Origin of the sequence: Streptomyces violaceoruber (assembly GCF_033406955.1) — a bacterium.
GTDB classification, from domain to species: Bacteria; Actinomycetota; Actinomycetes; order Streptomycetales; family Streptomycetaceae; genus Streptomyces; species Streptomyces violaceoruber.
In genome coordinates this window covers 1828340-2059025 of the sequence record NZ_CP137734.1, presented here as the reverse complement: position 1 = coordinate 2059025, position 230686 = coordinate 1828340, and the positions used below count along the sequence as shown (strand labels likewise).

Annotated in this window: 179 protein-coding genes, 5 pseudogenes and 1 riboswitch (1 of these 185 only partly in view); of the genes and pseudogenes, 103 read left to right on the top strand and 81 right to left on the bottom strand. The window is 71.4% G+C overall.

Going from position 1 to position 230686, the window contains the following annotated elements; translation table 11 throughout:
- Positions 1-113: 113 nt before the first annotated feature.
- Positions 114-270 (bottom strand): annotated as a pseudogene (locus R2E43_RS08930) (DUF475 domain-containing protein); the annotation flags it as partial.
- A gap of 3 nt (positions 271-273) precedes the next feature.
- On the opposite strand from R2E43_RS08930, the gene R2E43_RS38975 reads away from it, so the two are divergent.
- A complete protein-coding gene (locus R2E43_RS38975; protein ID WP_390338770.1) occupies positions 274-561 on the top strand; it encodes a transposase in 288 nt (95 codons plus the stop codon).
- Between the two features lie 23 nt (positions 562-584).
- Positions 585-841, top strand: a pseudogene (locus R2E43_RS08920) (LuxR C-terminal-related transcriptional regulator); the annotation flags it as partial.
- Between the two features lie 359 nt (positions 842-1200).
- Here R2E43_RS08920 and R2E43_RS08915 read toward each other — a convergent pair.
- On the bottom strand, positions 1201-1497 hold the full coding sequence (locus tag R2E43_RS08915; protein WP_234328607.1) for an antibiotic biosynthesis monooxygenase family protein: 297 nt from the start codon (positions 1495-1497) through the stop codon (positions 1201-1203).
- A 118-nt stretch (positions 1498-1615) separates the two neighbouring features.
- Positions 1616-4159 carry an MMPL family transporter gene (locus R2E43_RS08910; protein WP_011030524.1) on the bottom strand — a complete coding sequence of 848 codons (2544 nt, stop codon included), beginning with the start codon at positions 4157-4159 and terminating at the stop codon, positions 1616-1618.
- Between the two features lie 153 nt (positions 4160-4312).
- Between R2E43_RS08910 and R2E43_RS08905 the strand changes: the two genes are divergently transcribed.
- The 3 genes and pseudogenes from R2E43_RS08905 to R2E43_RS08895 form a co-directional block, all read left to right on the top strand.
- Entirely contained in the window at positions 4313-4909 is a 597-nt protein-coding gene (locus R2E43_RS08905; protein ID WP_030864013.1) for a TetR/AcrR family transcriptional regulator, read from the top strand.
- A 314-nt stretch (positions 4910-5223) separates the two neighbouring features.
- A complete protein-coding gene (locus R2E43_RS08900) occupies positions 5224-5418 on the top strand; it encodes a hypothetical protein (RefSeq protein ID WP_003973114.1) in 195 nt (64 codons plus the stop codon).
- Positions 5415-5704, top strand: a pseudogene (locus R2E43_RS08895) (type II toxin-antitoxin system death-on-curing family toxin); the annotation flags it as partial. The gene R2E43_RS08900 and the pseudogene R2E43_RS08895, both read left to right, overlap by 4 nt.
- A gap of 428 nt (positions 5705-6132) precedes the next feature.
- Here the strand turns inward: R2E43_RS08895 and R2E43_RS08890 are convergent.
- Positions 6133-7698, bottom strand: coding sequence for an ABC transporter substrate-binding protein (locus R2E43_RS08890; RefSeq protein WP_193485501.1), 1566 nt, complete (start codon positions 7696-7698; stop codon positions 6133-6135).
- 446 nt (positions 7699-8144) lie between these two features.
- Between R2E43_RS08890 and R2E43_RS08885 the strand changes: the two genes are divergently transcribed.
- Both R2E43_RS08885 and R2E43_RS08880 read left to right on the top strand, forming a co-directional pair.
- Positions 8145-10742: a collagenase gene (locus R2E43_RS08885; protein ID WP_016327472.1), complete on the top strand. Its 2598-nt coding sequence runs from the start codon at positions 8145-8147 to the stop codon at positions 10740-10742.
- Between the two features lie 164 nt (positions 10743-10906).
- A pseudogene (locus R2E43_RS08880) lies at positions 10907-12141 on the top strand (protease).
- Between the two features lie 99 nt (positions 12142-12240).
- On the opposite strand, the gene R2E43_RS08875 reads toward R2E43_RS08880, so the two are convergent.
- Entirely contained in the window at positions 12241-13233 is a 993-nt protein-coding gene (locus R2E43_RS08875) for a LysR family transcriptional regulator (protein ID WP_003973108.1), read from the bottom strand.
- A 242-nt stretch (positions 13234-13475) separates the two neighbouring features.
- Here R2E43_RS08875 and R2E43_RS08870 point away from each other — a divergent pair, with 242 nt between their 5' ends.
- From R2E43_RS08870 to R2E43_RS08855, 3 genes are all read left to right on the top strand, one after another.
- Positions 13476-13991: an ATP-binding protein gene (locus R2E43_RS08870; protein WP_003973107.1), complete on the top strand. Its 516-nt coding sequence runs from the start codon at positions 13476-13478 to the stop codon at positions 13989-13991.
- 1606 nt (positions 13992-15597) lie between these two features.
- Positions 15598-15936, top strand: coding sequence for a MerR family transcriptional regulator (locus tag R2E43_RS08860; protein WP_003973104.1), 339 nt, complete (start codon positions 15598-15600; stop codon positions 15934-15936).
- A gap of 982 nt (positions 15937-16918) precedes the next feature.
- Positions 16919-17074, top strand: coding sequence for a hypothetical protein (locus R2E43_RS08855; protein ID WP_166680911.1), 156 nt, complete (start codon positions 16919-16921; stop codon positions 17072-17074).
- A gap of 520 nt (positions 17075-17594) precedes the next feature.
- Here the strand turns inward: R2E43_RS08855 and R2E43_RS08850 are convergent.
- The 10 genes from R2E43_RS08850 to R2E43_RS08805 all read right to left on the bottom strand — a co-directional run bounded on the left by R2E43_RS08850 (position 17595) and on the right by R2E43_RS08805 (position 30579).
- A complete protein-coding gene (locus R2E43_RS08850; RefSeq protein WP_003973102.1) occupies positions 17595-17906 on the bottom strand; it encodes an SCO5918 family protein in 312 nt (103 codons plus the stop codon).
- Positions 17907-17954: 48 nt separating this feature from the next.
- A complete protein-coding gene (locus R2E43_RS08845) occupies positions 17955-18359 on the bottom strand; it encodes a CBS domain-containing protein (RefSeq protein WP_011030532.1) in 405 nt (134 codons plus the stop codon).
- Positions 18360-18405: 46 nt separating this feature from the next.
- Positions 18406-19902: a DEAD/DEAH box helicase gene (locus R2E43_RS08840; protein WP_191850763.1), complete on the bottom strand. Its 1497-nt coding sequence runs from the start codon at positions 19900-19902 to the stop codon at positions 18406-18408.
- A 348-nt stretch (positions 19903-20250) separates the two neighbouring features.
- Entirely contained in the window at positions 20251-20454 is a 204-nt protein-coding gene (locus R2E43_RS08835) for a cold-shock protein (RefSeq protein WP_003973099.1), read from the bottom strand.
- A 641-nt stretch (positions 20455-21095) separates the two neighbouring features.
- Positions 21096-22076 (bottom strand): SDR family oxidoreductase, encoded by a 981-nt coding sequence (locus tag R2E43_RS08830; RefSeq protein WP_003973098.1) that lies wholly within the window; start codon positions 22074-22076, stop codon positions 21096-21098.
- Between the two features lie 621 nt (positions 22077-22697).
- Positions 22698-23783 (bottom strand): ABC transporter ATP-binding protein, encoded by a 1086-nt coding sequence (locus R2E43_RS08825; RefSeq protein WP_003973097.1) that lies wholly within the window; start codon positions 23781-23783, stop codon positions 22698-22700.
- Positions 23776-25545, bottom strand: coding sequence for an ABC transporter permease (locus R2E43_RS08820; protein ID WP_016327480.1), 1770 nt, complete (start codon positions 25543-25545; stop codon positions 23776-23778). Before R2E43_RS08820 ends, R2E43_RS08825 begins: the two co-directional genes overlap by 8 nt.
- A gap of 54 nt (positions 25546-25599) precedes the next feature.
- Complete coding sequence (locus tag R2E43_RS08815) at positions 25600-26772, bottom strand: ABC transporter substrate-binding protein (protein WP_189283596.1); 1173 nt, start codon at positions 26770-26772, stop codon at positions 25600-25602.
- A gap of 115 nt (positions 26773-26887) precedes the next feature.
- Positions 26888-29548 carry an aconitate hydratase AcnA gene (gene acnA, locus R2E43_RS08810; RefSeq protein WP_319127161.1) on the bottom strand — a complete coding sequence of 887 codons (2661 nt, stop codon included), beginning with the start codon at positions 29546-29548 and terminating at the stop codon, positions 26888-26890.
- A 152-nt stretch (positions 29549-29700) separates the two neighbouring features.
- Complete coding sequence (locus R2E43_RS08805) at positions 29701-30579, bottom strand: GntR family transcriptional regulator (protein ID WP_189283598.1); 879 nt, start codon at positions 30577-30579, stop codon at positions 29701-29703.
- Positions 30580-30765: 186 nt separating this feature from the next.
- Between R2E43_RS08805 and rraA the strand changes: the two genes are divergently transcribed.
- Positions 30766-31275, top strand: coding sequence for a ribonuclease E activity regulator RraA (gene rraA / locus R2E43_RS08800; RefSeq protein ID WP_189283599.1), 510 nt, complete (start codon positions 30766-30768; stop codon positions 31273-31275).
- A 721-nt stretch (positions 31276-31996) separates the two neighbouring features.
- On the opposite strand, the gene R2E43_RS08795 is transcribed toward rraA, so the two are convergent.
- Entirely contained in the window at positions 31997-32698 is a 702-nt protein-coding gene (locus R2E43_RS08795) for a GNAT family N-acetyltransferase (protein WP_332056079.1), read from the bottom strand.
- Between the two features lie 452 nt (positions 32699-33150).
- Positions 33151-33879: an SDR family oxidoreductase gene (locus tag R2E43_RS08790; RefSeq protein ID WP_003973092.1), complete on the bottom strand. Its 729-nt coding sequence runs from the start codon at positions 33877-33879 to the stop codon at positions 33151-33153.
- Between the two features lie 69 nt (positions 33880-33948).
- On the opposite strand from R2E43_RS08790, the pseudogene R2E43_RS08785 reads away from it, so the two are divergent.
- Both R2E43_RS08785 and R2E43_RS08780 read left to right on the top strand, forming a co-directional pair.
- Positions 33949-34371, top strand: a pseudogene (locus R2E43_RS08785) (NUDIX hydrolase); the annotation flags it as partial.
- Positions 34372-34413: 42 nt separating this feature from the next.
- Positions 34414-35073, top strand: coding sequence for an MSMEG_1061 family FMN-dependent PPOX-type flavoprotein (locus R2E43_RS08780; RefSeq protein WP_030864028.1), 660 nt, complete (start codon positions 34414-34416; stop codon positions 35071-35073).
- Positions 35074-35255: 182 nt separating this feature from the next.
- Here the strand turns inward: R2E43_RS08780 and R2E43_RS08775 are convergent, their stop codons facing one another.
- Positions 35256-36689 (bottom strand): endo-1,4-beta-xylanase, encoded by a 1434-nt coding sequence (locus R2E43_RS08775; protein ID WP_332056078.1) that lies wholly within the window; start codon positions 36687-36689, stop codon positions 35256-35258.
- A gap of 390 nt (positions 36690-37079) precedes the next feature.
- Here R2E43_RS08775 and R2E43_RS08770 point away from each other — a divergent pair, with 390 nt between their 5' ends.
- The gene (locus tag R2E43_RS08770) at positions 37080-38507 is read left to right on the top strand and encodes a non-reducing end alpha-L-arabinofuranosidase family hydrolase (RefSeq protein ID WP_003973089.1); all 1428 of its coding nucleotides are present in this window, start codon (positions 37080-37082) and stop codon (positions 38505-38507) included.
- On the opposite strand, the gene R2E43_RS08765 is transcribed toward R2E43_RS08770, so the two are convergent.
- Positions 38491-39666 carry a PP2C family serine/threonine-protein phosphatase gene (locus R2E43_RS08765; protein ID WP_011030542.1) on the bottom strand — a complete coding sequence of 392 codons (1176 nt, stop codon included), beginning with the start codon at positions 39664-39666 and terminating at the stop codon, positions 38491-38493. The genes R2E43_RS08770 and R2E43_RS08765 overlap by 17 nt on opposite strands.
- 185 nt (positions 39667-39851) lie before the next feature.
- Here R2E43_RS08765 and R2E43_RS08760 point away from each other — a divergent pair, with 185 nt between their 5' ends.
- Entirely contained in the window at positions 39852-40496 is a 645-nt protein-coding gene (locus R2E43_RS08760) for an RNA polymerase sigma factor (protein ID WP_003973087.1), read from the top strand.
- A gap of 77 nt (positions 40497-40573) precedes the next feature.
- A complete protein-coding gene (locus tag R2E43_RS08755; RefSeq protein WP_030864035.1) occupies positions 40574-41386 on the top strand; it encodes a hypothetical protein in 813 nt (270 codons plus the stop codon).
- Positions 41387-41545: 159 nt separating this feature from the next.
- On the opposite strand, the gene R2E43_RS08750 is transcribed toward R2E43_RS08755, so the two are convergent.
- Both R2E43_RS08750 and R2E43_RS08745 read right to left on the bottom strand, forming a co-directional pair.
- Positions 41546-41914, bottom strand: coding sequence for a protein-tyrosine phosphatase family protein (locus R2E43_RS08750; protein ID WP_011030546.1), 369 nt, complete (start codon positions 41912-41914; stop codon positions 41546-41548).
- Positions 41911-42519: an MBL fold metallo-hydrolase gene (locus R2E43_RS08745; protein ID WP_078653026.1), complete on the bottom strand. Its 609-nt coding sequence runs from the start codon at positions 42517-42519 to the stop codon at positions 41911-41913. The genes R2E43_RS08750 and R2E43_RS08745 overlap by 4 nt, the downstream gene beginning before the upstream one ends.
- A 77-nt stretch (positions 42520-42596) precedes the next feature.
- Between R2E43_RS08745 and R2E43_RS08740 the strand changes: the two genes are divergently transcribed.
- The 11 genes from R2E43_RS08740 to R2E43_RS08690 all read left to right on the top strand — a co-directional run bounded on the left by R2E43_RS08740 (position 42597) and on the right by R2E43_RS08690 (position 53765).
- Complete coding sequence (locus R2E43_RS08740) at positions 42597-43025, top strand: peptidylprolyl isomerase (RefSeq protein WP_234328608.1); 429 nt, start codon at positions 42597-42599, stop codon at positions 43023-43025.
- A gap of 47 nt (positions 43026-43072) precedes the next feature.
- Positions 43073-43732 (top strand): RraA family protein, encoded by a 660-nt coding sequence (locus R2E43_RS08735; protein ID WP_011030549.1) that lies wholly within the window; start codon positions 43073-43075, stop codon positions 43730-43732.
- Entirely contained in the window at positions 43729-44877 is a 1149-nt protein-coding gene (locus tag R2E43_RS08730; protein ID WP_011030550.1) for a pyridoxal phosphate-dependent aminotransferase, read from the top strand. The genes R2E43_RS08735 and R2E43_RS08730 overlap by 4 nt, the downstream gene beginning before the upstream one ends.
- Positions 44878-44959: 82 nt before the next feature.
- On the top strand, positions 44960-45577 hold the full coding sequence (locus tag R2E43_RS08725; protein ID WP_011030551.1) for a TetR/AcrR family transcriptional regulator: 618 nt from the start codon (positions 44960-44962) through the stop codon (positions 45575-45577).
- Positions 45578-45768: 191 nt separating this feature from the next.
- The gene (locus R2E43_RS08720) at positions 45769-46554 is read left to right on the top strand and encodes an alpha/beta fold hydrolase (RefSeq protein WP_030864043.1); all 786 of its coding nucleotides are present in this window, start codon (positions 45769-45771) and stop codon (positions 46552-46554) included.
- Positions 46547-47695: a DUF3500 domain-containing protein gene (locus tag R2E43_RS08715; protein ID WP_030864045.1), complete on the top strand. Its 1149-nt coding sequence runs from the start codon at positions 46547-46549 to the stop codon at positions 47693-47695. Before R2E43_RS08720 ends, R2E43_RS08715 begins: the two co-directional genes overlap by 8 nt.
- A gap of 5 nt (positions 47696-47700) precedes the next feature.
- The gene (locus tag R2E43_RS08710) at positions 47701-49512 is read left to right on the top strand and encodes a gamma-glutamyltransferase family protein (RefSeq protein ID WP_016327489.1); all 1812 of its coding nucleotides are present in this window, start codon (positions 47701-47703) and stop codon (positions 49510-49512) included.
- A 14-nt stretch (positions 49513-49526) separates the two neighbouring features.
- Positions 49527-50330 carry a YoaK family protein gene (locus tag R2E43_RS08705; RefSeq protein ID WP_234328609.1) on the top strand — a complete coding sequence of 268 codons (804 nt, stop codon included), beginning with the start codon at positions 49527-49529 and terminating at the stop codon, positions 50328-50330.
- Positions 50331-50344: 14 nt separating this feature from the next.
- Complete coding sequence (locus R2E43_RS08700; protein ID WP_332056077.1) at positions 50345-51742, top strand: MFS transporter; 1398 nt, start codon at positions 50345-50347, stop codon at positions 51740-51742.
- Positions 51739-52932, top strand: a complete 1194-nt coding sequence (locus R2E43_RS08695) for an FAD-dependent monooxygenase (RefSeq protein WP_030864049.1) — start codon at positions 51739-51741, stop codon at positions 52930-52932. The genes R2E43_RS08700 and R2E43_RS08695 overlap by 4 nt, the downstream gene beginning before the upstream one ends.
- 284 nt (positions 52933-53216) lie before the next feature.
- On the top strand, positions 53217-53765 hold the full coding sequence (locus R2E43_RS08690; RefSeq protein ID WP_332056076.1) for a DUF1062 domain-containing protein: 549 nt from the start codon (positions 53217-53219) through the stop codon (positions 53763-53765).
- Between the two features lie 119 nt (positions 53766-53884).
- Here R2E43_RS08690 and R2E43_RS08685 read toward each other — a convergent pair whose 3' ends face one another.
- Complete coding sequence (locus R2E43_RS08685; RefSeq protein ID WP_030864052.1) at positions 53885-55336, bottom strand: MFS transporter; 1452 nt, start codon at positions 55334-55336, stop codon at positions 53885-53887.
- Positions 55337-55483: 147 nt separating this feature from the next.
- Here R2E43_RS08685 and R2E43_RS08680 point away from each other — a divergent pair, with 147 nt between their 5' ends.
- The 4 genes from R2E43_RS08680 to R2E43_RS08665 all read left to right on the top strand — a co-directional run bounded on the left by R2E43_RS08680 (position 55484) and on the right by R2E43_RS08665 (position 62242).
- On the top strand, positions 55484-56095 hold the full coding sequence (locus R2E43_RS08680; protein WP_011030557.1) for a TetR-like C-terminal domain-containing protein: 612 nt from the start codon (positions 55484-55486) through the stop codon (positions 56093-56095).
- 239 nt (positions 56096-56334) lie between these two features.
- Positions 56335-57102 (top strand): hypothetical protein, encoded by a 768-nt coding sequence (locus R2E43_RS08675; protein ID WP_234328611.1) that lies wholly within the window; start codon positions 56335-56337, stop codon positions 57100-57102.
- A 2-nt stretch (positions 57103-57104) separates the two neighbouring features.
- Positions 57105-59846, top strand: a complete 2742-nt coding sequence (locus R2E43_RS08670) for a TIR domain-containing protein (RefSeq protein ID WP_030864054.1) — start codon at positions 57105-57107, stop codon at positions 59844-59846.
- A gap of 98 nt (positions 59847-59944) precedes the next feature.
- Positions 59945-62242, top strand: coding sequence for a glycosyl hydrolase family 18 protein (locus R2E43_RS08665; RefSeq protein ID WP_030864058.1), 2298 nt, complete (start codon positions 59945-59947; stop codon positions 62240-62242).
- Between the two features lie 66 nt (positions 62243-62308).
- On the opposite strand, the gene R2E43_RS08660 is transcribed toward R2E43_RS08665, so the two are convergent.
- The gene (locus R2E43_RS08660; protein ID WP_136208271.1) at positions 62309-62743 is read right to left on the bottom strand and encodes a hypothetical protein; all 435 of its coding nucleotides are present in this window, start codon (positions 62741-62743) and stop codon (positions 62309-62311) included.
- 128 nt (positions 62744-62871) lie between these two features.
- On the opposite strand from R2E43_RS08660, the gene R2E43_RS08655 reads away from it, so the two are divergent.
- Positions 62872-63519, top strand: coding sequence for a TetR/AcrR family transcriptional regulator (locus tag R2E43_RS08655; RefSeq protein ID WP_030864062.1), 648 nt, complete (start codon positions 62872-62874; stop codon positions 63517-63519).
- Positions 63520-63674: 155 nt separating this feature from the next.
- Entirely contained in the window at positions 63675-65276 is a 1602-nt protein-coding gene (locus tag R2E43_RS08650; RefSeq protein ID WP_003973065.1) for an MFS transporter, read from the top strand.
- A gap of 16 nt (positions 65277-65292) precedes the next feature.
- Here R2E43_RS08650 and R2E43_RS08645 read toward each other — a convergent pair whose 3' ends face one another.
- The 7 genes from R2E43_RS08645 to R2E43_RS08615 all read right to left on the bottom strand — a co-directional run bounded on the left by R2E43_RS08645 (position 65293) and on the right by R2E43_RS08615 (position 70827).
- Positions 65293-66147 (bottom strand): ATP-binding cassette domain-containing protein, encoded by an 855-nt coding sequence (locus tag R2E43_RS08645; protein ID WP_030864066.1) that lies wholly within the window; start codon positions 66145-66147, stop codon positions 65293-65295.
- On the bottom strand, positions 66144-66893 hold the full coding sequence (cbiQ, locus tag R2E43_RS08640) for a cobalt ECF transporter T component CbiQ (RefSeq protein WP_030864072.1): 750 nt from the start codon (positions 66891-66893) through the stop codon (positions 66144-66146). Before cbiQ ends, R2E43_RS08645 begins: the two co-directional genes overlap by 4 nt.
- A complete protein-coding gene (locus tag R2E43_RS08635) occupies positions 66894-67250 on the bottom strand; it encodes an energy-coupling factor ABC transporter substrate-binding protein (RefSeq protein WP_003973062.1) in 357 nt (118 codons plus the stop codon).
- Complete coding sequence (locus tag R2E43_RS08630) at positions 67247-67945, bottom strand: energy-coupling factor ABC transporter permease (protein WP_030864075.1); 699 nt, start codon at positions 67943-67945, stop codon at positions 67247-67249. Before R2E43_RS08630 ends, R2E43_RS08635 begins: the two co-directional genes overlap by 4 nt.
- A 30-nt stretch (positions 67946-67975) precedes the next feature.
- Positions 67976-68161: riboswitch (cobalamin riboswitch) on the bottom strand.
- 70 nt (positions 68162-68231) lie between these two features.
- Positions 68232-68825: a MerR family transcriptional regulator gene (locus tag R2E43_RS08625; protein WP_003973060.1), complete on the bottom strand. Its 594-nt coding sequence runs from the start codon at positions 68823-68825 to the stop codon at positions 68232-68234.
- A gap of 63 nt (positions 68826-68888) precedes the next feature.
- Positions 68889-69350, bottom strand: coding sequence for a potassium channel family protein (locus R2E43_RS08620; protein WP_003973059.1), 462 nt, complete (start codon positions 69348-69350; stop codon positions 68889-68891).
- Positions 69351-69468: 118 nt separating this feature from the next.
- Positions 69469-70827 (bottom strand): chloride channel protein, encoded by a 1359-nt coding sequence (locus R2E43_RS08615; RefSeq protein WP_030864079.1) that lies wholly within the window; start codon positions 70825-70827, stop codon positions 69469-69471.
- A gap of 287 nt (positions 70828-71114) precedes the next feature.
- On the opposite strand from R2E43_RS08615, the gene R2E43_RS08610 reads away from it, so the two are divergent.
- Positions 71115-71582, top strand: a complete 468-nt coding sequence (locus tag R2E43_RS08610; protein WP_003973057.1) for a DUF7144 family membrane protein — start codon at positions 71115-71117, stop codon at positions 71580-71582.
- Between the two features lie 122 nt (positions 71583-71704).
- On the opposite strand, the gene R2E43_RS08605 is transcribed toward R2E43_RS08610, so the two are convergent.
- Positions 71705-74848: an FAD-binding and (Fe-S)-binding domain-containing protein gene (locus tag R2E43_RS08605; RefSeq protein WP_030864082.1), complete on the bottom strand. Its 3144-nt coding sequence runs from the start codon at positions 74846-74848 to the stop codon at positions 71705-71707.
- Between the two features lie 222 nt (positions 74849-75070).
- Here R2E43_RS08605 and R2E43_RS08600 point away from each other — a divergent pair, with 222 nt between their 5' ends.
- The 7 genes from R2E43_RS08600 (at position 75071) to R2E43_RS08570 (ending at position 83243) form a co-directional block, all read left to right on the top strand.
- Positions 75071-75463 carry a cell division protein SepF gene (locus tag R2E43_RS08600; RefSeq protein WP_030864086.1) on the top strand — a complete coding sequence of 131 codons (393 nt, stop codon included), beginning with the start codon at positions 75071-75073 and terminating at the stop codon, positions 75461-75463.
- 95 nt (positions 75464-75558) lie between these two features.
- Positions 75559-76767 carry an AAA family ATPase gene (locus R2E43_RS08595; protein WP_003973054.1) on the top strand — a complete coding sequence of 403 codons (1209 nt, stop codon included), beginning with the start codon at positions 75559-75561 and terminating at the stop codon, positions 76765-76767.
- Positions 76764-77117: a nucleotide pyrophosphohydrolase gene (locus tag R2E43_RS08590; protein ID WP_011030572.1), complete on the top strand. Its 354-nt coding sequence runs from the start codon at positions 76764-76766 to the stop codon at positions 77115-77117. The genes R2E43_RS08595 and R2E43_RS08590 overlap by 4 nt, the downstream gene beginning before the upstream one ends.
- A 181-nt stretch (positions 77118-77298) precedes the next feature.
- A complete protein-coding gene (locus R2E43_RS08585) occupies positions 77299-77769 on the top strand; it encodes a DUF6099 family protein (RefSeq protein ID WP_011030573.1) in 471 nt (156 codons plus the stop codon).
- 291 nt (positions 77770-78060) lie between these two features.
- Positions 78061-78984, top strand: a complete 924-nt coding sequence (locus R2E43_RS08580) for an LLM class F420-dependent oxidoreductase (RefSeq protein WP_003973051.1) — start codon at positions 78061-78063, stop codon at positions 78982-78984.
- A 171-nt stretch (positions 78985-79155) separates the two neighbouring features.
- On the top strand, positions 79156-80655 hold the full coding sequence (locus R2E43_RS08575) for a 3' terminal RNA ribose 2'-O-methyltransferase Hen1 (protein WP_003973050.1): 1500 nt from the start codon (positions 79156-79158) through the stop codon (positions 80653-80655).
- The gene (locus tag R2E43_RS08570) at positions 80652-83243 is read left to right on the top strand and encodes a polynucleotide kinase-phosphatase (RefSeq protein WP_234328612.1); all 2592 of its coding nucleotides are present in this window, start codon (positions 80652-80654) and stop codon (positions 83241-83243) included. The genes R2E43_RS08575 and R2E43_RS08570 overlap by 4 nt, the downstream gene beginning before the upstream one ends.
- Positions 83244-83293: 50 nt before the next feature.
- Here the strand turns inward: R2E43_RS08570 and R2E43_RS08565 are convergent, their stop codons facing one another.
- Complete coding sequence (locus R2E43_RS08565; RefSeq protein WP_030864093.1) at positions 83294-84589, bottom strand: cation:proton antiporter; 1296 nt, start codon at positions 84587-84589, stop codon at positions 83294-83296.
- Between the two features lie 224 nt (positions 84590-84813).
- On the opposite strand from R2E43_RS08565, the gene R2E43_RS08560 reads away from it, so the two are divergent.
- The 3 genes from R2E43_RS08560 to R2E43_RS08550 all read left to right on the top strand — a co-directional run bounded on the left by R2E43_RS08560 (position 84814) and on the right by R2E43_RS08550 (position 88708).
- Entirely contained in the window at positions 84814-86037 is a 1224-nt protein-coding gene (locus R2E43_RS08560) for an arginine deiminase (RefSeq protein WP_003973047.1), read from the top strand.
- 94 nt (positions 86038-86131) lie between these two features.
- The gene (argF, locus tag R2E43_RS08555; RefSeq protein WP_003973045.1) at positions 86132-87139 is read left to right on the top strand and encodes an ornithine carbamoyltransferase; all 1008 of its coding nucleotides are present in this window, start codon (positions 86132-86134) and stop codon (positions 87137-87139) included.
- Positions 87140-87268: 129 nt separating this feature from the next.
- Entirely contained in the window at positions 87269-88708 is a 1440-nt protein-coding gene (locus R2E43_RS08550; RefSeq protein ID WP_319214503.1) for an amino acid permease, read from the top strand.
- Here R2E43_RS08550 and R2E43_RS08545 read toward each other — a convergent pair.
- Positions 88668-89108 carry an ATP-binding protein gene (locus tag R2E43_RS08545; protein ID WP_016327504.1) on the bottom strand — a complete coding sequence of 147 codons (441 nt, stop codon included), beginning with the start codon at positions 89106-89108 and terminating at the stop codon, positions 88668-88670. The genes R2E43_RS08550 and R2E43_RS08545 overlap by 41 nt on opposite strands.
- Positions 89109-89284: 176 nt before the next feature.
- Here R2E43_RS08545 and R2E43_RS08540 point away from each other — a divergent pair, with 176 nt between their 5' ends.
- Together R2E43_RS08540 and R2E43_RS08535 are read left to right on the top strand one after the other, a co-directional pair.
- Complete coding sequence (locus tag R2E43_RS08540; RefSeq protein WP_030864099.1) at positions 89285-90112, top strand: enoyl-CoA hydratase family protein; 828 nt, start codon at positions 89285-89287, stop codon at positions 90110-90112.
- Positions 90113-90116: 4 nt separating this feature from the next.
- Positions 90117-92522: a bifunctional salicylyl-CoA 5-hydroxylase/oxidoreductase gene (locus tag R2E43_RS08535; protein WP_030864102.1), complete on the top strand. Its 2406-nt coding sequence runs from the start codon at positions 90117-90119 to the stop codon at positions 92520-92522.
- Here R2E43_RS08535 and R2E43_RS08530 read toward each other — a convergent pair.
- The 3 genes from R2E43_RS08530 to ambL form a co-directional block, all read right to left on the bottom strand.
- Positions 92510-93421, bottom strand: coding sequence for a sulfotransferase family protein (locus R2E43_RS08530; protein ID WP_003973040.1), 912 nt, complete (start codon positions 93419-93421; stop codon positions 92510-92512). The genes R2E43_RS08535 and R2E43_RS08530 overlap by 13 nt on opposite strands.
- Before the next feature lie 83 nt (positions 93422-93504).
- The gene (locus R2E43_RS08525) at positions 93505-94350 is read right to left on the bottom strand and encodes a PaaX family transcriptional regulator (RefSeq protein ID WP_011030580.1); all 846 of its coding nucleotides are present in this window, start codon (positions 94348-94350) and stop codon (positions 93505-93507) included.
- Positions 94347-96044, bottom strand: a complete 1698-nt coding sequence (gene ambL, locus R2E43_RS08520) for an aminobenozate:CoA ligase AmbL (RefSeq protein ID WP_234328613.1) — start codon at positions 96042-96044, stop codon at positions 94347-94349. Before ambL ends, R2E43_RS08525 begins: the two co-directional genes overlap by 4 nt.
- Before the next feature lie 131 nt (positions 96045-96175).
- Between ambL and R2E43_RS08515 the strand changes: the two genes are divergently transcribed.
- Genes R2E43_RS08515 through R2E43_RS08505 form a run of 3 tightly spaced genes read left to right on the top strand, consistent with a single transcriptional unit; the run spans position 96176 to position 98601 of the window.
- Complete coding sequence (locus R2E43_RS08515) at positions 96176-97351, top strand: acyl-CoA dehydrogenase family protein (protein ID WP_003973037.1); 1176 nt, start codon at positions 96176-96178, stop codon at positions 97349-97351.
- A complete protein-coding gene (locus tag R2E43_RS08510; protein ID WP_003973036.1) occupies positions 97348-97746 on the top strand; it encodes a RidA family protein in 399 nt (132 codons plus the stop codon). The genes R2E43_RS08515 and R2E43_RS08510 overlap by 4 nt, the downstream gene beginning before the upstream one ends.
- Before the next feature lie 27 nt (positions 97747-97773).
- Complete coding sequence (locus R2E43_RS08505) at positions 97774-98601, top strand: alpha/beta fold hydrolase (RefSeq protein WP_003973035.1); 828 nt, start codon at positions 97774-97776, stop codon at positions 98599-98601.
- Positions 98602-98617: 16 nt separating this feature from the next.
- On the opposite strand, the gene R2E43_RS08500 is transcribed toward R2E43_RS08505, so the two are convergent.
- Complete coding sequence (locus tag R2E43_RS08500) at positions 98618-98827, bottom strand: DUF5999 family protein (protein ID WP_003973034.1); 210 nt, start codon at positions 98825-98827, stop codon at positions 98618-98620.
- A 241-nt stretch (positions 98828-99068) separates the two neighbouring features.
- On the opposite strand from R2E43_RS08500, the gene R2E43_RS08495 reads away from it, so the two are divergent.
- Positions 99069-99512 (top strand): DUF6299 family protein, encoded by a 444-nt coding sequence (locus R2E43_RS08495; protein ID WP_003973033.1) that lies wholly within the window; start codon positions 99069-99071, stop codon positions 99510-99512.
- Positions 99513-99630: 118 nt separating this feature from the next.
- Here the strand turns inward: R2E43_RS08495 and R2E43_RS08490 are convergent, their stop codons facing one another.
- Positions 99631-100476, bottom strand: a complete 846-nt coding sequence (locus R2E43_RS08490) for a DUF2637 domain-containing protein (protein WP_332057111.1) — start codon at positions 100474-100476, stop codon at positions 99631-99633.
- Between the two features lie 520 nt (positions 100477-100996).
- Here R2E43_RS08490 and R2E43_RS08485 point away from each other — a divergent pair.
- The 8 genes from R2E43_RS08485 to R2E43_RS08450 all read left to right on the top strand — a co-directional run bounded on the left by R2E43_RS08485 (position 100997) and on the right by R2E43_RS08450 (position 109123).
- Positions 100997-101383 (top strand): hypothetical protein, encoded by a 387-nt coding sequence (locus R2E43_RS08485; RefSeq protein WP_003973030.1) that lies wholly within the window; start codon positions 100997-100999, stop codon positions 101381-101383.
- 51 nt (positions 101384-101434) lie between these two features.
- Positions 101435-101929: a hypothetical protein gene (locus tag R2E43_RS08480; protein WP_030864114.1), complete on the top strand. Its 495-nt coding sequence runs from the start codon at positions 101435-101437 to the stop codon at positions 101927-101929.
- Positions 101930-101995: 66 nt separating this feature from the next.
- A complete protein-coding gene (locus R2E43_RS08475; RefSeq protein WP_030864116.1) occupies positions 101996-102808 on the top strand; it encodes a DsbA family protein in 813 nt (270 codons plus the stop codon).
- The gene (locus tag R2E43_RS08470) at positions 102805-103698 is read left to right on the top strand and encodes a cytochrome c biogenesis CcdA family protein (protein WP_030864119.1); all 894 of its coding nucleotides are present in this window, start codon (positions 102805-102807) and stop codon (positions 103696-103698) included. The genes R2E43_RS08475 and R2E43_RS08470 overlap by 4 nt, the downstream gene beginning before the upstream one ends.
- 91 nt (positions 103699-103789) lie before the next feature.
- Entirely contained in the window at positions 103790-104512 is a 723-nt protein-coding gene (locus tag R2E43_RS08465; protein WP_011030588.1) for a hypothetical protein, read from the top strand.
- Positions 104479-107325, top strand: coding sequence for a toll/interleukin-1 receptor domain-containing protein (locus tag R2E43_RS08460; protein WP_332056075.1), 2847 nt, complete (start codon positions 104479-104481; stop codon positions 107323-107325). Before R2E43_RS08465 ends, R2E43_RS08460 begins: the two co-directional genes overlap by 34 nt.
- Positions 107326-107764: 439 nt before the next feature.
- Positions 107765-108283, top strand: a complete 519-nt coding sequence (locus R2E43_RS08455) for a transglycosylase SLT domain-containing protein (RefSeq protein ID WP_093457182.1) — start codon at positions 107765-107767, stop codon at positions 108281-108283.
- Positions 108284-108448: 165 nt separating this feature from the next.
- A complete protein-coding gene (locus R2E43_RS08450; RefSeq protein WP_093457183.1) occupies positions 108449-109123 on the top strand; it encodes a hypothetical protein in 675 nt (224 codons plus the stop codon).
- A 171-nt stretch (positions 109124-109294) separates the two neighbouring features.
- Here the strand turns inward: R2E43_RS08450 and R2E43_RS08445 are convergent, their stop codons facing one another.
- The 4 genes from R2E43_RS08445 to R2E43_RS08430 all read right to left on the bottom strand — a co-directional run bounded on the left by R2E43_RS08445 (position 109295) and on the right by R2E43_RS08430 (position 120436).
- Positions 109295-111568 (bottom strand): UvrD-helicase domain-containing protein, encoded by a 2274-nt coding sequence (locus tag R2E43_RS08445; protein WP_093457184.1) that lies wholly within the window; start codon positions 111566-111568, stop codon positions 109295-109297.
- A complete protein-coding gene (locus R2E43_RS08440; protein WP_093457185.1) occupies positions 111565-118530 on the bottom strand; it encodes a DEAD/DEAH box helicase in 6966 nt (2321 codons plus the stop codon). Before R2E43_RS08440 ends, R2E43_RS08445 begins: the two co-directional genes overlap by 4 nt.
- Positions 118531-118616: 86 nt before the next feature.
- Complete coding sequence (locus tag R2E43_RS08435; RefSeq protein WP_093457186.1) at positions 118617-119201, bottom strand: hypothetical protein; 585 nt, start codon at positions 119199-119201, stop codon at positions 118617-118619.
- Positions 119202-119245: 44 nt separating this feature from the next.
- Entirely contained in the window at positions 119246-120436 is a 1191-nt protein-coding gene (locus R2E43_RS08430) for an AAA family ATPase (RefSeq protein WP_231908995.1), read from the bottom strand.
- A 320-nt stretch (positions 120437-120756) separates the two neighbouring features.
- Between R2E43_RS08430 and R2E43_RS08425 the strand changes: the two genes are divergently transcribed.
- Positions 120757-121818, top strand: coding sequence for a beta family protein (locus tag R2E43_RS08425; RefSeq protein ID WP_093457188.1), 1062 nt, complete (start codon positions 120757-120759; stop codon positions 121816-121818).
- A 28-nt stretch (positions 121819-121846) separates the two neighbouring features.
- On the opposite strand, the gene R2E43_RS08420 is transcribed toward R2E43_RS08425, so the two are convergent.
- From R2E43_RS08420 to R2E43_RS08410, 3 genes are all read right to left on the bottom strand, one after another.
- Positions 121847-125767 (bottom strand): caspase, EACC1-associated type, encoded by a 3921-nt coding sequence (locus tag R2E43_RS08420; protein WP_332056074.1) that lies wholly within the window; start codon positions 125765-125767, stop codon positions 121847-121849.
- Positions 125768-125773: 6 nt separating this feature from the next.
- The gene (locus tag R2E43_RS08415; RefSeq protein WP_093457190.1) at positions 125774-126205 is read right to left on the bottom strand and encodes an effector-associated constant component EACC1; all 432 of its coding nucleotides are present in this window, start codon (positions 126203-126205) and stop codon (positions 125774-125776) included.
- A gap of 98 nt (positions 126206-126303) precedes the next feature.
- Entirely contained in the window at positions 126304-126822 is a 519-nt protein-coding gene (locus R2E43_RS08410; RefSeq protein ID WP_398896266.1) for an ATP-binding protein, read from the bottom strand.
- 138 nt (positions 126823-126960) lie between these two features.
- Here R2E43_RS08410 and R2E43_RS08405 point away from each other — a divergent pair, with 138 nt between their 5' ends.
- Positions 126961-127824, top strand: a complete 864-nt coding sequence (locus tag R2E43_RS08405; protein ID WP_332056073.1) for a helix-turn-helix domain-containing protein — start codon at positions 126961-126963, stop codon at positions 127822-127824.
- Positions 127821-128021 (top strand): DUF397 domain-containing protein, encoded by a 201-nt coding sequence (locus R2E43_RS08400; RefSeq protein WP_332056072.1) that lies wholly within the window; start codon positions 127821-127823, stop codon positions 128019-128021. The genes R2E43_RS08405 and R2E43_RS08400 overlap by 4 nt, the downstream gene beginning before the upstream one ends.
- A 62-nt stretch (positions 128022-128083) precedes the next feature.
- On the opposite strand, the gene R2E43_RS08395 is transcribed toward R2E43_RS08400, so the two are convergent.
- The 4 genes from R2E43_RS08395 to R2E43_RS08380 all read right to left on the bottom strand — a co-directional run bounded on the left by R2E43_RS08395 (position 128084) and on the right by R2E43_RS08380 (position 138590).
- Complete coding sequence (locus R2E43_RS08395; RefSeq protein WP_332056071.1) at positions 128084-133243, bottom strand: DNA methyltransferase family protein; 5160 nt, start codon at positions 133241-133243, stop codon at positions 128084-128086.
- A 13-nt stretch (positions 133244-133256) separates the two neighbouring features.
- Positions 133257-136238, bottom strand: a complete 2982-nt coding sequence (locus R2E43_RS08390; RefSeq protein ID WP_332056070.1) for a DEAD/DEAH box helicase — start codon at positions 136236-136238, stop codon at positions 133257-133259.
- An 86-nt stretch (positions 136239-136324) separates the two neighbouring features.
- On the bottom strand, positions 136325-137623 hold the full coding sequence (locus R2E43_RS08385; protein WP_332056069.1) for a serine/threonine-protein kinase: 1299 nt from the start codon (positions 137621-137623) through the stop codon (positions 136325-136327).
- A 280-nt stretch (positions 137624-137903) separates the two neighbouring features.
- Positions 137904-138590, bottom strand: a complete 687-nt coding sequence (locus R2E43_RS08380; RefSeq protein WP_093457195.1) for a hypothetical protein — start codon at positions 138588-138590, stop codon at positions 137904-137906.
- 161 nt (positions 138591-138751) lie between these two features.
- Here R2E43_RS08380 and R2E43_RS08375 point away from each other — a divergent pair, with 161 nt between their 5' ends.
- The 5 genes from R2E43_RS08375 to R2E43_RS08355 all read left to right on the top strand — a co-directional run bounded on the left by R2E43_RS08375 (position 138752) and on the right by R2E43_RS08355 (position 145717).
- Positions 138752-140611 (top strand): DUF4357 domain-containing protein, encoded by a 1860-nt coding sequence (locus tag R2E43_RS08375; RefSeq protein WP_093457196.1) that lies wholly within the window; start codon positions 138752-138754, stop codon positions 140609-140611.
- Positions 140608-141813, top strand: coding sequence for an McrC family protein (locus R2E43_RS08370; RefSeq protein WP_093457197.1), 1206 nt, complete (start codon positions 140608-140610; stop codon positions 141811-141813). Before R2E43_RS08375 ends, R2E43_RS08370 begins: the two co-directional genes overlap by 4 nt.
- 307 nt (positions 141814-142120) lie before the next feature.
- Entirely contained in the window at positions 142121-142639 is a 519-nt protein-coding gene (locus R2E43_RS08365; protein WP_128146033.1) for a VOC family protein, read from the top strand.
- A gap of 205 nt (positions 142640-142844) precedes the next feature.
- Positions 142845-144938, top strand: coding sequence for a DUF262 domain-containing protein (locus tag R2E43_RS08360; RefSeq protein ID WP_128146032.1), 2094 nt, complete (start codon positions 142845-142847; stop codon positions 144936-144938).
- A gap of 80 nt (positions 144939-145018) precedes the next feature.
- Positions 145019-145717, top strand: coding sequence for an 8-oxoguanine DNA glycosylase OGG fold protein (locus tag R2E43_RS08355; protein WP_093457200.1), 699 nt, complete (start codon positions 145019-145021; stop codon positions 145715-145717).
- A 310-nt stretch (positions 145718-146027) separates the two neighbouring features.
- Here R2E43_RS08355 and R2E43_RS08350 read toward each other — a convergent pair whose 3' ends face one another.
- The gene (locus R2E43_RS08350) at positions 146028-147557 is read right to left on the bottom strand and encodes a helix-turn-helix domain-containing protein (protein ID WP_332056068.1); all 1530 of its coding nucleotides are present in this window, start codon (positions 147555-147557) and stop codon (positions 146028-146030) included.
- A gap of 86 nt (positions 147558-147643) precedes the next feature.
- Positions 147644-147841 (bottom strand): DUF4236 domain-containing protein, encoded by a 198-nt coding sequence (locus R2E43_RS08345; RefSeq protein ID WP_078653028.1) that lies wholly within the window; start codon positions 147839-147841, stop codon positions 147644-147646.
- Positions 147842-148146: 305 nt separating this feature from the next.
- On the opposite strand from R2E43_RS08345, the gene acnA (R2E43_RS08340) reads away from it, so the two are divergent.
- On the top strand, positions 148147-150861 hold the full coding sequence (gene acnA, locus R2E43_RS08340; RefSeq protein ID WP_332056067.1) for an aconitate hydratase AcnA: 2715 nt from the start codon (positions 148147-148149) through the stop codon (positions 150859-150861).
- A gap of 216 nt (positions 150862-151077) precedes the next feature.
- A complete protein-coding gene (locus R2E43_RS08335) occupies positions 151078-151323 on the top strand; it encodes a DUF397 domain-containing protein (protein WP_003972922.1) in 246 nt (81 codons plus the stop codon).
- A gap of 261 nt (positions 151324-151584) precedes the next feature.
- On the opposite strand, the gene R2E43_RS08330 is transcribed toward R2E43_RS08335, so the two are convergent.
- The 3 genes from R2E43_RS08330 to R2E43_RS08320 form a co-directional block, all read right to left on the bottom strand.
- Positions 151585-151977: a hypothetical protein gene (locus tag R2E43_RS08330; RefSeq protein WP_231908997.1), complete on the bottom strand. Its 393-nt coding sequence runs from the start codon at positions 151975-151977 to the stop codon at positions 151585-151587.
- Between the two features lie 77 nt (positions 151978-152054).
- On the bottom strand, positions 152055-152915 hold the full coding sequence (locus R2E43_RS08325) for a helix-turn-helix domain-containing protein (protein ID WP_003972919.1): 861 nt from the start codon (positions 152913-152915) through the stop codon (positions 152055-152057).
- 182 nt (positions 152916-153097) lie between these two features.
- Entirely contained in the window at positions 153098-156904 is a 3807-nt protein-coding gene (locus R2E43_RS08320) for a GH92 family glycosyl hydrolase (RefSeq protein ID WP_332056066.1), read from the bottom strand.
- A gap of 627 nt (positions 156905-157531) precedes the next feature.
- On the opposite strand from R2E43_RS08320, the gene ngcE reads away from it, so the two are divergent.
- The 7 genes from ngcE to R2E43_RS08285 all read left to right on the top strand — a co-directional run bounded on the left by ngcE (position 157532) and on the right by R2E43_RS08285 (position 165773).
- Complete coding sequence (gene ngcE / locus R2E43_RS08315) at positions 157532-158875, top strand: N-acetylglucosamine/diacetylchitobiose ABC transporter substrate-binding protein (protein ID WP_037897163.1); 1344 nt, start codon at positions 157532-157534, stop codon at positions 158873-158875.
- Positions 158876-158882: 7 nt separating this feature from the next.
- Positions 158883-159944: a carbohydrate ABC transporter permease gene (locus tag R2E43_RS08310; RefSeq protein ID WP_003972916.1), complete on the top strand. Its 1062-nt coding sequence runs from the start codon at positions 158883-158885 to the stop codon at positions 159942-159944.
- Positions 159941-160849, top strand: a complete 909-nt coding sequence (locus tag R2E43_RS08305; RefSeq protein WP_003972915.1) for a carbohydrate ABC transporter permease — start codon at positions 159941-159943, stop codon at positions 160847-160849. The genes R2E43_RS08310 and R2E43_RS08305 overlap by 4 nt, the downstream gene beginning before the upstream one ends.
- Before the next feature lie 234 nt (positions 160850-161083).
- Positions 161084-162295 (top strand): ROK family transcriptional regulator, encoded by a 1212-nt coding sequence (locus R2E43_RS08300; RefSeq protein ID WP_003972914.1) that lies wholly within the window; start codon positions 161084-161086, stop codon positions 162293-162295.
- Between the two features lie 133 nt (positions 162296-162428).
- Positions 162429-163532 (top strand): ABC transporter substrate-binding protein, encoded by a 1104-nt coding sequence (locus tag R2E43_RS08295; RefSeq protein ID WP_003972913.1) that lies wholly within the window; start codon positions 162429-162431, stop codon positions 163530-163532.
- Positions 163533-163692: 160 nt separating this feature from the next.
- On the top strand, positions 163693-164484 hold the full coding sequence (locus tag R2E43_RS08290; RefSeq protein ID WP_003972912.1) for an ATP-binding cassette domain-containing protein: 792 nt from the start codon (positions 163693-163695) through the stop codon (positions 164482-164484).
- The gene (locus R2E43_RS08285) at positions 164481-165773 is read left to right on the top strand and encodes a sugar ABC transporter permease (RefSeq protein ID WP_003972911.1); all 1293 of its coding nucleotides are present in this window, start codon (positions 164481-164483) and stop codon (positions 165771-165773) included. Before R2E43_RS08290 ends, R2E43_RS08285 begins: the two co-directional genes overlap by 4 nt.
- 103 nt (positions 165774-165876) lie before the next feature.
- On the opposite strand, the gene R2E43_RS08280 is transcribed toward R2E43_RS08285, so the two are convergent.
- A complete protein-coding gene (locus tag R2E43_RS08280) occupies positions 165877-167400 on the bottom strand; it encodes a glycosyl hydrolase family 18 protein (RefSeq protein ID WP_037666200.1) in 1524 nt (507 codons plus the stop codon).
- Between the two features lie 368 nt (positions 167401-167768).
- Here R2E43_RS08280 and dxs point away from each other — a divergent pair, with 368 nt between their 5' ends.
- Positions 167769-169697 (top strand): 1-deoxy-D-xylulose-5-phosphate synthase, encoded by a 1929-nt coding sequence (gene dxs, locus R2E43_RS08275; RefSeq protein WP_030864142.1) that lies wholly within the window; start codon positions 167769-167771, stop codon positions 169695-169697.
- A gap of 187 nt (positions 169698-169884) precedes the next feature.
- Positions 169885-171396, top strand: a complete 1512-nt coding sequence (locus R2E43_RS08270) for an amino acid permease (protein ID WP_003972907.1) — start codon at positions 169885-169887, stop codon at positions 171394-171396.
- A gap of 37 nt (positions 171397-171433) precedes the next feature.
- Here R2E43_RS08270 and R2E43_RS08265 read toward each other — a convergent pair whose 3' ends face one another.
- Positions 171434-171811 carry a PIN domain-containing protein gene (locus tag R2E43_RS08265; RefSeq protein WP_003972906.1) on the bottom strand — a complete coding sequence of 126 codons (378 nt, stop codon included), beginning with the start codon at positions 171809-171811 and terminating at the stop codon, positions 171434-171436.
- Between the two features lie 128 nt (positions 171812-171939).
- Here R2E43_RS08265 and R2E43_RS08260 point away from each other — a divergent pair, with 128 nt between their 5' ends.
- Positions 171940-172965 (top strand): hypothetical protein, encoded by a 1026-nt coding sequence (locus R2E43_RS08260; RefSeq protein WP_093457205.1) that lies wholly within the window; start codon positions 171940-171942, stop codon positions 172963-172965.
- A 183-nt stretch (positions 172966-173148) separates the two neighbouring features.
- Complete coding sequence (locus R2E43_RS08255; RefSeq protein WP_093457206.1) at positions 173149-174270, top strand: hypothetical protein; 1122 nt, start codon at positions 173149-173151, stop codon at positions 174268-174270.
- 96 nt (positions 174271-174366) lie between these two features.
- Here R2E43_RS08255 and R2E43_RS08250 read toward each other — a convergent pair whose 3' ends face one another.
- Positions 174367-175467: an LCP family protein gene (locus R2E43_RS08250; protein ID WP_030864157.1), complete on the bottom strand. Its 1101-nt coding sequence runs from the start codon at positions 175465-175467 to the stop codon at positions 174367-174369.
- Between the two features lie 443 nt (positions 175468-175910).
- Between R2E43_RS08250 and R2E43_RS08245 the strand changes: the two genes are divergently transcribed.
- Genes R2E43_RS08245 through R2E43_RS08225 form a run of 5 tightly spaced genes read left to right on the top strand, consistent with a single transcriptional unit; the run spans position 175911 to position 185020 of the window.
- Complete coding sequence (locus R2E43_RS08245; protein WP_011030599.1) at positions 175911-177536, top strand: stealth family protein; 1626 nt, start codon at positions 175911-175913, stop codon at positions 177534-177536.
- Between the two features lie 15 nt (positions 177537-177551).
- Positions 177552-179174, top strand: coding sequence for an exopolysaccharide phosphotransferase (locus tag R2E43_RS08240; protein WP_003972901.1), 1623 nt, complete (start codon positions 177552-177554; stop codon positions 179172-179174).
- On the top strand, positions 179171-180931 hold the full coding sequence (locus R2E43_RS08235; RefSeq protein WP_011030600.1) for a stealth family protein: 1761 nt from the start codon (positions 179171-179173) through the stop codon (positions 180929-180931). The genes R2E43_RS08240 and R2E43_RS08235 overlap by 4 nt, the downstream gene beginning before the upstream one ends.
- The gene (locus R2E43_RS08230) at positions 180928-183021 is read left to right on the top strand and encodes a glycosyltransferase family 4 protein (RefSeq protein ID WP_003972899.1); all 2094 of its coding nucleotides are present in this window, start codon (positions 180928-180930) and stop codon (positions 183019-183021) included. The genes R2E43_RS08235 and R2E43_RS08230 overlap by 4 nt, the downstream gene beginning before the upstream one ends.
- Before the next feature lie 31 nt (positions 183022-183052).
- On the top strand, positions 183053-185020 hold the full coding sequence (locus tag R2E43_RS08225) for a PIG-L family deacetylase (protein WP_332056065.1): 1968 nt from the start codon (positions 183053-183055) through the stop codon (positions 185018-185020).
- 65 nt (positions 185021-185085) lie between these two features.
- On the opposite strand, the gene R2E43_RS08220 is transcribed toward R2E43_RS08225, so the two are convergent.
- The 5 genes from R2E43_RS08220 to R2E43_RS08200 form a co-directional block, all read right to left on the bottom strand.
- Positions 185086-187215 (bottom strand): 3-hydroxyacyl-CoA dehydrogenase NAD-binding domain-containing protein, encoded by a 2130-nt coding sequence (locus R2E43_RS08220; RefSeq protein WP_030864166.1) that lies wholly within the window; start codon positions 187213-187215, stop codon positions 185086-185088.
- Positions 187212-188429, bottom strand: a complete 1218-nt coding sequence (locus tag R2E43_RS08215) for an acetyl-CoA C-acyltransferase (protein WP_011030603.1) — start codon at positions 188427-188429, stop codon at positions 187212-187214. Before R2E43_RS08215 ends, R2E43_RS08220 begins: the two co-directional genes overlap by 4 nt.
- Positions 188430-188622: 193 nt before the next feature.
- A complete protein-coding gene (locus R2E43_RS08210; protein ID WP_168715225.1) occupies positions 188623-189909 on the bottom strand; it encodes a ribonuclease D in 1287 nt (428 codons plus the stop codon).
- Positions 189910-190090: 181 nt separating this feature from the next.
- Positions 190091-190753: a response regulator transcription factor gene (locus R2E43_RS08205; protein ID WP_003972894.1), complete on the bottom strand. Its 663-nt coding sequence runs from the start codon at positions 190751-190753 to the stop codon at positions 190091-190093.
- Between the two features lie 293 nt (positions 190754-191046).
- Entirely contained in the window at positions 191047-191763 is a 717-nt protein-coding gene (locus tag R2E43_RS08200) for a DUF3000 domain-containing protein (protein ID WP_011030605.1), read from the bottom strand.
- 151 nt (positions 191764-191914) lie between these two features.
- On the opposite strand from R2E43_RS08200, the gene hemE reads away from it, so the two are divergent.
- Complete coding sequence (gene hemE / locus R2E43_RS08195) at positions 191915-192982, top strand: uroporphyrinogen decarboxylase (RefSeq protein ID WP_193485456.1); 1068 nt, start codon at positions 191915-191917, stop codon at positions 192980-192982.
- 28 nt (positions 192983-193010) lie between these two features.
- On the opposite strand, the gene R2E43_RS08190 is transcribed toward hemE, so the two are convergent.
- Entirely contained in the window at positions 193011-194531 is a 1521-nt protein-coding gene (locus R2E43_RS08190) for a glycoside hydrolase family 3 protein (protein WP_011030606.1), read from the bottom strand.
- 415 nt (positions 194532-194946) lie between these two features.
- Here R2E43_RS08190 and R2E43_RS08185 point away from each other — a divergent pair, with 415 nt between their 5' ends.
- Genes R2E43_RS08185 through R2E43_RS08165 form a run of 5 tightly spaced genes read left to right on the top strand, consistent with a single transcriptional unit; the run spans position 194947 to position 200339 of the window.
- Positions 194947-196041, top strand: a complete 1095-nt coding sequence (locus R2E43_RS08185) for a phytanoyl-CoA dioxygenase family protein (RefSeq protein ID WP_003972889.1) — start codon at positions 194947-194949, stop codon at positions 196039-196041.
- Positions 196023-197351 carry a DUF6271 family protein gene (locus R2E43_RS08180; protein ID WP_003972888.1) on the top strand — a complete coding sequence of 443 codons (1329 nt, stop codon included), beginning with the start codon at positions 196023-196025 and terminating at the stop codon, positions 197349-197351. The genes R2E43_RS08185 and R2E43_RS08180 overlap by 19 nt, the downstream gene beginning before the upstream one ends.
- Entirely contained in the window at positions 197348-198556 is a 1209-nt protein-coding gene (locus R2E43_RS08175) for a type III PLP-dependent enzyme (protein ID WP_016327575.1), read from the top strand. The genes R2E43_RS08180 and R2E43_RS08175 overlap by 4 nt, the downstream gene beginning before the upstream one ends.
- Positions 198549-199118, top strand: coding sequence for a GNAT family N-acetyltransferase (locus R2E43_RS08170; protein ID WP_030864176.1), 570 nt, complete (start codon positions 198549-198551; stop codon positions 199116-199118). The genes R2E43_RS08175 and R2E43_RS08170 overlap by 8 nt, the downstream gene beginning before the upstream one ends.
- 6 nt (positions 199119-199124) lie before the next feature.
- Positions 199125-200339, top strand: coding sequence for an MFS transporter (locus R2E43_RS08165; RefSeq protein ID WP_332056064.1), 1215 nt, complete (start codon positions 199125-199127; stop codon positions 200337-200339).
- An 18-nt stretch (positions 200340-200357) separates the two neighbouring features.
- Here R2E43_RS08165 and R2E43_RS08160 read toward each other — a convergent pair whose 3' ends face one another.
- On the bottom strand, positions 200358-201176 hold the full coding sequence (locus R2E43_RS08160) for a rhomboid family intramembrane serine protease (protein WP_030864180.1): 819 nt from the start codon (positions 201174-201176) through the stop codon (positions 200358-200360).
- A 135-nt stretch (positions 201177-201311) separates the two neighbouring features.
- On the opposite strand from R2E43_RS08160, the gene R2E43_RS08155 reads away from it, so the two are divergent.
- Positions 201312-201674, top strand: a complete 363-nt coding sequence (locus R2E43_RS08155) for a hypothetical protein (RefSeq protein WP_016327580.1) — start codon at positions 201312-201314, stop codon at positions 201672-201674.
- A gap of 14 nt (positions 201675-201688) precedes the next feature.
- Here R2E43_RS08155 and R2E43_RS08150 read toward each other — a convergent pair whose 3' ends face one another.
- Both R2E43_RS08150 and R2E43_RS08145 read right to left on the bottom strand, forming a co-directional pair.
- The gene (locus R2E43_RS08150; protein WP_093457213.1) at positions 201689-203086 is read right to left on the bottom strand and encodes an FAD-dependent oxidoreductase; all 1398 of its coding nucleotides are present in this window, start codon (positions 203084-203086) and stop codon (positions 201689-201691) included.
- 27 nt (positions 203087-203113) lie between these two features.
- Positions 203114-204097 (bottom strand): DUF4349 domain-containing protein, encoded by a 984-nt coding sequence (locus R2E43_RS08145; protein ID WP_332056063.1) that lies wholly within the window; start codon positions 204095-204097, stop codon positions 203114-203116.
- 269 nt (positions 204098-204366) lie between these two features.
- Here R2E43_RS08145 and hemG point away from each other — a divergent pair, with 269 nt between their 5' ends.
- Entirely contained in the window at positions 204367-205851 is a 1485-nt protein-coding gene (hemG, locus tag R2E43_RS08140) for a protoporphyrinogen oxidase (protein WP_003972880.1), read from the top strand.
- Between the two features lie 4 nt (positions 205852-205855).
- Positions 205856-206587: a hydrogen peroxide-dependent heme synthase gene (hemQ, locus tag R2E43_RS08135; protein WP_003972879.1), complete on the top strand. Its 732-nt coding sequence runs from the start codon at positions 205856-205858 to the stop codon at positions 206585-206587.
- On the opposite strand, the gene R2E43_RS08130 is transcribed toward hemQ, so the two are convergent.
- The 4 genes from R2E43_RS08130 to R2E43_RS08115 all read right to left on the bottom strand — a co-directional run bounded on the left by R2E43_RS08130 (position 206588) and on the right by R2E43_RS08115 (position 211424).
- Positions 206588-208189, bottom strand: coding sequence for an alpha/beta hydrolase (locus R2E43_RS08130; RefSeq protein ID WP_191851413.1), 1602 nt, complete (start codon positions 208187-208189; stop codon positions 206588-206590).
- 114 nt (positions 208190-208303) lie between these two features.
- Entirely contained in the window at positions 208304-209101 is a 798-nt protein-coding gene (locus R2E43_RS08125) for a TIGR04222 domain-containing membrane protein (RefSeq protein ID WP_326648456.1), read from the bottom strand.
- A 113-nt stretch (positions 209102-209214) separates the two neighbouring features.
- Positions 209215-210531 (bottom strand): DUF692 domain-containing protein, encoded by a 1317-nt coding sequence (locus R2E43_RS08120; RefSeq protein ID WP_319123253.1) that lies wholly within the window; start codon positions 210529-210531, stop codon positions 209215-209217.
- Positions 210532-210674: 143 nt separating this feature from the next.
- Entirely contained in the window at positions 210675-211424 is a 750-nt protein-coding gene (locus R2E43_RS08115; RefSeq protein ID WP_011030616.1) for a peptidyl-tRNA hydrolase, read from the bottom strand.
- Between the two features lie 44 nt (positions 211425-211468).
- On the opposite strand from R2E43_RS08115, the gene R2E43_RS08110 reads away from it, so the two are divergent.
- Together R2E43_RS08110 and R2E43_RS08105 are read left to right on the top strand one after the other, a co-directional pair.
- Complete coding sequence (locus R2E43_RS08110) at positions 211469-212323, top strand: ABC transporter ATP-binding protein (protein ID WP_011030617.1); 855 nt, start codon at positions 211469-211471, stop codon at positions 212321-212323.
- Entirely contained in the window at positions 212320-212994 is a 675-nt protein-coding gene (locus R2E43_RS08105) for an ABC transporter (protein WP_332056062.1), read from the top strand. Before R2E43_RS08110 ends, R2E43_RS08105 begins: the two co-directional genes overlap by 4 nt.
- Here R2E43_RS08105 and R2E43_RS08100 read toward each other — a convergent pair.
- The 9 genes from R2E43_RS08100 to zapE all read right to left on the bottom strand — a co-directional run bounded on the left by R2E43_RS08100 (position 212986) and on the right by zapE (position 222031).
- The gene (locus R2E43_RS08100) at positions 212986-213222 is read right to left on the bottom strand and encodes a hypothetical protein (protein ID WP_106517362.1); all 237 of its coding nucleotides are present in this window, start codon (positions 213220-213222) and stop codon (positions 212986-212988) included. The genes R2E43_RS08105 and R2E43_RS08100 overlap by 9 nt on opposite strands.
- 17 nt (positions 213223-213239) lie before the next feature.
- Complete coding sequence (locus tag R2E43_RS08095; protein WP_106517363.1) at positions 213240-214109, bottom strand: polysaccharide deacetylase family protein; 870 nt, start codon at positions 214107-214109, stop codon at positions 213240-213242.
- A 90-nt stretch (positions 214110-214199) separates the two neighbouring features.
- Entirely contained in the window at positions 214200-215723 is a 1524-nt protein-coding gene (locus R2E43_RS08090) for an FAD-dependent oxidoreductase (protein ID WP_193485437.1), read from the bottom strand.
- 69 nt (positions 215724-215792) lie between these two features.
- Positions 215793-217190 carry a PhoX family protein gene (locus R2E43_RS08085; protein ID WP_136207637.1) on the bottom strand — a complete coding sequence of 466 codons (1398 nt, stop codon included), beginning with the start codon at positions 217188-217190 and terminating at the stop codon, positions 215793-215795.
- A gap of 89 nt (positions 217191-217279) precedes the next feature.
- Entirely contained in the window at positions 217280-218068 is a 789-nt protein-coding gene (locus R2E43_RS08080; protein ID WP_093457217.1) for a slipin family protein, read from the bottom strand.
- Between the two features lie 100 nt (positions 218069-218168).
- Positions 218169-219659: a SulP family inorganic anion transporter gene (locus R2E43_RS08075; protein WP_332056061.1), complete on the bottom strand. Its 1491-nt coding sequence runs from the start codon at positions 219657-219659 to the stop codon at positions 218169-218171.
- A gap of 8 nt (positions 219660-219667) precedes the next feature.
- A complete protein-coding gene (locus tag R2E43_RS08070; RefSeq protein ID WP_003972866.1) occupies positions 219668-220249 on the bottom strand; it encodes a carbonic anhydrase in 582 nt (193 codons plus the stop codon).
- A gap of 78 nt (positions 220250-220327) precedes the next feature.
- Positions 220328-220729 (bottom strand): hypothetical protein, encoded by a 402-nt coding sequence (locus R2E43_RS08065; RefSeq protein WP_106517365.1) that lies wholly within the window; start codon positions 220727-220729, stop codon positions 220328-220330.
- A 189-nt stretch (positions 220730-220918) separates the two neighbouring features.
- Positions 220919-222031 (bottom strand): cell division protein ZapE, encoded by a 1113-nt coding sequence (gene zapE / locus R2E43_RS08060; RefSeq protein ID WP_319710870.1) that lies wholly within the window; start codon positions 222029-222031, stop codon positions 220919-220921.
- Between the two features lie 512 nt (positions 222032-222543).
- On the opposite strand from zapE, the gene R2E43_RS08055 reads away from it, so the two are divergent.
- From R2E43_RS08055 to R2E43_RS08020, 8 genes are all read left to right on the top strand, one after another.
- Complete coding sequence (locus R2E43_RS08055) at positions 222544-223341, top strand: pyrimidine reductase family protein (protein WP_016327590.1); 798 nt, start codon at positions 222544-222546, stop codon at positions 223339-223341.
- Between the two features lie 216 nt (positions 223342-223557).
- A complete protein-coding gene (locus R2E43_RS08050; protein WP_003972862.1) occupies positions 223558-224031 on the top strand; it encodes a hypothetical protein in 474 nt (157 codons plus the stop codon).
- Between the two features lie 73 nt (positions 224032-224104).
- Entirely contained in the window at positions 224105-225493 is a 1389-nt protein-coding gene (gene murC, locus R2E43_RS08045) for a UDP-N-acetylmuramate--L-alanine ligase (RefSeq protein WP_011030625.1), read from the top strand.
- Between the two features lie 13 nt (positions 225494-225506).
- The gene (msrB, locus tag R2E43_RS08040; RefSeq protein WP_003972860.1) at positions 225507-225914 is read left to right on the top strand and encodes a peptide-methionine (R)-S-oxide reductase MsrB; all 408 of its coding nucleotides are present in this window, start codon (positions 225507-225509) and stop codon (positions 225912-225914) included.
- Between the two features lie 244 nt (positions 225915-226158).
- On the top strand, positions 226159-227328 hold the full coding sequence (locus tag R2E43_RS08035) for an ABC transporter ATP-binding protein (RefSeq protein ID WP_319127064.1): 1170 nt from the start codon (positions 226159-226161) through the stop codon (positions 227326-227328).
- The gene (locus R2E43_RS08030; protein WP_003972858.1) at positions 227325-228038 is read left to right on the top strand and encodes an ABC transporter permease; all 714 of its coding nucleotides are present in this window, start codon (positions 227325-227327) and stop codon (positions 228036-228038) included. Before R2E43_RS08035 ends, R2E43_RS08030 begins: the two co-directional genes overlap by 4 nt.
- Positions 228035-228700 (top strand): ABC transporter permease, encoded by a 666-nt coding sequence (locus R2E43_RS08025; RefSeq protein WP_011030627.1) that lies wholly within the window; start codon positions 228035-228037, stop codon positions 228698-228700. Before R2E43_RS08030 ends, R2E43_RS08025 begins: the two co-directional genes overlap by 4 nt.
- Before the next feature lie 73 nt (positions 228701-228773).
- Positions 228774-229736: an ABC transporter substrate-binding protein gene (locus tag R2E43_RS08020; RefSeq protein ID WP_003972856.1), complete on the top strand. Its 963-nt coding sequence runs from the start codon at positions 228774-228776 to the stop codon at positions 229734-229736.
- A 31-nt stretch (positions 229737-229767) separates the two neighbouring features.
- Here R2E43_RS08020 and R2E43_RS08015 read toward each other — a convergent pair whose 3' ends face one another.
- Positions 229768-230379 carry a GTP-binding protein gene (locus tag R2E43_RS08015; protein ID WP_016327591.1) on the bottom strand — a complete coding sequence of 204 codons (612 nt, stop codon included), beginning with the start codon at positions 230377-230379 and terminating at the stop codon, positions 229768-229770.
- Positions 230366-230686 carry the 3' portion of a DUF742 domain-containing protein gene (locus tag R2E43_RS08010; protein WP_003972854.1) on the bottom strand. Its footprint extends 39 nt past the window's final position, so only the last 321 of its 360 coding nucleotides appear in the window; its start codon lies off the right edge, out of view; its stop codon occupies positions 230366-230368. Before R2E43_RS08010 ends, R2E43_RS08015 begins: the two co-directional genes overlap by 14 nt.

Sequence of the window (230686 nt, the reverse complement as noted above, 5' to 3'; positions counted from 1 at the left end):
GAAGGGAAACCGAAGGTCTTGACGCTCGGGTGACGCTACTTCTGAAGGGTCGTCACCGACTGGGGAGGCAGGGCCCTGCCTCTCGCGCCCGATGAAGCAGGTTCTCTCTGCTCCAGGTAATCGTCGAGGGTGCCCTGACGGATCAGGTAGACGGTCAGGGACCGCAGGGTGCAGGGCGTCGACGCCCAGGTCGAGGATCATCAGGGCGCTGTCATTGGTGATGGCGAAGGCGCCGATCACACCGTCGACGGAACAGGTTGCGTTCAGGAGTCTGTGCGGGCGCCGCACCGGCACGGTCTGGAAGCTCGGCTCCGACCGCAGCTCGCCACCAGTCCGAGAGGAGCCGATACTGTCCGGTGCCGGGTGACCCTTCGTGCAAGCGTTGCTGCCCCCGCTCGGCAGACCGGGGCAGCAACGCTTGCACGATCGGCCGGTACTCGACGGGATCGTGTGGAGTTTCGGACCGGAACGGCTTGGCAGGACGTGCCCGAGCGGTACGGCTCCTGGGCCACATTGCACACCCGCTTCCGTCGATGGGTGAAAGGCGGCACCTTTCAGTGAAAGGGGGTTCCGCTCCCCGGGACCTTGCGCCCACCGTCGCCGACCGGCTGATGAACCGGCTCCGCGCTCCCGCCACCAACCTGACCCGACGTGAGACCGAAGTCCTCTCACCGGTCGCCGACGGACTGTCCGACCAGGCCATCGGCGCACGCCTCCACTTGACCGAAGGCACCGTCGATATCACCTGGCCTGCATCTATGCCAACATCGGAACCGACTCGCGCACCGCCGCTGTGGCCACTGTCACCGCCATCGACGACCTCGGGCTCATCCGCCGCTGAACAGTATGTGGTGGGCGGTGTTTCCGTTCTCCACGACTTCAGCGGCGTCCGGAGTTGTGGTGCTGGCTGGGCTTGGTGCCCGCTCCTCTGAACCCATGTGAACGCCCACGGCCAGTTCGAGCCGGACACGCCCCCCGGACCTGGCCTCCGCCGCGGCCAGAATGCCCGGCCCCTGCACCTGGTCTGCCTACCTGTACAGGCGAGGGCGGTCCCTCGGAGCCACTGCCTGTAACTCCGAGGGGCCGCCCTTGGCCGACTCGGCGGTCACCGCGGATGCGGTGCGGTCAGGAGGCACCGTCTGCGTCATCAGGCGCGGCTCGGCCGAGCGAGTTATTCCGGCACCCGTGGGACCAGAAATGTCAGCCCTGCGTGACCGCTTCGAAGACCGTGACGCGGTTGTCGTCGGAGAGCGAGTGGGTGGGGTCGGCGTGCGCGGCGCGGAATGCCTCCGACGAGGTGTAGGCGGTGAATGCGGCGTCGTCCTCGAAGTTGAGGACGGCCAGGTAGCCGTGTGCGCCCTTGCGGGGACGCAGCAGCCGTGCGTTGCGCAGCCCCGGCACGTTGGAAAGGGTGGCGCGCATGCTGGCGGTGCAGTTGTTCTCGAACGCGCCCTGGGCGGGCGCGGCGACGGTGAACTCGGTGACGGCGGTGCTCATTTCTGTCTTCTCTCGGTTGTTGGTGTGATGTCGGTGGCTGTCCCGCCCGGCCGGGGCCCGCACGGCGATGGCGATGATGTGCACCGCGTGTCCGATCGAGTTCCGTTGCGGGGTGCGGTTACAGGGCTGGAGTTGGGCTCGGGTCCGCGGTCGGCTGAGGGAGCCTGCCTGTGCGGCGGGCCCAGATTTCGAACGCGATAGTCATGAACGGGGGTACGGCGGCCAGCAGGGCGAAGATCGTTGTCCGGCCCAGCCGCCACTTCAGCCGGATCGCGACCAGGACGGTCAGGGACACGTAGACGATGAAGGCGGCGCCGTGGAGGGTGCCGAAGATCCGTACGCCGAGTTCGGTGGTTTCGGGGATGTACTTGAGGTACATCCCGGCCAGCAGACCTGCCCACGTGCACGCTTCGATGATCGCGATCCAGGTGAACGCGCGCAGCAGACGGCTGGTGCCGGTTTCGGCAGCCCGTGCGGCCGGCGCGTCGGCGGAAGGCGGTTCGGAGGTGGGCGTGGAGGGTGTCTGCGGGGTGCCTGGGCGTGCGGGCCACAGGGCGCGGTTGCCGAGCAGGCGGACGATGGCGGGGACCAGAAGCGGGCGGATGAGGAAGGTGTCCAGCAGGATGCCGCAGGCCATGGCGAAGCCGAACTGGAACAGTTCGCGGATCGGCTGGGTCATCAGGACGGCGAAGGTCGCCGCGAGGATGAGGCCCGCGGAGGAGATGACGCCGCCGGTGCGTGTCAGTGCGGCGGTGATCGCCTTCGCTGGGGGCTGGGTGCGCAGTTCCTGCTTGAACCGGCTCATGATGAAGATGTTGTAGTCGACGCCGAGCGCGACGAGGAAGACGAAGATGTACGCGGTGACGCGGTTGCCGATGCCGTCGTCACCGAGGACGGTCACGGTGAAGAAGGTGGTGGCGCCCAGGGTGGCCAGGAACGACAGGAGCAGGGTCGCGACCAGGTAGAGCGGGGCAAGGAGCGAGCGGAGCAGCAGGACGAGGACCACGGTGACGATGGCTAGGACCAGCAGCACGATGAGGGTCGTGTCGCGGTCGAGGGCGGAGCGGATGTCGGCGTTCTGCGCGGTCTCGCCGCCGATGAGCACCGTGGCGTCCTGGACGCCGGCGGCCTGGGCTGCGGATTGTGTGGCCTGCTTGAGGGGACCGATCGCGTCGAGTGCCTTGGAGCTGTAGGGGTCGAGGTCGAGGATGACGTCGTAGAAGACGGTCTTGCCGTCCTTGCCCATGCGGGGGTCTGCGACACGGCTGACGTGATCGGCGTCGGTGAGCGCGGTGGCGATGTCGGCGGGTGCGGGGCTGGAGCGCAGGTTGTCCTGGGAATGGACGACGACGGTACTGGGGGCGATCTCGCCGGGCCCGAATTCCTCCCGAATGAGGTGCTGTCCGTGCTCCGACTCGGTGGCGGCGCGGAAGCCGCTGAGGGTGTTGAAGCTCTCCTGGTAGCCGAGCAGTCCCGCGCTCAGTACCACCAGGAGTGCGATCACGGCCGAGGCCACCTTGACGGGGGCCCGTGCGACCAGGGCGGCGATGCGGTGCCAGATGCCTGCGCCGCGACTGCGTTCGGCGGCCTTGTCCACGCCCCCGGGCCAGAAGACGCTCCTGCCCAGCAGGAGGACCAGGGCGGGGATGAAGGTGAACGCCACCAGCGCCATGACGGCCACGCCCAGAGCGAGGTACGGTCCGAAGCCGTGAAGTGCCGGGGAGACGGCCACGAGCAGGGCAAACATGGCGAGCACGATGGTCGAGGCGCTGGCGAGGACGGACTCGGCGGTGCGGCGCACGGCGGCCTGCATCGCGCGGGCGCGGTCTGGCTCGTCGAGCAGGGTCTCGCGGTAGCGGGCGGTGATGATCAGCGCGTAGTCCGTGCCCACCCCGAACAGCAGCACGGTCATGATCGAGGCGGTCTGGGAGCTGACCGTGATGACTCCGGCGTCCGCGAGAATCGCGCCGAGAGTCTCCGCCACGCGCATAGCCACGCCCACGGCAAGAAGCGGCACGAGCGCCATCAGGGGCGAGCGGTAGATCGCCAGCAGGATGATCAGGACGAGCACGACGGTGGCCAGCAGCAGGACTTTGTCACCGCCGCTGAAGACCTTCACGGTGTCGGTGGCGATCCCGGCGGGGCCGGTCACCGCGACGTCGGCGGGCCCGGCCCGGTCGGACGCGAGGGCACGCACCTCGTCGACCGCATTCTGGAAGGACTCGTCCGAGGGGCTGCCCTCCATGGGCACGATGACCAGCTGAGCACCGCGGTCCTGCGAGACCAACTCGGCCGCAGCGTCGGGAGCGGTCACCGTGGAGACCACGCTCACGACATGGTCGGGTCGGCTGGTTCCGGAAAGGGCCGAGGTGATGGCGGCGACCGATTGCGTGGCGCTCTTCGCGGCGTCGGTGCCCTTGCCGCGGACCACGATGATCGCCGGCGTCGCGTCCTGGCCCGGAAGCTGGGCGCGGACGAGATCACGGGCCTTCATGGAGTCCGAGGCGGCGGGCGGCAGGTTGGCGGAGGCGTTGTCCTCGACGGATTCCAGGGCCGGGGCGACCCCGGCGAGGAGGCCCGCGATCAGGACCCAGAAGGCCACCACCACGGCGGCGCGCTTCTTCGATCCCAGGAGACATCGCAGCAGAGCGGGGGAGTTCATCGGTTGCATCGGGCAGCCTTCGGCAGGAAGTACGGACAGAACTTAGCGACAGGGTGTCTCTAAGTTGCGTCAAGCTAACACGCCCCCTCGGCCTCTCGGGCGTGGGGGTAGGTTGGCGGGAGACGGCACAGCGTCCGAGGTGAAGCGGAGAAAATGCCCAAGATTGAAGCCGGCAGCGTCCGGGAGCACCGGGCGCAGCGGCTCGCGCAGCTGATTGACGCGGCCGAGGAGCTCCTGGAAGAGGGCGGTGCCGAAGCCCTCACAGCCGGAGCGGTTGCCGCGCGAGCCGGGATCGCCCGCAACAGCATCTACCGCTACTTCAACTCCATCGACGACCTGCTCGAACTCGTCGTCACCCGCGAATTCCCCGCCTGGATCGACGCAGTGGAGCAGGCCATCGCGGCCGAGACCACACCCGCCGCCCAGGCTGCCGCCTACGTCAGGGCCAACCTCGAACAGGCAGCTCGCGGCACCCACGGCTGGCGGGCCGCGCTCTCGCGCGACTCGCTCTCCCCGTCGGCGCGGGAGCGGGTGAGGAATCTGCACATCTCGCTACACGAGGCGCTCGCCCGGGTCGTGCGCGAACTGGGGCAGCCACAGCCCGAGCTGACCGTGGCGGTGGTCCAAGCAGTCGTCGATGCGTGCATCCGCAGAATCGACCAAGGCGACGATCTGACAACCGTGTCCGACTTCGCGGCCGGAGCGACGCGTCGACTGCTCGCGGATGACGACTTGCCACATCACCCGTGACGCACCCCGTCCAGGCGGCTCGCAGGCCCGTCGACAGCGAAGCCCCGGCAGAACGAGCCGGATCTTGAGCCGCACCGGAGCGTGACGCAGACCGCTGGTGGCTCATGCCTCGTCTCATCCGATCTTGCCACCGGGCGGCCGACCGGTCAGTGCCCGACGCCCATCGATTACGACGTCCACGACCCGAACCAGCGCGTTCAGTGCGTTGACGTTCGTGGTGCGCTCATTGGTCACCCGGCCTCTGGGGGTCACCAGCGCTTTTAGGGCACGAGACTCGACGGTGGCGCGTGATACCAGGCAGGCATCATGACCTTATGGCGATGACACTCCGGCTTCCCGACGACCTGGACACGAAGCTTACGGAGCGGGCTCGTGGGGAGGGTTGCAGCAAGCAGGAACTTGCCATCGGGGCCATTCGTGATGCCCGGGACCGGGCCGAGCTGAAGGTCGATGACGTTCTGGCCGGTCTGATGGACAGCGATGCGGAGATTCTGGACTACCTGAAGTGAGCGGCGTGCGCTACCTCCAGATCGACGAGATCCTGGCCATCGTGCGCACGGTCAACGGTGCCGAGCACAGCGTGCGTGACATGGGCCTCCTTGTGTCGGCGATCGAACGGCCCCGGACGAACGTCTTCGGAGCCGAGCTGTATCCCACCCTGCACGAGAAGCCGCGGCACTACTGCACTCCGTCGCCCGCAATCACGCGCTGATCGACGGCAACAAGCGCACCGCCTGGTTCGCCATGCGCGTCTTCCTGCGGTTCAACGGCGCCAGCGCCAGTACCGTCCCGCCGCACGGGCGCCGGCCCGACGGACCCGAGGCCCGTCACGCGCTGCTCACCAGCAGCCCTCTCCTCAGCAGCGCACTGGGACCGGCGCTGCTGATCGCCCTGTCCGCCCTGGGGGTTCTCGCCCTGGACACGGCGTTGTGGGTCTCGGTGGTCAGTGAGGTGGCGGCGCCGGCCCGGTGGGGCTTCGTGGGCGGGCTGCGTGTCGGCGCCGGGCGTCTGGGAGCCCTGATCGCCGGCGTACTCAACGCCGTGATCGGTCTTGGCGTGGTCGCTGTCAAACTCATCGCCGGGCACTGAGAGGGCCTGTGGTGGTGTTCGCGGAGCGCATACGGTGGCAGACCGGTCGGAATCCTCGGCGCCGCGGCCGGAGCGGTCCCGGCACCCCGGCGAACAGCCGCACGTCCCCGTCCGGTCGGGTCAGGTCCGAGCCGTCAGATCCAGGTCAGTCGCCACAGGCGCAGAAGCCCGGTGCCGTCCACCGCGTACTGGCCGCCGCCCACGTCCTCCCCGGACACCACGAAGTCCTTGGCCTGCCACAGCGGGACGACGGGCACGTCGCGGGCGACGATCCGCTGAAGGGCTTCGAGGTCGGCTTCGGCGTCGCTCCGGTCGGCGAAGCGCTGACTGCTCGTGATCAGCCGGTCGGCGGCCTTGCTGCCGTACCCCGTCGCCATGGTGCCGTCCGTGCCGACGAGAGGACCGCCGAAGGTGTCGGGATCGGGGTAGTCGGCGACCCAGCCGACGGCGTAGGCGTCGAGCTCTCCCTCGGCCCAGCTCTTCTGGAATTCGTCCCATTCATATCCTCTGAGGGTCACCTTGAACAGCCCGTCGGCCTCTAGTTGCTTTTTCACCTCCGCAGCCTCCTCGTGGGCTGATCCGCGTCCCGCCGCGTAACCGTAGGTGAAAGACAGCGGGATTTCCTCACCGGCCTCGACGAGGAGGCGGCGTGCCTTTTCGGCGTCCTTGTGAGGGTAGTTGTCGAAGAAGGAGGTGGTGTGGCCCGTGATGCTCGTCGGGATGAGGGAGTAGAGCGGGTCCACGGTTCCGTCGTAGACGTCGTAGGAAATCCGGTCCCTGTCTATCAGCCAGGCCGCCGCCTGCCGTGCGCGTCTGTCGTGAAACGGCTTGCCGCGGCGGTTGTTGAGGTACAGGTTTCGAGTCTCCGCGCTCTGCGCCTCCGTCACGCGAAGCCCCGGATCGCTCGGGTTCAGATCGGCGAGCATTTCGGGGGGAAGCTGTCTGAGGGCGACATCGATGCGGTGGGATATCCAGGCCCGGGCGAGTGAGTCGGGGGTGTCGTAGAAGTGGAGTTCGATCGGCCGGCCGGTGTTCTCGGCGGCGCCCTTGTACCGAGGGTTGGGCGAGAGGGAGATCTTCTCGCCCTTCGCGTAGGAGACGACGCCGTACGGTCCGGTCCCGTCGATCCGGCCGTCCGAGCGCAGGGAGTCCGCCGGGTACGTGGTCGAGTCGACGATCGAGCCCGCCCCGGTCGTCAGCTTGAAGGGGAACGTGGCGTCCGGTGCGGTCAGTCGGAAAGTGACGGTCCGGTCGCGGGCGTCCATCGACTCGATGGTGTTCAGGAGGGACGACGGCCCCACGTCGGAATCTATCTTCTTGACCCGTTCGAACGAGAACCGGACGTCCTTGGCTGTCATTCTGCGTCCGCTGGAGAAGGTGATGTCATCCCGCAGCCGGCATCGATAGGTGCGTAGGCCGGAATCGGTGAAGGAGCAGCTTTCGGCTGCGTCGGGAACGGGCTCCGCCACTCCGGGCTCCAGGGTCAGCAGTGTCTGGAAGACATTGCTGTACAGAGTGGTCGAGCCGGAGTCGTAGCCGCCGGCCGGGTCGAGTGACGTCGGCGGTTCCGTCGTCCCGACCTTGATGGTGGTGCCCTCCTGGTCGTCCGTCGGGTAAAGCAGCAGACCGGCTGCCAGTGCCGTGGCGATCACCGTGGGTGTGATGACGGACGCACGGATGTGCGCACGAATAGGTCTCATGAGGCTCGTCCTCGCAAGATCGAGACGAACAGGAATTTTCGTACCCCTGGGTGGAGAGTGCGTCGGCCAAGTATGCGCAGGCGTCGCTTCCTTCGGAGCCCGACGGCACTTCCGGAACGAAGTCTTATGACTGACACGGTGGAACTGCTATGCCCCGTTCGGCGAGAGGGCCGCCAGGGGTCGGCACCCCCTCTCAGCAGCCGTTCCGCCTCGTCTCCGGTGGTCCTGCGGACCCGCTTGCGCGGGTCCCGCCCACGGTCTCACTCCTCGATGCCATTCCCTGTGCAATGTCACCTGTGCCATGTTCCGTGTTGCAGGGCGTGGCCATGCCAAGTCGGGAGGTCGTTCGTCTTCCGTCAGGTGGCAGTGCGGTACTCCGTTTCCCACGTCCTCTCCCCCTTCAGTCGGCCGTGCTCCGCACGGCCGGATCCCTCATGGGAGGCGCTGTGAGAAAGTCACTGGTACGGCGAGGTCTGGGGGCGGCGCTGCCGCTGGCCCTGACCGTCGCCATGAGCGTGGGCCTGCTGTCGCAGCCGGCCGGCGCAGCCGGGAACACCGGGTCCGTCGTGCACGTCGCGGCGGACGACCCGGAGCACGCGGGACCCCCGCCCGTCGCGCAGTCCCCCACCGCCGAGACGGAGCACGTCGCGCAGGGACGCACGAAGGCGTCCGAGCTTCCGCCCGTGGCCGCGAGTAAGGACGCGCTCAAGGAGGTGTACGGCAAGACCGCGAAGGCGCCGGTCCGTCCCTCGAAGTCGACGGACAAGGCGGTCGCCGGCAAGACCGGCAACTCCCGTGCGCGTGCCGCCGCGTGCAACGTCTCCGACTTCACCAGCCGGAGCGGCGGCGCGCTGGTCCAGCAGATCAAGGCGTCCACGACCGACTGCGTCAACACCCTGTTCAACCTGACCGGGAACGACGCCTACTACGCCTTCCGTGAGTCGCAGATGACCTCGGTCGCCTACGCCCTGCGCGACGGCTCGACGTCCTACCCGGGCAACGCCTCCACCGGTATGCCGCAGCTCGTGCTCTACCTGCGCGCCGGCTACTACGTGCACTACTACAACGCCGGCACGGTGGGCACCTACGGCAGCAGCCTGCAGACCGCGATACGCGCCGGGCTCGACGCCTTCTTCGCCAGCCCGCACTCCCGCGACGTCAACGACGCCAACGGCGAGACGCTCGCCGAGGCCGTCACGCTCATCGACAGCGCCGAGGAGAACGCCCGCTACATCCACGTCGTCAAGCGACTGCTGGCGGACTACGACTCCACCTGGAACTCGTCGTGGTGGATGCTCAACGCGGTCAACAACGTGTACACGGTGACCTTCCGCGGTCACCAGGTGCCCGCGTTCGTGAGTGCCGTGCAGTCTGACCCCGGCCTGATCGACGCGCTCTACAACTTCGCGAGCGGCCACCTCGCGCTGCTGGGAACGGACCAGTCCTACCTCACGTCGAACGCGGGACGTGAACTCGGCCGGTTCCTGCAGCATTCCGCACTGCGCTCCAAGGTCAGCCCTCTGGCCGGCGGCCTGCTCAACTCCAGCTCCATCAAGGGCCGGACGGCCCCGCTGTGGGTCGGTGTCGCCGAGATGACCGACTACTACGACAAGGCCAACTGCTCCTACTACGGCACCTGCGACCTCCAGGCACAACTGGCCCGCTCCGTCCTGACGGTGACCTACCCATGCAGCTCCAGCATCACCATCAAGGCGCAGCAGATGACCTCGGGCGAGCTGTCCTCCAGCTGCAGCAGCCTGCGCAACCAGGACGCCTACTTCCACAACGTGGTCCGTGACAACGGCCCCGTCGCGAACGACAACAACAGCACCATCGAGGTCGTGGTCTTCGACTCCAGCACCGACTACCAGACCTACGCCGGCGCGATGTACGGGATCGACACCAACAACGGCGGCATGTACCTGGAGGGGAATCCGTCGGCGGCCGGCAACCAGCCGCGCTTCATCGCCTACGAGGCCGAGTGGCTGCGTCCGGACTTCCAGATCTGGAACCTCAACCACGAGTACACCCACTACCTCGACGGCCGCTTCGACATGTACGGCGACTTCAACGCCAACATCACCACCCCGACCATCTGGTGGGTCGAAGGCTTCGCCGAGTACGTCTCCTACTCCTACCGCGGCGTCCCCTACACCGAGGCCACGACCGAGGCGGGGCGTCGCACGTACGCGCTGAGCACCCTGTTCGACACCACGTACAGCCACGACACCACGCGCATCTACCGCTGGGGCTACCTCGCCGTGCGGTACATGCTCGAGAACCACCGCGCCGACATGGACACCGTCCTCAGCTACTACCGCGCGGGAAACTGGAACGCCGCCCGCAGCTACCTGACCGGCACCATCGGCACCCGCTACGACAACGACTGGTACACCTGGCTGGCGGCCTGCGCGGCCGGCAACTGCGGTGGCGGGGGCACCAACCCGCCCGGGAACCAGGCGCCCACCGCCGCGTTCACCACCGCCGTCCAGGGCCTGAACGTCACCTTCACCGACCAGTCCACCGACGCCGACGGCACCATCGCCTCCCGCTCCTGGAGCTTCGGCGACGGCTCCACCTCCACGGCCACCAACCCCGTCAAGACGTACGGGTCGGCCGGGTCCTACACGGTCAAGCTGACCGTCACCGACGACAAGGGAGCCACCGCCACCGCCACGAGGACGGTCACCGTCGGCAGCGGCGGAGGCGGCGGCACCGAATGCACCGGGACCGACACTCGGGAACTGGGCCAGAACTGCCAACGCGGCAACCAGTCCGCCACCACCGGCAACTACGCCTACCTGTACCTCTACGTCCCGGCCGGCACCACCCAGCTGAAGATCACCACCTCCGGCGGGACGGGCGACGCGGACCTGTACTACAGCACCAGCGGCTGGCCCGGCACCACGAGCTACACGCAGCGGGCCACGGGAGCCGGCAACAACCACACCCTGACCATCACCAACCCGCCGGCCGGCGCCAACTACATCAGCCTGCACGCCGTCAGCAGCTTCAGCGGCGTCACCGTGAGTTCCGCCTACTGACCCACGGCTCCGCACCAAGGCACGACCCTCACGACGGCCCGGGGCGGCTCTCCCCGCCCCGGGCGGCGTCCGGGGCGGCGGCAGGGGGGAGACCTCCGTCGCCCCGGACCGAGAACACATCGCCCGCCCGCACACGGGCATCCCTACCTCCCAGGAGGCAGAGCGTGAAGTCATTACCCGCACGCAGGCGACGCCGCGCCATGTGGTCCCTCATCATGTCCGTCGGTCTCACCTGCGCACTCGCCACACCCGCCGTCGGCAGCGGTGACCAGGGCACGTCACGGCTCAGCGCCTCGCAACAGGCCGCGGCCGGCCAACTCGCAGCGGACCAGCACATCTCCACCCAGGAGGCACAGCGGCGCGTACTGCGGCAGGAGCGGCTCACCGGCGTCGCAACAGCGCTGCGTGAGCGCCTGGGTTCCCGCTTCGCAGGAGCCTGGATCGACCAGAAGCACGGCGGCAGGCTGACCGTCGCCGTCACCCGGTCGACGGCCACGGCCCTCGTCGAGGCCCGGTCCGCGCAGGCTCAGGCACCCGACACGACCACCGTCGTCGTCGACCGCAGCCTGCGGCAACTCGACCGCATGTCCGCAGGACTGGCCCACCGTATCGCCGCAGCGAACAAGGGCGCCGCCCACGGCCTGCAGTCCGCGGTGGTGGTGCAGGACAACAAGGTTCGTCTGGACCTGCCACGGGGCAAGACCCTCACCCCCGCCCAGCACGCAGTCGTGGAGTGGGCGAAGCGGACCCTCGGCGATGGCCTCGAGGTCAGCACCTACGCGCATGCCTCCGAACCCTTCTACTGCGGCGGCCAGTACTCGTGCGACCCCCCGCTGCGCTCGGGCCTGGCCATCTACGGCACGAACGTCCGCTGCTCCAGCGCCTTCATGGCGTACAGCGGCAGCAGCTACTACATGATGACCGCCGGCCACTGTGCGGAGGACAGCTCGTACTGGGAGGTCCCCACCTACAGCTACGGCTACCAGGGGGTCGGTCACGTCGCCGACTACACCTTCGGCTACTACGGCGACTCCGCGATCGTCAGGGTCGACGACCCCGGCTTCTGGCAGCCGCGCGGCTGGGTCTACCCCTCGACCCGCATCACCAACTGGGACTACGACTACGTCGGCCAGTACGTGTGCAAGCAGGGCTCCACGACCGGCTACACCTGCGGGCAGATCACCGAGACCAACGCAACGGTGTCCTACCCAGGCCGCACCCTGACCGGCATGACCTGGTCCACCGCATGCGACGCTCCCGGTGACAGCGGCAGCGGCGTCTACGACGGCTCAACGGCCCACGGCATCCTCAGCGGGGGCCGAACAGCGGATGCGGCATGATCCACGAACCGATCAGCCGAGCACTGGCGGACCGCGGAGTCACGCTGCTGGCCGGCTAGGCAACCCCGGGCGGACCGCGAGCGTACCGCCCCGGTGCACATCAGGAGGACGCCGACCGCCGCACGCGCGGTCGGCGTCCTTCCCCACACGTCGGCCGATCAGACCGTCCCGGGGATCGCCTTTCCGGCTCCGTTCGCGGGACGGGCGGGTGCGTATGCGCGCGTCACCCATTTCTGGAAGTGCGGAGCCTGCGACAGCAGTTGCCAGTGGGCGCGTACGGCATGATGGTGCACCACCTCGACGGCCGACGCCTCGACCGAATCCCGCCGCCAGACGAGCAGATGCCGCTGCCACAGCGGATCCCCCGCGAGGGGTTTAACCAGTACTCCGCCCACCGGGCGCATGGTGGGCTGGACGGCGGCCACCCCCAGACCCTTGGCGATCATCGACTGCAGTTGGTCGAGCATGTGGAACTCGTGGGTGACGGCGGGCCTGAATCCCGCGGCCCCACAAGCGTCGTAGAAGGCGCCGGGCCAGCCCACCCCGTCGTCCGCGGAGACGAACCACGCGTCCTCCGACAGGTCGGCCAAGGACACCTCCAGCCGGTGCGCCAGTGGGTGATCGGCAGGGGTGGCCACGAACACCGGGACGGTTCTGATAGCTCGGTGGTCCAGCTTCGGAGAGTGTCGAAGAGGCAGCCCTGGGTAGTCGCAACCCAGGGCGACGTCGAGCTCGCCGGCCTCTAGGAGATCGATGAGTTCTCCGGTCGCGTACACACTGCTGACCGAGACGGTCAGATCGGGGCAGGCTTCACGGAGGACGTCGAGCAAGGTGGGTACCACCGGTGTGTTGATGGCCCCGAGGCGAAGCCGACGTGTCGCCCCGGACGAGCGGGGAGGCCGCAGCCGTGCGAGATTGTCGGAGAGCGCCAGGATCTCCCGGGCCCGGCCGACGACCTGGGCGCCGTAGGCGGTGAGCTCCACGCCCGCGCTGCTGCGCAGGAAGACCCCCTCGCCGAGCAGTCCCTCGATGCGGCGCAGTTGGGTACTCATCGCCGGCTGGGTGTATCCGAGCGCCGCAGCAGCCCGGCCGACGCCCCCCGCGTCGGCTATCGCACACAGCACGCGCAAGTGGCGCAGCTCAAGTTCCACGGGGGCACCTCGCTCCGGGCGAACAGAGTTCCATTATGCGCCAGGAGGAAGGCGGTGGGGAATCCGGGACGGCCTGACGCCTTCGGTCGACCAGTAGCCCGAGGGTTATGGATGAGCCGGAGCCTCTGGTATGGCCTGGCCGGTTGTTCCCGGGTGACCGCCGTGGAAATCTCGGACCTGCGTGTTGGTCCGCAGAGGCGACTGCGGAAGCCTGAAGCGCACCGCCATCGAGGAGCGACATCATGCCTCACACCTGCATCAGCTTCACCGTCGAAGCGACCGGGGCCGCGGTTCACCGCGCCCGCCACCGCGTCTCCACCGCGCTGAGCTGGTGGGGAGGGCCGGTCGAGGAAGAGCTCCGCTTCAGCGCGGAACTCGTGACCTCCGAGCTCCTCACCAACGGGCTGCGGCACGCGGGCGGGCCCATGACCGTCGAGTTGACGCTGGTGCACGACATGGTCGTCGTCGCGGTCCTCGATGACAGCCGGGAGCTGCCGCGGCCTCGGCAGACGGAGGCGGACGACGAGTGCGGGCGGGGACTCGCCCTGATCGAGGACCTCAGTCTGATACGGGGAGTCGAGACCACTTCCCGCGGGAAGCGCTGCTGGGCGGTTCTGCCGCTGCGGACGCCACAGGAGCGGGCTATCGAGTCGGCTCCGGCTGAGGAGGCGGACCACGGCTTCGAGGCAGACCGGGAACGCTGGTCACTGGCTCCCCAAGGAAGCGGACTACTGGCGAGTCTGTTTCCGGCGATGTGAGTTCGTCCTCCTCGGGCGGCCCAGTAGCCGACCCAGGGCAGGCGGGCGTGCCTGAGGGCGTGATGACGCTCGTCTGACGCTCTGGCCGCTTTCAAGCTGCACAGCGAGCCGAGAAACGCCTCTGACCTGGCCTTTTCTGCGGCTGCCTCAGGCCGACATCTTTCCGATGACGCACCACGTGGAGTACGTGGCGATTCTGGAGCCTGCTGGCAAGGGGTTCTGACCTGCGCTTTTGTTCTCCTGCGGCGGGCGCGGCAAGCTCGTGCGGGGCAGTTGGGTTTCCCGAAGGCCGGTGCTCGTGTGTCCGGCCGGCGGGTGGGCTGCCTTCGTTTCAGTGGGTGCGAGAGGGCACTCGGACGCCTGAGCCGAGATGCGGTTCGTTCGGCACCATGGGGTCCGCAGAATGACCCGGTCAGCGACCGCTGGCGCCTGTGGAAGGACCTTTGCGACAAGGCCCTGTCCGAGGTTCGCTCCCACAGCGCCTGCTGGGCCACAGCGAACACGCCCCGCCCGGCCGGCGTCCACGAGCAGACCACCCGCGAACGCTGGCATCAGCTCCACGACCTCCTCGGCAAGGGCGTCGGCCTGCTCGAATGCGCCCGCCGCCTGAACCTGTCCCTCAACACCGTCAAGCGCTACCCGCGCACCCGCGATCCTGAAGCCCTGCGCCCCCGTGAAGCAGCTGTTTCGCGAGGTCCAGGAGCAGGGCTGCACCGGCAGCTGCAACCTGCTCTACCGCAGCACCCAGGGCCGGGCAGAAGGCGACCGGCCCGTCGGAGGGTCGCGGCTTGACGCTCACCGTATCCATCACTGGAACGGCGACGTCTGATCCCGTCTGCCCGGGGCTTGGGTCCCGGCTGCGGCCCGTAGGCCCGGCTCACCCCAGCACCCATCACTGTTCGAGAGTGATTACCTCTCCGCCGGACACATGGAAATCTGCATCGGCTGGAGTAGACATTGGGCAGCAGTGTGGTTATGTTTCTCCTGTAACCCAGAAGGACCGCAGGGCCCGGCAGAGACGAACTGCCGGGCAGCAGTACCCGCAGTTGCAGGACGGTGCGGTGGTGGAGTGTCGAAGCCAGGATGGTGCAGGACGGCGACGGGACTGACGACCGGACCGGGCGGCCCGCAGTGGTCAGGGGCCGCCACCGCAGTGCAGTACCCAGCAGCGAAGTCAGTGAGCGGTACCTCGGTGAAGGCGTCGGCTGCGGACGCGCGCGCCGGGAGGTTCGGCAGTGGTGGTTCCAAGCCAGAGCAGACGCAGGACGGGCAACGGGGCCGACTGTCGGACAGTGGCGCTGTCACAGGTCACTGAGAGGTTCGTGTCACCAGCAGTAGAGCAGTACCAGAGGAAAGAACGGAGGAACCAAGCGCCATCAGGATCGCCCGGGCGCAGTTTTGGGCCCGGGTACCGCAGGACATCGATAGTGAGGTGGTCTCCGGTCAAGAAACCGCGATCCCCGCGCCCCCGGCAGCAGGCAGGTCGGGTCCGCGGACACAGAAGGCCGGTGCAGTATCAGGGCCGGCAGATGGTGTAGGAGTTCCTTCGGGGCCCTGGTGCCGCATGGCACCAGGGCCCCTCCATGCGTTCCGCAGAGAGGTGCAGATGACAGCAGACGATTCGTACGGCCGTCTCGACGACGACGATTACCCCGCCTACACCATGGGGCGGGCGGCCGAGATGCTCGGTACGACCCCCGCTTTCCTGCGGGCCGTCGGAGAAGCCCGGCTGATCACGCCGCTCCGCTCGGAGGGCGGCCACCGCCGCTACTCCCGCTACCAGTTGCGCATCGCGGCCCGCGCCCGCGAACTCGTCGACCAGGGCACTCCCGTCGAGGCGGCCTGCCGCATCGTCATCCTGGAAGACCAGCTCCAAGAAGCGCGGCGTATCAACGAGGAACTGCAGAGGCGCCCGGCCGGCCTGGTGGACAAGGCCGAGGGCTGAGGCCGCATCTGCCGGCCGGTCCTGTGAGGGCTCGCCTGCCAAGACGGGAAGCCCTTGCCGCAACGAGAAGAGGCAACTGTCCGCACCGATGTGCTGGGCCCGGTCCTGGCTAGGACTCCCGTCTTCTTGCCGGAGCGATGCGGCTGTGGACGCGGAACCGGACGGCAGTGTCGTCGGGCGCGGAGCGCGGGGCGCACGTCGATGGCGACAGGACCGGCGAAGGTGTATTCGTGTTCGGCGGTGTGACGGCGCACCTGGCCGGCGAGGGCGGCGGCGCAGGTGTCACAGGGACATCGGTTCCGACTTCCACCACCCGTCCGGGTTCCACCAGCGTGTCATCCACCTGATCCAGGCTGCCGCGGTAGGTGCTCGACGTCGGGGGTGTACGGGGGCAGTTGTACCGTTCCGCCGCGAGGAGTGACCCGATTGACCACCGGCCTGTGGCGCTCAGGAACGGGCTGGACTGTCGCAGTCCGGGCCAACTCAAGCCCGACCATGAGGCCGACCACGGCGCCGCGCGACCCCGACCACAGCTACACGCGTGGCATGACCAAGGCGGCACATGCTTCGAACGAGCCATCTCATGTGTGCCGGTATGAACGTGATCGACGTCCCCGGCACTCTGGTGCGGACGCAAGCCGTCTGGGGCGCCACCCACGACTGGCTCGCCGCCCCGCCCCCGCGGCGCCACCGTCCGTCCCGCCCTGCGTCGTCGCCCGTGTGGCGTCATGACGGCGACAGACTTCCTCGCGTATGGGCCGACCATACGGCCAACGCCAGAGGTAAAGCGCTGTCCATGGTGAGTTCCCTGAACAGAAGGGCTGGCGGGACCTCCTTTCCAAGACCGTGCTGCAGGAGTCCGTCAGAGCGCAGGTAATCCCGTGCTGTCCGCGACCCAGGGCTGTCCTCCGTCTGGCCGAGGGTCCTCGTCTTCTGGGCGACATCCCTTTAGCGTGGGCGGTAGCCGCCGAAGGGAGGCGCCATGTCGGACGAATTGACGGGCCCGTTGGGAACGGCAATGCGGGAGGTCACGTTTCCGGACCGGTCTCGCGGGATCATCTTGGTGCGGGCTGGAACACCGCAGGCCGAGGCCGAGGCAATGGCCGCCCGTATGTGGGCCGAGATGCCGGAAGGCTGACGTGCCCGAACGCAGACAACCCGTACCGTCCTCACACGCATTTTCCTGAGCCGTGGGCCATGGAACGGAACCAGCCGTACGAACCCCGGAGGCGCCGTTGCGGTCTCTGCGGCGAGGCCGGGGCCACGCAGGGCGAAGAGGCCGCGCCGCGTTCTGCCGCCTGGCGCGGCTGCCGGCTGTTCACGAGAACACCGAGGGAGGAGTCGCCCGCCTCTTGCCCGGCGCGTTGCCGGGTGAAGAGCAGGTGGCGAAGGACTGGCTCGCTGAAGGCGGCCGAGGCGACCTCGTCGGCCGGCCTGAACGGCTTTCACTGTCCCAGCGGCGGCAGGCCGCCGACACAGGCAGTGCTTTGCCATCTCCCTCGCTGTCTACTGACCCCAGCAGCAGGATTCAGTACGGCGTCGCGGCGCTGCCGCCTCACTTGCGCATCGATCGGGGAATGCGGCATGTGGTGAGGGCCCGGCCGGCGTGCCGGTCGGGCCCTCACACTGTTCTGGTGTCGGCGCGTTTGTCGTGTCGGTCAGACGGACAGGTGGGGGGCGCCGAGCATGGCGGAAGCCCGCTGCAACGGACTGTCGCTGCGCGCGGGGGCGGCCTCGGGAAGGGTGCGGCAGGTGAAGCCCAGCTGGGCCATGGCCCTTAGGATTTCGCCGGTGCTGAAGTCGCGGCGGTCCTGGCGGGTGATGACCTGGCCGACCTGCTTGGCGGGGTAGTGGCGTCGTCCGATGATCACGGACTCGCCGGTGACCGGTTCGGGTTTGACGCCCTTCATCGATTCCAGCACGCCGCTCTTGGTCAGGTCGAACGGGAAGCGGGCAATGACACAGCGCATGATGCCTCACAGGCAGGAGAGTTACGGGGCCGGCCGCCGTCTGGCGGTTCAGCGGGAGAGAGCGAGGACGCCCAGGGCACTGCCGTGTTCGTCGACCACGGGCACCAGCCCGAGCCGTCCGAAGGGCACCGCGTCCTCGGCTTCCTCCCTCGTGGCCGACGGTGAGACGAAGGGCTCGCTGTCGTCGGTGATGTCACCGAGGCGGAGCCGGTCGGTGTAGCGGGAGCTGTCCCGGACGGCGGTGAGCCGGGCCTGGGTGACCAGGCCGACGCACCGGGCATCCTCGTCGCAGACGACCAGATGCTCGGCACGGGCGGCGGCCATCACGGACAGCGCCACCTCGACGGTCATGTCGTACCAGACCTGTGGCCCGGCGGCGTCCATGACGTCGGCCACCGTGCCGCGCAACGGGAGAGCGCCTACGGAGCGATCCTGCAACTGTCCTGGCGTCAAGGGGTGCCTCCTGCGCAGACGGGCGGGGTTCCTGATCAGGACGGTCCTAGGCGGCCGCGCCAGCCGTGGACTTGAGTGCGGGGGTACGCCGGGTCGCCGAGGCGGGGCGGCGTCGGCCGCGTGAGGTGGCGCCGCGCTTCTTGGGGCGTTCGGTCGCCGGGGCGGTGATGACGACCGGGATGCCGGTCGGGGCCTGGGCTCCGGTGATCCGGCTGAGGGCCTCGTCGCCCGGGCTGACCTGGGTGGTCTGCGGCCGGATCCCGGCTTCCGACATGAGACGGACCATGCCGCGGCGCTGGTTCGGGGTGACGAGCGTGACGACGCTGCCGGACTCGCCGGCGCGGGCCGTGCGGCCGCCCCGGTGGAGGTAGTCCTTGTGGTCGGTCGGCGGGTCGACGTTGACGACGAGGTCGAGGTTGTCGACGTGGATTCCGCGTGCCGCGACGTTGGTCGCCACCAGGACGGTGACGTGTCCGGTCTTGAACTGCGCCAAGGTGCGGGTGCGCTGCGGCTGGGACTTGCCGCCGTGCAGGGCGGCGGCCCGTACCCCGCTGTTGAGCAGGTCCCGGGTCAGTCTGTCGACGGCGTGCTTGGTGTCGAGGAACATGATCACGCGGCCGTCGCGTGCGGCGATCTCGGTGGTGGCCGCGTGCTTGTCGGCGCCGTGGACATGGAGTACGTGGTGCTCCATCGTGGTGACGGCGCCGGCCGAGGGGTCGACGGAGTGCACGACGGGGTCGCTGAGGTAGCGGCGTACGAGCAGGTCGACGTTGCGGTCGAGGGTGGCGGAGAACAGCATGCGCTGACCTTCGGGGCGGACCTGGTCGAGCAGGGCGGTGACCTGCGGCATGAAGCCCATGTCGGCCATCTGGTCGGCCTCGTCGAGGACGGTGATGGAGACCTGGTTCAACCGGCAGTCGCCGCGGTCGATGAGGTCCTTGAGACGTCCCGGAGTGGCGACGACGACCTCGGCGCCACCACGCAGCGCCGACGCCTGCCTGCCGATCGACATCCCGCCCACCACCGTGGCCAGCCGCAGCTTCACAGAGCGGGCGTACGGGGTGAGCGCGTCGGTGACCTGCTGCGCCAGCTCACGTGTCGGTACGAGGACCAGCCCCAGCGGCTGCCGAGGCTCGGCCCGCCGGCCGGCCGTACGGGCCAGCAGAGCCAGGCCGAAGGCGAGGGTCTTTCCGGAACCGGTGCGCCCGCGGCCCATGATGTCGCGGCCGGCGAGGGAGTTCGGCAGGGTCGCGGCCTGGATCGGGAACGGCACGGTCACCCCTTGTTGGCCGAGCGCGGCCAGCAGTTCCCCGGGCATGTCGAGATCGGCGAAGCCCTCCGCAGCGGGAAGCGCGGGGGTGATCGTCCGGGGGAGGGCGAACTCCCCCTGAACGGCGCCGGGCCGGCGGCCGTAACCGCCGGAGCGGCTGGGTCCGGCCGGCCGGCGCGGCGCCGGCGAACCGAAGCGGCTGCCGCCCTTTCCGGAGTCGGCACCGCCATGACGGGTGCGAGCGAAACGGTCGTTCGTGCGTGTGCGGTTCATACGGAACCTTCCTCGATGCGGCACATATCAAGGAATTTCCGAAGCAATGAACAGCACGGAGAATCGCAAGAATGGACCGGTGGGCCTTGCCAGCGGATCTGGCCGACAGAAAATCTGTGCGGCACGTGCGCTGGAATGATTGGGGGTGCTGTGGGCTCGATATTCGAAGCGTCCACTGCACTGTAGGTATGAAGGATGCGGCTGCATCTTCGAAGGACGATCCGTGTGCCGTAAGCACACGCTGTCCGGAGCGTCGTCCGCAGGTGAAATCACTGCGGGAAACGCATGTAGCTGGGGCCCGCACCCCGAAGGATGCGGGCCCCAGCTACAAGTACGTGACAGTCGGCGTCAGGCGGGAACGATGTTCTCGGCCGTCGGGCCCTTCTGGCCCTGCGCGATGTCGAAGTTCACCTTCTGGCCTTCGAGCAGCTCGCGGAAGCCCTGGGCGGCGATGTTCGAGTAGTGGGCGAACACATCAGCGCCGCCACCGTCCTGCTCGATGAAGCCGAAGCCCTTTTCCGCGTTGAACCACTTCACGGTACCAGCAGCCATGTCATTTCTCCTTCGGGGCAGTCGTACGGGATCCGCACCGCGCGGACCTCGTGTCGCCGCAATGATCACCCCGCCCGGAAAAAGACCGGAGATGTAAAAGTGCTTCCAGGGGTACTGAGCCCGACCGGAGCACTTGAAATTTCGGGAACCACAACTGCAACTGACATCGACAGTAGCACGCCACAGCAGCCACTGTGCGGTGAAGAACGCCACCTTGCTTATTGCGGCAGAGAATCTATCCGCATGCTCCGATGAAAACTCAAACCGCGCGCACAGATATTGACCTTCGCGCGACGCCATATATCGCATGCCGCGCTCGCGTGATCCGGTCCCCCACCACGCTCTCCGCTACTGCACGGGTCGCACCGCCGCGGGGGCAGACAGGTCCGGCCATGACGCCGGCCATGCTCGGGGCGTAGCGGACGCCTGCCGGTCGGGTGTACGTCTCGCGCGCGGCGAGCACTGCGGGGGAGGGGCCGGTTGCCAGACGTCTTGCCTGGCAACCGGCTGTCGGCTCGGGCTGGTTGGTCAGCCGTGGCAGGTGATGTGGTTCTGCGCGCCCGCTTCCGTGAACGCGCCGCAGCCCCGGCTGCCTTCTACCAGGCCGACCCTCAGGAGGCGTGACCCGGGGAAGCCGAGGATCAGCGGTAGTCGTCAGGGGAGGCTTCCTTGCCGCCGTAGGTGACGTCCTCGAAGTATGCCCAGGCATCCGGCCGGCTGCCGTCCACGTCCGTCACCCCGTATGCCCTGGCCAGTTCCCCGCTGGAGGTGGACTTGCCGTTCCACCGCTTCGCGCGGTCTGGGTCGGCGGCCAGCGCAGCGACCGTACGGGCCAGGTAGTGCGGGGACTCCGCGATCGCGAACGTCGGCTCTTGGGCGATCGCGTCACGCCAGTTCTCCTCACTCACACCGAAGTGGGAGAGCATCTGCTCCGAACGCAGGAAGCCCGGGGACACCGCGACCGCCGTGCCCTCGTACTCCGCCAGCTCCTGAGCCAGCCCGAACGCGAGGCGGATCGGGGCGTTCTTCGCCAGGTCGTAGTAGATGTTCTCGCGGTAGCGGCGGTTGGAGTGCGCGGTACCGTCGGTGACTTCCACATGCAGCGGCGCGTCGGAGCGGATCAGCAGCGGAAGCAGCAGCGCCGCCGTGATCACGTGCGAGCGCGCGCCAAGCTCCAGGATCCGCAGGCCGTCGGCGAGCGGTGTCTCCCAGCTCTTCTTCCCGAACACCGAGGTGGCCAGAAGGTGCTCGCCGCCCCACAGGTCGTTGACGAGAATGTCGAGCCGCTCGTACTCCCGGTCGATCCGCTCGACGAGGGCGCGGACCTGGGCTTCGTCGAGATGGTCGGTGGGAACTGCGATTCCGGTGCCGCCCGCTGCGGTGACGAGTTCGGCGGTCTCCTCGATGGTCTCGGTCGTCCGGCCGACCTCGCTGGCCCGGGCCCGGGTGGTTCGGCCGGTCACATACACGGTCGCGCCGGCCCGCCCCAGTTCCACAGCCTGAGCTCGTCCCGCCCCGCGGGTAGCGCCCGCCACGAGGGCGATCCGTCCTGCCAGCGGACCCTTCGGACCGGCCTGCTCGGTGTTCTCAGTGGTCTGCCTGGTGATGTCCTCGTTGCTCATGTCATCCATCGTTCACGCTAAAGCCGACAGAACACGTCACCTTTTATGTGGGGGGCACCGCGCATCATCCCGGCCATAGCGCCAAGTACGTCCTCACACTGAGCGTTTTCAGGGTGGCCACCGATCGGGTGACGCCGGTCAGGTCGGGGTAGGGGCCGCAACGCACAAGGCTCGCGTGCACGACATGGACACCGCGCGCCTGATCTCCCAGCGGGAGCCCAGCCGTCCCCGGCAGCCCCACCCGCTCAGACCAGCTCACCTGGGACACCCGGTCCGACACCGCACACGATCAAGTAGTCGACCTCCTGACACGTTCAGCAGCCCACATCCCAGGAGCCGTCTACCGTCCCAGGGACCCCTGCTCCGGGACCATCGGGCTCGGCACCGGGAGTGCACAGTTGATCAGTAACTGGCAACGAGCTCGTGCACGGTAAGCGGTGAGGCGTCGAGGTCCAGATGGGCGGCGGCGGTGGTGCCCCCAGCGGTCGGCCGGCCGGCATGCCGAGCGGGCAGCCCACCGGTGTGCCGAGCGGCGGACCCGGCGGCGGCACGGGCATGGGCGGCACCCCCACCCCGCAGCACCTGAAGTCGGTCAGGACCGGCCGCGTGACGGGCTTCGGGTCAGACCTGTGCGGGGAACAGCAGGCAGTCGTCCGGGCGGATGATCAGGTTGATCTCGCCGTCCGTGTGCCGGACGGGGCTCTCGGCATGGACGCGCACGTCGCCGATGCTGAGCTCGTACTCGAATCGCGCTCCGGTGTACGAGCACTGCTCGATCCTCGCCCGGAGCACGTTGACGGCACCGTCGTGCGGGGCGTCGGCGCGGTCGGTGAGCGTGATGCGTTCCGAGCGCAGGCCCACGGTGGCGGACGACCCCGCGGAGCAGGCGCCGGCCACCCTCAAGTGCTGACCGGTCTCACCCAGTTCGACCTGTACGGCTCCGCCCTCGGTGGCGCCGACGCGCCCCTCCAGGAGGTTGCAGCGGCCGATGAAGCCGGCGACCTCGGGAGTGGCGGGAGTCTCGTAGATCTCGGTCGGTGTGCCCACCTGCTGGAGGCGTCCGTGCATGAACACGGCGATGCGGTCGGACAGGGACATGGCCTCGACCTGGTCGTGGGTGACGTACACGGTGGTGATGCCGACCTCCCGCTGGAGGTCCTTGAGCCAGACGCGGGCCTGGTCGCGCATCTTCGCGTCCAGGTTGGAGAGCGGTTCGTCCAGGAGCAGCACGCCGGGGGAGTAGACGATGCCTCGGGCGAGGGCGACGCGCTGCTGCTGTCCGCCGGAGAGCTGGTGGGGGTAGCGGTCGCGCAGGTGAGCCATGTCGACCTTGGTGAGGGCGTCGTCGATGAGGCGCCGTTGCTCGCCCTTGGTGACCTTGCGGAGCTTCAGCGGCAGTGCGAGGTTGTCGGCGACGGTCATGTGTGGCCAGAGCGCGTACGACTGGAAGACCAGGCCGAGATTGCGGCCTTCGGGGGGCACCGTGCTGCGCCGGGTGCCGTCGAAGAAGACCTGGTCGCCGACACGGATGGTGCCCGAGTCGGGGGTCTCCAGACCCGCGACGCACGACAAGGTGGTGGACTTGCCGCAGCCCGACGGGCCGAGCAGAGTGAAGAACTCCCCGTCCGCGACGGTGAAGTTGACGTCCTCCAGGACCGCGGTCCCGTGGAAGGACTTCTTGATGTTCTCGACGACCAGCTCAGGCATGCTTCTTCCCCTTCAGGAGGAGACCGGCGAGGCCGGCGACGACGGCGGTGACGGCGATCTGGAGGGTGGCGAGGGCGGCCACGGAGCCGGTCTCACCCTGGGTCCACAGATCGATGGCGGTGGTGCCGATGACCTGTGACTCGGCTCCGGCGAGGAACATGGCGGGGGCGTACTCGCGGATCATCTGGGTCCAGATGAGCAGGAACGAGGCGAGCATCGCGGGCACGAGGAGACGGAGCATGATCCGGGACACCGTGCGCCACCAGTCGGCGCCGGCGACGCGTGCGGCGTTGTCGAGTTCGGCTCCGAGCTGCATGGTCGCCGGGGAGATCGCGCCGTACGCCGACGGGAGTGCCCGGATGCCGAAGGCGATGATCAGCGCGAAGAGCGTGCCGCGCACCGCGTCGCCGCCGGGTATCCAGGTGAAGGCCCAGAACAGGCCGATGCCGACGATCAGGCCCGGGACCGCGTGCGGTGACTGCGCTGTCGTCTCCAGGAGACGGGCGAAGCGGAAGTCGGAGCGGCGTGCCACGAGGACGACCACCGTGCCGAACAGGGTCACGGCCACCGCCCCCACGAAGGCCACGGTGATGCTGTTGACGATCGACTCGGTGTAGGGGGCGTAGTCGAAGATCAGACGGAAGTTGTCCAGGGTGAGCAGGTCGAACGGGTTCACCAGCGGAGTGAGCAGCGAGGTGAACGCGCGCAGGATGAGCGCGAGCATCGGCAGCAGTGCGCCGAAGACGACGTACAGACCGACGAAGGCGAAGCCCAGCCACTTCCAGGCGCCGATGTCGAGCAGGTCGGAGCGGGTCGCCTTGCCGCGCACCGACACGAACCGCTGGGCGTGCCCCAGCAGCCGCGTCTGGAACACGACCAGGGCGATGGTGGTGAGCAGCATGAAGGTGGACGCCGCGCCCAGCAGGCCGTAGTCCGGATTGATCGAGTCGATGCCCTGCTCGTACAGGAAGTTGGAGAAGAGGGTGATGCCGGCGGGCTCGCCCAGGATGAGCGGGATGGACAGGGTCTCGATCGCCGTGCCGAAGATCAGCAAACCCGCGTAGAGCATCGGCGGGCGCAGCATCGGCACCACGACCGAGCGCAGGACGCGCAGAGGCCCCGCGCCGACGCTGCGGGCCGCGTTCTCCAGAGAGGTGTCGGAGGCGGCCAGCGCGTTGGCGCAGAACAGGTAGGCGATGGGGACCTGGGCGACGGCCTCGACGAACGCCATACCGGGCAGTGAGTACAGGTTCCAGGGCACCCAGCCGAAGCCCTCGCGCACCGCGCTGGTCAGGAAGCCGGCCGGGCCGTAGACGACGATCCACCCGAAGGCCAGGACGAGCGGGGAGATGTAGATGGGCCAGCGCAGCACCTGCCCGAACAGGCGGGCGGCGGGGAAACGGGTGCGCTCCAGCAGAATCGCCATCGGCACCGCGATGGCGAGCGCGAACACGGTCGTCAGGACGGCGAAGAGGAGGGTGTCGAGGACGATCGAACCGAAGCCCGCCGACGTGAACAGGTGGGTGTAGTTCGAGAGGGTGAAGGCGCCGCCGGCCGCGTACAGGGGCTGGTTGCGGACCGACTGGTAGAGGATCGGTACGACGGGGGCGAGGACGAGCACGGCGGTGACGAGGAACGTCAGCCAGTGGATGGTGACCTCACGTCCGGCGCCGAACAGGCGCCGGTACTGGGGCGTGCCCAGCTCGCCCGCGCGCGGGATGCGGGACGGCGCGGGTGGCGCCGGGGGTGTCTGGATGGCCATGACGACTCCGTACGAACGGGGTGGGGACAGGGGCGTTGGGCGGGCGGGGGCGGCTCAGCCGGCCGCCTTCTCCCAGCGCGCGACGTACGCCTCCCGCACGCGCTCCGGCACCCGCACGGGCCGGTACAGATGGACGCGGTCCGCGCCGAGCCTGCGCCGCATGTCCTGCAGACTGTCCATGGCGTCCTGGCGCACGTCCGGCCGGTACGGCACCAGGCCGCCCTCGGCGACCGCCGCCTGCCCTTCGGCGGAGAGCAGGAAGTCCAGGAAGAGACGGGCCGCGTTCGGGTGCGGGGCGGTCTTCACGACGGACAGCGCGCGCGGCATGACGACGGTGCCCTCCGCGTAGTAGCTCCACCCCAGCAGTCCCCCGCTGTGCTCGGCGGCCGGTATCGCGACGCCGCCGCTGAGGTTGATGGAGAAGTCGTACTCGCCGGAGACGACCTTCTCCACGAGCGTGCCGGAGGAGTGGTCGGCGTGGGCGAACGGCAGCAGCCGCCGGAACGTGTCCCAGCCGCCCGCGACCTTCGAGGTGTAGCCCTGGTTGCTGGCGTAGCCGTAGGCGTTGGTCGGGTCGTAGACGCCGATCTTCCCGCGGAAGCGGGACGGCCGCGCCTCCACGATCGCCGCCAGTGACCGGAGACCGTCGGGGAACTGGTCCGGGTCGAGGGTCTTGCGGTTGTAGATGAGAGCGACCGGGTCCGTCGACATGGTCCATACGCCGGGCAGCAGTTCGGCCCAGTCGGGCAGGTGGTCCTTCTCCGGCGAGCGGTAGTCGGCGGCGGCGTTCCGGGTCGCGTAGTCGCCCCACAGGGGTCCCGCGTTGTTGGCCAGGACGTCGGCGGGGGAGGTCCCGGCGCCGGACTCGCTGTAGTAGCGCTCGTAGACGGCGGAGCCGCCGAGGTTGGTGGCGCGGATGTCCGACAGCCATGGGTAGCGCCGGACGAACGCGTCGAAGACCGGCTGCCAGTTGGTCTGCGAGGTGTTCGAGTAGATGAGGAGCTTCCGCTCCCGCCGTGAGGCGTCCACGATCCTGTCGTAGGCGGCGGGGTAGTACGCGGGGGCCTGTGGGGCGGCGGCGTTCGCCTCGTCGGCCGTGCAGGCGGAGAGTGTGCCGCCCAGGGCGGTGAGACTTCCGACGGCCGCGGCGCCCCGTAGGAGGTGACGGCGGGAGGGGCCGGCGCCGGACGACGCTTTTGGCGCGGGCGTGCGGGGGACGGTGGACATGGCGGCTCTTCTCGTAGGGGGCGCGACGGCGCTGTCAGCTGCTTCGAGAGACCGGCGGGGTCGGGTGACGCCGGTGGGCGTGGGGGTGGCGAAAGGCGGGCGCGGTGCCGTCCGGTTACGACGCCGCGACGGCGCGGCGCATCACGTATGGCAGGATCCCGCCGTGCCGCAGGTAGGCCAGTTCCTGGCGCGAGTGGAGGCGCAGCCTGAGACGGACCGTGGCGCGGGGTGCGTCGGGCCGGACGAGGGACAGGATGACGGGGTTCGTGCCGACGCACAGGTCGGCGAGGCCGTCGAAGGTGAATTCCTCCTCTCCGGTGAAGGCGTGGGCCGATGCGGTGTCGCCCTCCTCGAACTCCAGGGGCAGCACACCCATGCCGATCAGGTTGTTGCGGTGGATGCGCTCGAAGGACTCGGCTATCACCGCCCGCACTCCCAGCAGCGCCTGTGCTTTGGCGGCCCAGTCGCGGCTGGAGCCGGCGCCGTAGTTGCGGCCCGCAACCACGACCAGATCGTGGCCCGCGGCACGGTAGGTCGCCGCGGCTTCGTGGACGGGCAGGACGGCGGAGCGGTCGGCGGTGTGGGCGTGACCGCCGGTGAGGTCGCATTCCGCGGGGAGAAGCCGGTTGCGTACGGCGGCGTTGGTGAAGGCACCGCGCAGCATGACCTCGTGATTGCTGCGGCGGGTCGAGTACTGGTTGAGGTCGCGGCGGGCGACGCCGCGGTCCGCCAGCCAGCGCCCGGCGGCACTGCGCGCCGGAATGGCGCCGGCCGGTGAGATGTGGTCCGTGGTGACGTCGTCGCCCAGCACCATCAGCACCTTGGCCCGCTCGACGCGCAGTCGGTCGGGCGGCGAGGTGGACAGGCCCGTGAGGTGCGGGGGGCGGCGGATGTAGGTGGAGTCCGGACTCCAGGAGAAGCGGACGCCGTCGGGCGCCTCGATCTCGTGCCACGCCTGGGTGCCGTCCCGCAGCCGGGTGGCGTTGGTCCGGAACATCTCGGGCCGTACGGAGGCGGCGACGCGCGCGGCGACCTCGTCGTCGGTGGGCCACAGGTCCTTCAGGAACACGGACGTGCCGTCCGGGCCGGTACCGAGCGGGTCGCGCTCGAAGTCGTGCAGGATCGAGCCGGCCAGCGCGTACGCCACGACCAGCGGTGGCGAGGCGAGGTAGGACTGGGCGACGCGCGGGTTGACGCGGCCGGCGAAGTTGCGGTTGCCGGAGAGGACGGCCACCGGATCGATGTGGGCGTCGGTGGTGAGCCGCTCCAGCTCGGGGTGGAGCGGGCCCGAGTTGCCGATGCAGGTCATGCAGCCGAAGCCGACGATGTGGAAGCCGGTCTCCGCCAAGGGCGCCAGGAGCCCGGCCTCGCGCAGGTAGTCCTCGACGACCCGTGAGCCGGGGGAAAGGGACGTTTTCACCCATGGCTTCGCCGTGAGCCCGGCCCGCCGCGCCCGTTCGGCGAGGAGCGCCGCCTGGACGACCAGCGTCGGATTGGCGGTATGGGTGCAACTGGTGATCGCCGCGATGGCGACCGGCCCCTCGGGGAGCCGTTCCCCGAACTCCGTCGTGTTCGCGGGCCGGCCGGCGGTGGTGGACCGGAAGGACTCGGGCACCCGGGACAGCGGAAGCCGCTGATGAGGCAGTCCGGGGCCGGCCACGCTCGGCTCCACCGTCGCCAGATCGAGGTCGATGACGTCGTCGTAGCGTGGCTCGGGCCGGTCGGCCGTGCGCTTGAGGCCCTGCGCGGTCAGGTAGGCATCGACCAGTCGTACGTGTGCCTCGTCGCGACCGGTCAGCCGCAGGTAGGCGGCGGTCTCGTCGTCGTACGGGAAGTAGACGCAGGTCGCCCCGTACTCGGGTGCCATGTTGGAGACCGCGGCACGCTCCGCCCACCCGAGCGTGGCGGCACCGGGGCCGCAGAACTCCACGAACCGGTCCACCACGCCCTTGGCGCGCAGCAGTTCGGTGAGGGTGAGCGCCAGGTCGGTGGCGCCGACGCCGGGCCGCAGACGTCCGGTCAGACGCACGCCCACCACGCGTGGGTACGGGATGGTCACCGCCTCGCCCAGCATGGCGGCCTGCCCCTCCAGTCCGCCCACGCCCCAGCCGACCACGCCCAAGGCGTTGATCATCGGGGTGTGGCTGTCAGTGGCGACCAGCACGTCCGGGTGCAGCCAGGGCGGGCCGCCCTCGGGCGAGTCCTCGTCGCGCCAGACCACGCGGGCCAGGACCTCCATGTTGACCTGGTGGATGATGCCGGTACCGGGCGGCACGACCCGGAAGCCGCGCAGGCTGCGCTCGGCCCACTTCACGAATGCGTAGCGCTCGCCGTTGCGGCGGAAGTCGATGAGCAGGTTGCGTTCGACGGCGTCGGGGTGCCCGTACTCCTCGACGATGACCGAGTGGTCGACGGTCAGGTCGACGGGGACGGCCGGTTGCAGCCGCCCCGGGTCACCGCCGAGTTCGGCGACGCTGTCGCGCAGGGCGGCGAAGTCGGCGAGGGCGGGCAGACACGTGGTGTCGTGCAGCATGATCCGGTTCGGGTGCACCGGGAGCTCGCAGTCACCGTGGCCCGAGCGGGCACGGGCGAGTACGTCGCCGAGCGCCGCGGGGGAACGGCGGGCGACGTTCTCCAGCAGCACCCGGACCGCGTACGGCAGTTCGGCGAGCCGCTCCGCGGGCAGCAGTCCGGCCAGCGGCTGGTACCGGTACGAGTGCCCTTCGACGGTCAGGACGGCGGTGACGGTGGGGTCCGTGCTGGGGTCTGTGCTCATGGTCCCTGCTGTCGTTCCGGGAAGAGGAGCCCACGGGCGCATGGCGCCGGGCGCGGCCCATATTGTCTCAAGCCGCTGATTGATACAACCGTTGGACGCTGGATTCTTGGCAAGGCCCGATGGTGGGGAAGCGTGCTCGGGGAGTGAGGTGCTCAGCCCTGCGTCTTGATGACGCGAACCTTGTCCAGGTGGCGGCGCAGGAAGGCGGCCGCCTCCTCGAGCTTCCCGTCCTCGACCAGGTCGAGCATGTGCAGGTGCTCGCGGGCCTGGCCGGCCAGGCGGGAGCGGTCGACCTGGTGGCGGTACTCGATGAGGCGGCGCAGCCGGTGTTGCCGGCGGGCGGCGTCCAGGAGGAACTGGTTGCCCGAGAAGCTCACGAGCATCTCGTGGAACGAGGCGTTGACGTGGAACAACTCGGCCCGGGGCAGCAGCAGGATGTCTCCGCGCAGCAGGGCCTCCTGCTGCCTGCGGTGCAGGGCCGCGGCCTCGGGGTCGATGCTGAAGCCGGGCTCCAGCAGGGCGTTCGGCTCGATGATCATGCGGAAGCGGTAGCTCTGGTCGTGCGCCTCGACGGTCGAGAACACCTGCTGGAACTCCCAGCCGCGCCCACCGGCCTTGCGGCGCACCAGGTCCTCGGACTCCATGCGGGCCAGTACCCGGTCGGCCTGGCGTGCCGACAGGCCGTAGCCGCGGCTGATGTCCGCAGCGGTGAACGGGCCGGCGAACCGTCCCCCGATGTAGTCGTCGGCGATCCGGAAGTACGCCTCCTCCTCCATGTCGGCGCCCTCCGTGAGATCCGTCCCGGTCAGGGTGGCGGCGTCACGGTCCAGGAAGAAGCCCCGATTCGGTTCCCGCCTCAGGATGCCGACCTCGGCCAGGAAGAGCATCGCCTTCCGGGCCGGGGTGCGGGAGACGTCCAGCTCGTCCGCCGCCCACTGCTCGGTGACGTGCGCACCCTCCTCGAGGCCGCTGCGGCGCAGGAGATCGACCAGGCGGGTGGCGATGGAGGTGGTCAGGTTGGGCCGCGACATCAGTCTGCGCTCTTCGGAAGGGGACGTGGGACGTCCCATCCTATGAGTCGGGGTACGGCGGGTGCGGCCGCCGGACTCTCCCTCGCCGAGGGATTGTATCTAGCGGCATGGTGATGCAAAGTGTGGCCGGGGTGCTGATCGGCGCCCCTGTGAAGCCAGGAGCAATGAGAGGCAGCGCCTACGACGATGCAGTCGATTCCCGTCCCCACCGCCGATCTGGCCGACCAGTACGATCACCGACTGCGTGTCTGCGGCGTGCAGTTCACCACCTACGGTGGAGTACGCTCCTTCGCCGGCCCGGTGCGGACCGTCTCCTGCCGCGAGGACAACGCCTTGCTGCACGAACTGCTCCGTACGCCCGGTGACGGAGCCGTCGTGGTGGTCGATGGAGGCGGATCCCTCGACACCACGCTTTTCGGGGACCGAATGGCCACCAGGGCCCGCGACAACGGATGGGCGGGGGTCATCGTGTACGGCGCCGTCCGCGACAGCGTCGCACTGGCCGGCATAGGGATCGGCGTGCAGGCGCTGGGCACCAGTCCGCGCAGGGCGGGGAAGACGGGGCGGGGAGCGGTGGACGTGCCTGTTTCCTTCGGCGGGATCACGTTCGCCGCCGGTGATGTCCTGCATGCCGATGAGGACGGGGTGGTGCTGCTCCCGGCCGGTGAGGCCCCCCAGGAGCCTGTCTCGGTGTGAGCGGCCGCAGCGGGCCGGGCCGATGGAGAGCCGTCCCCGGCGTGACGACCGCCTCTCGTCGACCGGCGAGGCCACCAGCACGCACGGGACTTGGAAGACACACCGCGGCGGCCGTGTCGGCACGTCCGTGTGCCGATACCGTTCGACGGCCTCGCCCGGTCGTGGCCTCACGCCATCCGCAGTTGCGTGCCCCGGCGGCCGACCTGCGCATGGACGATGCGGCCGGGTCCCTTCGAGGGCCTGGCCGCCGGGTCGTTCCTGACCCGAGGCGCCGATCAGGACGACGCCGTGCAACGGACGCGAGGACAGCGTCAGCTTCGTCCGCGGCAACAGCGACGACCCCGGTGACTTCCGATGACGCGCACGCCCCCGCCGCCCGAACCCGAGCTGACCGTCGACCGCGCCGCCTGCTCTGGGTCACCCTCCCGCTCCGCCTGCGAGATCAGATCGCCGACGCGCCGCCGGGCACCGTCGTCCACGTCGTCGCCACCGACCCCCGCGGCACCGCTCGACCTGCCCACCTGGTGCCACATAACAGGTCACACCTGTCTCGGCCCGTCCCCGGCGAACGGCCGGTGTACGCCCCGAAGCTCACCGCCGACGCGCGCGCCACCCGCCCGGACGCACCCTGGCACCCGCTCCGGCGGCGGCAGGAGCAGCTCCGGAACCGGTGACGCATCTCGTCGGCCGGCCGTTTCGAGTGGACCGCGGACGCGGAACGTCACGGCGTCCGGAAACCCCGGAAGGTGACCGGCCTGCGTGTCTTGAAGCCGAGCCGTTCGTACAAGGCGATCGCGCCGGTGTTCGCCTCGGCCACGTGCAGGAAGGGACGATCACCGCGCGCCGAGATGCGCTCGGTGAGAGCGCGGACGAGGCGGGCGGCATAACCCTGCCCGCGCGCCTCGGGAGCGGTGCAGACGGCGCTGATCTCGGTCCAGCCCGGAGGACGCAGGCGTTCCCCGGCCATCGCCACCAGGGTGCCGTCGACCCGGACACCCAGGTAGGTGCCGAGTTCATGGGTACGGGGCCAGAACGGCCCCGGCTCGGTCCGCGCGGCGAGATCCAGCATCTCAGGCACGCTGTCCGCGCCCAGCTCGACCACGTCGGTGTCGGACGCGGAGCGAGTTCGGCCGGGGCGGCCGTCGCCGGGCCAGGTCATCTGACGGCCCTCAAGACTGAAAACCGGCTCCCAACCCGGCGGCGGAACGGCCGGGGAGCTGAACATGTCGGCGAAGGCGCCGGGACCGAGTAGGCCGGCCAGGTCGGCCCAGTCCTCCGCGTCCGGGTCGACGGACACGGAGGAGAAGGTCGCCACGTCGGTGAGATAGGTGGCTGCTCGACCGAACCGTCGGGTGAGATGCGCGTGCCGACCACTGAGCGACTGACCTACCGGGTCGTCGAGTGCGGGGTCGTCGTCGTTCATCGTCGTGCCGTTTCTATCCTGGTGAGCGCGGTGGTCGAAAAGTCGGCGGCGGGGCTCGTGGCCCGATAGTCGTAGCCCTTGTCACCGTGCAGTTTGCCGGGTTGCCTGAGGACTTCCGGCTGGAGGCCAATGCCAAAGCGCTCTCGTGCCGGTGGAGGCACGCCTTCTGACGTGCCTCCACCGGCACCACTCAGTTCAGGCAGATTGAGCTTGAGCGATGCAGCGCCGCCGGAAGTCGAGCGCCTCAATGCATCGAGCGGCGACTTCCTCGTTCTGGGTGAGAGCAGTCCTGCCTTGTCGAGTGATGCGGCGTTCGGACCGTCACCCCGGCGAAGGCCAGGACCTGTCCCACGGAGGGGCTCATCCACCTGCCCTTCCGTCGGGCCACAGCTTCAGGCCCGACGTAGGGGGAGGGGCGACTCGGAACCCGGCGTCCCGCTCGCGAAGGTCGGTCAGACCTGTTCGAAGTGGAACGCCTTGATGAAGCAGTCCCGGGGTTGGGCGACGGCGAAGAGGATGCACTCCACGAGGGACTGCGCGGTGAGGGCGTCCTCGGCTTCGCGTGAAGTGGTCGCCCACTCCTCGGAGAGCGGGTCGGCGTTGTCGAAGTCGGGCGGGTAGAGCGAGATCACCCGGACTCCTTGGGCGCGCAGGCGCTTGGAGAGGATTTCGGTGAACCCTGCCTGGGCGCTCTTGGCCGCGTAGAAGGCGTCGTGTGCGTCCGAGCGGTGGTGGCCCGGTGTTCCGCAGGCGGAGACCATCGTCACGACGTCGGGTGTGTCCGAGTTGAGCAGGAGGGGGAGGAAACTCCTCGTGGTCAGGACCGTGCCGGTGGCTCCGGAGGCGATGGTGTCCACGACGTCGGCGTCGGTTGCCGACAGCAGGTCCGGCCCGGTGAGGTAGCGGGAGCCGTTGTTGACGAGTACGTCGACGCGGTCGGTGTGTTCCGCGACGCCGGAGGCGAAGTCGCGGATCGAGGCGGGATCCGTCAGGTCGCAGGCGAAGGCGTGCACCCGCTGGTGACCGCGGTCGCGGATCTCGTCGCGGACCCGTTGGGCGGCGGCGAGCCGGCGTGCCGAGAGGAAGACCTCGGCACCGAGGTCCGCGAGGCGGATGGCCAGGGTTCGTCCGAAGTCCCGGCCGGCGGCCGTGATGACGACGCGGTGGTTGTCCCATCTCATGGTGTCGTTCCCCAGTCGCCGTTTCGTGGATCGGGTGGTGCCGTGCACCGCGTCTCTACGCTATCGGTCATGGTCGCTCACGAACGGTCGTTCACGGTCAATGATGATGTTGAGGTACCCAACCCCGGTGCGGACGAGGTCTGGACCGTCGGCGCGGTCATCCTCAATCGGGAAGGTCGTGCCTTTGCCCAGAAGCGGAGCCGGGACCGTCGCCTGTTCCCCGGGGCCTGGGACATCGTGGGCGGTCATGTCGAGGAGGGCGAGACGCTTCTGGAGGCACTCGCGCGTGAAGTCGAGGAGGAGACCGGCTGGCGCCTGACCCGTGTGCGGCGGTTCCTCGGCACCACGACCTGGACGGGGGACGACGGCGGCGGCCTGCGTCACGAGGCCGACTACCTGGTCGAGGTGGACGGCGACCTGGACCGCCCGAGGCTGGAATGGTCCAAGCACTCCGCCTACGACTGGTTCGGCCCCGGCGATCTCACCCGCCTCAAGGAGAACCGCGGACCAGGGGAGTACCTGATCCACGACCTCATAGCCGGTGCCGTTGCCGACTCGCTTTTCGACTTGCTCCGGGCGGACGCCCTCACCAGCCCGGACCGACTGCGCGAGCTCTACCCGCAGCCGAACCCGAACTCGCTGCGCAAGGAGACCGACCGCCTGACCGAGGAGACCCGGGCGCTGATCGGCTGTTCCTCACTGGTGTTCATCGGCAGCGCGGACCGCGAGGGCCGGGCGGACGTGACGCCACGTGGCGGCCCGGCCGGGTTCGTCTCGGTGCTGGACGAGCAGACCCTGGTGATCCCCGACGCGACCGGCAACAAACGGCTCGACACCCTGCACAACGTGCTGGAGACCGGACGCCTGGGGCTGCTCTTCCTCGTCCCCGGCCGCCCGACCACGCTGCGGATCAACGGACGCGCCTGTGTTTCGGCCCGCCCGGAGCTGCTCGCCCGCCTCACTCCCGTCGGAAAGCCGCCGGTCACCGCGCTGGTGGTGCAGGTCGAGCAGGTGTATCCGCACTGCCCGAAGTCACTGATGCGCGCCGACGCCTGGCGACCCGAGCAGTGGCTGCCCGCCGACGCCCAGCCGAGCAGCGCCGAGGTGACCCTTGCGCAGCTGAACCTGCCCGGCCTGACCCTGGACCGGATCGAGGACGCCGAACGGGAGTCGCTGCGCCTGCGGTACGAATGACGGCGACGAGTCGATGAGCGCCGATTAGCCGATGAGCCGATGAGCCGATGAGACCGACGAGACCCGACGGGATCCGATGAGACCCGACGGGACCCGACGGGTCGGCGTCCGCGGCGAGCAGACCGGTCGCGAGGGTCACCGCCCGCACGGCGGCGACCCTCGCGAGCGTCAGTACTGTCCGGTCAGGTGCGGGTCCAGCGTTGGTTGCTGCCGTTGGAGCAGGTGTACAGCTGGATCAGGGTGCCGTTGGCCGTGCCGTTCCCGACGGCGTCGAGGCAGAGGCCGGACTGGACGCCGACGACGGACCCGTCGGAGTTGAGGCGCCACTTCTGGTTGTCGCCGCCCCAGCAGCTGTAGATCTGGACCTTGGAGCCGTTGCTGGTGCCTGCGGCGTCCAGGCACTTGTCGCCGTACACCCTGAGCTCGCCCGCGTCAGTGGCGGCCCACTGCTGGTTGGTGCCGCTGTGGCAGTCCCACAGCTGGAGCTGGGTGCCGTCGGAGGTGCTGGCGTCGGGCACGTCGAGGCAGCGGCCCGAACCGACGCCCTTGATCTGTCCCCCGTCCGCGGGGGGCTCCGAGGAGTCGCCGCCGTTGAGTGCGTCGAGGACGGCGGTGTACGCGGCCTTCTTGCTGCCGTCGTTGTTGAACAGCAACGGCGTCTGCTCCGACCGCCAGGAGTCGCTGTCGCGCACACCCCAGACGGTGATGCCGAGGCAGCGCGAGACGGCCAGGCAGTCGTTGGTCACGTTGGCGTAGGTCGAGGCCGGGGCGCCCTGGATGTCCAGCTCGGTGATGGCCACGTCGACGCCGAGGGCGGCGAAGTTCTGCAGTGTGGTGCGGAAGTTGCTGTTGTAGGGGCTGCCGCTGTTGAAGTGCGACTGGAAGCCGACGCAGTCGATCGGCACGCCGCGCTGCTTGAAGTCCCGCACCATGTTGTACATGGCCTGGGTCTTGGCCCAGGTCCAGTTCTCGACGTTGTAGTCGTTGTAGCAGAGCTTGGCGGACGGGTCGGCGGCGCGCGCGGTGCGGAAGGCGACCTCGATCCAGTCGTTGCCGCTGCGTTGCAGGTTGGAGTCCCGCCGCGCTCCCGAACTGCCGTCGGCGAAGGCCTCGTTCACGACGTCCCACTGGACGATCTTGCCCTTGTAGTGGGCCATCACGCCGTTGATGTGGTCGATCATCGCCTGGCGCAGCGCGCTGCCGCTGAGGCTCTGCATCCAGCCGGGCTGCTGGGAGTGCCAGGCCAGGGTGTGGCCGCGCACCTGCTTGTTGTTCTGCACCGCCCAGTTGTAGACGCGGTCGGCGGAGCTGAAGTTGAACTGGCCCCGCTGCGGTTCGGTGGCGTCGATCTTCATCTCGTTCTCGGCCGTCACCATGTTGAACTCACGGCCCGCGATCGACGTGTACGTCGAGTCGCTCAGCCTGCCCGAGGCGATGGCGGTGCCGAAGTAGCGGCCGCTCTGCGCCGCCGCGGCGCCGAGCGTGCTCTCGGCGGCGTGTGCCCCCGGCGGCGCGATCAGTGCGGTGGCCGTGCCGAGTACGCCGACGACCAGCGCCAGCAGCAGGACGCGAATGCTCCTGCGGACACCTGATCTGGGAAGGGCGTAGGAGCCCATGACTGTGCCTCCAAAGTAGTGGTCACGGAAGGACTGGAGCGCAGGGAAGTCAGACAGGAATGATTGAGGTGTTGACGATGCTCGGTCAATACTTGGCGCCGGAAAAGTTTCAGTTATTGTGCGAAAGTTTCGAAATCGAGTGCGTCGGGCCTGATCTGCGAGGTCGTGAGCCGTCACGGGACGGCCTGCCGTGTGACGTGCGGCATCGAGTAGATCGCCTCTCCTGAATGTTTCGCGGTGGCGGCGATACATGCGAGAGGTATTGACGGCGTTCGCCGGTTCTCTATGATGCGGAGCGCTCGACTCTTCGACCGCTGTTCGATATTGCGAACATGTCGTGTCGCTCTCCATCCCGGCAAGGAACCACCCACCCAAGTCGAGGGAGTTCCCATGCACAGAGGAAGTCTCAGCCGCGGGCACACGTCCGCGGTACTCGCCGCCGTGGTCGCGGCCCTGGCCGCGCTGGCGGCGCTGCTCGTCGCCACCGCCCCCGCTCAGGCGGCCGGCAGCGGCGCCCTGCGCGGTGCCGGTTCGAACCGGTGTCTCGACGTGCTGGGCGGCAGCCAGGACGACGGCGCGCTCCTGCAGCTGTACGACTGCTGGGGCGGCACCAACCAGCAGTGGACGTCGACGGACACCGGCCGGCTCACCGTGTACGGCGACAAGTGCCTGGATGTTCCGGGGCACGCCACCGCGCCCGGTACCCGGGTGCAGATCTGGTCCTGCTCCGGCGGAGCGAACCAGCAGTGGCGGGTGAACTCCGACGGCACGGTCGTCGGTGTGGAGTCCGGGCTGTGCCTGGAGGCCGCGGGCGCCGGCACGGCCAACGGCACGGCGGTGCAGCTCTGGACGTGCAACGGCGGCGGCAACCAGAAGTGGACCGGTCTGACCGGTACGCCGCCGACGGACGGCACGTGTGCGCTTCCGTCGACGTACCGGTGGTCCTCGACGGGGGTTCTGGCACAGCCGAAGAGCGGATGGGTCGCGCTGAAGGACTTCACCACGGTGACGCACAACGGCAGGCACCTGGTCTACGGGTCGACCTCGTCGGGGTCGTCGTACGGCTCGATGGTGTTCAGCCCCTTCACCAACTGGTCGGACATGGCGTCGGCCGGACAGAACGCGATGAACCAGGCCGCGGTGGCGCCCACGCTGTTCTACTTCGCGCCCAAGAACATCTGGGTGCTGGCGTACCAGTGGGGCTCGTGGCCGTTCATCTACCGCACGTCGAGCGACCCCACCGACCCCAACGGCTGGTCCGCTCCGCAGCCGCTGTTCACCGGGAGCATCTCCGGCTCCGACACCGGCCCGATCGATCAGACCCTGATCGCCGACGGCCAGAACATGTACCTGTTCTTCGCCGGTGACAACGGCAAGATCTACCGGGCGAGCATGCCGATCGGGAACTTCCCGGGCAACTTCGGTTCCTCGTACACGACGATCATGAGCGACACGAAGGCCAACCTGTTCGAGGGCGTACAGGTCTACAAGGTCCAGGGCCAGAACCAGTACCTGATGATCGTCGAGGCGATGGGCGCGAACGGGCGCTACTTCCGCTCCTTCACGGCCTCCAGTCTGAGCGGCTCGTGGACCCCGCAGGCCGCCAGTGAGGGCAACCCCTTCGCGGGCAAGGCCAACAGCGGGGCCACCTGGACCAACGACATCAGCCACGGCGACCTGGTCCGCGACAACCCCGACCAGACCATGACCGTCGACCCCTGCAACCTGCAGTTCCTCTACCAGGGCAAGTCCCCGAACGCGGGCGGGGACTACAACTCGCTGCCGTGGCGGCCGGGAGTCCTCACCCTGCGGCGCTGACCTCTCCGACGGACGGTGACCGCATGCGGTGCGGCGAGCGGCGTACGGTGAGTACCGCCAAGTCGTCCTGCTGCGGTCCCTCCGTGAAGGCGTGGACGTCGTCGACGAGTGCGTGGGTGAGCCGGCCCGCGGTGATGTCGACGTGCCCGGCGAGGCGGGTCTCCAGCGGGTAGAAGGCGCCGGCGGGGGAGCGGGCCTCGGTGAGACCGTCGGTGCACAGCAGCAGCGTCGCCCCGGCGGGGAAGGGGAACCAGGACACCGTGCGCGGCTCGTCGACGAGGTCTGCCAGGCCGAGCGGCGCATGCTCCGTCCCGGCGCCCACGGCGGTGACGGTCCCGTCGTGCAGCAGGTAGGGCGGGATGTGGCCGCACGTGACCAGCTGGGTCTCGGCGCCGGTGTCCACCCCCAGGACGACGGCGGTGACGAACCGTTCCGGCTCACCGCGCTGTTCCGCGTAGCCGTTGTGCCGGACCACCGCCGCCTCGAGCGAGTCCACGAGCGCGGTGACCGTCGGCTCGCGGTGGGCGGCCTCACGGAAGGCACCGACCACGTCGATGGCCATGCCGATGGCGGGGAGTCCCTTGCCCTGGACGTCGCCGATCAGTACCCGGGTGCCCCAGGGGGTGGCCGCCACGTCGTAGATGTCGCCCCCGACGAGCTTGTCCTGCTGCACCGGCTCGTACACGCCGTCCACGAGCACGTCGTCGGTGAGCAGCGGCAGCGGGCGCAGGATCTGCCGCTGCATGGCGGCGGCGGTCGACCGCAGACGCACCAGCGTTCCCTCGCGCGTGATGCGCAGCCAGGATCCGTAGACGGCCAGCGCACCGAAGCCGAGGGCGAACAGGGCCAGGGTCACCCGGTCGGCGAGCTGCTCCGTGGACAGGGCCACGGGCACGATGACGACGATGCTCACCCAGGCGGAGACGAGCGTGGTCTGGCGCGGGGTGCACAGCGCGGAGGCGAACGCGGGCAGGAAGACGAGCAGCCCGATCAGGAGCACGGCGGTCCCGGTCACCGCACCGAGGACGACCGTCACCACCGTCGCCGCGACCGTCACCAGTGCGACAACGCGCGTGGGGGGCGTGCGGATCGAGATGCCGTCGCCCTGGTCCGCACCGTCCTCCGCAGGGGCCGGCGCCGCACGCGACGGACGGGACATGCGGGCAACCTCCAGTGGCGGCGTGATCGGGCGGTGCGGGTGCCGCATGCGGCGGCAGACGGGCGCCCCCGATCATCCAATCCGGTCGAAATGCCGGAGGGAGGCTGGCCGTACCCGTGCCGAAGTGAGTCCACCCGGGTGATTCCGGCGGGAACCTTCGGCCGGCTGCCGGACATGGACAGGGTATGGAACTGAACGACGCCGGTCCTGCCGTACCGGTCGGCGGGGTGTCCGACCGGGAGCTGTGGGCGAGGGCCGCCGACGGCGATCGCGAGGCCTTCGGCCGGATCTTCGACCGTCACGGGAAGGCCGTCTACAACCACCTCTTCCGGCGGACGGCCGACTGGTCCGAGGCCGAGGACCTCACGTCCACGGTGTTCCTGCACGCCTGGCGGCGGCGGGCGGACACGGTGCTCGACCGCGACTCGGCGCTGCCGTGGCTGCTGGGCATCGCCAACGGCCAGTTGTCGAACACCAGGCGGCGGCTGAGACGGGCCGAGGCGCTGCTGCACCGGCTCGTCTCGCACGAGGAGTCGGTGGGCGACCACGCGGACCGCGTCGCCGGGCGGATCGACGACGAGCGCCGTATGTCGGAGATCCACCGGGCGCTGGCCCGGCTGCCGCGGCACGAACGCGAGGTCGTCGAGCTCTGTGTCTGGTCGGGCCTCGACCAGCAGGCGGCCGCGGCGGTGCTCAAGGTGGCGGTGGGAACCGTGAAGTCCCGACTGCACCGGGCGCGGCGCAGGCTGGGGGCCGACCTCGGCGGAGCCGCGGCCCCGCCGCCGTTCAGTTCCAGGAATCCCGTCAACGAGAAGGAGGTCGCACGATGAACGACCCGCAGGGCGTTCCCGCGGCTCCTTCCGATCGTGATCTGCCGAACCACCGGCGGACCCGAGAGGAACTACTGATGAAGATCGGTCCAGAGAACAACGGGACCCCGTCGCGGCGCAGATGGGCGATCAGGTGGGGCGTGCCGCTCGGTGTCGCCACCGGTGTGACGGCGATGAGCGTCGCGGCCGTGGTCGTGCTCGGCGGATCGGGGAGCGCCGGACCGGGTGCCGCCGACCCCGCACACGGCGGCGCAGACCCGGCCAACTCCACTCCGGCACCGAGTCCGAGCGCGTCGTCCTCGCCCGGCGGGACCTCGCCCGAGGCCGACTTCACCGTCACCGACGCGACCACGACCCCGATCGACGCCGGTACCGCCACCCGGATCCTCTCCTCCTGCCTCGGGGCGGACGCGTCGCGGTACCACGCCGTCGTCGCGGTCCGTACGCCCCTCGCCACCGAGGACTGGGACGGCGTGGTCGTCGCCGTCGACTCCGCGGGCCAGTACGTGCAGTGCCAGTCGAAGGGCGACAAGGGCACCAGCCAGGACTCGCCGCCCACCTTCATCAACGACCGCCTGTGGGGCACCGGCCGGATCGTCGAGTACTTCGACTCCATGCTCATGCCCGCCGGGGAGGGGAAGTACCTCAGCCTGGGCGCCGGACACTACTCGTCCGACGTCGCCAAGATCACCGTCAGCTACGGGGAGGACCCGAAGCAGTACCCGGCCCGCATGGCCGACGGCGCGTTCGTCTACGGGGCCGCGCTCTCGCCGGACACGCCCCCCGGCCCGCGCTACACGGGCCCGAGCCCCTACGTCCATGCCTACGACGCGTCGGGCCGGGAGATCTACAACCAGGCCGAGGACCCGAAGTTCACCGACGAGCAGTAGGGCTGCCGTCCTGGCCCCGCGGGGAGATCCGGCGGAAGAACTCCGGTGTCCAGGCGTGCTGTTCCTCGGTGTCCGGCACCCTCGCGCGCCGAGCGCGCCGCACGGCGGCCCAGGCGGGCTCGGGTGCCGAGCCCTCCAGCATCATCAGGCAGACCGCGATCAGGGAGGACCTGCCGATGCCGCGGCGGCAGTGCGCGACGACATGGGCTCCCGTCCGCAACCCTCGGTCAGCTCCCGCAGCGGCGGGAGTACCGCGGGCACGGACGGGACCGTGAAGTCGGGGACGGGCAGGGCGACGAACCGCAGCCCGGCGGCCTCGGCGAGGCGGGGCTCGTCGGTGAGTCCCAGGTCGGCGCGCTCCGCCTCGGGGAGGGCGCAGACGACCACGTCGACGCCGGCGTCGCGCAGGGCCGCCATGTCGCCGGCCAGGTGCGCGCCGCCGCGAGGCCGTGCCATGGTGCGCAGTCGGCCCGGCCGGTGCGGACGGTCGACGGTGTGGAGGACGGGGCCGGACGGCTCGGGCGTCACGCGGACACTCCCGGCGCGAGCCAGCGGTAGCGACCACCGCACTCGTCGGTGAGCCAGCCGTTCAGGCTGCTCAGGCCGCGCTCGTTGACCTGGCCGTCGTGGATGCCGAAGGCCCGTTCCGGGTCGGCGGCGCGGACGAAGTCGATGGCCTCGTCCGTCTTCATCCACGACCCCTGAAGGGGGACCAGCAGGGTCTCCACCGGCCGGTCGGGCAGGTGGAGGGAGTCCCCGGGGTGGTAGAGGCGGTCGTCCACGAGGTAGCCCAGGTTCGCGCAGTCCGGGCGATCGCCGTAGATGCGCGCGTGCCGTCCGCCCCGGGGGGTCACCCGGAATCCGGCCGCGGTGAATTCCTCGCCGGCGACGACACCGTTGAAGTCCAGTCCCGGGAGCCGTGCCGACTTGGGGGCGTAGACGGGCACGTCCAGGCCCTTCAGCCGCAACAGGTCGACATGGTCGTTGTGTTCATGCGTGACCAGGACCGCGTCCGCGCCGGCGAGCGCCTCGGGCTCGCTCCACACACCGGGATCGATAACCAGCGTGCCGCCCTCGTGCTCCAGGCGGACGCAGGAATGGACGTACTTGGTAATCCGCACCCAGGTGAGCATAGCCCGAGGGATGCGCGGGGCACCTTCGGGCAGTGGCCGAAAACGTCCTCCGCGGTGGCCCTGAAGGGCCCGACCCCTTGACCGGAACCACCGGCCGCGGCGGCTTCTGCGACGGCACCGTCTTCCACCGCCGAGTGCCCGGGTTCGTCGTCCGGGGCGGCGACCGGCTGGGGACCGGGCACGGCAGCGCCGGATACCGGATATCCGACGAGATCCGCCCCGACCAGGGCTTCGAGCAGCCCTTCCCGCTCGCCATGGCGAACCTCGGCCGGGACAGCACCGGCCCGCAGTTCTTCATCACGCTCGCACCGGCGCCCCGGCTGAACGGGCAGTACACGATCTTCGGGCAGGTGGCGGACGAGCGGTCCCAGGACGTGGTCCGCGCCATCGCCGCGGCACCGACGGCGGTCCGGCTGGACCGGGTGACGATCGCGGCCGACCAGCGCTCTCGACGACGCCGGGCATTGTGGCCGGGCGGTGGGACGGCTATGGTCACTCTTATCTGAGAGAGTCACCTCATTTAAGATGTGCATCATGAGAGGGGAGTGTCATCGTGTTCATTGCTGCGGCGACGGACGGCGTGTCCGTCGCTCCGAGCTGGGACCGCGCTGCCGCGGCCGACACGCGCCGTCTGGGGGAGGTGCCGGCCGCCCACGTCGGCGACGCGCTGGAGCGGATGACCGTCATGGACGGCGGCATCCGGCTGCTCACCGAACGCGCCGCCCTCCTGGGCAACGCCCTCACGGTGGACGTGCGCTCGGGCGACAACCTCGCCGTCCACCGGGCGCTCGACGAGGCCAGGCCGGGCGACGTCCTGGTCGTCAACGGCCACGGGGACACGACCCGCGCGCTGGTCGGCGACCTCATCGGCGAGATCATGGTGAACACCGGGGTCACCGGCGCCGTGGTCGACGGCGCGGTCCGCGACGTACGGGCCCTGTCCGAGATGGGCCTGACCGTGTACGCGCGGGCGATCACCCCCGCCGGGCCCTTCAAGGACGGGCCCGGAGCCGTCGGACGCCCGGTGGCCGTCGGCGGCATGGTGGTGGAGGCCGGCGACGTGCTCGTCGGTGACGCCGACGGCGTGGTCGTCGTACCGCGGCGACGCGTGCGCGAGGCCGTGGAAGCGGTCGGCGGAGTCGCCGAGAAGGAGGACGCGCTCCGCGGGCGCATCCTCGCCGCGCGCCCCGACCGCGCGGTGGTGGCCCGATGATCGCCACCCCGCCGGCCTCCCGGATCGCGGAACTGCGCCGCCGTTCGCGCCGCCCGGCCCTCGCTCCGGCCCCGCCGGGGGCCGTCTCCCTGGCCATGGGCGAGCCGGACTTCCCGACCCCGCCGACGGTGGTCCAGGCGGCGGTGTCGGCCCTGCGCGAGGGGCACACCCACTACGCCGACCAGCGGGGCCTGCGGGAGCTGCGCGCCGCGCTCGCGGCGAGGCTGCCGGAGCGTCCCGGCGGGGCGTGGGACGCGGACGACGTGCTGGTCACCCACGGTGCCACCGCCGCGCTGGCGGCGGTCGTACTCGCGACGGTCGGCCCCGGCGACCGGGTGGTCGTCCCGGAGCCCGCCTACTCGCTCTACGCCGACCTGGTCGTCCTCGCCGGCGGCACCGTGGACTTCGTCCCGCTCGCCCCGGACCTGCACTGGGACCTCGACGCGCTGGCCGCCGCGCTCCCCGGCGCCGCGATGATGATCTTCTCGAACCCGTCGAACCCGACCGGCATCGTGCACCGCAGGGAGGAACTCGAGGCCCTCGGCAAGCTCCTCGACGGCACCGACGTCCTGGTCGTCAGCGACGAGGCGTACCACCGGCTGGCCTACCCGGGCCACGAACCGGTCTCGGCGCTGGAGATCGAGTCGCTGCGCGGGCGGACGGTGTACGTGCAGACGTTCTCCAAGACGTACGCGATGACCGGCTGGCGGGTGGGGTACCTGACGGGGCCGCGTGAGGTGCTGGACGCGGCGGCACAGGTGCACCGGACCTGGAACGGCTCGCTGAACACGGCGGTCCAGCACGCGGCCCTGGCCGCCCTGGACCTGCCGGACGGCGTGGTCGGGGCCATGGCCGACCGGTACCGGCAGCGTCGCGATCTCGTCGTCGGGCGGCTGTCCGGCGTGCCCGGACTGCACCTGGTGCCGCCGGAGGGCGCGTTCTACGGGTTCCTGCGCTACGACGCGGACCGGCCCTCGGAAATGGTCGCGCGCGAACTCGCCGCGTGTCAGGTGCTCGTCCGGGCCGGTGCCGAGTACGGGCCCTCGGGCGAGGGCCACCTCCGGATCTCGTTCGCGGCCTCCGAGGACGACCTGTGGGTCGGGCTGGAGCGGATCGTCCGCTACTTCGCGGAGGCGCGCTCCTGAGGGCCGCGCGCGGCACCTCGGCCGGGGCCGGTACCCCAAAGCGATACCCTTTGCCTGCACTTCTGTGAGGCGGAGGACGCCCGTGACCGATCAGCAGGCCGCCCCGCGCGGGCGGCGCAAGCCGCGCAGCGACACCCGGCGCAACCACCGCCGCCTCCTCCAGGCCGTCGGTGAACTGGCCCGGGAGGCGCCCGACCGGCTCACCATGCAGGCGGTCGCGTCCCGCGCGGAGATCGGTCCGGCCACCGCGTACCGCTACTACTCCTCGGTCGACGACGTGCTGGCGGCCTACGTGCTCAGCGTCGTCGAGCAGCTCCGCGACTTCAGCCTCGCCTCGTCCGCGCAGGGGCGGCCGCTGTTCGACGCCCTCGTGGACAAGTGGGTCGACCTGCTCGCCGAGCACGGCCCGGCGCTGGTGCAGCTGCGGTCCCGCCGGGGCTACCTGGAGCGGCTGCACGACGGCAACGAGATCATCGTCGCGCTGCGGGACGCCTGGAGCGAGCCCGTGCGCGGACTGCTCGACGACGTCGGCCTGCCGGACGGGATGCTCGAACACGCCCTGTTCCTCAGCAACATGATCTTCGACCCCCGGGAGATCCAGGACCTGCTGCGGGAGACGGGTCTGTCCCGCCGTGAGGTCATCGCCCGGCTGACCGAGGCGTACTGCGGCGCGCTGCGCGGGTGGGTGCGGGCGGGCTGACCGCCCCACCCCCTACCCCGGTATCACTCCGCTTTGGCTCCCGGGTATGACGCCCGGCGGGTAGCCGTCCGCCCACTCTGCATCTCGTCGTAAGGCACCGCCGCACCCGCGTCGGGGCCTTCCTTCAGGCGGCCCATGAAGTGATAGAAGAATCTCAAATAAGATCTATATCTCTCCAATGGAGGTCAGTGATGACCAAGCACCGGCAAGAGACCGTACGAGCGGGCGAACTCGACGTCGGGTTCCTCGACAGCGGCGACGGTGTGCCGCTCCTGCTCGTCCACGGCGGGGAGAGCGACCGCACGCAGTTCGCCACCCTCCGCGCGGGACTGGGCGCGGGGATCAGGGCGATCTCGTACGACCAGCGCGACTCCGGGATCACCGTGAACCCGCCGGTTCCCTACACGCCCGAGGTCCTCGCCGACGACCTCGTCGACCTGCTGGACGCGCTGGGGCTCGCACGGACGCACCTGCTGGGCACCTCCTTCGGCGGCGCCGTCGCCCAGCACGCCGCACGCCGGCACCCCGAACGGGTGGCGTCCCTCGTGCTGGTCGCCACCACGCCGAGCTACGCGATGGGCAGCGCGGCGATCGACGAACTCCTGGAGATGTCCCACGAGGACCGGCAGCAGGCGGCCGCGGACTTCTTCTTCACGCCGGAGGGCCAGGCCGGGCAGCGTGCCCGCCCGGCCGGGACGCTCACCCGCCGCACCCCCGAGCAGAGCGTCCGCCGCCACGACGCCGCCCGCCGGCACGAGATACGGGACGGCCTCGGGGACATCACCGCACCCACCCTGATCGTGCACGGCACGCAGGACCGGCTGGCGCCCTACGAGGGCGCCCTCCTGATGGAACGGCGCATCCCGAACGCAGAGCTGTGCCCGATCGAGGGCGGACGCCACGGGATCGCGGTGGAGTTCGCGGACACCGTCGCCCACCGGGTGCGCGAGTTCCTCGGGGTCGAGGGTCATGGCTGACGCCGCCCGCGACGTCGCGGACCGGATGGCCGAGGCCGCCCGGGCGTGGCTGGACTCCCTGGACGCCGGCCGGCGCGGGGCAGCGGCCGGACCGGCACCGGACCCGGGCACTCCGGGCGAGGCCGAGGGCGAACGCACCCGCTGGTACTACACGCCCACGGACCACGGCGGCCTGACCCTCCACCAGCAGCGCCCGGCCCAGCAGCGCCTGGCCATGCGCCTGGTCGCGAGCGGGCTGTCCGACGCGGGATACGTCACCGTCGCCACCGTGCTCGGCCTGGAGAACGTGCTCGACCACGTCGAGGGCTTCTCGGTGAACTGGGGCCGGGAGCGGACCCGCGACCCCGGCATGTACTACCTGCGCGTCTTCGGCGAGCCCGGCGGGCCGCGGCCGTGGGGCTGGCGGTTCGGCGGCCACCACGTCTCGCTCAACAACCTCGTCGTGGACGGGCGCGTCGTCGCCACCACCCCCTGCTTCCTGGGCGCCGACCCCGCCGCCTCGCCCCTCCTGGGCGGCTCGGCGCTGCGCCCGCTGGGGACGGCCGAGGACCTGGCGCGCGAACTGGTCCGCTCCCTGCGCCCCGAGGCCGCCGCCCGCGCGACACTGCTGCCCCGCGCCCCGAACGACATCGTGGCGGGCAACAGCGCCCGCGTCGGCGACCGCGTGATCAGGCGCGGCGAACTCTGGCGTCCCGGCACCCACATCCCGGACCGCGCCGAGCAGCCGTCCACCGGACTCGACGGTGACGAACGGCGGGCGCTGGCCCTCACCCCGGCGCCCAAGGGCGTATCCGGCGCCGAACTCGACTCCCTCCAGAGGGAGTTGCTGCGCGCACTGCTCGGTGCCTACCTCGGCCGCGTCCCGGACGGGGTGTCCCCCCTGCCCCGCTACGACGACCCCGCGGCACTGGACGCCGTACACCTCGCCTGGGCCGGTCCGACCGCGCCGGGCGAGCCGCACTACTACCGGCTCCAGGGCCCCCGGCTGCTCATCGAGTGGACCAACGTCCACCGCGGCGCCAACCACGCCCACGCCGTGTGGCGGGACCCGGAAACCGACTTCGGCGGCGACGTCCTGGCCACCCACCACGCCGCCCACCACGCGGCCCGCCACGCCGCCCACCACCCGAACGGAATGTGACTGACATGGCCGGTCGACCACCGTCACCGCCCGACGCCCCTGCGCACACCACCCGCCCCACCCTCCGCGGCTCCTTCGGCATGTGCGCGTCGACGCACTGGCTGGCGACCGCGACCGCCCAGTCCGTACTGGAGCGGGGCGGCAACGCCTTCGACGCCGCCGTGGCCGGTGCCTTCGTGCTGCACGTCGCCGAACCCCACCTCAACGGCCCCGGCGGTGACCTCGTCGCCGTGCTCGCGACCGCCGCGGACCCGTCGCCGCGGGTGCTGGCGGGCCAGGGACCCGCCCCGCGCGGAGCCACGATCGAGCACTTCCGGGCCGAGGGACTCGACCACGTCCCGGGCGCCGGAGCGCTCGCCGCCGCCGTCCCGGGCGCCGTCGACTCCTGGCTCTGGCTGCTCGCCGAGTTCGGCACCTGGGAACTCGCCGACGTCCTGGCCTACGCCATCGCCTACGCGGAGCGCGGGGTACCGGTCGTACCGCAGTTGGCGCGCGTCCTGGCCACGGTCGAGGAACTCTTCCGCACGCACTGGCCGACGTCGTACGCGCTGTGGATGCCCGAGGGCCGCGTCCCCGCGCCGTACGCCACTCTCGTCAACCCCGCCTACGCCCGTACCCTGCGCCGGCTGGGCACGGCGCCCTCCGGCGGGACGCGGACCGCCCGGATCGAGGCCGCGCGGCGTGCCTGGCGCACCGGGTTCGTGGCGCAGGCCGTCGCCGAGTTCGCGGCCGTGCCGCACCGGCACTCCTCGGGCGGCGACCACGCCGGAGTCATCACCGCCGCCGACTTCACCGACTTCCACCCGTCCCTGGAACCCGCGGTCACCGCACGCTTCCGGGGGACCACGGTGGCCAAGGCGGGCCCGTGGTCCCAGGGACCCGTGCTGTTGCAGGCCCTCACCATCCTGGACCACTTCGACGACGCGCGGCTCGACCCGTCGACCGCCGAGGGCGTCCACACCCTCACCGAGGCCCTGAAACTCGCCCTGGCCGACCGGGAGGCGTACTACGGACACCTCGACCCGGCGGCGGCGGACGCCCTGCTGCGCCGGCTGCTCTCCCCCCGGTACGGCAAGGAGCGCGCGCGTCTGATCCGGCCCCTCGCCTCCACCGCCTTCCGGCCCGGCCACATCGGCGTCACGCCGTACACCCCGCCGCTCGTCACCCGGGGGTCCGCCCAGCAGGCCGACGGCGTGGGCGAACCCACCGTGCAGCAGACCGGGGAGACCCGCGGCGACACCTGCCACCTCGACGTCGTCGACCGCTGGGGGAACATCGTCTCCGCCACACCGTCGGGAGGGTGGCTCCAGTCCTCGCCCGCCGTGCCGGAACTGGGCTTCGCGCTCGGCACCCGGCTCCAGATGACCTGGCTGGACCCGGCCGCCCCCTCCCGCCTGGCACCGGGCCGACGGCCGCGTACGACCCTGACGCCGACCCTGCTGCTCCGCGACGGCAACCCCGTGGCCGCCCTCGGCACACCCGGTGGCGACCAGCAGGACCAGTGGCAACTGATCTACCTGGTACGCACGCTGGCGCTGGGCATGGACCCGCAGGAGGCGATCGACGCACCCGCGTTCCACACCACCGCCGTACCGAGTTCGTTCTGGCCGCGGACCTGGACGCCCGGGGGACTGGTGATCGAGGAGCGCGCGGGCGGGGCGGTCGTCGAGGAACTGCGCGCACGCGGCCACGCGGTGACCGTCTCCGGACCCTGGAGCCAGGGCCGTCTGTCCGTCGTCACCCGTGATCCGGACAGCGGCGTCCTCCGGGCGGCCGCGAACCCGCGCGGTGCCCAGGGCTACGCGGCCGGACGGTGAACGTGCGGCGGCGGGTGACGCAACCCGGTCTGATGCTCGCCCTCACCTTCGCGACCGGCGTCGTCGACGCCGTCGGCTACCTGCGCCTCGACCAGGTGTTCGCCGGCAACATGACGGGCAACGTGGTCATCCTCGGCATGGCGGCCACCGGCGGCGGCACGGGGTTGCCGGTGCTCGGGCCGGTCGTGGCGCTCGCGTCCTTCCTCGCCGGCGCGGCGACGGCCGGGCGGGTCCTGCGCACCGCCGCCCCGGGCTGGAGCAGCCGGTGCGGGGCGCTGCTGGGCGGCGTCGGACTGGTCCTGACCGCGACGGCGCTCGGCCCGGCCCTCGTCGGCGCCGACACCTCCGGCGCCCGCGCGGGCATGGCGTCGTCACTCGCCCTGGCCATGGGCGCGCAGGCGGCCACCGCCCGTCACCTGGCCGTCAGGGACGTCACCACGGTCGTCGTGACCTCCACGCTGACCGGCCTCGCGGCCGACTCCCGACTGGGCGCGGCCCGCGGCCGGGGCGCCCTGCGCCGGACCGCCGCCGTCGCCCTCATCGTCGCCGGAGCGGCGGCCGGCGCGCTGCTGTGCCAGGTGCACGAGGGCCTCGCGGTGGCGGCGGCGGCCTGCGTCGTCCTGGCCGTGACGGCCCTCGGCAGCCGGGCGGCGCCGGCCACGACCGGAGCCCCCTCCACCGCACCTCCGACCGCTCCCGCAACGGCTTCCTCCACCGCTCCCGCAATGGCTTCCTCCACCGCTCCATCAACGGCTTCCTCCACCGCTCCATCAACGGCTTCCTCCACCGCTCCATCAACGGTCCTCCCGCGACCATGACGGAAAGGACGCTCATGACCACAACCCTGGCACCCCCGGTCCCCATCGGGAAGGCCGCCGTCGGCGCCCTCGGCATACTGGCACTGTCCACCGGTGCCCTGGAGTCGGTGGTGTCACCGACGATCCCGCTCCTGGAACGCGAACTGGACATGAGCCAGTCCGAGGGAGCACTGCTCAGCATCGTCCTCCTCATCACCGGCGCGCTCATCACCCCGCTGGCGGGCAAGTTCGGCGACCGCTACGGCGGCAAGAAGGTCCTGATCCGCCTGATGGCGGTGGTCTCGCTCGGCGGCACGGTGTCCGCCCTGGCGCCGAACCTGCCCGTGCTGCTGGTCGGACAGGTGTTGCAGGGCGCGATGATCGGCGCGCTGCCCCTGGCGTTCATCGTGGTCCGCAAACACCTCCCCGCCGGCGAGTCCAAGGTGGCCATCGGCGTGGTCAGCGGACTCTTCGTCGGCGGTTCGATGGTCGGCATGCTGTCGGCCGGACCGGTGGCGGAACAGCTCTCCCGGCACTGGATGTTCGCGCTGCCGACGATCGCGGTCGTCGGGTCCACCCTGCTCGTGAACCGGCTGATGCCGGCCGATCCGCCGGGCCGGCCGGACGACGTGGGGATCGACTGGCCCGGCCTGCTGCTCCTGAGCGGCATGCTGACCACCCTCATGCTCGTCCTCGCGCTGGCACCCGAAGCCGGCTCGGCGCCCCTCGTGCTCGTCGCCCTCGTCGTACTGCTGGCCGTCTTCGTCACCGGATGGGTGCGGGTCGAACGGCGAGCGGCCGCGCCGATGATCGACCTGAACATGCTGGCACGGCCCGCGATCTGGAAGGCGTGCGCGCTGACCTTCGTGATCTGCCTCGGCACCACGATGGCGGTCTACCTCGTCCCGCAACTGCTCGACGAGCGCGGCGACGGCTACGGATTCCGGGCCAGCGCCACCGAGATCGGCTTGTACCTGCTGCCCGGCGCCGTCGCCGCGACGCTGGCCGGGCCGCTCGGCGGGCTCGGGGACCGGCGCTTCGGCTCGCGCGCCGTCGTCAACACCGGCGTGGTCATGATGGCCGTCGGCCTGCTCGCCGTGGCGGCCGTGCACACCGAGATCTGGCACCTCGTCGTCGGCAAGGTACTGATCGCGCTGGCCAACGGCCTGTGCGTCACGGCGATGATGACCAGCACCGCCACCGCCGTCGACCCGAACGACACCGGCATCGCCACCAGCCTGATCCTGGTGAGCCGCGTGCTCGGCTCCGCGGTCGGCGGCCAGCTCGGCGGCGCTCTCCTCACCGCCGGAACACCCTCCGGGTCGGAGGTCGCGGCCGAATCGGCCTACGTCACCGGCTTCGTCATCGCCGGCATCGTCGTGCTGTCGGCCCTGTTCGTCACCCGCACCATGAGCAAAGGAGTCAAAGCATGACCCGCACCGCACCGAGGCGCAGCGTCCTGATCTCCGGGGCCAGCATCGCCGGTCCCGCCCTGGCCTTCTGGCTCAACCGCCACGGATACGAGGTCACCGTGGTGGAGAAGGCCGGGACCCTCCGCAGCGGCGGCTACCCCATCGACGTACGCGGCACCGCACTCGACGTCGTGGAGCGGATGGGAATCCTGCCGCAACTGCGCGACGCGCACATCGACCTGCGCCGGATCACCTTCCTCGACGCGGGCGGCGACGAGGTGACCTCGCTCCACCCGCACGCCGTCACCGGCGGGGTGACCGGACGGGACCTGGAGATACGGCGCGGGGACCTGACCGACGCGCTGTACATGGCGGTCCGGGACGACGTGGAGTTCCTCTTCAACGACTCCATCGACACCCTGGACCAGTCCGGCCCCGGAGTCGACGTCACCTTCCACGGCGGCGGCAGCCGCCGGTTCGACATGGTCTTCGGCGCGGACGGCATGCACTCGCGCACCCGCGAGACGCTGTTCGGCCCCGAGGAGCGGTTCCACCGCCATCTCGGCTACTGCTTCGCCGTGTTCACCATGCCCAACACCCTCGGCCTCTCCCACGAGACGGTCATGTGGAACACCCCGGGCAGGGCCGCGGCCGTCTACGCCGTGGGCGACGACGAGGAAGTGCACGCCTTCCTCAACTTCGCCCAGCCCGAGCCGCCCTACGACGCCTTCGGCGACCCGAAGGCCCAACGGGCCCTGCTCGCCGACGTCTTCGCCGACGCCGGCTGGGAGGTCCCCGGCATCCTGGGCGCCCTCCACGACGCGGACGACGTGTTCTTCGACGCCGTCGGCCAGATCCGGATGCCGCGCTGGACCGAGGGCAGGGTCGCGCTGCTGGGCGACGCCGCGTACGCCCCCTCGTTCCTCACCGGCCAGGGCACCAGCCTCGCCCTCGTCGGCGCCTACATGCTCGCCGGGTCCCTCGCCGGCCGGGACCACGCCGAGGGCTTCGCCGCCTACGAGCACGCCACCCGTGACTTCGTGACCCTGAACCAGGACCTGGTCGGCGAGGGCGGCGCCACCCTCTTCCCGACCACCGCCCAGGCCCTGGAACAGCGCAACGCCCGACTGCGCGCCCTCAGCGCCATGCCCGCCCCCGAACCCCGGCCGGCCCACTCGGCCCTGACGCTGCCGTCCTTCGGCGTCCGCTGACTCCGCTCGGTTCCACCAGCGCCGTTGCCCGAGCGGAAGGGCCCCGGTCACCCCACCAGGGTGGCCGGGGCCGCGCCGACGGACCCGGCCCGCGGTGATGCCGTCGAAAACCGCTGGAACAGCGCCGCCGTGTGTCACTACCGTGCCGCCGGAACAAGTCGCCCAGGCAAGGACGTGCCGTTGTACACCCTGTGAGACCTCCCGAGTGCTGATCTGTCGCGCGTCGCACATGTGCCACGCGCTCCTTTCCGCTGCGGTCTTCTCACTGGAACCGGTGTACCTCTGTGCTCAACCACTGGGTCGTTGTGCCCACCTGCCTGCCCCTTGTCCTCCGCCGTTGCCACACGTGTGCGTCCAGACACTTCCGGGCGAGCGGCAGGTTCCGCGTCAACGCGAACCACAAGCTCCTCGACGCCTGGCTCCTCGTGCTCTGCACCGCTTGCGGGGACACGGCGAAGCTCACGGTCCTGGAGCGGATGAACGTGCGCTCCGTACGGCCCGGGCTGCTGGACCGCCTGCACGCGAACGATCCCGGCCTGGCGGCCGAGTTGCTGCAGGATCCGGTCGTGCAGCGCCGCAATCGCATCGCCCTCGACTGGGCCGACGCCTGGCGCCTCGACACCGGCGGACCGGATCACCCGGACCGCGAGGTGAGCGACGTATCGGTCCGCTTCGCGGCGCGGATTCCGGTCCGGCCGGTGCGACTGATCGCTGAAGGGTGCGGTCTTGCGCGGGCCGAGACCGAGAGGCTGATCGCCGAGGGAAGACTCGTTTCGGCCGTCCGGCTGAGCGACAGGCTGTGCGGCGACTTCACCTTCACGCTCAAGCGCTGAGCCCTCCTCGGCACCAGGGCCTGTCCGGCGGGGGCGGCCGGACAGGCCCTGACGCTTCGCCCGTGACCTCCCCGCCCGACGACTCCCGCCGCAAGCCGGCCGGCGCGCCCCGCGAGGCGTCACCCGGACGGCCGGGCGGTGCGGCCGCGCAGGAAGAGCGCGGCGGCGGCTACGCCGAGGAGGACCAGGGCCGCGTTGACGGCGATGGCCGTCGTGACGCCCCGGTGGACGGCGGATGCGGTGGCCGCGCCCGCGGTGCCGGCGGTGACGACGGCGGACATGACCGGCGTGCCCATGGTGATGCCGACCTGCTGGGACATCGAGGCCAGCCCGGTGGCCAGGCCCTGTTCGGCGTCCGGCAGTCCGCTGGTGGCCGTGACCATGAAACCGACGATGACCAGCATGTTGCCGACGCCGCCGAGGAAGGTGGCGGGCAGCAGCAGGGCGAGGGACGCCCCGGTCGTCGTACCGAGGAAGAGCAGGGCCGCGGTGGAGACCGCCTGGACGATGCCACCGCCGACGAGCACGGCCGGCGTGGACGTCCTGGCGAGCAGCCTGGGGGCGACGAGACCGCCGACGACGGTGCCCGCGCCGAGGACGCCGAAGGAGACACCGGCCGCGAGGGCGGAGAAGCCCAGGGTCTTCTGGAGGTACAGGGTGAGCAGGTAGACCAGCGAGGTCTCGGTGGCGAAGGCGAGCAGGCCCAGCACGTTGCCCCAGGCCACGTTGCGGCGCCGCAGCGTCCCGAGCGGTACCAGCGGCGCCGCCACCGTGCGCTCGATCAGGACGAACGCGGCGAGCAGGAGGGCGCCCCCGGCCAGCCCGGCCAGCGCGTGCGGGTGGGTCCAGCCGTACGCGCCGGCCTGGGTCATGCCGTAGACGAGACCGAGCAGGCCGAGGGTGACGGTCAGCGCGCCGGGCAGGTCGAGGCCGGCCCGGGCGGCGGGCCTGGACTCCTTGATGACGGCCGGGGCGACGAGTACGACCGCGAGCGCCACGGGCACGTTGACGAAGAAGGTCCAGCGCCAGGAGAGCAGGTCGGTCAGGACACCGCCGAGGATCGCTCCGGTGGTGAACCCGGCCGACATCAGCGCGCCGTTGATGCCGAGCGCCTTCTGCCGCAGGGGGCCCTCGGCGAACGACGTCGTCAGCAGGGACAGACCCGCCGGGGTGGCGGCGGCGGTGGCCAGGCCCTGGGCGACCCGGGCGGCGAGCAGCACCTCGGGGCTGGTGGTGAGGCCCCCGAGCAGAGAGGCGAGGCCCAGGAGGCCGATGCCGCCTATGAAGATCCTCTTGCGTCCGACCAGGTCGCCGACACGGCCGAGGAAGAGGGTGAAGCCCGCGGCCGACAGGGCGAACGAGGTGGCGATCCACTGGAGGTCGGAGAGGGCGAAACCGAGTCCGTCGCCGATCGCGGGCAGCGCGACGTTCAGGATCGAGAAGTCGACGGCCAGCATGAACTGGGCGACCAGCAGGACCGCGAGGACCAGTTTCGACCGGCCGGTGAGCCGCTGCGGATCGGCCCCTGCCCGGGCGGTGACCCCGGCCGTGGCCGTGGCGGTGGTGGACATGGCGTTCCCTTCGAAAGACGTTAATGGGTCTGAGGTCCCATTACGGCTTGGAAGGTAGCACGGAGGGAAACGGTAAAGGAACTGTGGTTCCGATAAGGTGGGGGTCTGGCGTCGTGAGTGCGCCGTGAGAGAGACGAGGGAGTCGTGATGCCTGACCCAGCCGCCCCAGGGACCCTCCGCCCCGGAGGCCGCACCGCACGTATCCGCGAGGCCGTCCTCCTGGCGGCGGGCGACGCGCTCGCCGCCGACGGCTTCGACGCGCTCGACCTCGGGGAGATCGCCCGCCGTGCGGGCGTCGGCAAGACGACGGTCTACCGCCGCTGGGGGACCCCGGGCGGGCTCGCCGCCGACCTTCTGGCCGACATGGCGGAGCAGTCGCTGCCCCGTGCCGACACGGGCGCCCTGGAGGAGGACCTCCGGGCGAACGCGCGCCTCGTCGTCAGGACGCTCGACGACCCCCGCCAAGGGCGGCTCTTCAGGGCGCTGATCGCGGCCTCCCTCTGCAACGAGCAGGCGGCCGAGGCCCTGCACCGCTTCTACGCCGTACGCGTCGACGAATGGGCCGGCTGTGTGCGGGACGCCGTCGCGCGGGGCGAGGTCCCGGACGGCACCGACCCGCACGGAGTCGTTGCGGCCGTCTCCGCTCCGCTCTACTACGCGCTGCTCAACACCGGCCGGTCCCTCACCGAGGCCGACGCCGACCGTGCGGCCCGCGCGGCGAGCACCGCCGCGCGGGCGGGTGTGTGGGTGACGGGCTGAACGCGCCGATCTCGCCGATCTCGCCGAACCAGCCGAACCAGCCGAACTCGCCGTACGGAGCAAGGTGGCGGCGGCCCGGCAGAGCCGGGGGCCCGGTCCGCGTCAAGTGCTCGGACGCGAGGCGGCGTTGGCGCAGCACGTCGAGTCCGCTGTGATCAGGCCGGAATCCCGTGTTCGACTTCGCCCGACCGCTCCGGGGCGATATCTTCTCCCCGTCCGGACATTCGAGGGGGGGGCGGGTGAGGAAGCTGTCTGTGCTGCCTGGTGTCCGACCGCGCTGGGAGGTCAGAGTCGTCCGCCGGGCGGTACTCCGCCTGTTGCTGGCCTCGGTCACCGGCGGGATCGCCGGTCTGGTCCTCTACAGCCTCACCCGGGTGACCAGCCGCAGCCTGTTCGCCGTCACGGGGGCGCTCGCGGCCGTGGTGGCGCTGCTGGCCAGTGAGTGGTACCGGAAGGCGGCGCGCCTGACCGAGGTGAAGGTCACCATCCCGCAACTGAGCGAACTGACCTTCGCGGTCAACAACGACTCGCGTCAGGTCGCCTGGCACATGTTCGTCGAAACGGTGACGCGGGTGTCCACCCAGCCCCTCGCCGACGACGAGGGTGTCGTCCGGGAGGCCCTCACGTCGATGTACGGGCTGTTCGCCACGACTCGGGAGACGCTGAAGGTGACCCGTCCCTCTCCCGTCGTCCCCAGTGGCCAGACGGTGGAGTACCTGGCGATCACCATGCTCAACCGTGAGTTGAGGCCGTTCCTGTCCAAGTGGCACCCGCGGCTGCGCGAGTTCGAGATGGCCCATCCGGACGACTCGGAATCCACCTGGCCGGACAACGCGGCCTGCCGGGCCGAACTCCAGCGTGTGCAGCAGCACATCCACGGCTACGCGGCCGGCTTCGCGCGCCTGGCCGGCGTCCGCGAGGCCGACGCGCTGATCGGGCAGGTGCCCGGGCCCCGCGACGAGGCCGACGACCTGCGGCGCGACGCCGGGCGGACGGCCCGCCCGTAGGGATGGGCGGCGGCGACGGCAGGCGGATCGACGCCTTCGTGTCGTACAGCCGGGCAGCCGACTCCCGGCTCGCCCCGTCGATCCAGCGCGGACTCACCCGCCTCGCCAAGAAGTGGTACCGCACCCGGGCACTGAACGTCTTCCGGGACCAGACGGACCTGTCCGCCTCCCACGCCCTCGGCGCCTCGATCGAGCGGGCGCTCGCCGACGCGCGATTCTTCGTGCTGCTCGCCTCACCGGCCGCCGCGGAGTCGAAGTGGGTGGCCAAGGAGATCGAGTTCTGGCAGCGCAACAGGACGAGCGACACCTTCCTCGTCGCGCTCACCGACGGGACCATCAGGTGGGACGACGAGGCGGGGGACTTCGACTGGTCGGTGACCGATGCCCTGCCGCGAAGTCTGTCGGGGTACTTCGAGGCGGAACCGCTGTGGCAGGACCTCACCTGGTCCCGTGACGCGGACCGACTCTCCCTGTGGCACGCGGGATTCCGCGACGCGGTGGCGACACTGGCGGCTCCGATCCACGGATCCTCGAAACGCGCACTGGACAACGCCGAGGTCAAGGAGCACCGGGCACTGCTGCTCGTGGGTGCGCTGGCCACGGCACTGATCCTCACCCTGGCCGTTTCCTTCGGGATCCAGTACTGGTTCGCGACGGCCGAAAGGGACCGGGCGAACGCGAACGCCCGTGACGCCACGGTGATGAGCGCGATCCATCGGGCGCAGGTCGAGTTGGCCGATGCCGAGACGGGCTACGACGTCAGTGCCTATCGACGGCTGATGGCGGCACGGTCCCTCGCCGGGAGACCGTCGGTGGAGGGGGCCGCCTACGACGCCGCGCTCGACGCCGCCTACTCCCGCCCCAACCTGCTGCGGGTCACCGAAGTCGACAGCGGTCCCGACAGCCGTGCCGCCATGACGGTCGACGGCGGGCGGGTCGCCTTCGGGGGGAAGGAGCAGCCGACGCTCTGGAGTCCCGGCACCGGCCGTCCTTCCGGGCCCGCCCTGGAAGCAGCGGAAACCACGGACTCCAAGGCGCTCGCCCTCGCGTTCTCGCGCGACGGGAAACGTCTTGCCGCGGCCTACGAAGCGGCCGTCGTGCTCTGGGACGTGGCGTCCGGGAAGAAGATCAACGAATTCGCCACGGACCGCCGCACCACCACTTCCCTGGCGCTCAGCCCCGACGGGACGACCGTCGCCGTGGCCGGGGGAGGCCTGCGGATCTGGGACGCCGGCAGCGGAAGGCGCATCGGAGAGCCCCTGGGCGTGACGGGCGACCGGGTCGTCTTCAGTCCCGACGGCCGAAAGCTCGCCTTCGACGCGCTCAACGACGGGGGCTCCGAGGTCCATGTCCGAGGCGTCGGCGCGGAGGGTGCCGGTGAGGTCGTCATTCCGTACCCGCACGACGTGATCAGCGGCATCGCCTTCACGCCGGACACAGACGCCCTCGCCGTCGGTACCGAAGACGGCGGACTGCGCCTTTGGGACCCGGACTCCGGTGCGGCGGAGGGCCGGGCCATGTCCGGTCACCAGGGCGCGATCCGGGCCATCGCCTTCGCCGCCGGCGGCTCCCGCATCGCCACGGCGGGGGCCGACCGGACGATCCGCCAGTGGAACGCGGAGACCGGGTCCCCGATCGGCTTTCCGCTCACCGGCCACGCGGGTCCCGTCGACTTCATCGCCTTCTCGCGCGGCGGAAGTGAGCTGGTCTCGCTCGGGGAGGACGCGACACTGCGCCGCTGGGACGCGGGGAACGCCCTCCTGCGAACCGGGCCCGACGACGCGAGCGCCCCGGACGCCCTCGCCGTCGCCCCCCGCGGGGCGAAGGTGGCGGTCGGCGGCAGAGAAGGGGTGCGCGTCTTCAACCAGGAGACCGGCGTCCAAGTGGCGGCACTGGACCTCCCGCAGGGTGTCCTGAGCCTGTCCTACTCGCCCGACGGCACCTCCCTGCTGATCGTGAGCCCCGACGCTCTGCGGCTGTGGGAGGAGGGGGCCGAGGCGCGCACGGTCACCCTCGACTCCTCCGTCGGTCCGGTCGCCGGCGCGGCCTTCATGCCCCACGGCCGGCAGATCGTGGTCGGCTCGTACGCGGGAAAGCTCCTCTTCGAAGACCTCGACGACGAGGCCACCGGTACGCCCGGCGCCTCGATCGACATCACGTGCGCGGCGCGGCATCTCGCCGTCAGCCAGGACGGGATGCAGGTCGCGTACGCCTGCGACGACACGGGAGGTGTCGCCGACGCCGAGGCCGGAAGGGTGCGGACCTTCGAGGCCGAGGACCGGGTCAGCGCCCTGGTGATCAGCCCGGACGGGCGCACTCTGGTCCTCGGAACCCTGGACGGCACGCTCTGGCGGCTGGAGCACGGTGCCGAAGCCTTGGTCGGAGTCGGGGTGCACCGGGGCGCGGTGCGTTCGGTCGCCTACGGTCCCGACGGCCGCTGGTTCGCCTCGGCGGGCGAAGACGGCTCCGTCGTCGTCCATCCGCACGGAGCCAGGGAGATCTCCGCCCGCATCCCCGCCCACACCGGCCCCGTCGAGGCCGTCGCCTTCAGCCGGGACGGCAGTCGCCTCATCTCCCTGGGGGCCGACAAGGCGGCCCGGGTCTGGCACGTGTTCCGGGATCCGCCGGGTGACCTGTGCGAGCGGATCACCTACAACATGTCCGAGTCCGACTGGAAGAAGTGGATCTCGGACAGCTTCGGCTACCGGGACCAGTGCGCGGGCAAGCCCCGAGCGCACGGTTGACGCATTGGTCCAGACCTTCTACGTTGTGGGCGCTCGACTCCCTCACGCGCGCACGGTTCACCTCACCCCTGTACCACCCCACCACCACAGGGAGAGCCATGTTCCACAGGCGCAGACCACCGAACAGGATCGGAGCGCGGATCGCCGCACTGGTGACCGCGTTGCTGCTGCCGCTCGCGGCGCTCACCGCGCTCGCGGCGCCCGCCCGGGCGGCCGGAACGCTGACGGCGACCTTCACCTCCCAGAGCAACGGGTCCGGGTGGACGGGCAAGTACGTCGTCCGCAACGACGGCACGGCCGCCTCCGACGGCTGGACCCTGGAGTTCGACCTGCCGCCGGGCGTGTCCGTGAGCGGGCACCTCTACGGCGAAGCCACGGTCTCCGGCAGGCATGTCACCGTCGAGAACGCCTACTACAACGGCAGGGTCCCGGCAGGCGGCACCACCGAGCCGTACAGCTACCAGTTCTCGGCGACCGGCCCGGTCGGCACCCCGACCGGCTGCACCGTCAACGGCGACAAGTGCGACGGCACCCCGGACGTGCCGCCGGCCGCCCCCGGCGCGCCGGAGGCGACCGCGGTCACCGCGCACACGGTCGCGCTGACCTGGGCCGCGGCCCGGCCCGGTGACCACCCCGTCACCTCCTACGAGGTCCTCAAGGGCACGGAGACCGTCGCCACCACGAGCGGCACCTCCGCCACCGTCACCGGCCTGACCCCGGCGACGAGTTACACCTTCACCGTCCGGGCCACCGACAAGCGCGGCAACGTCGGACCGGCCAGTGAACCGCTCACCGTCGAGACGGTGGACCCGGCGACCGACCCGACGCCGCCGACCGCGCCGGGCAACCCGCGCGCCACCGGCAGGACGGCCACCACCGTCGGCCTGGCCTGGGACAGGTCCACCGACAACGTGGCCGTGGCCGGCTACGACGTCTACCGCGGCGACACCCTGGCGAAGACCGTCGGGGCGGACACCACCACCGCCACGGTGGACGGACTCTCCCCGGCCACCGCCTACACCTTCACCGTCAGGGCCCGGGACACCGCCGACAACTCCTCGGCACCCTCCGCGGCCGTGCGCGCGACCACCGACGACGTGGCCGGCGAGGGCAAGCAGCTCAAGGTCGGGTACTTCGTGCAGTGGGGCATCTACGGCCGCCAGTACTTCGTGAAGAACCTCGACGCCTCCGGCGCGGCGAAGCAGCTGGACGTCGTCAACTACGCCTTCGAGAACCTCGACCCGACCAGCCTCACCTGCCAGGCCGGCGTCACCAAGGGCACCTCCGGCAACCCGCAGGACCCGGACGAGGGCACCGGCGCCGGTGACGCGGACGCCGACTACGCGCGGCCCATGTCCGCCGCCCAGTCCGTCGACGGGGTCGCCGACGACGGCTGGGGCAAGCTGCGCGGCAACCTCAACCAGCTGAAGAAGCTCAAGGCCAAGTACCCGCACCTCAAGGTCGTCGTGTCGCTCGGCGGCTGGACGTACTCGAAGTTCTTCTCGGACGCCGCCGCGACGCCGGAGTCCCGGAAGAAGTTCGTCGAGTCCTGCATCGACGTGTGGATCAAGGGCAACCTGCCCGTCTACAACGGCGCGGGCGGTCCCGGCACCGCGGCCGGCATCTTCGACGGCATCGACATCGACTGGGAGTGGCCGGGCTCCGAGGGCCACCCGGGCAACCACTACGGCGCCCGGGACAAGGACAACCTGACCGCCCTGCTCGCCGAGTTCCGCACCCGGCTCGACGCGCTGGGCGGCGAGCACAGGCTGCTCACCGCGTTCACCCCGGCCGACCCGGCGAAGATCGAGGCAGGCTGGGACCTGACCAGGATCTTCGACTCCCTCGACTACGCCAACGTGCAGGGGTACGACTTCCACGGCTCGGGCAGCGACAACTCCTGGGAGCCCGACCGCACCGGGCACGCCTCCAACCTCCACACCGACGCGGAGGACCCCTACCCCTTCCACTTCAGCGTCGAGAACGCGATCCAGACCTATCTCGACGCCGGGGTCAACCCGCGGAAACTGACGGTCGGGTTCCCGTTCTACGGGCGCGGCTGGCAGGGCGTCGGCGAGGGCGGCGCCGCCGGTGAGTGGCAGGACGCGGGCGGCGCGGCACCCGGCCAGTTCCCCGCGGAGGCCGGGGTCCGCGGCTACAGCAACCTGATCGGCAGCTACCCGTCCATGACCGTCCACCACGACGAGGAGTCGGTGTCCACCTTCGGCTACACCGGTCCGGGCGGCCAGTGGTGGTCCTTCGACGACACCTGGTCGATCGGGAAGAAGACCGACTGGGTCAAGTCCAAGGGCCTGCTGGGCGGCTTCGTCTGGGAGATGTCCGGCGACACGGCCGACGGCCGGCTCATGACCGCGCTGGACGACGGACTGGAGTGACGCGAACCGGAGCGGCGTGACGCGCCGCCGGCCCTGCCGTCCCTCGCCGGGGGCGGCAGGGCCCCTTCACACCGCCAGGACGGTGCAGCCCAGGGCGAGCAGGGCGAGGACCTTCACGATCTCCAGGGCGACGTAGTGGAGGTGCGCGCCGGAGCGGTTCTCGGCCGGGTCCTCGCCCGCGAGCACCGCGTCGGAGCGGCGGTTCAGGCGGGGGCGTACGACAGCAAGCTGCACGGCCAGCACCGCCACCGCGACGGCGGTGAGCGTCACGACCGCCGCGGACGGGCCGCCGGTGGCGACCGCGACGACCACGGCGGCGGCGAGCACGGCCTCGGCGAGGTTCAGGGCGCGGAAGACCATGCGGCCGATGCCTAGCCCGATCGGGATCGTCACCCCTGGGGCCCGGAACTTCAGCGGCGCCTCCAGGAAGGAGATCGCCAGCACCATGCCGAGCCAGAGGAAGGTGACGGCACCTGCCACGGCCGCCCACGTCGTGTCCATCGCCGAGACCTCGTCCTTCTCGTCGTCCTTCTCGATGTCCTGCCGGGTGCGCCCCCCGTGCCAGAATGTACGACCACGTCCACGCCGCCCGCCCCGCGCCCCCCGCATCGTCCCGCCCCGAGGTTCCCGTGACCAAGCCCGTCGCCCGTGAGCCGCAGCGCCGCAACGCGCGGTCGAACCGGGCGCGCATCCTGGCCACCGCCCGCCGGGAGCTGGGGCGGAACCCGGACACCACGCTGGAGGAGCTGGCCCGCGCCGCCGGTGTCGTACGGCGTACCCTCTTCGGCCACTTCCCGGGGCGTGCGGCGCTGCTCGAGGCCCTCGCCGAGGAGGCGTCCGAGGTGCTGCGCGGCGCGATGGCCGAGGCGGCGGGACCGGACGAACCGGCCGACCGGGCGCTGGCGCACTTCACGCTGCTGATGTGGTCCGTGGGCGACCGCTACCGCATGCTGCTGGCCCTGGCCCGGCACGACCTGGGCGTGGAGCGTGTGGCCGAGATCCTGGCCCCGGCCCGCGCCGAGGTGACCGCCATCCTGGAGCGCGGCCGGCTGGACGGGGTCTTCCCGGCCCACCTGCCCCCCGCCGTGCTGAGCGCGGGACTCGAGGCGATGGTCGTCGCACTCCTGGAGCAGGTCAACACCGGTGCCCTCGAGGACGACGGCACCCGGACCGCCGTCGCCATGCTCATCGCGGCCGGTGTGCCGGAGCGGCGGGCGCGGGCCGTCGTCGAGGCCGTGGGCCCGGCGGTGCGCGCGAAGTCCGTCCCGGCCGAGTAGGCACTCCCGTCCAGGCCGAGCAGGCCACCCCCCTTCAGTAGGCGCCCCGGTTGACGGGCGCCCTATTTGCACGTCCATGTGCAACAAACTACGCTGCTCTTGTCTGCTCACTCATGGGCAATTAACTCGCCCTCGTTTGTCTCCGGGAGCCCTCCATGCCCCTGCTCGCCACCACCCCCGTCGAGAAGATGCCCGGGCCCTACGCCCGGCGCTGGTGGGCTCTCCTGGTGCTCTGCCTGAGCCTGCTGATCGTCGTCATGGCCAACACGTCCCTGATCGTGGCGGCCCCGGACATGACGACCGACCTGGGCCTGAGCAGCAGCGACCTGCAATGGGTCATCGACGGCTACACCGTTCCGTACGCCGCGCTGATGCTGGTGCTCGGCGCGATCGGCGACAAGTACAGCCGCCGCGGCGCCCTGGTCACCGGTCTGGTGATCTTCGCGGGCGGTTCGGTGATGGGCAGCCTGGTGCACGAGACGGGGCTGGTCATCGCGGCCCGGGCGGTCATGGGCGTCGGTGCCGCCGTCGTCATGCCGGCCACGCTGTCCCTGCTGGTCGCGGTCTTCCCGAAGGGGGAGCGGGCCCGCGCCATCACGGCCTGGACCGCCACCTCGGGACTGGCCATCGCGGTCGGGCCGCTGGTCGCCGGGTGGCTCCTGGAGGACCACGCCTGGGGCTCGACCTTCCTGGTCAACGTCCCCGTCGCGGTCCTCGCCGTCGTCGGCGCGCTGGTCCTCGTACCGCCGTCCAGGGCGGCCGGCATGGGCCGCATCGACTACGTCGGCGGCCTGCTCTCCATCGTCTCCGTGGGCAGCCTGGTCTACGCGACCATCGAGGGCCCGCACTTCGGCTGGGGCGCCGGCCCCGTCACCGCGGCCGTCGTCGCCGCCGTCGGCCTGATCGGCTTCGTGACCTGGGAGCTGCGCCACCCGCACCCCATGCTGGACGTGCGGCGCTTCCTGCTGCGGCCCTTCAGCGGCTCCATGCTGGCGGTGCTGTTCTTCTTCTTCGGCACCTACGGCGCCATCTACTACGCCACGCAGTTCCTGCAGTTCGTGCTCGGCTTCGGCGCGCTGGAGACCGGCGTACGGCTGCTGCCGCTGGCCGGGGCCGTGTTCGTCGGCGCCGCGGTGACCGGGCGGCTGACCCCGAGGCTCGGCGTGCGGGCCATGGTCGGCTCCGGCATGGCGATCGGCACCGTCGGCGTCTTCCTGCTCGTCCTGATCGACCAGGGCTCCACCTACGCCGACTTCCTCGCCCCGATGCTGCTGCTCGGCCTCGCCATCGGCCTCAGCGTCTCCCCGGCCACCGACACCATCATGGGGTCCTTCCCGGAGAGCGAACTGGGCGTCGGCGGCGGCGCCAACGACACCGCGCTGGAACTCGGCGGCTCGCTGGGCATCGCCGTCCTGGGCTCCCTGCTCGGCACCGCCTACCGGGACGAACTGGCCGGCCTGGTGGGCGACCGGCTGCCGGCCGCCGCGCTGGACACCGCCCAGGACTCGGTGGGCGGCGGACTGGCCGTCGCCGGGCGGCTCGCCACCGACCCGGCCGCCGGGCCCGAGCAGGCGCAGGCCCTCGCCGACGCCGTGAACAAGGCCTTCGCCCACGGCGTCTCCACGACCAGCCTCGTCGGCGGCGTCATCATGGCGGCCGGCACCCTGATCGTCCTCGCCGTCCTGCCCGGCCGCCGCGCCCGCGCCCAACAGGCGGAGGACGCCCGGGAACCGGAGTACAGCGGCGCGGCGAGCTGACCCCGGGCAGCGCTCGTCACTCCGCCAGCGCCGCCAGCTCCTCCGCCGTACGCGGGCCCGTCGCCGAGTCCGCCAACAGCCCCCGCGCCCGCAGCAGTCCGGTCGCCGCGACGCCCCAGGGAAGCCGCAGCCCGGCCCGCCGCAGCAGGTCGGTGCGGGCCAGCGTCGCGGCGGTCGGGCCGGTGCGCACCCCCTCCGGGGTGAGCAGGGCGGCGTCGTCGGACCAGCGCAGGGCCAGGTCGACGTCGTGGGTGGCCATCACCACGGTGGTGCCGCCCGCGCGCAGCCCGTCCAGGGTGGCGAGCAGCCGCTCCTGCCCGTCCGGGTCGAGCCCCGCGGTCGGCTCGTCGAGGATCAGCACCCGGGGCCGCATCGCGACCGCCCCCGCGATCGCGGTCCGCTTGCGCTGCCCGTACGACAGCAGGTGCGTGGGCCGCTCGGCCAGTCCCGCGATGTCCAGCGCGGCCAGCGCCTCCCCGACCCGGGACCTGACCTCCGCGTCGGACAGGCCGAGGTTCAGCGGACCGAAGGACACGTCCTGGCCGACCGAGGCCGCGAAGAGCTGGTCGTCCGGGTCCTGCACCACCAGTTGCACCGTGGTCCGCAGCCGGGTCAGCCCCTTGCGGTCGTAGGCCACCGGCTCCCCGCCGAGCGTCAACGTCCCCGTACGCGGCCTCAGTCCGCCGCTGAGCAGCCGCATCAGCGTGGTCTTGCCACTGCCGTTGCGGCCGAGCAGCGCCAGCGCCCGCCCCTCGCGCACCGCGAAGTCCAGGCCCGTCAGCACGTCCGGACCCTCCTCGTACGCGAACGCCGCGCCCCGCAGGGCGACCAGGGCCGGGGCCGGTTCAGAGGTCTGGGCCGGTTCGCTCACGACAGGGGTCCTTCCAGTACGAGGGTGAGGACGGCCAGCGCCGCGAGCAGCGCGACGCTCGCCGCCGTGAACGGCACCGACACGCGCGCCTCGGGCACCAGCACGCGCAGGGTGCCGTCGTAACCGCGCCCGGCGAGCCCCGACTGGAGCCGCGCCGCCCGGTCGAAGGCCCGCACGAACGCGGTGGCGCCGAGCCCGCCGAGCGAACGCCAGGTCGCCGCCCGCGTGGTGTGTCCGAGCCGCGCGGCCTGCGCCTGCCGGATCCGGCGCACCGAGTCCAGCAGCAGGAAACTCATCCGGTACGTCACCAGCGCCACGTCCACGACCGGGGCGGGCACCCCGGCCCGCACCAGCCTCGGCAGCAGGTCCGACATCGGCGTGGTGAACGCGAACAGCAGCACCCCCAGCGAGGCCGCCGAGGTGCGCAGCAGCAGCCCACCCGCGCGCACCGCACCGCCGTCGGCCGCCGTCAGGAACCCGTCCGGGCCCCCGACCTGCACCAGCAGCGGCAACGCACCCGTCACGCAGAACCCCAGCGGCACCCGGTAGGCCCGCCACAGCCGGCGTCCGGGCACGCCCGCCGGGCCGAGCAGCACCGTCAGCGCCGCCACCAGCACCAGCGCCGCGCCCGGCCAGGGCGGCAGCGAGATCGCGAGCACGGTCAGGCCGAGACCGAGCACGGCCTTGTCCACGGGATGGCGGCGGCGCCAGCGACTGCCGTGCGCCGCCGCGTCGATCGGCAGCACTCAGTCCCCTTCGGGGGCGTCCCCCGGTGCCGCCGCGGCCCCGGAAGCCGCCGACGCCCGCTCCTCGCCCTGCCGTCGGCCCCGGCGCAGGCCGAAGTAGTACGCCAGCACGCCCGCGCCGAGCGCGGCCTGCAGGGCGAACAGCGCCGACTCGACCTCCCCGGACGGCGGTTCGTACAGCGGGGAGAACCACGGTTCGTAGTCCGGTTCGATCTCGGTGATCGCCGTCTCCGCCTCCGCGTCGGCCCCGGCGAACGGCTCCTCCTTGTGGTCGCCGAGCCCCAGCACCAGCGGCAGCACCGCCAGCGCGGCCACCGCGAGCAGCAGCAGGGCGTTGATCCTCGTGTTCCGGCTCATCGCGCCACCGCCTTCTGCTTCCGCTCGCCGGTCCGGGTCAGCAGCACGCCCAGCCGGGTCAGTTCGCCCTTGCTGGACTGCACGAGCAGCCGCATCACGATCACCGTGAGCAGGCCCTCGCTCACCGCGAGCGGAATCTGCGTCACCGCGAAGATGGACCCGAACTTGCCGAGCGCGCCCAGGAACCCGCTGCTCGGATCCGGGAAGGCCAGCGCCAGCTGCACGCTGGTGACGCAGTACGTGGACAGGTCGGCGACGAACGCGCCGAAGAACACGGTGACCATCAACGGCACGTCCCAGCGGCGCAGCAGCCGGTAGACGCCGTATCCGGCCCAGGGGCCGACGATCGCCATCGAGAAGACGTTGGCGCCGAGCGTGGTGAGCCCGCCGTGGGCGAGCAGCAGCGCCTGGAAGAGCAGCGTGATGGTGCCAAGGACCGCCATGATCGGCGGCCGGAACAGGATCGCGCCCAGACCGGTGCCGGTCGGGTGGGAGCAACTCCCGGTGACCGACGGCAGCTTCAGGGCCGACAGGACGAACGTGAAGGCTCCGGAGGCACCGAGGAGCAGTGTGCTCTCCGGGTGCTCCCTGACCTCACGGGTGAGTGACCGGACTCCGTGGACGACGAACGGCGCGGACGCGACACCCCAGGCGATCGCGTGCGCCGGTGGCAGAAAGCCCTCGGCTATGTGCATGACTCGGCAGACCCTCTCCAGCACCTCGTGGATGGACGACGCGCCTTGGCCGGTCTCCTGGCTTACGGGTACCACCGCCCGTGCTCCGCCTTCCCGGACCGCAAGCGATCCAGTGGCTGCCCGTCAGGGCCGGAGCCGGACTTCCCGATTCACAGTGGCGAGGGCCGCACCGGCATCACACCGGATTTCCCGTTCACCAAGGCGTGGCGACAGTAGTGCTCCCACCGGGGTGGGCACAAGCAGGCCTCGGGGCCCGCGCACCGGCCGCCGGGCCGCCGAACATGCCTCAGGGCTGCGCCAACGCCCGGCGCCGCCGGTCCGTCAGCCGACGCCGGTCGTCCTCGCCCATCGTGGCGAAGATCTCCGCACGCCTGTGGTGCAGGGCACGCAACTCCTCCTCGCCGAGCGACTCGGCCCAGCGGCGGCGCGCCTCGCCGAGACCGGCGACCTGCTCCGGGGTCAGGGGACGTGTTACGGCGGTCATCTCCTCGATCACGTCCAGCAGGGCCTCGGTCGAGCCGTCCGCGGCGGCGTCCAGCGCGCCCAGCACACCCAGCAGCCGGATCCGCAGCTCGGCCGTCTGCCGCAGCCGCTCCTCGACGACGCCGAGCTGCCGCCGGATCAGCTCCGCCGGATCGTGGTCCGGCTCGGCGTCGAGCACCGCGCGGATCCGGGCCAGCGGAAGCCCGAAACTGCGCAGCGCCAGGACGCGGTGCAGACGCCGGACGTCGCCGGCGTCGTAGCAGCGGTGGCCGCCCTCGGTGCGGGCGGACGGGGTGAGCAGGCCGAGCCGGTCGTAGTAGCGCAGGGTGCGGATGCTCAGCCCGGTCTCCCGAGCGAGTGCGCCGATGCGCCGGCTTCCGTCGGTCGCGTGCGTCATGGGTTCCTCCTGGGTCTGCGACCGAGGCTAGAAGGTGACGCGGCGGCACCTTCAAGGCCCGCCTCAGCGCGAGCGGCCCCGCTGGGGCCCCCGGACCACCCGGTCGCGCATCCGGGTGGTCAGGGCGGTGGCGGCGGCCGTGAGGAAGACGAAGCTGTACGTGATCTGCAGCACGGTCACGACCCGCGCGGCCTGGCCCCTCGGGGTGATGTCCCCGTACCCGACGGTGGCGAGCGTCACCACGGTGAAGTACAGCGCGTCGATCCGGGTGTGCAGTCCGTTGAACTCGCCCGGCGACTTGGCCAGGGCGTAGTACGCCGCCGAGAAGACGTGCACGGACAGGACGATCAGCAGCGAGATGACCACGCCGGGGCGGCTGTCCGGACGGTCGAGGAGGACGTGCCGGATCTGCCGCAGCAGCAGCACGGCCACCACGGTCAGCAGCAGGGCGAACAGCACCCAGCTCAGCACCGGCCGCTGCGGCCCCAGGTGGTCCAGGGGGAGCAGGAAGTACGCCACGACCACTGCGGCCGCGATCCCCGCCCGTACGACCCAGGGCCCGACGGCGTCCCAGCCGGTACGGCGGCGCGGGGGAGTACGAGGGCGAGGACGCGGGTGTGCGGTCCGGCGGTCCGGCGGTCCTTCACCGTGCCGCTCCCGCCGACGGCGCCCCGCCCGGCGACCCGCCCGCCTCCGGCGGGGTCCGGCGCACCAGTTGCGCCACGACGAACGCGACGACCGAGGCCATGACGATCAGCGGCATCTGGTCGTGGGAGTCCCGGCCCATCAGCAGCACCGCGAGGACCGAGCTGGCCAGCGGCAGCCCCGTCACCGCGGCCGCCGCGGCGGCGATGCCGAGGGCGAGCGCCGGGGTCGCGCCGAAGCCGGGCAGCCCGGAGCAGGCCAGGGCCGTCGCCGCGCCCAGCAGGACGGCCGGGAAGATCGGGCCGCCGCGCAGCGCGCCCAGCGCGATGCCCCAGGCCAGCCCCTTGCAGGCGACCAGCGCGACGAGCGCCCCCACGGACCAGGCGTGCGGATGCGCGGCGAGCTGGGCGAGGGTGGCCTGGCCGGACAGCGCCGCCTCGGCCGGGGAGCGGCCGGTGATCAGCGCGTACGCCGCGACACAGACGCCGACCGCGGTGGCGCAGGCGACGGTGCGGGCGGCCGTGCGGTGCCGGGTCCAGGAGACGGTGCGGCGGCCCAGCGCCCGGGCCAGCGTCACCAGTACGGCGATCAGGGCCGCGGTGGGCAGGCCCCACAGGAAGTCACCCGCGTCCGGATTGGCCTGCGGCGGCAGGTCGGGCAGGCTCAGCGCGCCGATCTCCAGCCCCGTCCACTGCCCGAAGCCGGTGAAGACCAGGGCACCGGTCGCGCTGGCCAGCAGGCAGGGCAGCAGCAGGGCGACCAGGCGGGTGCCGGCCAGCCCCGCCCCCTCGATGAGCAGCACCGCCGCCGCGATCGGGCCGCCGAGGATGGTGGAGATCGCGGCGGTGGAGCCGGCCGTGGCGAGAATCGCGCTCGCCTGCTGGTCTCCGCCCGCGCCCGCCCGCCGCACCGCCAGCAGGGCGAGCCCGCTGCCGACGGCCATGAGCGGGGCCTCGGGGCCCAGCACCACGCCGAGCGGCAGCGTGGCCAGCGCCGCCAGCACCGCGCCGGGCAGCGCGCGGGGGCCGACCGGCGCCCCGCCCAGGCCGTTGACGGGGAGATGGCCGCCGCCGCCCGGCATCCGGGTCACGATCGGCGCCAGGATCAGCCCGGCGAGCACCAGCGCGGGCAGCGGCCACCACCACGGTGGGGTGTCGTATCCGGCCGCCTCGGGCAGCGAGGTCCACACCCAGTGCTGCAACTCGTGCTGAAGTCCGACGAAGAAGAAGCAGGCCAGCGCGATGGGCACCCCCAGCAGCACGCACAGCAGCAACAGCCGCCGGTAGCCGGGACTGAGCAGGGTCTGCCGCAGGGACCGCTCCGCCCGGTCCGGGACCGCGTTCGCCGGCGCGGTCACGGAACCCGCCCGCGCGGGCCCCGACGGGGCAGCGGCCGACTCGTCACACGCCCTCCTTCGTCGCCCCTTGGTCCCTCGGCCCGTCGGTCACCGGGACCCGCGGGTGCCGCTCAGTTAACGCGAGGCCGGGGGCGTCCGCACGCGCACGCACGCCGCGCGATTCACCCGTCCGGCGGACCCGCCTGGCCGGGGAGCGCGGCCACCCGCAGGCTCTGAATGACCTGTCGGGGCCGTCGGGCGCCGGCGGGCAGCTGCCCCGTACGGGGGACACAGAAAGGACTCCGCTCATGAGCCAGCACGCCGAACCCTCTCCCGGCCGGCCGTCCCACGGCGGCGACGCCTCCTGGGCCCAGCGCTCGGGCGACCGCACCAGCGGCTGGGTGACCGGAGGTGTCGTCTTCGCGGGCGTACTGCTGCTGCTGAACGGCGCGCTCGCCGTCCTCCAGGGCATCGCGGCCATCGCCGAGGACGACGTGTACGCCCGTATCGGCACCTACGTCTACGAGATGAGCCTGACCGGCTGGGGGATCGTCCACGTCATCCTGGGCGCCCTCGTGTTCGTCACCGGGTTCGGTCTGCTCAAGGACATGGCCTGGGCCCGGGTGGCGGGTATCGTCCTCGCCTCGCTGAGCCTGATCGCCCAGTTCCTGTTCCTGCCGTACGCGCCCGTCTGGTCCGTGATCATGATGGCGATCGACGTGTTCGTCATCTGGGCCCTGGCGAGCCGTCAGGACAGCGCGTCGTCCCGGGCCTGAGACTCCACGGCCACACGGACTCCGGCCTGAGGCTCCACGCCCCGACACGGACTCCACGCCCGGACGCGACGGACGGACGGTCACCCCGCACCCTCGGTGGTGACCGTCCGTCGTGTCCGGGCTCAGTGGCGGCGCAGGCTCCGGGCCAGCGCCGTCGCCGCCGCGGCGGCGCCCACGGCGGCCGCCGCCGTGCCGGCCAGGGCCAGGGCCCGTGCGCGGGGGCCGGGAGCGGCCGGACGGGCGCCCGGCGCGGTGCCGTACGCGCTGCCCGGGGCCCCCGGTTCGGTCGCGGGGCCGGGCGGCAGGGCCGAGGCCAGCAGCTCCGCCAGGTGCACGCCCTCGTGGCCGCCGCTGTCGAACTCGTGGATCTGGGTGCGGCAGCTGAACCCGTCGGCGAGGACGACGGTCGACTCGTCCTCCTCCCGCAGCCGGGGCAGCAGCACCCGCTCCGCGCACGCCTCGCTCACGTCCAGGTGACCGCGCTCGAAGCCGAAGTTGCCGGCCAGCCCGCAGCAGCCGGAGTCCAGCCGTTCCGCGTCCACGCCGGCCCGGCGCAGCAGTTCCCGGTCGGCCTCCCAGCCCAGTACCGCGTGCTGGTGGCAGTGCACCTGGGCGACCGCACGCGCGGAGCGTTCCGGGACCCGCGGCGGCTCGTAGCCGGGGGAGTGCTCGGTGAGCAGCTCCGACAGGGTCACCGTCTGCTCGGCCAGCCGCAGCACGTCCTGGTCGCCGGGGAACAGCTCCTTCGCGTCCGCCCGGAACACGGCCGTGCAGCTCGGCTCCAGTGCCACCACCAGGCCGCCCGACCTGACGTGCCCGGCCAGGGCGCGCACGGTACGGGTGAGGACCCTCTCCGCCGTGCCGAGCTGCCCGGTGGAGACCCAGGTCAGCCCGCAGCACAGCGGCTCGTGCGGCAACTCCACCCGCCAGCCGGCCTGTTCGAGGACCCGTACCGCCGCCCGGCCGATGTGCGGGTGGAAGTGGTTGGTGAAGGTGTCCGGCCACAGCAGCACGGACCCGCGGCGCCCGTCGCCCTCCGGCTCGTGCTCCGCGAACCACCGCTCGAAGGTCTCGTCGGCGAACAGCGGCACCTCCCGGTCCGCCACCCCCGCCACCAGCACCGCCGCCTTCGACAGCAGTGGCGCGTGGGTGAGCGCGTTGACGACCGGCGCGAGCCGGGTGCGGCCCACCACCTGCGCGAGCGCCGGCAGCCAGCCCATCGACCAGTCCGAGCGCGGCCGGCGCCACGGCCGGCCCTCGTAGTGGTGCGACAGGAACTCCGCCTTGTACGTGGCCATGTCCACGTCCGCCGGACAGTCCTTCTTGCAGCCCTTGCAGGCCAGGCAGAGGTCGAGGGCGTCCTTGACCTCCTGCGAACGCCAGCCGTCCCGGATCGCGCCGTCCCCGTGCCCGTCGAGCATCTCGAACAGCAGCCGGGCCCGGCCCCGCGTCGAGTGCTCCTCCTCCCGGGTCACCTGGTACGACGGGCACATCACCGTGCCGTCGCTGGTGTGCTGCCGGCACTTGCCGACGCCGACGCAGCGGTTGGCCGCCTGGGAGAACGAACCTCCGTCGTGCGGGAAGCGGAAGTGCAGGTCGCGGGGCTCGAACGGGGCCCAGTCACCGCCGAGCCGCAGGTTGTCGTCCAGTCCGTACGGCGCGACGACCTTCCCCGGGTTCATCCGGTCCAGCGGGTCGAACACGGCCTTCAGCCGCCCGAACGCCTCCACGAGCCGGTCCCCGTACATCCGCCCCAGCAACTCGCCCCGGCTCTGCCCGTCCCCGTGCTCGCCGGACAGCGAGCCGCCGAACTCGACGACGAGATCGGCGGCCCGCTCCATGAACCTCCGGTACGTCGCCACCCCGTCCGCGGTGTACAGGTCGAACGGGATCCGGGTGTGCACGCAGCCCTGCCCGAAGTGGCCGTACAGGCTCGGACCCGTGTCGCTCAGGTACCCGAACTCCTCGAACAGGCCGCGCAGCCGCCGCAGGTAGTCGCCCAGCTTCTCGGGGGAGACCGCCGAGTCCTCCCAGCCCTCGAAGGTGTCGGGCTTGCCCGGGATGTGCGCGGTGGCGCCGAGCCCGGCCTCGCGGACCTGCCACAGGTCCTCCTCGTGCGAGGGGTCGTCCAGGAACGCGCAGTCGGCGTCGTGCTCGGAGCGGTGCACGGCCTCCAGCATCCGGTGCGCCCGCGCGTCGGCCTCCTCGACGGTGTCCCCGCCGAACTGCACCATCAGGTAGGCGTTGCCCTCGGGCATCTCGGCCAGCGCCTCGGGGTTCAGGTGCTTGATCCGCTCGTCGCGCACCAGCCGGGCGTCGACGCCCTCCAGGGCGATCGGCTCGTGCGGCAGGATGTCGGGCACCGCGTCGGCGGCCTTGTCGATGCTGTCGAACCCGAGGACCAGCAGGGAGCGTTCCCTCACCACCGGAACCAGCTCCAGCTCCGCCCGCACCACCGTGACCAGCGTCGACTCGCTGCCCACCAGCAGCCCTGCCACGTCGAAGCCGAACTCCGGCAGCAGGGAGTCCAGGTTGTAGCCGGAGACCCGGCGCGGGACGTCCGGGAACCGACGGCGGATCTCGTCCCCGTAGGTGTCGCGCAGTGCCCGCAACCGCCGGTAGACGGTCGCCCGCAGGTCGCCCTGCCGCTCGATCTCGGCGTACTCCTCGTCGTCCGTCTCCCCGCACCAGAAGCGGGTGCCGTCGTACAGCAGCACCTCCAGGCGGGCGATGTTGTCCACGACCTTGCCGTGCGCCTGCGCGGTGGCACCGCACGAGTTGTTGCCGATCATGCCGCCGATGGTGCAGTTGGGGTGGGTGGCGGGCTCGGGGCCGTAGCGCAGGCCGTGCGGCGCGAGTTGCCGGTTGAGGTCGTCGAGCACGATCCCGGGCTGGACGACGCAGGTGCGGGCGCCGGGGTCCACGGACTCCACCCGGGTGCAGTACTTCGACCAGTCGAGGACCACGCCCGCGTTGGTGCACTGCCCGGCCAGGCTGGTCCCGCCACCGCGCGAGAGCACCGGCGCGCCGAACTCCCGGGCCACGGCCACCGCCTCCACCCCGGCCTCCGGGGTACGCGGGACGACCACGCCGAGCGGGGTCTGCCGGAAGTTCGACGCGTCCGTGGAGTAGGCGGCCCGGCTCCCGGCGTCGAAGCGGACCTCACCGTCCACCCGCTCGCGCAGGGCGTTCCGGAGGGCGGCGGTGTCGACCTTCGGCGGTGCCCCCTCGCGCGTGACGGGCTCGGGCAGGTCCAGCGCACCCATGGGCACTCCTTCGTGTGACGGCGTACGTCCGTCGGCGCGGCGGCGGTTCCCGCTGTCGGGCACCCGCACGGGCGCGGCGGCTGTCGCTGAGTACCCGGCCCGGCACCGGACAATCACCGGACACGGAGCGTCGCCAACCGTGTCGCTGTTGGGCCGAACGGGTGACTTGGCGTAAGAATTGGCTGGTGCAGGCAATGAAGGCGAGTGAAATCGGGGGAGCCGGTGAACAGCCACGACGTCACCGATGAACAGTGGGAAGGGCTCGCCCAGGTAGTTCCGCTGCGTGGGCGCGACGCCTGGCCGTCCGCGGTCGGTCACCGGGCGATGCCCGAGGCGGAGACGGAGCGGCGCCGCCGTTTCGTCGTCCTGAGGATCAACGTGTTCGCGGACGCCCGCGAGGTCGCCGAGACCCTGATGGCGGGGATCCCGGTGCTCCTGGACCTGACCAGCGCCGAGGGCGAGGTGGCCAAGCGGGTCCTGGACTTCAGTACGGGCGTCGTCTTCGGCCTGGCCAGCGGTATGCACCGGGTGGACCGCAACGTCTTCCTGCTGACCCCGGCAGGCACCGAGGTGAACGGGCTGATGGAGAGTGCGGCGGGGGTGCCGGGAGTGTGACGGTCCGCTCCGGCCCTGACCGTCCGGTCCCCCGATCGTAGGAAAGCCGTCCGGGCAAAACGGTTCGCCGTCCGGCGGAGACCTACGGTCCGCATATGGCAGCGTCATCTGCGTCCTCCGCCTTACCGGCGTCCGTCGCCCCGGTCCCCGACCGTCCCCGCATCACCCAGCTGCGGCTGTCCGCCTTCGCCGGGCACCGGCGCGCCGTGCTGCGGCTCGGGCCGCTCACCGTGCTCGCCGGGCCCAGCGGCAGCGGCAAGACCAGTGCGCTGCGGGCGTACGACGCCCTGGCCCGGCTCGGCGGCGGCGCGGAACTCGGCGCGGTGTTCCCGGACCCGGGCGCCTGCGTGCCCGAGCGGGCCCGGCCCGACGCGCAGCACCGCCGGGGCTTCCGCATCGGCTGCACGGCCGACGGCGCGGAAGGGCCGGTTCACCTGGACGTCGCCGTGCAGGCCGAGCCCGAACTGCGCATCGTGGGGGAGCGGCTGACCGCGGACGGCGTGGTGCTGCTGGAGACGGCCCTGCGCGACCCGGGCCGCCGTGCCGTGCAGGCGGCCTGGCACACGGCCGGGTCGGCGCCCGTGACCCGTGCCCCGCTGCCCGACGACCGGCTCGGCACCCCGCTGCTGCCGCTGCGGGTGGCCGGCAAGACGGACGGGCAGCGCAGGGTGCTCGCGGCGGCCGAGCAGATGGTGGTCGCGCTGCGCTCCGTCTTCGCCTGCGATCCGCGGCCGGGCCGGATGCGGGAGCCCGTACCCACCGGCTCGGGGCGCCTGCTCGGCGGCTGCGACAACCTCGCCGACGTGCTGTGGCGCACCCGCGCCGAGTGCGGCCGGCGGCACGCGCAGTTCGTCGCGGCGGTACGTGCCGGATGCGCCGGCCCCGTCGAGGACGTCCTGGCCGAACCGGCCCTCGGCGGTGTGGTCGGCGCGCTCCTCGACCGGGGCGACGGCGTCCGCACCGGCCTCGGCCGCCTCGGCTACGGCGAGCTGCGCTTCCTCGCCCTCGCCCTGGTGCTGTTCACCGGCCCCGGCGTGCTGGAGGTCGACCCGGCCGGCGAGGTGCCCGCCGCGCTGCAGACGCTCACCGTCCTCGCCGACGGCTTCGACCGCGGCCTCGACGTGCGCCAGCGCGCCGAACTGCTCCGGCTGGCGGCGCGGATGTGCGACCGCGGACACATCCGCCTCGTCGCAGCGGTCGCCGACGCGTCGTGGGCGGTCGAGGCGGTCGAAGCGGTGGGGGAGGCGGGGCAGGCAGGGGCGGCCGCGGCGGGCGGCGTCACGGTGGTACACCTGAGCCCGTGACCGATCACCCCCGTGACCTCGCCGCACTGCGCCGCAGGCTGGCCGAGTTCGCCGCCGCGCGCGACTGGCAGCCCTACCACACCCCCAAGAACCTGGCCGCCGCGCTGAGCGTGGAGGCCTCCGAACTCCTCGAGATCTTCCAGTGGCTGACGCCCGAGCAGTCGGCCCGCGTCATGACCGACCCGGACACCGCCCACCGGGTCCGGGACGAGGTCGCCGACGTCCTTGCGTATCTCCTCCAGTTCTGCGAGGTCCTCGGAGTCGACCCGCTGGCCGCGCTGGAAGAGAAGATCGAGCGCAACGAGTCCCGGTTCCCGGTGGCGGGCGAGGTGGGTCGACCGGAGGGCTGAGCTCGGGGAGCCAACCACTCCGCTATCACTCTCCGCAGTCAGATTCCGGCCAGAAATCGCGATGGTGTCCGAAGATTTCCGCCTTCCTCTAGCTTTTCGCCCCACACGCCTTCACTCTGGGTAGTGGACAACGGAGTTCGGGCGGACGCGCCGCGGCGCGTCGGACAGACGGGGGCAGCGCATGGACGCTGTGCGGCTCATCGTGACGAGTGGGCGTGCCCTGGCCGCCGGCGGCGAGGTGCCGGAGGTCCTGACGGAGGTGTGGCAGGTGCAGGCCCTGGCCCAGGCGATCGGCAGCCGGCTGGCGGTCCACGGACCACCCGAACTGCGCGGCGAGGCCATCGGATTGACCGAGCTGGCGGGCCGCGGCTGCGGAGTGCTGCACACCCCGGAGCTGGCCCCGGGCGAGCTGCGCGCCGCCCAGCTCACCGAACTGGGCGACGCCCGGCAGGCCCTGATGCGCCTGGGCACCCTGCTCGGCGAGACCGGCATCGCCCTCGTGGGCGTCGCCTGCGCCGCCGACGACGAGGCGACGTACTGGCAGTGCATGGAGGCCATCGACGCGGCGGACGAGTCGCGCGACCGGGTCCTCGAGATGCTGCGCAAACTGGCGGACCGCGACGCGCACTTACCCGAGCGGGAGGCGGGCTAGGGGGTGTGGTTTGGATCTTGCCGGGGTCGCGGGGTCTGGCACGCGCATCTGCGGCGTTGTCGTCGGTTGCCAACTCCCCGACGCTCGACTGCGCTCGCGTGGGGGGACCCCATCGCGTTGCCGCCCTCCTCCCCTTGCAGCTGCACGCACCAGACCCCGCTCGGGTCGGCCACAAGGCACCGCCGGCCGCGGCCTGCTCGATCCAGACGACACCCCCTGGGCCCCGCGGCCCGCGCGCCGCGGCGTGGAGCCTGTGCCGTACCCCCGCGCCGAGCAGGCAGGATGGAAGACATGGATCTCCGTATCTTCACCGAGCCCCAGCAGGGGGCCACCTACGACACCTTGCTCACCGTGGCCAAGGCCACCGAGGACCTCGGCTTCGACGCCTTCTTCCGCAGCGACCACTACCTCCGCATGGGCGCCGCGGACGGACTCCCCGGCCCCACCGACGCCTGGATCACCCTCGCCGGACTCGCCCGGGAGACGAAGCGCATCCGCCTCGGCACCCTCATGACCGCCGGCACCTTCCGCCTGCCCGGCGTCCTCGCCATCCAGGTCGCCCAGGTCGACCAGATGTCGGGCGGCCGCGTCGAGCTGGGCCTGGGCGCCGGCTGGTTCGAGGAGGAGCACAAGGCGTACGGCATCCCCTTCCCGAAGGAGAAGATCGGCCGCCTGGAGGAGCAGCTGGCCATCGTCACCGGTCTGTGGGCCACCGAGACCGGCAAGACCTTCGACTTCCACGGGAAGTTCTACGACCTCACCGACTCGCCCGCGCTGCCCAAGCCCGCGCAGGCCAAGGTGCCCGTGCTCATCGGCGGGCACGGCGCCACCCGCACCCCGCGGCTGGCCGGTCAGTACGCCGACGAGTTCAACATGCCGTTCGCCTCGATCGAGGACACCGAGCGCCAGTTCGGCCGGGTGCGGGCCGCCGCCGAGGCGGCCGGCCGCGCCGCGGACGCGCTCACCTACTCCAACGCCCTGGTCGCCTGCGTCGGCAAGGACGACGCCGAGGTCGCCCGGCGCGCCGCCGTCATCGGCCGCGAGGTGGAGGAGCTGAAGGCCAACGGCCTCGCGGGCTCCCCGGCCGAGGTCGTCGAGAAGATCGGCCGCTACGCCGAGGCCGGCGCCCAGCGGATCTACCTCCAGATCCTCGACCTCGACGACCTGGACCACCTGGAGCTGATCTCCTCCCAGGTCCAGGCGCAGCTGTCCTGAGACCCACCCGCCGGACAGCCGGACGGCAGGCCGCGGAATAACCGTAGGCGCCGGTCACCCGCCCTGTGCGATCGTGTGACCGTCGTCCTGCCGGAGCCCTCGGGGTACCGCCCCGGGGGCTCTCGCGCGTACGGCGTCCCGTCCCGTCCACCAGCCGGAGAGGCCCTCCGCATGTTCCTGACCCTCACCACCACAGGCACCCCCGAGCACCCCGCGACCGACCTCGGTTTCCTGCTGCACAAGCATCCCGAGAAGGCGCAGGCGTTCTCCACCTCCTTCGGCACGGCCCACGTGCTCTACCCCGAGGCGGAGGACCAGCGCTGCACGGCGGCGCTGTTGCTGGAGGTCGATGCGGTGGCGCTGGTCAGGCGCGGCAAGGGCAAGGGCCGCGGCGGCGCCCCCGACGCGGCCCTCGCCCAGTACGTCAACGACCGCCCGTACGCGGCCTCGTCCCTCCTCGCCGTCGCGCTGAGCAGCGTCTTCTCCAGCGCGATGCGCGGCGTGTGCAAGTCCCGCCCCGAGCGCGCCGCCGAGCCGCTGCCGCTGCGCGTCGAGATCCCGGCCCTGCCCGCCCGCGGCGGCCCCGACCTGGTACGGCGCCTGTTCGAGCCGCTCGGCTGGACGGTCGACGTGGAGGCCGTCCCGCTGGACACCGCGTTCCCCGAGTGGGGCGACTCGCGCTACGTCCGCCTCGTGCTGGAGTCCGAGACCCTCACCCTCTCGAACGCCCTGCGCCACCTGTACGTCCTCCTCCCGGTGCTCGACGACGCCAAGCACTACTGGGTCGCCCCGGACGAGGTCGACAAGCTGCTGCGGGCCGGGGCGGGCTGGCTGCCCGGCCACCCCGAGCACAAGCTCATCACCAGCCGCTACCTGTCCCGCCGCTGGTCCCTGACCCGCGAGGCGATGGACCGGCTGGAGCTGATCCGGCTGGCCGAGACCGACGACAGCGAGGTCGAGGAGATCGACAACGCGGTCGAGGCGGAGGCCGAGCGGGAGCCGAAGCCGACCCCGCTCGCCGTGCACCGCCGCGAGGCGATCCTCACCGCGCTGCGCGACCACGCCGCCGCCCGCGTCCTCGACCTGGGCTGCGGCGAGGGGCACCTGGTGCGCGAGCTGCTCAGGGAGCCGCGCTTCACCGAGATCGTCGGCGTGGACGTGTCGGTGCGCGCCCTCACCATCGCCTCCCGGCGGCTCAAGCTGGACCGCATGGGCGAGCGGCAGGCCGCGCGCGTCCGCCTCTTCCAGGGCTCCCTCGCCTACACCGACAAGCGCCTCAAGGGGTACGACGCCGCCGTACTCAGCGAGGTGATCGAGCACCTCGACCTGCCGAGGCTGCCCGCCCTGGAGTACGCCGTCTTCGGCTCGGCCCGCCCGCGCACCGTCGTCGTCACCACCCCCAACGTCGAGTACAACGTGCGCTGGGAGACCCTGCCCGCCGGTCACGTCCGCCACCGCGACCACCGCTTCGAGTGGACCCGCGGGGAGTTCCGCGCCTGGGCCGGAGCGGTCGCCGAACGCCACGGCTACGACGTGGAGTTCCGCCCGGTCGGACCCGACGACCCCGAGGTGGGCCCGCCCACCCAGCTGGCCCTGTTCACCCTGAGGACCATCACCGAGACCCCGGCCACCACCGCGACCGCGACCGAGAAGGAGGCGAAGGCCGCATGAGCACCGCAGACACCACGGGCGCCGCCGCAGGCACCACCGGCGCCGCCGCAGACACCTCCGTGCGGGCCCGCGCCCTGCCCGTCACCGACCTCTCCCTCGTCGTGCTGATCGGCGCCTCCGGCTCCGGCAAGTCCACCTTCGCGCGGCGCCACTTCACGCCGACCGAGGTCATCTCCTCCGACTTCTGCCGGGGCCTGGTCGCCGACGACGAGAACGACCAGAGCGCCAGCCGCGACGCCTTCGACGTCCTGCACTACATCGCGGGCAAGCGGCTCGCCGCCGGCCGCCGCACCGTCGTCGACGCCACCAACGTGCAGCAGGACGCCCGGCGTCAGCTGATCGAGCTGGCCAGGAAGCACGACGTGCTGCCCATCGCCATCGTCCTCGACGTGCCCGAGCAGGTCTGCGCCGAGCGCAACGCCACCCGCAGCGACCGCGCCGACATGCCCCGCCGGGTCATCCAGCGCCACACCCGCGAACTGCGCCGCTCCCTGCGCCACCTGGAGCGCGAGGGCTTCCGCAAGGTGCACGTGCTGCGCGGAACCGCGGAGGCCGAGCACGCCACCGTCGTCACCGAGAAGCGCTTCAACGACCTGACCCACCTCACCGGCCCCTTCGACATCGTCGGCGACATCCACGGCTGCGCCGCCGAGCTGGAGACGCTGCTCGGCAAGCTGGGCTACACCGACGGCGTCCACCCCGACGGCCGCACCGCCGTCTTCGTCGGCGACCTCGTCGACCGCGGCCCGGACAGCCCCGGTGTGCTGCGCCGCGTGATGTCCATGGTCAAGTCGGGCAACGCCCTGTGCGTCCCCGGCAACCACGAGAACAAGTACGGCCGCTTCCTCAAGGGCCGCAAGGTCCAGCACACCCACGGACTCGCCGAGACCGTCGAGCAGATGGACGGCGAGAGCGAGGAGTTCCGCGCCGAGGTACGGGAGTTCATCGACGGCCTGGTCAGCCACTACGTCCTCGACGGCGGCCGGCTCGTGGTCTGCCACGCGGGCCTGCCCGAGAAGTACCACGGCCGCACCTCCGGCCGGGTCCGCAGCCACGCCCTGTACGGCGACACCACCGGCGAGACCGACGAGTTCGGCCTGCCCGTGCGCTACCCGTGGGCCGAGGACTACCGGGGCCGGGCGGCCGTCGTCTACGGCCACACCCCGGTCCCGGAGGCCACCTGGCTGAACAACACCATCTGCCTGGACACCGGCGCCGTCTTCGGCGGCAGGCTCACCGCGCTGCGCTGGCCCGAGCGGGAGATCGTCGACGTACCCGCCGAGCGGGTCTGGTACGAGCCGGCCAAGCCGCTGCGCACCGAGGCACCCGGCGGCCACGACGGCCGCCCGCTGGACCTGGCCGACGTCCAGGGCCGCCGCGTGGTGGAGACCCGGCACGCCGGGCGGATCACCGTGCGCGAGGAGAACGGCGCGGCCGCGCTGGAGGTCATGAGCCGCTTCGCCACCGACCCCCGGCTGCTGCCGTACCTCCCGCCGACCATGGCACCGACGGCCACCTCCGGGGTGGACGGCTACCTGGAGCACCCGAAGGAGGCCTTCGCGCAGTACGCGGCGGACGGCGTCGCGCGGGTGGTGTGCGAGGAGAAGCACATGGGCTCGCGGGCGGTGGCCCTGGTCTGCCGCGACGCGGACGCGGCCCGCACCCGCTTCGGCGTGGACGGCCCCACGGGCTCGCTCTACACCCGCACCGGCCGCCCCTTCCTCGACGACGCGTCCGTCACCGAGGAGATCCTGGACCGGCTGCGCACCGCGATCGGCGAGGCCGGCCTGTGGGACGAGCTGGCCACCGACTGGCTGCTGCTCGACACCGAGCTGATGCCCTGGTCGCTCAAGGCCTCCGGCCTGCTGCGCTCCCAGTACGCCGCCGTGGGCGCCGCCTCCGGCGCGGTCTTCCCGGGCGCGCTGGCCGCACTCGAGGGCGCCGCGGCGCGCGGCGTCGCAGTGAAGGACCTCCTCGACCGCCAGCGCGCCCGGTCCGCCGACGCGGCCGCCTTCACCGACGCCTACCGCCGCTACTGCTGGCCCACCGAGGGCCTGGACGGCGTCCGCCTGGCCCCGTTCCAGATCCTGGCCGTCCAGGGCCGCAGCCTGGCCGCGCTGCCGCACGACGAGCAGCTCGCCCTCCTCGACCGGCTCGTCGAGCACGACGGCAGCGGCCTGTTGCAGACCACCCGGCGCCTGTACGTCGACACCGGCGACCCCGAGTCGGTGTCGGCGGGCATCGACTGGTGGCTGGAGATGACCGGCCGCGGCGGCGAGGGCATGGTCGTCAAGCCCGTCGGCGCCCTGGTACGCGACGACAAGGGCCGCCTGGTGCAGCCCGGCATCAAGTGCCGCGGCCGCGAGTACCTGCGGATCATCTACGGCCCCGAGTACACCCGCCCCGACAACCTCGCCCGGCTCAGGCACCGCTTCCTGAACCACAAGCGGTCGCTGGCGATCCGCGAGTACGCCCTCGGCCTGGAGGCCCTGGACCGGCTCGCGGACGGCGAGCCGCTGTGGCGGGTGCACGAGGCGGTGTTCGGAGTGCTGGCCCTGGAGTCGGAGCCGGTGGACCCGCGGCTGTGACCTCGTGATCCGGTGATCGGGCCGCGGCGGTGGGCGTGCGCCGACCGGTGTCACCCGGCGTACGGCTTCACCGCCGCGGACCGGGCCGACTCCGGACGGCGCTCGCGCGTGGCGAGCCGCGCGTTCAGCAGCAGGAGCGGCTGGGTCAGGAGCGTCGTGGCGAGGGCCATGAAGACGAGGACCGTGTAGAGCGGGGCGCTCAGCAGGCCCGCGTCCAGGCCCGCGTTGAGGGCGATCAGCTCGGTCAGCCCCCGGGTGTTGAGCAGGATGCCGACCGTCCAGGCGTCGTGCCGGTCCAGGCCGCCCAGACCGGCCGCCGCCGCCCCACTGCCGATCTTCGTCACGACCGCGAGCAGCGTCACCACCGCCAGGGCGGCCCAGCCCGTGCCCGTCATGCTGTTCAGCGCAACGGACTGGCCCGACAGCACGAAGAAGAACGGCAGCAGCAGCGAGGCCACGGACAGCAGCGGCCGCAGCAGGTCGGGGTCGAGCGTGCCGCCCGCCTCCCGCGGGACGACCACCCCGGCGAGCAGCGCACCGAAGATCACATGCAGTCCCAGCGCGTGCGTGACCCACGCCGAGCCGAGCGCGAAGCCGATGAGCAGCGCCATCCGGAGCGAGGGCTCCAGGCGGGTCCGCCACAGCAGCAGGCGCAGCAGCGGACGGGCCGCGCACGCCATCAGGGCGACGTAGCCGACCGTGAGCAGCACCCGCCACGGCCAGCCGAGACCCCCTCCGGCTCCGTCCCCGCCCCCCGCTTCCAGCAGCGCGCCCGCCAGCACCGTCCAGCAGATCGCGTCCAGCACCCCGGCGGCGGAGACGGCCACCACTCCGGGCACGGTGCGGGACAACCCGTTCTCGCGCACGATGGCCGTCAGCACCGGTACCGCCGTCGTCGCCAGGGCGACCCCCGCGAAGACCACCATGCCGGGGGAGAGGTCCCCGGGCATGCCCAGGTCGTGCAGGGCGTCCCCGAACAGCAGGGCGCAGCCGCTGCCCACGGCCATCGGCACGGCGAACGAGGCCAGCGCCACGTTCACCGAGCTGCGCGCCCGGACCCCGAGCACCTTCAGGTCCAGCTCGTAGCCCACCGCGAACAGGAACACCACCAGCGAGAACTGCGCGAGCCCGGTCAGCGCCGGACCGATCGCCGCCGGGAACAGGGCCGCGTACGCGTCCGGGGCCATGCTGCCGAGCAGCGAGGGCCCGAGGGCGATCCCCGTCGCCAACTGGCCCACGATGTACGGCTGCCCCAGCCGCCGGGCCAGCCACCCCCCGCTGTGGGCGGCCACCAGGATCAGCGCCGAGGCACCCACGAAGTGGGTGATCAGGGCATCGGGACTCAAGGCACCGGAACCCAAAGTGTCAGTACTCAGCGTGTCGGAACTCAGCGTGTCGGCACTCAACGGGCCTCCCCCTGACGTGCGGCCGGGCACTCCGGCCGTCGCCACGCTTTACGCGGCGGCGCGGCGGGCCCCGCCGTCGCACGGGGGCACCCGGAGGGCGCACTGTGGTCACGGGCACGCGAAAGCAGGGGGTGAACGGGCGCCGGAGTGGTCAGGATGGAGACATGGGATTCCAAGTCGACTCCGAAGCCGGGCGGCTCACCCGCGTCATCCTGCACCGGCCGGATCTCGAGCTCAAAAGGCTCACCCCCAGCAACAAGGACGCCCTTCTCTTCGACGACGTGCTGTGGGTGCGCCGGGCGCGCGCCGAGCACGACGGGTTCGCCGACGTGCTCCGCGACCGCGGGGTGGCGGTGCACCTCTTCGGCGACCTGCTCACCGAGACCCTGGACGTCCCGGCCGCGCGGCGGCTCGTCCTGGACCGGGTCTTCGACGAGAAGGAGTACGGAGTACTGGCCACGGACCACCTCCGGGCCGCCTTCGAAACCCTGCCCGCCCACGAGCTGGCCGAGTGGCTGGTCGGCGGCATGACCAAGCGGGAGTTCCTGGACGCGCACCCGGAGCCGACCTCCGTGCGCTTCCACGCCATGGAGCTGGACGACTTCCTGCTCGGCCCGCTGCCCAACCACCTCTTCACCCGGGACACCTCGGCCTGGATCTACGACGGCGTCTCCATCAACGCCATGCGCTGGCCCGCCCGGCAGCGCGAGACGGTCCACTTCGAGGCGATCTACCGGCACCACCCGCTGTTCCGCGACGAGAGCTTCCACCTCTGGTCCGAGGGGCAGGCCGACTACCCCTCCACCATCGAGGGCGGCGACGTCCTCGTCATCGGCAACGGCGCCGTGCTCATCGGCATGAGCGAGCGCACCACGCCCCAGGCCGTCGAGATGCTCGCGCACAAGCTGTTCGCCGCCGGGTCCGCCCGGACCATCGTGGCCCTCGACATGCCCAAGCGGCGCGCCTTCATGCACCTGGACACGGTGATGACGATGGTCGACGGGGACACCTTCACCCAGTACGCCGGGCTCGGCATGCTCCGCTCCTACACCATCGAGCCGGGCGCCGGGGAGAAGGACCTGAAGGTCACCGACCACCCGCCGGAGCACATGCACCGCGCCATGGCCGCCGCTCTCGGCCTCGGCGAGATCCGGGTCCTCACCGCCACCCAGGACGTGCACGCGGCCGAGCGCGAGCAGTGGGACGACGGCTGCAACGTCCTGGCCGTCGAGCCGGGCGTCGTCGTCGCCTACGAACGCAACGCCACCACCAACACCCACCTGCGCAAACAGGGCATCGAGGTGATCGAGATCCCGGGCAGCGAACTGGGCCGGGGCCGGGGCGGACCGCGCTGCATGAGCTGCCCCGTGGAGCGAGGGCCCGTATAAGGACCCGGCCGAGGACTCGGCGCTGTATAGAAATTCAGAAGTTCGTATAGACTTCCAGAAGTCAGTCCCCGACCTGCACCTCTGGAGCGCCCCCATGGCGACAGTCCCGACCGCCCTCGCCGGCCGCCACTTCCTCAAGGAGCTGGACTTCACCGAGGAGGAGTTCCGCGGCCTGATCGAGCTGGCCGCGGAGCTGAAGGCCGCGAAGCGGGCCGGGACGGAGACGCGGTACCTCCAGGGCAGGAACATCGCGCTGATCTTCGAGAAGACCTCGACGCGCACCCGCTGCGCGTTCGAGGTCGCCGCCGCCGACCAGGGCGCCTCCACGACGTACCTCGACCCGGCCGGGTCGCAGATCGGCCACAAGGAGTCCGTGAAGGACACCGCCCGCGTCCTCGGCCGCATGTTCGACGGTATCGAGTACCGCGGCGACAGCCAGACCAAGGTCGAGGAACTGGCGGCCTTCGCGGGCGTCCCCGTCTACAACGGCCTGACCGACGACTGGCACCCCACCCAGATGCTCGCCGACGTGCTCACGATGACCGAGCACAGCGACCGCCCCCTGCGGGAGACCACCTTCGCCTACCTCGGCGACGCCCGCTTCAACATGGGCAACTCCTACCTGGTCACCGGCGCCCTGCTCGGCATGGACGTGCGCATCGTCGCCCCGAAGTCCTACTGGCCCGCCCAGGAGGTCGTCGACCGGGCGCACCGGCTCGCCGCGGCCAGCGGGGCGCGCATCACCCTCACCGAGGACGTGGCCGAAGGGGTGCGGGGCGCCGGGTTCGTCGTCACGGACGTCTGGGTCTCCATGGGCGAGCCCAAGGAGGTCTGGGCGGAGCGGATCAAGGCACTCGCGCCCTATGCCGTGACCATGGACGTGCTGCGCGCCACCGGCAACCCGGACGTCAGGTTCCTGCACTGCCTGCCCGCCTTCCACGACCTGGGCACCAAGGTGGGCCAGGAGATCTTCGAGGCCCACGGGCTCGACTCCCTGGAGGTCACCGACGAGGTCTTCGAGTCGGCGCACTCGGTCGTCTTCGACGAGGCGGAGAACCGCCTGCACACCATCAAGGCCGTCCTCGTCGCCACCCTCGCCTGACTCTTCCCCCCGCCGCCTCCCCCCACCAGGCCCTATGCTGTCCGGCGGCTCCGGAGCCACCCCTTCCGGTGCCGTCGGCCGCGACCACCGTCGCGCCCCCCGCACCACCAGAAACGAGCACCACCCGCAATGCCCGCTTCCCGCGTCAAGTCCCCCCACCTCCTCGTCGCCGAATCCGGCGCGGACCGCGAAGGCCACGGCCTGAAGCGCACGATGGGGCTGTTCCAGCTCGTCTGCTTCGGCGTCGGCGCGATCGTCGGCACCGGCATCTTCGTCGGCCTGTCCGACTCCGTCGCCGAGGCCGGCCCCGCCGTCGTCGTCTCCTTCGTCCTGGCCGCGATCACCTGCGTGTTCACCGCGTTCGCCTTCGCCGAGCTGGGCGGCGCGATCCCGGTCTCCGGCTCCTCGTACTCCTTCGCCTACGCCGGGCTCGGCGAGCGGACCGCCTTCCTCGTCGGCTGGTGCCTGCTCCTGGAGTACGGGGTGTCGGTCTCGGCGGTCGCGGTCGGCTGGAGCCAGTACGTCAACGAGCTGCTCGACACCGTCCTCGGCGTCCAGCTCCCGCACGCCCTCTCCGCGGGCCCCGGCGACGGCGGCGCGGTCAACCTGCCCGCGGTGGTCGTCATCGCCCTGGCCTCGGTCCTGCTGATGCGCGGCGTACGGGAGAGCGCCCGCGCCACGGCCGCCATGGCCGTCCTCAAGCTGGCCGTACTGCTCGCCTTCTGCGCCATCGGCTTCTACGCCTTCCAGGACGGCAACCTCACCCCCTTCTCGCCGGCCGGCCTCGGCGGCATCGGCGCCGGCACCACCGCCGCCTTCTTCTCCTACATCGGCTTCGACGCGATCACCACGGCCGGCGAGGAGGCCAAGAACCCGCGCCGGGACATCCCGGTCGCCATCCTGGTCTGCATCGGCCTGGTCACCCTCCTCTACTGCGCGGTCGCCGTCGCCGCGATCGGCGCGGTGGGCGGCGACCAGGTCGGGAACCGGCCCGCCGCGCTCTCCTACGTCGTCGACCGGGTCACCGGCTCGGCGATCGGCGGCGGCGTGGTCGCCTTCGGCGCGGTCGTCGCCATCGCCTCCGTGGTGCTCGCCGTGATGTACGGCCAGACCCGCATCCTGATGTCGATGTCCCGGGACGGACTGATCCCCCGGGTCTTCGAGAAGGTCTCCCCGCGCACCGCGACCCCCGTCGCCGGCACCCTGATCGTCGGCGTGGTCTTCGCCCTCCCCGCGGCCTTCGCCCCGCTCGACGCGGTGGTCAACCTGTGCACCATCGGCACCCTCGCCACGATGGCCGCCGTCAACGTCTCGGTGATCACCCTGCGGCGCCGCGAACCGGGCCTCGCCCGCACCTTCCGCGTGCCGCTCTACCCGGCGACACCGCTGCTCGGGGTCGGCTTCTGCCTGTACCTGATGTACGAGACGGGCGGTGCCACCTGGCTCCGGTTCGCGGTGTTCCTCGCGGTGGGACTGCTGGTCTACGGCGCCTACGGGCGCCGGCACTCCCGCCTGGCCCGGACCGCCGTCAGTGCGGACGACGCTGAGCGGGTACCGCAGGAAGCCTGAACCAGACCGCCTTGCCCGACCGGGTGGGCCGGTGCCCGCAGGACGAGCTGAGGGCGCGGATCAGCAGCAGACCTCGCCCGTCCTCGCGCCACGGGTCGGGCGGCTCCACGTCCGGCCGGGTGAGGTCGGCCGGCGGCGACGGGTCGGGGTCGTGGACCTCCACCTGGCAGCCGGTCGGCATCAGCTCCACCACCAGCTCGATCGCGGTCGGGCCGGCCGGGGTGTGCTCCACCGCGTTGGCGACCAGCTCCGCCGTGAGCAGCTCCGCGGTGTCCCCGTCGGCCGTGTGCTCCAGCTCGGCCAGGGCGTTGCGCACCAGGGCACGCGCCACCGGCACCGCCGCGGCGGAGTGCGGCAGTGCGATGCGCCAGGAGGCGGGTGCGGGGAAGTGATCGTGCACGGCAGGTCCGTTTCGTGGAGCAGGGGAGTCCTGTCCTGCTTTCAACCTTATGAATGGTACGGCGCCGCCCGGCAGAGCCGTTCGACGGGCACCCTCCGGGACCTTCGGCCCTCGACACGGACGGCATATCGCGCACCCGTGACGACAGTCACAGAAGGGTGATAACTTCGAGTGTCATGAGTCCTTTCACCGGCTCCGCCGCCCCCACCCCCGACTGGCGGCACCTGCGCGTCGAGATCACCGACGGCGTCGCCACCGTCACCCTCGCCCGCCCCGACAAGCTCAACGCCCTCACCTTCGAGGCCTACGCCGACCTGCGCGACCTGCTCGCCGAGCTGTCCCGCCGGCGGGCGGTGCGGGCGCTGGTGCTGGCCGGAGAGGGCCGCGGGTTCTGCTCCGGCGGCGACGTGGACGAGATCATCGGCGCGACCCTGTCCATGGACACCGCCCGGCTGCTGGACTTCAACCGGATGACCGGCCAGGTGGTGCGGGCGGTACGGGAGTGCCCGTTCCCGGTGATCGCCGCCCTGCACGGGGTCGCCGCCGGAGCGGGCGCGGTCCTCGCCCTGGCCGCCGACTTCCGCGTCGCCGACCCGTCCACCCGCTTCGCCTTCCTCTTCACCCGCGTCGGCCTCTCCGGCGGCGACATGGGTGCCGCCTACCTGCTGCCCCGCGTGGTCGGCCTCGGCCACGCCACCCGGCTGCTGATGCTCGGCGACACGGTCCGCGCACCCGAGGCCGAGCGGATCGGCCTGATCAGCGAGCTGACCGAAGAGGGCCGCGCCGACGAGGCCGCCCGCACCCTGGCCCGCCGTCTCGCCGACGGCCCGGCCCTGGCCCACGCCCAGACCAAGGCCCTCCTCACGGCCGAGCTGGACATGCCGCTGGCGGCCGCGGTGGAACTGGACGCGTCGACCCAGGCCCTGCTGATGACGGGCGAGGACTACGCGGAATTCCACGCCGCCTTCACGGAAAAACGCCCCCCGAAGTGGCAAGGGAGGTAGACGGATGCGCTCGTCCCAGGGCAGTGGAGCCGACCCGGGGGCGCGGGGCCGTGTCGATCAGCGGCTCCGCCGCGGGGCGCAACCAGCCCCCACGAACCCGCACTCGCCCGCGAAGACGAACCACCCCCTGCGAGCGGCGATCATCGGCGGTGGCCCCGGCGGCCTCTACACCGCCGCCCTCCTCAAACGCCTCGCCCCCGGCCGCGAGGTCACCGTCTACGAACGCAACGCCCCCGACGACACCTTCGGCTTCGGCGTGGTCCTCTCCGACGAAACGCTCGGCGGCATCGAACACGCCGACCCCACCGTCTACGAGGCACTCAAGGCGCACTTCGTCCGCTGGGACGACATCGACATCGTCCACCGGCACACCCGCCACACCTCCGGAGGGCACCGCTTCGCCGCCCTCGGCCGCCGCCGCCTCCTCGAAATCCTGCACGACCGCTGCCGCGACCTCGGCGTGGAACTCCGCTTCCGCACCGAGGCACCGCCCCCGGACCGCCTCGCGCGCACCCACGACCTCGTCGTCGCCGCCGACGGAGTGCACAGCGCCACCCGCGAGGCCTACCGCGACGTCTTCCGGCCGCGGCTCACCCCCCACCGCTGCCGCTACATCTGGCTCGCCGCCGACTTCGCCTTCGACGCGTTCCGCTTCGAGATCGCGGAGACCGAGCACGGCGTGATGCAACTGCACGGCTATCCCTTCGCGCCGGACGCCTCCACCGTCATCGTCGAGATGCGCGAGGAGGTCTGGCGGGCGGCCGGCTTCGACGAACTGGACGAGACCGAATCCACCGCCCGCTGCGCCAAGATCTTCGCCGACGCGCTCGGCGGCCGCCCGCTGCGGTCCAACAAGTCGGCGTGGACCACCTTCCGCACGGTGGTCAACGAACGCTGGTCGCACGGCAACATCGTCCTGCTCGGCGACGCCGCGCACACCGCCCACTTCTCCATCGGCTCCGGCACCAAGCTCGCCGTGGAGGACGCCCTCGCGCTCGCCGCCTGCCTGGCGGAGCGGCCCACCCTCCAGGAGGCGCTGACCGCGTACGAGGAGGAGCGGCGCCCCGTCGTCGCCTCCACCCAGCGGGCGGCCAAGGCCAGCCTGGAGTGGTTCGAGGACCTGGACCGGTACCTCGCCCAGCCGCCGCGCCAGTTCGCCTTCAACCTGCTCACCCGCAGCCGCCGGGTCACCCACGAGAACCTGCGGCTGCGCGACGCCGGCTTCACGGAATCCGTCGAGCGCGAGTTCGGCTGCCCGCCGGACACGCCCCCGATGTTCACCCCGTTCCGGCTGCGCGGGCTGACCCTGCGCAACCGCGTCGTCGTCTCCCCGATGGACATGTACTCCGCCACCGACGGCGTCCCCGGCGACTTCCACCTGGTCCACCTCGGCGCCCGGGCCCTGGGCGGTGCCGCCCTGGTGATGACCGAGATGGTGTGCGTCAGCGCCGAGGGCCGCATCACCCCCGGCTGCGCGGGCCTCTACACCGGCCGGCAGGGCGAGGCGTGGCGGCGGATCACCGACTTCGTGCACGACGGCGCGCCCGGCACCGCGATCGGCGTACAGCTCGGCCACAGCGGCCGCAAGGGCTCGACCAGGCTGATGTGGGAGGGCATGGACGAGCCGCTGCCCGACGGCAACTGGCCCCTCGTGGCGCCCTCCCCGCTGCCGTACCGGCCCGGCGGTCAAGTCCCGCGCGAGCTGTCCCGGGCGCAACTGGCGGACGTGCGGGAGCAGTTCAGAGCCGCCGCCGAACGGGCCGCCGGGGCCGGATTCGACCTGCTCGAACTGCACTGCGCCCACGGCTACCTGCTCTCCGGCTTCCTCTCCCCGCTCACCAACCACCGCACCGACGCCTACGGCGGCTCACCGGAGAACCGGCTGCGCTTCCCGCTGGAGGTCTTCGACGCGGTACGCGAGGTGTGGCCGGACGAGCGGCCCATGACCGTACGGATCTCCGCCACCGACTGGGCCGAGGGCGGCACGAGCGCCGAGGAGGCGGTGGAGATCGCCCGTGCCTTCGCCGCGCACGGGGCCGACGCCATCGACGTGTCCACCGGGCAGGTGGTGTCCGGTGAACGCCCCGAGTTCGGGCGGTCGTACCAGACGCCGTACGCCGACCGCATCCGGCACGAGGCGGGCGTCCCGGTCATCGCCGTCGGCGCGATCTCCTCCTGGGACGACGTCAACTCGCTGGTCCTGGCCGGACGCACCGACCTGTGCGCGCTGGCCCGCCCCCACCTCTACGACCCGCACTGGACGCTGCACGCCGCCGCCGAACAGGGCTACGACGGACCGGGCGCCCGCTGGCCCGCGCCGTACCGGGCGGGCAGCCGGCCACCGCGCACCGGACGCACCGACGCCCCCAGGCCGAGGCTCACGCTGCACGGCCCGGGTCAGGACGGGTAGCCCCAGGCCGCGCACATCGGGCGCAGCCGCTCGGGGACCTCGTCCTTGCCGGGCAGCTCGCGCCCCGGCTGCACCGTGCCGGTGCGGATGTTCTCGCGCCAGTCGCCCAGGCCCCTGACCAGCTCGGCGTTGCCCTTCTTGCCGTAGTTCAGCATCCGGGGCGTGTAGTCGACGCCGAGGTACGCGCACAAGCGGCGCATCTCGCGCTCGGGATCGCCGGTGATGTCCTCGTAGCGCACGGTGAAGCCGTCGGCGTCCGCCGACCGGGCCTCCTGCACGGCCGTCATGTAGCGCAGCACGTCGGTGACGGCCGTGTCGTGCGGGCGCTTGACGGGATCGCTCTCGTGCCAGGAGCGGGCGATCGACTCGGGGTGGCGCAGCAGGAAGACGAAGCGGGCATCGGGCCAGCAGTCCTTGAGACGCTGGTACATGTAGGCGTTGGCCGGTGTCTTCTCGACCACGAAGTCCTTGCCGGACCTGATGAGTTCACGGTGCAGGACCCGGTCCCACAACAGGTGCTCCAGGTCGCCGCGGAGCAGGCCGAGTTCGCCCATCGCGCGCTCGGAGTGCCAGGTGGTGCAGGCGACCTCCACCTTGCCGACGTGCAGTTCGTGCGGGGCGTGCAGCCGCGGATGGGCGCCCATCATCATGCGCAGCAGGGTGGAGCCGGAACGGATGGACGAGATGATGAAGACGGGCCGTCGCAGCAACCGGTCGGTGGGCAGTTCCCCGGCCGACGGACATCGGTACGGGGCCGCTCGGCGCGCCGCGGGCTGCGCGGCGGCGGACTTCCCTCCCTGCCTTCCCCTCGGACTCCCGTTCGCCGCCCGGGGCGCTCTCCGTACCTGGAGGCCGGTGGTGACGGTGAGGGCCCGGTTCAAGTTACGTGCGAGACTCATGCGTCCGCACGGTAGGTGAGAAACCTGAGAAGAGGGTCTGAGGAGGCTGAGGGTTCGCTGATCCCCTCAGAAGGTGAGGTGACTCACTGCCCGGGAGGCGGAGTCGGTCCCATGGCCGCGTACTGGGCGCCCGCGTCGCGCAGCCGCTCGTGCAGCGCCCGGAAGACGGCCGCCGAGCGCGTGCCGGGCCAGCCCTCGGGCAGCAGCCGGGCGGGCAGCCCGGGGTCCGTGTAGGGCAGGTGGCGCCAGGAGTCCAGGGCGAGGAGGTAGTCGCGGTAGGCCTCCTCGGGCGGCGTGTCCGCCCGGCGCTCCCAGTCGTGCAGGACGCGCTCGTGGCGGTCGAGGAAGGCCTCGTGCTCCTTGGCGATCGCGGCCAGGTCCCACCAGCGGGCCACCGCCTCGGCGGTGGCCGTGAAGCCCAGGTGCTCACCGCGGAAGAAGTCCACGTAGGAGTCCAGACCGAGGCGGCCCAGGGTGTGCCGGGTCTCCGCGTACAGCCGGGCCGGGGCGATCCACACACCGGGCGCCGCGGTGCCGAAGCCGAGACCGGCCAGGCGCGAACGCAGGACGTGCCGCTTCTGCCGCTCCGACTCGGGCACGGAGAACACGGCGAGCACCCAGCCCTCGTCCCCGTGGGGCGCGGTGGCGTAGACGCGCCGGTCCCCGTCGTCGAGCAACTGGCGGGCCTCGGCGGAGAGTTCGTACCCCGCCGCGCCGGCGGCCGTACGGGCGGGCAGCAGCAGCCCGCGCCGTTTCAGCCGGGACACCGACGAACGCACGGAGGGCGCGTCCACCCCGACCGCGGCCAGCAGCCGGATCAGTTCGGCGACGGGCACCGGGCCCGGCGCGCAGCGGCCGTACGCGCCGTAGAGCGTGACGATGAGGGACCTCGGAGCGGGCTGTAGGTGCAGGTCGGACACGTTGATCATCTTATGTCGTCGGCGTCGCGCCCGGCCGCCCAGGGGATTCGGACGAGCCCCGGGGAAGGGGGGGAGGGGCCCGGACCGGCCGGGTCGAGGAGGCGGTAGCGCTGGAGCTTGCCGGTCGCCGTGCGCGGCAGCGCGTCCGGGAAGAGGATCTCCCGCGGACACTTGTACGGCGCCAGCTCCGCGCGCAGGAACGCGCGCAGCGCGTCCGCGTCCCGCGCGGCCCCGTCCCGCAGCACCGCGTGCGCGACCACGACCTGCCCCCGGTGCCGGTCGGGACGGCCCACCACCGCCGCCTCCACCACGTCCGGGTGGCGCAGCAACGCGTCCTCCACCTCGGGCCCGGCGATGTTGTACCCGGCGGAGATGATCATGTCGTCGGCGCGTGCCACGTACCGGAAGTACCCGTCGGGCTCGCGGACGTAGGTGTCCCCGGTGACGTTCCAGCCGTCTTGCACGTACTCCCGCTGGCGCGGGTCGGCGAGGTACCGGCAGCCCACCGGCCCGCGCACCGCCAGCAGTCCGGGCTCCCCGTCGGGCACGGGTGCGCCGTGCGCGTCCTGCACGCGCGCGTGCCACCCCGGCACCGGAACGCCCGTCGTCCCGGGCCTGATGTCGTCGTCCGCGGCGGACACGAAGATGTGCAGCAGCTCGGTGGCGCCGATGCCGTTGATGACGCGCAGCCCGGTGCGCTCGTGCCAGGCCCGCCAGGTGGCCGCGGGCAGGTTCTCGCCCGCCGAGACGCAGCGCCTGAGGCTGCTCACGTCGTACCCGTCCAGCTCGTCGAGCATCGTGCGGTACGCCGTCGGCGCGGTGAACAGCACCGACACCCGGTGCTCCGCGACCGCCGGCAACAGCTGCTTGGGACCCGCCTGTTCGAGCAGCAGGGCGCTCGCCCCGGCCCGCATCGGGAAGACGACGAGACCGCCGAGCCCGAAGGTGAAACCGAGCGGCGGGCTGCCCGCGAAGAGGTCGTCGGAGCGCGGCTTGAGCACCTGTGCGGAGAAGGTGTCCGCGATCGCCAGCACATCGCGGTGGAAGTGCATGCACCCCTTGGGCCGCCCGGTGGTGCCGGACGTGAACGCGATCAGCGCCACGTCGTCGGCGGCGGTGTCGACGGCCCGGTACGGCGTCGGGGGCACCGTGTCCGACGCCGTGCGGCTGTGCAGGTCGTCCGGCGCGTCCCCGCCGTACGTCGTGATCCGCAGGCCGGCGATCTCCGCCTTGGCGAGGTCGTCGACGGCCCGGACGTCGCACAGTGCGTGCCGCACCCGGGCGATCTCGCAGATCGCGCGCAGCTCGTGCGGGCGCTGCTGGGCCAGCACGGTGACCGCCACCGCGCCCGCCTTCAGCACCGCCAGCCAGCACGCGGCCAGCCACGGGCCGGTGGGGCCGCGCAGCAGCACCCGGTTGCCCGGGACGACACCGAGGTCGCCGGTGAGCACGTGGGCGATCCGGTCGACGCGGTCCCGCAGCCCTTGGTAGGTCCAGGTCTCCCCGGAGGCGGTGCGGAAGACCGGACGGTCGCCGGGCGGGCCGGTGAGCAGCTCGGCGGCGCAGTTCAGCCGCTCCGGGTAGCGCAGCTCCGGCAGGTCGAAGAGCAGCTCGGGCCACTGCTCGGGGGGCGGCAGGTGGTCGCGCGCGAAGGTGTCGACGTGGGCGGAGCGGTGCGGGTCCGCGCGGCGAGGATCGGCCATGGCGGTTCGCCCCCTTTGTCGTGGTGGGCTCGCGCAACGAGCGTATCGTGTTGGTGACGACAGTCAACGGGGCGCGATAACCTCGATCGGGGCCCGGGCGGATCGTGGCCCGGGCAGGGGAAGGGACCGCGATGACCGCATTCTCGCTCGAACCGGCGCAACTCACCTGGTGCGACGAGCTGCGCGCCCTCGCCGCCGCACGGCTGCGCCCGCTCGCCGAGCAGGGCGAGCCGGGCCGCGTCAACCGCCCCCTGCTCGCCGAGCTGGGCTCCGCCGGCCTGCTGCCCCGCCTGTTCACCTCGGGCGCGCTCGACCTGTGCCTGATGCGCGAGTCCCTCGCCCACGCCTGCACGGAGGCCGAGACCGCCCTCGCCCTCCAGGGCCTCGGCGCCCACCCCGTGCACGCGCACGGCACCGAGTCCCAGCGCGCCCGCTGGCTCCCCCGCGTGAGCGACGGCACCGCGGTCGCCGCCTTCGCCCTCAGCGAGCCCGACGCGGGCTCCGACGCGGCGGCCCTGTCGCTGCGGGCGGAACCGGAGGCCGGGCCCGGCGCGGGAGCCTCCGCCTGGCGGCTCACCGGGGAGAAGTGCTGGATCTCCAACGCCCCCGAGGCCGACTTCTACACGGTGTTCGCCCGCACCACCCCCGGCGCCGGTGCCCGCGGCGTCACCGCCTTCCTCGTGCCCGCCGACCGCCCCGGCCTCACCGGCACCCCGCTCGACATGCTCTCCCCGCACCCCATCGGCGCCCTCACCTTCGACGGCGTGCCCGTCGACGCGGACGACGTGCTCGGCGAACCCGACCGCGGCTTCCGGGTGGCCATGGACACCCTCAACCTGTTCCGCCCCAGCGTCGGCGCCTTCGCCGTCGGCATGGCGCAGGCCGCCCTGGACGCGACCCTCGCCCACACCACCGCCCGCGAGGCCTTCGGCGGCAGGCTGCGCGACCTCCAGACCGTCGCCCACCAGGTCGCCGAGATGGCGCTGCGCACCGAGGCGGCCCGCCTGATGGTGTACGCGGCGGCCACGGCGTACGACGCCGGCGACCCGGACGTCCCGAGGCGGGCCGCGATGGCGAAACTCCTCGCCACCGAGACCGCCCAGTACGTCGTCGACCACGCCGTCCAGCTGCACGGCGCCCGCGCCCTGCGCCGCGGCCACCTCCTCGAACACCTCTACCGCGAGGTGCGCGCCCCGCGCGTCTACGAGGGCGCCAGCGAGGTCCAGCGCGGCATCGTCGCCAAGGAGCTGTACCGGACGTACCAGCCGTCCCGGACCGACGCCACGAGCAAGGAGGCCGGAGCATGACCGCCGAACGGGTGAACCCGCCCCAACTGTCGCCGCCCACCGGCTTCTCCCACGCCGTCGTCGCAACCGGCACCCGTGTCGTCTTCCTGGCCGGCCAGACCGCCCTCGACACCGACGGCCAGGTCACCGGCGACACCCTCCCCGCCCAGTTCGAGCAGGCCCTCACCAACCTCCTCACCGCCCTGCGCGCCGCCGGGGGCACCCCCGCCGACCTCGCCCGTGTCACCGTCTACGCCACCGACGTCGCCGCGTACCGCACCCACGCCGCCGAACTCGGCCGCACCTGGCGCGAGCTGGCCGGCCGCGACTACCCGGCGATGGCGGTCGTGGAGGTCGTACGGCTCTGGGACGAACGGGCGTTGGTGGAACTGGACGGGTTCGCGGTACTGCCCTGACCCGCCCGCGACACCTAGCATTCGGGCATGCCGGACATCGAACTGAGCGCGGGGACCATCGAGTACGAGGACACCGGCGGCGACGGCCCCGTCGTCGTCCTCCTCCACGGCCTCGTCCACGACCGGACCGTCTGGCGCAAGGTCCTCGCCGACCTGCGCACCGACCACCGGGTGATCGCGCCGACCCTGCCCTACGGCGCACACCGCCGACCGATGCGCAGGCCACCCACACCCGACCTGGTCAACGAGCTGATCGCCGAGTTCCTCGACCGCCTCGACCTCACCGACGTCACCCTCGTCGAGAACGACTGCGGGCGCGCCCAGACGGTGGCCGCCCGGCACCCGGAGCGGCTCGCGCGGCTGGCGCTCGTCGCCTGCGAGGCGTTCGACAACTACCCGCCGGGCCTGCCCGGGAAGCTGATCGGCATCGCCTGCCGGGCCCCCGGCGGCGTGTCCCTGCTGGTGCGCACCCTCGGCCTGGGGCCGCTGCGGCGCCTCCCGGTCGGCATCGGCGCCCTCACCAAGCGGCCCGTGCCGGACGAGGTCGTCGACGGCTGGCTGCGCCCGCTGCGCACCGACCCGGCGATCCGGCGCGACTTCCGGCACTACGGCACGCACGTGCGCCGCGAAGAACTGCTCGAAGCCGCCCAGGGCCTGCGGAGGTTCGACCGGCCCGCACTCGTCGTCTGGGCGACCGAGGACCTGATGATGCCCCGTGCCCACGGCCGGCGCCTGGCCGAACTCCTCCCGCGGGGACGGCTCGTGGAGGTCGAGGACACCCGGACGCTGATCCCCGAGGACCAGCCGGAGCTGCTCGCCTCCCTGCTGCGGGAGTTCGTCGCCGAGAAGGACTGAGCCGTACCGGACGGATTCAGGCGGCCATCGCCAGGCGCCCGGCGGGCACCCGGCTCGGGGCGACCACACGGCCGTCGGGGAGCAGCTCGCCGGTGTCGTCGAAGACGACCGTGCCGTCGCACAGCAGGTTCCACCCCTGCTCCGGGTGGGCGGCGACGACGTGCGCGGTGACGACGCGCGCCTCGGGGGAGTCGGAAGCGGGGCAGGAAGGCCGGTGGACACACATGGCGCACCTCCACGTCGGGAGACCGTCCCGTCGTCGGGACCGTCGCATGGACAGACCGTGCGCCCGCCCGGATGCCATCGCCAAGACCCGGGCGGCAAGCGTGACAACACCCGGACAAGCCGGCGACAGTTCCACGACGGCCGGCGCGGACTCGCCACCGAAGGGGTGACGGTCACTGCCGCCGGCCCCTCCGCCGGGTACCAGTGGAACCCCTCATTCCGACCGACCGGGAGGTTCCCCCATGCCCGTACGCTCCGCCGCCCTCGCCGCGGCCGCCGGCGCCGCCCTGCTCCTGCCCGCCGCTCCCGCCGCCACGGCCGCACCCCACGACGCCCGCCTCGTCGCGGAGTCGGTGACCGTCGACCCGACCGGCCGCATCGCCGCCGACGGCAGCGTCACCCTCTCCGGCACCTACCGCTGCACCGGCGGCAGCGGCCCGGTCTTCGTCAGCTCCACCGTGAGCCAGAGCGACCCGTCCGCCCGCTTCGGCGTCGGCGGCACCCGCGCGGTCTGCGACGGCCTGGAGCACCGCTGGGTCAACACCGGCACGCCCGACACGGTCGTCCTCGAGCCCGGCGCGGCCCACGTCGAGGCCACCCTGATGGAGCTGCGCCCCATGGGCATCGTGCCGCTCCCGAGCTTCCACGCCCGGCAGGGACAGGACGTGATCCTCACGGCGGGCTGACCCGCGCGGTGCCCTCCCCGACCCGTCCGGGCGCGATCCGCGACGCATTCCGCATTTCCTTTTCTTCACATTCCCCGAAGAAGACGGAAGACCGTTGCGACCGCCTTGTTCGGCCCGGTCAGGTTCGTTTTCCGGGCCCCGCTCCGGGCCGCGGCGGACGCACGGCATTCTGCCGCTGCTGCGGAAGGGACACCGGATCGGCCGCCGCGCTGCCCGACGGGTCGTCACCCGGAGTGACCGCGGCGCGTTGCCGGTGGCGCGGCACCGCCCGCCGGGGCGGACGGGTGAGCGTGATCTGCCGGACGACCTGCTGGAAGCAGACCAGCGAGGCCAGTCCGGGCAGGGCGGCCGCCGCGCCGTCGCTGATCGTCCTGGGCGCCTCCGCGATGCAGAGCAGCATCGCGATGGCCGAGAACAGCAGGACGACGGCCCAGGAGTGGACCGCGCGGCGCTGGTGCAGCGCGGCCCGCAGCACCGCCAGCGAGGCCACCAGCCAGGGCCCGTAGACCAGCAGCGGCCACCAGGACACGACGCTGCCGCGGGTGCGGGTCACGGCGGCCAGCCGCAACGGTTCGTAGGCCACCATGCCGCCGAACAGGCTCACGGAGGCGGCGATGACCGCGGCGAGCGCGGCGACGAACAGGCTCGCGGCGCGCAGCCGGCTCACCTTTCTCCCTCTGCGGACCCTGCGGTGACTCGTCGGGGACTCCCTCAACGGGGGCAGCTCCGCCGTGATCTCCTGCAGATTGCTCAGCGGTGTGCCCGGGGCGGGTGCGAGCGCCGAGGTGTCCGTCGCGGAGGGTGCTCCGGGCTGCTGCTCCATCGCGTCCTGGAGCAGGAACGCGAGTTCCTCGGCCGGGTCCCAACCGGGTTCGGGCGGGACCAGGGTCTCCTGGAAGGCCGCCTCGGGTGCGCGGTGCCGGCCGGTGCCCGTGGTGCGGAACGGCCCTTCGCCGTACGGCATGCGGGGGTGGGTGTGTTCTCCGTAGTGTTCTTCGTACACGAGGTGCCGGTCACTCCGCGCAGGTGTACGTCAAGGAGCCCTGCGTCCGGCCCCACCGCTCGGCGAGGCCGGTCTCCAACTCGGTCATGACGTCCAGGAACCGCTGCAGCACGGGCTCGGTGACCCGGAGAGGGACGGGGTGCCCGCCTCTGGTCAGAGTTCCGTCACTCGGTGACGGACAGTGATTTCTGCCGGGCTTGTAGGTGTACGGGCCAAGCGCCGTGAATTCCCCGCGTTCCTCGGTCATATCCGAAGTAACGTCTGCCTACTCCGTCGGATGCGCGGCAGTCGAGTGAACGATTTCTGCGATACTTACCCAATCTCGAATTCACACCGGTTCGATCGCCGGCCGGTACGAAAAGCGTCGCAGAGTGCGCGAACGGGGGAAGAAGCGCGGTCCGACGGTGCGTCCGGGCCCGGTACGGTTCCCGGCAGCGCGTGACCTAGGGTGGCCGTGACCACGGACAGCGCAGGAGCGGCGATGAAGCGAGCGGCACCCGGGCGGGCACCCGCCCACGTCCGCGGTGTGCTGGCCCTGCTCGTGGCCGTGGTGGGGCTGCTGTGCGTCTTCGCGCACGCGGAGAGCGGAGCGCGGGGCACGCCCGCGCCCACCGCGGAGCGGGTACACACCGCAGCCGCAGCCCCGGCCGCAGCGGAACCCTCCGACGGTGCCGCGGCACCGTGCGGCAAGAAGGCGATCGGCGACTCCAGTGTCCAGCGGGCCGAGAACCCGCCGCCGTCCGCCGCCTTCCCGCGCGCGACGTCGCCGCACACCGATCCCGCGCCCCTCGTGCCGCAGCACGTCGGCGTGTTCGCCGGCGGTCCCGATCCGCCCTCACCGACCCTCCACTCCGTTCTGCGGATGTAGACCGGCCCGTTCGGCCGTGTCCCCGCATCCTGCGAAACGGAGTTCTTCGGCATGTCCTCCTCCCCGCGCTCCTGGCGGCGGGCGGGTACGGCACTGCGTGGTTGGCGGTCCCGGCAGTGGACCGTGGCGGGCGCGGGTGCGCTGGCCACGGCGGTCCTGGTCGGCGCGCCCACCGACGTGGTGCCCAACCCGCTCTTCGGCCGGTCGGTCCCCGTGCAGTGGTGGAACTACCCGGCTCTGGCCGTCACGGCCGTACTGGCCGGCATCGTCCTGACCACCTACGTGCGCCGGCCCTCGTCCGACCCGGAGCCGCACGCCGCCGACGGCGGCCGGCTCGGGGCGATCGGCGGGGTGCTCTCCTTCTTCGCCGTCGGCTGCCCGGTCTGCAACAAGCTCGTCCTGGTGCTCCTCGGGGCATCCGGTGCCCTGAGCTACTGGGCTCCGCTGCAACCGCTGCTGGCCGCGCTGTCGGCGGGCCTGCTGGCGGAAGCCGCGCTGCGCCGCCTGTCCTCCGAGACCGCGTGCCCGGTCACGCCCTCAGCCTGACCCGCGGCCCGGTTGCGCACCCTTCACTCTTCCTCTTCCCTCCCTCCTCACCGTCTGAGGTACCCCATGACCGGATCCACCCCGTCCTCGTCCGCGTCCCCGTCGTCGTCCCGTCCTCCGTCCGCGTCCCGCCGCAGCCGCAGGCGGACCGTCGCTGCCGTGGCGGTGCTCGCCGCCGCCGCGGTGACCGCGGCCTTCGCCCTCACCCTCGACGACGCGGACAACCGGGAGGAGAAGGCCGGCGATCCCGCGGCCGTCACCGCCTCCGCCGCCCCCGCGCCCGCCGACGAGGGCCTGCTCGCCCTCGCCCGCCGCGACGCGTCCGATCCCCTGGCGATCGGGCGTGCGGACGCTCCGGTGGTGCTGATCGAGTACTCCGACTTCCAGTGCCCGTTCTGCGGCCGGTTCGCCCGCGAGACCAAGCCCGAACTGCTGCGCTCCTACGTGGACAAGGGAACCCTGCGCATCGAGTGGCGCAACTTCCCCATCTTCGGCGAGGAGTCCGAACAGGCGGCGCTGGCCGGCTGGGCGGCCGGGCGGCAGAACAAGTTCTGGGAGTTCCACGACGTCGCCTACGGCAAGCCGCGCGAACGCAACACCGGCGCCTTCGACGCCGAGAACCTCGTCGCCATGGCCCGCGAGGCGGGAATCGCCGACATCGAGCGCCTCCAGGCCGACATGGCCTCCGACGAGGCCCGCGGCGCCGTGCGCGCGGACCAGGAGGAGGGCTACACCCTCGGCGTGACCAGCACCCCGGCGTTCCTCGTCAACGGCAGGCCGATCCTGGGCGCCCAGCCCACGGACACCTTCGAGGAAGCCGTCGAGACCGCTGCGAAGGCGGCGAAGACGGCGAACACGACGAAGGGGGCCGGACGATGAGCGAGGCCGGCCTGGCGATGGCCTTCCTCGGCGGACTGCTGGCCCTGCTCAGTCCGTGCAGCGCCCTGCTGCTGCCCGCCTTCTTCGCCTACTCCTTCACCAGCCGCACCCGGCTGATGGCGCGCACCGGCCTGTTCTACGTCGGACTGTGCACGACGCTCGTACCGCTCGGCGTGGCGGGCTCGTTCGCCAGCCGCCTCTTCTACGGCCACCGGGACGCCCTGGTGACGGCGGGCGGATGGACGGTCATCGCCCTGGGCGTGGCTCAGATCGCCGGGCTGGGCTTCGGCTCCCGCCGGATGGCGCGGGCCGCGGGCGGACGCCGTTCGGGCTCGGCCCTGTCGGTGTTCGCCCTCGGCGCGGTGTACGGACTGGCGGGATTCTGCGCGGGACCGATCCTCGGCTCCGTCCTCACCGTGGCGGCCGTGGACGGCGACCCGCTGCACGGCGGGGTGCTGCTCGCCGTCTACGCGCTGGGAATGGCGGTCCCGATGTTCGTACTGGCGGTGCTCTGGGACCGGTTCGACCTGGGCCGCAGGCGCTGGCTGCGCGGCCGGACCTTCCGGGCGGGCCCGTTGACCCTGCACAGCACCACCCTCCTCGGCGGCCTGTTCTTCATCGCGCTCGGAGTGGCCTTCCTGGCCTTCGACGGCACCTCCGCGCTGCCGTCGGTGCTGAGCACCGGCACCGAGTTCGCCCTGGAGGAACGACTGTCCGACATCGGCGCGGCGGTGTCCGACCGGGTCGTCCTCCTGGTCCTGGCCGGGGCGGCGGCGCTGACCGCCCTGCTCGTGCTGCTCCGGCCGGGCGGGCGGCGGGAAGCGCAGGAACCGCCGGAACCGGCGGACTCCGGGCCGGGGGAGGGGATTCAGCCACGCGGTCACGCATGAGGACGTAGTCCACTACTGTGTGTTGCCGCTGGGCAGGGATCGTGACCCTGCCGGCCGTGGCCTTGTCTCGCCTCGAAGCAGAGGAAACGACATGTCTCCCAGTTCATCGTCGCCGTGGTTACGTCGACAGTTGTCCCGGCGCGGCTCGGCCGCGGTTCGGTCCGCCCTGCTGATGTCGGCGCTGGCGGCGGTGTTCGTCGCCGGATGCACCGATGGGGGCGGGACGACCCGGAGCGGAGCGGCCGAGGGCAAGCCGACCGCGTCGGCCCCCTCGGACGCCTCGGCCCCCTCGTTTCCGCCGAGCCCGCCGGCCGCCGCCGGATGTGCCGGGGAGATGCTCGACCACCGGGACATCCGGCATCCGGACCTGGGGCCGGTCCGGGTGTTCCTGGTCCGGCGGTCCGGGTCCGACGGGCCGGCCGGATGCGTCGCGGCCGTCACCGGAAGCGGGCGCGCGCTGGCCCCCGTCGAGGTGGACGTCAACTGGAGCATGGAAGACCCGCTGCGATTCGCCGCTCCGGCGACCGACTCGACCAAGAACCTCTTCGTGGTCTACAACCCCGGGCGCTACGACGGGGTGCTGGTGCTCGTACCCACCGCGGACGGATTCGCCGACATCGGCTGGCGCAGCCCGGACGAGCACTACAGCGGCGGCAGATTCGCCTTCTACTACGCGAGGCCGGTCGGCCCCGGAAAGGACGGCGAATACGCGATCGTCCATTACATCAAGGGGTGCGACCCCTCCTGTGCCGAAGGCGCCACCGCCAAGGTGACCTTGCGGTGGGACGGTCACGACTACCTGCCGACCGGTTGATGCGGACGCGCTGGTTGCCACGCGGGCGGGGGCTCGGTTCGGCGTCCGCCCGGCTGCGGTCCGCCGTGGCCGGGCGCGGAACGGTCAGGGCCGAGCTGGGGTACGGCGCCTTCCTGTCCTACAGCGGCGAGCGCGACCGGCGATGGCTGCCTCAGCTGCGGCATGCGATCGAGAAGCAGTCCCGCCCCTGGTACAAGCCGCCGCACATCAGGGTCTTCCTGGACAAGACGGGGGTGTCGATCGGGCCGGAGCTGTGGGGCAAGATCGAGGCCGGTCTCGCCCGCTCCGACTGGCTCGTGGTCCTGGCGTCACCGGAGGCGAGGGCCTCGGTGTGGGTCGACCGGGAGATCGCCTGGTGGCTGGAGCACAAGTCGGTGCACACCATCCTGCTCGTCGTCACAGCCGGGCAACTGGTGTGGGACGAGGAGCGGGGCGACTGGGATCCCGAACGGTCGACGGCGCTGCCGGCCCGGCTGGCGGGCAAGTTCGAGCGGCAACCCGTCTGGAAGTCCGTCGACCCGCGCCCCGACGGCGACGCGGTCTTCTCGACCGACGACGCGGGGTTCTCGCCCGACGTCGACGGTGTCGCCTTCGGTGTCGCGTCCGTCGTGCGCGGCCTCTCCGAGGACGAACTCCGCTCGGAAGGGCTCCGCGACACCCGGCGCAACCTGCGGACGGCCAGGATCGTCGCCACCGCGCTGGGCTGTCTGCTGCTGGTCGCGAGCACCCTGTCGGTGGTCGCGGTCCTCTCCCGTGCCGAGGCCACCCGGCAGCGCGACCAGGCCGTCGTCCAGCAACTCATCACCCAGAGCTCCCTGCTCGCCGAACGCGACCCGTTCGCCGCCCGGTTGAAGGCGCTGGCTGCCTGGCGCATCGACCCTTCTCCGGAGACCCGTTTCGCCGTGCTCGACGCAGCGGTCAATCCGGCGTCCGGAGTGCTCTCCCACTCGGTGCCCGTGGACTCGGTGGCCTTCAGTCCCGACGGCCGGACCGTAGCCTCCGGCGGCAGTGACGGGGTGGTGAGAATCTGGCGGACCGGGACTCAGCGGACGGCGGGGCGTCCACTCATCGGGCACCACCAGGGCATCACCTCGATCGCCTTCGCGCCGGACGGCAGGACACTGGCCAGTTCGGGCTTCGACGGCACCGTCAGACTCTGGGACCTCGCCGACCGCACGCAGATCGGAGCCCCCTTCAACGCGGGCGCCGGGTCGGTTCGTTCAGTCGCCTTCGGTCGCGACGGCAGGACGCTCGTCACGGTCGACGAGGCCGACTCGGGGACCGTACGGGTGTGGGACGTGGCGACCCACCGACAGACCGGGCACCCGCTCGACGGTCCGGGACCGGTGCTCGGCACGAACGCGGACGGCAGCCGGGTGGGCTCCAGTACGTCCCAGGGCGGGATACGGCTCTGGGACACCGCCTCCGGCGCACCGGCCGGGGGAGCGCTGAAGGGCGGCGACGGTGTCGTCACGGCACTCTCCTTCAGCCCCGACGGCAAGACCTTCGCCACCGCCGACCTCGTCGGCAACCTCCGGTTGTGGGACATCGAGGCGAGGGCCCCGGTCGGTGAGCCGATCGCCTCCCCCGCCACGTCCACGGGAGTCAGGGCGATCACCTTCAGCCCCGACGGCGCGATGCTCGCCGCCGCGTACGAGGGCGGCGGCGTGCGGCTGTGGGACCTCCGCCGGCGCGCCCAGGTGGGCGGCCCGCTCCTCGCCCACACCAGTACGGTCGAGTCCGTCGCCTTCAGCCCGGACGGATCGGTCCTGGCCAGTGCGAGCGCGGACACCACCGTCCGCCTCTGGGACGTCCGCACGCTGCGTCAGGCCGGAGCACCGATCGACACGGGAGGGAAAGGGGCGGCGGCGCTCAGCCCGGACGGGCGGTCCCTCGCGGTCGTCGACTCCGAGCAGGCCGTGCGCCTCTGGGACGTCGTCGCACGGCGCCGGGTCGGCGAGCCGCTGGTGCGCGGTGTCTACAGCTTCAGCCCCAGCCTCGCGTTCCGCGCCGACGGTGCCGTGCTCGCGATCGGGGCCGACGGCCTGCGACTCCGGGAGGTGGCGACGCGTCGGCCCGTCGGCGAACCGCTGCTCGGCACGGGCGACGTCGGCGCGCTGTCCTTCGGTCCCGACGGCAGGACCCTCGTCAGCGGCGGTCCGGACTCCGTCCACGTGTGGGACCTGACGGCACGGCCCCCCACCGGCACGGCACTCTGCCCCCGGAGTGTCGGCGTCGCGTTGAGCCCGGACGGCCGCTCCCTCGCCACCACCACGCAGGACGACACCGTGGTGTTCTGGGACATGGCCACGCGCCGCCGCATCGGCGAGACACCGGGCGATCACACCGCCCAGATAACGGCGGTGGCCTGGAGCCCGGACGGCACGACGCTCGCCACCGCGGGCCGCGACGACACCGTCCGCCTCTGGGACGCGGCCACCCGCGAACGGATCGGCGCCCCACTGAGGGGCCACCACGGCGGCGTCACGTCCGTCGTGTTCAGCCCCGACGGGGCAACCCTGGCCACCGGTGGCAACGACCACACGGTCCGGCTCTGGGACGTCGCCACGGAGCGCCCGATCGGCGCTCCGCTGGAGGGCCACGGCGCGGGTGTCACCGGCGTGGCCTTCACCCCCGGCGGAGACACGCTGGTCAGCTGGGCCCAGGACGGCACGGCGCGGCTGTGGAACGTCGAGGCGACAGCGGACCCGGTCCGTTCCCTGTGCGCATGGGCGGACGGCGCCTTCACCACCGACCGCTGGCACGAGGACGTCCCCCCGGGGCCGGCGTCCCGAACGCTGTGCCCGGAGTGAGCGGGCCGCTCATCGGCCTTCCAGGTGACCCCGGTGGGTGACTGCGCTGTCTCATCGAGTGAGATGCCCGTCTCCGCAGAGTGTCGACCGGTGACCGCCGGGTGACCGGCTCTGTGAGGGCGCGCACAGGGCGCACGTCACACAGGGGCGGGGTTAGTAGACGCCCGACGGCTCCCCGCCCCCGTGGTCGGCGGCCGTGCCCGCGAGCCACGCGGCCCGTCTGCGAAGCGGCGTAGTAGGTCACACACTTGTCGCGACGCCGGGGCGTTCCGCAAGGTGTTCGGCGTACCGGGGAGCCGAGCGCCGGGACCGGACGGGAAGAGCCCGTCCGTGATCCAGACACCGGCCCTGATGACGCGAAGCCGCGTCCAACGCGGACACCGCGTCGCCGACCCCCCGTCGGCCTCCCCATCACGTTCCCGAATGGAGAGGTACACCCGTGCACGCCATCCTGCGCCGCCCCGCCATCCGCAAGTCCGCCGTGGCCTCCCTCGCCGCTGCGGGCGCCGCCGCCGTCACCCTCACCCTCGCCCCGAGCCCGGCACACGCCGCCGAGCCGGCCAAGGCCTCCACCGCGCAGACCCAGGCCCAGACCGACAAGATCGAGGCCCTCGTCAAGGCCGGTAAGAAGAAGCACGGCAACGACCTCGAAGGCTGGATCCGCACCGCCCTGGACGTCATGGACGCCAAGAACATCCCGGGCACCTACGAGGGCCTGCACCGCAACATCATGCGCGAGTCGTCCGGCAACCCGTACGCGCAGAACAACTGGGACGTCAACGCCCAGAACGGCATCCCCTCCAAGGGCCTGCTCCAGACGATCCAGCCCACCTTCGACGCCTACCACGTCAAGGGCACGAAGGACTCCATCACCGACCCGGTCGCCAACATCGTCGCCGCCTGCAACTACGCGGCCGACAAGTACGGCTCCATGGACAACGTCGACTCCGCCTACTGACCGGCGGACCCACCGACCGCCTGAGCCCCCGGGACAACCGGTCCCGCGCGGAGGCCGGCGGGGCCCAGGCAGCACGGCGGGGCCGGAGGAACGACAGGTTCCTCCGGCCCCGCCTGCGTACCGCCCGCAGTCCCGGTTCAGCGGAAGTGGGCGCTGCGGGACCTGGTGAGCACGCTGGCACCGCTGGATCCGCAGACGGCCGAGCGTGTCGCCCGGAGCCTCTCCGACGAGGACGAGCGGACGTCGGCCCTGTCGCAGGTCTTCCGGTGCGTACTGAAGACTGATCTGAACGCCGCCGAACGGCTCGCCCGCGCCATGGCCGACGAGGAGGAGCGGGCGGACGCCCTGCACGCCGTGGCCGCCGAGCTGCGCGACACGGACCCGGAACGGGCCCTGGCCGTCGCACGGCGCATCCCCGAGGACTGCCGGACCCTGACCCTCGCGGACATCGCCCAGAGCCTGGCCCCCGAGCACCCAGGGCGGGCGGAGCGGCTGTACCAGGAAGCCGAACGGCTGGCGGCCGAAGTCCAGGACGAGGAACACGGCCTCGCGGCCACGCTGTGGATCGCCGCGGCCGGGGGCTCGGCGGACCCGGAGCGCAGACGGCACGGGCTCCTGGAGTTTCCGAGGGCCGAGTACGTGTCGGGCCTGGTTCTGCTGTCCTCCGGGCTGGTGCGCGCGGCCTGCGCAGGCGCTGGAGCTGCTGGAGGAGTGCGTACGGATGGCCTGCGACCTGCCCGAGGACGACCGGATGTCGGTGCTGGAGGACCTCGTCCTGGTCGGCGCGGAGCTCGATCCGGACTGGGCGGCCCGGGTGGCCCAGGAAGCCTTCGGCCCTGAAGGCCGAGTACCGTCACTACGCTCTGCAGCAGCTGGCCGGCACGCTGGTCGACATCGCCCCCGAGGCGGTCCACGCCATCCGCAAGGAGTACGGCGGCAGTAGCGAAATCGTCGGCGACGCGTTGGTCACCCTGCTTGCCGGACGGCCGGGGGCCTGAGGAGGCCTCACTTTCAGGGAAGCGGCGCCGACGAGGCGACCCACGATTCGTCGAGGAACGGGCTGGGCTTTCCGTGCCAGAAGACGTCCACACTGTCCCGGGCCCGCGTCGCCGCCACGAAGAGCAGGGACCGGGCACGCTGGATCTCGTGCCGGTGACGGACGGGGTCCCTGTCGCGCAGGCTGTTGACGGCCTCGCGGGGCACGAGTCCGTCCGTCACGCCCGCGATGACCATGCGCTGGTATTCCAGCCCTTTGAATCGGAACATCGTGCCGATATGCACCCCGGTGGAGCCGTTCGGGCCGTCGGAGCGGATCTCCACCGAGTCGATACCGTGCACCTTTAGCGTGTAGGCCATCTCGGCCGCCATCTGATTCGTCGGCACGCAGATCGCGATCTGCTCGTGTGGGATGGCCATGTCCGAGTCGGCGTCCCACTCCTCGATGAGCGCGGCCACACCTTCCCGCTCGGAAGCCCAGTCCGGGAAGGCGTGCCCCGCCGGAAGCCCTCCACTGAGCACCGACCGGTAGCCGGCCAGCGTTTCCTCGCTGCCGTCGAGGTCGTCGTACGTGGTCTCGCCCAGCACACCGAGGGCGGAACGCAGGATCTGCCGCGTCGTGCGGTAACTGAGGCTCAGCTTCGAGGACCGTCCGCGGATGTTGACACCGAGGCTGCCCAGCGTCACCTGGTTCTTGTAGATGCGCTGGTGGGTGTCGCCGACCAGGAACAGGTCGTCGGCGCCGCGAGGGGCCATCGCACGCAGCATCTTCCAGTGGGCGGGGCGCAGATCCTGCGCTTCGTCCACCACGATGTGCCGGTACCGGTGGCGCAGCCAGCCCCCTGAGCCGTCCTGGAGGTGGATGTTGTCGAGGCCGCCCGCCTCCTCCCGCTGCCGGGCGATGTTCTGGATGCGCTGTTCGCGGCCGATCTCCAACCGTGCGGCCCGCTCTGCCACCTGGTCCCAGGTCTGCCGTCCGAGCCGGTCCAGCCGCTGGGTGAAACGCTCGGCGAGCTGCCAGATCTCGGCCCGCTCGGCGCGGCCGATGTTCCTGCCGCGTCCGGCGCGCCGGGCCCTGAAGTAGTCGGTGCGGGTGCCGACGGCCTGGCCGAGGATGACCTGCGTCCATTCGTCGTGCAGGAATTCCGCGTCCCAGCCGTCCTCTCCCAACTCGTCCAGCAGCCCGCGCCATTCGCGCACCGCACGGCTGTCGTCGATTGCCTGCTTGCCGTTGCCCGGTTCCGCCTCGCGGACGACGCGCAGGGCCAGCTGGTCGACGTGGCTCACCTCGACCCGGCTCAGCAGTTCCTCGCCGCCCAGCTCCAGAAGCCGAGCGCGCAGGTCGGCGGCGAGGTTCTTGTTGTACGTGGTGAGGAGGACGGGCTTGTCCCGGCCGGGGGGAAGCTGCCGTACGAGATGCCGTACGCGGTGCAGCGCGACGATGGTCTTGCCGGTGCCGGGGCCGCCGCCCACCCGGGCGGGGCCGTTGTAGCGCCGTTCGACCAGTCGGGCCTGGGTGGGGTGTAGGAAGACCTTCCAACGGCCGAAGTCGCCGCTCTCCAGCGCCTCCTTCAAGGCATCGTCGGTGGTGGTGACGACCGTCGCCGGCCGTTGTGCCGCTGCCTCGAAGTCGTCCGGGTCGACCGGTTCGGTGGCGGCCACCGGCCGGGTCACCTGGTCGAGGACGTCGTCGTACGACGCACCGTCGAACAGGGCGAGGAGCACTTCCCCGGTGAGCTGCGGCGCGTACTCAACGAGGCCCAGCAGCTGGTCCTCGGTGGCGAGGGTGCGGATGACGGGCAGCAGGGATTCGGCGACACCGAGGTCCGACAGCTGCTCGTCGGACCAGTCGGCGAACAGGGGCCGTGCCGGCTCGGGCTGCGCCGGCGTGGACGGTTCGGCGCTCGCCGGGGCTTGTGCGGGCGGGGCGGGGAGGCGGCGCAGGACGCTGTCCTCGACCACCTCCAGGTCCACGTACTCGATGCCGCCGGTGACCTGGTTGACGCCGTACGAGAGTCGGCTGTAGACGTCCTTGCGGTGCTTGACGGAGACGATCAGCCAGTCGTCGTCGGCGAGCCGCAGCAGCAGCGCCCGGTACTCGTCGTTGACGCGCGCCGACCAGAGCCTGCTGTCTCCCTTGAGCTGCTGAAGTTTCAGTCCGGTGGTGTGGGGGTTGCTCCGGAACTTGTGCTGGAAGTCGAAGAACGCGCCTTTGACCGTGCGGGGGAGTTTGAGGATCTCCTTGTCCGCCTTGTCGAGCAGGCGCAGTGTGACGCCGGAGGTGTTCATCGCTTCGGCTCCCCGTCCCTGATGGTGTCGCTGTCGTGCCGTCGTTCCGTGAGCCGGGCGATCATCGCCGCCCGATCCCATTCGGCGGCGGTGCGGACCGTCCAGCCTGCCGCCGAGAATGCCTTGTCCCGGTCCTGGGCCTCGTAGTCCGGCTCGTTGCCGTCCGCGCGAGGACCGAGGACCACTCCGATCCTGGCAGCGGGCCACGCCAGCTCGGCCTGCCAGCCGTGACCGTCCAGCTCGTAGCCGTCCTGAGGCGAGGGCACCGCGGCGTCGGCCAGTGCGTGGGCCAGCTCCGTGAGTCCCGGCTCCTCCGGGTCGAGGTACTCGATGACCCGGTCCCAGCCGGGGTCCCGCCCCGGTGTGTCGCCGCCGCGTGCCTCGTCCGCGGAGAATTTCGGCGCGACTGTCTCACCACTGCCCACAGCAGGCACCGCGGGCACCGGGGCGACCCCGACGGGCGCGAGTTCGTCGGTGGGCGAGAGCACCGGCGTACGCGTCGACGTCAGCCAGCCCTCCCCGCCGGTCAGGGCGAGAACCTCGGGAGTGAAGCCGTCGAGCATGCTCGTGGTCAGCTGGGCGCTGTCGCCGCCGCCGCGCTCGAGGAACTGCAGCACGTTGCTCCAGTACAGCCAGGCACGCCAGCGTCGCTTGTGGGCCGGCTCGTCGGCGAGGGCCGTGTCACCGTCGTCCAGGACGGTGAGCCCCGTCCACACGGGAGGGGTGCGTCTGCCGTCGGCGGCCAGCACCAGACGGCAACCCGACGCGTCGGGACCGCAGAGCAGGCGTACGGGTCCGGCGCCCCCGGCCGGCCTGCCGCCACGCAGCGCCGCCCTGAGCCCCTCGCCGGCCTCTTCGCCGGTGAGCGCGGCGGCTCGGACCCCGTCCGCTCCGCTGAGCCCAGCGGCGGCCGCCTCAGCTCGCCGCCTCCAGCGCTCCGGGTCGGGAGAGCGCAAATAGGCCAGCAGAAGCCGGGCCGGGTTGACCCACACCGTCTCGGAGAGCTCACCGGGCAGGCCCCGGCCCACGCGGTCGTAGTAGTCGCGGGCCCGTTGCTGTCCGGCCGCGCCGTACGGCTCCCACACGGGGTCTGCGGTGCCCGCTCCCGCGTACCCCGTGTCCTTGATCCGCTGCCGCCACTCCTTCACGTCGTGGTAGGTCAGCTGGAACACGCGAAGGCCCTCCGCCCGGAGCCTGGTGCGCTTCATCGCGTCGTCCGCCAGCCGGTTGTGCTCACGGGTGGCGTGGTACGCGTAGCCGTCGAGGTACAGGGCGACGCGCGGGCCGGGGGTGTCCAGCCGTTCGAGGAGTATGTCGGGCCGGGTGCCGTCCAGGGCCCGCTGCTGGGAGACGCGCCAGCTGACGGTGGTCCCGTCGGGCGCTGTGAGCCGCAGGTCGAGGGCGTACGTACCGGCGGAGGTCGTGTACGTGTCCGCCGCGGCCCTCGACTCGGCCAGTTTCGCCCAGTCCTGGAGAGTGTCGATGAAGAGGATCTCCAGGTCGCTCTCGGCCTGCCGTTGCAACGGGATGTGACGGGTCGTCGCCACCGGCGAGGTGCGCCACCCTGCACCGTCGGCGCCCAGCAGCTCGTCCAGCATCTGGCGGACCTCGCTCCGGCTGACCTTGTCGTAGTCGGCGGCCGGCACGCGCCGCAGCAGGCACTGGTGGCAGCCGTCGAGCCCCTTCTCGCGGCAGGCACAGCGCTCGATGACGTCCCGTGCCTTGAGCAGTACGTCCCGGAAGCCGTCGGCGGAGGACAGCCGGTGCAGGTAGCCCGTGCCGCCCGGCAGCCGGTCGTAGACGACGAGGAAGCGCCTCGGCCAGTCCGCGTCCAGGTCGTCCCCGTGGTCGGGCATGGTCGCCTCGGCGATGTCGATGTGGTCGGGATCGCCGCCGTAGCGAGCCGCGATCCCCACGAACAGGGCGGCGGTGAACGACGCGAGCCGCTCCTTGACGCGTGCCACCGAAGCGGGCAACAGAATGCGCACGGCCTCGGTGGTCAGTTCGTGGGCGAGCAGCAGCGGCACGTCCTGGCCCCTGCCCTGCTGTTCGCCCGCACCGGTGACGGGCCTGCGGACACGGCGGCGCGCGCACCACAACTGATGGTGCTGCGCGGCCGGAGTGCTCGACGCCAGCGACTCGGTGAGGGCGTGCTGCGGCGTGTCCACCACCGGCCGGCCGTCCGCCGTGGCGCCGCCGCACTCGGTGCAGACGTAGAACGGGTTGAGCCGTACGTCCTGGCCGGCCAGCGACACCGTGCTGCTGCCGTCCTCGCGGTCCAGCCCGAGGTTCAGTGTCCGGATCGTGGCGTGGCGGGTGAAGTCCACGCCGAACACGGCGCTGTCGTGCCGCCAGGAACCGGGCGCCAGACGGTCGGGGTCGATGTCGACGGTGGTGAGGACCGCGTAGCGCCTGTGGTCCCGCTCGTCGCGGTCGTCGCGGACCCGGGCGTCGTCGCGCTTGTCGCGGGACAGGACCCGCCTGGGCCGCAGGACGCGCTGGACGCACCCGGCGTCGGCGATCTCCCGGCCGTGACAGCGCGGGCACGGATCGGTGTTCTGCTCCGCGTTCTGCTCCTCGGTGCGGACATATCCGCAGGCGGGGCAGAGCCGCCACACCGACCAGGCGCGGCGCTCGGGACTGCCGATGTCCAGGGCGCGCACCACGTGACGGTAGCCGTTGACGTAGAAGCTGTTGCCCGGGGCGAGTTCGGTCAGGGCCGGCTTGCGGGACCGTTCGTAGTCCCGCGTCTCACTGCGGTACACCTTGCGGACGGTGCCCTGCTCGGCGGCTTGGGCCCCGGCGGTGTCGTCCTCCTCGCCCGGGGTCTCCGTCCAGTACAGCGTCGCTTCCAGCCGGGTGGTGGTGTCCGTCAGGCTGTAGTTGGGCAGCAGCCCGAGGTCCACCAAGGTGGCGTGGGCGCTCGACTGGCTCAGCTCCCGCAGCAGGTCGCCGGCACCCCGCCGCTCGGCGAGCAGTTCGCGCCGCTCCCGGGCCTGCGACTCGTCGGACTGGGCCAGTTGCTCCGCGGCTTCGTCGATCGCCGCGATCCTGCGGCGCAGCTCCTCACGCCGCCCCGTCCAGTCCTCCTCGGCTTCCTGCAACGCCCGCGCGATCCCGCTGGTCGCGTACGCCCGGAGTTCCTCCGCCGCGTACGCGGAGACGCCCGCACCGTCAGGACCGCCGGAGTCCCGCACGTCGCTGCCGTCGGGGAACAGGGCCAGGAAATCCTCCACCAGTGCCGCCCCGTGCGTTCGCGCGGCGTCGGCGAGGTCCTCGCACCACCCGCTGGTGCCGAACAGGGCGGAGGACAGCCGGGGGAGCGGAGCCAGCACCTCGCCGTCGGAGGTCCGCAGCTCGCCGCGGGCCGCCAGGTCCAGCAGCCGCGCCGTGTACTGGCGGCGCAGGATCTCCACCGCAGACAGGTAGCAGCCCGGCGGAAGGATGGTCCCCGCGATCATCTCGCGCGGTTCGTCCAGGTAGTACAGGTCGCGTGCCTTGCGTCCGCCGAACGTGACGACCAGCGCGTTGCCCGTGCGGCGTCCGGCGCGTCCGGCCCGCTGGACGTAGTTGGCGGGGCCGGCGGGCAGGGAGCCGAGGAGGATGGCGGACAGGTCGCCGATGTCGATGCCGAGTTCCAGCGTCGGGGTGCACGACAGCACGTTGGGGTCGGTGTAGTGCGTACCCGCCTTGAACGCCCTTTCCACGCGCTCCCGTTCGGGGCGGCTGAGCATGCCCGTGTGCTCGGCGGTCACCACGCGGAACGTGCCGCCCGTCAAGTAGAGGCGGCGGTAGTAGTCGCGGGTGTAGTCCCGCTCAGGTACGAGGGGGCCCGATCCGAACCGGGACACCTCGGCCTCGGCCGCGGACCGGTCGGTGTGGGGTGCGGTCAGCCGGCCCTTGCACCGGTAGCGGGGGCACGGATGCCCGTACCAGCGGGTCCGGCGCTCGGGCGCCACGACCTGCTGCCAGCGGCAGTCCTCGCAGGCGACGAAGGCCTTGTTGACGACGGCGTCGTCGAGCAGCCGCACCTCGATGTGGCCCGGCTGCAGCCCGTAGACCCGGGTCTGCCGGTCCCGGGCGGTCCGCACCGAGAGGACGCCCGCGTCGGCGAGAGCGGGCAGCAGTCTGCGCAGGTACTCGGTGGCCCCGGCCGCGTCCAGGTCGAGGCATCTGCGGGTCCAGTCCTGGTACCACCCCAGGCGTCCGGTGAGGGAGTCGAACTCGGTCCTGTCCTTCTGCCCGTCCAGCAGGAACCTCGGCGGGGCTACCCCTTCGGGGAAGGCGGGCATGCCGTCCGGCCTGCGCCCGGAGATGAGGTAGCGGTCGGCGCCGGCTTCCTTGATCCACGTGTCGAGCCACCGGTGCCGCACCGCGCCACGCAGCCGCAACCGCTCCAGCAGCCCCCGGACGTACGCGAGATACCGCTCGGGCGTGGGCAGTCCGCCGACCGCCAGCAACTGGCCGGGCAGCGACAGGTGCAGGTCCCGCGCCAGGTCCGTGACCCGCTCCGGGTCCGTCACGGCGACCTCGGCGGCGGCGGTCCGGGTCAGCTCCAGGGTCCGGCCCATGCGGCTGCGCAGCCCGAACTCCATCACCGTCGCGAACGCGAGCCGTTCTCCGATCAGCCGCCAGGTCCGCGCGTCGCCGGTGCCGCGGCCGGACAGCAGCCGGTCGACGCCCGGCTCGTCATGCAGGTCGGGGGGAACGACGGCGGCCAGCGCCTCCGGGTCGTCCACCGAGTCCAGGACGTGGCCGATCAGGTCGTTCAGCGCGGTCGGCGCGCCGGACTCGTCCAGGTTGTGGGCGAGCAGTGAGCGCAGCGAGAACTTGTACGAGGCGTTGGCGACGTATCCCGCCCGGTGTGCCGCGTCCTGCGTGGAGTCGTTGAACAGCAGCGTCTTGCGCTCCTCCGGGACGAGCGCGATGTCACCGCCGGTGAACAGCTGGGTGACCGTCGCGGAGGCGAGGGCCGCCCGGGCCGTGCCGAGGAAACGGATGCTGTTGTCGGTGTGGCAGGCCGGGCAGCGGTCGTCCTTGGCGGCCCGGTCGGCGGCCTTCTTGTCGAGCACCGCCAGCGCGAACCAGGCGTCGACGAGATCTCCGTCGTCGTCCCCGGCGGCCGGCAGTCGGTAGGTGCCCTGCCCGCCGTCCAGCACCACCACCGACAACGGGTCGACGCCACCGTCCGAGGGCCGTGCACCGGTCAGCGCGTCGAGGGCCTGCCGTCGCTCGCGGGCGGTGGCGGAGATGAAGTAGCGCAGGCGCCGCTTGTCCCGGCCCACCCCGGCCCGCCAGATCCGGTCCTGGGCCATCACCAGCTGCTGCGGGTCGGCTTCCGGGGACAGGGCGGCCCACCCCGATCGCCCGCAGTTGCGGCAGTACACGGCGGGCAGGTGCACCTGGGCCGGGCGCGGTGCGGTGTCGGCGCCCGGCAGCGGCGTGCCACTCGCCGACGACGGATAGCCGCCGGACGAGGCGTCCGGGTCCTCGTCACCGGGCGGCGCGGCGTTGAGAGCGGCCCGGCGGGCGGCCGTGCGGTCGTCCTCGTACCAGCGGAACTCGGGGGTGCGGCCCACCCCGCGCAGCACCCGGGTCACGGGCCGCACCCACAGGTGCGCCTCGATGTGCAGCAGGGGCCGGGGCCGGCGCTCGTCGGAGTCCGGGTCGCGGGCGGCCGACAGCAGCGCCACGAACCGGGACAGCGCCTGGAGTACCAGTCTCGGGTTCTCCCGCGCCGTGCGGCCCCAGGAGTAGCCGAACCGGGCGAGCCGGTCCCGCAGCGACCACTCGTCCACCGGATCACCGCTGAGCAGCGATAGCGCACCGTGGGTGAAGTCGTGCCGTTTCAGCAGCCGCCCGACGCGGAACGCGTTCAGGCCGGAGCGGCCCAGCATCCGGGTGGCGAGCGCGTCCAGGTCCAGCAGGTCGGGGCGGGCCTCCACGTCCGGTCCGCCGGACACCGCCACGACCTCCTGGGGGCTCGGCGGTTCCGGCAGTTCGTAGTCGACGGCGCCGGTGAACTCGTCGGCGGTCATCCGCTCCTCGCCGATGACGGCGTCCGCGGGGAACGGCATGCCGAACACCCGAGCCGCGACGTCGAGGATGCCCCCGCTCTCCTCGGCCTCCTCGCCCGGCGCACCCTCACCCAGCGTCGCCGAGGTCGCCACCGGGCAGATCGACCCCAGAGGCCTGCCGGGCCGGGACGCGCCGGTGGCGGCGGCCAGCCGGCGCAGCAGCATCGCCACGTCGGTGCCCTGGGCGCCGTCGTACGTGTGGAACTCGTCCAGGACGACGTACGCGGGCTCGGCGCCGTCCCACAGGCTGCGGTCCTCGCCCCGCTGCAACAGCAGGTCGAGCATCTTGTAGTTGGTGATCAGCACGTCGGGCGGCGAGACGCGCATCTCCTCGCGTCGCGTCATCACCCGCCGGAAGTCGGTGTCGGGTCGGTCGCCGATGTACAGGCCCGCCGTGACCTGGGCGAGCTCCGGCCGTGCCAGGTACTCCCCGATACGCCCGGCCTGGTCGGTGGCGAGCGCGTTCATCGGGTACAACAGCACGGCCTTGATCCCGGCCCGCCCCTCGGCCTTCTGCCGCCGGCAGTGGTCCAGTACGGGGATCAGGAAGGACTCGGTCTTGCCGGACCCGGTGCCGGTGGTCACCAGCGTCGGCTGGGCGGGCCCGTGCAGCGTGGAGAGCCGCGCCCACGCCTTGGCCTGGTGCCGCCACGGGGCGAACCCCGGAAAACCGGCCGACCACTCCAGCTCCCGCTGCCAGCCGTCGTCGGCGAGGTGGAACGGCGTCCTGATCCGCAGGTAGGGCCCCCGGAAGATACCGGTCTCGGGATGCCCGAGGAAGCGTTCGAGCGCGCCGCGGGTGTCTTCGTCGGCGAGGGCGTACGTCGTCGTGAGGTACTGCGTCAAACTGCCGCGGAGCTGCGCGGCGGCCATGGTGGGCTTCACGACGGTCCCCCTTGCATGCCGGTGCCCTGATGATCGGGACCACCGTAATACGAGCTACACAGATGCACAGGCCATCGGTCCTGCGGCTACCAGCCGGCCAGCTCGGTGATGAATTCCTCGTACGAACGGTTCTTCCCATCGGGTTGCATGAGCTTGCCGTCTTTGCCGAAGGCCTTCTCCATGATGCGTGGCGCGTCCGACTCCAGATATGGCGGTGTCCAGGCGTGCTCCTTCAGGCGTTCTTTGGGTTTGTGAATCTTCGTGAGATCACATCCCTTCTGATACTTGGCCTTTAGGATCCAGCCGTTGTTGACCTTGGCAAATGCGGCGGGGAACTGCATGAGCCACGCCTCCATCTCAAAGGCCGCCAGGGCCACAGCGGACGGACACGCAAAGTTCTTCCGCAGCTCGGCGCTGATTCGTCTGCGAACCTTTTCGTATTCCTCGGCGTTCACGAGGTCGAGATCGACGTGCACCACGATTCCTGCCAGCTCTGACCTGACGGAGGCCGCCTGGGCGAGCTTGCGTAGTCTGTCGATGCGCGGTGTGAGTTCCTTGTCCGCCTCCCTGAGCGAGGTCTTGTCCTTGATATTGACGATCTTCGTATCCGGGCGGAAAGCTCGAATGAGGTGCCAAAGCACCTTTCTGTCGAAGTCACCCTCCCCCGCCACGACTATGACGGAGTCCTTCCTCCTGGAACTATTACCCTTTCCCTTCACAGCCCACCCCCCAGGGTGTTGGCGAACCACAACTCCCCGATGGGCATGCCTTCGGATGCGTCGATGACTTCTTGGACCTCATCCGGCGTGAGCGCTGGGATATGCGATGCCCCGTCCGTGCCCCGCTCACAGACCACGAATTCGTCCGGGGTCAGTTCGCTGACGAAAACGGGAGAGTGCGTGGTGACCAGGAACTGCGCCCGGTGGCTGGCCTCTCGCAGCCGTCCCGCGAGGAGTTCCAGGGCGTGCGGATGGATGCCGTGGTCGATCTCCTCGATACAGGTGAGAGCCGGAGGCTCGGGGTCGTGGAAGATCGACAGGAGGCAGAGGACTCGCACGGTTCCGAAGGAGGCGTCTTCCAGCCGGGTGCGTCCCCGAAGTCCCTCCTCCTCCAGTTCGATCGAGAGATGGTCATACGTCCCAGGAGTGTCCACGATATGAACGTCACGGATGTGAGGGATAACCGCTCTGACGTCGTTCAACAGCGCCTCCCAGACGTACCTGCGGCCTTCCTTGTCCCTTATCGACCGGAGGGTTTTGAGGAAGTCCGCGAGGTTGGAGGCGTTGTCTTCCAGGTGGCGCCCCGAACTGGTGATCGGTGAAGGTTTCCGCGCAGCCCGCACATCCGGGTCGAAGACCCTGATCGCAGAAAGGTGCTGCCTGATCTCCGCTACGGCGTGAGCGGTCGAGCTGTCCGCGGTCCAAGGCAGTGGCTCGTGCAGGGCGGACGTCATCCGGCCGATACCGTCGGTGCCCTCCAGGCCGTCGGTTGCCAAGGGGCTGTTGACCTCAACAGTCGCGCTTTTGAGCTCGACGGAGGTCGAGATGTCCTGCCTCGGGTGCTGCGTGAAGCGCTCCTGCCGGTACAGCACAGGGTCGAGCAACGACTTGCGACGCCGGTTGACACTCAGCTCGTAGCTGTCCGGGTGCTCCTTCGACGCAAATTCGGACCAGATGCCCTCGACGCCGATCGTGATCCGGGACACCGGTTTCGGACCGCCTCGAAAGGCCACGGTCTCGAAGCCACCCCGCTCCTCCAGCGCCGTCACAATCCCATCGCGGGACACGCTGCGCAGAAACTCCAGAGCGTGGAACACGTTCGACTTGCCCGCCGCGTTGGGGCCGACCATGACGGTCAGAGGCCCGAGCGGCAGCTTCGTGTCGGTCAGGGTGCGGAAGTTGCGCACCGTGAGACCGAGTATGCGGTGGTTCAAGCCTCGCGCCCATCGTGGAACGGCCGGGCGACGACGACCCGGCATCGAACTGGTCGGCGCACGGCGGACGGTCCCTGAGACAGGCCTGAATACCGCTCAGTTTCCCTCGTGAGTCGTCCACTTGGTACGTCCGACCACCGAGCATCACGAAGCGTACAACTTGCGTCACACCGTCACCAGGTACTTGCGCACTTCAGCCATCCGGACCGAAAGGGCTCTCTTTCCCACGGCGTGAGGTTCGCGGACCCTGACGGGAAGGGAAAGCGCGCGGGCAGTGCCGAGGGGGAGCCGCGATGTCCGAACCGCTCTACGTTCCCGTTCTGCCGGTCCGCCAGCATGCCCGGATGGCTTACGAGCGCCTCCGGCCCGACATACAGGCGTCGGTCGCACCGCTCTGGAACCTCCCGCCCTCTCCGGGGACGACTCCGGCGCAGCTCGAGAAGGCCCGCTGGCAGAAGGAACTGCGCCGGGTGAGGGGCGTGCACCGGCGCCATCCGGGCTGGATCGACGCCCCGTTCGCCGAGGCCGCGCAGGCATCCGCACTCGCCGAGATCCTGGCAGAGTGCAGCGCGCTCAACCACCTGCTCCGCCCGGTGACCGGTCCGGAGCGGGGCGAGGCCCAGCAGACGGCCGCGCTGGAGACCGCCCGCCGCTGCGGCTGCGGGGTCGGTGTCCGGGTTCGCATGCCGGGGGAGTGGGACGGAGCCGTCGCCGAGGCCGTCGGGGCCCTGATGGGCCGGGTCGACCGGAAGGTGCCCGTCGATCTGCTGCTGGACCTCGGCGCCGTCCTGCCCGGTCGCCCCGACGCGGGAAAGGAGGCGCTGCGCGCTCTGGACGCCCTCGTGGCACTGGCCGGCGACTGGCGGACCGTCGCCGTACTCGGCGGGGCGTTCCCGCACGTCACCGACGACATGATGCGGTTCGGCGAGCCGCACGAGGAGCCCCGCGCCGACTGGGACGCGTGGCACGAGATACGGGCCGCCCGCCGGGATCGCCTCTCGCGGCTGAGATATGGCGACTACGGAGTGCAGCCTCCCGCAGCGCTGGCCACGGAGCCGGGTAGCGGAGGCCCGCCCTGGGGCGTCCTCCGCTACACCACCGACCGCTCGTTCGTGCTGTGCAAGGTGCCGAACGGAGGGCCGGACCGTACGGCGGGCATCCGAACGGCCGCCCGCCGGATCCGTGACTTGCCGGACTTCCGCCCAGCGGTCGCGAGTGCCGGGGAGACGTGGTTCCGCGACTGCGCCGACGGGCCTATGACGGACAGCGAGGGCACCGGCACGCACACCCAATGGCTCTGGGCAGGCAACGTCCAGCACATGGCACACGTCGTCCGGTCCCTGCCCGGCACCTGACCGACCCCTGTGCAAGGGCCGCTCCTGCTCAGTCGAACACCGGCGCCAGGAGTTCCTCGCCCGCCAGGACGCGCCACGCGGGGATCCGAATCACGCGGCCCACCGGGCACGTCTTCGCCCCGTGGCCCCCGGACGGAAGCCCGGTCAGGAGGTCGCCCCGCGCGTGGGTCAGCCGCAGGTGCCGTGCCGGGTCGGTACCGGGCGACGGGCCGAGGTCGATCAGGACCGCCGTGTTCTGCCCGGCCTCGGTGAACAGCAGGTCCACCGGGTGGCCGCCGACCACTGCCGCCCGCTCCAAGGCGGTGATCCCGCGCTCGGCGAGGTAGTGCTGGAGCCGGTCGGCGAGTTCCTCGCGGAACCCGGTCGCCGGCGTGGCCGCCACCACCGGCCCCTCGGCCTCGTCGGTGTCCGCCCCCAGAAGCGCCGAACGGTCGGCGAGCAGGGTCGGCAGTCCGCTCTGCCCCTGCCAGAACCCGTGCGCGCCCACGGTGATCAGCTGGGACTTCGCCCGGGTCACCGCCACGTTCCACAGGTTGACCTGGCTCGCGACCCAATGGGTCGTCCTCGGCGGGGTGTTGTGCGTGGCCACGGGGCTCAGGACCATCACGTCGCGCTGCCCGCCCTGGAACGCGTGCACGGTGCCGACCCGGACGCGGTCGTCGTCGCGCCACACGCGCGCCAACGCCTCCTTCTGCGCCCGGAAGGGCGTGACCACACCCACTGTGGCGTCCTGCGGCAGCCGCTCCAGCAGTTCGTCCACCACCCGTCGTACCGCCTCCGCCTCCGCCCGGTTGCGCCAGGACCGCCCGTTGCCACCCAGCGCCGACTCGCCGCGCGGCACGTCGACCCAGCCCAGCGAGGGCGCCGGATCGGCCGCCCCCGCCGGGTCGACGGCCGGGACCTGTCGCCGTACGTCCGTGAGCACCCGCAACTGGCCCGCGTAGCAGTAGCCGTTGACGATGTCGGCGATCCGCGGGTGGCACCGGTAGTGCTCGTCGAGGAGCAGCGCGGAGTCACCGTGCTGCTCGGCCGCGTGGTACGAGGAGTAGACGTGGTAGGTGAGCCGGTGGTGTTCCAGCTGCGCCGCGCTCAGCCCGGCCCGGACCCGCGCCCGCTGTTCCTGCTGGGGTGACACGCCGGGGATGTGCCCCAGCTGCATCGGATCGCCGATGATCAGCGCCCTTCGGGCCCGGAACAGCAGCGGAAGCACCGACGGGATGGAGCACTGGCTCGCCTCGTCGATGACGACGAGGTCGAACAGCTTCGGGGTCAGCTCCAGCTGCCGCACCGAGTGCGTGCTGACGGCCCACCCCTTGATGTGCGCCATGAGGTTCTTCTGGCTGCGCTGGAAACCCGAGCGGCTCCGCAGCGCCTGGAGCCGCTGCTGCAGGAGCGCCCGCCCTCGCGTCAGCGCCTCGGCGGACAGTGCCCGCGACAGCTCCGCCGACAGTTCGGAGAGCGTGCCCGCCGCCTCCAGCCGTGACCGTCGCAGCCCGTCCTCGTCCCATCCCGTCTGCCGGGGGACGAGCGCCCGCACCTCCCGTTCCACCGCCACGGTGTCCGCCAGCGACTCCAGCAACTCAGCCGGCACCGGCCGCCCGGTCGCCCACTCCGGCCACGACGGCGGGTCCGCCCGGCCCGGCATGTCCGGCCGGTCCTCTTCCGCGCCGGCGGTCGCCGCCGCGACGAGCGCGGCCAGCGCCCGTGCCCGACGCCACGGGCCGAACAGCCACCAAGGGGCACCGGCCACCTTCCGCGCCCGGTCCTCCCAGCGACCCAGGGCGGCCGAACCGTCCTCGCCCGCCGCCGCCCACACCCGTTCGAGGAGCGGCAGCGGCAGTGTCAGCGCTTCCGCCCGTTCTGCCCGGTCCCGGAGCAGCTCCAGCAGGCGCCCCTCCTCGCCGACGTGTCGCGCGGCCTGTGCCCGGAGCCCCTCGGCGGTCTTGCGCGCACTGCGCAACTGCCCGCTCACGGTGACCGAACCGCGTCGCGGCGCCTGGACGGGTTCGCCCACCAGCCCTTCCAGCTTGGCCGCCTCCCGCACCAGCGCCTCGGCGTTGCCCGTGCGCATCAGCAGCCCGGGAGCGATGTCGTCGCAGCGTTCGGCGACGACATCGACGGCCTTATTGTTCGTCGAGGCCACCAGCACGGACTGCCCGGCCGCGACACAGGTGGTGACGACGGCGGTGACGACCTCGCTCTTGCCCGTGCCGGGCGGCCCGGTCGCCACCGTCAGGGGCCGCGTCATCGCCGAGGAGATGACCGACTCCTGGCTCTCGTTGCACGGCCCCGGAGCCACCACGGGCACGGATGTGCCCCGCGCACCGCCCTCGCCGCCGCCCAGTAGCGCGTCCAGGGCGGTGCCGGGGATCTGCCCGGTCCGGGCCGACATCTGCAGCAGGTTGTCCACCAGAGCCTCGGTGGCCTTGGCCTCCACACCCGAGGGCACCAGCAGGACGGCCGCGTTGTGCGCGCCGGGCCGCAGTGCCTGCATCACCGTCCGCTCGCTGAGCGCGGACGGGTCGAGCGGCTCCAGCTCCGGCAGCCCCAGCGTCTCCAGCAACTCCCGTACGGCGCGAAGCATCTGCGCGTCGTTGCCCTCCTGCCAGGACGGCTGCCAGTGTGCGATGAGGTCGGCCGCGTCGCCCGCGTCCAGCAGTTCCGAGACGACGCCCGTGTGCAGGGAGGGAACGCCACTGGGCCGGAGCACGTCCCGGCCCTCCTCGTCCGGGGCCAGTTCCATCTGCTGGATGAGCAGCGGCGCCAGCTCCACCGTCGTACGGCGTCCCCGGGCCCCGCCGTCGCGTACCGGCAGGGTGATCGCGGGATAGCCGTACCAGTACTCCGGCTGCGCTTCCGTGTCCCCGTTGCTCGCACCGGCCGACCTGCCCTGCGGCTTGGGCAAGGCCCCGGGAGCGGGAAAGACGGCACCCCGCCCGGACTGGATGGTCTCCTCGCCCTGGCCCAGCAGGAAGTACTTCGAGCCGCGTCCGCTGTCCCGGTCGGGCCGCATGCCGGCCGCCGAGGTAGCGGTGAGGCACTGCGCATAGTACCGCAGCAGCCGCTCCCAGTCGACGCCGTCCCGCGCGTCCAGCGCGGCCAGTTCCCGGGCCTTCAGCAGGGCGGGGGACCTCCGGGCCGCCTCGGCCGCGTCGCGCGGCAGCGTCGGGAGGTGCACCGGGCGGGCCACCGACCGGGCGAAGGGCAGCTGGTTCGTGGCCCTGATCGTGGACTTGGTGGGGCGCTGCTCCTCCGGCACGCCGTCGCGCCTCATCTGCGCGGTCAGGTACTCGAAGAGGTCGTCCGGCGTGATCCAGCCGCCCTCCTTGATCCGCCCGTTGCGCAGCCCCTCCACGATCTCCCCGGTGAACCGGGACGTACCGAGGCTTGATCCCTCCGGCGCCATCGCGGACGCGGACTGGAGGGCGTCGGACGCGGTGATGAAGTAGACGCCCGTCGGCCGCAGCAGCGTGCTCGGCGCGGGCCGCGCGGGCTCCTCCGCCGGCCCTTTAGCGGTCCATCCCTGGACGACGGAGCCGCTGGAGCAGCAGTCCAGCAGCACCAGCTTCGAAGCGGCCCGGCACGACTGGAGCATCCGCTCCAGGAACTCCGCCGGGACCGCCGTACCCGGCAGGTCGGCCGGGTCGGTGTCCCGGGTCAGGAAGTACAGCTGGTTGTCGTCCTCGCAGAACTCGCCGTGCCCGCTGAAGTACAGCAGGGCCGTCTCGCTGGGCTGCCGCGCGTTGAGGAACGTCTCGACGGCGTGCAGCATCTCCGCGCGGGTCGGCTCGGCGACCATCGCGCAGTCGTTGTACATGCCGATCTCGGTGTTCTCCAGCACGGCCCGCATGTAGTGCAGATCGGCGCGCACGGGCGGCAGGTCCGGGTACGCGTCACTGTCGTACGCGGACACCCCCACGAGCATGGCGAACCGGTCGTTGTCGGTCATCCGCGCTCAGCCCGCCGCAGGGCTGTCGCCGGGCCCGTCGAGCTCCACGCGGCGGGGTGCCTCACCGCCGCCCGCGAGGAACCGTTCGATCCGCTCGTCGTCCTCACGGGCCTCCTTCCCGGTGATGTGCAGCGTCGCCCCGTCCGGCCGCTTCACGACGATCGTCCGCTGCGGTACCCGGGCCAGCCAGATCTGCACCCCGGCGGCGACCAGCGACCCGGCGCTGATCAGCACGCCGATGGAGTCGGCCGTGAGCCCGCCCTTCAGTGACACGTCGGCCGGCGCGCCCGTGTCCCGCCGGGGAACGTCCAGCGCCGCCTCGGGGTCGGCGTCGGCAACCTGGGCGAGCAGCTCCCGTGCTTCCCTGCGCGCCCGCAACGGGTCCTCGTCGACGATGGAGATCCGGAACCCGGTCCGTTCCTCGGGCGTGGTGGTCACAGCGCGTCCCCTCGATCTGCGGTGTGCCTGGTGGAGGCGTGAGCGGACGACGATAGTCGGCGGGTCTGACAGCGGGCGCCAGGGTTTCCGAAAACCCGTCAGGCGTTGGCGGGAAAGTGACTGATGGGAGACGGTGCGGGGGCCTCTCCGGGCAGCCACAGCTCCGCCCACACGGTCTTGCCGGGGCCGTCGACGCGTGGGGTGACCGCCCAACGAGTCGCCAGCTGGGCGACGATGAGAAGGCCACGCCCCGACTCTTCGTCGCCGGGCGGCTCCTCGGTGCTGAGCAGCGGTACGCGTTCGGAGCGGGTGTCGGTGACGTCGACGCGCAGGGTGTGCGGGCCGCCGACGGTCTCGGAGAGACGTAGGTGGAAGTCCCGCCCGGCGACATGCCCGTGCCGTACGGCGTTGGTGGTCAGCTCCGACGTGATCAGCGACAGCGTCTCGTTGGCATTCCCGGTGTACGGGTGGCCCCAGGAGTCCAGCCGGTGGGAGACGAGACGGCGGGCGAGGCGTGCGCCGCGGGTGGACGACGTGAACCGCATTGCGAACTCGCGGCTGACGGGGCAGGGCGCCGCCCCCGGTGCGGGGGAAGTTTCGTTGTTCATGTGGTCCACGCTGACGTGCCGGTTTTACCTTGACGAGATACGACGTGCACACGGGCGGTAGCTGTAGGTGATGCGTCGGTGCGTGTAGGCGGGGTGGAGCGTGACGGTCGGCGCGGGGGCGCGTTGGCCGGGGAGGCGGTGCGGAGCATGAGCGAGGTGGCTGGGTTGGCCGAGGAGGAGTCCGGGGCGGAGGGGGAGGAGCGGGAGTCGGGGGCGGGCTCCGGGATTCTGCGCGTCTTCGGGCGTCAGTTGAAGAGGTTCCGGGTACGGGCGGGGCTGGAGCGGACCGAGTTCGGCTCGACGACCGGTTACTCCGTGTCCACCATCGCCGCGTATGAGCAGGGGCGCCGGGTGCCGCCGCCGAAGTTCATCGACCAGGCGGATGAGGTGCTGGACGCGGGTGGGGTCCTCCAGGAGATGAAGGAGGAGGTTGCTCGGGCGCAGTTTCCGGCGTTCTTTCGGGATGCGGCGCGGTTGGAGGGGGAAGCGGTTGAGCTGCATGTGTACGCGAACCAGGCGGTGCCGGGCCTGTTGCAGACTGAGGAGTACGCGCGGGCTGTATTCGGGATGATGCGTCCGCCGCTGGACGAGGACTCCGTCGAAGAGCGGGTTGTGGCTCGCCTCGCCCGTCAGGAGGTCTTTGCCAAGCGCCCTGAGCCGCTGATGAGCTTCGTCATCGACGAGTCCGTGTTGCGAAGGCCGATCGGCGGTCGAGGTGTGTTGCGCGGCCAGTTGGAGCAGATCCTGCTGGCTGGACAGAAGCGAACGGTTGAGATTCAGGTCATGCCTCTGGGCAGCGAGGAGCACGCTGGACTTGCTGGCCCATTCACCTTGATCGAGACGAGCGAAGGACGCAGGATCGCTTACGTTGAGGTTCAGAACGTTAGCCACGTACACACTGAGCGACGGCCCGTGAAGGGCCTTGAGGTCAAGTACGGGATCCTGCGAGCGCAGGCACTCACGCCTCAGGCGTCGCTCACCTACGTTGAGAAACTGCTGGGAGAGCTATGAGAGCCAAGGTACGGGAGCACGCATCTGGGCTTGTTTGGGTCAGGAGCAGTTACAGCAGCGAGGAAGGCGGCGAGTGCGTCGAGGTTGCCGTCAGCCCTCATGTCGTCCACGTGCGCGACTCCAAGGACATAGCCCGCCGCGGCTTTGCGGTCGATGAGGCGGCCTGGACCGCGTTCGTCGGCTTCGCCGTCCGGTAGGGCGTTGGGTCTGCCCCTGGCAAGGCGTCAGGGGCAGACCTTTGTCCGGCGGAGCTCGCCGACTACGCCTGTAGGGCTTCGCGGTCGGGCGGTGTCCAGCGCCCGGCGGCGATCTCCGCGTCCAGCCGGGCCTGGAAGTGCGCGTGTGCGGCTCTCATCTCGGCCTCTCGGTCGGCCTTGTAGAAGGGGGCCTGGTAGCCCTCCGGGGGAGGGGTGCGCTCCGGGTCTTCCAGATGGGCGAGGAGATCGAGGTAGTCCTGCTTGGTCTGGCCGTGGCCGTACGTGTTGAAGTCGGCGGCGATCTTGCGGCCGTTGGCGTCGAAGTAGGTCGCCGACTCGTAGTCGTACAACTGTGGGTAGCGGGACTTGAAGATCGCGGCGAGCTGGTCGGCGGTGATGCCGAGCCAGACGGCGACGAGGGCGTCGAGTTCGACGAGGGCGGCTCGGCGTTCGTGTTCGGTGCGGAGGGGGGTGCTGTGCTCCCAGGTCTTCTTAAGGCCAGCAGCGAGAGGCTCGAGATAGGGCCAGTTGGGGTTGGCCCAGTCCTCGTAGCCTGCCCAGCGAGGATCGAACAGATCTACCCAGAGGGGGGTGTAATGGGCGGTGAGGGCATTCAGGCGAAGGGCACGGAGGAGTAGGGCGGAGGCGAGGGGATGCCTTGGGTCGGGGGCCGGCATTTGTCGGGCCTCCGCGACGCGGAGGTGAGAGCGTCCGGTAATGCGGAGCAGATAGTCAAGCGGGAGGGAGGCCCAGAAGCCCGCGTTGAGCGCGGTGAGACGGCCATCGTCGGGAGCCATGGAGTTCACGGCGTCGATGTGCGCGGGGCCCGGCGGGATGAGGGCCGCATGCAGACTACGGCTGGTATTGAAGGGAACCATGACGCGCCAGGCCAGACGGAAGTACGAGGTGGACGGCTTCCCGTGCCAGGAATTCTGGGCTGCGAGGTAGGCCGCTGTATCGGTGGCCCGCACGTAGTTAGTTACTGGGACGTACGCCTCGGGTAGGCTAGTAGGCGCGAGCGCGTTCCAGTGTCTCTGATTCCGGCAGGGAATCATCGGCTCATTAGAGAAGGGGAGCGCGCACGAGAAATGCGGCCCTTGAAGAATGACGTCCGAGAGCTCTGCGACGGCCTGATTTCCCCATCGGATCAGGCCGCCCTTTTTGTCATTGGCTTCGTCGTATCCCCTTGTGATCATCGGCTGGTAGTCAGCCAAGCTGGTGGCGTAGGCGGCCAGAGCCTCGATTGCCCCCTGCTCGCTGACTAGAACGGGATATAGCAGAGGCGTTTGCTCAGCTCCCCCCGCTGATCCCGTCAAAGAATGCCAACTGGTAAGCCGAGTCGCGTCCACTTGCACCACACGTTCAAGGTGCGGGCGAATGTCCCACGATCCGTTGTGCTTGATGCCAGGAGCCGATCCCCGCCCGTCGTGGGTCAGTGAGTCGGGTAGCGCATCGGCGTCTCGGAGCTGGCTCACGTGTACAAAGTTGGGCTCCTGTGATGTGCCGTAGATGTGCATCGCGAACTCTTGGGAGCGCGAAAGATCTTCAAACGCCCAGTTCGCTGAGTTAACAAAGTGCGCGTGGACCCGGAGATGCCGGTACGCAGCAGCTCGGATGACACCCTCACGCACGCCGCCGAAATGCGTGTCTGGGTGAATCATGCCCGCGCTGCCGTACGCCGCCGTGTGCTGCCAGACCCGAGCCATGAAGGCCCTATAGAGGTCCCCTTGGGTGCCCACTAGGAGTGGATAGGTGGTCTGGCTGCCCAGTGTAGCGACGGATCCTGCATGGACAGACAGCTCCATGAGTAGGAAATCCTGACCGTTCGCACGAGTGGCCAGCGCCTCTCCTTTACGCAGACGCCATTCCGCTGTGCTGGGCTTTTCCTCCAGCACAAACCACGGCTCCAACTCCGCCAGAACTACGTCCTCCTGCCACCGCGGTCGAACCCAAGGCGGATTCCCCACCTGCAAATCAAACCCACCCCGCGCAAACACCTGCGCGAACTCCAACTCCCAGTGGAAGAACCCCTGAGCCTTCGCCACATCCCTCGCCGTGGCCGCCCACAGGAACCGGTTCTCCAGCCCCTGGAACCGCTCCATGCCCATCCACTCGGGCAGCTCGTCCTCATAAACGGACAGGTCGTCCAGCGTCTCGAACGCCGACACCAGCGACTCGCTCGGCACGTCCTGCGTCCCCAGCAACGCCTCGGCGAACTCGATCCAGTCGTCCAGCCCCGCCAGCGGAATGACTTCCCGGCGCTGCCCCTTGACCTGCTCCTCGCGACGCCCCTTACGGCGGCGCGACACCGAATCCCGCGTCAGCGTCATCTGCTGAGGCTCAGCAGCGAACCCGGGGAGCGCGTCCGCCTCCCAGGCCATCAGAACCCCGGAGTCTTCCTCACCGGCCGCAGCCGATACCCCGGCCGCCTCGAACTCCGCCGCCCGCTCCGCCAACGCCTCGGCCCGCGCATACCGCTCATCCGTACCGTCCAGCAGCGCAGCGCCCTGCACCGGCCAGAACCACAGCGCACACCACGCGTCCATGAGCGTCTTGAGCCGCCAGTACGGCGTGTCCTCGGCCTGAAGGTCGGCCAGCACCTCGTCCCGCTGCACCGCGACCTCGGGCCGCCGCAGCCAGTCGGCCTCCGCGCCCCACACCCCGATGCGCCGCGAGATGTCCCGCTCCGACAGCTCCAGCCGCCGCACGACGAGCCCCCACAGGTACTCGGCCCGCCGGGCCAGCCCCTGAAGCTTGGCCGTCTGCCGCGCCGTCGGCGACTTGGTGATCGCCTTCCGCCACGCACCCAGCGCCTTGGCCGCCTCCGGAGCGAGCGCCTTCGCCTCCTTCTCGGCGGCTACCGCGCCCCACTCCTTGGCTGGAAGCAGGAAGTGGTGCACCGAACCCTCCGGCAGCGCCGCACCCCCCACCGCGTCCGCCAACGCGAACCGTTCCGGAGTCGTCCCCAGCCAGCCGCCCTTCTTCAGGCGGTCAGCGGCGTACAGCTCCCGCCGTCCGCCGATCAGCGAGTTGCCGCGCCGCAGGTGCAGGCCGAACCAGGGCGCTTCCATACCGGGGTGCATCGTGTTGAGCCACAGCGACACCTCGGCCAGCTCCACGGCCGTCTCGTTGAGGTCGACGCCGAAGGAGTTGTGCAGGGCGATGTACGCCTTGGCCTTCTGGAGCTCGACGGCGTATTGCTCGGTGTCGATCGACCGGCCCAGCTCGCTCTGCCTGCGCCGCAGGTACTCGGCGGCGACCTGGTTGATCGCCTCGTTGAGGAACGCGCCCGAGCCGAGCGCCGGCTCGCAGATCCGCCAGTTGAGCAGCTCCTTCGCCTCGGTCTCGTCGGTGAGCAGCTGCTGGAGCGCCAGCTGCACCGTCACCTTCGTCAGCGACTCCGGCGTGTAGTACGAGGCGGAGGTCTGGCGGTCGCGGCCGGAGAGGCGGTACACGAACGAGCCCGGGGCGTGCCGCACCCGGAGGTCTTCGCCCGTGTGCATGTCCCGGCGACGTACGAACACCGAGTCGTCGTACTCGCCGATCTTCGACTTGGGGACCAGCCAGGAGCCGTCCTTGGGGTCGCCGCCCTTGGCGACCTCGTACAGCTCCTCGCCCGCGATGAAGCCGCTGTACGACATCAGGCCCTCGTACACCGCGCCGAGCTGGTTGATGCCGAGCTGGGCGTACGAGATGAAGCCGCCGCGTTCGCCCCGCTTTCCCCGGGTGATCATCAGGCTGTGCAGTACCTGGTGGAGGGTGGCGTTGCGCAGCCGGGTGTCGAGGTAGCGCACGGACTCGCCCCGGGCCAGGGCCTCGTCGGAGTCGAAGCGCGGGTCGGGGAGGCTGTCGTCGCCGATCAGCCGGATGGCGTCCCGCTCGAACAGCTTGCTGTGCAGCGGTTCGAAGCGCAGGCCGATGTCCTCGCTGGCCTTGGCGTCGATGCCGTCGACCGTCGGCTCCACGCCGTGGGTGCGGCGCGGGCGGTAGCCGTCCTGGACCTTGCCGAAGAGCAGGTCCAGGGACTCGTAGAGGTAGAAGCCGTTGCGGGCGGTGTCGCTGATCGGCTCCCGGTCGGCGATCAGTTCGGCGAGCCGGCCGAGGCCGTACCCCTGCTGGTATTCGGGGTAGTCGGCCGGCAGGATGCCCAGCTCGGGGCGGGCTTCCGCGTAGAGGAGGAACAGGATCCGGTAGAGGTAGCGCAGCGACTCCCGGGTCAGCTGGCTTCCCAGTTCCGAGAGTTCGCCCACATCCTCGGGGCGCAGGCCCTGCTCGCGCAGTCGTTCCAGTACTTCGTTCGCGATAAGTTCGACGCTCTTGCGCAGGCCGTCGCGCAGTTCGCTGGAGACGCCCACCGCGTGCTTCGCGGACTTGCCGACGAGTTCCGCGAGCGGGTTCTCGCCGCCCTCCTCCGGTGTACGCAGCGAGTCCGCGCCGAACAGTGCGGCCACCGTGTCGAGTTCGCCGCCCACCCTGGTGTCGTTGCGCTGGAGTGCGGTGTCGAGGGAGACGCCGAGGGAGCGGCCCTCGCCCCACACCATCCGGTCGGCGAGGACGATCACTCCGCCGCAGAGCAGCAGCACGTACCGGGGAGGCTCCTCGCAGGCGAACAGGAACCTCGCCAGCTTGTCGCCGGTCTCCAGCGAAGGAAGACCGTCGAGGGGCACAGGCTCCAGCAGCCGGCCCCGGCCGTTCTTGTCCAGAGCGGCATCCGGTTCGGCGGCCCAGCCGCAGTCCACCGCGACCAGGCCTTTCTCGGCATGGGCAACCGGGATCTCATGGGTCTGCCCGGCGCGCACCACCGTGAGCGTGCGCGGTTTGGCGTCGTAGCCGAGAGCACGCAGCACCTCGGCGTTGAGCGCCCGCACCCGCTCCCGCCACGTCGAGTCGCCGTAGGTCACCTCTTCCTCGTCGCGTTCCCGAACCACGCGGATGCCGTCCTCGTCCTCGGGGAGGGCGAAGAAGGACCGAGCCCGGAAGTAGTCGCGGCGCAGCGCCCGCAACCCGGCGCGGGGGGTGACCGGCAGCTCGTCGGCGCCGGGCGCCGAAGCGACGAGCGCGTCGGTCTGCGTGGCAGCGGCATCTCCGGCGGGCGGCTTCGCCGCCTCCTCGCGGTCCTTCCACGCCTGCAACAGGCCCGACTTGAGGTCCTTCGGGAGTACCTCGGCCAGATAGTGGGCCGAGAAGTAGTCGCCGCGGTTGACGAGGGAGTCGTACGTCATGGCAGGGCTTCTCTCAGAACCGGGACGGGGACGCGGCCGGGGCGGTGAGGGAGACGAGCGGCGGGCCTTCGTCGCCGTCCCCGCGGTCCGGGTCCGGCACGAGCACCGCGAGGACCCGCAGCAGCGGCCGGCCCGTCGTCAGCAGGGAGTCGGCGAGATCGGCGAGGCGCTCCTTCGTGCGCTCCCCGGCGAGGATGGGCTGCCGCCAGGTGCCGAGCCGCCGCTTGTACTGCTCGATGGGCTCGCGCAGCGGTTCGTCCCAAGCGTCTCGGTGCGTGTTGAGGAACGCCTCGGCCGTGTCCAGGACGTCGGGGAGGGCCTCCCGCAGGGGCGCGGGATCGCGGTAGCGGCGCTTGTTCGCCATGGTCGGGCCGACACCGCAGCGGCGCAGCAGCGACACCATGTCGTCGTCGACCAGGCCCTCCCGGCTCGCCTTCCGCCAGGTGACGCCCATCCACTTCACGACCGTGGGCCTGCCCAGCTTGTTCGAGTACAGGCCCTGGACGAGATAGATGGGCTCCGCCACGTTCGCCGTGATCATCGGCGCCTCCTGGCGGCCCATCCCGACGAGGACCTTGTCGGTGAGCCACTCGACGACCGGGTGCAGGTCCGTGAGGAGGGAGATCTCCGGCCAGCTCGACGTGGACGACTCCCGGGCGCGCTGGAGGGAGTGTTCGGCGAGGCGGCGGTTGAACGTCACGAGCATGCGCTCGCGCAGCCGCTGCTCGCGCAGGTAGTCGCTCGGGAGCGCCTTCAGGCGGTGGACGAGTTCCGTCGGCGGGCGGAACGAGAGCAGTCCCGATTGCTGGTCGCGGTCCAGCTCCAGACGCTCCCGGGCGTCCGGGTACACCTCGCGCAGCGCGTCGTCCAGGAAGTGCGCGGTCGAGTCGAAGAGACGGGGGAGTACGGGGCTCGCGGCGTCCCGGCCGCCCGACGAGTCCGTATCGGAAAGGGGAGTGGAGCCGGTACGTTCCGTGGGATCCGCCGGTGGCGCTTCCTCGCCGACGGGGCCGAAGAAGTCCGCGAGGAAGTCGTCCAGGCCCGCGTCCTCGCCGTCCGCGCCGGGGCGGCGGGCGTCCAGGGACTCGTCCACGGTCCGGCCGCGCAGCAGGTCCTGGATGAGGGACTTCTCCTCCGCCTCCGCCCGGTACAGACCGGTCACCGCCTCCGCCGTTCCCAGCGAACGATGGGCCTGGTCCTCACGTTCCAGCAGCCGCTCGGCGACCACCGTGTCGTCCTTGGCCCCCTCGACCTCGCTGGTCAGGATCAGCGCGCGGAACTCCGGGGGCCTGGCCTGCCCGTAGCGGTCGATACGGCCGTTGCGCTGCTCGATCCGGATCAGCGACCACGGCACGTCGTAGTGCACCAACTGGTGGCACTGACGGTGCAGGTTGACGCCCTCGGAGGCCACGTCACCGGTGACCAGGACGCGTACGGGCGTGTCGGCCAGGCCGAACTCCTCGACGCAGGCCATCTGCTGCTCGTCGGAGAGACCACCGTGCATGATCCGGACGCAGTCCCGGGCGGCCCGGCCCTTGAAGCCCAGTGCTGCGGGAAGTACGTCGGCCAGCCACTCCAGGGTCTGCACGCGCTCGGAGAACACCACGACCCGTTCGTCGGAACCGGGCCCTACTCCGATCTCCTCGCGGAGCTGACCCACGAGCGCGGCGAACTTCGCCGAGTCCGCCTCGGTCAGGCCGGCGGCCAGTTCCGACAGCCGGTGGAGAGCCGCCAGTTCGGCGGCGGTGCCCTGCGGGTCGTCCTTCTTCTCCAGGGTTTTGATGCGCGCGGAGACCGTGGCCCGCAGCGCCGCGTGGGAGGACAGGAATGACTTCAGCAGCGTGTACGGGAAGAGGGGCACCGAACTCACCGAGGTGCCGCCCTCACCGGGCAGCCAGACGGCCGCCAGCTCCTCGAAGATCTTCTCCTCGGCGGGGGTGGCCGGGCAGTGCACGCAGTGGGACGGGCCGCGCTCCGCCCACTGGCCCTTCATCTGCTCCCGCACCTCGGGGCTGATCTTCGTCCGGCGGATGAAGAGGTGCTCGATGTCGGTCGCGCGGTAGCTCTCCGGGTCCCGGATCGCCACCGGGTCCAGCAGGCCGATCAGCTCCGCGAACGACTTCGCGTCGCCGTTGTGCGGGGTCGCCGAGGCGAGGATCAGGGCGTCGGTGCGGGGGGCGAGGGTGCGTGCGAGCTGGTTGCGCAGGGAACCGCGGTTGATCAGGTTGTGCGACTCGTCGATGACGACCGCGTCCCAGCGGATCTGCTCCAGATGGTGCTGGTACTGGTCGGTGTTCTTCAGGGTGTCGATGGAGACGATGACCCGCTTGAACGAGGTGAAGGGGTTGCGGCCGGCCGGGATCTCCCGCTGGATCCGCTCGATGCCGACCGAGTCCAGCCGCACCAGCGGGATCGCGAACCGCGTCCACAGCTCGTGCTGGAACTGCTCCAGCACATGCTGCGGGGTGACGACCAGGATGCGCTCGCCCCGGCCGCGCCGGATCAGCTCGGCCAGCGTCAGACCGATCTCCAGGGTCTTGCCGAGGCCCACCACGTCCGCGATCAGCAGGCGCGGGCGGAGGTTGGCGCCGGACAGGGCCAGCTCGGCGGGGCGCCGCTGGTACGGCAGCGGGTCCATCAGGAATGAGTCGGCCAGCGCCAGCCGACGCTCCGACTGGGGCAGCGCGGTCCGACGCAGGACCGCCTCCAGGAACAGCCGGGAGCGCCGGTAGTTCGGCGAGTCGTCCATGACGAGAGCCGTCTCCCGAGGGTCGAGCAGCTCGATGCGGTCCAGGCCGGAGAAGAACACGGCCTCCTGGTCACGGACGAACTCCGACACCCCGACGACCTCGATCCGGGTCCCGTCGTCCTCCGTCGGCATCGAGCTCCTGACCAGCCACTCCTCGTCCCGCACGAGCACCTGGGCACCGGCCGGGTACTGATCCTGGCCGGTCGTGACGCCGCTCTGCTCCGCACTTGTCTGGACGGCGGTCACCCGTGGCCTCCTGAGGCGGTTCGGTCGTACATGGTCAGGCCCCCTTCAGGGCCCGCCCATTATCGCGGGTCGCAGGGGCGTACGGGTCAGAAGGGGGTACTGGCCGCGTATGCCTCACGCAACCGCTGCGCGGTGATCCGGGCCTGGGCGGAATGCCGCAGGGAACGCCGTCGGACGCTGCTGTCATCGCCGCCCAGGGTGCCCCGGCCCGCCGGGCGAAGCGAGGGCCGCGCGCTGACCCGCTCCGCCGTTGTGTCCGCCGGCGGCTGCACTGCCGCCGGGGAGGCAGGCGCGTCGTCGGCCGGTGGGGGCGCGGGGGTGTCGACGCGGGCGAAGAGCAGTCGCGGATCCGTGGGCGGCAGCACCTGGGCCGACGGCTTCGGCGGCGTGGGCCGGAGCACCTCGGGATCCCGGCGGCCGGGCCGGGACCCGCTCGGCTCCTGCCGGGCCGGCGACCCCTCCGTAGCCGGGCGGCTCACGGCGAGCAGGTCGTCGAGGACGTGGGCCGGAGCGGCCGTGTAGTTCGTGAGCCTGCGCCGCGCCTGGGCGATCTTGAGCCCCTGCGCCTCGATCAGGGCCCGGCACCGCCGTACGACGTCGTCGAGCGCGGGCCGGTCCTCGGGGCGGTGGGCCAGCATCGCCGTCAGCAGCGGCGCGAGTTCCTCGGGTGCGCCCGAGAGGTCCGGCGCGATCGCGGGATCGACGACCTGGTGGAACAGGAGGTGGATGTTGTCGGCGCGGTAGGGAGCATGGCCCGAGCAAGCGAACAGAAGCACGGCAGCAAGCGCGTAGACGTCGACCGCGGGAGTCAGCGGCTTCTCACCGTTCGCCTGCTCGGGCGGCATGCAGGAGGGCGTGCCGACGACCGTGTTGGCCGCGGTCAGGGACACGCTGGACTCCGCGAACACCGCGAGGCCGAAGTCGATCACCTTGGGTCCGTTGGGGCCGAGAAGCACGTTGGCGGGCTTGAGATCGCGGTGCAGCAGCCCCTGCTTGTGCACCGTCGCCAGCGCTTCCGCGAGCGTCGCGCCCAGCGAGGCGGTGAGCAGGGCGTCCAGCGGTCCGTGACTGGCCACGTGCCTGCTGAGGTCCAGCCCCTCGACGTACTCGGTCGCCAGCCACGGCGGGTCCGCCTCCGGGTCGGCGTCCAGGAGGGCGGCGATCCGGGCGCCCCACACCGTCTTGAGGATCTCCACCTCCTGCGCAAACCTCAGCCGCGTCTCGGAGTCCACGACGGACGGCTTGATCACCTTCACGGCTGCCGGTTCCCCGCCCGGCGACTCCCCCAGATACACCTGGCCCATGCCGCCCTGCCCGATCCGCCCGAGCAGCTCGTATCCGCCCAGCTCGGCAGGGTCGTCGGGGCTGAGGGGCGCGATGTGCACGTGGATCCTCACAATCGGGACTGGCTGCCGGGGCAGGTGCTCACCGGCACGTTAGACCACTCCGTGCAGGCAACAACGGTCGGCGCCGTGCGGCGGTTGGCACCTCTTCCCGTCGGGGTCCAACCGCGGTCGAGTCACGGTCACTGCTCGCGTCTCCGTCCGCACTCACGGGAGGTACTCCGATGAAGTCGAGATGCTCCATATCGTCCATCCGAATATAGATCGCAACCCGCAGTTCCGGGCTGCCTTCGAGATCACCGGAGCTGTGTGAGTCCCACTTCTAGCTCAGGTCCCGTCGGCTCTCCGCCAGGCACGTCTGCCACAACGCGTGCGAGCGCTGTGCCTCGAGAAGCGACTCCGCGGCGAACCGACTGTCGGCGAAACCTTCCGCGGCGACCTGCTCCACCACGGTCACCAGGTGCGAGGCCACTCGAACGATTCGCTTCGCGTGTGCGAGTTCCAACTGGGGCCTCAGTTGCTCCTCGCGGCCGGCCACCGCGAGGAGGTCCGTGTAGTCGTCGGCTTCGGCATAGGCGGACGGGAGCCTGGGGAGGTCGTCTGCGGTGAGGCGGACGACAACCGCGGGCGTGAACGCGTCCCGCTCCTCCTTTCCCAGCACACGGTTCAGAAGCCGACGGGTCTCATCAGTGCCCCGGACCCGGGCCGCTACCCTCTCCAGCTCCTCGAGCTCCGCGCGGACATCCGCCACGGACTCTGCGGAGAGGTGAACACGCAGCCTGTCCGCGATCTTCCCTCCGGCTACCGAGGCCTTGTCGATCACGTCGTCGCACGCGTCGAGTTCGGCGAAGGCCCGCTTGGCCGTCCGCACCGATGCCCGAACCATCTCAACCGGGTCACCCTCGAAGCCGCCCACGGCCTGCACGAGTTCTGACACCGACATCCCCAGCGCGGTCGGCAGGGACTCCGCCTGTCGCTTCCCCGTCGCCGCTGTCGTTCCGCTGCGCACTGTTCCCCCTCATGGCCCACCCTGGTCCGAACAGATCATGAGCGCTGCACGCCATGAAGGGCAATCCGGGCACCGTTCCCTGGCCGGATCGCTTCACGAGGGTGGCCAGGTTCGTGGCACGCGTAGATTTCTGCCATCGGCCTGACTGAGTGGGGAAGACGATGACCGACGAGTACCCGGAGTTCTTGCTGCGCCTGCCCCGCAACGGGCCGCTGGCGCGGGGGCGATTGCTCACGGAAAAGGGAACCAACGGCAGCCAGAAGATGGTGGTCCTGGCAGGTTCGCCGGCCCGCCCCGAGGTCGTCCCCTCCTTCCCCCTTCGGATGCCGTCCTCCCATCGGCTGCGGGAAGAACTGAGAGAACGGGGAACGATCAAGGAGACGACCACCTGGCCCGGGTGGCTGGAGGTCGTCAGTGACGTCGAGTGCAACTCCCCGTCGGCCGCTGCGGAGATCCTTCTCGGGCGCAGTGCCAACGGCTGGCTGGAGTGGAAGACGGCCGACGGCAGACCACTCGCGGACTTCCTGGAGCAGGCTTCGGCCGGCCCCAGCCGTGCATGGCTCGTCCGCGATCCGAACATCACAAGTACCGGTCCGGTCGATCAGATGTGGCTTTCCCAGGCTTGTGTGACGCTCGCCGCGGACCGGCTGAGGCCTGGAGTGGCCCCGGGCATCAGCAAGGAACAGTTGCGCGTCATCGTGGACGAGGACTACGAATCGGCGGCCGCGTACAGCCAGAAGCCGCGCTTCGTGGAAGAGTTTCACGCGTTCCTCTCCCGAATGCGTCCGGGGGACACCGTGTGCGTGTTCCCTGACGGTGAGCTTTACGTGGGGGAGATCACGGGCGAGGCCGAGCAGGCCACCTCGGGAGACGGCCGGAGTGTTCTGCGCCGGCCGGTGGAGTGGGCGAGCGAGGGCTACCCGTACGACAAGCTCCCGGAGGAGGTTCAGCAGAAGCTGAACACCGGACACGACCTGGTCGATCTCACGGCGGTCAAGGGCATCCTCGACGGCCTCTGGTCCTCCGACGACGAACTCAAGAAGGCGGTTGAGGAGTCAACGGACACGTCCGGCGTCGCGGTTCAGGCCGTCGTCGCCCGCCGCGACCTGGCCTTCCCTCAGCCCGACGAGGCGTTGCGCAAGAGGCTGAACGTCCACGACCTCGCGTGGCTGAACGAGGTCCGCGACCTGCTCTGGGACGAACGTCAGCTGATCTTCTACGGTCCTCCCGGCACGGGCAAGACCTATCTGGCGCAGGAGCTCGCAGAATTCCTCGGTGGTGGTCCCGAGCACGTCAAGCTGATCCAGTTCCATCCCAGTTACGCGTACGAGGACTTCTTCGAGGGGTTCCGGCCCCGGGAGGACCCGGACACTCATGAGGTCGCCTTCCGGTTGACACCGGGCCCGCTACGAGAACTGGCCGATCAAGCCCGAATGGAGGGAAACCGGCACATTCCGCACTTTCTGATCATCGACGAAATCAACCGCGCCAACCTCGCCAAGGTCTTCGGTGAGCTGTATTTCCTGCTGGAGTACCGAAAAAAGTCGGTCCGACTTACCTACTCGGGTGAGGAGTTCGCACTGCCTCGGAACCTGTTCGTGATCGGCACGATGAACACCGCAGACCGGTCCATCGCACTCGTGGACGCCGCGATGCGGCGGCGGTTCGCCTTCGTCGAGCTCTCACCGAGGGTCGAGCCGACCAGACGACTGCTGTGGCGCTGGCTGGAAAGCGAGGGGATAGACACCGAGCCTGCCGATCTGCTTGACGCTCTCAACGCCCGGGTCGATGACGCCGACTTCCGGATCGGGCCTTCATATTTGATGAAACCAGGCGCCTACCGTGAGGGCGGACTCGAACGCATCTGGCGGACAAAGATCCTCCCACTGTTGGAAGAACACCACTACGGGGACGGAGTTGACATCGAGAAGCGTTACGGGTTGGCGGCGCTGCGGGCGACCGTTGCTGCGCGCAGAGCGCCGGTAGCGGGCGACATCGAGGAAAGTCCTGGCGCCCGGTGACCGAAGTTCACCTCGTCGAGCATGGACCGGCACGCATCGTCTCCCTTCCGTACGCGGCGGGGCGGGCCCTGGCGGAGTTGAAGGTCGTGGATGCCGCGCCTGACCCCCACGAGCCGGAGCTGTGGCGACTGAAGGCGGGAAGCAAGGTCGGGGCAGTGGCACTCGACGTCCCAGGAGGCGAGACCGTGAGTTTGCGGATCACCCCGAAACTGCCCGTTCGACGTCTGTTCTTCCTCGTGGGTTACAGCCGCGACCCCGGCGGCTGGCGAGACGGAGACGTGGACGTCGGCGGACACGACGAACTGCTGCCCGCCATCGCCCACACCGTCGAACGACAGACGGACCGGGCGCTGCGGCAAGGGCTTCTGCAGGGCTACCGGTACACCGAAGCCACGGAGTTCGTCGTACGTGGTCGGATTCGCGAGGCCGACCAGATCCGGCGCCGGTTCGGTGCGCCGTTCCCCGCCGAGATCGCGTACGACGAGTTCAGCACGGACATCGCCGAGAATCGCATTCTGCGCTCCGCGGTGGAACGCCTCCTACGCGTGCACGGCGTGCCCGGAGCCGTACGGACACGCCTTGTGCACCAGCGCGCCAGGCTCGCGGAGGTCACTCCACTGGCGAAGGGGCAGTCGCTCCCCGGCTGGCAGCCGAGTCGTTTGAACGCCCGGTATCACCGCGCTCTCCGCCTGGCGAAACTTGTACTGGACAACGCATCTGTCGAACATCTGCCGGGCGGGGTGCGGATGAACGGCTTCCTTTTCGATATGAACACGATCTTCGAGGACTTCGTCTGCGTCGGGCTCCGGGAGGCCCTGAGTGCGTACGGTGGGCACGCTGCGCTGCAGGCCAGGAATGTGTACCTGGATGAAGCCCAGCTCATCCGGATGCGACCGGACCTCATCTGGTACGACGATTCTGGAGCCTCACTGGTCGTTGCCGACGCCAAATACAAGCTGGGCAAGCCGCACGGCTATCCCGACGCCGACCTGTACCAAATATTGGCCTATTCCACTTCCCTGGGCCTCAAGGACGGCCACCTGGTGTATGCCAAGGGCAACGCACCGCATGCGGGCCATTTGGTGAGGCACTCGGGGATCACGCTGCATCAACATGCACTTGATCTTGATCGGCCCTCGTCGACGCTCCTAAGAGACATCCGTGCACTGGCCGCACGCATGGTGCGACCTCGATCGGGTTGAACCATCGGTGGGTCGCGTCAGCGGTGCGGTTCAGCCGGTGTCGGTGCTTCCGGCCGGCGAGGCGCTCGGAGCCTCAGCTTACGAAGCAGGTCGGCGAACGCCGTCCGCTCGCGCAGGTCCCGCCACGGTGAGGCTGGGGCTCGGTGAGGCCGCTGCGCCGTTGAAGGCCAGGCGCTGCTCGGCGTCCCAGAGAAGGCGGTACGCGTCGACAGAACTAGCCCGCAGCGCAGCGCGCTGCCGGTAATGTCGCACCATGTCGTCAGCGGCGGCCCGAGTGCGGCCGAAGTGTAAGAGGGGGCGCTGAGCCATGGGGAAATCAGCACGGGTGTTGGGCAAAGAGTTTGGCCGAACGGCTCGAGATATGAATGCGCTTCTCAAGGAGTACGGCTATCTGGACGGAAGCCCCGGCGCTTATGGGCTCACCGAGAAGGGCCAGCAGTACGCGAAGGAGCAATACCATTCACGCGGTACGGGCGGCTACGCCCAGTACAACCCGAGCTGGGAAACTCGTACCTGGAGCGAGGAGACGGTAGCGGCGCTTAGGGCCGATATGGAAGCGAATCCCGGTGGCTGCGACGATGCAGGGCCTCCCGCTGAAGAAGACGCCCTTTTCGAGCCCGAGCCGATCGTGGACCACAGCGGTAGCGGTGGCGACGATGACCCTCAGCTCAGTTGGAAAGAGTTGGCCATCGGCGGGGCCGTAGTAGTCGCAATTCTCGTCGCTCCTCATGCCAAGCCTTTCTGGAACAGCAAGGTCAAACCTGTTGCGAAGAAGATGCGGGACAAATTGACGAAACAGGAGTCCACCGAGGCCACAGAGTCCTGACGCTCATTCGTGCTTGGCTGCCGAGAGTGGCGACGACCCATGTCGCACGCCGTAGCCGTGCGCGGTTTGCTTCAGGGGTAGCTCGCGTAGGTCGGTGGAGCAGGCGTGCCACTGGTTACGGGGTTGACGCTAGTCCCTGAATCGGCCGAGAGGCCCTCAACGGCAGGTACTTGGCTCGTGTGACCAGTCCCTATTGGAGGACAGTGTGGAAGCGAAATCGATGACCCTGCGCGATCTGTTCGGGCCGGACCGGCGACTCGTCGTGCCGGTCTTTCAGAGGCCGTACGTCTGGACGGAGGACCGGAACTGGCGCCCGCTGTGGGAGGACGTCACTGCTCTGGTCCACCAAAGATTGGCGGATGAGGAAGTTCATCCACACTTTCTTGGTGCGGTCGTGCTGGATCAGTTGCTGACACTCACGGGGTCGATGCCTGCCAGACAGGTCATCGACGGACAGCAGAGGCTGACAACAGTTCAGGTTCTGCTTGCCGCGGTGCGCGATGTCGCACGGGAGCTCGATGTCCAGGACAGGTACGTACGTGCGCTCGTCAAACTGACCGCCAACGACGACGACATGACCGACGACCCGCATGCTGCCTACAAGGTGTGGCCTACCAACATTGACCGTGATTCGTTCCGCATGGTCATGGACGGTCGGCTCCGGCGGCCGGTCGACGTCACATTCCTCGCCGATCCAGGCGCCTCGGCGATCGTCCAGGCGTACTGGTTCTTTCGCAACCGCACGGTCGAGTGGGCACAAGAGCTGAACTACGAAAGCAAGCTGGACGAGGGCTTTGATGCCTTGGTGCGCGTGCTTCGTGACAAGTTCGAGTTGGTCGTTATCGATCTCAAGCCCGAGGACAACGCCCAGGTCATCTTCGAGGCTCTCAACGACCGAGGCACCCCGTTGCAGGCCTCCGACCTGGTCAAGAACCTAGTCTTCCAGCAGGCGGAGGAGCAAGGGCTCCCGGTGGAGGAGCTGTACAGGGACCTGTGGGCGCAGCTGGAGACGCCTGACTGGCGCAAGGAGGTGCGGCAGGGAAGGTTGAAGAGGCCTCGCCTGGACGTCTTCCTCATGCAGTACCTGACGGGTGAACTAGCCGAGGAGGTGATGGCTCCCGAGCTCTTCCTGACCTTTCGCAGGTACGTCAAGGCCGCTGATATGGGCCTGGTCGATACGATGAGGCGCTTGGTGGACCGGGCAGGTGCCTACCGAAGGCTGACGGCCGAGGAACAGCCGCTGACTCCGGAAGGCCGATTCCTGCGCACTGTTGGTGTTCTGGACGCCAACACCGTGATGCCCGTGCTCCTGTGGCTGGTGAGCCGTTTCGACGAGGACGACCGGGCCGGCGCGGTGGCCACCCTGGACTCCTACCTGGTGCGACGCACCGTCTGCCGCCTGACGACGAAGAACTACAACCGGCTCTTCTTGGAACTGCTCAAGGAGCTGAAGGCGAAAGACGACCCGTCGGTCGTGGCGGACTTCCTGCTCCGACAGGAAACAGACTCCGGGTTCTGGCCCCGCGATCGCGATATCCGGGATGTCTTTCGGTCCCAGCCGTTGTACAAGCAACTCACGCGGACCCGGATGCGGCTGTTGCTGGCCGAGTTGGAGGACTCGCTGTATTCGAGCAAGACCGAGCGGCAAGTTCACAACGGGGAGTTGACGATCGAGCACCTACTGCCTCAGGCCTGGGAGGAACACTGGCCGCTTCCCGAGGGTGGAGGTCGCGGAAGCGCCGAGGCTCATGAGCGCAGACAGTCCCTCCTCCACACCGTGGGAAATCTGACTCTGCTCACCGGCAGACTGAACACATCGGTTTCCAATGGTCCCTGGGAGCGCAAGAGGAACGACATCCTCGTGCACAGTGCTCTTTCGTTGAACCGTTCCCTGCCTGCTCAGTGGGACGAGGAGAGCATCCTGGCCCGGGCTGACCATCTGTCCGAGGCGTTCTCCCGGCGCTGGCAACGCCCGGATGGGGGCGCGCCCATCTCCTCGGGCGCAGGCTTCCCGGCACCCCGGATGGGGGCGCGGGAGGCTACCCCCATCGGTAGGCCGGCGACGGTTCAGATGCCCCGGTCCCGGCGCGATGTCGCACGCCACATGCGAGAGGCCTTCTCCGGGCTGCCGATCGGAAGCGTTCTGACGGTGTCGCAGATAACGGCGGTCCCCACGAGCCAGTACGAGGGCGGGGAGATCAGTCCCGGCGCTGTGGCCGCCAGACTTCGCGCCGACAACGTTCCTGGTATCCGGGCCGTACCTGGTTCCAGCCCACTTTCCGCCCGCAAGATCAGCTGACCGTCCCGCACTCGTGCGGGGGTGCGCTGCCTCGGGACAGAATCCGTCACGAACTGGTGGAACCAAAGGAGAGGGTTCGAATGGGGTGGCGAGAGGGCGCCGGGGAACTGGACGCGCGGATGCTCAAGCGTCCGCTTCCTTCGGGTGCAGTGGGAAAGCTGGGAGCCTGGCTGGCTGAAGACGGGGCGCCGTACGCGGACGGGACCGGCGCGCACGCAGTTCGCTACATCCCGGGGCCCTGGGCCGGCATCCGGCCGTGGCCCTCGGGGTTGGCTGAGCAGGTCGGACGTAAGCCAACTTTGCTGAGCCGGGCGCAGGTGTTGGCGGTGGCCCGGAAGGGGGTAGCAACGGCTAGCTGGACCGAGACACTCATCGCCAGCTACGTCTGGGGACAAGGTGACAACGGGTACGGGGCCTACCGGCTGGATGAGATCCTGCGCCCAGGCCCAGTCGAGGCGGTGCTGGCTCAGGCCATTGCGCTGCTAACCACCGATGGCGCCGTAGTGGATGTGCCGGGGCCGCGCCCGCTCATCCTCGACCAACGCATAGCTCGTGTCCTGCGCGCGTACACGACACGGCTGGGGGAGGAGATCGGGCTTGAGGAACCCGCGAAGCTCGCTGCCTGGCTGTGGAGTGACGGCGGATGGACCCCGCACCGCTACGACGTGTACCTGACATGGATGCGCGGCGTTACCGACCAGCTGGCCGGGTCCACGCACTGGCCGCTCGCTCCCGACCTACTTGAATTGGCACTGTTCAGCGGCGCATGGACCCCGTAGAAGGCCCCCGGGCCGTCCTCCGTTTCGGCGGGGCCGCGTCCGCCATCCTTTGGGCCCGGCCCCATGACCAATATTCTCGATCGCCCTCACGAGGCGCCTGCCTCCAGGTGGGGCGTGCAAATCTGGCGCTCGAGACGCTTCCGCCGAGTACCGCCCACTGAACGCGCCGCGTGCGCCGGACCACGACGAGACGTCGGTTGGGGGCGCAGGCTCAGGTCAGTGAAGGGTCGTGAAGGTAAGCAGTCGCAGGTCAGATAGCACGCTGCGGTGTTGTGCCCCCTGGGCTCAAGGGGGCACGACACCGCACCCGTCAGATGTCCCGGAAGATCTCGATCTGCGCCCCGATCGTGTTCAGCCGCTCCGCGAGGTCCTCGTAACCGCGGTTGATGACGTAGACGTTGCGCAGTACCGACGTGCCCTCGGCGGCCATCATCGCCAGGAGGACGACGACCGCGGGGCGCAGGGCCGGCGGGCACATCATCTCGGCGGCGCGCCAGCGGGTCGGGCCCTCGACCAGGACGCGGTGCGGGTCCAGGAGCTGGAGGCGGCCGCCGAGGCGGTTCAGGTCGGTGAGGTAGATGGCGCGGTTGTCGTAGACCCAGTCGTGGATGAGGGTCTGGCCCTGCGCCGAGGCGGCGATGGCCGCGAAGAAGGGGACGTTGTCGATGTTCAGGCCCGGGAAGGGCATCGGGTGGATCTTGTCGATCGGCGCTTCGAGCTTGGAGGGGCGCACGGTCAGGTCCACCAGGCGGGTGCGGCCGTTGTCGGCGAAGTACTCCGGGGTGCGGTCGTGGTCGAGGCCCATCTCCTCCAGGACCGCCAGCTCGATCTCCAGGAACTCGATCGGGACCCGGCGCACCGTCAGCTCCGACTCCGTGACCACGGCGGCGGCCAGCAGGCTCATCGCCTCGACCGGGTCCTCGGAGGGGGAGTAGTCCACGTCGGCGTCGATGACCGGCATGCCGTGGACGGTGAGGGTGGTGGTGCCGATGCCTTCGACGCGGACGCCCAGGGCCTCCAGGAAGAAGCAGAGGTCCTGGACCATGTAGTTGGAGGAGGCGTTGCGGATGACGGTGACGCCGTCGTGGCGGGCGGCGGCCAGGAGGGCGTTCTCCGTCACCGTGTCGCCGCGCTCGGTCAGGACGATGGGGCGGTCCGGGCGCACCTGGCGGTCGACCACCGCGTGGTAGTGGCCCTCGGTCGCGGCGACGTCCAGGCCGAACCGGCGCAGCGCGATCATGTGCGGCTCGATGGTGCGGGTGCCGAGGTCGCAGCCGCCGGCGTAGGGCAGGCGGAAGCGCTCCATGCGGTGCAGCAGCGGGCCGAGGAACATGATGATGGAGCGGGTGCGGACGGCGGCCTCGGCGTCGATGGCCTCCATGTCCAGCTCGGCCGGCGGCACGATCTCCAGGTCGGTGCCGTCGTTGATCCAGCGGGTGCGCACGCCGATGGAGTTGAGCACCTCCAGGAGGCGGTAGACCTCCTCGATGCGGGCGACCCGGCGCAGTACCGTGCGCCCCTTGTTGAGCAGCGAGGCGCACAGCAGGGCCACGCAGGCGTTCTTGCTGGTCTTGACGTCGATGGCGCCGGACAGGCGACGGCCGCCGACCACGCGCAGGTGCATCGGACCCGCGTAGCCCAGGGAGACGATTTCGCTGTCCAGCGCTTCGCCGATCCGGGCGATCATCTCAAGGCTGATGTTCTGGTTGCCGCGCTCGATGCGGTTGACGGCGCTCTGACTGGTGTTGAGCGCCTCCGCGAGCTGTGACTGCGTCCAGCCGCGGTGCTGCCGGGCGTCACGGATGAGCCTGCCGATGCGTACGAGGTAGTCGTCTGCCATGAGGTTGAGGCTATCTCAGATATGAGATGGCGCCTCTCGGGGGGTCCGTTCGGGTGACGTGACGTCAAGTAACCCCAGGTCGCGCCTCAGTGGCGCCTGCCCGTCGTCGTGCGACGCCACCCGAAAGGTCCCGGCAAATCCATCGATGTCGTACGACGTCCGGTGCTGCTGCGGGTGTGGCGCGGGCCGCTGCGGCCTCCGGTCGTGATGGACCACGAGCGTTTGTTGATGTTCAGCCGCACTCCGGGGAGGATCCGGAAACTCTTGCGGAACGTGAGCGGCATCGTGCCCCCTTCCGTGTCGCGCCGGGTCGGTCCGGCATGCATCGGATACCCCCGTTCGGCGTAGTGATGGCCGCACGGGTCACTCGGAGTGGGGTGCACGCCACACAGCGCCCGGACATGACCGGACCGCCCCCATGTACTAGAGTTATCTCGACATCGAGATATCTGCCGAGGCGTGCCGCAGTCGCGCGCCGCTGTCGGTCTGGCGGTAAGGGTTACCTAACTTAGCCTTACCTTAGCGGATCGGCCAACAGGGCGTGGCGGCAGGATGCGGTGGTACGCGCACATAAATGAAGGAGACTGTCGTGTCGGCGAACAGCTTCGACGCCCGCAGCACACTGCAGGTGGGCGACGAGTCGTACGAGATCTTCCGGCTGGACAAGGTCGAGGGCTCCGCGCGCCTTCCCTACAGCCTGAAGGTGCTGCTGGAGAACCTGCTCCGCACCGAGGACGGCGCGAACATCACCGCCGACCACATCCGCGCCCTCGGCGGGTGGGACTCGCAGGCCCAGCCGTCGCAGGAGATCCAGTTCACGCCGGCCCGCGTGATCATGCAGGACTTCACCGGCGTGCCCTGTGTCGTCGACCTCGCCACCATGCGCGAGGCCGTCAAGGAGCTGGGCGGCGACCCGAACAAGATCAACCCGCTGTCCCCGGCCGAGATGGTCATCGACCACTCCGTCATCGCGGACAAGTTCGGCACCAACGACGCCTTCCAGCAGAACGTCGACCTGGAGTACGGCCGCAACAAGGAGCGCTACCAGTTCCTGCGCTGGGGCCAGACCGCCTTCGACGACTTCAAGGTCGTCCCCCCGGGCACCGGCATCGTCCACCAGGTGAACATCGAGCACCTGGCCCGCGTCGTCATGACCCGTGACGGCAAGGCCTACCCCGACACCCTGGTCGGCACCGACTCGCACACCACCATGGTCAACGGCCTCGGCGTCCTCGGCTGGGGCGTCGGCGGCATCGAGGCCGAGGCCGCGATGCTCGGCCAGCCGGTCTCCATGCTGATCCCGCGCGTCGTCGGCTTCAAGCTCACCGGCGAGCTGACCCCCGGCACCACCGCCACCGACCTGGTGCTCACGATCACCGAGATGCTGCGCAAGCACGGCGTCGTCGGCAAGTTCGTCGAGTTCTACGGCGAGGGCGTGGCCGCCACGTCGCTGGCCAACCGCGCCACCATCGGCAACATGTCGCCGGAGTTCGGCTCCACCGCCGCGATCTTCCCGGTCGACGACGAGACGCTGAACTACATGCGCCTGACCGGCCGCTCCGCGCAGCAGGTCGCGCTCGTCGAGGCGTACGCCAAGGAGCAGGGCCTCTGGCTGGACCCGAAGGCCGAGCCGGACTTCTCCGAGAAGCTGGAGCTGGACCTCTCCACGGTCGTCCCCTCCATCGCCGGCCCGAAGCGCCCGCAGGACCGCATCGTCCTCGCCAACGCCGCCGAGCAGTTCAAGCAGGACGTGCGCAACTACGTCGACAGCGTGGACGAGGCGGGCCAGGAGTCCTTCCCGGCCTCCGACGCCCCCGCCGTCACCAACGGCGTACCGTCCAACCCGGTCCCGGTCACCGCCCCCGACGGCACCACCTACGAGCTGGACCACGGCGCGGTGACGGTCGCGGCCATCACCTCCTGCACCAACACCTCCAACCCGTACGTCATGGTCGCCGCCGCCCTGGTGGCCAAGAAGGCGGTCGAGAAGGGCCTGACCCGCAAGCCGTGGGTCAAGACCACCCTCGCCCCGGGCTCCAAGGTCGTCACCGACTACTTCGAGAAGGCGGGCCTGACCCCCTACCTCGACAAGGTCGGCTTCAACCTGGTCGGCTACGGCTGCACCACCTGCATCGGCAACTCCGGCCCGCTGCCGGACGAGGTCTCCAAGGCCGTCAACGACCACGACCTCGCCGTCACCTCGGTGCTCTCCGGCAACCGCAACTTCGAGGGCCGGATCAACCCCGACGTCAAGATGAACTACCTGGCGTCCCCGCCGCTGGTCGTCGCGTACGCGCTCGCGGGCTCCATGAAGGTGGACGTCACCAGGGACGCCCTGGGCGTCGACCAGGACGGCAACCCGGTCTTCCTCAAGGACATCTGGCCCTCCGAGGCCGAGGTCAACGACGTCGTCGCCAACGCCATCGGCGAGGACATGTTCTCCAAGTCCTACAGCGACGTCTTCGCGGGCGACGCCCAGTGGCAGGCGCTGTCCATTCCGACCGGCGACACCTTCGAGTGGGACGGCGAGTCCACCTACGTGCGCAAGCCCCCGTACTTCGAGGGCATGGGCATGGAGCCGGCCCCGGTCGAGGACATCTCCGGCGCCCGGGTGCTCGCCAAGCTCGGCGACTCGGTGACCACGGACCACATCTCGCCCGCCGGCGCCATCAAGGCCGACACCCCGGCCGGCAAGTACCTGACGGAGCACGGCGTCGAGCGTCGCGACTTCAACAGCTACGGCTCGCGCCGCGGCAACCACGAGATCATGATCCGCGGCACCTTCGCCAACATCCGCCTGCGCAACCAGATCGCGCCGGGCACCGAGGGCGGTTACACCCGCGACTTCACCCAGGACGGCGGTCCGGTGTCGTTCATCTACGACGCCTCCCGCAACTACATCGAGCAGGGCACCCCGCTCGTCGTCCTGGCCGGCAAGGAGTACGGCTCCGGCTCGTCCCGCGACTGGGCCGCCAAGGGCACCGCGCTCCTCGGCGTCAAGGCGGTCGTCGCCGAGTCCTACGAGCGCATCCACCGCTCGAACCTCATCGGCATGGGCGTCCTGCCGCTCCAGTTCCCGGAGGGCCACACCGCCGAGTCCCTCGGCCTGACCGGTGAGGAGACCTTCTCCGTCTCCGGCGTGACCGAGCTGAACGAGGGCACCACCCCGCGCACGGTGAAGGTCACCACCGACACCGGCGTCGAGTTCGACGCGGTCGTGCGCATCGACACCCCCGGCGAGGCGGACTACTACCGCAACGGCGGCATCCTGCAGTACGTGCTGCGCAGCCTGATCCGCAAGTAGACGGCTGTTGCACGGGCCGTGTCCACCGTCCTCCGGAGGGCACGGCCCGTGCCGCACCACCCGGCTGGTTCCCGTATGGCCACCGCCGAACGGCGTCACCTAAACTGGTCGTTCGATGACTTTCAGTGATGGATTCGCTGACGACGGAATGCCGCAGGGACTTGCCGGGAGGGGATTCGGGCAGTCGCCTGCGACAGTGCACACTCGTCCACTAACATGATGGGGCGCTATCCAGGCATGTGGGGGAAGCAGGGGGCTGGGGCAGTGCATGAGGGGAGACCCTTGTGGCGCAGGAGCAGTGTGTGTGGCAACGAGAGCGAGTGCGTGGAGGTCGCCGTGTGCGAGGGCCGGGTGCTGGCGCGCGACTCCAAAACACTCGGGCGAACGCCACTGGGCTTCAGCGCCTCCGTCTGGACTGACTTCCTGCATGCCGTGGCACAAGGAGAGTTGGACGGTCTGTGACGTTCTTATCCAGCCATCGGCAGGCGGTAGGGGGCCATATGAATGCCGAGGCATCCGAAGTGCGGCGGTCGGCCGGCAGGCGGAGCGCCGTCGTCGTGGGCGGCGTCCTCACCTTCACCGTGAGCGTGGGAGCGGTGGCGACGCTGGCGGCCGCGGTCGCGTCCATGCTCGTCGACAGCGTACTCGCCAAACGGCTCCTCTGGGTGAGCGTGGTGGCCGCGGTGGCGGTCGGCGCGGGAGTGTGGCGCGCGGGGAACGGGGCTATCCCGTCCCTACTTGGTTCTGATCACCCTCGTTACGACTCTCGGGCGGGTTCTGCGGAGTAGCCGAGCCGCGCGCCGCCAGCTTGCGCCTGACCCACCAGCTCAACCCGGCGAGGGCGGAGCCCATCACCAGCGTGCCCAGCGCGGTTCCGACGTCGGACCAGGGGAGTTCGAGGGCACGGGCCTTCTTCACGATGAAGGGCGCCGCCTTCACCATGACGATGGCGAGGGCCAGCAGCCCCAGCACGCCGAGCAGCGCGGTCTGCTTCCTCTTGTCGCGTGCCCGGGACGTCTCGATGGCTATGAGACGCTTCGTCTGCTCAGGGTCCTGGATGGCCTGAGCCTTCAGCTCCTCGTCGTTCATGCCGGAGCCGAAGGCTATTCGCAGCACGTCCAGAAGAGCATCGATTGTCGACCTGGAGACCACGCCGGTCCTCCCCCTGCCTCTGTCAGCCCGGTACCGCGGGTCTAGCGGGCCTCGAGGCTCTGCTTGACGCGATCGATCAAGTCGAGGGACGCGTTCTCGTCCAACGCCCGCTCCAGGAGCGTCTGGAAGCACTCCTGGTAGCGGGCCAGCAGCTCCAGGTCCTCGCCGCCGGTCATACTGCCGGCGGCGTGTTCCAGGTACAGGAGGTCGTCGTCGTCCGGGAAGCGCAGCAGGACGAAGCTGCCCAGGGTGCTGTAGTGCGCTCCCGAGTCGAACGGCAGCACGCGGACGGTCACCTCGTCGCGTCCGGCGAAGGCGATGACCTGTGCCAACTGCTCGGCGAACACGCTCCGTCCGCCGACCTGCCGCCGCACCGCTGCCTCGTCCAGGACGAACGTGGCCGCCGGACGGCCCGATCCGTCGAACATGCGCCGCTGGCGCTCCATTCTCAGGTCGACGATGCGCCGCACCCGCTCCTCGGCCAGCCCGCGCTCGGCGAGCAGGGCGTCCGCGTACGCGCGGGTCTGCAGGTGTCCCGGAATCACGATGGGATGGTAGGTGTCCACGGCACGCGCGGCGCCCTCGTAACCGAGGTACTGGGCGAACTGCGGCGAGACGACGTCGTGGTAACTCGACCACCAACTGGCCCCCTTGCTGCCCCGGGCCGCCTCCACCAACTCCTCCACCGTGCCGGGCTCGGTGATGTCGTACAGCGCCAGGAGGGCGCGCAGGTCGCTGACGGACACACTCACCGTCCCGGTCTCCACACGGATGAGCTTCGACTGCGACCACTCCACCTGCTCGGCGGCCTCACGCTGGCTGAGCCCCGCACGCTCCCGCGCCTTGCGCAGGGCGAGCCGAAGCTTGCGCCGGTTGAGACTGGGGTCCACAAGGGGTGTCATCGCCGCTCCTTCGACCGTGCACGTACCCTGAACCAGAACGGCCATGCACAGACAGTTCCTAGCTATTCGCTCGAACCATTATGCCCCTGGCTTTCTGCACAGAGCCAAAACCCGGCAGGCGCAGGGCCCGGACACGCGCAAGGCCCGCCCAGAAGCTGGGCGGGCCCTGATCAACAATGGTGCTAGGCGAGCAGCTCGATCTCCGACAGCGCCGAGGCGCCGGTGAAGACCAGTCGGTACTGGGCGTACGAGCCCGGCGACTTCACCGAGAACGCGCGCGTCTGCCGGTCCCAGGCGAAGGACTCGCCGGAGCGCTCGTCCAGCGTCCGCCAGGTCGTGCCGTCGGCCGAGCCCTGGAGCTTCCAGCCGGCCGGGGCCTTGGTGCGGTCCGCCGACGAGGTGAGCGTGTACTGGACCGCCTTGGCGCCCTCGCCGGACACGGGCAGGTCCACCGAGGTCACGCTCGCGTCGGTCGCCGAGGTGTTGTCGAACAGCGGGCCCTGGCCCGTGATCGCGTCGGTGCGCGGGGCCGGCACCTCGTCGTCCTGGGTGATCGACGGCGGCGCCGCGTTGTCACCCGTGCTCCACGAGGAGGGCTTCGCGCCCATGTCGAACTCCAGGACGCCGCCCTTCGCGATCAGCGAGTGGGGGAGCGAGGTGGAGTTCCAGCGCTTGCCGTTGACCTTCAGGCCCTGCACGTAGACGTTCTTCGTGCTGTTCTTCGGCGCCTTGACGACCAGGTCGCGGCCGTTCTCCAGGTGCACCGTCGCCTTCTTGAACAGCGGGGACCCGACGGCGTACTCGCCGCTGCCCATCACCAGGGGGTAGAAGCCGAGCGAGGAGAAGAGGAACCAGGCCGACTGCTCGCCGTTGTCCTCGTCGCCGTGGTAGCCCTGCCCGATGTCGCTGCCCGTGTACAGCCGCTGGAGCACCTCGCGGATGTTCTTCTGCGTCTTGTACGGCTGCCCGGCCGCGTCGTACATGTACAGGGCGTGGTGGGCGACCTGGTTGGAGTGCCCGTACATGCCCATGCGGACGTCGCGCGCCTCGACCATCTCGTGGATGACCCCGCCGTAGGAGCCCTTCAGGTCCGGGGAGGCCGTCTCCGGGGTCGAGAGGTACTCGTCGAGCTTGTCGCCGAGGCCGTCCCGGCCGCCGTACAGGTTGGCCAGGCCGCGGCTGTCCTGCGGGGCGGTGAAGGCGTAGCCCCAGCCGTTGGTCTCCGTGTAGTCGTAGCCCCACACCCGCGGGTCGTACTTCTCGGAGTCCACGCGCCAGTTGCCCTTGACGTCCTTGCCCTGGAAGAAGCCGGCCTTCGCGTCGAAGAGGTTGACGTAGTCCTGGGCGCGGTTGAGGAAGTACGCGGACTCGTCCTTGTACCGCTTCTCTCCGGTCTCCTTGTAGAGCTTCTCGCCCATCTTGGCGATGCCGTAGTCGTTGAGGTAGCCCTCCAGCGACCACGACAGGCCCTCGTGCGTCTCGGTACCGGCGTAGCCGAGGAACGGCGAGGTCTCCATGCCCTTGCGGCCCACACCGGAGGACGGCGGCACCACGGTGGCGTTCTTGACCGCCGCGTCGTACGCCGCCTTCGCGTCGAAGTCGACGCCCTTGACGTAGGCGTCGGCGAAGGCCACGTCGGAGGAGGTGCCGGTCATCAGGTCCGCGTAGCCGGGGGAGGACCAGCGCGAGGTCCAGCCGCCGTCCTTGTACTGCTGCACGAAGCCGTCGACCAGCTCACCGGCCTGGGACGGGGTGAGGAAGGAGTACGCGGGCCAGGCGGTCCGGTACGTGTCCCAGAAGCCGTTGTTGACGTAGACCTTGCCGTCCACGATCTTGGCGCCGGTCTCGGTCGGCGTGTTCTCCTTGACCGCCTTGGAGAACGGGGAGGCGTACTTGTACGTCCCGTCGACCTTCTCGTGGCCCGCGTTCGGGTACAGGTACAGCCGGTAGAGGCCGGAGTACAGCGTGGTCAGCTGGTCCTGCGTGGCGCCCTCGACCTCGACCTTGCCGAGGATCCTGTCCCACTGCTTCTGGGCGTCGCGCTTGACCTTGTCGAAGGAGGCCCGCTTCGGGATCTCCTGGCGCAGGTTGTCCTTCGCCTGGTCGACGCTGATCAGCGAGGTGGCGATGCGCATCGTCACGGAGTGGTCCCGGCCCGCGTCGAAGCGCAGGTGGCCCTTGACACCGCTGGAGTCGCCGCCGGTGACCCTGCTGTCGAACTCGCCGTAGACGAAGAGGCGGGTGGCACCGGCGGAGCCGCCGGACCTGACGTCCGAGTAGCCGGTGAAGGTGCCGTTCTCCTTGTCCAGGGTCAGGCCGGCCTGGTCGTTGACGTTGTCGAAGATGACGCTGGCGTCGTCACCGGGGTAGGTGAAGCGCATCATCGCCGCGTGGTCGGTCGGCGTCATCTCGGCCTTGACGCCGTTCTCGAACCGCACCCCGTAGTAGTACGGCCTGGCCGTCTCGTTCTCGTGCCGGAAGGCCAGCTCGCGGGCGTCCGGGCCGGTGTCCGGGGTGCCGGAGGCGGCCGACGGCATCACCTGGAAGGTCTGCCGGTCGCCCATCCAGGGGCTCGGCTCGTGGCTCGCGGAGAACGCCTGCACGGTGGGCAGGTTGTCGTCGTTGTTGCCGCTGGCGTACTCGTAGATCCAGCTGAGCGACCCGGCGTTGGTCACCGGCGTCCAGAAGTTGAAACCGTGCGGCACGGCGGTCGCCGGGAAGTTGTTGCCGCGCGAGAAGCTGCCGCTGGAGTTGGTGCCGCGGGTGGTGAGCGCGTAGTCCGACAGGTGGGCCTTGGGACGCTCGGGCGCGGCCCGCTCGATCGCCACGTCGTCCAGCCAGCCGCGGAACTTCGCCGGGCCCTTGGGGGAGTCGTACGCCAGCAGGATCCGGTCGACGGTCTTGCCGGCCGCGACCGAACCGATCCCGGACTTCACACTGTTCCACTGGTTCACGTAGAGGATCTTGGCGTCGCCCTGACCGCGCGGCGTCAGCGGGAATCCGTGCTGGTCGGTGGCCCTGAGGTCGCTCAGATAGGTGCCGTCGGTGAAGGCGAGGTCGACGGAGACGTTCGTGGCGTCGTAGTCGAGGTCGCCGTCGGCCATCGACGGGAAGATCTTGTACGACAGCTCGGAGCGCCGGTCGACCTTGACGTTCACGTCGAAGACCTTGTTGTACGAGTACGCCCGGCCGTCCGCGGTGTGCCGGCCCGCGTAGCGCAGCGCGTGCTTGCCGGTGAACCCGGCGTTCGCCTTCGCGGTCGGCGAGCCCACCGGACCCTCGTCGACGAAGGAGAGCATGTCCTCGGGCGTGGGGACCTCGGTGTCACTGGTGGCCAGCTGCACGTCGGCGAGCTGGAGCGCGTCGCCGGCCCCGTTGTTCTTGGTGATCTCCAGCCGGAAGTGCTGGAACTCGGCGGTCTCGGCGAGTTCGTAGGTCCTGGTCTGGAACCGCCCGTCGAAGTGCTCCCCGGAGCGGGTGTCCAGCGTCTGCCAGGTCTCGCCGTCCGCCGAGCCCTTCAGCGTCCAGTCCAGGGGGTCGCGCTCGTCGTGGTCGTTGGCCGAGGTGAGCGCGTACTTGGCGATCTTCGTCGGTGCGTCGAGGTCGAACTCGACCCAGCCGGTCGGCGCGAAGGTGAGCCACTTGGTGGCCGGCTCGTTGTCGACGAGGTTCTCCTTCACCTCCCGGCCGCCCGTGTTCTCGGCGCTGGCGCGCACGCCGGTGACGTTCTCCGTGACGTTGCCGGGTATGCCGGTGCTGTACCCGCCGTCCACACCGGAAGCCCGCTTGCCGCCGTCCCGGTCGGTGTCCACGGTGTCGGTCCAGTCCGGAACCGGGTCGTCCGCCTCGAAGGACGACGCGAACTCCCGGTCGGCCTTGGCGGGGGCGCCCGGCAGCGCGACCGCCGCTCCCTGTGAACCCACCGCCAAGGCGAAGGCGGTCGTCATGACGACCGCCGGACCCCATCTGTGCCGAACTCTGTACTGCATGTCCTGGCCACCCTCCCAGCGCGTGGGACAACGTTGTCAAATCAACTGCGCAAGGACCAGTAGGGGTCAAGTGGCATGTGATGTCAAGGGTGTTGGATGTGGCGTTCGGGGCTTATGGCAGGGATTCCTCCGGCATGCGGTGCACAGGCCATTCATATTTCCGGGAGGTCTCAACTCGGAAAAGACGTACCGCGAACCTTGCATTCGATCTTGCTCCGCCAAGCGAAAGTGGACTATACCTGTCGGCACTCCGGGGCATCTTCACCGCACCCGACCTTGTACGGCCGCATTTCCTGCACGACCCAGCTTGACCCGAACGCGGTGCCGGGGAGGATCCGGTTCACCGCCTGAGTCCTGGAGAAGGCGAGGACTTGAGCATGGGATCCACCACCGGCGTGGGCCATCACGATCTGATCAGGCGGAGCGCGACCGTCGCTCCGGCCCCGGCGACTGTTGTGCCGGCATCGCTCAGCTGATCATCGGCGCCGCACCGCGGCTCCGAGACGACGGCGACAACGCCGCACACCCGGACAGAACCAATCGATCAGTGAGGATGCAAAGATGACCATTCGTGCCGGCTCTCTTGACAGGCGGACGCTCCTGCGCGGGGCCATCGCCACCGCGGCGATGGGCTCGTTCGCGGTCGCGTGCAGCTCTCCCTCCAGCGAGGACAAGGAGAGCGACAGCGGTCCGAAGGGCGAGAAGAGCGCCCAGAACCCGTTCGGTGCCGCCGCCAACTCCACGGTCGAAGCGGCCATCTTCGACGGCGGCTACGGCACCGACTACGTCGACTACGCCAACCAGGTGCTCGGCAGCCAGGTCAAGGGACTCAAGGTCCAGGTCAAGCCGGTCGTCGACATCGCCCCCCAGCTCCAGCCCCGCTTCGTCGGCGGCAACCCGCCGGACCTCATCGACAACTCCGGTGAGGACCAGATCGGCTTCCTCGGCATCCTCGACCAGCTGGAGGAGCTCGACGACCTCTTCGAGGCCAGCACCTACGAGGGCAAGAAGATCGCCGACATCGTCTACCCCGGCGTCAAGGATCCCGGCACGTTCAAGGACAAGTTCGTCGCGCTCAACTACGTGATGACGGTGTACGGCGTCTGGTACTCGAAGACGCTCTTCGAGGAGAACGGCTGGACCCCGCCGAAGACCTGGGACGAGGCGCTCGACCTCGGCCAGGAGGCGAAGAAGAAGGGCAAGTACCTCTTCGTCCACGGCAAGGAGGCGGCGACCTACTACCGCACGCTCCTGATCGACTCGGCGATCAAGGAGGGCGGCGACGAGGTCCGGCTCGCCCTGGAGAACCTGGAGAAGGGCTGCTGGTCGCACCCGGCCGTCCAAGGCGTCATCAAGGTCATGGAGACCATGGTCAAGCAGAAGATGTTCGTCCCCGGTGGCTCCGGCACCCAGTTCCAGAAGGCGCAGGCGATCTGGAGCAACGACCAGAAGGCGCTGCTCTACCCGTCCGGTGGCTGGATCGAGAACGAGATGAAGAAGGCCACCAAGGCGGACTTCCAGATGACCGGAATCCCGTCGATGACGCTCACCGACAAGCCGGCGCTGCCCTACGAGGCACTCCGCGCGGCCGCCGGTGAGCCGTTCATCGTGCCCAAGCAGGGCAAGAACCCGGCCGGCGGCAAGGAAGTGCTGCGGGCGATGCTGTCGGAGAAGGCGGCCGCCAACTTCTCCAAGACGAAGCTGGCCCCGACGATCGTCAAGGGCACCGTGCCCGCCGACGGCTACGGATCGACGGCGCTCGTCTCGCAGACGAAGATGCTGGAGGCCGCGGGCACCAACATCTTCAACTACATGTTCGTCGAGACCTACGGGCTGAACACCGACCAGCTGGTGCCGTGGAACTCGTTCCTCGCCGGTGACCTCGACGGCAAGGGGCTGACCTCGGCCCTGCAGAAGATCTCCGACAAGGTCCGGGAAGACGACTCCGTCGACAAGGTCAAGGTCAGCTAGCACCGCGATGAAAGACACGATCCCCACTGCCGAAACCGCGAGCCGCCGGCCCGAGCCGGCCGCTCGCGGCGGGCGGCCGCGGCGCCGCAAGCTCACGTTCGACCGGGTGACGTTCTTCCTCGCGTTCCTCGGTGTCCCGCTGGCCATCTTCGTGATCTTCGTTCTGATCCCGTTCGGCCAGGCGATCTTCTGGGGGATGACCGACTGGCGCGGCTTCAGCCCGGACTACAACTTCGTCGGCTTCGACAACTTCACGAAGATGTTCCAGGACGACATCTTCCTGAAGGCGTTGCGCAACGTCGCACTCCTCGCGGCCTTCGTGCCCCTGGTGACGCTGACCCTGGCCCTCGGGGTCGCCGTGGCCATCACCCTGGGCGGGCCCAGCAAGGGCCCCGTCCGAGGGATCCGGGGAGCGTCGTTCTACCGGATCATCTCGTTCTTCCCCTACGTGGTGCCGGCGATCATCGTCGGTCTGATCTGGGCGCAGATGTACGACCCGAACGCCGGCCTGCTCAACGGCGTCCTCACCGGCCTCGGCCTCGACCAGTTCGACACGTTCGCGTGGCTGGGCGAGAAGGCGGCCGCGATGCCGGCCGTGATGTTCGTCATCATCTGGGGGCTCGTCGGGTTCTACGCGGTGCTCTTCATCGCCGCGATCAAGGGCGTTCCCGGCGAGCTGTACGAGGCGGCGAAGATCGACGGGGCCGGCCGGTTCCGCACCACGATCTCGATCACCCTGCCGGCGATCCGGGACAGCGTGCAGACGGCGTACATCTACCTGGGCATCGCCGCCCTCGACGCGTTCGTCTACGTCCAGGCGATGGTGCCGAACGGCGGCCCGGACAACTCGACCCTGACGATCAGCCAGCGTCTGTTCAACGTCGCTTTCGCCAAGCAGCAGTTCGGCTACGCCACCGCGATGGGCGTCGTCCTCGCCGCGGTCACCCTGGTGTTCGCGGCGCTGGTGTTCCTCGTCAACCGCCTCACGGGCGGCGGCGAGGGCGAGAGCAAGAGGAAAGCACCTGGGTCCAGGGCTCGGCGTGCCGCAGCCAAGGGAGGTGCCCGGTGAGCGTCATCGCCGCCGACCGGAAGCCGGCCAGTGACCGGAAACCGGTGAGCGACCGCAGGCTGGCGAGGGCCGCCGCGAGCAGCGACCGCAGATTCGCGGCGATCTCGCACGCCCTGCTGATCCTGTGGTCCGTGATCGTGATCGTGCCCATGCTGTGGGTGCTGATGTCGTCGTTCAAATCGACCGGCGAGATCCTTTCGTCGCCGTTCTCGCTGCCGGACCACTGGCGCTTCGAGAACTACGCGAACGCGTGGACCGACGCGAACATCGGGAAGTACTTCCTGAATTCCGTGATCGTCGTGGTCTCGGCACTGATCCTGGTGATGCTGCTCGGCGCGATGTGTGCCTACGTTCTCGCCCGGTTCGAGTTCCCCGGACGCCGGCTCATCTACTACGTGATGCTCGCCGGCCTGACTTTCCCGGTTTTCCTGGCGATCGTTCCGCTCTTCTTCCAGTTGCAGAACTTCGGGCTGCTGAACACACGTCCCGGACTCATCCTCACCTATGTCGCGTTCGCGCTGCCGTTCACGATGTTCTTCCTCTATTCGTTCTTCCGGTCGCTGCCGCACGACGTGTACGAGGCCGCGCTGATCGACGGTGCCGGGGACTGGCGGGCGTTCTTCCAGGTGATGCTGCCGATGGCCCGGCCGGGCATGGCGGCGGTGGCGATCTTCAACTTCCTGGGTCTGTGGAATCAGTTCCTGCTGCCGGTGGCGCTCAACACCGACCAGGACAAGTGGGTCCTCACTCAGGGCATGGCCGCCTACGCGTCCTCGCAGGTCTACGACATCGACTACGGCGCGCTGTTCGCGGCGATCGTGGTCACGGTGGTGCCCGTGCTCCTCGTGTACTGCGTCTTCCAGCGGCGGATCGCCGGTTCGGTGTCGCAGGGCACCTTCCGCTGACGCCCACGGCCGGCGTCACCCGTCGTACGCAGGGGCCCGTCCCCGGAGAGCTGTCTCTCCGGGGACGGGCCCCTGCGGCGTACCACCGGCAGCCGGCCGCGGACACGGCCTGGAACCGATTTCTATCAAGGGCTTGACGCCACTGGGCGAATCAGCGGAGTTTGGGGTTCATAACTTGTACAAGGTCCGCATCGCACCGGGTGACGCGGACCCAGGGGATGAGGGTGAGAGTCAATGGAGACTCCCGGGTCGCAGTCGTCGCTGCACCGCGCCAACCTGGAACGGGTCGTACGGGCGGTACGGCTCGCCGGTTCGCTCACGCAGGCGGAGATCGCGAGGACGACGGGCCTGTCCGCGGCGACGGTCTCGAACATCGTCCGGGAACTGAAGGACGGCGGGACGGTCGAGGTCACGCCCACCTCGGCGGGCGGCCGCCGGGCCCGCAGCGTCTCGCTGAGCGGGGACGCCGGCATCGTCATCGGCGTGGACTTCGGCCACACCCACCTGCGCGTCGCGGTCGGCAACCTCGCCCACCAGGTGCTCGCCGAGGAGTCCGAGCCGCTGGACGTGGACGCCTCCTCGGACCAGGGCTTCGACCGGGCGGAACAGCTGGTCAGCCGCCTGATCGAGGCCACCGGCGTGGACCGCGCCAAGATCGCCGGGGTGGGCCTGGGCGTGCCGGGCCCGATCGACGTGGAGTCCGGGACGCTGGGCTCGACCGCCATCCTGCCCGGCTGGGGCGGCATCCGGCCCGCCGAGGAGCTGCGGGGGCGGCTCGGCGTGCCGGTGCACGTGGACAACGACGCCAACCTCGGCGCCCTGGGCGAGCTGGTCTGGGGCGGCGGCCGGGGGGTGCGGGACCTGGCGTACATCAAGGTCGCCAGCGGTGTCGGCGCCGGGCTGGTGATCAACGGGAAGATCTATCGCGGCCCCGGCGGCACGGCGGGCGAAATCGGGCACATCACCCTGGACGAGGCCGGTCCCGTCTGCCGGTGCGGAAACCGGGGTTGCCTGGAGACCTTCGCCGCAGCACGCTATGTGCTTCCGCTCCTCCAGCCCAGCCACGGCACCGATCTGACGATGGAGGGCGTCGTGCGGCTGGCCCGGGACGGTGACCCCGGTTGCCGTCGGGTGATCGCCGACGTCGGCCGCCACATCGGCAGTGGAGTCGCCAACCTCTGCAACCTGCTCAACCCGAGCCGCGTCGTCCTCGGCGGCGATCTCGCCGAGGCCGGCGAGCTGGTGCTCGGGCCGATAAGAGAGTCCGTCGGGCGCTACGCCATCCCCAGCGCGGCGCGGCAGCTCTCCGTGCTTCCCGGGGCCCTCGGCGGCCGTGCGGAGGTGCTGGGAGCCCTCGCTCTCGCCCTCAGCGAGATGGGCGATTCGACGCTCTTGGACGGGTCTGCGACCGGCGCTCTGCCGGCGGCCACGCCTGCCTTCACTTAGAGCACGGATGGCACCGTTGTCATCTCGTTAAGGATTTACTTCTTGACGTCGCACGTGTGGCCGAGTTGACTTCCAGCCACCTCGGCCGCAACGACGCGGCCTCGTCAGGGAGGTTTGTGAAGTGAACACGCGTATGCGTCGTGCCGCCGTTGCCGTTGCCACCACCGCGATGGCCGTCTCGCTCGCCGCCTGTGGCAGCGCCAAGGAGTCCGACGGCGGCAGCGACTCGTCCGACTCGGCGGCGAAGAAGGGCGACGACATCAAGGTCGGTCTGCTCCTTCCCGAGAACCAGACCGCGCGGTACGAGAAGTTCGACAAGCCCATGATCGAGAAGAAGGTCAAGGAGCTCACGAACAACAAGGGCGAGGTCGTCTACGCCAACGCCAAGCAGGACGCCAGCCTGCAGAACCAGCAGGTCGACACGATGGTCACCAACAAGGTCGACGTGATGATCATCGACGCGGTGGACTACAAGGCCATCGCGGGCTCGGTGAAGAAGGCCCACGACGCCGGTATCAAGGTCGTCGCCTTCGACCGCCTGGCCGAGGGCCCGATCGACGCCTACACCTCGTTCGACAACGTCACCGTCGGCAAGACGCAGGGCGAGGCGCTCCTGAAGGCGCTGGGCGACAAGGCCAAGGACAGCCAGATCGTCATGATGAACGGGTCCTCCACCGACCCGAACGCCGCCCAGTTCAAGGAGGGCGCCCACTCCGTCCTCGACGGCAAGGTGAAGATCGGCCGCGAGTACGACACCAAGGAGTGGAAGCCGGAGAACGCCAACGCCAACATGGAAGCGGCGATCTCCGCGCTCGGCAAGGACAAGATCGACGGCGTCTACTCCGCCAACGACGGCATGGCGGGCGGTTCCATCACCGCCCTGAAGCGGGCCGGCATCGCGGACATCCCGGTCACCGGCCAGGACGCCGAACTCGCGGGCGTGCAGCGCATCGTCACCGGTGAGCAGTACATGAGCGTCTTCAAGTCCTACCCGAAGGAGGCCGAGACCGCGGCCGAGATGGCCGTCGCGCTGGCGAAGGGCGAGTCGCTCGACTCCATCGCCAACGACAAGGTCGACAGCGCCACCACCAAGGGCGTCCCCGCGGTCATCGTCCCGGTCGTCTCGCTGACCAAGGACAACATCAAGGAGACCGTCATCAAGGACGGCTTCTACACGATCGACGAGATCTGCACGGACAAGTACAAGGCCGCCTGCGACAAGATCGGCCTCAAGTAAGCGGATCCGCGACCCGGGCCGGCTGAGCCGCCCGGGACCGCCCGCCCCAGCTCCTCCGGCGCCCCGCACTCATCAGCCCCGCAAGCTACGCGGGGCGCCGGACGGAACAACCCCCCCATTACTTCTGCACAACCTCCCGCCGGGTCAGGCGGCGAAGGAGATGGTTCACGTGTCCGCTACGCCCGTGCTGGCGTTGCGCGGGGTCTCCAAGCGATTCGGTGCCGTCCAGGCGCTCACCGACGTAGAGCTTGAGGTCCACGCCGGTGAGGTGGTCGCCCTGGTGGGCGACAACGGCGCCGGAAAGTCCACGCTGGTCAAGACGATCGCCGGCGTGCACCCCATCGATGAGGGCGCCATCGAGTGGGACGGCAGGTCCGTCTCGATCAACAGGCCGCACGACGCCCAGAGTCTCGGCATCGCGACCGTCTACCAGGACCTCGCGCTGTGCGACAACATCGACGTCGTCGGCAACCTCTACCTGGGCCGGGAGATCCGCCGTCGCGGCGTCCTGGACGAGGTGGAGATGGAGCGCCGCTCCCGCGAGCTCCTCGACACGCTGTCCATCCGCATCCCGAGCGTCCGCATCCCGATCGCCTCGCTCTCCGGCGGCCAGCGCCAGGTGGTGGCGATCGCCCGGTCCATGCTCGGCGAGCCCAAGCTGGTCATCCTCGACGAGCCCACCGCCGCCCTCGGCGTCGAGCAGACCGCGCAGGTCCTCGACCTCGTGGAGCGGCTGCGCGAGCGCGGCCACGCCGTCATCCTCATCAGCCACAACATGGCTGACGTCAAGGCGGTCGCCGACAAGGTCGCCGTCCTGCGCCTCGGGCGCAACAACGGCGTCTTCGAGGTCAAGTCGACCTCGCAGGAAGAGATCATCTCCGCCATCACGGGCGCCACGGAGAACGCCGTGACCCGTCGTGCGGCGCGCACCAATGGGGAGATCAAGAAGTGAGCATCGACAAGACCTCCACCCCGGCCGAGGACCACGCGGTGGAGAACCCCGCCGCGGCCGCCGGCGCCGCCGCCGCGGTCGACCCGCGGCTGCTGGTGCGCGAGCAGGGCTTCGCGGGCTATCTGAGCGAGTTCAAGCGGAAGATGAAGGCCGGTGACCTCGGGTCCATCCCGGTCGTCGTCGGTCTGCTGATCATCTGGGCCATCTTCACCAGCCTGAACTCCAACTTCCTCACCGCCGGCAACTTCTCCGACATGTCGGTCGCCATGGTCGGCACCGGCATGATCGCCGTCGGTATCGTCTTCGTCCTGCTGCTCGGCGAGATCGACCTGTCGGTCGGCTCGGTCAGCGGTGTCGCGGGCGCCACCTTCGCGGTGCTGAGCGTCACGCACGGGATGAACGAGTGGCTCGCCCTGCTGCTGTCCGTCCTCACCGGCACCGTGGCCGGTGCCATCCACGGCTTCGTCTTCGCCCGCATCGGCGTGCCGGCCTTCGCCGTGACGCTGGCCGGACTGCTGTTCTGGCAGGGCTTCATGCTGCAGATCCTGGGCAGCAACGGCACGATCAACCTCGACTCCGAGGGCATCGTCGTCAAGATGACCAGCTACTACTTCAGCGACGTGGCCGCCGCCTACGGCCTGGCGGTCGTCGTGACCGCGGGGTACTTCCTCAGCGCGTTCTTCGACAGCCGGCGCCGCGAGGCCGCCGGGGTGCCCTCGCGGCCGCTGAACGAGATCATCGTGCGCACGGTGCTGCTGGCGATCCTGGCGTTCGTCGTGGCGATCGTCTTCAACCAGTACAAGGGCCTGCCGCTGGCCGTGGTGATCTTCCTGGCGTTCCTGCTGCTCACGGACTTCGTCCTGCGCCGCACCGCCTACGGTCGCAAGATCTTCGCCCTCGGTGGCAGCGTCGAGGCGTCCCGCCGCGCCGGCATCAACGTGGAGCTGATCCGGATCTCGGTCTTCGCGATCGCCGGCGGCTTCGCCGCGATAGGCGGCCTCTTCGTGGCCTCGAAGATCGCCGCCGCCAACCAGGGCGCGGGCACCGGTGAGTTCCTGATGAACGTCATCGCCGCGGCCGTGATCGGCGGCACGTCCCTCTTCGGCGGCCGCGGCCGCACCTGGGACGCGCTGCTCGGTGTCATGGTCATCGTCTCGATCCAGTACGGCCTCGCCCTGGAGGGCATCGCCTCGCCGGTCCAGTACATGATCACCGGTGGCGTGCTGCTGGCGACCGTCGTCATCGACGCGATCACCCGCAAGACGCAGAAGACGGCCGGCCGCGCGTAGCAAGCCGCCGCACGGCCGACGCCGGTCCGCCCGCCCGCCCAGCTGAGCCCTGGGCCGGCGGGCGGACCGCTTTCCGCGCCCGTCGGGGTGCGCCGTGCCGTTCTCAGCAGGCGCCGAGGTCCTGCCAGACGCCCCACTGGCCGGTGGTCCCGGGCTCCTCGCCGGTCGTCCACCACTTGGCCTTCCAGGTGTGCCCCTCGTGGGAGACCTGCTGCCCGCCGGTGTAGATCGCGCCCGAGTTCCACGGGGCGGCCGTGCACTGGTTGCCGTTGCCGCCGGTGACGGTCAGCGCGTAGCTGGTGCTGTGGCTGCCGGACGGGCCGGTGCCCGTGACGGTGATGGAGTACGTCCCCGAGACCGCCTGGCCGGTGGTGGCGAGGGTGAGCGTCGACTGCCCGCCCGCCGTGACCGAGGCGGGGCTGAACGACGCGGTGACGCCCGCCGGGACCCCGCTCGCCCCGAGCTGCACCGTCTGAGCCGTACCCGACTTCACCGCGGTCTTCACCGTGGTGGTGGCCGAGGCGCCCGCGGTCACCGTGCCGGAGGCCGGGGTGGCGGAGAGGGAGAAGTCGTTCTCCGGGGCGGTGCTGCCACTGGTGAACGGCGCGAAGACGTGCGAGAAGTCCCAGGTGTTCTGCTGGATGCCGGAGCAGTTGTCGGCCGCGCCGCCGCCCGCGCAGCTCCCGTTGTCCCGCTGGAGCGCCCAGAAGGAGAGCGTGTTGATGCCCTGGTCCAGGGCCCAGTCGTAGACCGTGCGGGCGTTGTCCAGGGTGAAGGTCTCCGCCGGTCCGAAGTCGTCGACGCCGATCATCTCGATGACGCCGATCATGTGCCAGAGGTCGGCCGAGGACTTGCCCGGGTGGAGCCGGGCCAGCACGTCGTGCAGGCCCTGGGTCGCGGTTTGCGTGTCCCGGGCCATGTCGTGCTGCTGGTTGTCGTAGTAGTCGAACGTCATCAGGTTGACGACGTCGACCTTCGTGCCGTTCTTGACGGCGTTCTCGAGCAGCGCGACGCCGTTGCTCGCCAGGCCGCGGGTGGTGGTGGGCAGGGTGTAGGAGATCTCGAGGTCGCGGCCGTTGGCTGCGGCCCAGTCCTGGACCAGCTTGATGGCCTTGTTGCGGCGGTCGATGCCCGCGGTGTTGTCCAGCGCGTCGATCTCGATGTCCATGTCGAGCCGGGAGACGTCGTAGGTCGTGATGACCTTCTCGTAGGCCGCGGCGATCTGCTGGACGTCGGTGCAGCTGTCGGCGATCTCGGTGCCGGTGGTGTCGGCCGTGTAGCCGCCGAACGAGGGGATGACATCGCCGCCGTTCGCCTGGATGGTGTCGAAGTCGGCGCCGAAGGTGGACTGCGCGATCGGCATCGACGTGTCGCCGTTCCAGTACGGCGTGCAGGAACCCGGGGTCGCCGTCTGGAGGAAGGCCATGGTGAGGTGCTTGGCGCCCGACTGGGCGGCCAGCGCGGCCGGGCTCTCGCCGGTCCAGGCCTCGAAGTACGGCGCGAAGACCCGGTCCGGCAGCGGGGTCGCCGCCTGGGCCGGGACGGTGCCGGACAGGGCGAGGCCCACCGCGGCCACGGTGGTGGCGGCCGCGGTGAGGGCCGCCCGGATGGAACGCATGCGTCTCATGTCAGTCCCGGTGTGTGTGGGGAGGAACGTCGATTCCCGTGCTGTGCTGGGGTGTTGCCGGGTACGGGGATATCGCCGGAGCACCGGGGGACGCAATGGTCTGGACCAGAATGGGACTAGACCAATCGGCCGGGCCGGGAGCCACCCGGCCTGGACACCGCGCGCCCGGTGGACTGGACCACCCGGGTAAAGGTGTCCCCAAGCCGGACGGCGACGTGCCGGAGGACGCGGACCGGGAAGACGTAGAACGGCCTGCCCCTGGGTAGGGCCGAACGCGTGACGTACGACGCACCGCCCGGACACGTTCCGCCGGAGCGGAACATTAGACTCGACGAGCCCGGCAACAGCTCTACTGCAAGGAGGCACGGGTGCCGCTGCTGACCCGCATCACGGGACCGCGCGATCTGGACCGGCTCAGCCTGGAAGAGCTGACTCAGCTGGCCGAGGAGATCCGTACCTTCCTCGTCGACGCCGTGTCCAAGACCGGCGGCCACCTCGGCCCCAACCTCGGCGTGGTGGAACTCACCCTCGCCCTGCACCGGGTCTTCGAATCGCCGAAGGACAAGGTGCTCTGGGACACGGGCCACCAGTCCTACGTGCACAAGCTGCTCACCGGCCGCCAGGACTTCTCGAAACTGAAGATGAAGGGCGGCCTGTCCGGCTACCCCTCGCAGGGAGAGTCCGAGCACGACGTCATCGAGAACAGCCACGCCTCCACGGTGCTCGGCTGGGCCGACGGCATCGCCAAGGCCAACCAGGTCATGGAGCGCGACGACCACGTCGTCGCCGTCATCGGCGACGGCGCCCTGACCGGCGGCATGGCCTGGGAGGCGCTGAACAACATCGCCGCCGCCAAGGACCGCCCCCTGGTCATCGTCGTCAACGACAACGAGCGCTCCTACGCTCCCACCATCGGCGGCCTCGCCAACCACCTGGCGACCCTGCGCACCACCGACGGCTACGAGCGCTTCCTGGCCCGCACCAAGGAGGTCCTGGAGCGCACCCCGGTCGTCGGGCGGCCCCTCTACGACACCCTGCACGGCGCCAAGAAGGGCCTGAAGGACTTCATCGCCCCGCAGGGCATGTTCGAGGACCTCGGCCTCAAGTACGTCGGCCCCATCGACGGCCACGACCTGGAGGCCCTGGAGTCCGCCCTCACCCGGGCCAAGCGCTTCGGCGGCCCGGTCATCGTGCACTGCCTCACCGAGAAGGGCCGCGGCTACCAGCCCGCCCTCCAGGACGAGGCGGACCGCTTCCACGCCGTCGGCAAGATCCACCCCGACACCGGCCTGCCCATCTCCACCTCCGGCGCCGACTGGACGTCCGTCTTCGGCGACGAGATGCTCAAGCTCGGCAAGGAGCGCGAGGACGTGGTCGCCATCACGGCCGCCATGCTCCAGCCGGTCGGCCTCGACAAGTTCGCCAAGGCCTTCCCCGACCGCGTCTACGACGTCGGCATCGCCGAGCAGCACGGCGCGGTCTCCGCGGCCGGCCTCGCGCACGGCGGCGTCCACCCGGTCTTCGCCGTGTACGCCACCTTCCTCAACCGCGCCTTCGACCAGGTCCTGATGGACGTGGCCCTGCACAAGTGCGGCGTCACCTTCGTGCTGGACCGCGCCGGCGTCACCGGCACCGACGGCGCCTCCCACAACGGCATGTGGGACATGTCGATCCTCCAGGTCGTCCCCGGCCTCAGGCTCGCCGCCCCGCGCGACGCCGACCAGGTCCGCGCCCAGCTGCGCGAGGCCGTCGCGGTGGACGACGCGCCGACCGTGGTCCGCTTCTCCAAGGGCGCCGTCGGCCCCGCCGTCCCCGCCGTCGGCCGCGTCGGCGGGATGGACGTCCTGCGCGCCCCCGGCACCGGGACCCCCGACGTCCTCCTGGTCTCGGTCGGCGCCCTCGCGCCGATGTGCCTGGAGGTGGCCGACCTGCTGAACAAGCAGGGCATCTCCACCACCGTGGTCGACCCGCGCTGGGTCAAGCCCGTCGACGAGGCCATGGCCCCGCTCGCCGAGCGCCACCGCGTGGTCGTCACCGTCGAGGACAACTCCCGCGTCGGCGGCGTCGGCTCCGCCGTCGCCCAGGCCCTGCGCGACGCCGGCGTCGACGTACCGCTGCGCGACTTCGGCATCCCGCCGCGCTTCCTCGACCACGCCTCCCGCGCGGAGGTGCTGGCCGAGATCGGGCTCACCGCGCCCGACATCGCGCGCCAGGTCACCGGACTGGTCGCCAGGCTGGACGGCCGGTACGACCGGGCCGGCGCCGAGGTGGACCAGGTGGAGGCCGCGCGCGACTGACACCGCGCACCGCGGGACGCGCGACTGACACCGCGCACCGCGGGACCCGGCACTGAGCCGGATGGGCCGGTCCGACCACTCGTTGCGGTGGTGGAACCGGCCCATCCGCGTGAAATCGCCCACGCCGGGGCATACGCAGTACGCCCCCTCTCGATCATGTCGAGGACGACAAGCGTGGGAGGTCCCCGTGAGCAACACCCTGTTCAGGACGAAGAAGATCGAGCAGTCCATCCGTGACACGGAGGAACCGGAGCACGCGCTCAAGAAATCCCTGTCGGCGCTGGACCTGACCGTCTTCGGTATCGGCGTCGTCATCGGCACCGGCATCTTCGTACTGACCGGCACCGTCGCCAAGGACAACGCCGGGCCCGCCACGGCCCTGGCGTTCGTGGTCGCCGGCGTCGTCTGCGCGCTCGCCGCGCTGTGCTACGCCGAGTTCGCCTCCAGCGTCCCGGTGGCCGGCTCCGCGTACACCTTCTCCTACGCCTCCCTGGGCGAACTGCCCGCCTGGATCATCGGCTGGGACCTGGTCCTGGAGTTCGCGCTGGGCACGGCGGTGGTGGCCGTCGGCTGGTCGGGCTACATCCGCTCGCTGATGGACAACGCGGGCTGGCACATGCCCGCGGAGCTGGGCGGCCGGGACGGCGCGGAGGGCTTCGGCTTCGACATCCTCGCCGCCGCCCTGGTGCTGGTGCTCACCGCCGTCCTCGTGCTCGGCATGAAACTGTCGGCGCGGATCACCTCGCTCGTCGTCGCCATCAAGGTGGCCGTCGTCCTCATCGTGATCATCGCGGGCGCCTTCTTCGTCAAGAGCGCCAACTACGACCCCTTCATCCCCAAGTCGCAGCCCGTCGAGGCGGGCGGGGGACTGCACTCACCACTGATCCAGCTGATGTTCGGCTGGGCCCCGTCCAACTTCGGCGTGATGGGCATCTTCACGGCCGCCTCGGTCGTCTTCTTCGCCTTCATCGGCTTCGACATCGTCGCCACCGCCGCCGAGGAGACCAGGAACCCGCAGCGCGACATGCCCCGCGGCATCCTCGGCTCCCTGATCATCTGCACCCTCCTGTACGTCGGCGTCTCGATCGTCGTCACCGGCATGCAGCACTACACCAAGCTCTCCGTGGACGCCCCGCTCGCCGACGCCTTCAAAGCCACGGGGCATCCCTTCTTCTCCGGGGTGATCAGCTTCGGCGCGGCCGTCGGCCTGACCACGGTCTGCATGATCCTGCTGCTGGGCCAGAGCCGGGTGTTCTTCGCGATGAGCCGCGACGGCCTGCTGCCGCGCTTCTTCTCCCACGTCCACCCGAAGTTCCGCACCCCTTACCGGCCGACCATCCTGCTCGGCGTGATCATCGCGATCGTCGCCGGGTTCACCAGCCTCAGCGAGCTGGCCGAGCTGGTGAACATCGGCACGCTCTTCGCCTTCGTCGTCGTCGCGATCAGCGTGATCATCCTGCGCAGGACCCGGCCCGACCTGCCCCGCGCCTTCCGCACCCCGCTGGTCCCGCTGCTGCCCATCGTGTCCGTGGCGGCCTCGCTGTGGCTGATGCTGAACCTGCCCGCCGAGACCTGGGTCCGGTTCGCGATCTGGATGGCGATCGGCTTCGTCGTGTACTTCCTCTACGGCCGCACCCACAGCCGCCTGGCCCGCGGCGAGGAGGCACCGGCCGACCCGGCCGAGCCGTCCGGCACGTAGCCACACCGGCACACAGCCCCACCGGCCCCACCGGGTGTCACACGGGCCGCACCGTCCGGGGCCCCGCCACCTCCGCGCCCAGCCCGGTCACCCGGCGGCGCAGTTCGCGGTCGGCCGTCACGACCAGCACGGGGCGGTCGTCCGCCGCCCGCGCGACCAGGCCGACCATGTGGTCGTCCCCGCTGCCGGGCGCCGACTCGACCCGTACGCCGGGCACGGACTCCACCCCGCGGGCCGCGCCCTCGACGACGAGCACGATGTCCACCGGCCCGGCCCGCCCCGGCACCCCGTCCGCCGCCAGCCGGTCCCGCAGCCGCTCGGCGGCCCCGCGCCGGTCCCGCCACCAGCCGTCGGGCACCGAGCCGACGACGTTCGCGGCGTCGACGACCACGAGCAGGGGCGTGTTGTCTTCCATGCCGCCAGGGTCGCACGCCCCTCCCCGTCCTCCCCCCCCGTCCTCCTCCCGCCCCGCGCTGCCTCGCCTGGCGGTCGACGGCCGTACCCGCTCGCCACGGAACCGGTGCTCCCGCTTAGAGTGAACCGGTGAACGGCGACTGGCTTCTCCTCGGCCGCGACGGCCGCCTCAGCGTGTACTTCCAGACGGACGACGCCGCCCTGTGGCGTGCCGAGAGCACACCCGGCGGAGGCTGGGAGCCCCCGCGCCGGGCCGGCGGCGACCAGGAACTGCGTCCGGGCGCCCTCGCGGTCGGGCAGGGCGCGGACGGTTACGCCCACCTGGCCGCCTGGCAGCCCATCGGTGCCGACCGCGCCGGCCTCGTGCACACCACGCACTACCGGCCGCTGCTCGCGCCCCTGGACTGGCAGCCGGCCGGCCACCCCAACAAGCAGGGCGCCCGCACCGGGCCTCCCACCGTCGCGGTCGACGCGCAGGGACGCGCCCACGTCTTCGTCCGCAACGGCGGCGGCGGCATGAGCATGGTGGCCCAGCGGGAGAAGGGCGGCTGGGCGCCGTGGCGGGACCTGAAGGGCAGCCGCGTCCAGGAGTCGCCCGTGGCGGTGACGACCCGGACCGGCCTGGTCGAGCTGTACGCGCCCGTGGAGAGCGGGATCCTGCACTGGAGGCAGGAGGCGGCGGGCACCCGCATGGAGCTGGGGGAGCGCCTCCAGGCCGCGGTCCGCCCAGGCAGCCTGCGCGCCCTGGCGACCTCCGCGGAGCGCACCACGGTCTTCTTCACCGACGACGACACCGGTGAGCTGTGCGCCTGGCGCCCCGGCGGGAAGCCGGCCCCCCTGGTGCCCGCAGCCGGCCCCGGCCCCGTGTCCGCCGTCGGCACCGTCATAGACGGCTACGACTGCACGCTGCTCGCCCAGCGTGCGGCGGGCAGCGGCCGCGTCGCCTTCGCCGCGTACCCCTCGGAGGCGGAGGAGGCCGGTGCGGCCTGGACCGAGTCGGGCCCCGCGCTGCCGGCCGACGCGACCGTGGCCCTGGCCCTGGACGCCGACGGCCGGCTGGTGGCGGCGACCCTGTCCCCGTCGACCGGACAGCTGCTGCTGACCCGGCGGAAGGACGAGGCGGGGCTGGCGCTGGGGGCGTGGCAGGCGGTCTGACCCGAGCCCCCGGCCGCCTCCCGGGAGCAGCCGCGCGGGCGGGCGGAGTCGCGCACGAGGTCGTCACATCATGTTCGTCGAACGTTCGATCTATGATGGTGCGCGCTCAGCCTCCGCGCAGGACGGATCCTCGGGAGGAGGGCAGGTCAGCCGCGTTCGGCGGCGGGAGGGGCAGGTCACGTCATGCGGACCGGATCCGGGCGCGGCGCCGCCCGAGGCAGAGCGGCCGGCCAGGTCGTCGAAGCGGGGAGAGAGCAGCAGGTCGCCGAGGGCTGTCTCGACGGCCGGTGGCTCGTCCTGGGCAAGGACGGCAGGCTGACCGCCTACGCCCGCTCCCGTGCCGGCCTGCTGCGCTGGACGGAGACCAGGCCCGGCGGCCCGCACTGGTCGGAGCCGGATCTCATCCCGGTGCCGGACCTGACGGACCTTTCGGTGACGCAGGGCGCGGACACCTACGTCCACTTCCTGGGCCGGCGTGCCCGCGGGGGTGACGGGGCGCCGCCCACCGTCGACGTCGTCCACGCCATTCAGTACCAGACCGCCCGCCCGGTCACCGAGTGGCGGTCGTTGGGAAATCCGCACCCGCAGCAGGAGAAGGCCGCCCGCCTCGGCGCTCCGGTGGCCGCGGTGAGCTCGACTGGGCGAGTCCATGTCATCGTGCGCAATGCCGGGGGCGGGCTGATGCTCCGTCGGGAGGGGCCCAGCGGCCGATGGGACCGCTGGCTGGACCTCAAGGGCAGCGGGGTGCGGGACGGGTTCGCCACGACGGTCCACTCCTCCGGGCGGATCGAGGTGCTCGCGGACAGCTCGCAACACGCGATGCGGTGGTGGCAGTCCGAGGCCGACGGGGACTTCGGGCGGGAGCCGAACATCCCCCTGCGCATCACGCCCGGCACGGCCTCGTTGCTGGAGACCGCGCCGGACCGGTCGACCTTCTACTGGGCCGACGGGGACACCGGGCAGATCGTCGCCCACCGCCTCGGCGGCTGGGTGATCCCCCTCGGCGGGGCGTCCACCGGGGACCGGATCGCGGTGCTGCGAGCGGTGCTGGACGGCTACGACTGCACGGTGCTCGCCCACCGCGGGCTCGACGGCGAGGTCATGGTGGCCGCGTGCGGTACGGAGAACGAAGGCGCGGGCGTGTGGTGGTCGCCGGCCGGCGGGCCGAGTGCGGGGGCGCCCGCGCTGGCCCTGGACGGACACGGCCGGATCGTCCTCGCGCTGATCGGCCCCGACGGCGCGCTGCGCGTCGCGCGGCAGGGCGCCGGCCCGGGGCTGGCGCTCGATCCACCGGTACGTGTCTGAGGCGCGTGCCGCCGTCTGCGGCCCGGCAGGGTGACGTATCGTTTCGTCACCCTGCCGGAGCGCACCGGACAGCGCACCGGACACCTTGCCCACGGGTCAGGCGGAGCCGCCGCCCGTGGCGGGAGACTTCTTGGCCGACTCCGGGATGTCCGCGTCCTTGCGGAGCGCCTCCCACAACTGCTCCGCCTGCGGCTGGGCCGCCACCACCCGGTTGCGGTCCTGGGTGTCGTAGGCGACCGGCAGCATGATGGTCTCCATCGCGGCCGGATCGACGCCGTTGAGGCTGCGGCCGAACTCGGCGAGCTTGGTCAGGGAGGCCAGGTCCGAGTCGGTGGTCAGGGCCGCCGTGAGCTGGTCGGCGATCTTGAAGGTCTTGGTGGGGCTGCCGAGGAGGTCCTGGCGCTTGATCTCGCTCAGCAGAGCCAGCATGAACTGCTGCTGAAGGCCGATGCGGCCGAGGTCGCTGCCGTCACCGACGCCGTGCCGGGTACGCACGAAGGCGAGGGAGTCGGTGCCGTTCAGCTTGTGCGTGCCCGCGGTCAGGTCGAGGCCGCTGGACGGGTCGTGGATGTCCTGGTCGACGGTGACCGTGACGCCCCCGATGGCGTCGACCAGGTCCTTGAAGCCGGCGAAGTCGATCTCCACGTAGTGGTCCATGCGGATGCCCGACATCTGCTCCACCGTCTTGACCACGCAGGCCGGACCGACCTGCGAGTAGATGGAGTTGAACATCACGCGCTTCGCGGCGGCGGCCTCGGTGCCGTCCTGCTTCCTGCACTCGGGACGGGTGACCAGAGTGTCCCGCGGGATGCTCACGGCCACGGCCTCGGTGCGGCCCTCGGGTATGTGCATCACCATCGCGGTGTCCGAGCGCGCCCCGGCGACCTTGCCGGTGCCGAGTCCGGCGTTGTCCCCGGAGCGTGAGTCGGACCCGAGCACCAGGATGTTCTGGCCCGAGGTGGGCAGCTTCTCCGGGCGGTCGTCGCCTATCGCCTCGTTGATGTCGACGCCCTTGATGTTGCCGTTGAGGTCGCTGTACAGCCAGTACCCGACACCCCCCACGACCAGGAGCAACAGGACGAGGCTCAGGCCGACCCAGCGCCAGACCCGGCGCCGTCCCGGTGGCCGGGCGGGCCGGCGGCGGCTGGGCGCGCGCCTGGACCGGCGGGGGCTCGTCTCCGTCGGGGCGTGCGTCATCGACCTCGGTCCTCTCTTGTCACCGGCTCGCTGGTCCGGACGTGCGTGCAGGCCACGAGTGGGGGGAGAGGCCGGGCCCCGCCGCGGCGACGGTCGCCGAAGCGTTTCCGAACTATAGACCGACTGTCGGACGGGCCGGTTGGCGGCACTGGACATCTGCCCGATGTCCGATGTTCAAGGGCATGTCAGAGAGCAGTGTATTTTCCGTCATAAGTGACTGCTGTTGACAGCAATCGGGACCTTGGTGAAGATGTGTCGGTCCTGTGAACGTTAAAGTTTCGGTGTGGACGGCACTGACCGGTCGGTCGGTGCCTGGCGTGGTCGTGATTCGAGCCGGGGGGCACGAGGGCTCACGGTCACTGGTACTCACTCCGGCGTGTCCCGAGTGAGGAGAGGGAGGGTGGCTGTGCCGCTGCGTGCGTCGTCCTATGGGGTTCAGTGGCATGACGACCGTTTCTGACTTCACCGCGCATCAGACCGCCACGGCCGTTGTGGCCCGGAAGGGCACCGCGGGCCCACGGCCCTCCGCCGTGGACGCGCCGGCGACGCTCACGGACGAGCACGGCGACGTCTACGTCGAGCCGGGGCTGACTCCGCTGGCCGCGCGCGAGGCCAACCGCTCGGCACTCGTCGGCCTGCTCGACGCGGCCGGCGTCGGCCACTTCGCCGTACGCGGCACGGTCGACCACGGCACGGTCGTGGGCGTCGCCGAAGAGGACCGTGAGCGTGCGCTCCAGGCGGTGTTCCGCGGGCTCGGCCAGTACCCGGGACACCTGAGCGTCGTGGACCCGGACGCGCCCCGGCCCGCCAAGCCGGTCTCCTCGCGTGACCCCCGCGCCTGGCGCGAGGTCGTCGGCGCGCGGATCCTGCAGGTCAGCTGGTACCGCACCGACCCGGGCCGGCACCTGCTGCTCGGCCACGAGTACGGCTGCGCCCTGGAGTTCTGGCGGCGGCAGGGCACCTGCCTCGTCGCGCCGCGGGCCAACCGCGCCACCTGGGCGGTGGCCGTCGGCGGTCCGAACGTCATGGGCGCGGCCCGGTTGTTCAGCCGCTTCGTGTCGGACTGGACACCGGGGCACCTCGCACCGGCGCTGCCGACCCGGCCCGAGTTCCTGGTGAACTGCGCCGACGACATCGCGTTCCCCGTCGACGCCGTCTACACGTGGGTCGACGGCAACGACCCGGCCTGGAAGCAGCGCAAGGCGCAGGCCAAGGGCGAGGTCTACCACGCCGAGTCGGCGAGCGACGCCAGGTTCATCAGCCGGGACGAACTGCGTTACTCGATACGCTCCCTCCACCTGTTCGCACCGTGGATCCGGAACATCTACGTCGTCACCGACGACCAGGTTCCCGCCTGGATGCGCGAGGACCTGCCCGGGGCCCGCATCGCCACCCACCGGGAGATCTTCCGCAACCCGGAGGACCTCCCCACGTTCAACTCGCACTCGATCGAGAGCCAGCTCCATCACATCGAGGGGCTGGCCGAGCACTTCCTCTACTTCAACGATGACATGTTCATGGGGCGGCCGGTCGCCCCGCACTCCTTCTTCACCCCGAACGGGACGGCGCGCTACTTCCCCTCGCGCAATCGCATCCCGCAGGGAGCGGTCGCCGAGACCGACAGTCCGGTGGACGCGGCGTGCAAGAACAACAGAGCGCTACTGCACGAACGTTTCGGCAAGGTCATCACCCAGCCCATGGAGCACATCCCCTACGCCTTGCGGCGTTCGGCGATGGCGGAGGCCGAACTGGAGTTCCCCGAGGCGTGGGCGCGCACCTCGGCCAGCAGGTTCCGGGCCATGACGGACCTGTCGCCCACCTCGTCGTTCGCGCTGTACTACGCGGCGCTGACCGGCCGGGCGCAGCCGGGATCGATGCCCTTCACCTACATCCAGCTGGCCGTGCCCGACCTGGCGGACCGACTCCAACGGCTGCTCGACGGCCGGGACCAGGACTCGTTCTGTCTCAACGACGCCTTCTCCACCCCCGAGGACACGGAGGCCCAGCAGGAACTGCTGGACGACTTCTTCACCTCGTACTTCCCCACCCCAAGTCCCTACGAACGATGAGACGGAGTTCATGACGTGGCCAATCCGACGTCGATGAGTTCCGCGGTGCACGTCTACCGAAGGTTCGTCCCCCAGCCCGTCCGCTCCGCCGCCGCGACCACCGTGCCCGCGGGCGTGCGGCGCAAGGTGAAGGGCGGCCTCGCGCGGACCCTGAGCCGCCGTGAGGCGCGCCTGCACCGCAGGGCCCTGCGACGCGTCCGACGCGCCGGCCTCGGACAGTCCGAGCGCCGTACGACCGCACCGGACGGCAGGATCGCGCACGTGCACACCGGGCTCACCGTCGACCTCGCCCGCCGGCTCGACCACGACCTGGTCACCCACGCGCTGGACGCCGCCGAGGTGCCCTGGTTCGCGGTGCCCGCCCTCGACGACCGCCGGCTGTGCCTCGCCGTGGAGGTGCGGGACAAGGGCACCGTGCGCCGGGTGCTGCGCGCCCTGCTGGAGGAGCACACCGGCTACGTCGTCTCCGTGTCCCCGTCCGCCGCCGACACCCGCGAGACACCCGGCAGCCACATCAAGGCGTGGAAGCACTACGGCCGGGCCCGGGTGATCCGCCTCACCTGGCTCCGCACCGATCCCACGGAAGGCCTGTGGGTGGGCGAGGACCAGGGCATCGAGATCGAGTTCTGGACCGCCAACACCGACCTGCCCCACGAACGGCTCATCGGCCCCCGCCCCAACCGGGTGCAGCGCGCCGTGCCCGCCGAAGCACTCGGCATCGAGATCGGTCTCGACCGGCTGTCCGGCTACTGCGACATCGACGGCGACCTGGGGCCGACGGTCACCCTGGAGAACTTCGACGTCGTACGGCTCGAGGAGATCTCCTTCCCCGTGGACGCGGTGCTGCTGTGGCAGCACCCCACGCCGTGGGGGGAGGAACTGCTGCGCGCGGCCCTGCGCTCGGTGCACCAGTACGCGCCGTGGATCGACGTCGTGCACGTCGTCGCCCAGGCGGAGCCGCCGGCCTGGCTGGAGGCGGACGAACGGATCAGCGTCGTCCGCGCCGTGCCCGGGGCCGAGTGGCGACTCGACCAGCTGCCCGACCTCGCCGAACACTTCCTGCTCATGCGGCCCGGTGCCCTGCTCGGCCGACCGGTGCGTCCCTTCGACTACTTCACGCCCGGCGGCGGAACCCGCCCCCGGCGCGGCCCCTGGAACGCGTCGGAGTCCTTCGCGGAGTGGGTCCGCGCCGCCTACTCCGTCACGGGCCGGGCCACCGGACACGGCTACGCGGCCGGGCCCCAGCCGTACCGGGCCGACACCCTCACCCGGCTCGGGGAGGCGGGGGCGCGGTCCCTGCCCGTACCGGACGAGCAGGTGCTGTCCGGCGTGCCCGGCACCCACCCCATGGACGGGATGGCCCACCACTTCGGATACGTCGCCGGGCACGCCGATCCCTCGGGGGAGGCGTCGGTGGCGCTGCACGCGGCACTGCCCGGGATCGGCACCCACCTGCAACGGCTGCTCGTCCGGCGTGACGTGCAACAGCTCCAGTTCTTCGGTCTCGGCACCGGGGAGGCGGGTTCCGGCGGAGGGACCAACGCCGTCGTGCGCTTCCTGCACCAGTACTACCCCGTCCCCAGCGTCTTCGAGTGCGACCGCCCGCAGACCGACACAGAGCCGGACAGACATTCGTGAGCACAGGCAATCCCGAGGCCTCCGCCGCGGTCGGCGCATACCGCAGCCTGGTCCCGGCGGGCCTCAGACGCCGTGTCGCACGCCGTGTCCCGGCAGGTCTGCGTACGGTGCTCAAGCACCTGCTCCGCCGGCTGCACGTCCTCTCCCTCGCCTCCCGGCTGTTCCGCGGCTTCCGGGCCCGCCGCCGCTGGCCGCACCTCTTCCGCGAGGGGGAGCGGCTCGCCGCACTCGCCGGACACGGCGACCGGATCGCCCTGGTCCGGCCCACCGTCTCGCCGCTCGGCCTGCGCGAGGCCAACCTCGAACTGGTCGTGACCGCGTTGGAGGAGGCGGGCGTCGACTACTTCGCCGTCCGCGGGACCTCCGACTTCCGCTCCGTCCTCGCCGTCGCGGAGTCCGACCGTGAGCAGGTGGGCAGAGCGCTCGAACGCTGTGCCGGTCACGGCCCCGTCTATCTGCGCGCATGCCGGGGCGAGACGCCACAGGCCCGTCCGGCACTGGCGGGCTCCCGGGCCGGCAGGCAGCAGGCCCGCCATGCCGCGGTCCTTCGGACCGGCATGGTCTGGAGCGATCCCACCGGCTCCCTGGTGCTCGGTCTCGAGCACAGCTGCGACATCGAGTTCTGGAAGCCCGAGGCCGGACGCCTCGTGGCGCCCCGCCCCAACCGCGTCACGCAGGACGTGTCACCGCGCGAGCCCCGGGTCACCGTGCCGGTCAGCCGGCTCACCGGCTTCGCCGCGCTGCACACCCGGCGCACCCGCTCGGTGCGCACCGTAGCGGCATGCGCCGACGCGCTGCCCGAGGACGTGCGCTTCCCGATCGACGTCGTCTACACGTGGGTCGACGGCAACGACCCCGCCTGGCGGCGACGCCGCAGTGCCTACGACGGCGGATACCACGCCGAGTCGGCGAACGCGGCCCGCTACATCAGCCGCGACGAGCTGCGCTACTCCCTGCGGGCCCTGGAGCAGAACGCCCCCTGGGTCAGACACGTCCACCTGGTGACGGACGGGCAGCGTCCGGCATGGCTCAACGACAGCCACCCGCGCCTGACCGTCGTCGACCACTCCGAGATCTTCGCCGATCCGGCCGCCCTGCCCACCTTCAACTCGCACGCCATCGAGAGCCGGCTGCACCACATCAAGGGGCTGTCCGAGCACTTCCTCTACCTCAACGACGACATGTTCCTGGGCCGCCCCGTCACTCCGCAGGACTTCTTCCTGTCCAACGGCATGACCCGGACCTTCTTCTCGCCGTCCCAGGTGCCCCGCCCGGACCCCAGCCCCGCGGACCGTCCGGTCGACGCGGCCGGCAAGAACAACCGGCGGCTTCTCCTGGAGAACTTCGGCTCGGTCATCGTCCAGAAACTCCGGCACGCGCCCTACGCCCTGCGGCGGAGTGTGCTGGAGGAGATAGAACGCGAGTACCCCGAAGCGCACTGGGAGACCTCCCACAGCCGGTTCCGCAGCCCGACCGACATCTCCATCCCGTCGTCGCTGTACCACTACTACGCCTACTTCACCGGCCGTGCCGTGCCGTCCGACATCCGGTTCGCCTACCTGGACCTGGCCCGGCCCGAGGTCGCACGGAGGCTGGGCATCCTGCTCGCCCGCCGCGACCGGCAGGCGTTCTGCATCAACGACACGCTCTCCGACGGCCACGACGTCGATCGCCAGACGGAGATGCTCGCCACCTTCCTCAGCGCCTACTACCCGGTGCCCAGTCCCTTCGAGCGCAAGGAGCGCGCGGCCCGGTGAAGATCTCCTTCCTGATCAACAACATCTACGGCATCGGCGGCACCAACAGGACCGTCATCAACCTCGCCGAGGCCCTCTCCGTCCAGCACGACGTGGAGATCGTCTCGGTCTTCCGGCGTGCCAACGCGACCAAGTTCGAGATCTCCCCGCGCATCACCGTCCGGGCCCTCGTCGACCTGCGTCCCGGCTCGTCCGACCGGGGTGCCGCCGGCAGCGACGAGCCGAGCGCAGTGGTGCCGCGGCAGGAGGAGTTCTTCGCGCAGTACAGCCGGTTCACCGACGAGCGCATCATCCGGGACCTGCGCCGGACCGACGCCGACGTGGTGGTCGGCACCCGGCCCAGTCTCAACCTCTTCGTCGCCGCCCACACCAGGGAGGGCGCGCTGCGCGTCGCCCAGGAGCACATGACGCATCTCGCCATCCCGCCGGCGGTGCGTGCCGAGATGGCCCGGGTGTACCCGCGGCTGGACGCGATCACGACGGTCACCGAGGCCGATGCCGGGTCCTTCATGGAGAACACGCCGATCCCCGGCATCACCGTGGTCGGCATCCCCAACAGCGTGCCCCGGCCGTCCGTGCAGCCCTCCGACTGCACCCGCAAGATCGTGGTGAGCGCGGGCCGCATGCACCACGTCAAGCGCTACGACCTGTTGATCCGCGCCTTCGGCAGCCTCGCCGACGAGTTCCCCGACTGGCAGCTGCGCATTTACGGCGACGGCGGGGAGGCCGGAAAGCTGCGCACGCTCGTCACCGAACTCGGCCTGTCCGGCCGGGCGTTGCTCATGGGCGGGTTCTCGCCGATCGACTCCGAGTGGGCGAAGGGGTCCATCGCGGCCGTCACCTCCAGCGCGGAGTCCTTCGGCATGACCCTGGTGGAGGCGATGCGCTGCGGACTGCCCGTGGTCTCCACCGACTGCCCGGTCGGGCCCCGGGAGATCCTCAGCGACGGCGAGGACGGCTTCCTGGTGCCCAACGGGCAGGTGTCGGGCATCGCCTGGGGGCTGCGGCGCCTGATGGCCGACGAGGTCCTGCGACGCGACATGGGCGAGGCGGCCCTGCGCAACGCCGCCCGCTACGATCCGGCCGCCGTCGCGGACCGCTACGTGCGGCTCTTCGAGGACGCCGCCCGCCGCCGTGCCGCCGCCGTCCGCGGATACCGCGCACCGGCCGGGTCCCGGCGGACGGGGGCCCCGGCCACCGTCCCCCCGGTGGGCATCGGCGCGGCGACCGTGGACGTCGTCGCGGACGGCGCGGGGTGGCTGCGCTTCAGCACCGAGGGCCCCGGTGACGGCCGTCACCGCTGGCAGTTCGTCCTGCGCCACCAGCCGTCCGACGGCAACCGGCGCCCCGATGTACCCGTACGCACCTCGCGGACGAACCTCGACAACGGAGGCACCCGGTACACGGCGGCGCTGGGCCCCTCGGCCCTGGACGAACTCGGCGACGGCCGCTGGCAGGTGACGATGCGTTCGGCCAGGTCGAAGACCGTGCACATGAAGGCGGGCATCCGGGACACGCGGGCACTGATCGACGCCCGGGCCGATCTGGTGGGCCGTCCGCCGACCGGTCCGGTCACCTGGAACCTGCCCTACGCCCAGCCCAACGGCCGGCTCATGCTGCGCACGGTGCTGCGCGAGGAACACGTCGAGTGCGCGACCGTCGAGCTGGGGGACGGCGCCATCACGCTGCGGGGCGTCCTGTGCGGCGGCCGCCGGATCGAACCGGGCGCGTTGTTCGTCGTGAGCCGCCGCGGTCCGCACGGAAAGAACTTCACCGTTCCCGTGGAGGTCCTGGGCCGCCACGCGTTCCGGGCGCACGTGCCGGTGCGACGCGTCGTCGACCACCGCCTGGAACGCTGGGAGGACTGGGACTGGTGGCTGCAGCCCGACCCGCACGACCGGCGCAAGGTGCGGGTGTGCCACCTGCTGGAGGACTTCCCGGACGTCAAGGGCGCCTACGCCTACCCGTCCCTCCCGCTGACCGGGGACGGGATCTCGGACCTTGCGGTGATCCACCCGGCCCGGCCGGTCTGGGTGCGTCCCTACTGCTCGGCCTCCGGGGCCATGGCCATGAACGTGGTGGACCGATGATCCGACGACGACCGACCACTTTGGAGGACCGGTGACCGCGACGGCCCGTTCCGTCCTGCACATCATCGCGCACCAGGACGACGACCTCTACTTCATGAACCCCGACCTGATCCGTTCCCTGCGGGACGGCGATCAGGTCACCACGGTGGTCGTGACCGCGGGGGAGGGCGACGGCGTCAACGCCGACACCGGCGACCCGGGCCGCGCCGGGGAGACGCCGGACTACGCCGGGTACAGCACCGAACGCGGCTGCGGACTACGGTCCGCGTACGCCCGGATGGTGACCGGTGACCGCGACCACCCCTGGCGACGGGAGGCCGTGGACCTCGTCCCCGGCTTCGCCGCCGAGCGATTCGTGCTCACCGGCCACGACGACGTGTGCCTGTACTTCCTCCAGCTGCACATGGGCGCACCCGGGCCGCGGGGCGTGCGCACCCGGCTGCACCAGCTGTGGGGCGGCACGATCCACACCCAGGCCACGCTGCCGGTGCACGGCTGCACGGTCGGCGAGGTCCAGCACGTCACCCGCGAACAGGTCATCACGGGGCTCGCGGCGCTGCTGGCCCACATCCGTCCGACATCCGTGCGGACGATGGACCCCGACCCCGAACACGACGGCGGAAAGACGGACTTCGTCTGCTCCGACCACGTCGACCACACGGTCACCGCCGAGTTCGCGCTCGCGGCCCTCGCCCGGTACCGCGAGGCGGGGCACAACCCGGTCGTCGAGTGCTACCGCGCCTACGCCAACCGCTTCTGGGGCTACAACCTCGACTCGTCGGCCGTCACGGAGAAGGCCGAGTACCTCGCGACGTACGCCGGCCTCGACGCGCCCGCGACCTGCGCGCACGGAACCTGCCGCACCTGCGGCGACCGGCAACTGGGTTCCAACCCGTACCGCAGCACACACATGCTGAGCTGCGCCTACCGCTACTCGCCCACCACGGACTGGCTGCGGCTGGGGCCGGGCGGGCGGCTGAACGCCTTCGGTGTGCTGGCCGGCCGGCTCGCCTTCTGGACCGAGACCGCCCCGGCGAGCGGTGAGTGGAAGGGCCCGTACGTCCTGGGCGACGGCTGGCTCGCCTCCACGCTCGCGGTGGCCGGACTGCCCGGCGGTCCCGCGGAACTGGTGGGCCTGCGCCGCCAGGTGGTCGCGGGCGGCACGGTCACCGCCGATGTCGTGCACACCGTGCAGGATGCCGACGGCAACGGGTTCAGCGGCTGGCACTCCCTGGAGAACCCCGACTGGTCCCAGGCCGACGGGCGCCGGCAGCGGGAAGTCGGCGTACCGTCGGCGGCCGTCGACGGGGCCGGCCGGCTGCACGTCTTCGTCCGCGACTTCGACCAGGGCATCTCCCACCGCGGCCGGGACACCGACGGCAACTGGACTCCCTGGACCGGCATCGGCGGCAACCTCCTCCAGGACGCGGGCACCACGCTGACCACCTCGCGGGGCACCGTGGAGCTGTACGTGCCGGGGAAGAACTCGGTATGGCGCTGGCACCAGGCCGAGCTCGGCGGTTCCTTCCTGCTCGACGACACCCTGCGGACGGGCCGGCCCGCGACGGGCGGAATCACCGCCGTGGACTCGGGCGACGAGCGCACCTGCCTGTACTTCCGGGAGGCGGGCACCCAGCAGGTCATGGCCTACCGGCAGCACGCCGACGGCCGCTGGCCCGGTTCCGGCGCCGGGGTCGGCGGCCACGGCGGCACCGGCGCCGTCGCGGCGCTGTGGGCTCCGGAACGGGGCGCCCGTGAGGCGTTCCTCGCACACCGCGGCAGCAGTGGACGGCTCGTGGTCTCCCTGCCCGACCGGGACAAGGACCACTCCGGCGCGCACTGGCACGAGTCGGGCGAGGCGTTCGCGTACGCCCCGGCCATGGCGTACGACGCGCAGGGCGCGCTGGTGGTGGCGGTCGTCGGCGTGGACGGCCGGCTGCACGTCCGCCGCCAGCTCTCTCCCTCCGTGAGCAGTCCGCTCGGCCCCTGGCTCTGCTGAGCGCGGCCCCGAACACCGAAGCGGGCCCCGCCGCCGGCGGGGCCCGCTTCACCTGCTCCGGGAGGTCACGCCGGTACCGACGCCACCCCCGCCTCCAGGAACCGCTTCCCGTTCACCCGCTCCGAGACGCCCTCGCGGTCCAGGTACGGCGTGATGCCGCCCAGGTGGAAGGGCCAGCCGGCGCCGGTGATCAGGCAGAGGTCGACGTCCTGGGCCTCGGCGACGACGCCCTCGTCCAGCATCAGGCCGATCTCCTGGGCCACCGCGTCCAGGACGCGGTCGCGGACCTGCTCCTCGGTCAGGACGGAGTCGCCCTGCTTGAGGAGCGCGGCGACCTCCGGGTCCAGCTCCGGCTTGCCGCTGTCGTAGACGTAGAAGCCGCGTTTGCCCGCCTCCACGACCGCCTTGAGGTTCGGGGAGACCGTGAAGCGCTCCGGGAAGGCCCGGTTGAGAGTCTCCGAGACGTGCAGGCCGATGGCCGGGCCCACCAGCTCCAGGAGGACCAGCGGGGACATCGGCAGGCCGAGGGGCTCCACCGCCTTCTCCGCCACCGCGACCGGCGTGCCCTCGTCGATGACGTTCTGGATCTCGCCCATGAAGCGGGTCAGGATGCGGTTGACCACGAACGCCGGGGCGTCCTTGACCAGGACCGCGGTCTTCTTCAGCTTCTTGGCGACGCCGAACGCCGTGGCCAGCGCGGCCTCGTCGGTCTGCTCGCCGCGGACGATCTCCAGGAGCGGCAGGATCGCGACCGGGTTGAAGAAGTGGAAGCCGACGACCCGCTCGGGGTGCTTCAGCTTCGACGCCATCTCCGAGACCGAGAGGGAGGAGGTGTTCGTGGCCAGGATCGCGTGCGCGGGGGCCACCGCCTCGACCTCGGCGAAGACCTTCTGCTTGACGCCCATCTCCTCGAAGACGGCCTCGATGACGAAGTCCGCGTCCGCGAAGCCCTCGGCCTTGTCCAGCACACCGGTCACCAGGGCCTTGAGGCGGTTCGCCTTGTCCTGGTTGACACGGCCCTTGCCGAGCAGCTTGTCGATCTCGGCGTGGACGTAGCCCACACCCTTGTCGACGCGCTCCTGGTCGATGTCGGTGAGGACGACCGGGACCTCCAGGCGGCGCAGGAAGAGCAGCGCCAGCTGCGAGGCCATCAGACCGGCGCCGACCACGCCCACCTTGGTGACCGGGCGGGCCAGCGACTTGTCCGGCGCACCCGCCGGGCGCTTGCCGCGCTTCTGGACCAGGTTGAAGGCGTAGATGCCGGAGCGCAGCTCGCCGCCCATGATCAGGTCGGCGAGGGCCTGGTCCTCGGCGTCGTAGCCCTGCTGGAGGTCGCCGTTCTTGGCGGTGGCGATGATGTCCAGGGCGCGGTAGGCGGCCGGGGCGGCGCCGTGCACCTTGCCGTCGGCGATGAAGCGGCCCTTGGCGACGGCCTGGTCCCAGGCCTCGCCGCGGTCGATCAGCGGACGCTCGACGGTGATCTCGCCCTTGAGGACGGACGCCGTCCACAGCAGCGACTGCTCCAGGAAGTCCGCGCCCTCGAAGATCGCGTCCGCGATGCCGAGCTCGAGGACCTGCTTGCCCTTGAGCTGCCTGTTCTGGTTGAGGCTGTTCTCGATGATCACCGAGACGGCCTTGTCGGCGCCGATCAGGTTCGGCAGCAGCGTGCAGCCGCCCCAGCCGGGGACCAGGCCGAGGAAGACCTCGGGCAGGGAGAAGGCCGGGAGGGCCGCCGACACCGTGCGGTAGGTGCAGTGCAGGCCGATCTCCACGCCGCCGCCCATGGCCGCGCCGTTGTAGTACGCGAACGACGGCACCGCGAGGTTCGCCAGGCGCTTGAGGACGTCGTGGCCGCCCTTGCCGATGGCCAGCGCGTCCTCGTGCCGCTTGAGCAGCTCGACGCCCTTGAGGTCGGCGCCGACCGCGAAGATGAACGGCTTGCCGGTGACGCCGACGCCGACGATGTCGCCGTCCGCGGCCTCCTTCTCGACCTGGTCGAGCGCGGCGTCGATGTTCGCCAGCGACTGCGGGCCGAGCGTGGTCGGCTTGGTGTGGTCGTGGCCGTTGTCCAGGGTGACGAGGGCGAAGCGGCCCGCTCCCAGGGGCAGGTCGAAGTGGCGCACGTGGGCGCTGGTGACGACCTCGCCGGGGAACAGCTCGGCCGCACCCTTCAGCAGCTCTGCGGTGGTGCTCACTTGTCCCCCTCGAAGTGCGGGTTCTCCCAGATGACCGTCGCGCCCATGCCGAAGCCGACGCACATGGTGGTCAGGCCGTAGCGGACGTGCGGCTGCTCCTCGAACTGACGGGCCAGCTGCGTCATCAGCCGGACGCCGGAGGAGGCCAGCGGGTGGCCGAAGGCGATGGCGCCGCCGTACTGGTTGACGCGCGCGTCGTCGTCGGCGATGCCGTAGTGCTCCAGGAACGCGAGGACCTGGACGGCGAAGGCCTCGTTGATCTCGAACAGGCCGATGTCCGAGATGGACAGACCCGCCTGCGCGAGGGCCTTCTCGGTGGCCGGGATCGGGCCGTAGCCCATGACCTCCGGCTCGACGCCCGCGAAGGAGTACGCGACCAGGCGCATCTTCACGGGGAGGTTGTGCTCGCGGGCGAAGTCCTCGCTCGCGATGAGGGAGGCGGTCGCGCCGTCGTTCAGACCGGCCGCGTTGCCCGCGGTGACCCGGCCGTGCACGCGGAACGGCGTCTTCAGGCCCGCCAGGTTCTCCAGGGTGGTGCCCGGACGCATCGGCTCGTCGGCCGTGACCAGGCCCCAGCCCGTCTCGCCCGCCTCCTCGTTGGTGCGGCGCACCGAGACCGGCACCAGGTCGGCCTGGATCTGGCCGTTGGCGTAGGCCTTGGCGGCCTTCTCCTGCGAGCGCACCGCGTACTCGTCGGCGCGCTGCTTGGTGATCGACGGGTAGCGGTCGTGCAGGTTCTCCGCGGTCATGCCCATGAACAGGGCGGACTCGTCGACCAGCTTCTCGCTGACGAACCGCGGGTTCGGGTCGACGCCCTCGCCCATCGGGTGGCGGCCCATGTGCTCGACACCGCCCGCGATCGCGACGTCGTACGCGCCGAAGGCGACCGAGCCGGCCACCGAGGTGACGGCGGTCAGGGCGCCCGCGCACATGCGGTCGATGGAGTAGCCCGGGACCGAGGTGGGCAGGCCCGCCAGAATGCCGGCGGTGCGGCCGATGGTCAGGCCCTGGTCGCCGATCTGCGTGGTCGCGGCGACGGCGACCTCGTCGATCTTCTTGGGGTCGAGACCGGGGTTGCGGCGCAGCAGCTCCCGGATCGCCTTCACGACCAGGTCGTCGGCGCGGGTCTCGTGGTAGACGCCCTTCGGGCCCGCCTTGCCGAACGGGGTGCGGACGCCGTCGACGAAGACGACGTCCCTGACGGTACGAGGCACGATGGCTCTCCTCCAGGGTGCGGGATGGCACTGCTGCGGCACGCATGCACTGAGCGCGCGCTCAGGACCCATGCTACTTATGAGTAACGTAGCTGCCCAGTCCCCCCGGCGGGAGCGGCGAAGGTCACACCGTCCGTCACACCACCGGAGCAAGTGCCGCACCCGCGACCTTGGCCGGAATCCGCCGCTCCTGCTACGCCGCCTCCCGGCTCAGCGCCGCCACCAGTACCGGTGTCACCTGCTCCACCTGCCAGGGCCGGGCTCCGTGTCCGGCGAGGGCCGCGCCCACGGACTCGGCGTCGACCGTCGCGGGCGGCTCCCAGCAGACCCGGCGCACCGTGTCGGGCGTGATCAGGTTCTCCTGGGGCATGCTCAGCCGCTCGGCCAGCGCCGTCACCGCCGCGCGTGCCGCGGTCAGCCGGGCCGCGGCGGCCGGGTCCTTGTCGGCCCAGGCCCGCGGCGGCGGGGGGCCGGTCACCGGCTGGCCGGGCTGTGGCAGCTGCGACTCGGACAGCGCCCTGGCCCGGTCGACCGACAGCTGCCACTGCTCCAGCTGCCGGCGGTTCACCCTGCCGAACCCGTTCAGCGCGGCCAGCGCGTGCGCATCGGGCGGCAGCGCGAGGGCGGCCTCGACGATGGCCGCGTCCCCGAGCACCTTGCCGGGGGAGACGTCCCGGCGCTGCGCGATCCGGTCCCGGGCCTGCCACAGCTCCCGCACCACGGCGAGCTGGCGGCGCCTGCGCACCTTGTGCATGCCGGACGTGCGGCGCCACGGGTCCTTGCGCGGCTCGGCCGGCGGGGCAGAGGCGATCGCGTCGAACTCCTGCCGGGCCCACTCCAGCTTGCCCTGGCGGTCCAGCTCCTTCTCCAGGGCGTCCCGCAGGTCGACCAGCAGCTCGACGTCGAGCGCGGCGTAGCGCAGCCAGGGCTCGGGCAGCGGGCGCGTCGACCAGTCGACGGCGGAGTGGCCCTTCTCCAGGACGAACCCCAGAACGTTCTCCACCATCGCGCCGAGCCCGACGCGCGGGAAGCCGGCGAGCCGCCCGGCCAGCTCGGTGTCGAAGATGCGGGTGGGCACCATCCCTATTTCCCGCAGGCACGGCAGGTCCTGGGTGGCCGCGTGCAGCACCCACTCCGCGTCGGCGATCGCCGCACCGAGGCCGGAGAGGTCGGGACAGGCCACCGGATCGATCAGCGCGGACCCCGCACCCGCACGGCGCAGCTGCACCAGGTACGCGCGCTGGCCGTAGCGGTAGCCGGAGGCGCGCTCGGCGTCGACGGCGACGGGGCCGCTCCCGGCGGCGAAGGCGGCGGTCACCTCGGCGAGGGCGTCCGCGTCGGCGATCACCGGCGGAATGCCCTCGCGTGGTTCCAGCAAGGGGATCGGCGCCTGACTCGCAGAAGATCCGGCGTCGTCCGGAGGGGCGCCTCCGGTGGTTCGCAGTGGACGGTCTGCTGCGGTTTCGTGGGCGTCGGTCACCTGTCAAGGGTATCGGTGGATCGACGGAGCCCGCCGACGGAACGTTCCGTCGGCGGGCTCCGGGGGGTCGTAAACCAGTCAGGTCAGTGAAAGACCGGCTTCACGAGGGCGTTGTCGGGGGAGCGGGAGTGGGGGAGCGGGGAGCGGGGAGCGGAGATCGGGGAATCGGGGATCGGAGCGGTCAGTGGATGATGCCCGTGCGCAGGGCCACCGCGACCATCCCGGCGCGGTCGCCCGTGCCGAGCTTGCGGGCGATGCGGGCCAGGTGGCTCTTGACGGTCAGGGCGGACAGGCCCATCGAGACGCCGATCGCCTTGTTCGACTGGCCCTCCGCGACCAGCCGCAGCACCTCGACCTCGCGGCCGGAGAGCTCGCGGTAGCCGCCCGGGTGGCTCGGGGCGCCCGGGGGGCGGCGGTGCAGACGGGCGGCGGCCGCGCCGATGGGGGCGGCGCCCGGCCGGGTGGGGAGCCCGACGTTGGTACGGGTGCCGGTGACGACGTAGCCCTTGACGCCGCCGGCGAGGGCGTTGCGCACGGCGCCGATGTCGTCGGCGGCGGACAGGGCGAGCCCGTTGGGCCAGCCCGCGGCGCGGGTCTCCGAGAGGAGGGTCAGGCCGGAGCCGTCGGGAAGGTGGACGTCCGCGACGCAGATGTCGCGGGGGTTGCCGATGCGGGGACGAGCCTCCGCGACGGACGAGGCCTCGATCACGTCGCGCACACCGAGCGCCCACAGGTGGCGGGTGACGGTGGAACGGACGCGCGGGTCGGCCACGACCACCATGGCGGTCGGCTTGTTCGGGCGGTAGGCGACCAGGCTTGCAGGCTGCTCGAGGAGAACGGACACCAGGCCTCCTGGGGTGCGGGGACGGGGCCGGCTCATGGGGTTTAAGCCGGGACGAACCGTGCTTTCAAGGTCACAGTCGTCTTCGGCACCGAACGCGTCCGCCTTTAGAGAATGATCACGATCTGGTGAGTAACAATCCGAGCAATTCGGACACACTGTCGATCATTCGAAGATCGAACGGTTCCGCACTTTGTCGATACGAGGCCGAAAGTGGCCGTGTCGACAAAGTGACGGAACCTCCTCCGGACGTGCGGACCCCCTGCCCGGAACGATGAACGACGGCTGGTGAAGGGTCAGCGCGACTGGGGGTCGCGCCGCTGCGGCAGCGTCACGACCGAGGCGTCACCCGGCGCCGCCGGCGGCAGACCCGCGACCTGGGCCAGCAGATCGCACCACGAGGAGAGGTGCGCCGCGGTGTCCGGGACGCCGCCGAGACCCTCGCGCGGCGTCCAGGACGCCCGGATCTCGATCTGCGAGGCGGACGGGCGCGCCGAGAGCCCTCCGAAATAGTGGGAACTCGCACGCGTGACCGTGCCGCTGGGCTCCCCGTACGCCAGCCCGCGGGCCTGGAGCGCGCCGGTCAGCCAGGACCAGCACACGTCCGGCAGCAGCGGATCCGCCGCCATCTCCGGTTCCAGCTCCGCCCGCACCAGCGTCACCAGCCGGAAGGTCCCGTGCCAGGCGTCGTGCCCGGCCGGGTCGTGCAGCAGCACAAGCCGCCCGTCCGCCAGGTCCTCGTCCCCGTCCACGACCGCGGCCTCGAGGGCGTAGGCGTGCGGGGCGAGCCGTTTCGGGGCGGGGGTCGCCTCCACCTCGATCTGCGGCCGCAGCCGCACGGCCCGCAGCGCCTCCACGGCGGCCGCGAAGGCCGGCGGCACGGTACTCCCGTTGCCCCCGCCGCTTGCGTTGCTTGCGTTGTGACTCCCCTTGTGCCGGGCCTCTTCCTCGGTCCCCTTCGCCTCGTCCATTCCGCCAGCGCCGTCCGACAGTCGTCCCTGAGCCGCAGCCATGCGGGGAACATTAAGCGGAACGGCGGCCCGGCGCAGGGAGGGACACCCGCGTGCGGACGCGATGTCCGGATCACGCGCCCTCGCCGGGGCGCGCGGGAGCCGCCCCACCCGTGGTCCGGTGCCGTTCCGGGGGCATGCGAGACTTGCCGGTGTGAGTGCCAACCAGAGCCCCGCGGGCCAGCCGCCGACCGCCACGTACGACTCCGCGTTCCTCAAGGCGTGCAGGCGTGAGCCGGTGCCGCACACCCCGGTGTGGTTCATGCGGCAGGCCGGGCGCTCACTGCCGGAGTACCTGAAGGTGCGCGAGGGCATCCCGATGCTCGAGTCCTGCATGCGGCCGGAGCTGGTCGCCGAGATCACCCTCCAGCCGGTGCGCCGGCACGGGGTGGACGCGGCGGTCTACTTCAGCGACATCGTGGTCCCGCTCAAGGCCATCGGCATCGACCTCGACATCAAGCCGGGCGTCGGCCCCGTCATCGCCGAGCCGATCCGCACCCGCGCGGACCTGGCGCGGCTGCGCGACCTCACCCCCGAGGACGTCGCCTACGTCACGGAGGCCTTCGGCCTGCTCACCCGCGAGCTGGGCGCCACCCCGCTGATCGGCTTCGCGGGCGCGCCGTTCACCCTCGCCAGCTACCTCGTGGAGGGCGGCCCGTCCCGCAACCACGAGCACACCAAGGCCCTCATGTACGGCGACCCGCAGCTGTGGGCCGACCTCCTGGACCGGCTCGCCGGCATCACGGCCGCCTTCCTGAAGGTGCAGATCGAGGCGGGCGCGAGCGCCGTCCAGCTCTTCGACTCCTGGGTCGGCGCGCTCTCCCCCGCGGACTACCGCCGTTCGGTGCTGCCCGCCTCCCGCAAGGTCTTCGAGGCCGTCTCCGGGTACGGCGTGCCGCGCATCCACTTCGGCGTCGGCACCGGCGAGCTGCTGGGCCTGCTCGGCGAGGCCGGTGCGGACGTCGTGGGCGTCGACTGGCGCGTCCCGCTGGACGAGGCGGCCCGCCGCGTCGGCCCGGGCAAGGCGCTCCAGGGCAACCTGGACCCGGCCGTCCTGTTCGCCGGGCGGGAGGCGGTCGAGAGCAAGACCCGCGAGGTCCTGGACGCGGCGGCGGGCCTGGAGGGCCACGTCTTCAACCTCGGCCACGGCGTCCTGCCGACCACCGACCCGGACGCGCTGACCCGCCTCGTGGAGTACGTCCACACGCAGACCAGCCGCTGAGGGCGCCCGCCCCAGGACGGGCGCCGGCTCAGAGCGCCGGCGCCTGAGTCAGGGCCTCCGCCGCGGCGACACCCGAGGCCGCGCTCGCGCCGTGGGTGAAGATCTGGGCGGCCGCGGCGGCGCCGGCGCCCGGCAGGCCCATCTCCACCACGATCGCGTCCGGGCGGGCGGCGGTCAGACCGGTCACGGCGCGGCTCATCCACGCGTGCCGGGCCGCGTCGCGGGCGACGATCACCAGGGGGCGTCCCGCGGCCGGTTCGAGGGCGCAGCTCTCCAGCGCCACCGTCCCCTCCTCCAGCTCCTGCCCGCGCACCCGCACGGAGGTCGTACCCGGCAGGCGCTCCCGCAGCGGTTCGGCCACGCCCCACGGGGTCTCCTTGCCGATGGCCATGTTGGTCACCGGGGCCAGCTCGACCACGTGCGGCGCGGCGGTCAGCGGCAGGGCGGCCCGCGCGGCGCCGGTGAGCCGCACGGCCCGGCGGGCGGCGACGTGGCCGATGCCGTCCCCGGCGGCCTCCCCGGCGGCGCCGGACGCCCGCAGCCCGGCCGACCAGCGGGCGAACTCCCGTACCCGGCCCGCCGCCCCGGCCAGCCGCTCCTCAGGCAGCTCCCCGCCCGTCACCGCGGCGGTCAGCGCCTTGACCAGGAGCGCGACGGTGGCCTCCTCGGCGCTCTCGCCGCCCACGCAGATGGCGTCCACCCCGGCGCCGACGGCCTTGACCGTGGCGCCGTCGATGCCGTAGCGGCGGGTGACGGCGCCCATCTCGATGGCGTCGCTGACGACCAGGCCGTCGAAGCCCAGCTCCTCGCGGAGCAGGTCGTGCAGGATCCGCCGGCTCAGCGTGGCCGGCAGCTCGGGGTCGTGGGCGGGGACCAGCAGGTGGCCGCTCATGACCGCGCGCACGCCGGCCGCGACCGCGGCGCGGAACGGGGGCAGTGCCTGGGCGGCGATCTCGTCCCGGCCGGCCGTGTAGGCGGGCAGGTCGTGGTGGGAGTCGACGGCGACGTCCCCGTGGCCGGGGAAGTGCTTGGCGCAGGCGGCGACGCCGGACGACTGGAGCCCGCGGATCCACGCGGTGGTGTGGCGCGCGACCACCTCGGGGTCCGAGCCGAAGGAGCGCACGCCGATGATCGGGTTGTCCGGGTTGGAGTTGACGTCCGCGCTCGGCGCGTAGTCGAGGCTCACCCCGGCGGCGCGCAGCTGCCGGCCGAGGTCGGCGGCGACCGCCTCGGTCAGCGCCGGGTCGTCGACGGTGCCGAGGGCGAAGTTGCCCGGCCGGGACGACCCGGTGGCGGACTCGATCCGGGTGACGTCGCCCGCCTCCTCGTCGATCGCGACGATCAGGTCGGGGTTCTCGGCGCGCAGTTGGGCGGTCAGCCGGGCGACCTGCTCGGTGGAGACGATGTTGCGGGAGAAGAGCACGACGGAGGCCAGTCCGTCGCCGATGTCGCGCAGGACCCAGTCGGGGGCCTCGGTGCCCACGAAACCCGGCTGGAGAACGGAGAGCGCGAGCCGACGCAACTCGCTGCTGTGCTTGCTGGAGGACATCGGCCGCGCCTTTCGGGTGGATTCTTGGTATAGACCAAGGAGGGTGCGCGTTCAGGTTAACCAGACGTGTCAAGAGTGCCCCTCGCTGAACTCGGAAGTAACAACTCGACTGGTCGGGAGGGGTGTTGACACCCCGCCTTGGTCTAGTCCATTGTGAGGCGCAAGTTCGGCGAGGGACGGATGCGACGTCAGTTTCCGCGCCGGGCGCCTGCCGCGGCCGGACTGCGAAGTCCGCCGTCGCGGCGACGACTTCCGTACGACGACTTCCGTGACGACCACCCCGGACCTCGCCCCGCTCCGCCCCGTGCCGCGAGCGGGCCCGCTGCCACCACCGACCTCATGTGCGACGGCCCGACCACCGTCGCGCACACCGCCGTTGCCCGCACGGGGCGACGGCGAGGATCTGGAGCACCACATGGCGACGCCCGATTCCTACCTCCACCGAGCCCCGTCGGACCTGCCCTACTTCAGCGCGGACGCCGACACCTACCTGGCCCGCACCCAGCTGCGCGACCTCGACAAGACCCGTCCGCTGCGGGTGCTGTCCGAGGAGGACTTCGCCCACTGGCAGACGTACGGCTACGTCGTCGTGAAGGAGGCGATACCCGCCGACTCCGCACGCCGACTGCTCGACTTCGCCTGGGAGTTCCAGGGGCTCGACCCCGAACGCCCCGACACCTGGTACCAGGACCGCGAGTACCGCTCCGACCTCGACCGGGAGCTGCACATCTACGGCTTCGTCGAGGCCTACCACCACCAGCTCATCTGGGACAGCCGCCAGACGCAGCGCGTCTACGACGCCTTCGTCGACGTGTGGGACTGCGAGGAGCTGTGGGTCACCCTGGACCGGCTCAACCTCAACCCGCCCAACACGGGCAACCGCGACCGCGCCCTGATCAACAAGCCGGACCGCGGCTTCGACATCGACCTGCACTGGGACGTGGACACCACGCTCGGCGTCCTGCCCCAGCGCGTCCAGGGCATCATCGCGCTCAACGACACCAAGCCCGACCACGGCGGCTTCCAGTGCTGCCCCGAGCTGTTCCGCCGCTTCGACCGCTGGAAGGCCCTCCAGCCCGACGGCCGCGACCCGATCAGGCCCGCGATCGACCGCGAGGACATGCCCGTCGTACGGCCCGACCTGGAGGCCGGCGACCTGCTCATCTGGAACGGCCTGCTGGCCCACGGCGTCGCCCCGAACGTCTCCGGCGAGGGCGTGCGCGCCGTGCAGTACCTGTCGATGATGCCCGCACTGGAGTCCCACCGCACCCTGCGCGACTCCCGCGTCGACTCCTGGCGCACCCTCGCCACCCCCGACTGGAACGCCACCCTCCTCGGCGACGCCCACCGGCACGAGTCCGAGCGCTACGGCCCCGCCGAACTGACCGACCTCGGCGCCAAGCTGCTCGGCCTGAAGTCCTGGCACGCCGACGCCGACGCCGGGAGCGGCGACCAGAACAGCGACCGGAACGAGGCCACCGGGGACGGCGCATGCGCGGCATCTGCCTGACCCTGCCCACCAACCGGCACTGCCCGGACACCGTCGCGGCCCTGGGCGAGGAAGCCGCCTACGCCGCCGACCACTTCGACATCGATGTCCACCTGCTCGTCCTCGACTCCTGCCCGCCCGAGGAACGCGCCGCCCACGCCGCCGCGTTACGGCGCCTGCCGGCCCACCCCCGGATCACGGCGCACCACCTCGACGAGGCGGCCCAGCGCGACTTCCTGACCCGGGTGGCGGCACGCTCCGGGAGCGCCAAGCCCGAACTGCTCCTCGACCTGATGCTCCCCGACGGGCTGTCCTACGGCGCCTGCACCAACCGCGCCTTCCTGATCGCGGCCGCGCTCGGCTGCGAGTCCGTCCACCGCCGGGACTCCGACAGCCGCTACCAGAGCGTGGACGGCCGTACCGTCTTCCCCGTCCACCACGAACTGCTGTCGCTGGGCGAACGCGCCGCCGACGCCGCGGCGGGCGTCACCGAGCCGGTCGCCCTCCCGGACGACCTCCGTGAGCGGAGGGTCGCGATGGTCGGCAGCTCCTTCGTGGGTGAACTCTCCGTCGACATCGCGCAGATACGGGACACCGACCCCGCCGTCTACCACGACGTCGTCTCCCTGTGGGCCCCCGAGGACTGGTCAGCCGAGCAGAAGCGCGCCCTGGTCGAGGAGTCCTTCACCGGCGCGGGCACCGAACCCTTCACGACGGACCACTCGCTGCTGACGGTGGTCGACCCGATGCGCGTGGACATGTGCAACATCGCCTTCCACGGCCCGACGGTCAGCGAACGCGTGCCGCTGCCGCCCGCGCGGGACACCATCGGCAGCGACTACTTCCTCATCCACCTCGTGCACGACGCACGGCTGCCGGGCGTGCTGCACAACCGGAACATCGTCAACTACTACACCGGCGAACGCCGGACGGGACCCGGCTTCCTCGCCTACCAGACCCGCTTCGCCAAGTTCCTGCTGTCGATGCTCTACTTCCACCACGTCTACGACCGCATGGCCGGGGCGGGCGACGCCCTGCTGGACGAGCACGGCCGGGTCCGCCCCGACACCGTCGCCGCCCTGGCCCGCGAGAGCACCGGCCTCGACACCGCGGAGAACGTCCGCCGGCTCGACGCCCTGGACGCCGCCTACCGAAGGCTCGGCGGCAGATACGCCGACTTCGCCGACCTGCTGGCCGGCCGCCGCGCCCGCCTCCTGGACGAGGCACGCGGCGACATGGCCGACTTCGCACTGCTGACGGAGGCGTGGGAGTCCATGGTGGCCGCGGCCAGGACCACCCCGGTCCGCCCGTCCGAGGGGCGGCCGCGGTGAGCCCCCTGACGGCCGCGGACCTCGGCGCACCCCTGGCCGCCGCGCTCGCCGCCGCCACCGAGGACCGGCTCGTGTACGACCTGGCCGGCATCGAGCGGCGCCACGACACGCTGCGGGACGAACTGCCGGGCGTGCACGTGCGGTTCGCGATGAAGGCCTGCCCGGTCGACGAGGTACTCGCCGCCCTGGCAGGCCGGGGCGCCGGTGCCGACGCGGCGAGCCCCGGCGAGGTCGAGCAGGCGCTGCGGGCCGGGGTGCCGGCCGGCCGCGTGCACTACGGCAACACCGTCAAGTCCGACCGGAACATCGCCGAGGCCCACCGGCTCGGCGTGCGCACCTTCGCCACCGACAGCCTCCAGGACGTCGCCGCCCTCGCCGTCCACGCCCCCGGCGCCCGGGTGTTCTGCCGGGTGGCGACCGGCGGGGCGGGCGCGCTGTGGGGGCTGAGCAACAAGTTCGGCTGCCCGCCCGGCGACGCCGTCCGGGTGCTGGTGGCGGCCCGGGACGCCGGTCTGGTGCCGGCCGGCCTGTCCGTGCACGTCGGGTCCCAGCAGATGACGAGCGAGGCCTGGCACGGCGCCGTCGACGATTTGGGCGACGTACTGCGCGCACTCGGCCGGCACGGCATCCGCGTCGACCACGTCAACCTCGGCGGCGGCCTGCCCGCGCTCGGCTACCGCGACCGGCACGGCGCCCCCCTCGACCCACCGCTGGACAAGATCTTCGCCGTGATCCGGGAGGGCATGGACGAGCTGCGCCGGATCCACGGCGGCCACCTGGACTTCGTCGTCGAACCCGGGCGGCACCTCGTCGCCGACCACGGCGCGATCCGCGCCCACGTCGTCCGCCTCACCGAGCGCCGGGCGGCCGACGGCGAGCGGCAGCACTGGCTCTACCTGAGCTGCGGCAAGTTCAACGGCCTGTACGAGATGGACGCCCTGCAGTACCGGCTGGTCTTCCCGGGCCACCCCGACGGCCCCTGCGTCCCGGCCGTGGTCGCCGGACCCACCTGCGACAGCGACGACGCCTACTCCCACGAGGAGGGGCTGGTCCCGGTGCCCGCGGCACTGGCCTCGGGCGACCCGGTCTGGGTGCTGTCCTGCGGCGCCTACGCGACCAGCTACACGACCCGGGGCTTCAACGGCTTCGCCCCGCTCCCGTACGCCTTCGCGGGCCGCCCGGAGAGGACCGGCGCCGATGACTGAGACCGTGCGCGTACGCCCCCTCGCCGACGGGGACTGGGACGCGGTCGTGACGCTGGAGCGGGACGCCTACACCGGCCTCGGCCTGTCGGAGGGCCGGGCCGCGCTCCAGTCCCGGGCGGCGGCGTCGCCGGACACCTGCTTCGTGGTGGACCTCGGCGCCCGTACGGCGGGCTACGTGCTCGCGCTGCCCTACCCGCCGCACCGCTACCCGGACCTGACGCGGACGGAGGCGGACCGGGACGCTTCCGAGCCCGGGAACCTCCACCTCCACGACATCGTCGTCGCCCCCGGGCTGCGCCGCAGGGGGCTCGGCCGGCACCTCCTGCACCACCTCACCGCCACCGCCCGGGCGCGCGGGGACGAGCGGATCTCCCTGGTCGCCGTGGGCGGCACCGAACGGTTCTGGTCGGCGCGCGGCTTCGTGGCCGAGCCGGGCGTGGTGCCGGCCGGCGAGTACGGCGGCGACGCCGTCTACATGTCCAAGCCGGTGGCGGCCGCCCGGCGGACCCGGGACCGCCCCTCCCTCTCCCCGCCCGCCCCCACCCTGCGCGAAGTGAGCTGATTGCGCGTGACCCGTCTCCACGACCCCTTCCGGCGCGGCCAACTGGCGATCGCCGCGCTGTTCCTGTCCCTCGGCTTCCAGTACGCCACGTGGGCCGCGCGGATCCCCGCCATCAAGGCCGACCTCGACCTGAGCGCGGCCGAGGTGGGGGTGCTCCTGATGGCCGCGGGGGTCGGCGCGGCGGTGTCCTTCCCGGCGGTGGCCTGGCTGATGCGCCGGATGGGCTCGCGGCGCCTCGCCCTGCTGTCCCAGCTGGGCCTGGCCCTGCTGCTGCTCGCCCTGGCGGCGGCGCCCAACTACCCGGTGGCCCTGCTGGTGATGTGCGCCGACGGCGTCCTCGTCGGCTGCCTGAACGTGGCCATGAACGCGCAGGGCGCCGCCCTGGAGACACGGCACGAACGCAACACGATGGCGCGGCTGCACGCCGTCTTCAGCGCCGGCTCCCTGCTCGCGGCCCTGCTCGCCTCCGGCATGACCGCCGCCACCGGATCGGTCGCGGCGCACTTCGGTGTCGCCGTCGTCCTGCTCGCCGCACTGGGCGTGACGGCGCGCACCGGACTGCTCGACGAGGACGCCACGGCCGACGACGGGGCCGCGGCCGACGCCCCGGCCGACGCCGGCCCGAAGCCGGGCCGCCGCCGCTGGACCGTCCCCTCGCGCCTGACCCTGTGGATGTGCTGCGCCATGGTCTTCGGCACGGTCGCCGAGGGCGCCATGAACGACTGGTCCGCCCTCTACCTGAAGGACATCGCCGAGGCCTCGGCGGAACTCGCCCCGCTCGGCATCGCCGTGGTGTCCGGGATGATGGTCGTCGCCCGCCTCTTCGCCGACGGCTGGCGCGGCCGCTGGGGCGACGGCCGGGTCGTCCTGCTGGGCAGCGCCGTGGCCGCCGCCGGTCTCGCCGTCGCCCTGGTCAGCGGCGGCGTCGCCCCGGCGCTCGCGGGCTTCGCCTGCATGGGCCTGGGCATCGCGGCCGTGACCCCCTGCGTCTACGCCGCCGCCGCCCGGCAGGGCTCGGACGCGCTGACCCTGGTTGCCGCCATGGGCACCACGGGGCTGCTGGCCGGCCCGCCGCTCATCGGCTTCATCGCCGGCGCGAGCAACCTGGCGTGGGGCATGGGCGCCGTGGCCGCCTCGGCGGGCGCCGTCGCCCTGTGCAGCACCCGGATCAGCTGGACCGAACCGGCCCCCGCCGCGCAGAGCGAGGCGACCCCCGCCTGAGCACACCCGGCCCGCCGGTCACCACCCCGGCCGCGCCCGCCGCCCGAACAGCAGCCCGGGCGGCTGCGGCGGGCGCGGGGTGCCCCGGCGCAGCGGCCAGGCGATCAGCATGCCGGCGACGAAGCCGACGACGTGCGCCACGTACGCCACCGTGCCCGCGTCGGACACGGCGCCGCCGGAGGAGTAGACCGCCTGGAGCCCGAACCAGAAGCCCAGCACCAGCCAGGCCGGCAGCCGCAGCGGCAGGAAGACCAGGAAGGGCACCAGCACCCAGACGCGAGCCCTCGGATACAGCACCAGATAGGCGCCGAGCACCCCGGCGATCGCACCCGACGCACCGATCAGCGGGGCACCCGAGTCGGCGTCGAGAAGCGCGAAGCCGTAGGTCGCCGCGTAGCCGCAGACGCCGTAGAAGAGCAGGAAGGGGACGTGGCCCATCCGGTCCTCGACGTTGTTGCCGAAGATCCACAGGAAGAGCATGTTGCCCAGCAGGTGCAGCCAGCCGCCGTGCAGGAACATCGCCGTCAGGACGCTCAGCTCCGGCGACTTGTCGTAGCCGGGCGGCGCGACCACGCAGCCGGGCCCCTGCGGGCCGACCCCCACGGCGCCGGTGGGCACCAGGCGGGGCATCCGGTGCTGGAGCAGCTCCTGCGGCACCGCCGCCCAGTGGTCCAGGAAGGCCTGGAGGTCACACATCTGCGCGAGACTGCCGTCGCCCGACGCGGATCCGGCCATGCCGGGGGTGAACAGGAACACCAGGACGTTCGCGAGGATCAGGGCGTACGTCACCCACGGGGTGCGGCGCGCCGGGTTCACGTCATGGACGGGGATGACCACGAGACAGTACTGCCCGCCCGGCCGGCGGTGAACCGGTCCGCCCCGTTGAACGCCCCCGTCCGTGTGTACGTATGTCCTCTCAACCGCCCGCGGCCCGGGGAAGGCGGGACGCGGGGACGACGTGAGGAACAGGCGATGAACGAACGGGTCACACCGGCTCCGGCGATGCACGCCCTGCCCGACGGCGAGGCCGAGGTCGCCCTCGTCCTCCGCCTCCCCTGGGAGGACGTCGCCCGCCTCGGTCAGGAGGCGGGGCGGCTGGCGGCGCAGATGCAGCGGCCGGTGACGCTGGACGAGGCGGTGAGCCACCGGCTGCGCTCCGCGCGCGGGGCGTCCCACGCCAAGCCGGCCGGTGAACAGCCGCCCGCGGTACGCACCCCGGTGCCGGCGACCGCCCCGGCGCCGATGGGCGCCCCGGCGTCCGTGTCCTCCCTGCCGGCGCGGCCCCCGGCCGAGCAGGCACGGCAGGCCATCGACCGGATCAACGGCACGGCCTGACCGGCGGGCGCCCCTCAGCGCTGCTGCTCGACCTCCCTCGCCGCCTTGCGGGCGGCCACCAGCACCGGGTCCCACACCGGTGAGAAGGGCGGCGCGTAACCGAGGTCCAGGGCGGTCATCTGCTCGACCGTCATCCCGGCCGTGAGGGCCACCGCGGCGATGTCGACCCGCTTGCCCGCGCCCTCACGGCCGACGATCTGCACGCCGAGCAGCCGCCCGGTGCGCCGCTCGGCCAGCATCTTCACCGTCATGGGGGACGCGTTCGGGTAGTAGCCCGCCCGGCTGGTGGACTCGACGGTCGACGTCACGAAACGCAGCCCCGCCCGCAGCGCGTCCTTCTCCCTCAGGCCGGTCCGCGCGATCTCCAGGTCGCAGACCTTGCTGACCGCCGTGCCGACCACGCCCGGGAAGGTCGCGTAGCCGCCGCCGACGTTGGTGCCGACGACCTGCCCGTGCTTGTTGGCGTGCGTACCCAGCGGAATGTGCCGCTCCTGGCCGGAGACCAGGTCGAGCACCTCCACGCAGTCGCCGCCCGCCCAGATGTTCTCGTGCCCGCGCACCCGCATCGCGAGGTCGGTCAGCAGCCCGCCGTGCGCGCCGAGCGGCAGCCCCGCCGCCGCGGCGAGCCCCGTCTCGGGGCGCACACCGATGCCGAGCACCACCACGTCCGCCGGGAACTCGGCGTCCTCGGTCGCCACCGCCCGGACCCGGCCGTCGTCCCCGGTCAGCACCCCGGTGACCTCGGCGTCGTTGACCATGGTGATGCCGAGACCCTCCATCGCCCCGTGCACCATGCGGCCCATGTCCGGGTCCAGCGTCGACATCGGCTCCCGGCCGCGGTTGACGACCGTCACCTCGTAACCGCGGTTGATCAGCGCCTCGGCCATCTCCACGCCGATGTACCCGGCGCCGACGACCACCGCGCGACGGCCGCGCGTGCGTGTCAGCGTGTCGAGCAGCGCCTGCCCGTCGTCCAGCGTCTGCACCCCGTGCACGCCGGGCGCGTCGATGCCCGGCAGCTCCGGCCGGACCGGCCGCGCCCCGGTCCCGATCACGAGCTTGTCGTACGACACCCAGGACCGAGCCCCGGAATCGACGTCACGCGCGCGTACCCGACCGCCGGCCACGTCGATCTCCGTGACCTCGGTGCGCATCCTGAGGTCGATGTCCCGGGCGCGGTGCTCCTCGGGCGTGCGCGCGATCAGCGCGTCCCGACCGGTCACGTCGCCGCCGACCCAGTACGGGATGCCGCACGCCGAGAACGAGCTGAAGTGACCGCGCTCGAACGCCACGATCTCCAGCTCGTCCGGGCCCTTCAGCCGGCGCGCCTGCGACGCCGCGGACATGCCCGCGGCGTCGCCGCCGATCACGACCAGCCGCTCGCTCTTCCCGTCCCCAGCGCTCATGTTCATGCGAACACGCTACGCGGGCGGGATCTTTCAGTCCCGCGCCCCGGGCTCCGCACCGCGCGGCCCCTTCGGACGGCGCGGCAGCCGGGGGCGTGCGACCCGCAGCCACAGCAGCGCGAGCAGCGCGGCCATCGCGGCGAACGGCGCCACCGCGCCGAGCACCACCGCCACCCAGCGCAGCATCGCCACGAAGGCGTCCCAGCCGCCGGCCAGCGCGTCCGTGAACCCCGGGTCCTCGTCCTCCTTCTTCTCCTCGTGCTTCACCGGCGTCTCCGACAGGGAGAGGGTGATGGTGGCCAGGCTCGTGCGGTCCTTCAGGGCCGCCTGCCGGGCGAGCAGCGCCTCCAGCTCCGCCTGACGGGTGCTCAGCTCGCCCTCCAGGCTCACCACGTCGCTCAGCCGCGTCGCCCGGTCCATCAGCTCGCGGACCCGGGCCACACTCGCCCGCTGCGACTTGACGCGGCTGTCCACGTCCACCACCTGGTCGGTGACGTCCTCCGCCTTCGCGTCGCGCCGCAGCAGCTTCCCGGCGCCCTCCAGATCGTCGAGCACGTCCTCGTAGCGCTCCACGGGCACGCGCAGCGTCACCTCGGTCCGCTCGTGGCCCTCCGCGTCACGGGTGGTGGACTCGTCGCCGACGTAGCCGCCGGCGTTCTCGGTCGCGGTGCGGGCCGCGTCGAGCGCCCTGGGCGTGTCCTTGACCTGAACGCTCAGGGAGACGGTGCGGATGATGTGGGCCGGAGCGAGCTTCGGCGGCGCGCTCGCACCGGCGCCGTCGGATCCGCCCTCACCCGCCGCGCCCGTCGTGCCGTCGGCCTGCGAGCCCGCCGCCTGCGAGCCCTGCTGCGGCGCGGCGGCCTTGGCGTTGCCGCCCGCGTCGGAGCCGGCGTCCGAGGCACTGCATCCGGTGAGGGCGAGCGCCGTGACCAGCAACAGGCCGGCCAGGGCGCGGGCGGGTGGCACGGACCTCGGGGCCGCGGTTCTTCCTGTCGCCTGCCGTCGTGCCTGCATCATGGATCCCCCCAGGTTGGTGGCAACTGATGTCTCTACGACGCGCGGAGGGGCGCGCACGACGGCGCGGAACGGTTCCGAAGAGATCACGGTCCGGACTCGCGGCCGGACGGGGCGGCGGACGGGGCGCCGGACGGGCGCCGGGCGGACGCGCGGGTGCACGGGTCGTACGCGTACGGGCCGTACGCGTACGGGTCGCGCGGGACCTGCGGGTCGGGGCCGGGGCCGTCCGGCCCCGGGGCGGTGTCGGTGGCGTCTGAGACGCTGGGGCCATGAGCGCAAGTGAGACCCCGGCGGGCGAGTTCCCACCGGAACAGGAACCCGGACACGTAGTCGTCGTCGGAGCCGGCATCGCCGGACTGGCCGCCGCCCACCGCCTCCTGGAGGCCGGCGCCCGGGTGACCGTCCTGGAGGCGTCCGGCCGGGTCGGCGGCAAGCTGCTGCCCGGCGAGATCGCCGGCGTACGCGTCGACCTCGGTGCCGAGTCGATGCTGGCCCGCCGCCCCGAGGCCGTCGGCCTGGCCCGCGCGGCCGGACTCGCCGACCGCCTCCAGCCGCCGTCCACCGCGACCGCCTCCCTGTGGACCCGCGGCGCCCTGCGCCCCATGCCCAAGGGCCACGTCATGGGCGTCCCCGGCACCGCCGCCGCCCTGTCCGGCGTGCTCTCCGAGGAGGGCCTCGCCCGCATCGAGCGCGACGCCGAGCTGCCCCGCACCGAGGTCGGCGACGACGTGGCCGTGGGGGAGTACGTCGCCGCGCGCCTCGGCCGCGAGGTCGTCGACCGCCTCGTCGAGCCGCTCCTGGGCGGCGTCTACGCGGGCGACGCCTACCGCATCTCGCTCCGCTCGGCCGTGCCGCAGCTCTTCGAGGCCGCCCGCACCCACACCTCGCTCACCGAGGCGGTCCGCGCCCTCCAGGGCCGCACGGCCACCTCACCGCCGAGCGGCCCGGTCTTCATGGGCATCGAGGGCGGCATCGGCACCCTCCCGCCCGCCGTCGCCGACTCGGTCCGCGCGCGCGGCGGCGAGATCGTCACCCAGGCGCCCGTCACCGAGCTGCGCCGCACCGCGTCCGACGGCTGGCGGATCGTCGCCGGCGACCGGGTGCTGCACGCCGGCGCGGTCGTCGTCGCCGTCCCGGCCGGGCCCGCCGCCGAGCTGCTGCGCGCCGAGGCGCCCGCCGCCGCGGCCGAGCTGTCCGCGGTGGAGTACGCCTCGATGGCCCTGGTCACCCTCGCCTACCGCCGCTCGGAGGCCGCCGCGCTCCCCGAGGGCAGCGGCTTCCTCGTACCGCCGGTCGACGGGCACACCATCAAGGCGTCCACCTTCGCCTCCCGCAAGTGGGGCTGGATCGCCGACGAGGACCCGGACCTGGTCGTCCTGCGCACCTCGGTGGGCCGGTACGGCGACACGGAGATCCTCGGCCGCGACGACGCGGGACTCGTCGCCGTCTCCCGGCACGACCTGGCCGAGGCCACCGGCCTGACCGCCGCGCCCGTCGCCACCCGCGTCACCCGTTGGCAGGACGGCCTGCCGCAGTACCCCGTCGGCCACCACGCGCGCGTGGCCCGCGTCCGCGAGCACGTCGCGAAGCTCCCCGGCCTCGCGGTGTGCGGCGCGGCGTACGACGGCGTCGGCATCCCGGCCAGCATCGCGAGCGCGTACGCGGCCGCCGACCAGATCCGGGGCGACCTCGGCGGTGTGGAGGAGCTCACGGCCCACCCGGTGCAGAGCCTGCACGGCGGAGCGGGAGAATAGGGCCATGAGTGACGACGCCTCCACCCCCGCGGCCGAGCGCATCCCGAACAAGGGCAAGCTGGCCAAGGACCTCAACGAGGTCATCCGCTACACCCTCTGGTCCGTCTTCAAGCTCAAGGACACCCTCCCCGAGGACCGCGCCGGGTACGCCGACGAGGTCCAGGAGCTGTTCGACCAGCTCGCCGCGAAGGACGTGACGATCCGCGGCACCTACGACCTGTCCGGGCTGCGCGCGGACGCCGACCTGATGATCTGGTGGCACGCCGAGACCGCCGACCAGCTCCAGGAGGCGTACAACCTCTTCCGCCGCACGAAGCTCGGGCGGGCGCTGGAGCCGGTCTGGTCGAACATGGCGCTGCACCGCCCCGCCGAGTTCAACCGCTCGCACATCCCGGCCTTCCTGGCCGACGAGACGCCGCGGAACTACATCAGCGTCTACCCGTTCGTGCGCTCGTACGACTGGTACCTGCTGCCCGACGAGGACCGCCGCCGCATGCTCGCCGACCACGGCAAGATGGCCCGCGGCTACCCGGACGTGCGCGCCAACACGGTCGCCTCCTTCTCGCTGGGCGACTACGAGTGGATCCTCGCCTTCGAGGCCGACGAGCTGCACCGCATCGTCGACCTCATGCGCCACCTGCGCGGCTCCGAGGCGCGTCGCCACGTCCGCGAGGAGATCCCGTTCTACACCGGGCGCCGCAAGGACATCGGCGAGCTGGTCGCCGGGCTCGCCTAGTCAGGCCTTCGGTGCCGCGGTCTGCCGTGGCTCCGGTTCCGGGCGCGGGGCGCACGACGTGTCCCGCGCCGGGAGGCGGCCGTCCAGCAGATACGCCTCCAGGTGGCCGTTGACGCAGTCGTTCGGCCCGCCCGCGATGCCGTGCGTCCCGGCGTCCCGCTCGGTCACCAGCACCGAGCCCGCCAGCCGCCGCCGCAGTTCCAGCGCACCCTCGTACGGTGTCGCCGCGTCCCGTTCCGCGGCCAGGACCAGCGTCGGCGGCAGCTCGCCCGGCGCGGTGCGCACGTCGAGCGGTCGCTGCCGGGGCCCCTGCCAGTAGGCGCACGGCAGGTTGGTCCACACGTTGTCCCAGGTCTCGAACGGCGCCCGGCGGGCCAGCCGGGTGTTGTCCCGGTCCCAGACCTCGAAGTCGGCCGGCCAGGGCGCGTCGTTGCACTCGACGGCCGTGTACACGGCGTTGGAGTTCTCCGACCGCACCGCGCCCTCCGCGGTCCGGGTGCCCGCCTGGTCGACCAGCGGCTGCGGATCGCCCTTCAGGTACGCCGACAGCGCCTCGGCGCGGTGCGGCCAGTAGTCGTCGTAGTACCCGGCCGTCAGGAACGCCCCCTGGAGCTGCGCGGGCCCCACCGTGCCGCCCGCCGGCTCCGCCGCCAGCCGCTCGCTCGCCTCCTCGTAGCTGTCCTGCACCCGCCTCGCCGTGTCCCCGAGCCCGTACACGGCGTCGTGCTCGGCGACCCACTCCTTGAAGTCGTCCCAGCGGTCCTCGAAGGCCTCCGACTGGTCGAGGTTGTTGCGGTACCAGACCTGCTCGGGGTCCGGATTCACCACCGCGTCGAACACCATCCGCCGCACGTGCGAGGGGAACAGCTCGGCGTACAGCGCGCCGAGATAGGTGCCGTAGGACGCGCCCATGAACGTGAGCCGCCGCTCGCCCAGCGCGGCGCGGACGACCTCCAGGTCCCGGGCGTTGTTGAGCGAGTGGTAGTGCCGCAGCGCCTCCCCGCCCCGTTTCGCGCAGTCGCGCGCGTACGCCTCGGCCTCCGCGGCGCGCTCCTCCTTGTACGCGTCCGAGGGCCGCGTCGGCGCCGGCCGCGGCCCCTTGAAGAAGTCCCCGGGGTCCTGGCAGGACAGCGGCGCGGAGGGCGCGACCCCGCGCGGGGCGTACCCGACGAGGTCGTAGGCGGCGGCGATGCGCTTCCACTCGGGCACCATGCCCACCAGCGGGAAGTACAGCCCGGAGGCGCCGGGGCCGCCCGGGTTGTAGAGGAGGGCGCCCTGGCCGGGGACCTCGCGCCCGCCGCCGTCCGGGTCCCGGTGGGTGGCCCGCACCCGGCTGACGGTGAGCCGGACCTGCTTGCCGTCCGGGTGGGCGTAGTCCAGCGGCACGGTCACGGTGCCGCAGCGGATGCCGTCCGGCAGCTCCTCCGCCTGCGGGCACCTGCCGAAGTCCACCCCGGCCGCCGCCGCGCGCCGGGCCGCCACGGCGGTGCCGAGCGCCTCGGCCGGTCCGGGTCCGGCCGGCGGCGCCGCCCGGACGGGGGCGGCGGTGAGGGTGGCCAGCAGCAAGGACCCGGCGGCCGAGTAGAGGGCGGCAGCTCGCATCGCGTATCCCTTCGGTGCACGGTGTGACACAAGGGATGTTTGGTGCGGCGGCCGGACGGGGCAAGCACCGCCCGCGGGTGTCGGCGCCGAGTGCCTCCGTACGCCCCCCGAGCGTCAGGCCCGGCGCTCCCAGTGGTCCTCGGCGTACTTCTCGCGGTGGGCGAAGGCGGCACGCAGGTCCGGTTCGCCGATCGCGTGCACGCCGCGCACGGCGACCGAGGTGAGGAAGGTCCGGTCGTCCGCCGTGCCGTCGGCCCGCTGCACGAGGGCGCCGACCAGCCGTTGCCCGGCGGGGGAGGCCCAGCGCGAGGACGGGTGGATCTCCATCCGCGTGATGGCCAGGCAGCCCAGGGTGAGGGCGAGCGGCAGCGCGAACCAGAGGGCGATCAGGAGGCGCGGTTCGGTGGCGGGCAGCGGCAGCGCCAGGGCGACCAGGCCGAGCGCGCACACCGTCACCGCGGCGACCCGCACCCGGCGCACCCCGGCCGCGATCCCCCGGGCACCGCCGTCGGGCACGGCGAGGCCCGCGCCGACCAGCCGGTCGGCCAGGCTCCGTACCGCGTCGGCGGCGGCCGCGGCGGCCCGGACCGGCGCTATCCGGGACTGTCCGCCCGGGCCTATCGCCCCTATCACCGACCGCTCCATGTCGTCCCGCCCGCGCGGGTCCACGACGGTCGCCCATCCGGTGTGCGCGAGCAGCAGCCGGCGCTGGCGCGCCATCGAGACCAGCGTCAGGTCGGCCACCCGCCGCGGGCCGCCGGACAGGAACGCCGCCTCGTACAGCGTCAGCGTGTGCTCACGGACGACGGCGCCCGGTTCCACGGCCGCCGCGCGTACGGCGGCCAGGCACAGCCGCAGGCACGCGAGGCCGGCGACGGCCCAGGCCGACAGGAGGAAAAGGACCCAGAACATGCCGTACTTCTATGCCAAAGGCTTTCGCCGGCGCCATGCCCTTTTCACATTCCGGGACGCAGTGTTGTGGGTATGTGACGTTCCGCTCGGCGATGTCCCCCGACGCCCCCGGTTCAGCGGCGCAGCAGAACACGCCTGGTCGCACGGGCCAGCCGGGCCCCGGGGCGCGCCGACCGCGGCACCGGTCCCGACCGCTCCAGCCACCACTCCCGCAACTCCCGCCGCACACCCGGGCCCTCGTCCCCGGGCGCCGTCCGCAGCAGGTGTGCGACGAAGTCGAGGGCGTCCCGCCGGTAGCCGCCGGTCATCGGACGGTCCTGCGCGTAGGCGAGGAAGGCAGGCCGGTACCGCGCGCCCAGGATCACCGGCAGCTCGGGCGCGACCTTGCCGACCACGTCGGCCCGCTTGCCGGCCAGCGCCCGCGCCTGCACCCCCAGCCGCACCCGGTCGAACCCCTCGGGCACCGGCGTCCCCGCGACCAGCGCGGACAGCAGCGCGGCCTGCGCCAGCCCGAGCCGCTGCCGTACGGCGTCGTCGGCGCCGGAGCCCGCGTCGGTACCGGTGCGCGAGGTGGGGGCGGCCGCTCCGGTCCCGGTGGCCGCCGCCCGCCCCTTCTCCACGGCGACGCGGATCGCCTCCACCTCACCCCGCAGCTCGTCGCCGGAGGGGAAGTTCTCGTCGCGCTCCAGCAGCACGCCCGGCGGCGCGACGCGCGAGGCGAGGTCGGTCAGGATGTCCAGCACCGGCCGCGCGACGGGGTGGGCGTGGCTGTCGTGCCAGACGCCGTCCCGCTCGAAGCCGCCCGCGACATGGACGTAGGCGATGGCCTCCAGGGGCAGCCCGGCGAGCGCCTCGGCCGGGTCCTCACCCCGGTTGACGTGGTTGGTGTGCAGGTTCGCCACGTCGATCAGCAGCCGCACGCCGGTCCGGTCGGCCAGCTCGTACAGGAACTGCCCCTCCGTCAGCTCCTCGTCCGGCCACGAGACGAGCGCGGCGATGTTCTCCACGGCGAGCGGCACGGGCAGCGCGGCCTGCGCGACGCGCACGTTCTCGCACAGCACGTCGAGGGCGTCGCGCGTGCGCGGCACGGGCAGCAGGTGCCCCGCCTCCAGCGACGGCGACGCGGTCAGCGCCCCGCCCGCGCGCACGAACGCGATGTGCTCGGTGACCAGCGGCGACCCGAGCACCTCGGCCCGCTCGGCCAGCGCCGCCAGCCGTCCCGCGTCCGGTCGGTCCGCGCCGCCGAGCCCCAGCGAGACCCCGTGCGGTACGACGGTCACGCCGCGCTCGCGCAGCCGCAGCAGCGAGTCGGGCAGATGCCCGGGACACAGGTTCTCGGACACGGCCTCGACCCACTCGATGCCGGGCATCTCCTCGACGGCGTCCGCGATCTCCGGCCGCCATCCGATGCCGGTGCCCAGTCGTCGCATGGCCGATCCCTCCCTCCGCGTCGTCATGACCGGGGTATCGCCCGCGCGAGGGGGCCCGAACCCCGCGGAGGGCGCCTTCAGAGGAACATTTGAGGTTCGAGGTCCGCGGGCCGCCGCGGGCCCCGGCCGGTTCGCCTCCGCGCCTACGGGCGCGCCCGCCGCAGCGCCGGATGGTCCGCCACCACGGTGCACGAACCCGGCGCGATCTCCGTGAACCCGGCGTCCCGCACCACCGGCAGGCCGCCGGTGGTGAGGCCGGTCCAGCGGGCCGGGTCCGCGGTGCGCACCGACAGCGGGAAGCCCGCGTCGCGCCAGGCCGTCCGCTCGGCGTCGGACAGCTCCCACCAGGCGAGCTGCGCACCGTGGCCCGCCTGGGCCATCGCCTTGCCCGCCGACATGTCCAGGTCGGGGTTGAGCCAGAGCACCGGCGCGGTGGGGTCGGCGTCGACCGGCGGCTCGGGGTCGTCGAGGTCGGTGCCGGAGACCTGGAGGCGGGCCAGGTCCTTGGGCCAGCCGTCCAACGGGACCGGCGGGAAGACGCGTACCTCGGCGTTCTTGCCGGTGACCGTGATGCCCGGCAGCGCCTCGGCCCGCCGCCACTCCGCGCCGCGGGCCCGCCGCACGACCTTGCGGATGCGGGCGTCCTGCCAGTCCCGCACCGCCCGCGCCCACGCGCCGTCACCGGTGGATCGCTCGTCGCCGAGCATCACCAGCACCGCCCGGGCCGCGGTCTCCAGCGCGTCGGTGCGGGACGGCGGTGCCGCCCGCTCGATGCGCACCACGAGCGGCAGCACGAACTGCGGTGCGAGGTCGCGGTCGCCGGGCTCGGGTCGGAAGGGGCTGTCGGGGGCGGGAACGGGCGCGGGGACGGGTGTCGTCGGGTCGTTGCTCACGCCCTACAGTCTGCCAACCCGCGGGCCTGGGAGAGTATGGCCCCATGCGACGCGAGCTACGGCTGGACGGTGTGGGCCGCCGCTACGGTCTGCGCGGTCCGTGGGTGCTGCGCGGGGTCGAGCTGGGCGTGCCGCCCGGCGCCCTCGTCCGCGTCGAGGGCGCCAACGGCACCGGCAAGTCGACCCTGCTGCGCCTGCTCGCCGGGATCGACGCCCCCACCGAGGGCCGGGTCACCGGCCGCCCGCGCACCGCCTACGTCCCCGAACGCTTCCCGCCCGCCCTGCCCTTCACCGCCGCCCAGTACCTCACCCACCTCGGTACCGTCCACGGCCTGTCCCGCCGGGCGGCGGCCCGTGCCGCCGGGCACTGGCTGGAGCGGCTGGGGGCCGCCGGGTACGCCGACACGCGGCTCTCCCGGCTGTCCAAGGGCAGCAGTCAGAAGGTGGCGGTGGCGCAGGCCCTGCTCGCCGAGCCGGAGCTGCTCGTGCTCGACGAGGCCTGGACCGGGCTGGACGCGGACGCGCGGGGCGAGTTGGAGCGGGCGGTCGCCGAACGGACCGCGGTCGGCGGCGCCGTGGTCTTCGTCGATCACGATCCGCGCCGCCTGGCAGGCGTGCCCGACGCCGTGTACGCCGTGCGCGACGGCAGCCTGCACCGCCGTACCGGACCGGCCCCGGTGTCCGCGGGGCCGCGGGTCGTCGTGCGGGTGCAGGGGCCGGCCGGTGCCGTCCTCCCCGCCGACGTGCACCGCACGGCCGCCTCGGCCGAGGAGACCGGCCCCGGATCCCACACGCTCACCGTTCCCGCCTCGCACTCCGACGTCCTGCTGCGCACGCTCCTGACCGCCCGGCCGCCCTGGCACGTGGTGAGCGTGCACGCCCCCGAGGAGCGCCGATGACCGCCCTGCTGCGCTACCAGACCGCGCTCCTGCTGCGCTCTCAGCGCTGGCTGCCGCCCGTCGTCCTGTACGCCGCCGCGCTCGGCATCGGCGTGCAGGGCGGGCAGCCGGTGCTCGACTCGCTGGGCTGGGCGGCGGCCGTGCTGCTGCCGGTCGCGGCCTGGCTGGTGCGGATCTGCGTCACGGGCGAGCCGCCCGCCGCGCGGGAGTGCGTGTCGGCGGCACGGGGTCCCGCGCGGTCCCACCTCGCCGCCGTACTGGTGGGGCTGGCCGCCGCCGTCGTCCTGGGCGCCGTCGCGACCGTCGTCGTGACGCTGATCAGCGACCCCGTCAGCACCGGTCACGGAACGCGCGTGTCCCCGCTTCCGGCGGCCGGTGCGGGGCTGCTCGCCGCGCTGGTGTGCGCCCTGCTCGGCACCGCCGTCGGCGCGCTCACCGCCTGGCCGGTGCTGCGCTCGCCCGGCCGCGCGGTCCCCGCCCTGCTGCTGGCGGCCCTGCTGGCGCTCGTGGCGTCGGGGTCCCCGGCGCGGGCGGCGGTCAGCGGCCTGGTCACCGGGTCCAGGTCGGGCGCGGTCCCGCTGCCGCTGCTGCCGCTGGCCGGGGCGGCGGTCATCGCCGCGGGCGCGATCGCCGTGGCCTGTGCGCTCGGCTCGCGCGGACCGTCAGCCTGAGCAGGCGGTGCGCTGGGCCTCCTGCCACTCGCAGACCGGGCAGAGCGTGATGCCCTTGTACGATTCCGGGTACTCCGTCGGCTCCCGGCACTGCACGCACTCCGCGAACGGCGGACCGTCGGCCTTCGGCGGCCGGGGCGCGTCGATCAGGCAGTAGCCGCCGGGCTCGCAGCCGGCGCCGTCCGGCTCCGGCTCCGGTTCGCGGTCGTGGTCGTGGTCGCTGTCCATGTCTCCAGCCTAGGGCGTCAGGCGTGCCCGTTCGCGGCGCCGACCAGCTCCGAGACCTTCACGAAGCGGTACCCCCGGCGGCGCAGCTCCGGCACCACCGACCGCACCACCTCCTCGGTCACCGGGGCGGCGCTGCGCGTGCAGTGCATGACGACGACCGAACCCGGCCGCACCCCGTCGAGCACCTGCCGGGTCACCGCGTCGGCGTCCGTCGCGAAGGCGTCCCCGCTCACCACGTCCCACTGCACGGCGGTGACCCCGGTGGCCGACAACTCCTCGAGGGCCGCCTTGTCGTAGCAGCCGCCGGGGAAGCGGAAGTACGGCATCGGGTTCGGCACCCCGGCCTTCTCGAACGCCGTGTACGCCCGCTCCAGGTCCGGGCGCATGCGCTCCTTGGGCACGGTGGGCAGGCCGTAGCAGTCGTCGGTGTACGCGTAGTGGCTGTAGGAGTGGTTGGCGATCTCGAACCGCGGGTCCCGGCCGATGGAGCGGGCCTCGTCGGGGTACTCCTCCGCCCAGCGGCCGGTCATGAACACCGTGGCCGGCACCTTCAGCTCCCGCAGCGCCGTGATCAGGCCCGGGTTGTCGAACCGCTCGCCGGACGCCGCCCGCGGCCCCTGGTCGGCGGTCATGTCGGCGTCGAAGGTGAGGGCGACCGGCTTGCCGTCCTTGGTGCCGCCGGTGCGCGGGCCGTGTTCGAAGACGGGCGTCAGGCCCGCGGGGCCGGGGGCGAGGGTGGGCGTCCGGGCGGACGAGGAGGGGGAGGGGGACGGGTCGGGGGCCGAGGGCGCCGGACGGGGGGCCTGCTCGGCCCCGGTGGTTCCGCAGGCGGCGAGGGCGGCGCCCAGGACACAGAGCGCGGTGGCACGTCGTACGAGAGTGATCACCGTACGAACGTAGGAGTGGGATGGTCGTTTCGTATGACCGTGAGTGGTGACGTGCCGCCCCGGTCACCCGCCCGGCTCAGGCCCCGGGCGTCAGATCTCCCGCCGCTCCAGCGGCTTGGTCGCCGGGCCCTCCAGCACCCTGCCGTCCGTGCCGAAGCGGGAGCCGTGGCAGGGGCACTCCCAGGCGCGTTCGGCCGCGTTGAAGTCGACCAGGCAGCCCAGGTGGGTGCAGCGCGGCGAGACGGCGTGCAGGGCGCCCTCCTCGTCCCGGTAGACCGCGAGCCGGTCGCCGCCCGCCCGGACCACCGCGCCCTCGCCCGGCGGCAGCGCCTCCACCGGCGGGGTGGGCCGCAGCCGGTCGCCGACGAAGTGCCGGGCCACCTCGGCCTGCGTCTTGAGCAGCGCGGGCGCCTCCCGCACCGCCGTGCGCAGCCGGCGCGGGTCGTACAGCCCGCTCCACGCGCACTCCTCGCCGGTGATCTGCGCGGTGAGCAGCCGGCCCGCCATCATGCCGCCGCTCAGCCCCCAGCCGCCGAAGCCGGTGGCGACGTACGTGTGGTGCGCGCCCGGGTGCAGCGGGCCCACCATCGGCACGGTGTCGGTGGGGTCGATGTCCTGGGTGGCCCAGGCGTGGGTGCGCTCGACGCCTGGGAAGTGCTCGTCCGCCCAGGCGGCGAGGGTCTCGAAGCGCTCGCGGGTGTCGCCCGTGCCGGGGGTGAAGTGCTCGCCGGTGACGACGAGCAGGCGGCGGCCCGCGTCGGCCAGGGGGGCCGTGCGCACCGAGCGGGTGTTCTCCTCCGGCGTGATGTACATGCCGTCGACGTCGCGGTCCGCCTCGACGGTCCCGGCGACGACCAGTTCGCGGCGCGGGGAGAGGCGGGCGAAGAGCAGGGCCCGGTCGAAGATCGGGTAGTGGGTGGCCACCACGACGTCCCGGGCAGTGACCGTCGCCCCCGCCTCCGTCCGCACCCGGCACGGCTCGCCCTCGTCCAGACCCTGGACGGTGGTGCCCTCGAAGATCCGCCCGCCGCGCGCCTCCAGGTCCGCGGCGAGGGCCAGCAGGTACTTGACGGGGTGGAACTGGGCCTGTCCGGTCACCTTCACGGCGCCCGCCACCGGGAACGGCAGCCCGGTCTCCGTCACGAACGACGCGGGCAGCCCCGCCTCCTCGGCCGCGGCCGCCTCGGCGCGCAGCTCATCCACGCGGCCCGGGTCGCGGACGTACGTGTAGGCGTCCCGGGTCTCCCAGTCGCAGTCGATGCCCAGCTCGGCGACGATCCCGGCGGCGTGCTCGATCGCCTCGGACTGCGAGCGGGCGTACAGCCGGGCGCCCTCGGGGCCGCGGGTGCGGCGCAGCCTGTCGTAGACCAGGGTGTGCAGGACGGTCAGCTTGGCGCTGGTGTACCCGGTGACCCCGGCGGCGACCCGCCCGGCCTCCAGCACCGCCACGCTCCGCCCGGCCCGGGTCAGCTCCCAGGCCGCGCTGAGCCCGGCGACACCGGCGCCGATCACGGCGACGTCGACGTCGAGATCCTCCGCGAGCGCGGGACGGGGCGCGCCGCCCGGTGCCGTCTGAAGCCAGTACGAGTCGCTGACCTGCACGTTCTGAGTCATGCGGCCCGGGTACCCCATGGCTGCGGCTTCAGTGACCGCACGGCGCGCCCCGCCTGTGTCCCCGGGCCGCTACCTGCGCCAGGGCCCGGTCACCGCGAAGGTGGTGCCCGGCGTGTAGCAGTTGACGTACATCGTGTCGCCGTCGGGGGAGAAGGTGACGCCGGCGAACTCACCCCACTCCGGCTCCTCCTCCGTACCGATGTTCTGGGCGCCGCGGGCCATCGCGTACACCTCGCCGCGCCGGGTCACGCCGAAGACGTGCTGGGCGCCGTTGCCGTCCTCGCAGACCATCAGCCCGCCGCTGGGAGCCAGGCAGATGTTGTCGGGGGACTCGCCCGGCAGCTGGACGTCGGTGTCCGGGCCGAAGACGATCACCAGGGTGAGGCGGCGCCGCTCGGGGTCGTAGCGCCAGATCTGGCCGTAGTGGTCGGCCGCCGAGCCCTCTTCGCTGTGGGCGAAGGACGACACGAAGTACACGCTCCGCCCGCCCCAGTAGCAGCCCTCCAGCTTCTGGGCGTGGGTGATGCCGCCCCGGCCGAAGTCCTGGAAGCGGATGGGCGTCCCGTCCGCCAGCGGGTCGGGCACGTCCACCCATTCGACGCGGTCGAAGGTCGCGCCCGTCTCCTGGATCGAGGACAGGTCGGGCACGCCGGGCACGCGCATCGCCTGGAGCCTGCCGCCCGCCCGCAGCGAGCCCCGGCCGCCCAGCGGCTTCTCGGGCAGGAACCGGTAGAACAGGCCGAACGGCCGCTCGAAGGCGTCCTCCGTCTCGTACACGACACCGCGCCGCGGGTCCACGGCGATCGCCTCGTGCTGGAAGCGGCCCATCGCGGTCAGCGGCACCGCCCCGGTGCGGTGCGGGTCGACCGGGTCGACCTCGAAGATGAAGCCGTGGTCCTTGGTGTAGCCGTTGGTCCCGGCCCTGTCCTCGGTCTCCTCGCAGGTCAGCCAGGTGTGCCAGGGGGTGGGACCGCCCGCGCAGTTGACGGCCGTACCGGCGATCGCGACCCGCTCGGACAGGACGTGGTTGCGCGAGTCCAGCGTCAGCGCCGTACAGCCGCCCTTGCCCTGCGGGTCGTAGGTGAGGCCCTCGACCGTCGGGACGGGGACGCGGCCGTCCTCGCGGTTCTCGTGGTTGCGGACGAGGTGGGTGGTGCGGCCGTGTCTGCCGGAGGAGCGCCCCGGGAAGGCGGACATGCCGTCGTGGTTGGAGGGCACCGGGCCCTCCCCGGAGCGCAGCCGGTCGCCCTCGCGGGACAGCACCCGGTAGCGGAAGCCCTTGGGCAGGTCCAGCAGTCCGTCGGGGTCGGGGACCAGGGGGCCGTAGCCGGTGTGGCCGAGGGGCTGGGCGGCGGCGGTGCCGGCGAAAAGCTCGGAGAGGGCGCCGGTGAAGGCGATGCCTGCGCCCAGGGCTCCGGTACGCGCGAGCACCTGGCGGCGGGTCGCCGCGTTGCGGGACGTGGACATGGGGAAACCTTCCTGCTGGCGGACAGGACTGTGACCCCGCTGTGTCTATCACCTGCCAGGAGTCCCGGGAACCACGCGCGTGGCTCGTGTCACCGCTCGACCCGGTGCTCGACCGGGTGCTCCTGCGCCTTCTCCAGGAACCGCAGCAGCTCCACGGGGAAGGGCAGCACCAGGGTGGAGTTCTTCTCGGCGGCCACCGCCACGACCGTCTGGAGCAACCGCAGTTGCAGCGCCGCGGGCGTCTCGGACATCTCCCGGGCCGCCTCCGCGAGCACCTTCGAGGCCTGCAACTCGGCGTCCGCGTTGATCACCCGGGCGCGTCGCTCCCGGTCCGCCTCGGCCTGGCGGGCCATCGAGCGCTTCATGGTGTCCGGCAGGGACACGTCCTTGATCTCGACCCGGTCGATCTGCACGCCCCAGCCGACCGCGGGACTGTCGATCATCAGCTCCAGCCCCTGGTTCAGCTTCTCCCGGTCGGACAGCAGATCGTCCAGGTCGCTCTTGCCGATGATGGAGCGCAGCGAGGTCTGGGCCATCTGCGAGACGGCGAACCGGTAGTCCTCGACCCGGACCAGCGCGTTGGCCGCATCGACCACCTTGAAGTACACGACCGCGTCCACCCGCACGGTGACGTTGTCACGGGTGATGCCCTCCTGGGCGGGCACGGGCAGCGTGATGATCTGCATGTTCACCTTGTGCAGCCGGTCCACGAACGGCACGATCATGGTGAACCCGGGACCGCGCACCTGCCCCGCGAGCCGTCCGAGCCGGAAGACCACCCCGCGTTCGTACTGCTTGACGACCCGTGCTGCCGAGGCGACGTACAGGACGCCCGCGCTGCCGACGGCGGCGGCCGCGGTCAGAAGCTCCTGGACCATGACGACCTCCTCGCTCGGAGGACGGTTTTCACCCTTACTGTCACGATAGGCCCGCCGCCGGGCCGGGTGCCATGCCCCGGCCCCGGCGGCGGACTCCCCGCTACACCCCCGCCCTCTCCGGCTCCGTGACCTTCACCGGATCCGTGCCGGCGGCGCTGTGCCGTTCGGCCCAGTTCTCCAGGGCCGTGCGGCAGGCGTGGTCCAGGTGGTGCAGCCCGGACAGGTCCAGCTCGACCGGGCGGTCCTGCGGCAGCGCCTCCAGGCCCTCCAGGATCTTCGGCAGCCGCAGGAAGGTGGCGTTGCCGGTGAGATGGGCCTGGACGGGGCCCGCACCCTTGTCGACGATCTCCAGCTTGAGGTGCGAGGCCTCCCAGGCGGTCTTGACCACGGACAGGGCCAGACCGATCAGCACGCCCTCGAACATGTTGACCGCGACGATCGAGACGGCCGTGACCACCAGGATCAGCGCCTCGCCCCGGTGGTCGCGCCACAGCGGCAGGATGCTGCGGAACGGAATCAGCTTCCAGCCCGCGTGCACCAGGATGCCCGCCAGCGCGGGCAGCGGGATCAGGCCCAGCACGGACGGCAGCAGCGCCGCGAACAGCAGCAGCCACACACCGTGCAGCACCCGGGACGCCTTGGTGCGGGCGCCCGCGGCGACGTTGGCGGAGCTGCGCACGATGACCGCGGTCATCGGCAGCGCGCCGAGGACGCCGCACACGGTGTTGCCCGCGCCCTGCGCCATCAGCTCCTTGTCGTACTCGGTGCGCGGCCCGTCGTGCAGCCGGTCCACCGCCGCGGCGCTGAACAGGCTCTCCGCCGAGGCGATCAGCGTGAACGCGACGATCGTGCCGAGCAGGCCCACGTTCGCCAGCTCGCCGAAGGCGTCGGCGCCGGTCGGCTGGATCACGTCCAGCAGGCCGCTCACCTCGACGGTCGCGACCGACAGTCCGAACGCCGCCGTGACGGCGGTGGCCAGAGCGACCGCGGCCAGCGCCCCCGGCACGGTCCGTGCCCGCTTCGGCAGCCGCTTCCACAGCACCATCACCGCGACGGTGCCCGCGCCCAGGGCGAGCGAGGTCAGGGCTCCGGTGCTGCCCAGCGCGTCGGCGGCGGCCCCCGGCAGCCCGGTGAGCTTGTCGATGCCGGAGGCGGGCGCCTGGAGACCGGCGGCCGAGTAGAGCTGGCCCGCGATGAGCACCAGGCCGATGCCGGCCAGCATGCCCTCGACGACCGACAGGGAGATCGCCCGGAACCAGCGCCCCAGCTTCAGAGCGCCCATCGCGAGCTGGACGATCCCGGTGGCGAGCACGATCACGCCGAGCGCCGGCAGGCCGTACTGGTCGACCGCGCCGAAGACCAGCACGGTCAGCCCGGCGGCCGGGCCGGAGACCTGGAGGCTGCTGCCCGGCAGGAACCCGGTGACCAGACCGCCCACGATGCCGGTGACCAGGCCGAGTTCGGCCGGAACACCGGAGGCGACGGCCACGCCCACGCACAGCGGGAGCGCGACCAGGAACACGACGAGGGACGCGGTGAGGTCCTGCCGCCAGTGCGGGAACCTCCGGTTCCGGTCGGCTATGGGGGACATGCCGGCGCTCACAGGGTCTCGAACGCGTCGGTGTCCGCGCGGTGCGCGCGCACGAGGCCGGTGTGGACCTCGTAGTACCAGCCGTGCAGCCGCAGCCGGCCGTCCGCCAGCCGCCGCTCGACGCAGGGGTAGGAGCGCAGGCGCAGCAGTTGCGCCAGTACGTGGTGCTGCACGGCCCCGGCGACCGTCGGATCGGCGGGGTCGCAGGGCTTCGGCTCGTCGGCCGCGTGCGCCAGCCAGTCGCGCACGGCGGGCACGGCGGTCAGGTCGTCGCCGCGCACCAGCGCGCCGACGGCGCCGCAGTGCGAGTGGCCGCAGACCACGATGTCGGCGACGCCGAGGACCTGGACGGCGTACTCGACGGTGGCCGCTTCGCCGGAAGGGTGCCCGGTTCCGTGGGGCGGGACGATGTTGCCCGCGGTGCGCAGTTCGAAGAGCTGGCCGGGCCGGGCGCCCGTGATCAGGGCGGGCACGACCCGGGAGTCGGAGCAGGTGATGAACAGGACTTCGGGCGACTGGCCTTCGGCGTGCCCGGTGAACTCCTCAGGGCGCTGTCCGAACATGCGGGCGTTGTCGATGAGGGGTTGCATGATGCGGTTTTCCTCCTGGCGCGCCGTGGGGGCGCGTCGGACGGGTGGGACAGAGGTGGGGGATGTGCCGGTGGTCCGTCAGCAGCGGAAGACCTGGAGTACCGCGGGGGCGTGGTCCGCCGCGGCTCTGGGCGGGTGCTCGGTGGCACGGCCGGAGGCGACGGAGCCGGGCGCCTGCGGGGCGGACTGGCGCGCCGGCGGGTGCCGAGGGGTGCCGGACTGCGGCGCGGCAGTGGTGCGGTGGCGGTCGCGGACGCCCGGCGCGGTGGTCGGCTCCCCCGGGCGGCCGCCCTCGCGGCAGGTGACCGTCTCGTCGTGCGGCGCCGTGCCGGTGGGGATGGTTCCGGGACGGGCGTGGGCCACGGCGTCACCGTTTGTGTACGCGGATGCGAAGGAGCCGGAGGGAGCGAAGAACTGGAGTGCGAACAGGACGGGGGCGAGGACCGCGACCACGGTGCGGGCCGCCGTACGTCGGTACACGTGGCCCCCTCCCAGGCAGTTCCTGCCGCTGGCACATGCCGAAGGGCAGGTCAATGCCCGGCAAAAGCATGGTCAACGCACGGTCAAGAAACACGTTAACCCTGCAAAGGGCTTTGCAGGGTTAACGGGGCGTTACGTGCCGGAGAGAGCCTCAAAATGGCGGCTGGGTTGGCGGGAACCGACCGTTCCTCAGGCCGTGTCCACCAGCCGCGCCGCGTCCCGGGCCAGCGCGGTGAGCCGGGAGATCGCCCGGAAGTACTTCTTGCGGTAGCCGCCCTTCAGCATCTCCTCGCCGAACAGCCGGTCGAAGGGCAGCCCGGAGGCCAGGACGGGCACCTCGCGGTCGTAGAGCCGGTCCGCGAGCACCACGAGCCGCAGCGCCGTCGACTGGTCCGGCACCGGGTGCACGCCGGTGAGGCACACCGCCGTCAGGCCGTCGGTCAGGGCGCCGTAGCGGCTGGGGTGAACGCGGGCGAGGTGGTCGAGGAGGGCGGCGAAGTCGTCCAGGGAGGCACCCTCGGTGGCCCGCGCCGCGCGGGTCACCTGCTCGTCGGAGTACGGCGCCGGGGCCTCGGGCAGACCGCGGTGGCGGTAGTCCTCGCCGTCGATGCGCAGGGCGCGGAAGTGGGCGGACAGGCCCTGGATCTCGCGCAGGAAGTCGGCCGCCGCGAACCGGCCCTCGCCGAGCTTGCCCGGCAGCGTGTTGGAGGTGGCGGCGAGCGCCACGCCGGCCTCCACGAGCCGGGCGAGCAGGCTGGAGACGAGGACGGTGTCGCCCGGGTCGTCCAGCTCGAACTCGTCGATGCACAGCAGACGGTGCCCGGACAGCGTCTGCACGGTCTGCTGGAAACCGAGGGCGCCGACGAGGTTGGTCAGCTCGACGAAGGTGCCGAAGGCCTTGCGGGAGGGCTCGGCGGGGGTGGCGTGCCACAGGGAGGCCAGCAGGTGGGTCTTGCCGACGCCGTAACCGCCGTCGAGGTAGACGCCGCGGGGGCCGGCCGGGGTCTTCGGCGCCCTGCCGCGGCCCATCCCGAAGAAGCCGCGCCTGCCGCCTCCCGTGCCGGGCGCCTCGCCCAGTCCGCCCGCGAAGTCCTCGAGGACCCGGACGGCCTCGCTCTGGCTGGGCTGGTTCGGGTCCGGGACGTACGTGCCGAAGCGGACGGAGTCGAAACGGGGCGGGGGCACCATCTCGGCGACCAGGCGGTCCGCGGGGACACGGGGCTCACGGGCGCACAGGGACACCGTGGCCGGAGCCGTCCCGGTTATCGGAGCGGGGACGGAGGCGGGAGAGGAGGACGACACGGTACTCAATGGTAGGGCCTGCGCGGAGGGCCCCGTCGTCGGCCGGGCGGCGGCGGGGCCTGCGCGGAGGGTCCCGTCGTCGGCCGGGCGGCGGCGCGAGCGGGGCGCGGCCACCCCGGCGGCGCGAGGGGGGCGGGTGCGAGGCGGGGCGGGGCGGGTGCGAGGCGGGGCGAGGCGAGGCGGGGCGAGGCGAGGCGGGGCGAGGCGAGGCGGGTGCGAGGCGGGGCGAGGCGGGTGCGAGGCGGGGCGCGGCGAGGCGGGTGCGGGGCGAGGCGCGGCGAGGCGGGTGCGGGGCGAGGCGGGTGCGGGGCGAGGCGGGTGCGGTGCGGGGCGAGGCGGGTGCGGGGCCGGGTGCCCGTGCGGCGGGGTGCTGCGGTCGTGCGCGGCCCGGGGACGGAAACCCGGGTGCCCGCGCGTGGCCGGCGCGGGCCCGGCGTCGTGGCCGCGGTGCGTGGGGGCGGGCCCTCCGGCCTGCGCGGTTGGGGTGGCGGGTGCGTGGAACACTGCACCCCATGCGACGCCTGTTCCCCGTGTCCCCCGCGACCGATCCGACCGCCGGCCCGGGCGGCGGCCCCGAGACCGACCGGGAGTGGAGCCTGGCGGAGCTGGCCGCCGCCTACGCGTACCCCGAGCCCGACGGGCACCGGCGGACGTGGCTGCGGGCCAACATGGTCTCCACCCTCGACGGCGCCGCCCAGCACGACGGCCGCTCCCAGCCCATCTCCAGCGCGGCCGACATGCGGGTCTTCGGCACCCTGCGGGCGCTGGCGGACGTGGTGATCGCCGGCGCCGAGACCGTACGGCAGGAGGGGTACCGCCCGGGGCGCGCGCGGGCGGATTTCGCCGAGGCGCGGCGGGCGGCCGGGCAGGCGCCCGTGCCGGTGATCGCGGTGGTCAGCGCGAGCCTGGAGCTGGACTTCTCCCTGCCGCTGTTCACCTCCCCGGCCGTGCCCACGCTGGTCCTGACCGGCGCCGCCGCGGCTCCCGACCGGATCGCCGCCGCGGAGCGGGCCGGGGCCCGGGTGGTGATCGCGGGAGACGGCGTCGGGGTGGACCCGGCCCGTGCGCTCGGGGCGCTCGGGGCGCTGGGGCACACCCGGCTGCTGACCGAGGGCGGCCCGCGGCTGCTGGGGCAGTTCGTCGCGGCCGGTGTGCTCGACGAGCTGTGCCTGACCGTCTCCCCGATGCTGACCGCGGGGGACGCGCAGCGGATCGCGGGCGGACCGGCCGTCGGGGTGCCGCGGCGATTCGCACTGGCGTCCCTCCTGGAGGAGGAAGGTTTCCTCTTCAGCCGGTACCGGCGCGACTAGACACCTCCCGGCCCGGGCGGGGGCCGACGGCCGGACAGAGGTTCGGTCGTTACCGCACATCCGGGAATCAGCGGAATCTCCCGTTCCGTTTAGCCCGCGCCGGGCACACTGATTCCGGCAGTACCCGTGCGATCACGGGGCAGGATGGTTTCCGCAGGGTCTGGTACGGCCTACGGAGGGTGGGCCCACGGGCCCTCGAAGGAGAAGGGGCGCCTGGTGTTCACAAGCGTTTTGATGATCGAGAAGGCCCTTACGTCCGCCGACGTGGAGTTCGTCACCACCTTGCACGGGGACGAGCAGGTCGGCTTCCACGTGCTGCTCCAGCCGCGCGGCGATCAGGCGGACCGCCTGCTGCGCGCCATCGACGACGTCGCGCTCGGCGAGCTGGACGACGCCGTACGCGAGGGGGAGACCCCGGAGGGGCGGGAGGCGCAGAGCGTCGGGGAACGGGCCCTGGAGGTGTCCCTGACCGCCCTGCGCGCCTCCGGTGCGCAGGCCGACGGGAGACTGATCGAGGACCACCCGCTGGACGAGCTGAAGTCCGTGGTCATGGAGACCGGCGCGGACGAGGTGATCGTCCTGACCGACCCCCACTACGTGGAGGAGTTCTTCCACCGGGACTGGGCCTCCCGGGCCCGGCACAAGGTCGGCGTGCCGGTCCTGAAACTCTTCTCCCACAGCAAGGCATAGGCTGGTGCCGCGCCCCCGCCGAGGGGGCGCGGCCTCAACGGATCACCAACGGACCACCCTGGGAGAACAGCGCATGGCACCCGGCCTTCCCACCGCCATGGACCGACCGCACTTCATCGGCATCGGCGGCGCCGGAATGTCGGGCATCGCCAAGATCCTCGCCCAGCGCGGCGCCGAGGTGGCGGGCAGCGACGCCAAGGAGTCCGCGACCGCCGACGCGCTGCGCGCCCTGGGCGCCACCGTGCACATCGGGCACGCGGCGGAGCACCTCGCCGCCGACGCGAGCTGCGTGGTCGTGTCCTCGGCCATCCGCGAGGACAATCCGGAGCTGGTCCGCGCCGCCGAGCTGGGCATCCCGGTCGTGCACCGCTCCGACGCCCTCGCCGCCCTGATGAACGGCCTGCGCCCCATCGCGGTCGCCGGCACCCACGGCAAGACCACCACCACCTCGATGCTGGCGGTCTCCCTGTCCGAGCTGGACCTGGGCCCGTCGTACGCGATCGGCGGCGACCTGGACGCCCCCGGCTCCAACGCCCTGCACGGCGAAGGCGAGATCTTCGTCGCCGAGGCGGACGAAAGCGACCGCAGCTTCCACAAGTACGCCCCCGAGGTCGCCATCGTCCTCAACGTCGAGCTGGACCACCACGCCAACTACGCCTCGATGGACGAGATCTACGAGTCCTTCGAGACCTTCGCCGGCAAGATCGTCCCCGGCGGCACCCTGGTGATCGCGGCCGACCACGAGGGCGCCCGGGAGCTGACCCGACGGCTGGCAGGCCGGGTGCGGACGGTGACGTACGGAGAGTCCGAGGACGCCGACGTGCGCATCCTGTCCGTCGTCCCGCAGGGCCTCAAGAGCGAGGTCACCGTCGTCCTGGACGGCGCCGAGCTGACCTTCGCCGTCTCCGTCCCCGGCCGCCACTACGCCCACAACGCCGTCGCCGCCCTCGCCGCGGGCGCCGCCCTCGGCGTCCCCGCCGCCGAGCTGGCCCCCGCGCTGGCCGCCTACACGGGCGTCAAGCGGCGCCTCCAGCTCAAGGGCGAGGCGGCCGGCGTCCAGGTCGTCGACTCCTACGCGCACCACCCCACCGAGATGACCGCCGACCTGGAGGCCATGCGCGCCGCGGTCGGCGACGCCCGCATCCTGGTCCTCTTCCAGCCGCACCTCTTCTCCCGCACCCAGGAGCTGGGCAAGGAGATGGGCCAGGCCCTGGCCCTCGCGGACGCCTCGGTCGTCCTCGACATCTACCCGGCCCGCGAGGACCCGATCCCGGGCGTCACCAGCGAGCTGATCGTCGAGGCGGCCCGCGCCGCCGGCGCCGACGTCACACCGGTCCACGACAAGGACGCCTCGCCCGCGCTGGTCGCGGGAATGGCGAAGGCCGGTGATCTCGTTCTCACCATGGGCGCGGGCGACGTCACCGACCTCGGACCGCGCATCCTGGACGAGCTGTCGAAGTAAGGGGCTGAGACTCATGTCGTACGACGTCGAGAAGCCGGACGAGCAGTGGCGGGCCGAGCTGGCCCCGGCCGAGTACGCCGTGCTGCGCGAGGCCGCCACCGAGCCGGCCTTCACCGGTGAGTACACCGACACCAAGACCGAGGGCGTCTACTCCTGCCGCGCCTGCGGTGCGGAGCTGTTCACCTCCACGACCAAGTTCGAGTCGCACTGCGGCTGGCCGTCCTTCTACGACCCGAGGGACACCGACGCGGTCGAGCTGATCGAGGACCGCTCCCACGGGATGGTCCGCACCGAGGTGCGCTGCGCCCGCTGCGGTTCCCACCTCGGTCACGTCTTCAAGGGCGAGGGCTACCCGACCCCGACCGACCAGCGGTACTGCATCAACAGCATCTCGCTGCGGCTGGAGCCGAAGGCGGGCTGAACCGGCCGGTGAACGGCGGCCGGGAGCGGCACGGTGGACACCGTCGCTCGCTCCCGGCCGCCTTCGGTCGGTCGGTCGGGTTTCCGGTGTGAACGCCCGAGTGTGAACGCCCGAGCAGCGGGAAGGAGTCGCCCCGGAGCAACGGGGGCCCCGCGGACCAGCCGTCTACACTCGACCGGCGACGGCCCCACCGACCGCGGCCGGAGCGGGCAGCTTCTGCCAGACCCGAAGGGTATTCGGCGTTTTGATACGGATGGACTCAGTCACCAAGCGGTACCCGGACGGCACCGTGGCGGTGGACCGGCTGTCGCTGGAGATACCCGACCGCGCGATCACGGTGCTCGTCGGCCCCTCGGGCTGCGGCAAGACGACGACCCTGCGGATGATCAACAGAATGGTCGAACCCACCGAGGGAACGATCCTGCTCGACGGCGAGGACCTCCAGCAGCAGCCCGTCACCACACTGCGCCGGTCCATGGGATACGTCATCCAGAACGCCGGGCTCTTCCAGCACCGCACGATCCTCGACAACATCGCCACCGTGCCCCGCATGATCGGCTGGGGCAAGCAGAAGTCCCGCGAGCGCGCCGCGGAGCTGATGGAACGGGTGGGGCTCGACGCCTCCCTCGCCAAGCGGTACCCGTACCAGCTCTCCGGCGGTCAGCAGCAGCGCGTCGGCGTGGCCCGGGCGCTCGCCGCCGATCCGCCCGTGCTGCTCATGGACGAGCCGTTCTCGGCCGTCGACCCCGTGGTCCGCAAGGGATTGCAGGACGAACTCGTGCGCATCCAGGACGAACTGGGCAAGACCATCGTCTTCGTCACCCACGACATCGACGAGGCCATCAAACTGGGCACCATGGTCGCGGTGATGCGCACCGGCGGCCGGCTCGCCCAGTTCGCACCGCCCGCCGAGCTGCTGTCCGACCCCGCGGACGACTTCGTCGAGGACTTCCTCGGCGCCGACCGCGGCATCCGGCGGCTCTCCTTCTTCCCGTCCGCCGGCCTGGAGCTGACCACCGGCCCGGTCGTGCGCGCCGACGCCACCGCCGAACAGCTCGCCGCCGCCGGCGGCGCCCCCCACCTGCTGGTGACCGACGCGGACGACCGGCCGCTGGGCTGGGCCGAGCCGGGCGATCTGACGGCCGGGGACCTCGCGGCCGGGCGACTGCTGTCCTTCGGGCGGCCGTTCGTGCCCGGCACCGACTCGCTGCGGGCCGCCCTCGACTGCGCCGTGCTCTCGCCCACCGGCTGGGCGGTCGCCGTGGACGCCGACGGACGGGTGACCGGCGTCGTCTCCCAGCAGACCGTCGGCGCGGCGATCCGCTCCGCCCACGGCGCGGGGGACCCCGGCGCGGTCACCCCCGGCGACGCGCGGGCCGAGGAGCCCGGCGACGTCACGAAGGTCGCCCCGTGAACGGCTTCTTCGACATACCGAGCGACCTCGACAACACCTACTTCGGCCTGATCGGCCTGCATCTGCGCGAGGCGCTGCTGCCGGTCCTGGCCGGACTGCTCGCCGCGCTGCCCCTCGCCCAGCTCTGTGTGCGCTTCCGCTGGCTGTACCCGCCGGTGCTCGGCGTGACCACCGTCTTCTACGCCATCCCGTCGCTGGCCGTCTTCGTGGTCCTCATCGACTACACCGGGCAGACCGAACTGACCGTGATGATCCCGCTGGCCGTGTACAGCCTCGTGGTGCTCGTCCCGGCGATCGTCGACGGCGTGCGGTCGGTGCCCGAGGAGACGCTGGCCGCGTCCACCGCCATGGGCTTCGGGCCCGTACGGCGCTACCTCCAGGTGCAGTTGCCGATCGCCGTGCCCGCGATCCTCGCCGGGCTGCGGGTCGCCGTGTCGGCGAGCATCTCCCTGGTCAGCGTCGGCGCCCTGATCGGCAACCAGGGCGCGCTCGGCAACCTGCTCGCGGACGCCCAGAAGTACGGCCGGCCCGAACTGGCGGTCAACTCGGTCCTGACCACCGCCGTACTGGCCGTCCTGTGCGACGCGCTGCTCGTCCTGGCCCGCAACCTGCTGACCCCGTGGATGCCGCGCGGCAAGGGGCGGCGCGCCAGGGCCCACGCCGCCGTGCGGCAGGAGCGGCCCGAACCGCAGGAGGCGGCGACCCGGTGAACGTCCTCGACTTCGTCAACGCCTTCTTCAGCGACAGCGCCCACTGGCACGGCTACGACGGCATCCCCACGCGCCTGCTGGAACACGTCCAGTACACCCTGATGGCCCTCGGACTCGCCGCCGCCATCGGGCTGCCCGTCGGGCTGCTGACCGGGCACACCGGACGCGGCGGCAACGCCGTCGCCTTCGTCGCCACCGCCGCCCGCGCCCTGCCCAGCTTCGGTCTGCTGGTGCTGATCGCCGTCGTCGTCGGCATCGGCCTGCTGCCCGTGATGGTCCCGCTCGTCGTGCTCGCGGTCCCGCCCATCCTCGTGACCACCTACGAGGCGGTCCGCTCCGTCGACCCCTCGCCGGTGGACGCCGCCCGGGGCATGGGCATGCACGAGTCGGGCATCCTCTTCCGGGTCGAACTCCCGGTCGCCCTCCCGCTGGTCCTCAGCGGGCTGCGCTCGGCCGCCATCCAGGTCGTGTCGACGGCGACCATCGCCGCCTACGTCAGCCTCGGCGGCATCGGCCGCTACATCATCGACGGGCTCTACCAGCGCGACTACGAGAAGGTCGTCGGCGGCGCCACGCTGGTGGCCGTCCTGGCCCTGGTCACCCTCGCGCTCTTCTGGGCGGCGGGACGGTTCGCGGTCTCGCCGGGGGTGCGCAGGCGCTGAGCGCCCGGGCCGCGGAGAAACCGTAACCAGGCCGTACTTGACTCACCGGCAAGCGGATCGTTTGGATCGACGGATGAATTTCACCGCGAAGAGCAGCAGGTCCAGGACCAGGCACACCGGCGCGGCGGCCGTCGCGCTCACCGCCGCGGCGGCGCTGCTCGCGGGCTGTTCCTCCGACTCCGACGGCACCTCCGACAACCCGCTCGCGGGTGACAAGGCGGAGGCCGGCACCGTCGTCGTCGGCTCGAACAACTTCGCCGAGAGCACCCTGCTCGCCGACATCTACGGGGAGGCGCTCAAGGCCAAGGGCCTCAAGGTCACCTACAAGCACAACATAGGCAGCCGGGAGACGACCTACGGCATGATGAAGAACGGCTCCGTCACGGTGCTGCCGGAGTACAACGGCTCGCTGCTCGCCTACCTCGACCCGAAGGCCCGGCAGAAGTCCGTGGAGGCGGTGAACGAGGCGGCGAAGGCCAAGCTCGACAAGAAGCTGACGCTGCTGGAGTCGTCACCGGCCGAGAACAAGGACTCGGTGAGCGTCAACGCCGAGACCGCGAAGAAGCACGGCCTCACCGCCGAATCGACCCTCGCCGACCTCAAGGACGTCGCACCGGACCTGGTGATCGGCGGCTCGCCCGAGTTCCAGACGCGGCAGCAGGGGCTCAAGGGCCTGGAGTCGGTGTACGGACTGAAGTTCAAGTCCTTCAAGGCGCTCGACGCGGGCGGCCCGCTGACCCAGTCGGCGCTGACCAAGAACGACGTGCAGGCGGCGGACGTCTTCACCACCGACCCGACCATCATCAAGGAGAAGTTCGTCGTCCTGAAGGACCCGGAGAACCTCTTCGGCCACGCGAACGTGACCCCGCTGGTCACCAAGGACGGGCTGAACGAGGAGGGCGTGGCCACGCTCAACGCGGTCTCCGCCAAGCTCGACACCGAGACGCTCCTGGACCTGGACGCCCAGGTCCAGCTGGACAAGAAGGACCCGCTGGACGTGGCCAAGGAGTGGCTGAAGTCCGCGGGTCTCGTCTGACGGAAGCCCTGAGACGCCTCGCCACGACCCGCTAGGACGCCGCGGCCCCGGCCGCGGCGTCGATCAGCTGGTCGATCAGGGCGATGAGGACGTCCCGGCTGGAGGTCCGCTCCCGCGCGTCGCACAGCAGCACCTGCACGTGCTCCGGCAGCGCGAGGGCCTCGCGGATCTCCGCCGCCGGGTACGGGTGCCGGCCGTGGAAGCCGTTCACGGCGACGACGAACGGAATGCCCCGCCGCTCGAAGAAGTCGATCGCGGCGAAGCTCGACTCGGGCCTGCGGACGTCGACCAGGACCACCGCGCCGAGCGCCCCGATCGCCAGGTCGTTCCACATGAACCAGAACCGCTGCTGGCCGGGCGTACCGAAGAGGTACAGCACCACGTCCCGGCCGATGGTGATCCGGCCGAAGTCCAGCGCCACCGTCGTGGCCCGCTTCTCCTCGATGCCGGCGAGGTCGTCGACGTCCAGGCCCGCCGCGGTCAGCGGTTCCTCGGTGCGCAGCGGGGCGATCTCGCTGACCGACCCCACCATGGTGGTCTTGCCGACGCCGAAACCGCCCGCGATCAGGATCTTCACCGCCTCGGGCGCGGTGGAGCGTGCGGATGCCGTGGGCGTCTCGGCGACGCGCTCAGAGCCGGCCAAGGCCGTCCCTCACTTTCTGCAGCAGGTCCAGGTCGTCGGTGGCGCGGGAGACCGGGTGCGGCGGCCGGGCGGTGATGCGGCCGGCTTCCAGCAGGTCCGAGAGCAGGATGACGACCACGCTCACCGGCAGGTCGAGACGGGCCGCCAGCTCCGCCACGGCCATCGGCTCGGCGCACAGCCGCAGGATCCGCAGGTGCTCGGGCTGCGGCCGCGCCGCCCGGGAGGGCTGCGGGTCGATCGCGGTCACCGTCGTGATGAGGGTGAAGTCGGCGCGGCTGGGCCTGGTCCGGCCGCCGGTCAGGGTGAA

Bases quoted from the DNA above. Each gene is read 5' to 3' on its own strand.
- R2E43_RS08915 (WP_234328607.1), bottom strand. From the start codon at position 1,497: ATGAGCACCGCCGTCACCGAGTTCACCGTCGCCGCGCCCGCCCAGGGC.
- R2E43_RS08910 (WP_011030524.1), bottom strand. From the start codon at position 4,159: ATGAACTCCCCCGCTCTGCTGCGATGTCTCCTGGGATCGAAGAAGCGC.
- R2E43_RS08905 (WP_030864013.1), top strand. From the start codon at position 4,313: ATGCCCAAGATTGAAGCCGGCAGCGTCCGGGAGCACCGGGCGCAGCGG.
- R2E43_RS08900 (WP_003973114.1), top strand. From the start codon at position 5,224: ATGGCGATGACACTCCGGCTTCCCGACGACCTGGACACGAAGCTTACG.
- R2E43_RS08890 (WP_193485501.1), bottom strand. From the start codon at position 7,698: ATGAGACCTATTCGTGCGCACATCCGTGCGTCCGTCATCACACCCACG.
- R2E43_RS08870 (WP_003973107.1), top strand. From the start codon at position 13,476: ATGCCTCACACCTGCATCAGCTTCACCGTCGAAGCGACCGGGGCCGCG.
- R2E43_RS08860 (WP_003973104.1), top strand. From the start codon at position 15,598: ATGACAGCAGACGATTCGTACGGCCGTCTCGACGACGACGATTACCCC.
- R2E43_RS08855 (WP_166680911.1), top strand. From the start codon at position 16,919: ATGTCGGACGAATTGACGGGCCCGTTGGGAACGGCAATGCGGGAGGTC.
- R2E43_RS08850 (WP_003973102.1), bottom strand. From the start codon at position 17,906: ATGCGCTGTGTCATTGCCCGCTTCCCGTTCGACCTGACCAAGAGCGGC.
- R2E43_RS08840 (WP_191850763.1), bottom strand. From the start codon at position 19,902: ATGAACCGCACACGCACGAACGACCGTTTCGCTCGCACCCGTCATGGC.
- R2E43_RS08835 (WP_003973099.1), bottom strand. From the start codon at position 20,454: ATGGCTGCTGGTACCGTGAAGTGGTTCAACGCGGAAAAGGGCTTCGGC.
- R2E43_RS08830 (WP_003973098.1), bottom strand. From the start codon at position 22,076: ATGAGCAACGAGGACATCACCAGGCAGACCACTGAGAACACCGAGCAG.
- R2E43_RS08825 (WP_003973097.1), bottom strand. From the start codon at position 23,783: ATGCCTGAGCTGGTCGTCGAGAACATCAAGAAGTCCTTCCACGGGACC.
- R2E43_RS08820 (WP_016327480.1), bottom strand. From the start codon at position 25,545: ATGGCCATCCAGACACCCCCGGCGCCACCCGCGCCGTCCCGCATCCCG.
- R2E43_RS08815 (WP_189283596.1), bottom strand. From the start codon at position 26,772: ATGTCCACCGTCCCCCGCACGCCCGCGCCAAAAGCGTCGTCCGGCGCC.
- acnA (WP_319127161.1), bottom strand. From the start codon at position 29,548: ATGAGCACAGACCCCAGCACGGACCCCACCGTCACCGCCGTCCTGACC.
- R2E43_RS08805 (WP_189283598.1), bottom strand. From the start codon at position 30,579: ATGTCGCGGCCCAACCTGACCACCTCCATCGCCACCCGCCTGGTCGAT.
- rraA (WP_189283599.1), top strand. From the start codon at position 30,766: ATGCAGTCGATTCCCGTCCCCACCGCCGATCTGGCCGACCAGTACGAT.
- R2E43_RS08795 (WP_332056079.1), bottom strand. From the start codon at position 32,698: ATGAACGACGACGACCCCGCACTCGACGACCCGGTAGGTCAGTCGCTC.
- R2E43_RS08790 (WP_003973092.1), bottom strand. From the start codon at position 33,879: ATGAGATGGGACAACCACCGCGTCGTCATCACGGCCGCCGGCCGGGAC.
- R2E43_RS08775 (WP_332056078.1), bottom strand. From the start codon at position 36,689: ATGGGCTCCTACGCCCTTCCCAGATCAGGTGTCCGCAGGAGCATTCGC.
- R2E43_RS08770 (WP_003973089.1), top strand. From the start codon at position 37,080: ATGCACAGAGGAAGTCTCAGCCGCGGGCACACGTCCGCGGTACTCGCC.
- R2E43_RS08765 (WP_011030542.1), bottom strand. From the start codon at position 39,666: ATGTCCCGTCCGTCGCGTGCGGCGCCGGCCCCTGCGGAGGACGGTGCG.
- R2E43_RS08760 (WP_003973087.1), top strand. From the start codon at position 39,852: ATGGAACTGAACGACGCCGGTCCTGCCGTACCGGTCGGCGGGGTGTCC.
- R2E43_RS08755 (WP_030864035.1), top strand. From the start codon at position 40,574: ATGAAGATCGGTCCAGAGAACAACGGGACCCCGTCGCGGCGCAGATGG.
- R2E43_RS08745 (WP_078653026.1), bottom strand. From the start codon at position 42,519: ATGCTCACCTGGGTGCGGATTACCAAGTACGTCCATTCCTGCGTCCGC.
- R2E43_RS08730 (WP_011030550.1), top strand. From the start codon at position 43,729: ATGATCGCCACCCCGCCGGCCTCCCGGATCGCGGAACTGCGCCGCCGT.
- R2E43_RS08720 (WP_030864043.1), top strand. From the start codon at position 45,769: ATGACCAAGCACCGGCAAGAGACCGTACGAGCGGGCGAACTCGACGTC.
- R2E43_RS08715 (WP_030864045.1), top strand. From the start codon at position 46,547: ATGGCTGACGCCGCCCGCGACGTCGCGGACCGGATGGCCGAGGCCGCC.
- R2E43_RS08710 (WP_016327489.1), top strand. From the start codon at position 47,701: ATGGCCGGTCGACCACCGTCACCGCCCGACGCCCCTGCGCACACCACC.
- R2E43_RS08700 (WP_332056077.1), top strand. From the start codon at position 50,345: ATGACCACAACCCTGGCACCCCCGGTCCCCATCGGGAAGGCCGCCGTC.
- R2E43_RS08695 (WP_030864049.1), top strand. From the start codon at position 51,739: ATGACCCGCACCGCACCGAGGCGCAGCGTCCTGATCTCCGGGGCCAGC.
- R2E43_RS08685 (WP_030864052.1), bottom strand. From the start codon at position 55,336: ATGTCCACCACCGCCACGGCCACGGCCGGGGTCACCGCCCGGGCAGGG.
- R2E43_RS08680 (WP_011030557.1), top strand. From the start codon at position 55,484: ATGCCTGACCCAGCCGCCCCAGGGACCCTCCGCCCCGGAGGCCGCACC.
- R2E43_RS08670 (WP_030864054.1), top strand. From the start codon at position 57,105: ATGGGCGGCGGCGACGGCAGGCGGATCGACGCCTTCGTGTCGTACAGC.
- R2E43_RS08665 (WP_030864058.1), top strand. From the start codon at position 59,945: ATGTTCCACAGGCGCAGACCACCGAACAGGATCGGAGCGCGGATCGCC.
- R2E43_RS08660 (WP_136208271.1), bottom strand. From the start codon at position 62,743: ATGGACACGACGTGGGCGGCCGTGGCAGGTGCCGTCACCTTCCTCTGG.
- R2E43_RS08650 (WP_003973065.1), top strand. From the start codon at position 63,675: ATGCCCCTGCTCGCCACCACCCCCGTCGAGAAGATGCCCGGGCCCTAC.
- R2E43_RS08635 (WP_003973062.1), bottom strand. From the start codon at position 67,250: ATGAGCCGGAACACGAGGATCAACGCCCTGCTGCTGCTCGCGGTGGCC.
- R2E43_RS08630 (WP_030864075.1), bottom strand. From the start codon at position 67,945: ATGCACATAGCCGAGGGCTTTCTGCCACCGGCGCACGCGATCGCCTGG.
- R2E43_RS08625 (WP_003973060.1), bottom strand. From the start codon at position 68,825: ATGACGCACGCGACCGACGGAAGCCGGCGCATCGGCGCACTCGCTCGG.
- R2E43_RS08610 (WP_003973057.1), top strand. From the start codon at position 71,115: ATGAGCCAGCACGCCGAACCCTCTCCCGGCCGGCCGTCCCACGGCGGC.
- R2E43_RS08605 (WP_030864082.1), bottom strand. From the start codon at position 74,848: ATGGGTGCGCTGGACCTGCCCGAGCCCGTCACGCGCGAGGGGGCACCG.
- R2E43_RS08595 (WP_003973054.1), top strand. From the start codon at position 75,559: ATGGCAGCGTCATCTGCGTCCTCCGCCTTACCGGCGTCCGTCGCCCCG.
- R2E43_RS08585 (WP_011030573.1), top strand. From the start codon at position 77,299: ATGGACGCTGTGCGGCTCATCGTGACGAGTGGGCGTGCCCTGGCCGCC.
- R2E43_RS08580 (WP_003973051.1), top strand. From the start codon at position 78,061: ATGGATCTCCGTATCTTCACCGAGCCCCAGCAGGGGGCCACCTACGAC.
- R2E43_RS08575 (WP_003973050.1), top strand. From the start codon at position 79,156: ATGTTCCTGACCCTCACCACCACAGGCACCCCCGAGCACCCCGCGACC.
- R2E43_RS08570 (WP_234328612.1), top strand. From the start codon at position 80,652: ATGAGCACCGCAGACACCACGGGCGCCGCCGCAGGCACCACCGGCGCC.
- R2E43_RS08560 (WP_003973047.1), top strand. From the start codon at position 84,814: ATGGGATTCCAAGTCGACTCCGAAGCCGGGCGGCTCACCCGCGTCATC.
- argF (WP_003973045.1), top strand. From the start codon at position 86,132: ATGGCGACAGTCCCGACCGCCCTCGCCGGCCGCCACTTCCTCAAGGAG.
- R2E43_RS08550 (WP_319214503.1), top strand. From the start codon at position 87,269: ATGCCCGCTTCCCGCGTCAAGTCCCCCCACCTCCTCGTCGCCGAATCC.
- R2E43_RS08540 (WP_030864099.1), top strand. From the start codon at position 89,285: ATGAGTCCTTTCACCGGCTCCGCCGCCCCCACCCCCGACTGGCGGCAC.
- R2E43_RS08535 (WP_030864102.1), top strand. From the start codon at position 90,117: ATGCGCTCGTCCCAGGGCAGTGGAGCCGACCCGGGGGCGCGGGGCCGT.
- R2E43_RS08530 (WP_003973040.1), bottom strand. From the start codon at position 93,421: ATGAGTCTCGCACGTAACTTGAACCGGGCCCTCACCGTCACCACCGGC.
- R2E43_RS08525 (WP_011030580.1), bottom strand. From the start codon at position 94,350: ATGATCAACGTGTCCGACCTGCACCTACAGCCCGCTCCGAGGTCCCTC.
- ambL (WP_234328613.1), bottom strand. From the start codon at position 96,044: ATGGCCGATCCTCGCCGCGCGGACCCGCACCGCTCCGCCCACGTCGAC.
- R2E43_RS08515 (WP_003973037.1), top strand. From the start codon at position 96,176: ATGACCGCATTCTCGCTCGAACCGGCGCAACTCACCTGGTGCGACGAG.
- R2E43_RS08510 (WP_003973036.1), top strand. From the start codon at position 97,348: ATGACCGCCGAACGGGTGAACCCGCCCCAACTGTCGCCGCCCACCGGC.
- R2E43_RS08505 (WP_003973035.1), top strand. From the start codon at position 97,774: ATGCCGGACATCGAACTGAGCGCGGGGACCATCGAGTACGAGGACACC.
- R2E43_RS08500 (WP_003973034.1), bottom strand. From the start codon at position 98,827: ATGTGTGTCCACCGGCCTTCCTGCCCCGCTTCCGACTCCCCCGAGGCG.
- R2E43_RS08495 (WP_003973033.1), top strand. From the start codon at position 99,069: ATGCCCGTACGCTCCGCCGCCCTCGCCGCGGCCGCCGGCGCCGCCCTG.
- R2E43_RS08490 (WP_332057111.1), bottom strand. From the start codon at position 100,476: ATGCCGTACGGCGAAGGGCCGTTCCGCACCACGGGCACCGGCCGGCAC.
- R2E43_RS08485 (WP_003973030.1), top strand. From the start codon at position 100,997: ATGAAGCGAGCGGCACCCGGGCGGGCACCCGCCCACGTCCGCGGTGTG.
- R2E43_RS08480 (WP_030864114.1), top strand. From the start codon at position 101,435: ATGTCCTCCTCCCCGCGCTCCTGGCGGCGGGCGGGTACGGCACTGCGT.
- R2E43_RS08475 (WP_030864116.1), top strand. From the start codon at position 101,996: ATGACCGGATCCACCCCGTCCTCGTCCGCGTCCCCGTCGTCGTCCCGT.
- R2E43_RS08470 (WP_030864119.1), top strand. From the start codon at position 102,805: ATGAGCGAGGCCGGCCTGGCGATGGCCTTCCTCGGCGGACTGCTGGCC.
- R2E43_RS08465 (WP_011030588.1), top strand. From the start codon at position 103,790: ATGTCTCCCAGTTCATCGTCGCCGTGGTTACGTCGACAGTTGTCCCGG.
- R2E43_RS08445 (WP_093457184.1), bottom strand. From the start codon at position 111,568: ATGAACACCTCCGGCGTCACACTGCGCCTGCTCGACAAGGCGGACAAG.
- R2E43_RS08425 (WP_093457188.1), top strand. From the start codon at position 120,757: ATGTCCGAACCGCTCTACGTTCCCGTTCTGCCGGTCCGCCAGCATGCC.
- R2E43_RS08420 (WP_332056074.1), bottom strand. From the start codon at position 125,767: ATGACCGACAACGACCGGTTCGCCATGCTCGTGGGGGTGTCCGCGTAC.
- R2E43_RS08405 (WP_332056073.1), top strand. From the start codon at position 126,961: ATGAGCGAGGTGGCTGGGTTGGCCGAGGAGGAGTCCGGGGCGGAGGGG.
- R2E43_RS08400 (WP_332056072.1), top strand. From the start codon at position 127,821: ATGAGAGCCAAGGTACGGGAGCACGCATCTGGGCTTGTTTGGGTCAGG.
- R2E43_RS08395 (WP_332056071.1), bottom strand. From the start codon at position 133,243: ATGACGTACGACTCCCTCGTCAACCGCGGCGACTACTTCTCGGCCCAC.
- R2E43_RS08375 (WP_093457196.1), top strand. From the start codon at position 138,752: ATGACCGACGAGTACCCGGAGTTCTTGCTGCGCCTGCCCCGCAACGGG.
- R2E43_RS08365 (WP_128146033.1), top strand. From the start codon at position 142,121: ATGGGGAAATCAGCACGGGTGTTGGGCAAAGAGTTTGGCCGAACGGCT.
- R2E43_RS08355 (WP_093457200.1), top strand. From the start codon at position 145,019: ATGGGGTGGCGAGAGGGCGCCGGGGAACTGGACGCGCGGATGCTCAAG.
- R2E43_RS08350 (WP_332056068.1), bottom strand. From the start codon at position 147,557: ATGGCAGACGACTACCTCGTACGCATCGGCAGGCTCATCCGTGACGCC.
- R2E43_RS08345 (WP_078653028.1), bottom strand. From the start codon at position 147,841: ATGCCGCTCACGTTCCGCAAGAGTTTCCGGATCCTCCCCGGAGTGCGG.
- R2E43_RS08335 (WP_003972922.1), top strand. From the start codon at position 151,078: ATGATGGGGCGCTATCCAGGCATGTGGGGGAAGCAGGGGGCTGGGGCA.
- R2E43_RS08325 (WP_003972919.1), bottom strand. From the start codon at position 152,915: ATGACACCCCTTGTGGACCCCAGTCTCAACCGGCGCAAGCTTCGGCTC.
- R2E43_RS08320 (WP_332056066.1), bottom strand. From the start codon at position 156,904: ATGCAGTACAGAGTTCGGCACAGATGGGGTCCGGCGGTCGTCATGACG.
- ngcE (WP_037897163.1), top strand. From the start codon at position 157,532: ATGGGCTCGTTCGCGGTCGCGTGCAGCTCTCCCTCCAGCGAGGACAAG.
- R2E43_RS08310 (WP_003972916.1), top strand. From the start codon at position 158,883: ATGAAAGACACGATCCCCACTGCCGAAACCGCGAGCCGCCGGCCCGAG.
- R2E43_RS08300 (WP_003972914.1), top strand. From the start codon at position 161,084: ATGGAGACTCCCGGGTCGCAGTCGTCGCTGCACCGCGCCAACCTGGAA.
- R2E43_RS08295 (WP_003972913.1), top strand. From the start codon at position 162,429: ATGCGTCGTGCCGCCGTTGCCGTTGCCACCACCGCGATGGCCGTCTCG.
- R2E43_RS08290 (WP_003972912.1), top strand. From the start codon at position 163,693: ATGGTTCACGTGTCCGCTACGCCCGTGCTGGCGTTGCGCGGGGTCTCC.
- R2E43_RS08280 (WP_037666200.1), bottom strand. From the start codon at position 167,400: ATGAGACGCATGCGTTCCATCCGGGCGGCCCTCACCGCGGCCGCCACC.
- R2E43_RS08265 (WP_003972906.1), bottom strand. From the start codon at position 171,811: ATGGAAGACAACACGCCCCTGCTCGTGGTCGTCGACGCCGCGAACGTC.
- R2E43_RS08255 (WP_093457206.1), top strand. From the start codon at position 173,149: ATGCGGACCGGATCCGGGCGCGGCGCCGCCCGAGGCAGAGCGGCCGGC.
- R2E43_RS08250 (WP_030864157.1), bottom strand. From the start codon at position 175,467: ATGACGCACGCCCCGACGGAGACGAGCCCCCGCCGGTCCAGGCGCGCG.
- R2E43_RS08245 (WP_011030599.1), top strand. From the start codon at position 175,911: ATGACGACCGTTTCTGACTTCACCGCGCATCAGACCGCCACGGCCGTT.
- R2E43_RS08200 (WP_011030605.1), bottom strand. From the start codon at position 191,763: ATGGCTGCGGCTCAGGGACGACTGTCGGACGGCGCTGGCGGAATGGAC.
- R2E43_RS08190 (WP_011030606.1), bottom strand. From the start codon at position 194,531: ATGTCCTCCAGCAAGCACAGCAGCGAGTTGCGTCGGCTCGCGCTCTCC.
- R2E43_RS08185 (WP_003972889.1), top strand. From the start codon at position 194,947: ATGGCGACGCCCGATTCCTACCTCCACCGAGCCCCGTCGGACCTGCCC.
- R2E43_RS08180 (WP_003972888.1), top strand. From the start codon at position 196,023: ATGCGCGGCATCTGCCTGACCCTGCCCACCAACCGGCACTGCCCGGAC.
- R2E43_RS08170 (WP_030864176.1), top strand. From the start codon at position 198,549: ATGACTGAGACCGTGCGCGTACGCCCCCTCGCCGACGGGGACTGGGAC.
- R2E43_RS08155 (WP_016327580.1), top strand. From the start codon at position 201,312: ATGAACGAACGGGTCACACCGGCTCCGGCGATGCACGCCCTGCCCGAC.
- R2E43_RS08150 (WP_093457213.1), bottom strand. From the start codon at position 203,086: ATGAACATGAGCGCTGGGGACGGGAAGAGCGAGCGGCTGGTCGTGATC.
- R2E43_RS08145 (WP_332056063.1), bottom strand. From the start codon at position 204,097: ATGATGCAGGCACGACGGCAGGCGACAGGAAGAACCGCGGCCCCGAGG.
- hemG (WP_003972880.1), top strand. From the start codon at position 204,367: ATGAGCGCAAGTGAGACCCCGGCGGGCGAGTTCCCACCGGAACAGGAA.
- hemQ (WP_003972879.1), top strand. From the start codon at position 205,856: ATGAGTGACGACGCCTCCACCCCCGCGGCCGAGCGCATCCCGAACAAG.
- R2E43_RS08130 (WP_191851413.1), bottom strand. From the start codon at position 208,189: ATGCGAGCTGCCGCCCTCTACTCGGCCGCCGGGTCCTTGCTGCTGGCC.
- R2E43_RS08125 (WP_326648456.1), bottom strand. From the start codon at position 209,101: ATGTTCTGGGTCCTTTTCCTCCTGTCGGCCTGGGCCGTCGCCGGCCTC.
- R2E43_RS08120 (WP_319123253.1), bottom strand. From the start codon at position 210,531: ATGCGACGACTGGGCACCGGCATCGGATGGCGGCCGGAGATCGCGGAC.
- R2E43_RS08110 (WP_011030617.1), top strand. From the start codon at position 211,469: ATGCGACGCGAGCTACGGCTGGACGGTGTGGGCCGCCGCTACGGTCTG.
- R2E43_RS08105 (WP_332056062.1), top strand. From the start codon at position 212,320: ATGACCGCCCTGCTGCGCTACCAGACCGCGCTCCTGCTGCGCTCTCAG.
- R2E43_RS08100 (WP_106517362.1), bottom strand. From the start codon at position 213,222: ATGGACAGCGACCACGACCACGACCGCGAACCGGAGCCGGAGCCGGAC.
- R2E43_RS08090 (WP_193485437.1), bottom strand. From the start codon at position 215,723: ATGACTCAGAACGTGCAGGTCAGCGACTCGTACTGGCTTCAGACGGCA.
- R2E43_RS08085 (WP_136207637.1), bottom strand. From the start codon at position 217,190: ATGTCCACGTCCCGCAACGCGGCGACCCGCCGCCAGGTGCTCGCGCGT.
- R2E43_RS08080 (WP_093457217.1), bottom strand. From the start codon at position 218,068: ATGGTCCAGGAGCTTCTGACCGCGGCCGCCGCCGTCGGCAGCGCGGGC.
- R2E43_RS08075 (WP_332056061.1), bottom strand. From the start codon at position 219,659: ATGTCCCCCATAGCCGACCGGAACCGGAGGTTCCCGCACTGGCGGCAG.
- R2E43_RS08070 (WP_003972866.1), bottom strand. From the start codon at position 220,249: ATGCAACCCCTCATCGACAACGCCCGCATGTTCGGACAGCGCCCTGAG.
- R2E43_RS08055 (WP_016327590.1), top strand. From the start codon at position 222,544: ATGCGACGCCTGTTCCCCGTGTCCCCCGCGACCGATCCGACCGCCGGC.
- murC (WP_011030625.1), top strand. From the start codon at position 224,105: ATGGCACCCGGCCTTCCCACCGCCATGGACCGACCGCACTTCATCGGC.
- msrB (WP_003972860.1), top strand. From the start codon at position 225,507: ATGTCGTACGACGTCGAGAAGCCGGACGAGCAGTGGCGGGCCGAGCTG.
- R2E43_RS08020 (WP_003972856.1), top strand. From the start codon at position 228,774: ATGAATTTCACCGCGAAGAGCAGCAGGTCCAGGACCAGGCACACCGGC.